This window comes from Acutalibacter intestini (assembly GCF_034334985.1).
In the GTDB taxonomy this organism is placed as follows: Bacteria; Bacillota; Clostridia; order Oscillospirales; family Acutalibacteraceae; genus Acutalibacter; species Acutalibacter intestini.
Genome location: NZ_JAWXXL010000007.1, coordinates 1 through 163,878 on the forward strand (window position 1 = coordinate 1; position 163,878 = coordinate 163,878).

165 protein-coding genes, 8 tRNA genes, 4 pseudogenes and 1 other annotated feature are annotated in these 163,878 nt (G+C 48.4%); of the genes and pseudogenes, 102 read left to right on the forward strand and 75 right to left on the reverse strand.

All coding sequences use genetic code 11. The features are described from left to right. The 15 genes and pseudogenes from U8U68_RS07430 to U8U68_RS07500 all read left to right on the forward strand — a co-directional run. Nucleotides 1-237 (forward strand): annotated as a pseudogene (locus U8U68_RS07430) (hypothetical protein); the annotation flags it as partial. A 91-nt stretch (nt 238-328) separates the two neighbouring features. Next, nucleotides 329-817, forward strand: coding sequence for a hypothetical protein (locus U8U68_RS07435; protein WP_322200206.1), 489 nt, complete (start codon nt 329-331; stop codon nt 815-817). Between the two features lie 407 nt (nt 818-1,224). Further along, nucleotides 1,225-2,436: an ATP-binding protein gene (locus U8U68_RS07440; protein WP_322200207.1), complete on the forward strand. Its 1,212-nt coding sequence runs from the start codon at nt 1,225-1,227 to the stop codon at nt 2,434-2,436. Between the two features lie 345 nt (nt 2,437-2,781). Then, nucleotides 2,782-3,531 (forward strand): LytR/AlgR family response regulator transcription factor, encoded by a 750-nt coding sequence (locus U8U68_RS07445; protein WP_322200208.1) that lies wholly within the window; start codon nt 2,782-2,784, stop codon nt 3,529-3,531. Between the two features lie 4 nt (nt 3,532-3,535). Beyond that, nucleotides 3,536-4,849 carry a sensor histidine kinase gene (locus U8U68_RS07450; protein WP_322200209.1) on the forward strand — a complete coding sequence of 438 codons (1,314 nt, stop codon included), beginning with the start codon at nt 3,536-3,538 and terminating at the stop codon, nt 4,847-4,849. 413 nt (nt 4,850-5,262) lie between these two features. Beyond that, nucleotides 5,263-5,820 (forward strand): DUF2461 domain-containing protein, encoded by a 558-nt coding sequence (locus U8U68_RS07455; RefSeq protein ID WP_322200210.1) that lies wholly within the window; start codon nt 5,263-5,265, stop codon nt 5,818-5,820. Between the two features lie 169 nt (nt 5,821-5,989). Further along, nucleotides 5,990-6,826, forward strand: coding sequence for an AraC family transcriptional regulator (locus U8U68_RS07460; protein ID WP_322200211.1), 837 nt, complete (start codon nt 5,990-5,992; stop codon nt 6,824-6,826). 75 nt (nt 6,827-6,901) lie between these two features. After that, nucleotides 6,902-7,210 carry a hypothetical protein gene (locus tag U8U68_RS07465; protein ID WP_322200212.1) on the forward strand — a complete coding sequence of 103 codons (309 nt, stop codon included), beginning with the start codon at nt 6,902-6,904 and terminating at the stop codon, nt 7,208-7,210. 58 nt (nt 7,211-7,268) lie between these two features. Beyond that, the gene (locus tag U8U68_RS07470) at nt 7,269-7,409 is read left to right on the forward strand and encodes an ATP-binding cassette domain-containing protein (RefSeq protein ID WP_322200213.1); all 141 of its coding nucleotides are present in this window, start codon (nt 7,269-7,271) and stop codon (nt 7,407-7,409) included. A 134-nt stretch (nt 7,410-7,543) separates the two neighbouring features. After that, on the forward strand, nt 7,544-8,182 hold the full coding sequence (locus U8U68_RS07475; protein WP_322200214.1) for a GNAT family N-acetyltransferase: 639 nt from the start codon (nt 7,544-7,546) through the stop codon (nt 8,180-8,182). An 18-nt stretch (nt 8,183-8,200) separates the two neighbouring features. Then, nucleotides 8,201-8,713: a DNA alkylation repair protein gene (locus tag U8U68_RS07480; RefSeq protein ID WP_322200215.1), complete on the forward strand. Its 513-nt coding sequence runs from the start codon at nt 8,201-8,203 to the stop codon at nt 8,711-8,713. 332 nt (nt 8,714-9,045) lie between these two features. Continuing rightward, nucleotides 9,046-9,237 carry a VOC family protein gene (locus U8U68_RS07485; protein ID WP_367575802.1) on the forward strand — a complete coding sequence of 64 codons (192 nt, stop codon included), beginning with the start codon at nt 9,046-9,048 and terminating at the stop codon, nt 9,235-9,237. A 30-nt stretch (nt 9,238-9,267) separates the two neighbouring features. Further along, nucleotides 9,268-9,786, forward strand: coding sequence for a GNAT family N-acetyltransferase (locus U8U68_RS07490; RefSeq protein ID WP_322200216.1), 519 nt, complete (start codon nt 9,268-9,270; stop codon nt 9,784-9,786). A gap of 133 nt (nt 9,787-9,919) precedes the next feature. Next, nucleotides 9,920-10,078 (forward strand): annotated as a pseudogene (locus U8U68_RS07495) (MBL fold metallo-hydrolase); the annotation flags it as partial. A 50-nt stretch (nt 10,079-10,128) separates the two neighbouring features. Beyond that, nucleotides 10,129-10,587, forward strand: a complete 459-nt coding sequence (locus tag U8U68_RS07500; protein ID WP_322200217.1) for a GNAT family N-acetyltransferase — start codon at nt 10,129-10,131, stop codon at nt 10,585-10,587. Between the two features lie 235 nt (nt 10,588-10,822). Here the strand turns inward: U8U68_RS07500 and U8U68_RS07505 are convergent, their stop codons facing one another. The 3 genes from U8U68_RS07505 to dinB (U8U68_RS07515) all read right to left on the reverse strand — a co-directional run bounded on the left by U8U68_RS07505 (nt 10,823) and on the right by dinB (U8U68_RS07515) (nt 13,044). Beyond that, nucleotides 10,823-11,389 carry an SOS response-associated peptidase gene (locus tag U8U68_RS07505; RefSeq protein ID WP_322200218.1) on the reverse strand — a complete coding sequence of 189 codons (567 nt, stop codon included), beginning with the start codon at nt 11,387-11,389 and terminating at the stop codon, nt 10,823-10,825. Continuing rightward, nucleotides 11,389-11,628, reverse strand: coding sequence for a hypothetical protein (locus tag U8U68_RS07510; RefSeq protein WP_322200219.1), 240 nt, complete (start codon nt 11,626-11,628; stop codon nt 11,389-11,391). The genes U8U68_RS07505 and U8U68_RS07510 overlap by 1 nt, the downstream gene beginning before the upstream one ends. Nucleotides 11,629-11,799: 171 nt before the next feature. Beyond that, the gene (dinB, locus tag U8U68_RS07515; protein WP_322200220.1) at nt 11,800-13,044 is read right to left on the reverse strand and encodes a DNA polymerase IV; all 1,245 of its coding nucleotides are present in this window, start codon (nt 13,042-13,044) and stop codon (nt 11,800-11,802) included. Between the two features lie 257 nt (nt 13,045-13,301). On the opposite strand from dinB (U8U68_RS07515), the gene U8U68_RS07520 reads away from it, so the two are divergent. From U8U68_RS07520 to U8U68_RS07710, 39 genes are all read left to right on the forward strand, one after another. Continuing rightward, on the forward strand, nt 13,302-13,982 hold the full coding sequence (locus tag U8U68_RS07520; RefSeq protein WP_322200221.1) for a DUF3990 domain-containing protein: 681 nt from the start codon (nt 13,302-13,304) through the stop codon (nt 13,980-13,982). Nucleotides 13,983-13,986: 4 nt separating this feature from the next. Then, nucleotides 13,987-14,613, forward strand: a complete 627-nt coding sequence (locus U8U68_RS07525; protein ID WP_322200222.1) for a helix-turn-helix domain-containing protein — start codon at nt 13,987-13,989, stop codon at nt 14,611-14,613. A 205-nt stretch (nt 14,614-14,818) separates the two neighbouring features. Then, nucleotides 14,819-14,977, forward strand: coding sequence for a hypothetical protein (locus tag U8U68_RS07530; RefSeq protein ID WP_322200223.1), 159 nt, complete (start codon nt 14,819-14,821; stop codon nt 14,975-14,977). Between the two features lie 390 nt (nt 14,978-15,367). Then, the gene (locus tag U8U68_RS07535; RefSeq protein WP_322200224.1) at nt 15,368-16,093 is read left to right on the forward strand and encodes a phosphoadenosine phosphosulfate reductase domain-containing protein; all 726 of its coding nucleotides are present in this window, start codon (nt 15,368-15,370) and stop codon (nt 16,091-16,093) included. 44 nt (nt 16,094-16,137) lie between these two features. Beyond that, complete coding sequence (locus U8U68_RS07540) at nt 16,138-16,875, forward strand: N-6 DNA methylase (protein WP_322200225.1); 738 nt, start codon at nt 16,138-16,140, stop codon at nt 16,873-16,875. Then, nucleotides 16,868-17,488 carry a hypothetical protein gene (locus U8U68_RS07545; protein WP_322200226.1) on the forward strand — a complete coding sequence of 207 codons (621 nt, stop codon included), beginning with the start codon at nt 16,868-16,870 and terminating at the stop codon, nt 17,486-17,488. Before U8U68_RS07540 ends, U8U68_RS07545 begins: the two co-directional genes overlap by 8 nt. 20 nt (nt 17,489-17,508) lie before the next feature. Next, nucleotides 17,509-17,952, forward strand: a complete 444-nt coding sequence (locus U8U68_RS07550; RefSeq protein ID WP_322200227.1) for an LPD11 domain-containing protein — start codon at nt 17,509-17,511, stop codon at nt 17,950-17,952. Nucleotides 17,953-18,153: 201 nt separating this feature from the next. Further along, the gene (locus U8U68_RS07555) at nt 18,154-18,348 is read left to right on the forward strand and encodes a helix-turn-helix domain-containing protein (protein WP_322200228.1); all 195 of its coding nucleotides are present in this window, start codon (nt 18,154-18,156) and stop codon (nt 18,346-18,348) included. 157 nt (nt 18,349-18,505) lie between these two features. Then, nucleotides 18,506-19,567: a tyrosine-type recombinase/integrase gene (locus tag U8U68_RS07560; protein WP_322200229.1), complete on the forward strand. Its 1,062-nt coding sequence runs from the start codon at nt 18,506-18,508 to the stop codon at nt 19,565-19,567. Between the two features lie 158 nt (nt 19,568-19,725). Further along, nucleotides 19,726-21,027 (forward strand): site-specific integrase, encoded by a 1,302-nt coding sequence (locus tag U8U68_RS07565; protein WP_322200230.1) that lies wholly within the window; start codon nt 19,726-19,728, stop codon nt 21,025-21,027. Between the two features lie 269 nt (nt 21,028-21,296). After that, nucleotides 21,297-23,123, forward strand: coding sequence for a TIGR03960 family B12-binding radical SAM protein (locus tag U8U68_RS07570; RefSeq protein ID WP_322200362.1), 1,827 nt, complete (start codon nt 21,297-21,299; stop codon nt 23,121-23,123). After that, entirely contained in the window at nt 23,107-23,748 is a 642-nt protein-coding gene (locus U8U68_RS07575; RefSeq protein WP_322200363.1) for a TIGR03936 family radical SAM-associated protein, read from the forward strand. Before U8U68_RS07570 ends, U8U68_RS07575 begins: the two co-directional genes overlap by 17 nt. Nucleotides 23,749-23,928: 180 nt before the next feature. Beyond that, on the forward strand, nt 23,929-24,273 hold the full coding sequence (rplS, locus tag U8U68_RS07580; protein ID WP_322200231.1) for a 50S ribosomal protein L19: 345 nt from the start codon (nt 23,929-23,931) through the stop codon (nt 24,271-24,273). Nucleotides 24,274-24,381: 108 nt separating this feature from the next. Next, entirely contained in the window at nt 24,382-24,942 is a 561-nt protein-coding gene (gene lepB / locus U8U68_RS07585; RefSeq protein WP_322200232.1) for a signal peptidase I, read from the forward strand. 50 nt (nt 24,943-24,992) lie between these two features. After that, complete coding sequence (lepB, locus tag U8U68_RS07590) at nt 24,993-25,586, forward strand: signal peptidase I (RefSeq protein ID WP_322200233.1); 594 nt, start codon at nt 24,993-24,995, stop codon at nt 25,584-25,586. 127 nt (nt 25,587-25,713) lie between these two features. Beyond that, nucleotides 25,714-26,691, forward strand: coding sequence for a ribosome biogenesis GTPase YlqF (gene ylqF, locus U8U68_RS07595; RefSeq protein ID WP_322200234.1), 978 nt, complete (start codon nt 25,714-25,716; stop codon nt 26,689-26,691). After that, nucleotides 26,691-27,293, forward strand: a complete 603-nt coding sequence (gene rnhB, locus U8U68_RS07600; RefSeq protein ID WP_322200235.1) for a ribonuclease HII — start codon at nt 26,691-26,693, stop codon at nt 27,291-27,293. Before ylqF ends, rnhB begins: the two co-directional genes overlap by 1 nt. A gap of 36 nt (nt 27,294-27,329) precedes the next feature. Further along, nucleotides 27,330-27,683 (forward strand): YraN family protein, encoded by a 354-nt coding sequence (locus U8U68_RS07605; protein WP_322200236.1) that lies wholly within the window; start codon nt 27,330-27,332, stop codon nt 27,681-27,683. A gap of 12 nt (nt 27,684-27,695) precedes the next feature. Continuing rightward, nucleotides 27,696-28,634 carry a dipeptidase gene (locus U8U68_RS07610; RefSeq protein ID WP_322200237.1) on the forward strand — a complete coding sequence of 313 codons (939 nt, stop codon included), beginning with the start codon at nt 27,696-27,698 and terminating at the stop codon, nt 28,632-28,634. Nucleotides 28,635-28,693: 59 nt separating this feature from the next. Next, nucleotides 28,694-30,196, forward strand: a complete 1,503-nt coding sequence (gene thrC, locus U8U68_RS07615) for a threonine synthase (protein WP_322200238.1) — start codon at nt 28,694-28,696, stop codon at nt 30,194-30,196. Nucleotides 30,197-30,200: 4 nt separating this feature from the next. Beyond that, the gene (locus U8U68_RS07620; RefSeq protein ID WP_322200239.1) at nt 30,201-30,911 is read left to right on the forward strand and encodes a metallophosphoesterase; all 711 of its coding nucleotides are present in this window, start codon (nt 30,201-30,203) and stop codon (nt 30,909-30,911) included. Nucleotides 30,912-31,035: 124 nt separating this feature from the next. Then, nucleotides 31,036-32,349, forward strand: a complete 1,314-nt coding sequence (gene tig / locus U8U68_RS07625) for a trigger factor (RefSeq protein ID WP_322200240.1) — start codon at nt 31,036-31,038, stop codon at nt 32,347-32,349. An 86-nt stretch (nt 32,350-32,435) separates the two neighbouring features. Continuing rightward, nucleotides 32,436-33,017: an ATP-dependent Clp endopeptidase proteolytic subunit ClpP gene (gene clpP, locus U8U68_RS07630; RefSeq protein ID WP_322200241.1), complete on the forward strand. Its 582-nt coding sequence runs from the start codon at nt 32,436-32,438 to the stop codon at nt 33,015-33,017. 30 nt (nt 33,018-33,047) lie between these two features. Then, complete coding sequence (clpX, locus tag U8U68_RS07635; protein ID WP_496196373.1) at nt 33,048-34,346, forward strand: ATP-dependent Clp protease ATP-binding subunit ClpX; 1,299 nt, start codon at nt 33,048-33,050, stop codon at nt 34,344-34,346. Nucleotides 34,347-34,414: 68 nt separating this feature from the next. Then, a complete protein-coding gene (gene lon, locus U8U68_RS07640; RefSeq protein ID WP_322200243.1) occupies nt 34,415-36,859 on the forward strand; it encodes an endopeptidase La in 2,445 nt (814 codons plus the stop codon). Further along, entirely contained in the window at nt 36,856-37,476 is a 621-nt protein-coding gene (gene yihA / locus U8U68_RS07645) for a ribosome biogenesis GTP-binding protein YihA/YsxC (protein ID WP_322200244.1), read from the forward strand. Before lon ends, yihA begins: the two co-directional genes overlap by 4 nt. Then, on the forward strand, nt 37,473-37,829 hold the full coding sequence (locus tag U8U68_RS07650) for a RidA family protein (RefSeq protein WP_322200245.1): 357 nt from the start codon (nt 37,473-37,475) through the stop codon (nt 37,827-37,829). Before yihA ends, U8U68_RS07650 begins: the two co-directional genes overlap by 4 nt. A gap of 68 nt (nt 37,830-37,897) precedes the next feature. Then, complete coding sequence (gene lysA, locus U8U68_RS07655) at nt 37,898-39,199, forward strand: diaminopimelate decarboxylase (protein ID WP_496196374.1); 1,302 nt, start codon at nt 37,898-37,900, stop codon at nt 39,197-39,199. A gap of 86 nt (nt 39,200-39,285) precedes the next feature. Next, on the forward strand, nt 39,286-39,588 hold the full coding sequence (locus U8U68_RS07660; RefSeq protein WP_322200246.1) for a YerC/YecD family TrpR-related protein: 303 nt from the start codon (nt 39,286-39,288) through the stop codon (nt 39,586-39,588). A gap of 2 nt (nt 39,589-39,590) precedes the next feature. Further along, nucleotides 39,591-40,337, forward strand: a complete 747-nt coding sequence (locus U8U68_RS07665) for a class I SAM-dependent DNA methyltransferase (RefSeq protein WP_322200247.1) — start codon at nt 39,591-39,593, stop codon at nt 40,335-40,337. A gap of 9 nt (nt 40,338-40,346) precedes the next feature. Further along, nucleotides 40,347-41,237 carry an Hsp33 family molecular chaperone HslO gene (hslO, locus tag U8U68_RS07670; RefSeq protein ID WP_322200248.1) on the forward strand — a complete coding sequence of 297 codons (891 nt, stop codon included), beginning with the start codon at nt 40,347-40,349 and terminating at the stop codon, nt 41,235-41,237. Nucleotides 41,238-41,327: 90 nt separating this feature from the next. Further along, a tRNA-Val gene (locus U8U68_RS07675) sits at nt 41,328-41,404 on the forward strand. Nucleotides 41,405-41,423: 19 nt separating this feature from the next. After that, nucleotides 41,424-41,500: transfer RNA gene (locus tag U8U68_RS07680), tRNA-Asp, on the forward strand. A gap of 27 nt (nt 41,501-41,527) precedes the next feature. Further along, nucleotides 41,528-41,603 (forward strand) — tRNA-Phe (locus tag U8U68_RS07685). 2 nt (nt 41,604-41,605) lie between these two features. Beyond that, a tRNA-Gly gene (locus tag U8U68_RS07690) sits at nt 41,606-41,681 on the forward strand. Between the two features lie 49 nt (nt 41,682-41,730). After that, a tRNA-Cys gene (locus U8U68_RS07695) sits at nt 41,731-41,805 on the forward strand. 63 nt (nt 41,806-41,868) lie between these two features. Then, nucleotides 41,869-42,399: a GNAT family N-acetyltransferase gene (locus U8U68_RS07700; RefSeq protein ID WP_322200249.1), complete on the forward strand. Its 531-nt coding sequence runs from the start codon at nt 41,869-41,871 to the stop codon at nt 42,397-42,399. A 1-nt stretch (nt 42,400) separates the two neighbouring features. After that, a complete protein-coding gene (locus tag U8U68_RS07705) occupies nt 42,401-43,180 on the forward strand; it encodes an AAC(3) family N-acetyltransferase (protein ID WP_322200250.1) in 780 nt (259 codons plus the stop codon). 3 nt (nt 43,181-43,183) lie between these two features. After that, nucleotides 43,184-43,984 carry a sugar phosphate isomerase/epimerase family protein gene (locus tag U8U68_RS07710; protein WP_322200251.1) on the forward strand — a complete coding sequence of 267 codons (801 nt, stop codon included), beginning with the start codon at nt 43,184-43,186 and terminating at the stop codon, nt 43,982-43,984. Between the two features lie 478 nt (nt 43,985-44,462). Here U8U68_RS07710 and U8U68_RS07715 read toward each other — a convergent pair whose 3' ends face one another. From U8U68_RS07715 to metF, 3 genes are read right to left on the reverse strand one after another with little or no spacing between them, the layout of a single operon-like run. After that, nucleotides 44,463-46,850, reverse strand: a complete 2,388-nt coding sequence (locus U8U68_RS07715) for a homocysteine S-methyltransferase family protein (RefSeq protein ID WP_322200252.1) — start codon at nt 46,848-46,850, stop codon at nt 44,463-44,465. Beyond that, nucleotides 46,843-47,496: a vitamin B12 dependent-methionine synthase activation domain-containing protein gene (locus tag U8U68_RS07720; protein WP_322200253.1), complete on the reverse strand. Its 654-nt coding sequence runs from the start codon at nt 47,494-47,496 to the stop codon at nt 46,843-46,845. Before U8U68_RS07720 ends, U8U68_RS07715 begins: the two co-directional genes overlap by 8 nt. Nucleotides 47,497-47,503: 7 nt before the next feature. After that, the gene (gene metF, locus U8U68_RS07725) at nt 47,504-48,364 is read right to left on the reverse strand and encodes a methylenetetrahydrofolate reductase [NAD(P)H] (RefSeq protein ID WP_322200254.1); all 861 of its coding nucleotides are present in this window, start codon (nt 48,362-48,364) and stop codon (nt 47,504-47,506) included. A 116-nt stretch (nt 48,365-48,480) separates the two neighbouring features. Between metF and U8U68_RS07730 the strand changes: the two genes are divergently transcribed. From U8U68_RS07730 to U8U68_RS07750, 5 genes are all read left to right on the forward strand, one after another. Further along, entirely contained in the window at nt 48,481-49,212 is a 732-nt protein-coding gene (locus U8U68_RS07730; RefSeq protein ID WP_322200255.1) for an N-acetylmuramoyl-L-alanine amidase, read from the forward strand. A 137-nt stretch (nt 49,213-49,349) separates the two neighbouring features. Further along, the gene (gene radA, locus U8U68_RS07735) at nt 49,350-50,723 is read left to right on the forward strand and encodes a DNA repair protein RadA (protein ID WP_322200256.1); all 1,374 of its coding nucleotides are present in this window, start codon (nt 49,350-49,352) and stop codon (nt 50,721-50,723) included. Next, nucleotides 50,720-51,445 carry a DUF6873 family GME fold protein gene (locus tag U8U68_RS07740; RefSeq protein WP_331679111.1) on the forward strand — a complete coding sequence of 242 codons (726 nt, stop codon included), beginning with the start codon at nt 50,720-50,722 and terminating at the stop codon, nt 51,443-51,445. Before radA ends, U8U68_RS07740 begins: the two co-directional genes overlap by 4 nt. 27 nt (nt 51,446-51,472) lie before the next feature. Continuing rightward, nucleotides 51,473-52,117, forward strand: a complete 645-nt coding sequence (locus U8U68_RS07745) for a methyltransferase type 11 (protein WP_322200258.1) — start codon at nt 51,473-51,475, stop codon at nt 52,115-52,117. Nucleotides 52,118-52,179: 62 nt separating this feature from the next. Beyond that, the gene (locus tag U8U68_RS07750) at nt 52,180-53,211 is read left to right on the forward strand and encodes a tyrosine recombinase XerC (RefSeq protein WP_322200259.1); all 1,032 of its coding nucleotides are present in this window, start codon (nt 52,180-52,182) and stop codon (nt 53,209-53,211) included. 177 nt (nt 53,212-53,388) lie between these two features. Here the strand turns inward: U8U68_RS07750 and U8U68_RS07755 are convergent, their stop codons facing one another. From U8U68_RS07755 to U8U68_RS07785, 7 genes are all read right to left on the reverse strand, one after another. Beyond that, complete coding sequence (locus tag U8U68_RS07755; RefSeq protein WP_322200260.1) at nt 53,389-54,396, reverse strand: DUF624 domain-containing protein; 1,008 nt, start codon at nt 54,394-54,396, stop codon at nt 53,389-53,391. Nucleotides 54,397-54,430: 34 nt separating this feature from the next. After that, nucleotides 54,431-55,318, reverse strand: a complete 888-nt coding sequence (locus tag U8U68_RS07760; protein WP_322200261.1) for a tyrosine recombinase — start codon at nt 55,316-55,318, stop codon at nt 54,431-54,433. 15 nt (nt 55,319-55,333) lie between these two features. Then, on the reverse strand, nt 55,334-55,942 hold the full coding sequence (locus U8U68_RS07765) for a stage II sporulation protein M (protein WP_322200262.1): 609 nt from the start codon (nt 55,940-55,942) through the stop codon (nt 55,334-55,336). Between the two features lie 927 nt (nt 55,943-56,869). Beyond that, nucleotides 56,870-58,249: an S-layer homology domain-containing protein gene (locus U8U68_RS07770; RefSeq protein WP_322200263.1), complete on the reverse strand. Its 1,380-nt coding sequence runs from the start codon at nt 58,247-58,249 to the stop codon at nt 56,870-56,872. Between the two features lie 161 nt (nt 58,250-58,410). Then, nucleotides 58,411-59,421: a GGGtGRT protein gene (locus tag U8U68_RS07775; RefSeq protein ID WP_322200264.1), complete on the reverse strand. Its 1,011-nt coding sequence runs from the start codon at nt 59,419-59,421 to the stop codon at nt 58,411-58,413. Nucleotides 59,422-59,458: 37 nt separating this feature from the next. Continuing rightward, a complete protein-coding gene (locus tag U8U68_RS07780; protein ID WP_120427247.1) occupies nt 59,459-60,151 on the reverse strand; it encodes an iron-sulfur cluster assembly scaffold protein in 693 nt (230 codons plus the stop codon). Nucleotides 60,152-60,440: 289 nt separating this feature from the next. Then, nucleotides 60,441-61,721, reverse strand: a complete 1,281-nt coding sequence (locus tag U8U68_RS07785; protein ID WP_322200265.1) for an aspartate aminotransferase type Ic — start codon at nt 61,719-61,721, stop codon at nt 60,441-60,443. A 335-nt stretch (nt 61,722-62,056) separates the two neighbouring features. Here U8U68_RS07785 and U8U68_RS07790 point away from each other — a divergent pair, with 335 nt between their 5' ends. Together U8U68_RS07790 and U8U68_RS07795 are read left to right on the forward strand one after the other, a co-directional pair. Next, nucleotides 62,057-63,475: an amidophosphoribosyltransferase gene (locus U8U68_RS07790; protein WP_322200266.1), complete on the forward strand. Its 1,419-nt coding sequence runs from the start codon at nt 62,057-62,059 to the stop codon at nt 63,473-63,475. 150 nt (nt 63,476-63,625) lie between these two features. Then, nucleotides 63,626-64,174, forward strand: a complete 549-nt coding sequence (locus U8U68_RS07795) for a flavodoxin family protein (RefSeq protein WP_331679112.1) — start codon at nt 63,626-63,628, stop codon at nt 64,172-64,174. A 78-nt stretch (nt 64,175-64,252) separates the two neighbouring features. Here U8U68_RS07795 and U8U68_RS07800 read toward each other — a convergent pair whose 3' ends face one another. The 5 genes from U8U68_RS07800 to U8U68_RS07820 all read right to left on the reverse strand — a co-directional run bounded on the left by U8U68_RS07800 (nt 64,253) and on the right by U8U68_RS07820 (nt 67,244). After that, nucleotides 64,253-64,798: a Type 1 glutamine amidotransferase-like domain-containing protein gene (locus U8U68_RS07800; protein WP_322200268.1), complete on the reverse strand. Its 546-nt coding sequence runs from the start codon at nt 64,796-64,798 to the stop codon at nt 64,253-64,255. Nucleotides 64,799-64,889: 91 nt separating this feature from the next. Beyond that, nucleotides 64,890-66,284, reverse strand: coding sequence for an asparagine--tRNA ligase (gene asnS, locus U8U68_RS07805; protein ID WP_322200269.1), 1,395 nt, complete (start codon nt 66,282-66,284; stop codon nt 64,890-64,892). Nucleotides 66,285-66,318: 34 nt separating this feature from the next. After that, nucleotides 66,319-66,780, reverse strand: a complete 462-nt coding sequence (locus tag U8U68_RS07810) for an 8-oxo-dGTP diphosphatase (protein WP_322200270.1) — start codon at nt 66,778-66,780, stop codon at nt 66,319-66,321. A gap of 29 nt (nt 66,781-66,809) precedes the next feature. Beyond that, nucleotides 66,810-67,091 carry a cupin domain-containing protein gene (locus tag U8U68_RS07815; protein ID WP_322200271.1) on the reverse strand — a complete coding sequence of 94 codons (282 nt, stop codon included), beginning with the start codon at nt 67,089-67,091 and terminating at the stop codon, nt 66,810-66,812. A 66-nt stretch (nt 67,092-67,157) separates the two neighbouring features. Beyond that, nucleotides 67,158-67,244, reverse strand: a tRNA-Ser gene (locus U8U68_RS07820). 176 nt (nt 67,245-67,420) lie between these two features. On the opposite strand from U8U68_RS07820, the gene U8U68_RS07825 reads away from it, so the two are divergent. The 21 genes and pseudogenes from U8U68_RS07825 (at nt 67,421) to U8U68_RS07920 (ending at nt 90,759) form a co-directional block, all read left to right on the forward strand. Then, the gene (locus tag U8U68_RS07825) at nt 67,421-68,971 is read left to right on the forward strand and encodes a Ppx/GppA phosphatase family protein (protein WP_322200272.1); all 1,551 of its coding nucleotides are present in this window, start codon (nt 67,421-67,423) and stop codon (nt 68,969-68,971) included. A gap of 25 nt (nt 68,972-68,996) precedes the next feature. Further along, nucleotides 68,997-71,093, forward strand: coding sequence for an RNA degradosome polyphosphate kinase (locus tag U8U68_RS07830; protein ID WP_437124418.1), 2,097 nt, complete (start codon nt 68,997-68,999; stop codon nt 71,091-71,093). Nucleotides 71,094-71,190: 97 nt separating this feature from the next. Further along, a complete protein-coding gene (locus U8U68_RS07835) occupies nt 71,191-71,571 on the forward strand; it encodes a hypothetical protein (protein ID WP_322200274.1) in 381 nt (126 codons plus the stop codon). A gap of 145 nt (nt 71,572-71,716) precedes the next feature. Beyond that, on the forward strand, nt 71,717-72,793 hold the full coding sequence (locus U8U68_RS07840) for a 6-phosphofructokinase (RefSeq protein WP_322200275.1): 1,077 nt from the start codon (nt 71,717-71,719) through the stop codon (nt 72,791-72,793). A 256-nt stretch (nt 72,794-73,049) separates the two neighbouring features. Further along, on the forward strand, nt 73,050-73,535 hold the full coding sequence (locus tag U8U68_RS07845; RefSeq protein ID WP_322200276.1) for a hypothetical protein: 486 nt from the start codon (nt 73,050-73,052) through the stop codon (nt 73,533-73,535). 56 nt (nt 73,536-73,591) lie between these two features. Continuing rightward, complete coding sequence (locus tag U8U68_RS07850) at nt 73,592-74,464, forward strand: sugar phosphate isomerase/epimerase family protein (protein WP_322200277.1); 873 nt, start codon at nt 73,592-73,594, stop codon at nt 74,462-74,464. Nucleotides 74,465-74,482: 18 nt separating this feature from the next. Continuing rightward, nucleotides 74,483-75,481: a Gfo/Idh/MocA family protein gene (locus U8U68_RS07855; protein WP_322200278.1), complete on the forward strand. Its 999-nt coding sequence runs from the start codon at nt 74,483-74,485 to the stop codon at nt 75,479-75,481. Nucleotides 75,482-76,123: 642 nt separating this feature from the next. Next, nucleotides 76,124-77,326, forward strand: coding sequence for a threonine ammonia-lyase (ilvA, locus tag U8U68_RS07860; RefSeq protein ID WP_322200279.1), 1,203 nt, complete (start codon nt 76,124-76,126; stop codon nt 77,324-77,326). Nucleotides 77,327-77,369: 43 nt separating this feature from the next. After that, the gene (locus U8U68_RS07865) at nt 77,370-77,723 is read left to right on the forward strand and encodes a hypothetical protein (protein ID WP_322200280.1); all 354 of its coding nucleotides are present in this window, start codon (nt 77,370-77,372) and stop codon (nt 77,721-77,723) included. Between the two features lie 215 nt (nt 77,724-77,938). Next, nucleotides 77,939-78,634, forward strand: coding sequence for a GNAT family N-acetyltransferase (locus U8U68_RS07870; protein ID WP_367575803.1), 696 nt, complete (start codon nt 77,939-77,941; stop codon nt 78,632-78,634). Beyond that, complete coding sequence (gene ilvB / locus U8U68_RS07875) at nt 78,631-80,313, forward strand: biosynthetic-type acetolactate synthase large subunit (RefSeq protein ID WP_322200281.1); 1,683 nt, start codon at nt 78,631-78,633, stop codon at nt 80,311-80,313. Before U8U68_RS07870 ends, ilvB begins: the two co-directional genes overlap by 4 nt. A 2-nt stretch (nt 80,314-80,315) precedes the next feature. Next, nucleotides 80,316-80,825: an acetolactate synthase small subunit gene (gene ilvN / locus U8U68_RS07880; RefSeq protein WP_322200282.1), complete on the forward strand. Its 510-nt coding sequence runs from the start codon at nt 80,316-80,318 to the stop codon at nt 80,823-80,825. Nucleotides 80,826-80,876: 51 nt separating this feature from the next. Beyond that, a complete protein-coding gene (locus U8U68_RS07885) occupies nt 80,877-81,494 on the forward strand; it encodes an MBL fold metallo-hydrolase (RefSeq protein ID WP_322200283.1) in 618 nt (205 codons plus the stop codon). 14 nt (nt 81,495-81,508) lie between these two features. Beyond that, nucleotides 81,509-82,027 (forward strand): GNAT family N-acetyltransferase, encoded by a 519-nt coding sequence (locus U8U68_RS07890; RefSeq protein ID WP_322200284.1) that lies wholly within the window; start codon nt 81,509-81,511, stop codon nt 82,025-82,027. A 145-nt stretch (nt 82,028-82,172) separates the two neighbouring features. Further along, the gene (gene ilvC / locus U8U68_RS07895; RefSeq protein ID WP_322200366.1) at nt 82,173-83,192 is read left to right on the forward strand and encodes a ketol-acid reductoisomerase; all 1,020 of its coding nucleotides are present in this window, start codon (nt 82,173-82,175) and stop codon (nt 83,190-83,192) included. Between the two features lie 104 nt (nt 83,193-83,296). Further along, entirely contained in the window at nt 83,297-83,968 is a 672-nt protein-coding gene (locus U8U68_RS07900; protein ID WP_322200285.1) for a hypothetical protein, read from the forward strand. A gap of 58 nt (nt 83,969-84,026) precedes the next feature. After that, nucleotides 84,027-85,682, forward strand: coding sequence for a dihydroxy-acid dehydratase (gene ilvD, locus U8U68_RS07905; protein ID WP_322200286.1), 1,656 nt, complete (start codon nt 84,027-84,029; stop codon nt 85,680-85,682). Between the two features lie 335 nt (nt 85,683-86,017). Then, a complete protein-coding gene (locus U8U68_RS07910) occupies nt 86,018-86,941 on the forward strand; it encodes an ATP-binding protein (protein ID WP_322200287.1) in 924 nt (307 codons plus the stop codon). Nucleotides 86,942-87,055: 114 nt separating this feature from the next. Then, nucleotides 87,056-87,910: pseudogene (locus U8U68_RS22340) on the forward strand (InlB B-repeat-containing protein); the annotation flags it as partial. A 171-nt stretch (nt 87,911-88,081) separates the two neighbouring features. After that, nucleotides 88,082-90,421, forward strand: coding sequence for an InlB B-repeat-containing protein (locus tag U8U68_RS07915; protein ID WP_322200288.1), 2,340 nt, complete (start codon nt 88,082-88,084; stop codon nt 90,419-90,421). Between the two features lie 2 nt (nt 90,422-90,423). Then, entirely contained in the window at nt 90,424-90,759 is a 336-nt protein-coding gene (locus U8U68_RS07920; protein WP_322200289.1) for a hypothetical protein, read from the forward strand. Between the two features lie 47 nt (nt 90,760-90,806). Here the strand turns inward: U8U68_RS07920 and U8U68_RS07925 are convergent, their stop codons facing one another. From U8U68_RS07925 to aroE, 12 genes are all read right to left on the reverse strand, one after another. Continuing rightward, the gene (locus tag U8U68_RS07925) at nt 90,807-91,703 is read right to left on the reverse strand and encodes a sensor histidine kinase (RefSeq protein ID WP_322200290.1); all 897 of its coding nucleotides are present in this window, start codon (nt 91,701-91,703) and stop codon (nt 90,807-90,809) included. Between the two features lie 392 nt (nt 91,704-92,095). After that, nucleotides 92,096-92,932: an ABC-2 transporter permease gene (locus U8U68_RS07930; protein WP_496196375.1), complete on the reverse strand. Its 837-nt coding sequence runs from the start codon at nt 92,930-92,932 to the stop codon at nt 92,096-92,098. Between the two features lie 86 nt (nt 92,933-93,018). Then, nucleotides 93,019-93,909 (reverse strand): ABC transporter permease, encoded by an 891-nt coding sequence (locus tag U8U68_RS07935; RefSeq protein WP_322200292.1) that lies wholly within the window; start codon nt 93,907-93,909, stop codon nt 93,019-93,021. Then, a complete protein-coding gene (locus tag U8U68_RS07940; protein ID WP_322200293.1) occupies nt 93,902-94,828 on the reverse strand; it encodes an ATP-binding cassette domain-containing protein in 927 nt (308 codons plus the stop codon). Before U8U68_RS07940 ends, U8U68_RS07935 begins: the two co-directional genes overlap by 8 nt. Nucleotides 94,829-94,959: 131 nt before the next feature. Next, nucleotides 94,960-95,625, reverse strand: coding sequence for a response regulator transcription factor (locus U8U68_RS07945; RefSeq protein WP_322200294.1), 666 nt, complete (start codon nt 95,623-95,625; stop codon nt 94,960-94,962). Nucleotides 95,626-95,636: 11 nt separating this feature from the next. Then, entirely contained in the window at nt 95,637-96,194 is a 558-nt protein-coding gene (locus tag U8U68_RS07950) for an HAAS signaling domain-containing protein (protein WP_322200295.1), read from the reverse strand. Next, nucleotides 96,187-96,531, reverse strand: coding sequence for a PadR family transcriptional regulator (locus tag U8U68_RS07955; RefSeq protein WP_322200296.1), 345 nt, complete (start codon nt 96,529-96,531; stop codon nt 96,187-96,189). The genes U8U68_RS07950 and U8U68_RS07955 overlap by 8 nt, the downstream gene beginning before the upstream one ends. Nucleotides 96,532-96,736: 205 nt before the next feature. Then, complete coding sequence (gene aroB, locus U8U68_RS07960; protein ID WP_322200297.1) at nt 96,737-97,783, reverse strand: 3-dehydroquinate synthase; 1,047 nt, start codon at nt 97,781-97,783, stop codon at nt 96,737-96,739. A 95-nt stretch (nt 97,784-97,878) separates the two neighbouring features. Continuing rightward, on the reverse strand, nt 97,879-98,727 hold the full coding sequence (locus U8U68_RS07965; protein WP_322200298.1) for a prephenate dehydrogenase: 849 nt from the start codon (nt 98,725-98,727) through the stop codon (nt 97,879-97,881). Next, on the reverse strand, nt 98,703-99,716 hold the full coding sequence (gene aroF, locus U8U68_RS07970; RefSeq protein ID WP_322200299.1) for a 3-deoxy-7-phosphoheptulonate synthase: 1,014 nt from the start codon (nt 99,714-99,716) through the stop codon (nt 98,703-98,705). The genes U8U68_RS07965 and aroF overlap by 25 nt, the downstream gene beginning before the upstream one ends. 338 nt (nt 99,717-100,054) lie before the next feature. Continuing rightward, entirely contained in the window at nt 100,055-100,588 is a 534-nt protein-coding gene (locus U8U68_RS07975) for a shikimate kinase (protein ID WP_322200300.1), read from the reverse strand. After that, the gene (gene aroE / locus U8U68_RS07980; RefSeq protein WP_322200301.1) at nt 100,585-101,493 is read right to left on the reverse strand and encodes a shikimate dehydrogenase; all 909 of its coding nucleotides are present in this window, start codon (nt 101,491-101,493) and stop codon (nt 100,585-100,587) included. Before aroE ends, U8U68_RS07975 begins: the two co-directional genes overlap by 4 nt. Before the next feature lie 277 nt (nt 101,494-101,770). Between aroE and acpP the strand changes: the two genes are divergently transcribed. The 11 genes and pseudogenes from acpP to U8U68_RS08030 all read left to right on the forward strand — a co-directional run bounded on the left by acpP (nt 101,771) and on the right by U8U68_RS08030 (nt 113,383). Beyond that, complete coding sequence (acpP, locus tag U8U68_RS07985) at nt 101,771-102,004, forward strand: acyl carrier protein (RefSeq protein WP_322200302.1); 234 nt, start codon at nt 101,771-101,773, stop codon at nt 102,002-102,004. Nucleotides 102,005-102,075: 71 nt separating this feature from the next. Further along, nucleotides 102,076-102,228: pseudogene (locus U8U68_RS22345) on the forward strand (VOC family protein); the annotation flags it as partial. A gap of 153 nt (nt 102,229-102,381) precedes the next feature. Continuing rightward, nucleotides 102,382-103,821 (forward strand): proline--tRNA ligase, encoded by a 1,440-nt coding sequence (proS, locus tag U8U68_RS07990; protein WP_322200303.1) that lies wholly within the window; start codon nt 102,382-102,384, stop codon nt 103,819-103,821. Between the two features lie 244 nt (nt 103,822-104,065). Next, nucleotides 104,066-105,184 (forward strand): Gfo/Idh/MocA family protein, encoded by a 1,119-nt coding sequence (locus U8U68_RS07995; protein ID WP_322200304.1) that lies wholly within the window; start codon nt 104,066-104,068, stop codon nt 105,182-105,184. A gap of 126 nt (nt 105,185-105,310) precedes the next feature. Then, on the forward strand, nt 105,311-106,159 hold the full coding sequence (locus U8U68_RS08000; protein WP_322200305.1) for a sugar phosphate isomerase/epimerase family protein: 849 nt from the start codon (nt 105,311-105,313) through the stop codon (nt 106,157-106,159). Nucleotides 106,160-106,383: 224 nt separating this feature from the next. Beyond that, entirely contained in the window at nt 106,384-107,979 is a 1,596-nt protein-coding gene (locus U8U68_RS08005; protein WP_322200306.1) for a peptide ABC transporter substrate-binding protein, read from the forward strand. Between the two features lie 2 nt (nt 107,980-107,981). Next, nucleotides 107,982-108,299, forward strand: coding sequence for a sigma factor-like helix-turn-helix DNA-binding protein (locus tag U8U68_RS08010; protein WP_322200307.1), 318 nt, complete (start codon nt 107,982-107,984; stop codon nt 108,297-108,299). Nucleotides 108,300-108,569: 270 nt separating this feature from the next. Then, nucleotides 108,570-109,772 carry a DNA polymerase IV gene (dinB, locus tag U8U68_RS08015; RefSeq protein ID WP_322200308.1) on the forward strand — a complete coding sequence of 401 codons (1,203 nt, stop codon included), beginning with the start codon at nt 108,570-108,572 and terminating at the stop codon, nt 109,770-109,772. A gap of 32 nt (nt 109,773-109,804) precedes the next feature. Next, nucleotides 109,805-111,118, forward strand: a complete 1,314-nt coding sequence (locus U8U68_RS08020) for a putative DNA modification/repair radical SAM protein (protein WP_322200309.1) — start codon at nt 109,805-109,807, stop codon at nt 111,116-111,118. Between the two features lie 58 nt (nt 111,119-111,176). Next, complete coding sequence (locus tag U8U68_RS08025; RefSeq protein WP_322200310.1) at nt 111,177-111,944, forward strand: TIGR03915 family putative DNA repair protein; 768 nt, start codon at nt 111,177-111,179, stop codon at nt 111,942-111,944. Between the two features lie 146 nt (nt 111,945-112,090). Beyond that, on the forward strand, nt 112,091-113,383 hold the full coding sequence (locus U8U68_RS08030) for an MFS transporter (RefSeq protein WP_322200311.1): 1,293 nt from the start codon (nt 112,091-112,093) through the stop codon (nt 113,381-113,383). Between the two features lie 89 nt (nt 113,384-113,472). Here U8U68_RS08030 and U8U68_RS08035 read toward each other — a convergent pair whose 3' ends face one another. From U8U68_RS08035 to U8U68_RS08080, 10 genes are all read right to left on the reverse strand, one after another. Further along, nucleotides 113,473-115,215, reverse strand: coding sequence for an NADH-dependent [FeFe] hydrogenase, group A6 (locus U8U68_RS08035; RefSeq protein WP_322200312.1), 1,743 nt, complete (start codon nt 115,213-115,215; stop codon nt 113,473-113,475). Between the two features lie 140 nt (nt 115,216-115,355). After that, the gene (gene nuoF, locus U8U68_RS08040) at nt 115,356-117,146 is read right to left on the reverse strand and encodes an NADH-quinone oxidoreductase subunit NuoF (protein WP_322200313.1); all 1,791 of its coding nucleotides are present in this window, start codon (nt 117,144-117,146) and stop codon (nt 115,356-115,358) included. A 17-nt stretch (nt 117,147-117,163) separates the two neighbouring features. Continuing rightward, complete coding sequence (locus U8U68_RS08045) at nt 117,164-117,544, reverse strand: (2Fe-2S) ferredoxin domain-containing protein (protein WP_322200314.1); 381 nt, start codon at nt 117,542-117,544, stop codon at nt 117,164-117,166. Between the two features lie 69 nt (nt 117,545-117,613). Further along, nucleotides 117,614-118,180, reverse strand: a complete 567-nt coding sequence (locus tag U8U68_RS08050; protein WP_322200315.1) for an ATP-binding protein — start codon at nt 118,178-118,180, stop codon at nt 117,614-117,616. 6 nt (nt 118,181-118,186) lie between these two features. Then, on the reverse strand, nt 118,187-118,684 hold the full coding sequence (gene nuoE, locus U8U68_RS08055; protein ID WP_322200316.1) for an NADH-quinone oxidoreductase subunit NuoE: 498 nt from the start codon (nt 118,682-118,684) through the stop codon (nt 118,187-118,189). Nucleotides 118,685-118,919: 235 nt separating this feature from the next. Then, nucleotides 118,920-119,657, reverse strand: coding sequence for a PHP domain-containing protein (locus U8U68_RS08060; protein WP_322200317.1), 738 nt, complete (start codon nt 119,655-119,657; stop codon nt 118,920-118,922). A gap of 6 nt (nt 119,658-119,663) precedes the next feature. Continuing rightward, nucleotides 119,664-119,990, reverse strand: coding sequence for a DRTGG domain-containing protein (locus U8U68_RS08065; protein ID WP_322200367.1), 327 nt, complete (start codon nt 119,988-119,990; stop codon nt 119,664-119,666). 190 nt (nt 119,991-120,180) lie between these two features. Then, complete coding sequence (locus U8U68_RS08070) at nt 120,181-121,506, reverse strand: [Fe-Fe] hydrogenase large subunit C-terminal domain-containing protein (protein ID WP_322200318.1); 1,326 nt, start codon at nt 121,504-121,506, stop codon at nt 120,181-120,183. A 99-nt stretch (nt 121,507-121,605) separates the two neighbouring features. Continuing rightward, a complete protein-coding gene (locus tag U8U68_RS08075) occupies nt 121,606-122,037 on the reverse strand; it encodes an ATP-binding protein (protein ID WP_322200319.1) in 432 nt (143 codons plus the stop codon). Then, the gene (locus tag U8U68_RS08080) at nt 122,034-122,384 is read right to left on the reverse strand and encodes a DRTGG domain-containing protein (protein WP_322200320.1); all 351 of its coding nucleotides are present in this window, start codon (nt 122,382-122,384) and stop codon (nt 122,034-122,036) included. Before U8U68_RS08080 ends, U8U68_RS08075 begins: the two co-directional genes overlap by 4 nt. A gap of 292 nt (nt 122,385-122,676) precedes the next feature. Here U8U68_RS08080 and serC point away from each other — a divergent pair, with 292 nt between their 5' ends. From serC to U8U68_RS08100, 4 genes are read left to right on the forward strand one after another with little or no spacing between them, the layout of a single operon-like run. Further along, nucleotides 122,677-123,762, forward strand: coding sequence for a 3-phosphoserine/phosphohydroxythreonine transaminase (gene serC / locus U8U68_RS08085; protein ID WP_322200321.1), 1,086 nt, complete (start codon nt 122,677-122,679; stop codon nt 123,760-123,762). Further along, nucleotides 123,755-124,210, forward strand: coding sequence for a GNAT family N-acetyltransferase (locus U8U68_RS08090; protein ID WP_322200322.1), 456 nt, complete (start codon nt 123,755-123,757; stop codon nt 124,208-124,210). The genes serC and U8U68_RS08090 overlap by 8 nt, the downstream gene beginning before the upstream one ends. 48 nt (nt 124,211-124,258) lie before the next feature. Beyond that, nucleotides 124,259-125,470 carry a 3-phosphoglycerate dehydrogenase family protein gene (locus U8U68_RS08095; protein ID WP_322200323.1) on the forward strand — a complete coding sequence of 404 codons (1,212 nt, stop codon included), beginning with the start codon at nt 124,259-124,261 and terminating at the stop codon, nt 125,468-125,470. Then, entirely contained in the window at nt 125,457-125,783 is a 327-nt protein-coding gene (locus U8U68_RS08100; RefSeq protein WP_322200324.1) for a nucleotide pyrophosphohydrolase, read from the forward strand. The genes U8U68_RS08095 and U8U68_RS08100 overlap by 14 nt, the downstream gene beginning before the upstream one ends. 58 nt (nt 125,784-125,841) lie before the next feature. Here the strand turns inward: U8U68_RS08100 and U8U68_RS08105 are convergent, their stop codons facing one another. The 19 genes from U8U68_RS08105 to U8U68_RS08195 form a co-directional block, all read right to left on the reverse strand. Then, nucleotides 125,842-126,342, reverse strand: a complete 501-nt coding sequence (locus tag U8U68_RS08105; protein ID WP_322200325.1) for an HD domain-containing protein — start codon at nt 126,340-126,342, stop codon at nt 125,842-125,844. Nucleotides 126,343-126,356: 14 nt separating this feature from the next. Further along, complete coding sequence (gene tyrS, locus U8U68_RS08110) at nt 126,357-127,577, reverse strand: tyrosine--tRNA ligase (protein WP_322200326.1); 1,221 nt, start codon at nt 127,575-127,577, stop codon at nt 126,357-126,359. A gap of 19 nt (nt 127,578-127,596) precedes the next feature. Beyond that, nucleotides 127,597-128,295 carry an HAD family hydrolase gene (locus U8U68_RS08115; RefSeq protein ID WP_322200327.1) on the reverse strand — a complete coding sequence of 233 codons (699 nt, stop codon included), beginning with the start codon at nt 128,293-128,295 and terminating at the stop codon, nt 127,597-127,599. Nucleotides 128,296-128,307: 12 nt separating this feature from the next. Continuing rightward, nucleotides 128,308-128,763 carry a GNAT family N-acetyltransferase gene (locus tag U8U68_RS08120; RefSeq protein ID WP_322200328.1) on the reverse strand — a complete coding sequence of 152 codons (456 nt, stop codon included), beginning with the start codon at nt 128,761-128,763 and terminating at the stop codon, nt 128,308-128,310. Between the two features lie 66 nt (nt 128,764-128,829). After that, nucleotides 128,830-129,069, reverse strand: a binding site (T-box leader). A 91-nt stretch (nt 129,070-129,160) separates the two neighbouring features. Next, complete coding sequence (recN, locus tag U8U68_RS08125) at nt 129,161-130,819, reverse strand: DNA repair protein RecN (protein ID WP_322200329.1); 1,659 nt, start codon at nt 130,817-130,819, stop codon at nt 129,161-129,163. Between the two features lie 19 nt (nt 130,820-130,838). Beyond that, nucleotides 130,839-131,291, reverse strand: a complete 453-nt coding sequence (gene argR, locus U8U68_RS08130) for an arginine repressor (protein WP_322200330.1) — start codon at nt 131,289-131,291, stop codon at nt 130,839-130,841. Between the two features lie 32 nt (nt 131,292-131,323). Next, nucleotides 131,324-132,157 (reverse strand): NAD(+)/NADH kinase, encoded by an 834-nt coding sequence (locus U8U68_RS08135; RefSeq protein ID WP_322200331.1) that lies wholly within the window; start codon nt 132,155-132,157, stop codon nt 131,324-131,326. Then, nucleotides 132,154-132,567 carry a hypothetical protein gene (locus U8U68_RS08140; RefSeq protein ID WP_322200332.1) on the reverse strand — a complete coding sequence of 138 codons (414 nt, stop codon included), beginning with the start codon at nt 132,565-132,567 and terminating at the stop codon, nt 132,154-132,156. The genes U8U68_RS08135 and U8U68_RS08140 overlap by 4 nt, the downstream gene beginning before the upstream one ends. 147 nt (nt 132,568-132,714) lie before the next feature. Next, nucleotides 132,715-133,524 carry a TlyA family RNA methyltransferase gene (locus U8U68_RS08145; RefSeq protein WP_322200333.1) on the reverse strand — a complete coding sequence of 270 codons (810 nt, stop codon included), beginning with the start codon at nt 133,522-133,524 and terminating at the stop codon, nt 132,715-132,717. Continuing rightward, complete coding sequence (gene dxs / locus U8U68_RS08150) at nt 133,505-135,394, reverse strand: 1-deoxy-D-xylulose-5-phosphate synthase (RefSeq protein ID WP_322200334.1); 1,890 nt, start codon at nt 135,392-135,394, stop codon at nt 133,505-133,507. The genes U8U68_RS08145 and dxs overlap by 20 nt, the downstream gene beginning before the upstream one ends. Before the next feature lie 78 nt (nt 135,395-135,472). Then, on the reverse strand, nt 135,473-136,333 hold the full coding sequence (gene folD / locus U8U68_RS08155; RefSeq protein ID WP_322200335.1) for a bifunctional methylenetetrahydrofolate dehydrogenase/methenyltetrahydrofolate cyclohydrolase FolD: 861 nt from the start codon (nt 136,331-136,333) through the stop codon (nt 135,473-135,475). A gap of 18 nt (nt 136,334-136,351) precedes the next feature. Continuing rightward, nucleotides 136,352-137,356 carry a prolipoprotein diacylglyceryl transferase gene (gene lgt, locus U8U68_RS08160; RefSeq protein ID WP_322200336.1) on the reverse strand — a complete coding sequence of 335 codons (1,005 nt, stop codon included), beginning with the start codon at nt 137,354-137,356 and terminating at the stop codon, nt 136,352-136,354. A 6-nt stretch (nt 137,357-137,362) separates the two neighbouring features. Next, a complete protein-coding gene (gene yfmH, locus U8U68_RS08165; RefSeq protein WP_322200337.1) occupies nt 137,363-138,649 on the reverse strand; it encodes an EF-P 5-aminopentanol modification-associated protein YfmH in 1,287 nt (428 codons plus the stop codon). After that, on the reverse strand, nt 138,649-139,911 hold the full coding sequence (gene yfmF / locus U8U68_RS08170; RefSeq protein WP_322200338.1) for an EF-P 5-aminopentanol modification-associated protein YfmF: 1,263 nt from the start codon (nt 139,909-139,911) through the stop codon (nt 138,649-138,651). The genes yfmH and yfmF overlap by 1 nt, the downstream gene beginning before the upstream one ends. Nucleotides 139,912-140,078: 167 nt before the next feature. Next, nucleotides 140,079-140,717 (reverse strand): uracil phosphoribosyltransferase, encoded by a 639-nt coding sequence (gene upp / locus U8U68_RS08175; RefSeq protein ID WP_322200339.1) that lies wholly within the window; start codon nt 140,715-140,717, stop codon nt 140,079-140,081. Nucleotides 140,718-140,740: 23 nt separating this feature from the next. Beyond that, entirely contained in the window at nt 140,741-141,193 is a 453-nt protein-coding gene (gene rpiB / locus U8U68_RS08180; protein WP_322200340.1) for a ribose 5-phosphate isomerase B, read from the reverse strand. A gap of 2 nt (nt 141,194-141,195) precedes the next feature. Then, complete coding sequence (tsaB, locus tag U8U68_RS08185) at nt 141,196-141,885, reverse strand: tRNA (adenosine(37)-N6)-threonylcarbamoyltransferase complex dimerization subunit type 1 TsaB (protein ID WP_322200341.1); 690 nt, start codon at nt 141,883-141,885, stop codon at nt 141,196-141,198. Nucleotides 141,886-141,887: 2 nt separating this feature from the next. Next, on the reverse strand, nt 141,888-142,337 hold the full coding sequence (gene tsaE, locus U8U68_RS08190; protein WP_322200342.1) for a tRNA (adenosine(37)-N6)-threonylcarbamoyltransferase complex ATPase subunit type 1 TsaE: 450 nt from the start codon (nt 142,335-142,337) through the stop codon (nt 141,888-141,890). Next, a complete protein-coding gene (locus tag U8U68_RS08195; protein WP_322200343.1) occupies nt 142,324-144,003 on the reverse strand; it encodes a formate--tetrahydrofolate ligase in 1,680 nt (559 codons plus the stop codon). Before U8U68_RS08195 ends, tsaE begins: the two co-directional genes overlap by 14 nt. 357 nt (nt 144,004-144,360) lie before the next feature. Here U8U68_RS08195 and U8U68_RS08200 point away from each other — a divergent pair, with 357 nt between their 5' ends. Then, the gene (locus U8U68_RS08200; RefSeq protein WP_322200344.1) at nt 144,361-145,575 is read left to right on the forward strand and encodes an FtsW/RodA/SpoVE family cell cycle protein; all 1,215 of its coding nucleotides are present in this window, start codon (nt 144,361-144,363) and stop codon (nt 145,573-145,575) included. Nucleotides 145,576-146,408: 833 nt separating this feature from the next. Here the strand turns inward: U8U68_RS08200 and U8U68_RS08205 are convergent. The 9 genes from U8U68_RS08205 to galE form a co-directional block, all read right to left on the reverse strand. Then, complete coding sequence (locus U8U68_RS08205; RefSeq protein WP_322200345.1) at nt 146,409-146,651, reverse strand: hypothetical protein; 243 nt, start codon at nt 146,649-146,651, stop codon at nt 146,409-146,411. Nucleotides 146,652-146,679: 28 nt separating this feature from the next. Continuing rightward, nucleotides 146,680-147,690: a sugar-transfer associated ATP-grasp domain-containing protein gene (locus U8U68_RS08210; RefSeq protein WP_322200346.1), complete on the reverse strand. Its 1,011-nt coding sequence runs from the start codon at nt 147,688-147,690 to the stop codon at nt 146,680-146,682. 16 nt (nt 147,691-147,706) lie between these two features. After that, nucleotides 147,707-147,928, reverse strand: a complete 222-nt coding sequence (locus tag U8U68_RS08215) for a DUF3006 domain-containing protein (protein WP_322200347.1) — start codon at nt 147,926-147,928, stop codon at nt 147,707-147,709. 17 nt (nt 147,929-147,945) lie between these two features. Further along, nucleotides 147,946-148,872, reverse strand: coding sequence for a ComEC/Rec2 family competence protein (locus U8U68_RS08220; RefSeq protein WP_322200348.1), 927 nt, complete (start codon nt 148,870-148,872; stop codon nt 147,946-147,948). Nucleotides 148,873-149,587: 715 nt separating this feature from the next. Further along, nucleotides 149,588-150,823: a galactokinase gene (locus tag U8U68_RS08225; RefSeq protein ID WP_322200349.1), complete on the reverse strand. Its 1,236-nt coding sequence runs from the start codon at nt 150,821-150,823 to the stop codon at nt 149,588-149,590. A gap of 156 nt (nt 150,824-150,979) precedes the next feature. Next, entirely contained in the window at nt 150,980-152,968 is a 1,989-nt protein-coding gene (gene ligA / locus U8U68_RS08230) for an NAD-dependent DNA ligase LigA (protein WP_322200350.1), read from the reverse strand. 540 nt (nt 152,969-153,508) lie between these two features. Further along, nucleotides 153,509-154,084, reverse strand: a complete 576-nt coding sequence (locus U8U68_RS08235) for a sporulation protein YunB (protein WP_322200351.1) — start codon at nt 154,082-154,084, stop codon at nt 153,509-153,511. Between the two features lie 120 nt (nt 154,085-154,204). Further along, the gene (locus U8U68_RS08240; RefSeq protein WP_322200352.1) at nt 154,205-154,780 is read right to left on the reverse strand and encodes a Maf family protein; all 576 of its coding nucleotides are present in this window, start codon (nt 154,778-154,780) and stop codon (nt 154,205-154,207) included. Beyond that, on the reverse strand, nt 154,764-155,786 hold the full coding sequence (gene galE / locus U8U68_RS08245; RefSeq protein ID WP_322200353.1) for a UDP-glucose 4-epimerase GalE: 1,023 nt from the start codon (nt 155,784-155,786) through the stop codon (nt 154,764-154,766). The genes U8U68_RS08240 and galE overlap by 17 nt, the downstream gene beginning before the upstream one ends. A gap of 231 nt (nt 155,787-156,017) precedes the next feature. Between galE and U8U68_RS08250 the strand changes: the two genes are divergently transcribed. The 4 genes from U8U68_RS08250 (at nt 156,018) to U8U68_RS08265 (ending at nt 159,035) form a co-directional block, all read left to right on the forward strand. After that, on the forward strand, nt 156,018-156,404 hold the full coding sequence (locus U8U68_RS08250; RefSeq protein ID WP_322200354.1) for a putative ABC transporter permease: 387 nt from the start codon (nt 156,018-156,020) through the stop codon (nt 156,402-156,404). Nucleotides 156,405-156,550: 146 nt separating this feature from the next. After that, nucleotides 156,551-156,639, forward strand: a tRNA-Ser gene (locus tag U8U68_RS08255). 61 nt (nt 156,640-156,700) lie between these two features. Then, nucleotides 156,701-156,790 (forward strand) — tRNA-Ser (locus U8U68_RS08260). Nucleotides 156,791-157,148: 358 nt separating this feature from the next. Beyond that, nucleotides 157,149-159,035, forward strand: coding sequence for an LTA synthase family protein (locus U8U68_RS08265; RefSeq protein WP_322200355.1), 1,887 nt, complete (start codon nt 157,149-157,151; stop codon nt 159,033-159,035). 131 nt (nt 159,036-159,166) lie between these two features. Here the strand turns inward: U8U68_RS08265 and U8U68_RS08270 are convergent, their stop codons facing one another. The 7 genes from U8U68_RS08270 to U8U68_RS08300 all read right to left on the reverse strand — a co-directional run bounded on the left by U8U68_RS08270 (nt 159,167) and on the right by U8U68_RS08300 (nt 163,609). Beyond that, complete coding sequence (locus tag U8U68_RS08270) at nt 159,167-159,925, reverse strand: hypothetical protein (RefSeq protein WP_322200356.1); 759 nt, start codon at nt 159,923-159,925, stop codon at nt 159,167-159,169. Continuing rightward, nucleotides 159,913-160,071, reverse strand: coding sequence for a hypothetical protein (locus tag U8U68_RS08275; protein ID WP_322200357.1), 159 nt, complete (start codon nt 160,069-160,071; stop codon nt 159,913-159,915). The genes U8U68_RS08270 and U8U68_RS08275 overlap by 13 nt, the downstream gene beginning before the upstream one ends. 20 nt (nt 160,072-160,091) lie before the next feature. Beyond that, nucleotides 160,092-161,255, reverse strand: coding sequence for a COG1361 family protein (locus U8U68_RS08280; protein WP_322200358.1), 1,164 nt, complete (start codon nt 161,253-161,255; stop codon nt 160,092-160,094). A gap of 181 nt (nt 161,256-161,436) precedes the next feature. Continuing rightward, complete coding sequence (locus tag U8U68_RS08285) at nt 161,437-162,096, reverse strand: ATP-binding cassette domain-containing protein (protein WP_322200368.1); 660 nt, start codon at nt 162,094-162,096, stop codon at nt 161,437-161,439. Between the two features lie 70 nt (nt 162,097-162,166). Then, complete coding sequence (locus U8U68_RS08290) at nt 162,167-162,454, reverse strand: hypothetical protein (RefSeq protein WP_322200359.1); 288 nt, start codon at nt 162,452-162,454, stop codon at nt 162,167-162,169. Nucleotides 162,455-162,456: 2 nt separating this feature from the next. After that, complete coding sequence (locus U8U68_RS08295; RefSeq protein ID WP_322200360.1) at nt 162,457-163,059, reverse strand: hypothetical protein; 603 nt, start codon at nt 163,057-163,059, stop codon at nt 162,457-162,459. Continuing rightward, a complete protein-coding gene (locus U8U68_RS08300) occupies nt 163,052-163,609 on the reverse strand; it encodes a hypothetical protein (RefSeq protein ID WP_322200361.1) in 558 nt (185 codons plus the stop codon). The genes U8U68_RS08295 and U8U68_RS08300 overlap by 8 nt, the downstream gene beginning before the upstream one ends. Nucleotides 163,610-163,878 lie beyond the last annotated feature (269 nt).

A 163,878-nucleotide genomic window follows, 5' to 3' on the forward strand; every position in this document is an offset into this window, starting at 1 on the left:
CGTCTGGCGCCCCGCCACAACGTAGGTGCAGATTCCCTGTTCCGTACCCAGGATTATCTGGACCATTTTGGAGACCTTGTGCAGAACAGGCTGCTGATGGCGGGAATCGCCCTGGCGCTTATCCTACTCACAATTTTAATCTATGAAGCAAAAAGAAAGGGGAAATTCGGTGGAAATGCATTCTTCAAAAAAACGGTTTCCAGTATTAGAGATCGCAAAAATCAATCTCAGGCATAACGCACTTTTGTCCATGGGGGTCTCAGTCCTCTTATGCCTTGTCACTCCGCTATTTATCGGCACAGCCAATCTGGATCACAATTCCGCTGCCATGCCACTGGAGATGTTTGTCTCTCTAATTGGCGTTGTGCTGCTGACGCCGGTATTTCAGCCGGAGCAGAACGAGGAAATTGACGACCTGGTATCTTCCAAGTATTGCAGCACAGCAAAGGTCCACCTGATACGAACGGTGTATTCGGTAGGGGTTGCCGCCCTGCTGATCTGTGCATTTACCGTATTTATGAAACAGCAAAGCTGCGATGTCTCGCCGGTTTTGGCCCTTGGGACGATAGCGGATGCTATATTCTTAGGCTCCATGGGCATGCTGACCTCAGCGCTGACGGGAAATACAGTCATCGGATATATGCCGCCGCTGCTATATTATGCTCTCAACATCGGTATGGGGCCAAAGCTGGGAAGCTTTTATCTGTTCTCAATGATCACAGGAAGCTACACAGCAAAGCTGTGGCTGTTCCTGGTGGGAATTCTGATGATGGTAGCAGCTTTATTCTATCAAAGGCTTCGTAAGCGGATACAGTAAAATATTCACGGTGAGAAATAGACCACCATTGCCCGTTCAGAAATCATGAATAATCAAAGGCCCTGATATTCCACAATTTGATGTGGATATCAGGGCTTTACATAATATCTGTTCTAATATAAACATGGTATTCAAACTCATAGTGGTAGGCAGGAAGCGTTTGATATAGCAGACTGTGAAACGGTCGAGAAGGACGTCCCGGTTAAACGAGGGGCGAGCATGTTGTAGAGGAAGCAATGTAAGCTGATAGCAACCAAACCATGTGAGGGTGCGTAGCACTCGCCTGTTATGGCTGCATAGTCCGTAATCAAATAAGGTGTTGAATTGTTTTGCGGTTTGTAATCGCAAAAATAATTGACTTTCTAGTGGCTTTGCGGTATACTACTATACGGACGGAGGTGGTCATCATGATTTACAGACCTATGTATGTGGATAAAATAATGGCTTATGTGGACACCCCTTTTGTAAAAATACTCACAGGAGTACGCCGCTGCGGAAAGTCTACGATACTCAAAATGATTATGGAAAAGCTTAAGACCGAGCGAGATGTTCCGGCGGAGCGTATCATAAGCTGCCGTTTAGACTCAATGGAATATGAGGATATGACGGCGAAGCAGATATACGCCCAGCTAAAAGAACAGCTATCGCCTGATGGCAAAACCTATTTGTTTCTTGACGAGGTTCAGGAAATCAAGGGCTGGGAAAAGGTCGTAAATTCACTGGCGACAGATTTTGATGTTGATTTGTATATCACAGGTTCTAACTCCCGAATGATGTCCTCCGAAATATCGACCTATCTTACCGGGAGATATGTTTCTTTCCGGATTTTTACCCTGTCCTTTGGTGAATACCTCATGTTCAAGGCAAAGTATGCCGACGTGGGAGATCCAAAAGCAGAGCTGGCAAGCTATGTCCGTTTGGGAGGCTTCCCGGCAACCCATTTACAGGCGTATTCTCAGGACGAAATCTATACGATTGTCCGAGATATATACAATTCAACGATTTTCTCTGATATTGTAAGGCGAAATCAGGTCAGGAAGATCGACCAGATGGAGCGTGTCGTAAAATACACCTTCCATAATGTCGGCAATACCTTTTCTGCAAAGGCGATTGCGGACTACCTAAAATCGGAGCGCCGTTCCCTTGATAACGAAACGGTTTACAGCTATCTTGAAAAGCTGGAGAAGGCATATTTGCTCCACCGCTGTTCCCGGTATGATTTGCAGGGCAAGGAAATTCTGAAAACGCAGGAAAAATTCTATCTTGCAGATGTCTCGCTTCGGTACAGCGTCCTCGGATACAATGCAGACAGCGTAGCGTCCAGCCTTGAAAATATTGTGTATTTGGAACTTTGCAGGCGTGGATACACCGTTAATGTGGGTAAAACAGGGGATGGCGAAATTGACTTTGTGGCTGTAAGGCAAAATGAAAAGGTATATGTTCAAGTCACACAAGAGATTAGATCTGAAAAGAGGGTAAAACGGGAGTATGACCGTTTACTTGAAATACACGATAATTACCCCAAATATGTTCTCACGACGGATGAATATGCAGGAGGAAACTATGAGGGCATTAAAACAATGCACATAGCGGATTTCCTTCTCAGTTCTGAATATTAATAACACTAAAATGTATTCTGATTGTGTCGTTTGTGGCTCTGCTTAGTACAAGCGCCTATTTTAGATCAACGAGATGATAAAATCTGTTTTGCTGTCAGGCATGGAACGGGGCGACCTCCGGACTGTCCTGGAAGCTGAGTCAGCTTCGTTCGCCTGTTGGGGAATGTTGGCTGGGCTGATTCAGTTTGCCTCAAGTAAGGAAGAATATATCAAACAGTCCATGGGACTGTCCAAAGAGCAGTTTCTTCAGTATGGATTTGATATGCTCTACCATTCTATTGCAGGTTCGGATTGAGAAGGATCTTGGGAATAGGATACCGAGAAAAAGAAACTATTGGGTGGACTATGTATAATATTATTATTTGTGACGACGACAGAGTCTTTGTCGATTATATAAAAGGAATTATCGCAAAAAGCGGAATGGATAAGGGAGAGATTCTGTTTAGCGAATATTTTTCAGGTGAAGAGCTAGTACAAGGGCTTCGGAACAGGAAAAGGTGCGATCTGCTGATTTTAGATATGCAGATGAAAAATCTGGACGGGCATGAAACGGCGGCAAGGTTCCGGGAAGTTTTTCCAAAAAGTATCCTTGTATTCTGTTCCGGTATGCGCATGCCTACAGATGAGTCGTTTAAAGCGACTCCCTTTCGGTATTTGCTCAAGAGTTATTCTGAGAAACGGATGATTTCGGAGATGCGTGCAGTAGTCAGGCAAATTAAAGAAAATCATAAGGTTCCATGCGTTGTTGGAAATTATTATCATAACAGCGTGGCTCTCGTTCCGGACGATATATTGTATATTGAGAACACAAAGCATGGGAGCAGGATTCATGTTATTAAGGAACAGATTGAGTATTCCTTTGAAAACAATCTGACGACAAAACAGAAGCTGGGTGAACTGTTTGAGATTTTGTCTCCTTTTGGATTTGCATACGCACATAACAGCTATATTGTCAATCTGAGGTATGTGGTCAAGATGTGCTCGGATGGAGAAATGAAATTAAATGATGGAACAATCTTGACGATTTCGCGCTCCAAGCTAAGAGAATTCCGGAAATCCTTTGCAGAATGGGTCAGCCGCAAGTATATGGAGTGATGCTATGAATAGTATGAACCTTATAGACTACAATATGTTATTGGTATATTGTGTAGTGGAGATTTACCTTATCTATTCATTTTTTGCATGCTTCTTTGAAATGAAGTTTTGGGCCAAGGAACGTAAGAATCTTTTCCTTATAAATGCGGTTGCCGTGTTCAGCCTGTATGGGGTGAATTTAGTGGGTAAACGGGAGATCAACCTTGTTATGTTCATAGTAATAACCTTGGCTTATGCGATGACCTTGTTCGGAGGAAAGACAGGGAGCAAAGTTCTATGCTACATAGTGGCAGATTCCATAATATTTGCAAGTGAATGTCTGTTTAGTATCATCTTTAATCAGACGAATGAGAAGGACATGTTGATGTCAGGGCTTCATCATGAGATATTGCCCCTAAAACTTCTAACGTATATTATGTTTGTACTGGCAGAACAGTTTATAGGGAAGTCGAAAAGGAATATGGATAACCATGTCTTTATAGAATATCTGTGTCTGCCAGTGGCAGGATTTGGTATCATGGCAGGGATATTCTATTCTGGTATTGATTTTGATACGAATGTTTATGTGAAGGTGCTGATCACTGTGAGCTTCAGCTTTCTGCTGATCGGAAATATTCTTGTGTTCTATGCATTCAACAGATATTCGGAAGAAATGTACCAAAATGCGGAAAAACAAATACTCATCACAAAACAACAGGCAGATTTAAAATATTACACGCATATGGACGAAGTGCAGGGAAATCATAATGAGTTTGTCCATAATATAAACCATTACCTGTCTCTGATTCATAACTTTGCCAGACAGGGCGACTGTGAAAGTATCATGAATGCGGTGGAGGAAATGAGCGGGCATATAGAGAACAGCGAGACGGAAATATTCTGCAGCCACCATGTACTGAATATGATCTTATCTGAGAAAAAGGGATGGGCGGAAAAGAACCAGATTGACTTTGATGTTTATGTGGAGCCAGGAGTTAAATTAGATATGGTATCCGATATCGATCTGGTCGCATTGCTGGGGAATTTGCTCGATAATGCACTGCGCGCTGCCGGAGAATGCCGGGGCCAGAAATACGTGAAGGTGCGGATTTTCATGCAGGATATCGGAGGGTTTTGCGTATTTAGGATTATAAATGGATACTCTGGGGATATTACCATGCAAGGGGATACGCTCCTGTCAACTAAAAGTGAAAAGGGCCTGCATGGGCTTGGAATTGGCAGCGTAAATAAGACGGCGGAAAAGTATGGAGGTTATCTTTCATGTAAAATAGAAAAAGATGTATTCACGGCAATATTGTTATTGTCAACACAGGAATAAAAATAAGATGCTTGATAGCAGGGAAAGCCATGGGGCTTAACTTGCTATCAAGCATTTTTGATTGCAGTATCAGGATATGTTTATCTTCTGCTAAAACTTTTGAAACTATATGAGCCGCTCTGCCGTACTAAAAGCAGAATCCTACATTTACAGCTATCAGGGGAAAAGTCCCAAAATCGATAACAGGATTAAAAAGCAAGGATGCGATAGGCTGGTAGAACGTCTCATGTTTCACGGCGTGCAAAAATCGCCTTTCAATCTGCAAAAACGGGACATTTTGTTGTGATGTGTGTTTAGAAATGATAACATTAAATGGAAAGCAGCATATTTAGATTGGAAGACATCCTTAATAGCCATTCTTTGACGGCTATGGAGGTACACAGATAATGGAGACAAAGTGAATTCTAAAGTGTTTGACCGACTTGAATGAGCATAACAACCGGGGATGGTATAATGCACATTTAGCGGAAACAAAAGCGGCAACGGAGAAGTTTGAAGAACTGGTTCAGGAGATAATTCTGCGTATTGGAGAGTTTGACAGAAGCATTTTACATATTCAGCCAAAGGATACTATCTTTAGATTGATTCGGTATCCTCGGTCTGGTAGTGACAGAACCCCATACAACCCAGCGTTCCGCGCACATATTTCCGCTAAAGGGAAGATGCCGGTTCCTGTGGGGTATTATCTGATGATTAAGCCGGGAGGGCAGTCTTTCCTCGGAGGAGGATTGTTTGCAAGTTCGTTTCGAGATGCAACCGAAAGGGTCCGCGACTATATTACAGAGTTCGATGAAGAATTTGATGAAATCATCCACGCGCCGGAGTTTGAGAAATACTTTAGGGTTCAGGGAACATCGCTTTTGAATGTTCCTTCAGGTTATGACAAGGAGCATCCCCAGGCGGAATGGTTAAAGTTCATGAGCAGAATTATACAATTTGAAATAAGTAATTTCTTCTTGTGTCTCACATGACACAAGGTGATACGCGAAAATAGCAAGGCCGCAGGAGGCTGAAACAAAAGCAATAATTGGCTGTTTCTTGCGGGAAATGTTTGCGCACTTGAGCTATCAATTTGAATAGCCTGAATGCGAAGAAACTCATGAAAGGATAAGCTAAAATAGAATAGCGTTAGGTGACCCTATGGAATGGACGCAACGCTTGAACCGATCAATCGAATATATAGAAGCGCATATCACGGAGGAATTAGATTATGAGAAGGTGGCAAAAGTGGCTGGCTGTCCATCCTACTATTTCCAACAGATGTTCCTCTATATGACCAATATGACGCTGCGGGAATACATACGGCGTCGTCGGATGTCCCTTGCAGCCGTAGAGCTGCAAAAGGATAGCGGGAAGGTAATAGATATTGCAATAAAATACCGGTATGAATCTCCAACTGCTTTTACCCGGGCATTTAAAAGCTTTCATGGTGTGGTGCCGTCTGTCCTGAAGACAGAGAACAGCCCGCTGCAGGCTTTTCCGCCAATTCAGTTTCATGTATCCATGGACGGAGGGCAGCCATTGAAATTCAGAGTAGAGGAAAAAGCTGCGTTTCGTGTGGTGGGGATTTCTTGCCCGCTGAATGCGGAACTTACCCAAAACTTTGAAAGGATTCCTACAATATGGGATACGGTTCTTTCCGATGGAACACTTGCAAAACTGAGTGCCTTACAGGAAAGGAAACCGCAGGGACTATTGGGTATCAGTATCCATCATACGGAAAGCTGGAAATATATGATTGCAGTTCGCTCAGACAGGCAAGCTGATGTTTTTGAAGAATATCTGATTCCAGCGTGCAAATGGGCGATTTTCGAGGGGCAGGGTACAAACCATTCCCTGCAGGAGTTGGAAAAGCGCGTTATCACAGAATGGCTTCCCACTTCTGGCTATACATATGCGAATTCGCCGGATATAGAGGTATATAACAAAGCCGATCCCAAGAATACAGTTTATGAATACTGGATTCCAATCGTATAACAGTGATAGCCTTTCTGTTTTCAGTATCTCATTTATATCCTCAATACATTCTTTGCAATCAAGGAGGTATCATGAATGACTAAAAAAATTGCAGCCCTTGTAGCTGCGCTGGTGCTTGTACTAATAAGCGCTGCGGCCTGTGCCGCAAATGAGGATAGGGGCTTGGTTCAAAGCAGCTCGGTGAGCGAAAATCAGTCTATAACCCAAAGCAGTCAGCAGACAAGCACGGGTACTGGTGAGCAGGGAAACGGGGCTGGTGAGCCAGAGGTAATTCAGAAACAGATCGAGAGAGAGACACAGAAAATGAAGGAAGAGGGAGTCGTAGACAAAAACGGCAGGCCGGCGCCAGGCGTCGACCTGAACGATTATCCCGGGCTTGGATGAGCTCAGGCTGAATTGATTTGCAAGAGCGGGTATTAAGTCGGGAGGATGGGAGGTTAATATGAATGAGATACTGAAAGCAGAAAGGCTGTCAAAGACTTACGGGAAAAGCATTGCTGTCAGTGAAGTCAGTTTGACGGTGAGGCAAGGAGATATATACGGTCTTATCGGAAAAAATGGCGCCGGAAAGACTATCCGGTAGATTTCGATATCTGGGAAAAGTCCTTTCTTCACGATATAGATGGAAAAGGGAAAACGCTGTTTAAAGAATTAACGGTAAAAGGCGCCTATCTGGAAAATGAATTGGTCGGTTTCGTTCAGTATGGCAGAACCTCATTGGGATTCGATAAGGATGGAAAAATATCTGAGAGAATATCCTATCCGGTTATTCGTTCACTGTACTTTAATCGGGATTTGCAGGAGGTTGGCGCAGCACTTCTCAATGAAGCGCTAAAGGATTTTGGAGATGACTCTGAAATTATATATGCATTTTATCATTACTTCGGAATGTCCTGCTACGCAAGGCATGGCAAGCTGTTTGAAAACTGCTCTCATATCAGTACTCTGTTGTTGCAGCTTGGGTTTCAAATTGAGCATGAGAATGTGTTTTACTCTTCTGTGCCAGAGGCTGCCCACGATGAGGGTGTTGCCATGCGATGGCATGAGGTGAGTACTGGTAGACAGCAATATGGCGAGTTTCTCATTGATTCCAATCCGATAGGAGAGTGTGAAATTCACTATCTGGAACAACCGGGTATTGCATATCTGCGATGGATATATGTCAAAGAGGGATTGCAGGGAAATGGAATTGGGGCAATGTGTATGTGCAGCCTGAAAAACTTTCTGTATAAGAAAGGAATCCGAAAGCTTGATACAGATACGGCTTTGACGAATGTAGGTGCACAGCACTTTTATGAGAAGAACGGCTTTGTGAGAAAAGGGGTCTCAAGGAGTTTCTATTTGGAGAATGACTGAAGTGGCTAGGAGGAAAACATGAATTGTTCAGAGGTAATAGCAGAATTAAAGATACGGGCGTCTGAGAAATATAAAGCGAACGTGGTGCGTATGGGGATTCCGGAGCAGTATAGTCTTGGTGTATCAACGGCAGAGGTCAGAAGCCTTGCCAAAAAGATGCAGAAGTCAAATGAGCTGGCTCTTGGGCTGTGGGTAACGGGATATCATGAGGCGCGGCTGTTGGCTGTATTATTGATGGATCCGAAAGGAATGACAAAAGACGGTGTAGAACAACTGATAGGAGATGTTATATCCTGGGATTTATGCGACCATTTGTGCAAGAATCTTTTAATTAAGATGGATTGCCGGAGCGCCCTGATAGAAGGGTGGATTACTTCATCGCAGACATATAGGAAACGGGCGGCATTCACATTGATTGCATCGTCTGTGGTCCATGACAAAAAGCTTACAGATGATATGTTGGACTATTATCTTGGATTGATAGCCAGGTATTCAGATGACGAGCGGGAACATGCAAAAAAGGCAGCATAGCAGTTCTTACCGCTACGGTACTCCAACCCTTGGAAACATCCACTCCCACAGCATACATTTTGGAATCCTCCTGATACCTTGATTACAACGGTAATCCATCCTTTTCTCATCACCGATTCTATCTGTTTGCTGACTCGAGCGGCTGCTCTACCTGCACAAATCGAACGCTGCGAATGGGGGATGGCAGACGGACTTTCAACCGAGCGTTTCGCTCTTGGAGCATCTCGCCAGACCATTGCCCTTCCATTCTAACAGCTTTGCCATGAGATGTCCCTCGCCTGTGGTTGGCTGCCACTTACATGGGGCAAATATATTGTAACAGGAGTATTTAGATGAAACATGTATGTACGCTTATATCCGTGGCAGACATTAACGCTGCGAGAAAATTTTACGAGGATCTTTTCGGGCTGGAGGTGTTTCAGGATTACGGAAAGAACATCGCCTTTACCTGCGGCCTGGCACTGCAACAGGATTTTGATGATTTTCTGAACAAGTTGAAGCAGTACCCGGACACTGAAAGATAATTGAAAATGTGGATTGGGAGGACTTGAAAAATGAAGTGCAGAATAAGAAAATGGGAGCTATCAGACGCAAAAGATTTGGCGGCTACGCTTTCGAATAAGAAAGTACAAGATAATCTTCGTGATGGTTTGCCCTATCCCTACACCGAGCAGGATGGAAAAGAGTTTATTTCTGCTATGCTTTCCGCGGATGAAAACGAAACCTATGCTTTTGCTATTACCGTAGATAATATGGTAATTGGCAGTATTGGCATTTTTCGGCAGGGTAATATTCATAGGCAAACCGCCGAGTTAGGATATTATATTGCCGAAGAATATTGGGGCAAAGGCATTGTAACCGAAGCTGTTAAGCAAATATGTGAGTACGTTTTTAGTGAAAGTGACATTATCCGTATTTATGCCGAGCCGTTTGCTTATAATATGGCATCTTGCAGGGTGCTTGAAAAAGCAGGGTTTCAATATGAGGGTACATTGAGAAGTAATGCTGTGAAAAATGGTAAGGTAATTGATATGAAAATGTACTCTTTGTTAAAAGAAGAAATAAAGGGGTAAGCATGGAGTATCAAATTAGGGAAATCAGAGAAAATGAATATCCAATGTTTATCAAAATAGTTCGGAACTCGAAAGGAGTATGCAGACGATGGATAACTGATTTACAATAGATAGAGTAGATGATAATACTTGTATTATCAGTGAATATCGACATTGGGAAGAAACTTATTGCTATTTATTAAATGGAAGCGAGCGAAGCTTACTTATTGACACAGGACTCGGCATTTCAAACATATACGGTGAAGTTATAAAATTCACAAATAAGTCTATTACGGCAGTTGCAACACACATTCAGCGGTAGGCGAATAAGCAAATCGGGAGTTGCAGAAGGAAAATTACAGCATGGAAATAATAGCATATGAAATGAAATATGTGAAAGATGATATTGAAAAAAGCAATATCTTGTGTATTCCTTTTGAGCAAAAGTATTTTGAACAATATATGAAAATATATAATACTTGCTTTTATGAAATGCGAAAATCTCTTGCTATTGAGCCTTACAATTTTTTGAATGATTATAAGCAAGTTCGTGAAAAAAGCAAGGATATTTTCTTGCTTGTAAGTGGGGAAGAAATGATTGGTTCGATTGCCTGTTATGGAAACGAAATAGACGATTTGGTCGTCAATAAGGAATTTCAAAATAGGGGATATGGAAAACAACTTTTATTATGGGGAATGAACCATATTCGCCAAACTAGTAATGAGCCTATTGTGTTACATGTTGCTAAATGGAATGATAAAGCTTTCATGCTGTACAAAAAAGTAGGATTTGTTCTTACAAATACCGTGAGAGTACGTTAAATTCCCATTTGTGGAGGAGATGGTGTGCTTGAAAATAAACCCTCTCAATCAATTATGACTGAATTACTTGGACAATCCTTGTATGAAGTTTGGCAAGCGTTATGTTTTAGCAAATGAACCGTACCCTGATACATATTTTGATTTCCGCATTGCACAAGAGTCACTGTAGTACGCTTCGGATTCAATTCTAAAGTATAGTGGTTCGGAGCTGCAGTCTTAGACTGCACTGCCTTTTTTAGCCTGTATGCACAAGTTCGGGCATCTCATTATGCAGATAATCCAACGCCGCAGCAGTATCCGTAGCCCACAGGAGCATTTTATCCTTTGGCAGAATAACCGGCATTCGGTTGTGTATTGCCTTCATGGAATTGTTTGCGGCAGTAGTAAGGATTACATATCTCCGGATTCCATCATATTCTTTGCAGAGCCCAGCCATATACAGCGTTTGCTCACCGGGCAGACGGAAAAGATACTTTTTCTTCTGTTCGTCCCATTCGTAAAAACCTGTGCTTGGTACAACGCATCGGTTTGCAAATAAACTCTGCCGAAAGGTTTTCTTTTCCTCTGCTGTTTCAGCGCGTGCGTTGATGATTACACCGCTTCCTGTGAATTTTGGAAATCCCCAGACAAGAGGTTTCGGGCTTAGGTCTTTACCGTCTATTGTCAGAACCGGAACTGTATTAGTCGGGAATATTTCTCCGGTCCGTATCGGATGGCCGGGATATTTTCGATTTATTTCTGCAAGGATTTCCCCAATCTCTTCATTGTCCTGTTCATCAAATAAAGAATACCGTCCGCACATTATTCTTTTGCCTCCACAAACCATTTGGGTTCTTCATAATATAAATAGCTTTGTTTGCCGCCTATTTTTACTGTATATCGTATTCCTATTCCGCCGGCTTTCAAAGAAGCTGCCTTGCGAACATCCAGCACACGGTCTATTTCGTACACCGTGCCATCCTCCCATAAGAGGGAGAGTGGTGTTATTTTGCCCTCAGTATCGAACTTAGCCGTCACTTCAACAAACACTTTTCTTGCCATATACACACCCCAATCATAGTATTCCGATTTCTGGGAACATTATTCGGTATAACAGAAATGAGGTATTTGAATGGCCGCTAGGCGGAGCTACAAACGGTAAAAAGCGACTGCGTGTTGACAAGCTGCCGGAGGAATGTATAGAAAATTAACCGTCCTGTTCAATGAGGACGGTTAATTTTTAAAAAAGGATTCCGGATGAATGATATGATCTTCTTTTGGGTTTATCGAGGAGAGCTGTTTGTCAGAGAGCAGAAGGCCTGTCTGTATGGAAAAATTCCCGAACCGGGTTCGGATGTTGTCTATTGCGCTTTCCAATGTCTCCTGCTTTTGAATAGTTGAGATTTCCGGTAATAAAGAAAGCTGCTCATATTCATTCAGCGATAAATTACAGGCACGGACACTGAGCGACCGGACAGGCTTGCCGGATGTGTGATTGCGCTTATAAAGCTCAAATGATTTTTGCAGTAATGCCTTAGCGGTTCTGTTCGGGGAGGATAGTTTGCCCTGCCGCTCGTAGCTGCACAATTCATTATCCCGGACACCAATCTGTACCGTATTACAGACAAATCCATATTCGCGCATCCGAGAGGATACGCTTTCGCAAAGCACCATAAGCGTGATGCGGATGTCTTCATCGGTAATCAGGTCGCGTGGGGCAGTTGTGCTGTTGCCAATAGATTTAATCAGAGATTTTGCTCCAATATTTGATACCGGAGAGGTATCCAGTCCATTGGCAAACATCCATAGCATCAAACCGTTTTGTCCGAGCATATTTTGCAGAAGTTTCTGATCTGCCTGCGCAAGATCTCCGATAGTGTGGATTCCGTACCGCTTTAGTTTATTGTGTGTTGCGCGTCCTACATACAGAAGATCATTTACGGGCAAAGGCCAGACAACATCACGGAAGTGATCGCTTGAAATGATCGTTGTCGCATCCGGCTTTTTCATGTCGCTGCCGAGTTTTGCGAATATTTTATTATAGCTTACCCCGACGGAAGCGGTTACACCAAGTTCAAATTTAATCCGTTTTCGCAGTTCATTTGCAATTCTCCGACCATCACCGAACAGATGCGTACTACCTGTGACATCCAGCCAGCATTCGTCAAGGCCATATGGCTCTACCTGATCGGTATATTCACTGTAGATTTCTTTTGCAATCTGGGAGTATTTCATATACAGATCATAGTGCGGCGGAACGAATATAATATCTGGACATTTCTGTTTTGCCATCCACAATGGGTTTCCCGTAGCAACACCGCAGGCTTTGGCTTCATAATTTTTTGCCAGTACAATTCCATGCCTGGCTTCCGGATCCCCGGCAACCGCGACAGGCTTTCCTCGTAATGAGGGGTTATATAAACACTCTACAGAGGCGTAAAAGTTGTTTAAATCTGAGTGTAGGATTACCCTTTCCATAGATATCTCCTATTATAAAGAACATGCGTTTTGTTATATTATACATTGCGTTGCAGGGCGATTCTACCGGTAATTTATGGGGATAAAATAGCATGGGGCCATATGCAATCTGTCCATGCCTATAAATTGGAACAAAGATGGCAGAGCAGTGCCGATGGCACGAGAAACGAACTCAATCGCTCACAAGTGTATTGACAATATACTTCTAGGGAAGTATAATAAGGCTATAACTCTGCAGAAGTATGGAGGATGGTGAGATGGCCCTAAAAATCTTATACCACGGTTCGCCGGAAATTATTCGGCAACCGGTCTATGGCAAAGGGAAAAAGTACAATGATTATGGCCAGGGCTTTTATTGTACGGAGCATTTGGAACTTGCAAAAGAATGGTCCTGCACAGAAGGCTCTGACGGCTACGCAAACCAATATATAATTGAGATGGAAGATTTGCGTATATTAAACCTTTCATCTAACGAATATACGATTTTGCATTGGCTTTCGCTGCTGGTTCAATATCGAAAAATGAGGATATCTGATCCGATAACAAAGCGAGGGGCAGAATACCTGAAAAAGAACTTTATCATAGATTTGTCGGGATATGACATCATTGTTGGATATCGTGCTAATGACTCCTATTTTTCTTTTGCCAGAGCGTTTCTTGCTAATACATTGTCGGTTGACCAGCTTTCAGCAGCTATGCGGCTTGGAAGACTGGGGGAGCAATATGTTTTGAAAACGCCAAAGGCTTTTGATTCGCTTAGGTTTCTGTCGTATGAACCGGTTGACAGCCGTGCCTATTATGTGAAACGAAAGGTCAGAGATGAAGAAGCGCGGGAGGCCTTCCGGAAAGAATTGGAACGGGATGATATGAGAGGGCTCTATATGAGAGACATTATCCAAGAGGGGGTGCAGTTGGATGATCCACGCATACAGCAATGAGTATTTGGATGACGCCATGCGGAATCTGGGAGAGGCACTGGACTATGCCGTAAATAGCTGCAATATGGCTGCGGACGCTTTCATAGAGCTTTTCTTTGTCAGCGATCTGGCTGCCCAGTTTGAGACGGGTGTGCCAAAGGTTGTGTCCGGAATGTCTGGGACCGAACTGGTATGGGAGGTATTACGCCAGTCGGGTCTGGAAATTCCATTTCCAGACCCGCAGATAGAGTATGAATGCTCCGCACAATACTGGTGCGGATGGATTCTTGCGTATTACCAGTGGTATACGGGACGCAGATTTAAAGACATCCATTCCTATATTTCTATGGAAGAAATAGAAAAGATGTATCCGGCCCTGCATGAATCTCCCGAAGAAAAGTTTATTGATGCTGTAAATAAGCGGATTCAGAATCAAAATGCACCAACTAATTTGCAGACATTGCGAAAAAACGCGGGATATTCCCAGCGGGTGTTATCTGAAAAGTCGGGAGTCAATCTGCGAACGCTTCAGCAGTATGAACTTCGGGCAAAGGATATTACCAAGGCATCCGGTCGGATTTTATCTGCACTATCCAAAACACTTGGATGCCGGATGGAGGATTTACTGGAATATGATACGAATGAAGTGTGATAGTAAGAGTGGAAGCTGAATATGCGGCATTACCCGCAGAGGTTCAGCGGTATTATTACGAGACAGGGAGCTTTAGAGTAAAATCTGAAGCTCCCTTTTCTTGTCCGGAGATTCTTATGCCTGCGAGATAGCCTCATATTCATAAGGAACGTAGTTGACGAGAGGAGGAACTACAGAACAAGAGAATTGCTAGAAGGAGGTCAAGATGCATATCCATGAATTTGCCGATCATTGTACTTTTTCAGAGATTGGCATTGGCGGGACGCTTGCGGCCACAGAAGAATACCGGGCTTTGCTCAAGAAACTGCATCCGAAGCAGCTTTTAAACGCGAGGCTTTCTATTCCTTTATACCGTGTGTCGTAAGGCTATGAAACCAGACGAGGGAACTTCCGTCAGGGAGAAAAGTTCTATTTTTCTTTGAATGGGGAACACGAGGACCTTTGGATGGAAATTGAGATGAAACTAGAGGACTGGGTAAGAGAGGAAAATGAGCGGAGGCCATACCGCGCCATATCCAATGTAATTATTCTGGATATCACGCGGATTGCATACGCAACCCTTGCTTTATAAGAAAGCAATAGGAAAGGATATGCTTCCCAAAATCCCCGAATAGGGGTTGCCACAAGGCTCTTTGACGGTTCTGCGCGTTCAAAGGTCCGAAACAGGATACGGCAAGTGGTGTAAAAGTACACGCCGCGAAGAATGGACTTATCCCAGCGAAAGCAAAAATCAATGCTAAAGGTGGGAGAATGGATGAAGCATATTGTAAGATACAGTGGTGGAAAAGACAGTACCGCCATGCTGGTTCGAATGATTGAAACGGGAATGCCCATTGATGACATTGTGTTTATCAACGTCATGGCAACGCCCGATATGGGGGCAGAATTCCCGGAGATGTATGAATATCTTAAAAAGGTAGAGCGATATATTCAGAGGAAAATTACGATTGTGCCGTCTGTCATCAGTTTTGACGAAGGTTTTCATCAGAAATATCTGACCGGAAAACGGGCAGGGTGTATCTATGGATATCCGTTGACGGTTGGTGCATGGTGTAATGACCGGCTGAAACTAAGGGCAATCAATCGCCATTACAAGAGCTACGGTGATCACATCCGATATATTGGATTGGCAGCTGATGAGCCGAAGCGGTTGGCTCGGATGAGACCAAACTGCAGAGCGCCGCTGGCAGAGTGGGGAATGACAGAAAAAAATTGTATAGCGTACCTGGAGAAACGGAATCTGATGAATCCGTTATATCAGAAGTTTAAGCGTTTAGGATGCTTTTTTTGTCCGAAACAGCCCTTGAACTCTCTGCGGATTGTTCGCCAGGATTATCCCAGTTTGTGGCAGATGATGTTGGATTGGGACAAGGAGAGTCCGAGAACCTTTCGGCCAGATGGCACGCTGCATGATTATGACAGGCGGTTTGCCGCCGAAGAACGGCGCAGCCCGATTTTAGGGTTGAAGGACGTCGCTTAGAAGAAAGGGGGAATACGGGATGGGCTGCGGCCCGTCAGAATGCAATGAAGAATAGTCATGATTTACATATCAATGAGTTTCTACAGCTTTTCAAACAGCTGGATGGGAAATATGACAGGTGGGATATCTGGTCGGATTTCCTTACCATTTCCGCCTGCTTCATATCGAATCAGGTGGATTATGAGAAAGATAGGATAACGTCGCGTGAGGCAGAGTACGCCCGAGTCAAAGGAAAGTATTCCAGCCCTGAGCGAGAGCTGCTCCGAAAGATGCTGCTTGTAGCGGGGGAGGATATATGCCAAAACCATAAGGACTTCCTGGGCCGTGTCGCAGAGGAACTGAGGCTAGTCAACAAGACAACGAAACAGTATTATACCCCGGAATGTGTCGGCAGAGTAATGGCTCTGATTACCATAGGGGGAGATGCTGGTGGCGAAACGACAAGCAACGTGATTGCGGACAGAGTGGTCCAAAAAGGCTACGCAGGTGTTTTCGACTGCTGCTGCGGTGCGGGAGACCTATTGATAACCTTTGCCAGAGAGTTGGTTGGCCAGGAGATTGATTTCCCCAATCATGTGGAATTCGTGGCGCAGGATATTAGTTACACGGCCGCGATGGCATGCTATATCCAGCTTAGCTTTTTGGGCTGTGCCGGTTATGTCGTTGTGGGAGACGCCTTATCCAAGCCGGCCGGGACGGAGGATACCCTCAAATATGCATGGTATACACCGATGTATTTTGATCCAGTTTGGGTCGATAGAAGGAAATGGCACTATGTATGATGCTTCGGTGGAGCGAACTGCATTTATCGCAAGAAGACTGAAAAATGAGCCGCAAACCCTAATAGCTTTGATTCGCACCCTGCCCAGCAGTGGAATCCGCAAAATAATGATGCTGGGCTCCGGTCACTATCAGTATATTCCGCAGACGATTTTCAAGGAAGTGGTTGATGCGCTGCAGGTGATGGCAAAGGAACGTCCGCATTGTCACAGTTGGAAAGTGACTTCCTTTGTGAGTACCGTTTATCTGGAATTTCCGGATATGGGGATGCATTTTCAAAAGGAATTTCAACTTCCAGATCATTTTATCCCCGGAATATGTGTGACCACATCTGACACCTGCGACGCCAGTCTGTCGGCGTTCCCTACGTGGAGAATAGGAGATTCCATTGTTGAGGGACCTGGCGTATTAATGGAGCACAATGGGAAAGCAACTATTCAAGCCTTTCATGAGAAGATTTCCAGAGAGATTCTCTCCCAATATCCAGGCTTTCTCAAACAGATGAAGCATTTCCAGGATTTACGCATTGCAAATCCAGAAGAAATCCTTCGCTTGTTGATAAACGGCTCAATTGCCGTATGTGATGAAAACGGAAAAGCTGCAGATTTGTTTTGAAATAAGAAGGGGGTAAGATAATGGGTCAAAACAGTAAGAAGATAAGGAAAATGGAGTATATAGGGGATGATTTTTGGTCCAGGCCAGTATATAAAGATCAATTCGGAAAACTGTGGAAAGATCTTAACTGCGGCGATTCGGAAACGCCAGATTTGTATTGGCCTGTAAACAATGAGTTTGATGAAGAGCCCTATCTGCCAATTGGATGCGAATTCGTTATTGTCAAGGCGAAAGAGAAAAACGGTAAAGAATTTCAGTATATGATGCTGGATAGATTGAGAACCGATTGCGATTATTATTTAGGCTATGGCAACCGATATGCCGGAGTATTGGCAAAAGGGGATGAAAAAGAGCAGATTGAGGCTATGAAAAGGTTATGGCTTGAATTTGACGAAGACAAAAAGCCGGAGTGGCTTACATGGGCACACATCCTGGAATACGAAAAGCAGATGTGTAACAGGTGAATTGGCCAGTTATAAAACGAGCCGCCTAAAAGGCGGCTCGTTTTATTGTGTGCAATGTAACTCATATTAATTTTGAATCAAAAAGACGGAAGGAGGATTGTAAAAGAGTTTCATGTGTAGTAGGGGAGTTCTTAGGTAAGGGAAGTTCCACCATATTCCTATTGGGAAAATCCATATTCCAATAGGAAGGAGTGAAACGCAATGAGTGAGAAAATTGAAAAACAGGTTTATGACGCCGAAGATTTGCAGACCTTGTTGGGTATTGGGAGAAATAAGATATATGATTTTTTGGAAGAGGTTTATCAAAATCAGAGCCCATTTCGAGTGATAAAAATCGGAAAGCAATACAGAATACCCAAGTCTGCATTTGACAAATGGCTTAATGGAAGCGGGTGATCATTTTGACGAAAAACAAGCATAGTCAAGAACAACTTCTATATTTTATGTAGGTTTTCAAATAGACATTTGAAAACCTACGGAGAATGTGGTATAATAAATTGGTCTATGCGCAAATTGATTGCCACTTCCTTTTATCAAAGGAGGTGCGTTAACAATGCAAAAGAAATCGACAAAAGGCAAAGAGGTTGTCTTTTTTGAAAGGGGGTCATGGTACCACAGAACCAAGACAATCAATGATGATTTTACAATAAAATATGGGAAAAAGGGTGGATTTCAAACAGCAGAAGAAGCAGAAGATCACTATTGGGAAGAGAGAGAACGTTTTGATAAAGAGATATCTCAATATCGGCAGAAGCAAAATACTCAGTTCTCTTTTGCTGGATATCTTACATACTGGTTTCATAATGTCTTCTTGGCTCGGGTCGAAAGTTCAATCAAAATTGGATTTTCCTATGTCTTGTATCATATTATACAACCCAATATCACAAATGACGTGCTGTTGACAATGGTGACAACTGAGTATATTGACGTGCTACTTGAAAGATGCTCTAAGCATCCAGAAAGTGCCGGGGTACAAACGCAGAAATTCTTAAGAATTGCCTTTAAAGATGCTATGAATGACGGATACATCAAAACAAACCCGATGGCATCTGCAAAGAGGTATTATGCGACGATTCCAAAGATTCAGATTCTGACCAAAGAACAAATAAAGACGTTATTGGCGGCTGCTTCTTGTAATCAGACGCTCTATTTAGAAGTATTGCTTGCTCTTTTTTGTGGATTGCGAAAGGGCGAAATACTTGGTTTGAAGTTTACGGATTTTAATCGCGAAGAACGTTTTATACACATATCAAGGCAAATTACTCGCAACTATACCGTAACTTTTGACAATCAGGATTTTCATTTTACATCCGATCAGTCAGTCAAACCCCCAAAAAGTAGGAACAGCAATCGCGTAATCAAAGAGGTTCCTGCCGTTATATTTGATGAATTGGATAAGCGTGTCCAGCTCATTGATTTCTGGAAGCAAAAAAATGGATGCCGTTATGACCATACAAACGATGAATTCGTGATGGTAAGCCGTCTTGGCAAAATCAAGTCAAGTGATACGATTAATGCTGCTTTATCTGCTATTTGTGTGCGAAACGGGCTGCCACATATTACCGTGCATGGCCTACGGCATATGTTCGCAACAATATTAATAGAGCAGGGGTAAACACTACTAAAGATCTCACGTCTACTTGGCCATCAGTCCATTCATACTACTTTTGAGATATATTGTGGTGTAATGGAAGGGAAAAACGATATAAGAGATTTTGTTGATGAGGCTTTTGATCCAGGAAAATCTGCCTACTCTTTAGAGGAGGTAGAAGTATGAACAGAAAACCCCTTGAAACACCCGAAATTAATCCAGCATTTACCCATGGTGAAATCATTGATTGGAAGTTCAATCCCTCAATTACCCCTGCGAAAGGAAAATACTGCTTTCGATTCAGCCTTACTTTCGCTGATGGAACAGAGGAACCTAGGCAAGTTGGGGGATTTTCAAAGAAGTCAGAATGTTTGAAGGAAAGGGAGCGCGTAATTGCGCAGCTTCATAATCATGAGTACGTTGCTTTCCCGAAAGCTACCGTAAAAGAATACTTGGATTTTTGGCTGTATGTCGTAATGATAAAGCAAAAAAAGATTGCTTATGGGACCTATACGGCATACAGAAACATCGTTTACAATTATTTGGTTCCGTATATGGGCAAGTCCAGATTGAGCAGTGTGAATAGAGGTATGCTTGCTAAGCTCCTAAAAACTATTGATAGCCCTTCTATAGAAAAACAGATGTTAGGCGTTATCTGGGGGGCCTTCAACTATGCTAAAGGAAAGAATTTCATTGGAATCAATCCAGCTATTGGGATTACCAGAACTTACAAAGAAGCCAAAGCTAAAAGGCCAGCTGTCGAGAAACCGCGACCATCGCTCACTCTTGAACAAGCTATTAAGTTCATGCTTGAATCTAAGGAAAAAGAGCCAGGAATCTTGCTTCCACTTTTCTTTGCGATAACTATGGGAATGCGTATCAGCGAAATAATTGCTCTAAAGTATACGGATATTGATTTTGGCACTAATGAAGCCCACATTCAAAGACAGCTAGGAAGAAAGGTCGATGAGGATGTCTCTTCTGTACAAGAAGGGATGTTGATTAAGCAGGAACTTGCGCCAAAAACGTATTCAGGGGACCGCATAACGCCCGTTCCACAGTTTGTTATAGACGAGATTATTTTGGAGCGTGAGAAGTATGAGCTGCGAAAAGGGAAAGTGATTGATTTTCAGGACCATGGATATATTTGGTGCAAGGAGAACGGAAGCCCTTTTAATAGGGGGAGTTATAAAAAGCCATTTAAGCGATTGTTGGCAGAATGCGGATTTCCGGATATGCATTGGCATGATTTACGTCATACATATGCTACAATTCTTTCAGAAAACAATTTGAGTTTAAAAGCTATCGCATCTGCTATGGGGCACAGCAAAGAAATTTTTACCGCTGACACCTATACGAACCCTCAGCAGATCATTACCGATGGACTCTCTGCCATACAACCGTTTTTGGAGGAAGTACTTCCCTCCGACGTCACGGAAACTCTTGCTATCGATTCCATAGTTTCCGAACTATTGCCAACATGATTTTCGTGTTAAGTAGTTTTGCTTGACACGATTATGTATTAGGCAAGCTATCATAGTCGGAAAAACACAAATTGTGGCCGTTAGTCGTGTAACGAGAAAAAACAGAGCTTTTCCTGTTTATAAAGTCATGATAAAATCATGAAAAAACCAGCGCCAGAGAGGAGAAAATCGTGGATTTACAAGACAAAAAAATGTCGGGATTATCGTGCAATCTGCACGATAATCCCGATAAAAAAGAAAGAAAATTAGCATTAAGCCACAAAATTTTAATGAGTGTGGAGAAGCCTGGCCGTTATGTAGGCGGTGAGGTAAATGCGGTCATGAAAGACCCCTCCAAAGTAGAAGTCCGGTTCGCTTTCTGTTTTCCCGATGTGTATGAGATTGGCATGTCCCATTTGGGCATAAAGATTCTGTACGGGGCTTTTAATCAGGTCCCGTACTTTTGGTGCGAACGGGTCTTTGCACCTTGGGTGGATATGGAGGAACAAATGGCCCAGCACCAGGTGCCTCTTTATGCACTAGAGAGCGGTGATCCTGTAAAAGACTTTGACTTTATAGGTTTTACACTGCAATATGAGCTAAGTTATACCAATGTGCTGAATATGCTGAAGCAGGCGGGCATTCCCCTGCGTAGCGTGGACAGGCCGGACTTATTTAATATTGTGGTGGGCGGTGGGCCCTGTACCTGTAATCCGGAGCCACTGGCCGACTTTTTCGACCTTTTCTTTTTGGGGGATGGCGAAGAGGTGGACCTGGAGGTGATGGAGTTGTACAGACAGTGCAAAAAGGATGGCCTTGATAAAAAAGAATTTCTCAGGCGTGCTGCACAGATTGAGGGCGTGTATGTTCCTAGCTTCTATCAAGTGGATTATCATGCAGATGGTACAGTAAAAAAATATACCCCTAGAGAAGGCGCACCGGCCAACATTCGGAAACGGGTAGTCAAGGATATGGACAACGCCTATTTCCCGAAGTCTTTTCCTGTTCCTATGATCGAAGTGGTCCATGACCGCGTTTCGGTGGAGGTCCTCCGAGGATGTATCCGAGGTTGCCGATTTTGTCAAGCTGGATTCCTTTACAGGCCGTTCCGGGAAAAGAGTATTAAGACCATTGACGCTCAGTGCTGGGATATGTGTGCTTCTACCGGTTATGATGAAATTTCTCTATCGTCCCTAAGTACCAGTGATTACAGCCACTTAAATGAACTTCTGGACTACCTGCATCGCTGGACGGAGCGGGAGAAGATCAGTTTATCATTGCCTTCACTGCGAGTGGATAATTTTTCACCTGAGCTCATGGAACGAGTGAACTCTGTGCGTAAAAGTGGGCTCACCTTTGCACCCGAAGCAGGATCCCAGAGAATGCGGGACGTAATTAATAAAAATGTAACCGAAGAAGAACTGTTGCATACAGTAAACGTGGCCTTTACCGAGGGCTGGACTCGCGTCAAGCTCTATTTTATGATTGGCCTGCCTACTGAAACGCTGGAAGATGTCCGGGCAATTGTAGACCTGGGCAAGTTGGTGGTAGACGCCTTTTTTGCCAATAAAGAAAAGCCAAAGGGCAAGGCGGTGGAAGTCTCCATTAGCGCTGCGGCCTTTGTGCCAAAGCCCTTTACACCTTTTCAGTGGTTTGGGCAGGATACCATGGAAACACTTCAAGAAAAGCAACGGGCGTTGAAAGCCGGTAATGGTTCTAAGCGGGTAAATGTCAGTTATCATGGGGCCCAGACGAGCTTTTTGGAGGCAGTCTTTGCACGAGGCGACCGGCGGCTGGGGGCTGTGCTGGAAAAAGCGGTGGAGATGGGGCTGCATTTTGACGGTTGGGATGAATGTTTTGATTTTGAAACATGGCAGAAAGCTTTCGCGGTTTGCGAACTGGACCCCGCTTTTTATGCCAACCGCCAACGAAATTTTGACGAGGTGTTTCCCTGGGACCATCTGGACTACGGCATTTGTAAAGAGTTTCTTATCGATGAGTGCAGGCGGGCATATGAGGGAAAGACCACCCCGAACTGCCGGGAAAAGTGCTCCGCCTGTGGGGCTGCATGCTTTGAGGGAGGTTTGTGCGTTGAAAAACGTGAGAGTGTGGTTTAGAAAAGCGGGCATGGCCCAGTATATTTCTCATCTAGACCTAACCCGTTGTATGGCCCGAGGCCTGAAGTTATCCGGTCTGCCAGTATGGTACACTGAGGGGTTCAATCCCCGCATTTATATGAATTTCGCTATGCCACTCTCCTTGGGGGTCAGTGGGGAGAGGGAGTTCTTGGACGTTCGCCTAACCGAAGAGGTGGACCTAGCCCAGGCCGCCTGCCGGCTGGACCAGTGCCTGCCCCAGGATATCTCTATTTTGGAGATTGCCCTGCCAGAGGCTGGCTTTGAGGAAATTGCTTTTGCAGAATATGAAATGCGGATGGAGACGGACGCTCCCCAGCTGCTGGAAGAAGGGCTAGAGCGTATTTTTGCCCGGGAAAAGATCATTGTCTCCAAATTTTCCAAAAAGGGGAATAGAGAGGTGGATATTAAGCCTCTTTTCTTTCATGTTGAGAAGAGCCGGCAGCCTGGGGCATTGGTTCTGCGGCTTCTGCTATCTTGTAGCCAACAAGGCTGCGTGAACCCCAACTTGCTGGTGGAAGCCCTAAAAATCTATGAGAACCAAGAGCCATATACAAAGATTTGCCGTAAACGGATACAAAAAAAAGATTTTTCCGATATGCGGTAAAAAATTCTTGCCTTTTACTATAAGTTGTGGTACAATAAATAAGCATTTGAGGTTCCGCGGGTTTTCTCACAGAGGCTTGCCCGTGGGGTTCATTAGCGTGGAGCGCCACGCAGGAAGCGGGCAGTCCGCTGCCAGAATGCTGGCATGAATGCCTGAATTAATAGTTTGGAGGAATATCAAATGGACGCGATCAAACTTATTTCACAGGAATCTATTAAAGCCGAGCCCCCAAAGTTTAATATTGGCGATACTATCCGAGTGGATGTAAACATTCGTGAAGGTGAGCGGGAGCGTATCCAGCAGTTTGAGGGCACTGTAATTGCCCGTAAGGGCAGTGGTGTCAGCGAGACTTTCACGGTGCGTCGTGTTTCTTATGGCGTAGGCGTCGAGAGGGTTTTTCCCTTACATTCTCCCAACGTGAAGGCTGTCCGGGTGGTCCGTCAGGGCCGTGTGCGCAGGGCAAAACTTTATTATCTGCGTGATCGCGTAGGTAAGGCAGCCAAAGTTAAGGAGCAGCTGAAGTAAAATCTATAAAAACTATGAAGAAGGGACATTTTGTCCCTTTTTCTGTTATTTAATAGGATTATTTGTAAAATCTAAAGGCAATTAATTCCTCTGCAAATTGGAGCGGCTATGATAATTCCAAAAGAAAGAAACCGCTGGTCTGTTCTGATATTAGATTTCGTGGAAGAAGTGTCTATTGCGATAATCATTTTCCTAATGCTGTGCACCTTTGTTATTCGGGTTGTGGTTGTGACAGGACCTTCTATGGAGCCCAACTACCTAGAGGGTGACCGGCTGCTAATCCTAAACAATTGGGGACAGGTGGAGCAAGGAGACGTAGTTGTGATTCTCAATGTGCTGCCGGAGCCGATCATCAAACGCGTAATTGCAAGGGAAAATCAAACAGTAGACTTTGACCCAGTAGCCCGAGCGGTGCTGATTGACGGCGTTCCTTTAAGCGATCGTTGTTTTGGAGTGGAAGAAGGCAACACTTACCTACCCTATAGCATTCTGGAATTGATGGAATTTCCGCAAACGGTTCCGAAAGGCTGTGTATTTGTTTTGGGCGATAACCGCCCAGTTTCCGAGGACAGTCGGTTCGTGGACGTAGGTATGATCGATAAACGTCATATCTTAGGTAAAGCGGTATTTCGAATTTTCCCCTCAGAACGGATTGGGCCAGCAAGATAAGCGAATTTACGATAGCTGTGCAATTTTTTAAGAAAGGAAAGGGCATTCTTATGAGTGAACAAGAAATTTATAAGCCTTCTCCGGAAGACGAAGAAAACGGACGGAGCCCTTTCAGAGTATGGGCGCTGGAATGGCTGGAGACCATTGTGGCCGCTTTTGTAATGGTGACCGTTCTATTCACCTTTGCGGCTCGAGTAATTACAGTGGACGGGGGCTCCATGGAGCCCACCTACTTTGACGGAGACCGGGTCCTTGTCACTTCTTTGGCGGGCGAGGCGCAGCAGGGCGACGTGGTAATTATTGTCCACGCGCTCCATGATACCATTATAAAACGAGTGGTTGCCACTGAAGGCCAGTGGGTCGATTTTGACCCAGAGGCTCGGGAACTATTGGTGGATGGCATCCCTTTAAAAGGAGAAGAATTCGGTATACCCAATGGGATTACTATGACAGCAGATATGCCGGATATGATGCTGACCTTTCCGCAGCAGGTACCAGAAGGCTGCGTGTTCGTATTGGGCGATAACCGAGAACATTCTACCGATAGCCGCTATTTGGCGGTGGGTATGGTAGACCGGCGGAACATTTTAGGACGGGTTGTGTTCAATCTATATCCATTCTCCAAAGCGGGCATGGTGAGATAGTGTCTTTTGGGAGAATAGATCATTCATGGGTATGTAAGAAGTTGAACTGGTTGTGTGGTACGCCAGCTGGATTATTTGGGGAGTCCCGGCCCTGGTTTTAGTTGGGACAAGCCTAGTGGGGCTACCCATGCCGCGACAGTGGGTAAGAATTTTAGGCGCGGCAGAACTGGCGGCGCTTTTCGTGTTTTCTTTTTATAATTTGAAATACAGCAGAAAATATAAGGATGGGTATGTGATGAGCGAGGTACAGTCGATACAGTGGTTTCCCGGGCATATGGCAAAAACCCGTCGGAAGATTACAGAGGATCTGAAGTTAGTTGATATTGTTATAGAGCTACTGGATGCCCGGGTACCTAAAAGCAGTTCCAACCCTGTGCTGCGGGACATTATCCGCAATAAGCCACGGGTTGTGGTGCTAAATAAAGCGGATTTGGCGGACCAAAGTCAAACTGTTCGTTGGGTTGCAAAATGTAAAGATGAAGGACTGCGGGCGATTCCGGTAGAAAGTAAAACAGGGAAGGGTTTGCCAGCGCTTTTCAGCTCTGTCCGTGAAGAACTGAAGGAGCAAATCGCAAAGTGGACGCAAAAGGGTATGATAGGTCGTCCAATACGGATTATGGTTTTAGGCGTACCCAATGTAGGAAAATCATCTATTATCAATCGAATGCTTCTGGGCGGCGGAGCAGGAAAAGCCGAAGTTCGGGATAAGCCTGGGGTGACCCGCCAGAATCGTTGGTTTACAGTGGGTAAGGGCTTTGAGATTTTGGACACGCCCGGCGTCCTGTGGCCCAAATTCGAGGATCCCGTGGTGGGTGAGCATCTGGCTTTTACCGGAGCGGTGCGGGATGAGATTTTAGATATTGAGGGCCTGACGGGCCGTTTGCTGGAACTCCTGATGGAGTTGTATCCGCAAGCGGTATCCGCTCGATATAAGTTTGATTTACCCAAGGCAACGCAGCCGGGTCATGTGTTGCTGGAGATGATTGGAAAAAAACGTGGTATGCTGGTTTCTGGTGGAGAGATCGACACCGAACGCGCGGCCATCACGGTGTTAGACGAATATCGGGGCGGAAAAATGGGGCCCATGACCTTGGAGTGGCCGTGATGGACTGGTATTTACATCAAAAAAAGGCCATGGAAAGTGGCTATCAGTTAATATGTGGTGTGGATGAAGCTGGGAGAGGGCCGTTGGCCGGCCCGGTCTGTGCTGCGGCAGTAATTTTGCCGGTAGATTGTGAAATAGAGGGCTTAAATGATTCTAAAAAGCTCAGTGAAAAGAGGCGCGAGGCTTTATTCGAAATGATTATCGAAAAGGCCATATCATATGGAATTGGATGGTCGGACCAAGAGGAAATTGACCAAGTCAACATTCTGCAAGCCACTTTTTTGGCAATGAGCCGGGCGGTCAGTCAGCTTTCACCAGCTGCGGAGTTCGCTCTGATAGACGGCAATCGTATGCCTTTCTTAAATATTCCAGGAGAGGCTATTGTAAAAGGAGATGGGCAATGTGCCTGCATTGCCGCAGCTTCTATTTTGGCCAAAGTCAGCCGGGACCGTCTACTGATAGAGATGGACCGGCAGTATCCAGAATATGGCTTTGCCCAGCATAAGGGCTATGGCACCAAGACTCATTATGCGGCAATTAAGCGGTATGGAATACTTCCTGTACACAGAAGAAGCTTTCTTAAAAAAATGGATAGTAAATAGTGTAAGCTAAAGAGCTTTACAGACTGGGGTGGTGTGATGGCAAACGCGACAGGTAAAGCAGGGGAAGAGTACACGGTACAGTGGCTAAAAAAACATGGTTATAGTATTTTAGTTCGAAATTACCACTCCCGCTTTGGAGAAATAGACATTATTGCTAGAGATGCCCAGTATATTGTATTTGTAGAGGTCAAGACTCGGAAAAGTAATACAATGGTTTCTTCTTTGGAAGCGGTTTCTCAGCGGAAGCAGCAAAAAATATTATTGACCGCTCAGCAGTATTTAGTTTGTTATCCTTCTAAACTGCAACCACGATTCGATGTAGCTGCTGTTACCTCTTTGGGGGATGAGCTTTTTGGCCTCAAATACTACTCCAACGCTTTTGGCTGTTGAAAGGAGATTGCTATGCGATACTTTGATCTGCATTGCGATACCATCCTGGGATGTTATTATGACAACGCAGAGCTGGTCAGAAATACCCTTCAGGTTGACTTGGAGCGGGGAAGGGCAATGAATACTTATGTCCAATGTTACGCGGTTTTTTTGCCGGACGATATACATGGCGAGGCGGCATTTGAGCGTTTCTGTCAGGCAGCAGACCGCTTTTCCCAGGAAATCCAAGCAAATCAAGAAAGTGTAGTTCATTATAAAAGCCCTGAGGATTTATGCTTGGCCGAGGCAGAGGGAAAGTGCTGCGCTATTTTGACCGTAGAGAACGCTTTAGCTCTAGGCGGAAAGCTGGAGAATATAAAGGAGTTGGCGCATAGAGGGGTAAAGGTATGCACCCTAACATGGAATGGAGAGAACGAACTTGGCCGTGGTGTCCGGGCTCCTGGCAACACGGGATTAACCACTTTTGGTCGGCAGGCTGTAGCAGAGCTGGAGCGCTGGGGCATTATTCCAGATGTGTCCCATGCCAGTCCAGAGCTTTTCTACGATGCAATGGATGCGGCAAAAGGGCCGTTGGTCGCCACGCACTCTAATGCAAAAACAATCTGTAACCACCCGAGAAATCTTACAGATGAGCAATTTGCTATCCTTAAAGACCGGGGCGGCTTGGTGGGGCTGAACCTATATGGCCCCTTTTTACGAGACACTGGCAAAGCAGCACTGGAAGATATTCTCTATCATGCAGAGCATTTTCTCGCTTTAGGTGGCGAAGATGTGCTGGCCTTTGGCGCAGACTGGGATGGTGGGCCAAGAGCGGACTTCCCAGTTTCTGGCATAGAAGGGATGGAGGCAGTTTACAATATGTTCCTTCGTCATAATTATGCGGAGTCACTGGTAGAGAAGCTCTTTTATGGCAATGCCGCCGAATTTTTCAAACGGCGAGATTTATTTTGACATATGGGACAATCTGCTGTATAGTTATGGTAGTGAAATAAAGTGATAGGATGATGAACATGGAATACAAGAGTACACGAAACGCCAATATACGCTTTTCAGCCTCTCAAGTGATAGCGCAGGGAATTTCAGAAGAGGGTGGGCTTTTTGTGCCAACCGCCTTGCCTGATGTGCGGGAAATGTTGCCTCGGCTGGCGAATATGGAATATCAAGAGTTAGCTATCGAAGTATTTGGTCTATTTCTCTCTGATTTTTCAAAAACAGAAATTGAAAATAGTGTGAAGAGTGCCTATAGTACTAATAAATTTGGTAGCTCAGAGCCCGTAAAGCTTGTTCCCTTGACAAAATGCGGACAGGAAAAATATCTGCTGGAGCTTTGGCACGGTCCTACCTGCGCGTTTAAAGATATGGCTCTACAGATATTGCCCTATTTTCTTACAATGTCTTTAAAAAAGTTTTCGCCAGGGAGGGAGGCGGTCATTTTAGTTGCCACTTCTGGTGATACGGGAAAAGCTGCTCTGGAAGGTTTTCGGGATGTGCCGGGTACCCGGGTGATTGTGTTTTATCCGCAAAATGGCGTTAGTCCTATGCAAAAGCGTCAAATGGCTACGCAGGAAGGAAAAAATGTAACAGTTTGTGCCATTAAGGGTAATTTTGACGACGCACAGACAGCGGTTAAGAAGATTTTTACTGATCCAGATATGAAAAAAGTGCTGGATCAACATGGAATAATGTTTTCCAGTGCAAACTCTATTAATATTGGCCGGCTGCTTCCCCAGGTGGTCTATTATTTCTATGCATACTTTAAACTCTGCCATGCGGAAAAGCTCACATTGGGTCAGCCGATGAATATAGTGGTTCCCACGGGCAATTTTGGCAATATTTTGGCAGCCTATTATGCAAAGCGGATGGGACTACCAGTAAAGAAATTTATTTGTGCTTCGAACGCAAATAAGGTATTGACAGATTTTATTCGTACTGGCGTGTATAATCGCAAACGAGAGTTTTACGCCACGGCTTCGCCATCGATGGATATTCTTATATCTAGTAATCTAGAAAGGCTTCTATACGCGCTCTCTGGCGACGATAGTATAGCCGTATCAAAATGGATGGAGCAGTTGTCGGCTACTGGCTCTTATGATGTGGGTAGTGTAGTTCGGGATAGAGTTCAAGAGCTTTTCTTCGGGGGATTCTGTGGAGACCAAGAAACAGAGGAGACGATTCGAGAGACCTGGAAAAAAGAAGGTTATCTCTGCGACACACATACAGCAGTGGCATTAAACGTTTACCAGCAGTATATGGAAGAGACTGATGACACTTCTACCCCCACGGTCGTTGCTTCTACGGCCAGTCCTTATAAGTTTGTGGACCATGTTCTGGGCGCTTTAGAGGCGACTGGAGATGCCAGTGAATTTGAAAATATCGCTCGTTTGGAAGAAATTACTGGTACGCCAGTGCCTGTCCAGCTAAAAGCGTTGAAAGACAAGCCAGTCCGCTTTACAGACCTTATTGAAAAAGACCAGGCCGCAGAGTATGTTCTAAAGGCACTGGGCAGGGGATAAGCGTATGGCGTTGTTTGTCATTTCGGACCTGCATCTGTCATTAGGGGCAGACAAACCAATGGATGTTTTTCCGGGTTGGCACGACTATGTGCACCGGCTGGAAGAAAATTGGCGGGAATTAGTATCCCCCCAGGATACAGTGGTAATTGCAGGAGATATTTCCTGGGCTATGAAGCTGGAGGACTGCGGGAAGGACTTCTCCTTTATTGAAGCGTTGCCGGGAAAAAAGCTGCTGCTAAAAGGCAACCACGACTACTGGTGGTCTACCCGGAACAAAATTGATAATTATTTAGTGGCTAATGGATTTTCTTCCATGCATATTCTTCATAACTGCGCTTATCGTGTAGGGGACCGGGCAATATGCGGCACCAGAGGTTGGCTTTATAACTCTGAGACTGAAGAGGATCGGAAGATTGTTAACCGAGAGGCTGGCCGGCTTTTGGCCTCAATCTCACAGGCTAAAGAGCTGGGGGGGCAATTAACGGCTTTTCTTCATTATCCACCGGTCTATGATGGGATGGAATGCCAGGAGTTGTTGGCTATTTTGGTAAAGAATCAGGTATCAGACTGTTATTTCGGGCATATTCATGGGCAGTACGCCGCACAGAAAGCATTGATTGGCAGCTATAAGGGAGTGAAAATGCATTTGATTTCTTGTGATTTCATCAAATTCCGCCCGGTGCTGGTTAATGGCGGGGTTCCGGGAATTTCCTAAGATAATTTACGAAAAAGGTGTAGATTCTTAGAAAGTGTTGTGCTATAATAGGCTGGATAGTGGAAATCGCGGCATTATGCCGACGGGTGCGCATAAAAGTTTATTTTGAGAGGGAAAAAGAGAAATGAATTTGAAATCATCGAACAGTGTAGAAACAAACAAGTTTGAGCTAGAACTAGAAGTGACCCCTGAAGAATTTGAAAAGGCTATCAATGAGGTTTACAAGCGGGAAAGCAGAAGAATGAACGTTCCCGGCTTTCGTAAAGGGAAAGCTCCCCGGGCATTTATTGAGAAGTACTACGGCGGGGAAGTATTCTTCCAGGCTGCGGTGGACCATCTCTATAACCCCATGATGACTAATGCTATCGATATGTCCGGCTTAGATGTGGTGGGTGTCAATGATTTCCATGTTGAAGAGATCGGCAAAGAGAAGGGGATTTTGGCTAAGCTGACTGTCACAGTACAGCCAGAAGTAAAGATTGAGGGTTATAAAGGCATTGAGGTTACCAAGGAGCCAGTGGAACCCACCGAGGCGGAGATTGATGCGGAGATTGACCGGGTACGTCAGCGCAATTCACGGGTCGTAACCGTAGAGGACCGTGCCGCCCAGGATGGGGACATTGTGGTGATTGATTTTGATGGCTATACGGATGGCAAACAGTTTGATGGCGGCAAAGCCGAAAATTTCGATTTGACATTGGGATCCGGTCAGTTTATTCCTGGGTTTGAAGAGCAGGTGGTAGGCCACAATAGTGGGGAAGAATTTGACGTAAACGTAAAGTTCCCAGAGGACTATCACGCGGAGGAACTAAAGGGAAAGGATGCCACTTTCAAAATCAAGCTGCATGAGATCAAGCACAGAGAGTTGCCGGAAGTGGACGATGAGTTTGTGAAGGACGTTAGCGAGTTCGATACAGTGGAGGACTATCGAAAGGATCTGGCTAACAATGTGCGGACCCGTAAAGAGCGTGCCAACGAAATGAATATTGAGCAGCAGTTGGTAAAGGCCGTGATTGACAAGGTAGAGGCCGAAGTGCCCGACATGATGGTAGAGCGGGAGATTGACGAGATTATCAATTCTTTCGATATGCAGCTGCGGGACCAGGGCATGAATCTGGAAACTTATTTGAAGTACACCCAGGGCACGGTGGATAGTCTACGGGATCAGTATCGAGAGCGTGCCGGCCAGCAGGTGCGAGTACGGCTGGGCTTGGCAAAAATTGCCCAGTTGGAGGAGCTGCCTGTTACCGAGGAGGATACCGAGGCAGAATACCAGAAGTTGGCCGATGCCTATGGTATGGCTCTGGAGGCTGTAAAGAATGTGGTCCGCGCTAAGGACATCAATAAGGACATTGCAAACCAAAAGGCCATGGACTTCATAAAGGAAAACGCCGTCATTACTGAGAAACAGCCTGACGCGGAAGAGAACAAGGCCTAAGTACAGAAATATTTTTCCCACTTGGAATAAAATGATAGATTTGTTTTCATAATAACTTCGTCTTGCGAAAGGAGCAATTTACCAGAATGAGTTTAGTGCCTTATGTTGTTGAACAGACCAATCGGGGTGAACGTTCCTATGATATTTTTTCCCGGTTGCTAAATGATCGGATTGTTATGTTGAACGAGGAAGTTAACAGTGCATCCGCAGGGGTGATCGTAGCCCAGCTGCTCTATCTGGAGGGACAGGATCCAGAAAAGGACATTGCTTTGTACATCAACAGCCCTGGGGGCGTTATTACAGATGGTATGGCGATTTATGATACCATGCAGTACATCAAATGTGATGTGTCTACTATATGTATTGGTATGGCAGCTAGTATGGGGGCGTTTTTGCTGGCGGCCGGAGCTAAAGGCAAGCGTTTCGCTTTACCAAACAGTGAAATTATGATTCATCAGCCCAGCGGCGGCGCCCAGGGGCAGGCAACCGACATTAGTATTCATGCCAATCATATTCTGCGTACCAAGAAAAAGTTAAATCAAATTTTGGCGGAACGTACCGGTCAGCCCTTAGAGGTAGTAGAACGGGACACAGAGCGCGATAATTTTATGACCGCTCAGGAGGCCCTGGACTATGGCCTGATTGATAGAGTGATTGAGAAACGATAAGACAAACGGAAAGGAAGTGGACGGATGGTTATGAATCATGACAATGACATCGCCTGTTCCTTCTGCGGCAAACCACAAATGATGGTCGGCAAGCTGATTGCTGGGTCTGGGGCCTATATCTGCGACTCCTGCGTGCGGCTATGTATGTCCATTATCAATGATGAGGAGCGGCTAAAGCGTGGTAAAAGCAATGAGCAAGATAGCAGCATGCTTCTGCCTAAGCCCGTGGAAATCAAACGGAAACTGGACGAATATGTTGTGGGACAGGATAATGCGAAAATTGCTCTTTCTGTTGCCGTCTACAACCATTATAAGCGAATTTATTTTTCTGGCGATGGGGTAGAGCTTGCCAAAAGTAATGTGCTTTTGCTGGGACCCACTGGTGTGGGTAAAACCTATTTGGCACAAACTCTGGCAAAGCTGCTGGACGTTCCCTTTGCTATTGCAGATGCTACCACGCTGACCGAGGCCGGTTATGTGGGCGATGATGTGGAAAATATTCTGTTGCGGCTGATTCAGGCTGCGGACTATGATATTTTCCGAGCAGAGCGGGGTATCATTTATATTGACGAGATCGATAAGATTTCAAGAAAGTCGGAGAACCAGTCCATTACCCGGGATGTAAGCGGCGAAGGGGTACAACAGGCTCTCTTGAAAATTCTGGAAGGGACCACAGCCAGTGTGCCGCCTAAGGGAGGCCGGAAGCATCCTCAGCAGGAAGCAATTAATATTGACACCACAAATATCCTATTCATCTGTGGCGGTGCTTTTGACGGTCTAGAAAAAGAAGTGCAAAAGCGACTGGCCTCCAGTTCTTTGGGGTTTGGCGGCGAGGTGTATGGCAAAAAGGAACTGGACGAACGGGACTGGATGCATGAGGTGACCCCCCATGATCTTGTGAAATATGGACTAATTCCCGAGCTAGTAGGCCGTATACCGGTTATTACCTCTTTAAACGCATTAGATGAAGAAGCTCTGGTGCGTATCTTAAAAGAACCCAAAAACTCTTTAATTAAGCAGTATCAAAAGCTCTTTGAACTGGATCGAGTTGATTTGGAATTTGCCAATGACGCCCTGGTTTCTGTGGCAAAAAAAGCCATTGAAATGAAAACCGGAGCACGAGGATTGCGTTCTATTTTGGAAGAGCTGCTGGTGCCCATTATGTATCGTGTACCCAGCGAGTACACGGTTGAAAAGGTTTTGGTGACAAAAGAAATGGTGGAATCCCGCCAGAGCCCTGAGGTTGTGTACAACAAAGATCGCAAGCCGATGAAAATTCGAATCACTGCACCTAAGCGCCGAGAGAACCGCGACTCATCGGCGTCCTAACAACCAAACAGACAGAAGGCTGCTGCCGGGACCCGGTTGCAGTCTTTCGCTGATTTTAGGAGAACATCATGGAAATATTTACTGATGAAAATATGAAGAATGATAATAATCTGGTTTTGCCCGTGCTGGCTGTACGCGGCCTGGTCTTTTTTCCTGGGATGATGCTTCAGTTCGACATCACACGGAAAAAGTCTGTGCTGGCAGCCTCGGAATCAATTGCACGAGACCGGTTAATCTTTTTGGTTTCCCAAGTTCATATGGAGGAAACTGAGCCAGTGGGCGAGGACCTGTATAAAGTGGGCGTAATTGCCCGTATTAAGCAGGTACTGCATCATTCGGAGGAAGGGGCCAAGCTTCACGTAGAAGGCCTATACCGAGGAGAAATTGTCTCTCTTGTACAAGAAGAGCCATTTTTGCTGGGGAATATTATAAGATGTCCATTACTGACATATAAAAAGTCTTATAAGTCAGAAGCGCTGGTCCGCATCATCCATGAAAAATTTGATGAGTATCTCCGGCTGTTCCGTCATGTGCCGCCAGATGTGCTATTGGGTGTGTTACAGGAAAAGGATTGTGGTCGGCTGGCGGACTACATAGCATCTAATATCTCTATAGACTTTGAGCGTAAGCAGTATATTCTGGATGAATTACGCCCCTTGAAGCGTATACAGCGCTTAATTGAAGTGTTAACTGAGGAGATTCAGATTCTACAGGTAGAGAATGAGATTAATCAGAAAGCCCAGGCGCAGATTGATGAGAATCAGCGGGAATACTTCTTAAAAGAACAGTTGCGTGCCATTACCAGCGAGCTGGGAGAGGATGACAATCCACAGCAAGAGGCTGATGAGCTGAAGGAGAAAATTACCACGCTGCACCTTCCCAAAATTTGCCACGATAAGCTTCTGAAAGAATGCGATAAACTGTACCGCATGCCCTATGGCTCTCACGAAGCCAGCGTGATACGGCTTTATCTAGATATTTGTCTGGACCTACCTTGGAATAAGGTATCGAAAGAGAAGCTAGATTTGAAACGTGCTCAAAAGGTTTTAGACCGTGACCACTACGGTATGAAAAAGGTGAAAGAGCGTTTTATTGAAATATTGGCGGTTAAAAGCCTGGCAAAAGCAAACAGCGGACAGATCATCTGCCTGGTGGGGCCTCCTGGCGTAGGAAAAACGTCGATCGCTCGGTCCATTGCGCAGGCCACAGGGCGGAAATATGTGCGGGTTTCTTTGGGCGGAGTCAGCGATGAGGCGGAGATCATGGGCCACAGGAAAACCTATGTGGGCTCTATGCCTGGACGTATTATCAATGCTGTAAAGCAGTCTGGGGTGAAAAATCCCCTATTGCTGTTGGATGAAATTGACAAACTTGGCACAAACTTCAAGGGGGACCCAGCCTCAGCCCTTTTAGAGGTGCTGGATCCAGAGCAGAATGCGGAGTTTACAGACCATTATATTGATCTGCCTTTTGATCTAAGCCAGGTATTGTTCATTACCACGGCCAATGATGCTTCCCGGATTCCCGGACCCTTATATGACCGTATGGACATCATTGAGCTAGGCAGCTATACCCTGGAAGAAAAAATGAATATCGCCACCAAACATTTGGTAAAAAAGCAGTTAGAGAAGCATGGTATCAAAGCCTCACAGCTGAAATTTTCTAAGACGGCAATCCGCTTACTGATTGATGGGTACACTCGGGAGGCCGGTGTACGTACTTTAGAGCGAATTATTGCGTCAATTTGCCGTAAAGTGGCAAAAATGATTGTTTCAGATGAGGAGTTTACCAGCTATACCGTGAAACCGGAAAAATTGGAAGAGCTGCTGGGGCCCAGAAAGTACACAAGGGATAATGCGTCCCAAGAAGATTCCATTGGTCTGGTGAACGGCTTGGCCTGGACCAGTGTGGGGGGAGAGCTTTTGCCTATTGAGGTTGCAGTCATGTCCGGCACAGGAAAGATTCAGCTTACGGGTTCTTTAGGCGATGTAATGAAAGAATCTGCCAATGCGGCAATCACATGCATCCGTACCCGCGCCAATGTACTGGGGATTTCCCCCAGATTTTACGAAAAATGTGATATTCACGTCCATGCTCCGGAAGGTGCCGTACCAAAAGATGGTCCTTCGGCAGGCATTGCGATGGCTACGGCTATCACCTCGGCCTTGTGTGGTATACCCGTACGCCATGATGTAGCCATGACAGGGGAAATCACTTTACAGGGACGTGTGCTGCCCATAGGCGGCTTAAAAGAAAAGTCTATGGCAGCGTATAAAAATGGAGTCAAAACTGTACTGATTCCGGCGGATAATGTTTCCGATCTTGCAGAAGTGGACCAGGTAGTAAAAGATCACGTAAGTTTTATACCGGTAAAACGAGTGGATATGGTTCTGGAGCATGCCTTGCAGTATATGCCAAAGCCGCTGCCACAGGAGGCTGCTCTTCTTCAGCCGGAAATCACGCCTCTGACTTACACCAGCGATAAACCGTCACAAAAAAGGAGTATCCAGTGAATTACTTAAAAGCAGAGTTTGAGTTGGCGGCAGGGACCGCTAGCCAGTTGCCGGAACCTCAGTTGCCAGAGATCGTTTTTTCCGGCCGGTCTAATGTAGGGAAGTCCTCTTTGTTGAATAAGCTGGTAAATCGTAAGGCGTTGGCTCGTACTAGCGCTACCCCGGGTAAAACGGCTACCATAAATTTTTATCGATTGGATAAATGTAGGTTCGTAGATTTACCCGGTTATGGTTATGCGAGAGTGGCAAAAAGTGAAAAAGACCGTTGGGCTAGTTTAGTCAACGGATATTTTGCGCAAGAACGGCCTGTTGCCTTGGTTCTTCAGCTGGTGGACATGCGGCACCAACCCACGGCGGATGATATGCAAATGATTGACTTTTTGTCCTCATCGGGCTATCGTTTTGCCATTGTTTGCACAAAGATGGATAAGTTGAACCAAGGACAAGCTAAAGGACAAATGCAGTTGTTTACCGATATTTTTGGCAGCCGCAGCATTACCTTTTATCCTTTTTCCGCTACAAAGGGAACGGGGGTAAGTGAAGTAAGACTTTCAATTGCAAAGTCCATTGCTCCAAAGGAGCTTGAGAATAATTCCATTCGAGGTTTGAGAATATGAAAGAGATTTTTCGATACGATGTGAACGAGGAGTGGGCCCATTCGGGAATCATTCAGGCAGGAGACTTCTGTTTTCTCAACTATTGTGCCCGTAATGTGAAGGGCACGGTAGAAGAGCAAATTAATGCTGCCTTTGATGAGATGAGGGAGAGGCTAGCGCTAGTTGGCTTGGGCTATGAAAATGTGGTACAGATGACTTGTCTCTTTAAAAATATTCGAGATATTCCAGTGATGGAAAAGGTCATTCAGGAACGTTTTCATGAAAAGTATCCTGTGCGAAAGTCCATTCAAACCGTGTTTGTGGATGTAAACCAACAATTTCAAGTGGATGCTATCGCATATTCCGCTAAGTAAAGACAAGTCATAAATAACTAATCGGGAATTAAAGCGAAAAGGAATCAAAATAATACATTTATTAGGGGATGGTTCTTATTTTTGTACCAGGTCTATCAATTAACAAGGAGGGTCATCTGTCCATCAGCGGCTGTGATACGGTGGATCTGGCCCAACAGTATGGAACGCCTTTGTATGTTGTAAGCGAAGATGAGATTCGGCGGGTATGTAAAAGCTATGTGGCCTCTTTTCAGGAGTTCTATGGAAATAACGGAAAGCCGATTTACGCCAGCAAAGCCTTTTGCTGTAAGGAGATGTGCCGTATTGTTACCAGTGAGGGCCTAGATGTGGAAGTGGTGTCAGGCGGAGAGCTTTACACTGCTTTAGAAGCTGGAGTTCCTGCGGAACACATCCATTTCCAAGGAAATAATAAGTCTTATGCCGAGTTAGAGTTTGCCGTCAGCCAGGGTGTGGGCGATATTGTAGTGGACAGCTTTTCTGAACTAGCAAAATTGGAAAAGATTGCGGAGACCCAGGGAAAGGTTGCACGAGTTTCGCTACGCATTAAGCCGGGGATTGATGCCCATACCCATGAGTTTATTCGTACTGGACAGATTGACTCAAAATTTGGTATTGATTTAGCCAGCGGAGAGGCAATAACTGTAGCCAAAAAGGCATTGGAATTTGGTAGTGTAAAGTTGATAGGTTTGCACTGCCATATTGGTTCACAAATTATGGAGACAGCCCCCTTTGTCCATGCGGCTGAGATCATGCTGGAGCTATTTTGGCAGGTTGAGCAATTGGGTTATAAGCTGGAGCATCTAAACTTAGGAGGTGGCTTTGGCATCCATTACACGGAAAATGATGGGTTTATTCCGTACCATGAGTATATGCGAGCTGTTTCTGCAAAAATTCATGAAAAGTGCCGGGAGTTGGGAATTCATTCGCCCCAAATTTATATTGAGCCAGGACGTTCTGTGGTTGGTGAAGCAGGTATTACGCTATATACTGTGGGGACCATTAAAGAAATCCCCAATGTTCGGAATTATGTGGCGATAGACGGCGGTATGTTTGAAAATCCCCGTTATGCTTTATATCAGTCAGACTATACCTGTATTCTAGCAAATAAGGCTGCCCAGCCGGCTAATTATATTGCGACTATCGCGGGGAAATGCTGCGAAAGTGGTGATTTGATTCAGGAACATACAGCTATTCAGCTGCCGGAAGAAGGAGATATTTTGGCGGTACTCTCTACAGGGGCCTATAATTATTCCATGGCGTCTAATTATAACCGGAATCTGAAGCCGGCCTGTGTCATGGTGCGTAATGGAGAAAGCCGGGTGGTGATTCAGGCAGAAACCTATGCGGACCTTGTTCGAAACGACTTATAATTGGGTCGCAAAGGGTTCTCAATGGTGCAGAAGTATGTGAAACAGGCTGATTTGGGTGTTTGTACGGAAAGGAAGTGGTTAGCTCAATGAACGAAAAGCTGCAAGACGAAAATATGGACTCACTTTTTCGAGCCATTTTATCTCTTGAAAGCGTTGAAGAATGTTATCGCTTTTTTGAGGATTTATGTACTGTGCCAGAGCTGAAAGCAATGTCGCAGCGGTTAGCAGTAGCTCAAATGTTGACAGAACGGCACGTTTACATGGATATCGTTGGAAAAACCGGCGCCTCTACTGCCACGATTAGCCGAGTAGCTAGGGCTTTGAATTATGGCAGCGATGGATATAGCATGGTTTTTGAGCGCCTAGGCAAGCAAAAAGAGAAGGATTGATTATGGCTGGTTACTCTGTATTTTCCCAATTTTATGATGAATTAACCGCTAATGCCGAGTATCCTCGTCGGGCAGCATACTTTAGGCAATTATTACAGAAGTTCGGCCATCCTTTTGGACTGACTCTGGATCTAGCCTGTGGGACCGGCTCGTTAACCTTAGAGTTGCACCGCCTAGGTATAGATGTATATGGCGTAGATGCTTCTGTAGAGATGCTGTCCATTGCCCGGGAAAAGTGCCTGGAGGCTGGCGCAGATATTTTATTTCTCCGGCAGAGGATGCAGGATCTGGATCTCTTTGGGACTGTAAATACGATTGTATGTTCCCTGGACAGTATCAACCATTTACAGGGCAAAAGAGAGGTCCAGAGGGCGTTTGAACGAGCTGCCCTTTTTTTAGAACCCGGGGGATATTTTGTCTTTGACCTGAATACACTGTATAAGCATGAAAAGATATTGGGGAATAACACTTTTATCTATGATATGGAACGGGTTTTTTGCGCTTGGCAGAATCATTTTGTTTCTAGCACCGGAAAAGTCGACATTCATTTGGATTTTTTTCAGCGGGACAAAAATTTCTACCGGCGTAGCTCGGAACACTTTTCAGAATATGCTTACCCCGTGGAGCAGGTGGTCCAATGGCTTCATACTGTTGGATTCGGCGATGTGCAAATATATGACGAGTTAAGCTTTGACCCGCCAAAGCCTCAGAGCCAACGGCTGGTCTTTGCAGCGAAAAAGCAGGAATGAGGAGCGTTTATGGATCGTATTATTCGTACTATTACGTCAGATGGTAGCTTAATTGCTTCCGCAATTGAATCTTCTGAACTGGTTTATAAAGCCCAACGGCTGCATGCGCTTACAAAGACATCCTGTGCGGCTTTAGGTCGTTTGCTCACCGGTGCCTCGTTGATGGGAGCTATGTTGAAGGAAGCAGACGCGTCGCTGACGCTGAAAATTGCTGGGGATGGTCCTTTGGGGTCCCTAATAGCTCTGGCGGACAGTTCCGGCAACGTGCGGGGCTATGTGGAGCATCCCCAGGTGGAGTTGCCTTTAAAACTCAATGGAAAACTGGATGTAGGCGGGGCGGTGGGCTGCCATGGACGTCTAGCAGTGATTCGGGACTTTCATACGGGAGAGCCGTACTGTGGCCAGGTAGAATTGGTTAGTGGAGAGATTGCGGAGGACCTGACGAACTATTATGCCGTTAGTGAACAGACACCCACAGTCTGCGCTTTGGGAGTGCTGGTAGATAAGGAGGATGGTGTCGCATTACTGGCTGGCGGGTTACTGATTCAGGCACTGCCGGGAGCAGAGGAGAGCGCTCTGACTCGCCTGGAAAAAAATGTGGCAGAATTGGACGCTGTGACCACGATGCTGGCTAAGGGGATGGGACCCGAGGAAATGTGCCAAAAGGCTTTAAAGGGCTTTCAAATCGAAAAGCTGGATGAATTTCCTGTACATTATGTGTGTACTTGTGGAAAGGAGCGCTTTACCCGTATTTTGATGACCTTACAACCAACGGATTTGCTGACCCTGCCGACCAATGAAGAAGGTATGGTAGAGACAGTCTGCCAGTACTGCAACCGCAAGTATTACTTCTCCCAAGAGGAGCTGGCTCTGCTCGCAGAAAAAAACGAAAAAAAATAAAAATATTTTCGTTTTTCCTATTGACAAATCGGGGCAAATCTTGTAAAATATAGAACGTCGCCAGGGGGCGGCGGTCCGGTAGAAGGATTGGGGGGCATAGCTCAGCTGGTTAGAGCACCTGCCTTACAAGCAGGGGGTCACAGGTTCGAGTCCTGTTGTCCCCACCATATCGGAAAGATTCTATTTGGCCCGGTAGTTCAGTTGGTTAGAACGCTAGCCTGTCACGCTAGAGGTCGACGGTTCGAACCCGTTCCGGGTCGCCAAATAGTTCCTTATTTGGAACTATATTTGCCTCTGTAGCTCAGTTGGTAGAGCAGGGGACTGAAAATCCCCGTGTCATTGGTTCGATTCCGATCGGAGGCACCATTGCGGGCGTAGCTCATCTGGTAGAGCGCCACCTTGCCAAGGTGGAGGTAGCGAGTTCGAGCCTCGTCGTCCGCTCCAGGAATGTGAAAAGACGCTTCAAAATCATGGAGCGTCTTTTCTACAAGATGGTGACATAGCCAAGTGGTAAGGCAAAGGTCTGCAAAACCTTCATTCCCCGGTTCAAATCCGGGTGTCACCTCCAATGAGCGCGATGGATATTTCATCCATTGCGCTTAATTTTTGTTTTGGTAAGGAGTGAAGAGAGATGGTGTTAGAGACAGAACGGCTGATCCTTCGGGAAATGGATGAGCAGGATTTCAACGCACTGTACCAGATATTCTCCGACCCAGAGACCATGCGGCATTATCCCAAGCCTTTTGACGAGGGAAAAGTTCGCTACTGGATCGAGTGGAACCAGGAAAACTACCGGGTCTTTGGCTTTGGCTTGTGGGCCGTGGTGCTGAAGGAGACCGGCCAGCTCATCGGCGACTGCGGAATTACCATGCAGAACATTGATGGCAAGATCAAGCCGGAAATCGGCTACCACATCCACCGGGACCACTGGCGAAAGGGCTATGCCAGCGAGGCCGCCCGAAGGTGCCGGGACTGGCTCTTTGAAAATACGCCTTTCCAAATGGTTTTTTCTTACATGAAGTACACGAATGTAGGCTCGTATTCTACCGCCGAGGCTAATGGGATGCGGTTCATAGAAGAGTATCCGAACGAAGTGGACACAATTTCAAAAGTTTACGCTATTTCCAGAGAGGACTGGAAGCGGCTGAAAGGATGTCTTTGACTTGCACACAAAAGAGAGCCTGCTGAAAGATATAAAAAATATGGAAATCCTGCCGAAGGGCGCTTTACTGATCCATTCTTCCCTAAAGGCTATCGGTCCGGTGGAGGGCGGCGCAGATACGGTTCTGGACGCCTGGTGCGAATATATGAAAGACGGTCTGCTGATTTTTCCCACCCATACCTGGCGGCAAGTCGGCAAAGAAACGCTGGTATTTGATAGCCGTAGTTTACCCTCCTGCGTGGGCATTCTGCCGGAGCTCTTCCGCCACAGGTCCGGGGTGCTCCGTTCGCTGCACCCGACCCACTCGGTGGCGGCGCTTGGGAAGGGAGCAGAAGTCTATGTGGCCGGGGAAGAGACCCGCATTACCCCCTGTCCCCGGGAGGGCTGCTGGGGCAAGCTGCTGGACCTGGATGCAGACATCCTCTTTTTAGGTTGTACTCTACGTTCCAACACCTTTCTCCATGGCGTAGAGGAGTGGGAAGGCATTCCAGATCGAATAGATCCAAAGCCGCAGCATGTTGCCATTATCGGCCCAAAAGGGGAAACGTATAAGACTGACCTGCACCGCCATCATAGTGAGGCCTGTGAGGATATTTCAGAAAACTATATCAAGATGGAGCCAGTGTTCCTAAAGCATGGAGCCATTCATTATGGTACCTTTGGAGATGCCAAATGCGTACTGGGTAATGCTCGAAAAATGCGGGATATTACTGTGGAATTGTTGAATAAAGAGCCGAACCTCTTTGTCAATGGAGAGCCGGTACCAGAAAGCTGGTATTAGAAGATGGACTGGGGGATACCGACTTTATTAGAGGCCGCCGACCCGGAAAGTGCGGCCAGCCTGTGCCGGGAACTGGGCTTTGATTTTGTGGAGTTGAGTATGGATTTGCCGGAATATCAGTCTTTTGATATTCCTTGGCTACAAAGTGTCGCAAGCAGATATCAGATCTATTATACTATTCACCTGGAAGGCTTTATGGATCTCTGTGGGTTCAATCCTAGGGTGACGGACGCCTATCTACAGACCCTGTTAGAGGTAATTGAAGTGGCCAAGCGGTTAAATGTACCAACGCTCAACATTCATCTACAGAGAGGCGATCATTTTACTTTGCCAGATAAAAAAGTGTATTTGTACGAACTCTATCTTCATCACTATTTGTCCCGACTATCTGAAGCGATTGCTCCCTGTGAAAAGGCCGCTGCTGGCGCAAAAATACAAATATGTATCGAAAATACCAATGGCTATAACCTGTCTTTTTTGCAAAAGGGGATGGCGCTTTTGCTGAAAAGTCCATTATTTGGCTTAACCTATGACATTGGCCATGATCATGGGGTGGGGGAGGTGGACAAGCCCTTTATCCTGGATCATCAAAATCGGCTTAAACATTTTCACATCCATGACGCGCTTGGTGGAAAAAGTCATCTACCCTTGGGAATTGGCGAACTAGATATTCCTTGGTATGTAGCTTTAGCAGAGAAAAATCACTGCCGGGCTGTATTGGAAGTAAAAACTGCTGCCGCTCTGGCAGACTCGGTAGAATGGCTTAAACAGCATGAACTTCTTCATAAGAAGAACCGGGGGTAAAAAATGAAAAAGAGGATAGAAGTAGTTCCATATTTGTCATTTAAAGGCGATTGTGAGGAAGCTATTCATACCTATATCGCAGCTTTTGACGGTGCGATTCATTTTATGTCCCGTTGATCTGAGGATAATTTTGACGTAACTTCGGACCTTATTGGAAAAGTAATGCATGTGGAGTTTCCCCTGGGCAGTACACACATGGCGGCGGGAGACTCCCTTGATACAGTAGGAGCAAATACGGACATAAAGCTAATGATTCATATGGACTCTCAAGAAGAAGCGTTGCTAGCAATCTCCCTACTGGCAGAAGGAGGAAGCGTACTCTCACCGCTGCGTCCACATCCAGCTCCTGATGATAGTGGATGTGGTTCCATTATTAGAGACCGTTTTGGGTTTACATGGGCCCAAATCCGGCAAAAGAACTTATATAGAATGAGCCCGTCATGGCGTTTTGTATTCTTCACCATAACGGGCTCCATAATTATTCTGATTTGCTGTGTGCTAACTTCATCGCATACCGGACCGATGCCATAGCGTCCACACCATAGAAGTCTGCGCCGATCATGTCGGCGTATTCTTGGGTTAGCACCGCACCGCCCACCATAATCTTTACCTCAGGGACTTCTTTACGAAGCAGATCGATAGTTTCTTTCATGTGTGCCACTGTAGTAGTCATTAAGGCGCTGAGCCCCACAAGCCCAGCGTTATTTTTCTTTACAGCCTCTACAACCGCTTCCGGGGAGACATCCTTGCCGAGGTCAACGACAGCAAAGTTATAGTTTTCCAGCAGGACTTTCACAATATTCTTGCCAATATCATGTACATCCCCTTTTACGGTAGCGATTACAATGGTTAAGCTGCTCTGTTCAGAGGCCTGTCCCGACATGTGGGATTTGAGCACTTCAAAAGCTGCTTTGGCCGCATCTGCACTCATTAAGAGCTGGGGCAAAAATAGGGTCTTAGCCTCAAATTGCTGACCAACAGCGTCTAGGGCTGGGACAATTTCTTGATTAATGATTTCTAAACCACTGGCAGTCTTTACAGCTTCAGCTGCTTGCTGGGCTGCGGCCTCCTTTAAGCCTTTTTCAATGGTCTGCCGCAGAGTCATTTGCCTAATGGTTCCAGTCTTAACTGAAGGAGCCTCAACTTCAGCATAAGCTTCAATATAAGCCATACAATTTTCATCCTGGCCAGACAATGCGCAGAAGGAGCGATAGGCTTGCATCATCTGATGAGAGATTGGGTTCATAATGGCAGCGTCCAGACCGGACTGCAGAGCCATCAAAAAGAATGCTGAGGTAACACTTTCTCTTTGCGGTAACCCAAAGGAGACATTCGACACCCCCAAAGAAGTGTATACCCCCAATTCTTGACGAATTCTTCGAAGAGCATCCAGAGTAACTAGGGCTGCATCTTTTCCTGTGCTGACAGCCATGGTCAGAGGATCAATGATTATATCACTTTTAGAAATACCATATTTTGCAGCGGTTTCTACAATTTTTGCCGCCGCGTTCACTCGACCCTGCGTAGTATCTGGAATGCCGTTTTCCGTAATCGTCAGCCCAATTACCACACCCCCGTACTTCTGAACCAAGGGAAAAATTGCCGCCATGGATTCTTCTTTGGCTGTAACGGAATTGACCAGTGCCTTACCATTGTAGAGGCGCATGGCTTTTTCCATGGTAATAGGATCAGAAGTGTCGATTTGCAGTGGAAGAGGGGAGATAGACTGTAATTCACCAACTATGCGGCACATCATAGCTGGTTCGTCAATTTCAGGCAGTCCTACATTTACATCTAAGATATGAGCCCCCGCATCCTGCTGAGCAATTCCCTCCCGCAAGATATAGGGAAGATCGTTTTCTCGGAGGGCCTGCTTAAACCGCGACTTCCCTGTAGGGTTAATTCTTTCTCCAATAATGACCGGACTTTTCCCAAATTCTACTGCACACATTCCAGAGGCTACTACTGTGGGCCGTATCTGGGGCAGAGGTGTGCAGGGCAAACCTTTACATAGCGCCACCATTTGGCGAATATGCTCAGGTGTGGTACCACAGCACCCTCCAATAACCCAGGCGCCGGCATGAACGATCTGTTCCATAAGCTGTGAGAATTCTAGTGGACCGACATCAAAACAGGTCTGACCATCCCGCTCTTTGGGCAAGCCTGCATTGGGGTTAATTACCAACGGCAATGTAGTATAGTTACGGAGGGTATCAATTAATCCCAGCATTTGCTTTGGGCCCAGTCCGCAGTTTAGACCAATGGCGTCGGCACCAAGACCTTCTAAAATAGAGGCCATTGCTGGCAAGTCTCCACCAGTAAGCAGCTTTCCATCTGCATCAACCGTCATGGTAACGAACACAGGGAGTGAAGTGCTTTCCTTTACAGCTAAAAGAGCAGCTTTTGCTTCGTAAAGATCATTCATGGTTTCAATCAGAACACAATCGACGCCAGCAGCGGCGCCGGCTCTTGCAATTCGCCCAAACGCAGCCACTGCAGTCTCAAATTCCAAATCTCCCATGGGCGCCAACAATTTGCCACTAGGACCAATGTCCAAAGCAACCATGCCATGACCAGCTTGTTCCACAGCTTTTTGGGCCAAGCACACCGCAGCTGAAATCACTTGCTCTAAGTCAATAGCGTTTTCAGCGCATTTGAAAGGATTTGCACCAAAAGTATTTGCACACAGAATGTCAGCGCCTGCGTCTAAATAGGCTTTGTGAATATGCAGAATTTTTTCTGGATGGCTTAAATTCCAAAGCTCTGGAGCTTGGCCGGGAAGAAGTCCACTTTCTTGCAAAACCGTCCCCATTGCGCCGTCAAAGAAAAGCGGTCTTTTGCCAAGTTCCTTTAAAATATCAGCCATTGTAAATATCATCCTTTCTAAATGGGCAGTTTTTTGCAGTACAGGTCATACACTTATTAATATGGCAAAGGGAAGGATCGCTGGACAGCCCAATTACAGCGGTTATAGATTTAAAGGGGACCATAAGAAAAGATTCTGTTAGCGAAACACCGAGCTTTTTGGGGATTTCTAATGCATCAAACAGGAAGCGCTGATAACTTAAAGAAAAATCTCCATAACCTGGACTATACCGAGGGCGTAAATACTGCTCATGGGCTGTAGCATAGATTTCTAGATCCTTTTGGGCATTGTCAGCGCAAAATTCGGTATAAGCTGCCGAAACCGCTTGAATGACAGGTAGCATAGGCGTTTCTGTAATGGTATATCGCTTTACCAGTATATCCACCCCTGGCCCAAGAGTACTGGCAAAAAGGAATCCTTCGAAGCAACTTTGCAGGTGCATGGCTAGGTCGCGACTTTGTATAAGAGTCCCTGCCAAAACGACCTGGCCCTTTTCTTTATCTACATCTACAGTGACCCGGCTATAAACATGCTTTGGTCTGGAAGCATTGATTATTTCCTCTTCGGCTCGATCAATGAGAGTCCCCAAAGCCGCCTCGCCGCCTGGAGCATTCATATAGCGCAAAATTTCTTTTCTATTCAACATAAGACCCTCACCGAAGAATATGACTCAAATTACTGAGAATTTTTTCCGCAGTTTTTGGACGATTCATCGTATATAGGTGAATATAACGTACACCATTAGCAATTAGATCCACGATTTGGTCCGTAGCATAAGCAATACCAGCCTGCTCCATAGCCTGAGGATCTCCCGAGAACCGATCCGCAATGGCCAAAAAACGGGGGGGCATGGTAGCACCTGAAAGTTCACAGGAGCGTTTTACCTGCCGGGCATTAATGATGGGCATAATACCCGGAATAATCGGTACGTTGATACCAGCTGATAAAGTCCGATATAGAAAATTATAATAGATGTTATTGTCAAAAAACATCTGTGTGGTCAAAAAGTCACAGCCGGCGTCTACTTTCTCCTTTAGATAGGAAATATCATCTGCCTTGTGCTCACATTCTACATGGCCTTCTGGGTAACAAGCGCCACCTACACAGAAGTCTCCGCTGGCATGAATCTCCTGAATTAGGTTAATCGCATGGCGGTAGTCGCCCTCTCGTGTAAAGTTCATTGGCTTGTCACCCCGCAGCGCCATAATATTTTCGATACCACTTTCCCTTAATCCGGCTAGTTGTTTGCTAATCTCATCCTTTGTTGCTCCAATACAAGTTAGATGGGCTAGGGCTGTGGTATGACGATTGTTTTGAACATAGGAAGCCACCTCCACAGTCTTTTTGGAGGAGCTGCCGCCGGCACCATAGGTAACACTGATGAAGTCCGCGCCCATCGCGCTGATCTTATCGACCACTTGAAATACTTCCTCAAAACTGCCCTCTTTTTTGGGAGGGAATATTTCACAAGAAAATACAATGTCTTTTGCTTTTAATAATTCGCTGATTCTCATTCTGACCCATTCCTTTATTAAGTATTTATTCTATTTCATTATACCACGAAAGGAAGAATTTGAAAAGAGAATACTTCATTTTCCAAAAGCATAGCTATTTCTAGGAGGTAATGTCTATGAGAAGGAAAATCATGTTTTTAGTATTATTCTCTACATCTATAGCCCTTTTCACATTACAGACCATACAAGCGTTCGGGATTGTGGCATTTCATGCGGATTTCTTTAAGAAAAAGGGTATTATTGTTGTTGACGCCGGACACGGTGGTGAGGATGGAGGAGCAATAGCTGTAAATGGTGTATTGGAAAAAGACATCAATTTGGCCATCGCTTTGGAATTAGAAAAAGACTTGAAGCAGAATAATTTTGAGGTAATAATGGTCCGAAATAGCGATGTTTCTGTGGGAGATTCATCTTTGGGTACCGTGTCGGAAAGAAAGCGTTCTGACACCCGGGCCAGGCTACGCCTAGTGGAGGAAACAGGGGAGTGTATCCTTATTAGCATCCACCAAAATCACTTCTCAGAGGAAAAGTACAGTGGAGCCCAAGTTTTTTACTCCGCCAATCGAGAAGAAAGTGCCAGCCTGGCAGAATCCGTTCGGCAGAATATTGTTGGCTCTTTGCAGCCGGATAATAAACGCGAGAATAAACTGGCTGGCAGCAATATATACCTTATGAATAACTGTCAAGTCCCAGCGATATTGGTCGAATGTGGATTTCTCTCCAATTATGCGGAAACAGAAAAGCTGTGTACTGAAAGCTATCAGAAGGATATGGCTGCGGCCATTTACAATGGGTTGATTGATTATTTGCAGGAAAATATGAATGAGTCATCCATGCAGGCGCAATAGATTTATTAAAGTAGAAGGATCCCAATAGCTTTCCCTTGGCAAGAGAACAAAAATGTGATATACTATATGCAAAAAGAAAGCCGCTGTGCCTATCAAGTTTAGCGGCTTCACGGACCGTATTTAGGGGAGGCGTATCTATGGCTGGGAAAATCAAGTTGATGTTTCAGTGTACACAGTGTGGATATGAAGCTGCCAAGTGGGCTGGTAAATGTCCAGGGTGCGGCCAGTGGAACACAATGGTGGAAACAGCAAAAGAGTCTGTAGCGCCTTCGCGGACTGCGGCCATCCGCGGAACAGGGGGGATGGCCAAACCAACGCCCATCAATGAAATCAGTACTACAGAGGAACATCGATATCACACGGGGCTTTCTGAATTGGACCGGGTGTTAGGGGGAGGAATTGTCAAGGGCTCCTTGGTACTCATCAGCGGCGACCCAGGTATTGGCAAGTCTACTATTTTGTTGCAGATCTGTGAGTTTTTAGGTCGTACCCTACAAATTCTTTATGTATCTGGAGAGGAATCTGCCCGGCAGATTAAGCTGCGGGCTTCTCGGCTAGGTGTACAAAGTGTTAATTTAAAAATACTTACCGAAACAGATGTGCAATATGTGGTAGAGCAAATCCGTTCGGAAAAACCGGACCTGGTGATGATCGACTCAATTCAAACGATGAATCATACGGATCTGACATCTTCGCCTGGCAGCGTGACCCAGGTACGGGAGTGTACGAATTCCATGATGCGTTGTGCTAAGGCACTGGACATTCCTATTATTGTGGTGGGCCATGTAAATAAGGACGGGGCCATTGCCGGCCCAAAGGTACTGGAACATATTGTGGACGCAGTGTTATTATTCGAGGGCGACCGGCAAATGACCTACCGCATATTGCGGGCTGTAAAAAACCGGTATGGTTCTACCAATGAAATCGGGGTGTTTGATATGGGGGAACACGGCCTGCGGCAGGTGGAAAATCCCTCTCTTGCGATGCTCTCTGGACGGCCAAAAGATGCTTCTGGAACCTGTGTGACAGCTGTAATGGAGGGGTCAAGGCCTTTGCTAGCTGAAATTCAGGGCTTGGCCACCACATCTGGTTTTGGCACACCCCGTCGCATGGCCACTGGATTTGATTATAACCGTATGGCTCTGATTTTGGCTGTACTGGAAAAGCGCGCGGGGTACTATTTTTCTAATCTGGACGCTTATATCAATGTGGTGGGTGGGCTACGGCTGGACGAGCCTGCTGTGGACCTGGCTGTGGCTATTGCCCTGATCTCCAGTTTGAAGGATGTGCCTATTCGAGAGGACACGGTCGTGTTTGGCGAGATTGGCTTGACTGGTGAACTGCGAAGCATTAGCCGCAGCGACCTTCGCATTACAGAGGCAGCCCGGTTAGGCTTTTCCCAATGCATTTTGCCTTACCACGGCCTGAAAAGCTTGGCGGGAAAAACCTTTGAGGGGGTAAAGGTCATCGGTGCGAAGAATATCCGTCAAGCCTTTGAAGCTGCTACATGAAACCAACCAGACTACCGGAAACATTTGCACAAATAGTGCTAGTCTCGGGGAAGTATCCTGAGTGGACTCGTGCACTAAAGGAGAGGGGCTTTCATGTAATAGTTACGAAGCATGACAGCCGTTTGCCAGAACCGGTGAGCTGGCACCCGGACATGCAAGTTTGTCTGCTGGATGGACAAATCTTTGTTCTAAAGGGGAGTCCATTAAAGAAATCCTTCGCAAAACAGGGGCTTTGTATAAGGGAGACTGCCGCTGCGCCAGAGAATGGCTATCCAAGAGACGTGCTTTGCAACGCTTTGGCCTGGGATAAGTTCCTTTTGTGCAACGTAAGCACCCTAGATATGGCAATCCGCGAACATAGCCAGCGGCTTGGGTTTCAATCAATACCGGTCAAACAAGGATACGCAGCTTGTTCTACCGCTTTGGTTGACAGTCGTTCCGCTATTACCGCAGATCAGGGGGTAGCTAAAGCTTTAGCACGTGTTGGAATGCAAGTACTACAAATAACGCCTGGTTTCATAAGGCTGCCTGGGTATGATACCGGCCTGTTTGGAGGCTGCTGTGGCTTACTGGCACCAGACCTTATGGTTTTTGCAGGAAGTCTCTCCAACCATCCGGATGGCAAGAAGATTCAAAATTTTTTAGCGAAACGTGGTATACGTGCTTTAGAATTGATGAAAGGGCCACTAACCGACGTGGGTGGGTTGTTGGTCCTATCTTGAAATTTTGTTCGATGATCGGAGGCAGGAATGATGAATCCCTGGGAGCAAATGCCACTATATATCTATGAGGCCCATATGAGTTTAGCACAGGTTGCACAACTGCAAGCTTTGAACTGTATTATGAAAAACCAATGGCGGGCCAGCCCGAGTGCAGTTAGCGCAGCGGTATTTGGAATTGCTGGAGGAAACGGTTTAGAACACTGCGGCAATAAGCTGCAAACTATTTATGGCTTTGATGTTAATCAAGAGTATTTACAGGCTTGTGCGCAAAGATTCAGATCAGTTTTAGGGGAACGCTTACAGCTACAGCAGGTAGACCTAACAGAACAAAGTTCTAAATTGCCGGTAGTGGACTTGGTAATAGCCGATTTAGTCATTGAGTATATTGGTATAAAAACTTTTTGTGCCCACGTAGCAATGATAAAAGCTAAATATGTCAGCTGTGTGATACAGCGACAGTTGGAACCGACATCGTTTGTTTCAGCTTCGCCTTATCAGGAACAGTTCCAGGCCGTGAGTCAACTGCACCGGGATGTGGAGCCGCACTGTCTGCAAAAAGAGATGCTCCAGTATGGTTATGTGTTGGTACTGAGAGAGATTAGCAATTTGCCAAACGATAAGCAGCTTCTGCGGCTTGACTTTGAAAAAGCACTTTCAGTGGTTGGGGAATAAACGATATACGAAATTGTACTAAATGAATATTTTGTATAATTGAGGGGAGTTAAAAACCTAAAATGGCCTTTTCCATTAAAAATGAGATGTCCAACATCGTTCAACAGTATGCTATGTATTTGCGGAATATTAAAGGCCTGTCTGCTAAAACCGTAGACAGCTACTGTATGGATCTACGTACGTTTTTTCGGTTTATGAAGCAACACCGTGACTTGGTTTCGCTGGACAAGCCAGTGGAAGAAATTTCTGTTCAGGATGTAGACTTGGATTTTATCCGTAGTATCAGTACATACGACATCTTTGAGTTTATGAACTATGTAGCAGATGAACGAAATAATATCAGTTCCACCCGTCAACGCAAGTCCTCGGCACTGAAGTCGTTCTTTAAATATCTCACCATTCATGAAAACTTGCTGACAGACAACCCTACGGATAATCTAACACCCCCTAAAGCCAAAAAAGCTTTGCCCCACTTCCTTTCTCTCGAACAAAGTATCGAACTACTAAATGTAGTGGATGGACCTGACCAGGAACGAGACCGCTGTATGATTACGCTCTTCCTCAACTGTGGAATGCGCCTTTCAGAATTAGTAGGTATTAATCTGAATGATGTGCTGAGAAACAACGATACGCTGCGGATTTTAGGAAAAGGCAACAAAGAGCGTATTGTCTACCTAAACCAAGCCTGTATTGATGCGATTGACAGTTATTTGGCTGTGCGTCCCCGAGATGGCGTGATTGATCGGAACGCTCTGTTTTTAAGTAGTAGAAAACAGCGAATCAGCCCTAAGACGGTACAGTATATTGTTAAAAAGAATTTAGAAAAAATAGGCCTTGGAGGTCCAGGCTATTCCGTGCACAAGCTTCGCCACACTGCCGCAACCCTGATGTATCGTTACGGAGATGTGGATATTCGAGTACTACAGGATATTCTAGGTCATGAGAATTTGGGTACTACGGAGATATACACCCATACCTCCAGCGAACAGATGGAGGCTGCTGTAAATGCGAATCCCCTAGCTAAGATGACGCCGCGAAAGAAAAGTCCGCCTCATCGAAAAGAAGATTTCCAGGACAAGGATGATGAGAGCTAGATTCATACTCTGTTGATGTAAAACAGACTCCAGGAATATAACTGTTCAATAATTTTGCGTTCCGACAGATCCTTCATTTAGGATAGAAGCCCATAAAAAAGCAAGCCGTAGCGAAAAAATCGCTTTATGGCTTGCTTTTTTATGGGACTGTCTTTTCCTTTTAGATGCCAGATAAGTTTACGTTTGTTCTCGCTCTTGTTCGCCTTTTTTAAGTTCAGACTTTTTCACTAGCTTTCCATTAATATACACATATTTATCCTCCCCATCCTCTTCTTCCTCTTCCGGAATCTGGGCAAACAGACCGGAGAACTCTTCCTCAGCAGACTCCTTGTTTGCTTGCTCTATCCCCTGTTCTTTCTCTTCCTGCATCTTGTTATAGGGTTGAATCAGGTAACGGTCAATGACTGGATAAACCGTAAAATTGATTAAATAAGAGATAAAAGAAAACAGTATTAGGATAGTTAGAAGCAATAATACCAACAAAGTGATGTTCATAAGGGGGACACAGAACAGAAGAATCAGTAAACCGGCCAATATAGCAGTTAGCAGAATATTCCTTCCAAATCCCGCCACAGTAAAGATCAGAGCATTTTTATAGGCATGTGTGAATTTCAAGTCAAAGGTGATAAACATAACCGGTAGATAGTATTGGGCAAACAGAAATACCACAGCAACGATCACGCACATCCAGCAAGGAATATAGTACAGCCATTCGGAAGCAGCCATATTAAAATAGTACATTACTGAGAAGCCCAGAATGACGTACATCAAGTAGCAAATTAAGCCGTTCAGGAGGAAGTATTTCCAGTTGCCCTTTACAGCATCCCAAAAGTCAGACCAGATGAAAGCGTGCTCTTCTCTGGAAAAATTTCGGGTGATGAAAGTCAGCCCAGCAGTAAAGGGAGACAACAAAACCAGAGGAGCTGGTACTATAAAGGTGACCCAGCCATCCAGTTGAAGGCTGCCAATAAAGATAATAAAATGCGTAGGCGATAAAAATACCAGAAACATAAGAAAAGCAGTAGCAATAGTGGGAAGAAGAAAGATAAGATTCACCTGTACCAGCTTAGAAAATTTTCTAAGCAGGATCTCAAAGAACTGTACCGGTGCTGCCTTAGGCGGATCGTCTTTATTGACGCCCGGACCAGGTTTGTCATAATTTCCGAAGAGACCTAGAAAAGCCAAAAAACCAACTCCCTAATATGAATTATTTGTTTGCTCATCCCAATTTTGCCTTAGGATGGCAGTCCTGATACACCTGGCGGACATGGTTGTCCAACAGCTGCACATATACCTGGGTGGAAGAAATGTCCGCATGGCCCATCATGGTCTGGATGTCTTTGACCGAGGCGCCGTTTTCTAACAAATGTAGGGCAAAAGAATGGCGTATCGTATGTGGTGTGATTTCCTTCATAATGCCAGCCTCTACGGCATAGCTCTTCACAATTTTCCAAAACCCTTGGCGGGTTAGCCGACCACCATTTAAGTTTACGAACAGCGCTCCGTCATCCGCTCCAGCAATGAGCCCGCGCATACGATATATATAATCAGAAACAGCAACCACTGCCGATGGATAGACAGGGATAGAGCGGACCCCCTTATTCCCCCGGCAATAGAGAACGCCAGAACGTAAGTTAATGTCGTTTATATCCAAATTGATCAACTCAGACGCCCGAATTCCCGTAGCATATAACAGCTCCAGCATGGCTTTATCCCGACATCCTTTGGGCTCTGTAATATCTGGCTGTGAGAGCAATTGTTCGATCTCCTCCCCCTGCAATACTTGGGGGAGCTTTTTTTCTGCCTTGCTTAACTTGATACCTTTGGCCGGATTTTGGTCTAGTAGTCCCTTATAAATCAAGAATTTATAAAAGCAGCGCACAGAGGCCAGATTACGGGAAATGGTAGTAGGGGAACGGTTCATATCCTGTAGGCGATCTACATAACCTTGAATATCCCGCTCATCAGCCTGTTCAGGGGTAATGTCAATCTCAGAAAGATACGCCAGGTAATTCAAAGTGTCCCGCAGATAGGATTGCCTAGTATTTGCGGAATTCGCCTTTTGCTCAGCCAAAAATTCACTGAACATAGAATAGTAATCGTGCATTTTCCTATCACCCTCTCAAAATAATACCGCAGACAGTAAAGCCAAAAGGCTTCCTACCAGTGAAATAGCAACCGCAAAGCATAGAAGAGTCAAAAAATCCTTTAAGTACCTATAGAAATCTAAGCTTTCGTTGGAAGATGAGAATCCAGCTTTTGCTAAACTCTTGGAGAACTCAAAAGCTCGGCTCCCAAGAAACAAATGCAGCAAACCTAGCGCCGATGCTGTAGGCAAATATCCTAATGCCGAGCGAATCAGTCCCATAGCACTGTCATTTATCAAAAAGGACAGTACGCCAATACCCACCACCACGCCTTTCAAAAACAAACATAAAGGCACTCCAACTGCTCCAAAAGCCGTAACACCCAATAGAAACAAAATTAGAAGAGAAGTTAAAGCATTTAGTAAAATTGTTGAAAAACTAGAAAAGAAATCCGAGGTCAAAACGGAAGCTCCAGAAATGTGTAAAGGTAATTCACTAGACACCCCGGACGCTTCTATCCAAGAAACAACTGCAGAACCAAATAAAACTCCAGCAGTAAAAGTAACACACAAGGGCAAAAAAATTCGTTTAGCTGAAAAGCGTTGTAGAAACGGAATGTCAAACAAGGGCTCGTCTTTTTTCATAGTATACCATCCTTTTGATTGAGGATCGTGTCCCCTACTAGTAGCATAACTATGAATAAAGAGAACTGGCTATTCTCGTTTCCGCAAAAAGCTGAATAGAAATACAAAGTTTATTTGCAACCAAGGTTGTCATTTTTCTTTCTTGTTGCTAGATAGGACCTAACTTTTTATAAATGCGCTCAATAGAACTCTTAACATCATCTCTTTTACTCCGCATCCCAAGATATGGTGAACATCGCGAACCTGATCCTGTAGATATTGGGAGTGTAGAAGTGGATCAAACCTTGGAATTGCTGGGTTTCCACACGCGATAAAGGAAAATGTTGAAAACGCATTGGCTTTTACAGAGAGCAACTGGGAGTCATTTCCTGTGTTTAATACTATAATACATTTCGATGGATTTTGCAAGAGCCAAAAATGAATATTTCCCCCTTTTTATGGGTAACCACAACATATTATGTCAATAAAATTATGTAAACCAATGTATAATGCAAGGGGTGAGTTATGGCGACGACCCAAATATGGTGCGTATAAAAATACAGCGCCCTAAACTCTGTGTTTGACAGACGCCTCTCCCCTGTTCTCGCGGTTAAAATTACAAAAAGCTATCAGAGATCTCTCTGGGAAAAATCTAAAAAAACCACAAGAGGTTTCAATACATCCGATTTGTGGGGGACCGCCTGTGTTTTTGAGCGCTTGTGCATTTTGATGTCAAGTGGTTTTGCTTTAAACCTCCAGAGGTGCTTCCTTTTGCGCTATCAGCGAAACACACAATTGTAAAGGGAAGCACTTGTAGCACTCTCCTTCCCTACTTCAATAAAAAATGTAGGTAGTTGCTGCCAGAACTCAACTACCTACAGTTTATAAGTGTTTTCTAATTTTTCAAACTCTAATATATTTACCTACTGTTTGAATTTTAGATTTAGATTATAAAATTTCACCATTGACCGTATAGGTTAACGGGGTATCATTATAAGGTTTAAAAAACAGATCCCATTTCAGTCCCCTATTGGGGGCATACTCTCCTTCTATTTCAGCATCACAGACAAACAACTCGCCATCTAGCTCAATCTCGGACCATCCATGCACCGTCCAATCCTGAAAGTCGTTGTAGAACTGTCCGGATATTCCTCGTGCCTGATACCCTAACTTTCGGGCTAACATGGTCACTAGTCCCGCATAGTTGTAGCAGTTCCCTTTTCCCGTTGTAAGAAGATCCAGCGCGAATTCAGCTTCCCATGCATCACTCCCCTCTTCTACCATCTCTGTTGGCCAGTACCTAAAATTATCACATACATAAAGATATAGAATTCTAAAATTTATTTTCTGACCCCAACGCTCTATTGTTTTTTGATTCACTAGTGTCGTTAGCTGTTCATCTAGTTCTATATTTCCTGTAGTATACTGACCGTTACTGTTAAAATCCAAAACACCTACTGAAGCATCACGTATGTATTCTCCACCTTCATCAACACAATAAAGCTCTCCGGACACGTTATAAAAGCCTGGTGTTCTTTGGGCCGAAGGACATTGAAAGTTGAGCCATAACTCATACTCTCCCTCTAGTTCATACTCGTGGTATAATGCCGCTTCCATAAGGTCATAATAAGCCCAGTGACTGGGCTGAAGATCAATTAGAAAGGGAAAACCAGTATCTGCCGCCGATTCCGGACTCGGTTGGCGTCCCGTAGCCCGGTTTACCAGTGTGGCAGCCTCTGCACGTGTGATATTATCTTGAGGACGAAAATTATTTTCTTCTCCACAAGAGAACCACCCCAGCGCAATTCCGGTAGAAATTTCTGAAAACGCCCAGTGGTCCTCTGGTACATCGCTATAGCGAATTTCAGTATCTTGGGGCGCAAAGAAGCGGCTGATTAAGACCGTGAACTCGCTTCTTGTCACCAAGCGATCCCCTTCAAAGCGAGTCCCGAATATTTCTAAAACGCCCATGCTGCCCATAGACTCGGCAAAAGGTCTATACCAAGCATCTTCGGGAATATCTACATAGAATCCATCTTTTCCAGCAGCTGGATTATCTAATATCTGATAGAGAAGGTAGGCTGTTTCGGCACGGGTAAGAGCAGCATTGGGACGTATCAAATCATTTTCATATATTAAATATGGCGCATGCACATCGCTTTTGAAACGAGCCCTTATGGGCGCTGTAGCTTTCTCTTCTTCCCCCAAATTGGTCCCCATGTCGAATACCACATCTTCCGATTCTCCCGTATTTGAGACTTCGGTATAACAAGATGTCAATAAAGCGCAGATCACAAAACAAAAAAATGCAACGATAACTTTTTTCACAGACCAGTTTTCCCCCAAAAATTCGACCTTTTAGGATAATATTAGCACGGACCACAAGAAATGTCAATCTAGTAGTTTACTCAAACTATATATTGTATCAAAACAATAAGGACCAGCATGGGAACATAACCATGCTGGTCCTTATTTATGCGAAAACAAATTTATTTATTCAAGCCTTCGTACACAGCCACTGCGCAGGCTACTGTAGCACCCACCATGGGGTTGTTGCCCATACCCATCAGGCCCATCATCTCTACATGGGCAGGCACTGAGGAAGATCCAGCAAACTGGGCATCACCATGCATACGTCCCATAGAGTCGGTCAGACCATAAGAAGCCGGACCGGCTGCCATATTGTCTGGATGCAGGGTACGGCCAGTACCGCCGCCGGAAGCTACGGAGAAGTATTTCTTATCATTCTCCAAAGCCCATTTCTTGTATGTACCGGCCACCAAATGCTGGAAGCGGGTGGGGTTCGTAGAGTTGCCAGTAATAGAGACATCCACGCCTTCGTGCTTCATGATAGCTACGCCTTCCAGAACATCGTTGGCACCGTAGCACTTAACAGCCGCGCGCTCACCGTCAGAGAAAGGCTTTGTCTCTTCCACCTTTAGCTCACCAGTGAAGAAATCATAATCAGTTTTTACATAGGTAAAGCCGTTAATACGAGAAATAATGTAAGCAGCATCTTTACCCAGACCATTTAGGATGATGCGCAGGGGCTCTTTACGAGCACGGTTAGCAGTTTTTGCAATGCCGATAGCTCCTTCTGCCGCAGCAAAGGACTCATGTCCAGCCAGAAATGCGAAGCACTTGGTCTCGTCGCGAAGCAGCATAGCACCTAGGTTACCATGACCCAAGCCTACATTACGCTGTTCCGCCACAGATCCAGGAATGCAGAACGCCTCTAGACCAACGCCAATAGCCTCGGCGGCCTCGGCAGCGGTTTTCACGCCCTTCTTGATGGCTATGGCGCAACCCAAGGTGTAGGCCCAGCCAGCATTCTCAAAAGCGATGGGCTGCACGCCTTTTACAATGTCATAGGGATCGAAGCCCTTCTCGTTGCAGAGAGCGCGGGCTTCCTCAAGACTGCCCAGGCCATACTCTGCGAGGCACTTCTCAATTTTGGGCATCCTTCTTTCTTTGCCTTCAAACATGACTTCGTTAGCCATTTAGTTGTCCTCCTATTTGAATTAAGTATGGTTTGGATTATTCTTCTCTGGGGTCGATATATTTAGCGGCTCCGTCAAACCGGCCATACTGGCCGATGTTTTTCTTATAAGCTTCGTCAGGGGAAACACCATGGCGGATGTCCTCCAGCATTTTGCCCAGACGTACAAACTGGTAGCCGATAACCTCGCCCTCTTCGTCCAGCGCCATCTTGATCACATAGCCTTCAGCCATTTCCATGTAACGAACGCCTTTGGCCCCTGTAGAGAACATAGTGCCTACCTGAGAACGCAGACCCTTGCCTAGATCCTCCAAGCCAGCGCCAATGGGCAAACCATCTTCAGAAAATGCGGTTTGACTGCGGCCATAGGCCAGTTGTTTAAAGATCTCGCGCATCGCTACATTGATAGCGTCGCACACTAGATCGGTGTTTAGGCATTCCAGCAGAGTCTTTCCAGGAAGGATTTCCGCGGCCATCGCGGCAGAGTGGGTCATGCCAGAACAGCCCAGGGTCTCTACTAGAGCTTCCTGAACAATGCCCTCTTTTACATTGAGCGTTAATTTACAGGCACCCTGCTGGGGAGCGCACCAGCCAATACCATGGGAAAGACCGGAGATGTCCTTAATCTCGTAGGCCTTCACCCATCTACCCTCTTCGGGAATGGGCGCGGGGCCGTGGTGAGGGCCCTTTTTTACCGTGCACATATTTTCCACTTCATGGGAATAGTTCATATTGGTACTCCTTTCGGTTTCATAGTGTTTTTGGTGCGGCCTGGTGACCTAAAAGGAGGCCAGGCACCGCCCAAAATACCCATCTATATACATTATAATATTAACGATGTCCATATTCAAGGCTTTTGACAAATTTTTTATGGAGAGCCGGTTAATTGGGGAAAGAAGGCGTTATGCTTTCCCAACCTATCAACCCTTCTTCATAAAAGAGAAAGAGCTTAACATATGTTAAGCTCTTTCTCTTTACACACAGTTCTATTTCAAAATAATCTGTAGGCATATCCTAAAACTAACCCCGATCTGCCAATAATTTTTCTGTAGCAGCCAACTTTATAGACACACATAACACTTTCATAGCTTGGGCCAACTCAGACTCTGGCGGGAACGACGGAGCGATGCGGATATTACTGTCATTAGGATCAGCCCCATACGGGAAAGTCGCTCCCGCGTCAGTTAGCACGACCCCAGCTTCTTTACATAGCTCTACCACTCGTTTGGCACATCCATTCATTACATCCAAATTGACAAAATATCCTCCGTGAGGGTCGCTCCACCGGGCAATGTCCAGATCACCCAACTCTTGCTTCAGGGCTTCCCGGACAATCTTAAACTTGGGCTCCAGAATCTTTCGATGACCTTTCATCAAGTTCCGTACTCCATTGGCGTCATGTAAAAACAATACATGCCGTAGCTGGTTTAGTTTATCCGATCCAATAGTCTGTACAGTAGTACGGGTCTTTAAATCAGCGATATTTCGTTTACTAGCTGCCAGTGCCGCTACACCAGCGCCCGGAAAAGAAATTTTAGAGGTGGATGCAAAAATAAGCACCTGATCCTCTGTCCCCTCTTTTAAACATTCCTCATAGATATTCAGCAAATGGTCAGGCTCGTCTGTTAAATCATGGACACAGTATGCGTCATCCCACATAATACGGAAGTCTTTGGCGGCAGGGCGCAGCCGGGCAAAGCGGCGTACAGTTTCATCTGAATAGGTAACGCCTGTGGGATTAGAGTACTTGGGCACACACCAGCATCCTTTCACACTCTCATCACGCACCAAGCGCTCAATCAGGTCCATATCCGGTCCAGTCTTTAACATGGGTACGGGAATCATTTTAATGCCAAAATATTCCGTTACGGCAAAATGCCGGTCATACCCCGGAACTGGGCATAAGAATTTTACATCTTTCTGCTTACACCAAGGATCCCATCCACCATAACCATGGGTATAGCCCTGGGAAATACAGTCAAACATCATTTGTAAGCTAGAATTATTGCCCAAAATAATCCCATCGGTAGGAACTCCCAACAACTCACTGAAGATGCTTCGCATCTCCGGTAGGCCGTTCCAAACGCCGTAGTTCCGACAGTCGTCTCCGTTAGAGTTGGCGAACTCACATCTTGCGTGTAATGCCTCCAATACTCCTAAGGCTAGGTCTAGCTGCTCTACACAAGGTTTGCCTCGAGCCATGTTTAGATTTAGACTCTGGGCCTTATACTGCCTATAGGTCTCAGCAGAGCTTTGATAGAGGGCTTTTATCTCGCTGTTGCTCATGGAAGTTAATTTCATTCTTAATCTCTCCTATGAATGAATTTGCCATTACTTTTTTCATTTTTTTGCCACAATACTACCCATTTTAATATATCTGCCTTAAAAATGCAAGTTTATTTTGACTTTCCTGCATTTTTTATGTTTTACACGATTATCTCATGTCTTTTTTCTATTTTCTGTACAACCTTTCAACTAGAACTATCTTCCCCAAAATTCCACTATTTTTTGCAGTTTTAAGGGCTAGCACTCCGTACTTAAATGTGATATAATATGTGCGTAAACCGTTTGTCAAATGACGAATTTTTCGGCTTGAACATTTGGTTCGGACGAATTTTAGGAAGGCAGGTAAAATTATGGGTGGATTTTTTGGGGTTGCCTCAAAGGAAGATTGTGTTTTCGATTTGTTCTTTGGAACAGATTATCATTCTCATCTAGGTACACGTAGAGCTGGCATGGCTGTGTATCATAAGGACCGGGGGTTTGATCGGGCAATTCACAATATAGAGAATTCCCCTTTTCGTACGAAATTCGACAAGGATGTTTCCACCATGCAGGGACAGCTGGGAATTGGCTGTATATCAGATTACGAGCCTCAGCCGTTGATTGTGCGTTCCCATCATGGGGCCTACGCTATTGTAACCGTAGGGAAAATCAATAATACAGAGCAGATCGTCACGGACCTTTTTTCCTCTGGCCACTCCCATTTTATGGAAATGAGCGGCGGCGATGTGAATGCCACCGAGCTGGTTGCCGCACTGATTAACCAAAAGGACAATTTAATTGACGGTATCAAATATGCTCAGGAGGCTATCGATGGTTCTATGACCCTTTTGTTGCTGACTTCAAAAGGGATTCTTGCCGCCCGGGACAAGCTAGGCCGCACACCGATTTCCATTGGACAAAAAGACGGAGCGTATTGTGTCTCCTTTGAAAGCTTTGCATATTTAAATTTGGGTTATACGTCTTACCGGGAGCTAGGTCCTGGTGAAGTGGCCGCTGTGACCCCCGAAGGAATACAGACGCTGGCCACCCCCGGCAAAGATATGAAAATTTGTTCTTTTCTCTGGGTATACTACGGCTATCCTACCTCTTCATACGAAGGAGTCAGCGTAGAAGAGATGCGTTATCGCTGCGGTGCCATCTTAGCCAGCAGAGATGATTTTGCCCCGGAAACCCGGCCAGACAATGTGGCTGGCGTACCCGATTCCGGTACCGCTCATGCTGTGGGCTATGCTAATGCCTCTGGTATCCCCTTTTCCCGGCCGTTTATTAAATATACCCCCACCTGGCCCCGGTCTTTTATGCCCACCATTCAGAGCCAGCGGGATCTTATTGCCCACATGAAATTGATTCCGGTCCATGGGCTGATTGAGGGCCGCAGCTTGTTGTTGATCGACGACTCCATTGTACGGGGCACCCAACTGCGGGAGACCACGGATTTTCTCTATCGAAGTGGTGCAAAAGAGGTCCATGTGCGTCCGGCCTGTCCTCCGCCTCTTTACGGCTGTAAATACCTGAACTTTTCCCGTTCCGCCTCTCTCGACGATTTGATCTCCCGCCGGGTGATTGCCGAACTGGAGGGTACCAACCAGCCGGAAGACATCCACCGGTACGCCGACCCGGAAACCGAAGAGTACCAGACTATGGTGGACGTCATTGGCAAAAAGCTGAACTTCACCTCCCTGCGCTACCATCGGCTGGATGACATGGTGGAGTCGGTGGGCATTCCAAAATGCAGGCTCTGCACCTACTGCTGGGATGGAAAAGAGTAGGCCCGTGAAAACCCTGATTCTCAACGGCTCTACCAAAAAAAACGGCGATACCCATGCGCTGGTGGATGCTTTCACCGGGGCGCTTGAGGGTGAGGTCCGGTCCATCACTTATTTTGACCATATCACCCCCTACCTGGACTGCCGCCGCTGCTGGAAAAGGCCGACTGCTCTATGGACGATAAAATGCAGGAGATCTATCCCTTTCTTGCGCAGTGTGACCATGTTTTACTGGCCTCCCCCATCTGTTTTTCGTCTCTAAGCGGGCCACTGCTGAATGTGGCCCGCCGGGTGCAGACCTATTTTGCGGGGCGCTTTTTTCGCGGCGAGCCGGAGCTTCTCAAACAGAAAAACGGTGTTCTCCTGCTGGCAGGTGCCGAGCCGGGCACAGAGCGGAAACTGCTGGAAACGGCCCGTATCATTATGAAGCATATAAACGCTGGACTTTCGTCGCGGCCATTTGCTCCATGCCTACCAATAAAGTGTCGGCCAAGAAAGATGAAGAGGCTCTTCGCGCCGCGAGAGACGCTGCCAAAACGCGAAACCAGCTTTATCATAAGATATAAAAAAATGCCCTCGGGAATGCCGGGGGCATTTTTTTATATAAGATCACTTACAGAATCATTTTTGAGCAAAGGAATGCCTTCAGGCGCAAAGCGATACTCTGTACTGCAAGATCTTGAGGCTTTGAATCTGGTCTAATGTCTCTGTCAGGTCAGAACGGTTACCACTGGACGGCGTAACCCTTTTTACGGCATCTATCTCGCAAGGGTTTAATGTTTATTCTATGATTGTAAAATGCTTCTCACCCAAAATAATGGCCTGTTCATTGCCCAAGTGGACCAGTTTGTCCCAGTCCAAGGGATACTTCCCCGGATTTTCGCAGTTTTCGCAATGGACATGCAGCGGGCATGACAGCAGGCCAAGATTGTCCGGCAGTGAAGCGGAAAAAATGATGCTGCCCGCACTTACGCCCAGAACGACCCCGCCTCTATTGATAAAGGCCAGCAGCTGTCGCCGGAAGCTCTGCTCATTGATGCGCCTGAGCAAATACTCTGTGTTGCCACCACAAAGGTACACTACGTCGGCCTCAATTTCCCCGGTCAAGGGCGTATGCAGATCGTTGACAAAAATATTTTTCCGCTGAATACCACACATAAGAAGATCATTCAAGCACTTAGGCAATACCTCAATGGCGTCTGGGTCCACCGCCGCTGTGGGAATGAACATAGCGGTTACCGCCTCCATTGGCTTGGGAAGCATGGAGAGAAATTGTTTTTCTATGGCTGGAGTTTCCAGTCCACAGGAGGTCAACAGTACATTCACGAAAAAAGCCTCGCTTTCTCTGGTGGTTTCCTGTTCATTATAGCAGGCCCACACCCAAAAAGCAAGGCTTTTATCGAACAAAACTTCTGTTTCAAAACTCCGCCACACCGGTAGTACGCGGGAAAGGCAACACATCCCGGATATTGGCAATGCCCGTTAGGTACATCACCAGCCGTTCAAAGCCAATGCCAAAGCCTGAGTGAGTACAGCCGCCAAAGCGCCGCAGGTCCAGATACCACCAGTAGTCCTCTTCTGTCAGGCCCAATTCTCGGATACGCTCTACTAGCACATCATAACGTTCCTCGCGCTGGCTAGCACCTACTAGCTCACCAATGCCTGGCACCAACAGGTCGGTGGCTGCCACGGTCTTGCCATCATCGTTCAAACGCATATAAAAAGCTTTGATCTCCTTGGGGTAGTCAGTGACGAATACCGGCTTGCCAAAGTGCTTTTCAGTCAGGAACTTCTCGTGCTCGGTTTGCAGATCTGCTCCCCATCTGACTTTATACTCAAACTCGTCGTTGTGTGCCTCCAGAATCTTCACTGCATCTGTGTAGCTCACCCGTACAAAGTCAGAGGAAACCACGTGCTCCAGGCGATCCAACAAGCCCTTGTCTACAAACTGATTGCAAAAAGCCAAGTCTTGGGGGCAGGCCGCTAACACATAATTTACCACATATTTGATGGTACTTTCGATGATGTCCATATCGTCATGCAGATCCGCAAAGGCGATTTCCGGCTCAATCATCCAGAACTCCGCTGCATGGCGCTGGGTGTAAGAGCGCTCTGCCCGGAAAGTGGGCCCAAAGGTGTACACCTTGCCAAAGGCCAGGGCCATGCATTCGGCCTCCAGCTGGCCAGAAACCGTCAGCGACGTGGGTTTCTGGAAAAAGTCCTCTTTATAGTCAATGCCGTCATCCTCTGTTTTAGGCAGGTCGTCCAGGTTCAGGGTGGTCACCTGGAACATCTCCCCCGCTCCCTCACAGTCACTTCCAGTAATGATAGGCGTATGAGCATAGATAAACCCGTTTTCCTGAAAAAATTTGTGGATGCCAAAGGCCGCTGCGGAACGCACCCGGAAAGCCGCGCTGAACAGATTGGTGCGGGGCCGCAGATGGGCGATGGTACGCAGGTACTCCACTGTATGGCGTTTTTTCTGCAAAGGGTACTCCGGCGCGGAGGGCCCCTCTACCTGAACTTGGGTGGCATGGATCTCAAAAGGCTGTTTTGCCTCTGGGGTTGCCAACAATTCGCCAGTGACAATCAGAGAGACACCCACATTTTGGGAAGCAATCTCTTTGAAGTTGTCAATTTTTCCCTCCTCAAAAACCACCTGTACTCCTTTAAAGGAGGTGCCATCGTTCAAGTCAATAAATCCCAGAGTCTTGGAATCACGAATGGAACGCGCCCAGCCGCATACGGTAACAGGTTTTCCCGCGTAAGCGTCTAAATCCTTATAAAATGCCGCAATATCATGATGCTTCATGCCAGAAACTCCTTTTATTAATTTCGTTATAAAATTACTCTAATACAATCTGCCAATCTCTTTCCGGATTCTCTCGATTGTAAGACAACTCGCTAAGTTCCTCTTCAAAGAAAATCCGAAAGGTCTCTTCCATGCCGCTGGATAAATTCATACTGGACAAATCAAAACGATTTATCCAGAAAACCTCCCCTTCTTCTGAAGACCTTAGTTCTCCAGAGAACGTATCGCATTTATATAGAAAGACAATGTATCGTCCCCCATCGTCCTCCATCCAGTTTTTGATACCGCATAGCCGCGGGTGAATTAGGGTTAGACCAGTTTCTTCTTGAATCTCTCGAATCACTGACTGGGTGATGGTTTCCCCCGGCTCCACATGTCCGCCTGGAAAGGTTACCCCCGGCCAGCCGTGCTCCGGCCGGCGGCGCTGCACCAACACTTCGCTGCCGCGATAAACCATGCACATGTTAGTCAGTTCCGCCTCAGTCTTTCTGGACATTCCCATTTGCGCCTCCATTCTTTAATCTGTTACCGGCCAAGCTTCCTCAAGGCGATCAACCCCAAAAGCAAGGTGACACCCATCATAACGATGACGCCGAATATAAACCCGTTGATAGTATCCTCTATAGCCCCGAAATCTTTGTCGTTCACTTCGGCGCGTATCGTATAAAGCGGGCTCAGCGCGCAAAGGCAGCAGGATAGGAATCCACTTCCCACCAGAAAGGCTTTCGGCTTCCGCCGCTTTACAAAAACTGCCGCGGCCTCAAGGCCCCAGGCGAGAAGCCCAAGCAACAGGATAACATAAATCATCCAGATACCCTCTCCATGCAAAACAAAAAAATAAGAGCGCCGGAAAAGCTCCGACGCTCTCTTAGTTGGCGGAGAGGATGCGACTCGAACGCACAATGCCTTGCGGCACACCACATTTCCAATGTGGCTCCTTACCAATTAGAATACCTCTCCGTATCCCGGCTTATGTATTATACCGGATTCTTTGTAAAAAATCAAGGGGTTTGAGAAAAAAATTTCCTAATGGTGAAATACCATAAAAAAGTCCTCAAAAAAATGCAATCTATATTTGAATATTTTTCCCCAGTTTGGTATAATGAAATCAGAATTTGTTTTGGGAGGGATTTCCTGTGAACAAAAAAGGTGCCACGAACCAAGCGGCGGTAATCGAAATTGGCTCTAATAATATAAAAATGCGGGTATCTCAGCTAGTAAAGGGAAAAATCCACACTTTAGACTATCTAAAATATCCCGTGCGGCTCGACCATGATGTGTTTGAAACTGGTACAGTAAGTTTTGAGAGCCTGCGCCAGCTTTCCTCTGCCTTGGGCAAGTTTTCCGAGGCACTTTTGTCCTATAATATAGAAAAGCCCCGGGTGGTATCCTGTACCGCTCTTTTGGAAGCCAGAAACCGCGCTCTGGTGGTGGACCAGCTGAAGGTCCGCAATAATCTGGACGTGAATATTCTGGACAGCAGCCAGGAAAAAGCCTATATTTTTTCTGAAATCGAAAACCATCTTGAGTCAGAGGAATCTATAAAGCAGGGATATTCACTGCTAGGGCATATTGGCTCCGGCAGTATCGGCCTGACAGTGTTTGATGGGGAAAAAGCCGTATACTTTCAGAACATCCCCATGGGTGCGCTGAAACTGCACGACGTACTGGGTAATTTGCGCCGCCAAGCTGAAGACTTTCACTGCATCCTGGAAGAATACATGGATACGGTCTTAAACCGCATGAACCTTTCTGGATTCCAGGTACAAAATCTGGTTCTGACTGGTTCGCAGATTGATTTGATTGCTAAGCTATGCGATAGCAAAAAACTCGGGTCGGTCCACCACATTGATTCTGAAAAACTGAAAACTCTTTATGATTTTGTCCGGCCTATGACGGCTGAAGGAATTGCTTTACACTATGGGATCACTGAGCACCAGGCTGCGCTATTATACACTGCCTTGTTTATCTATTGCGGCATGCTGCGCTTCTGTCCCCAGGCCAAAGAGCTTTTAGCCCCGTCGGTTGATCTTTCGGGGGCTATTCTACGACATATGCTTATCTCTAAGGCCGATGTAGAATGGGCCTCTTATCTGCGAAAAAACGCGATTTCCTGTGCGCAAACCGCTGCCCAATCATTCCACTGTGACTTGGCACATAGCCGGCTGATTGGAGAGTATGCCTGTAAGCTCTTTGATAAGATGAAGAAAGTCCACGGTCTGGATCCTTCTAAGCGGTTGATTTTGGAGTTAGCCGCCATTTTACACAGCTGTGGCAGTTTTATCAGCGTCCGCCAACACAACCGATGCACCTTTGACATTATCCGGGGCATGGATTTGTTCGGCCTCTCTGAGGAGCAAGTATTGGAGGTGGCCCTGGTGGCTGGCAGTATTACCGAGGCGGCCTCTGTCCAAGGGGTTCTTGAGTTGGCCTCCTTTTCTCCAAAGGAGCGGCTGGTGGTCTCCAAGCTTTCCGCTATTTTCCGGCTGGCTAACGCTATGGACAAGTCCCACCAGGAAAAGCTTCGTAATGTGAAGATCAGTCTAGATGACGACCGAGTACTGATCCGGGCTGAGTCCTCCTTTAATACCCTGCTGGAGCGATGGGATTTTGAAGAATCAGCCAAGTATTTTAAAGATGTGTTCGGGCTTTTCCCCGAGCTGGCAATAAAATTTGATATGATGTGAGGTGTGCGCTGTGGCAGAGAAAAAAATGCCCTACTATAACAGAGAACTAAGCTGGATGGACTTTAATGCCCGTGTGCTGGAAGAAGCCACAAAAAAGGAAAATCCTCTCATGGAGCGTTTGCGCTTTTTGGCCATTACTGGCTCCAACCTAGACGAATTTTTTATGGTGCGGGTGGCCGGAGTTAAGGCCCAAGTGAACTCTGGCTACAAGGCAAAAGACAAATTCGACTTGGCTCCCGAGGACCTTCTGAAAGAGCTGGAAGAAAAGACCCACCATTTTATGGAGCGCCAATATTCTTGTCTGCACCGCTCCATTGTGCCTGCTTTGGACCGAGCTGGTATCCGGTTTTTGTCATTTATCAACATGGACCAAGAACAGAAAGCTTATGCCGAGCATTATTTTAAGTATGTGCTCTTCCCTGTATTAACGCCTCTGGCTGTGGACGGCAGCCGCCCCTTTCCACAGTTGTCCAATAAGTCTTTAAATCTGGCTGTGCTGCTAAAAAGCAAAGAAGAGAAGGAGAAGAATTTTGCCATTGTACAAGTTCCCTCCATCCTCCCTCGTTTCCTGGAACTCCCCAGTAAAGAGGGACGGGCTTTTGTTCTGTTAGAAGATATTATCGCCGCCAATCTAGAAGAACTTTTTGAGCTGCATCATATTGAGGCTGTGTGTCCCTTTAGGGTGACCAGGGACTCTGACCTGGAGATCGACGAAGAGGCCGAAGACTTTATGAACGAGGTAAAAAAGTCCATCAAGCGCAGAAAGCGCGGACGTCCCGTGCGGCTGGAACTATTGCAAAAATGCGACAAGGACCTGCGGGGCTTTTTGATCGACATGCTGAAAATGAAGAAGAATGAGATCTACCAGCTGCCCGGCCCTCTGGACCTAACCTTCTTCGCTAAATTTGCTGGGATTAAGGGTTGTGAAGCGCTATGCTTCAAACCCATTATCCCAGTGGCGCCAGCCGATTTTTGGGGTTATACCGATATTTTTGAGGCCATTCGAGAGAAAGACCGCATGGTACACCACCCGTATGAAAGCTTTGACTGTGTAGTAAAATTCATTGAACAGGCGGCCGAGGATGAGGACGTACTGGCCATCAAGCAAACCCTGTACCGGGTCAGCGGCAACTCCCCCATTATTGCCGCCCTGATACGGGCTGCGGAAAATGGCAAGCAGGTTACTGTTTTGGTGGAGTTAAAGGCCCGGTTTGATGAAGAGAACAACATTAACTGGGCCCAGAAGCTGGAAAAGGCAGGATGCCATGTGATTTATGGACTGCATGGGCTAAAAACCCACTGCAAAATTGCCTTGGTAGTCCGCCGGGAGGAGGACGGTATTCGCCGATACCTGCATCTGGGAACGGGTAACTATAATGACTCCACCGCAAAAATCTACACAGATGTGGGCCTGTTCACCTGCAACAGCCAGTACGGGGCGGACGCCTCTTCCCTATTCAATGTCATTACCGGTTATTCTCGTCCACCGGAATACCACCACTTTGCTGTAGCTCCTCATGGCCTGCGTAGCTTTTTTGAGCGGCGCATCTGTTTGGAAACCGAAAACGCCCGTAAGGGCCTGCCCTGCGGCATTACCGCTAAGGTAAACTCTCTGGTAGACCCTGAAATTATTTCTCTTTTATATGAGGCCAGTCAGGCCGGGGTGCCGGTACGGCTGGTGGTCCGGGGCATTTGTTGTCTGGTCCCAGGGTTGGAAGGCATCAGCGACCATATTGAGGTAATCAGTATTGTAGGCCAGCTGCTAGAACACAGCCGGATATTCCGTTTTGAAAATGCTGGCGACCCCAAAATTTATATGGGCAGCGCAGACTGGATGCCCCGCAACCTGGACCGCCGGGTAGAACTGGTGTTTCCCATTGAGGACGTGGATCTAAAACAGCGGGCGTTCGAGATTTTGGAAACGCTGCTAAGCGACAACACAAACGCCCGGGTTATGCAGCCGGATATGTCCTACCAACATGTAAATCGTCGCGGTAAGAGCACTTTTAGTAGCCAACAGGAATTTTATCGCCATGCGCAAGAGCGTTTAAAGGGACTTCAGCATGTGGAGAGCGACAGCCCATTGATCCCCATTCACTCGGCTGAGGACGCAGGGCAATAAAACCAAGGAGCCAGTTGAAAAGGCATATTGAAAAGGAAGCTTATCTTCTGGATTGGAAACGCCGCTGTTGGCAAAATGACAGTGGGACAGGAATTTGATGAAGCTGACCGGCCTGCGCCTTTTCCACAACCCTATGACCATCGAGCCGGTGCTGGAGATTTTTGGCCAGTTTCACGCTAGGGCCATCACCCGATGCCGGGAGGTCATCTTTGAGGAATTCGCCCGCTCGGACCAGTACGGTATGATTTTCACCTATATGTGGGCCTTTGACCAGCGGTCCGACTGGGACGTGAAAAGCATCTTTGCCCCCTACGGCACGGAATTCTATTATGTGGAGCTGGTGGCCTCCCAGCGGGTCCGGCTGGAGCGCAACGCCACAGAGAACCGGCTGCAGAACAAGGCGTCGGGACATAGCGTGGTCCAACCAGAGGCTTTTGCAAGACGATGCCAGCTACCGCCTGGAGAGCCGGGAGGGTGAGATTCCTTTTTCAAATTACATGAAAATCGACAATTCCCAGCTTCCGGTGGATGCGGTAGCCAGGAAGATCAAAGAGCGGTTTTTGCTGTGACCGCGTGATTCTTTTACAGAGTATTTTTAATCAATCATTACCAGGAGGTTTTTTATGAAACGAGTAGGAATTCTTACCAGCGGCGGCGACTGTCAGGGCTTGAATGCGGCCATTCGGGGCGTGGCCAAAGGACTGTATGAGGAGTTCGGCAAGGACGTGGAGATCTACGGCATCAAGGATGGCTACAAGGGACTGATTTTCGGCGAGTACAAGCTGATGAAGCCTTCGGACTTTTCCGGCATTCTCACCTTGGGCGGCACTCTACTAGGCACTTCCCGCCAGCCCTTTAAGACCATCCGGGTCATTGACGAAAACAGCGTGGATAAGGTAGCGGCCATGAAAGACCACTACAAAAAAATGAAGCTGGACTGCCTGGTGATTCTGGGCGGCAATGGTACCCAGAAAACCGCCAACCTGCTGCGGGAGGAAGGGCTAAACGTGATTCATCTGCCCAAGACCATCGATAACGACATCTGGGGCACTGACATTACCTTTGGATTCCATAGCGCGGTGGAAATTGCCACGGACGTTATCGACTGTATCCATACCACCGCCACCTCTCACGGGCGCATCTTTATTGTAGAGGTCATGGGCCACAAGGTGGGCTGGCTGACCCTGTCCGCGGGCATTGCTGGCGGCGCGGACGTGATCTTGCTGCCCGAGATTCCCTACGACATCAACAAGGTGGCCAAGACCTTGAATAACCGCATTGACAGCGGCAAAAAGTTCTCCATATTGGCTGTGGCCGAGGGCGCTATTTCTAAGCAGGAGGCCGCGCTCTCCAAGAAGGAGCTAAAGAAAGTCAGGGCCGAACAGAAATATCCCTCCATTGTCTACCGCATCGCCGAGGAACTAGGAGACAAAATTGACAATGAGATTCGCGTCTGTGTGCCCGGCCACTTCCAGCGGGGCGGCAGCCCCTGCGCCTACGACCGGGTACTATGCACCCGCCTGGGCGCTACTGCGGCCCGGTTCATTAAGGAAAAGACTTTCGGCGTGATGGTTGGCATGGTAGGCGGCGTCACAGTACCGGTGCCCCTGGCCGACGTGGCCGGAAAGCTGAAGTCGGTGCCTATAGATTGTGACGAGGTCAAAGCGGCCCGGCAGATCGGCATCAGCTTCGGCGACTAGTAGGAGAATGTTATGGCTTTTTGGGAAAAAATGGAATTCATTCCATTCCCCAATGTTCGTATTGTTGGGCACGAAGTGACATGCTCTCTTGACCCGATAAGGAAAAATTCGGTTCCAGCTCTTTGAAATTGGCATGCTAAAGCAGTTTGCCCTTAGCTCTGGAGAGCTGCACCATTGGCTGGAGCTCTGAGGTGTACCCGGACGATCTGTTATATTCAGCCGTGCAAGGAAAACTAATTTTCAGGAGGTTTCTCTCATGGACTATCGTATCATTTCCCTGCCTTCCTTTACCGCTGTGACTTCCGGCCCGGACCCGGACATGGACTTTTCTCCCCAGGGCCGGCTGGGAAAATTCAACGCTTATTTCAGTGCCATCACCCCCTCCCCCAGAGATGCTTTTATGCCCCGGGACTTCCTATTCTTTAACGCTGGGGCCGGTGGGCTGGAATGGTGGTGGGCCCTTGAGGAGGGAATGCCAGACGGCGGCTTTCCAAAGGTCTTCTTTGAGGGCGGTATTTATTTGACCTATACCTACCGGGACCATGACCAGGAGGAGAATAACCGGCTTTACCAAGAGGCCGTGGCTTTTGTCAACAGCAGCGCGGTTTTCCAGCTGGACGAGCGGCCCGGGCACTACTCCATGGGGCATATTATCACGCCCCCGCAGGTCATTCCGGCCCAGGGCTTCGCCCTGATGGAGTGCTTCGTGCCCATCAGACTAAAGCAGGACTGCAATCTATAAATCTGTAGCCCCAACCAATTTTATAATATATCATGCATCAAGAAAGGAAAATCATTATGAAATTCTCAGTTAGCCTTTACAGCTTTTTCCCGGCCTTGCAAAAAGGTGAACTTACGCTGCTAGAATGTGTGGCCAAGGCCAAGGAACTGGGCTTTGATGCCGTGGAGGCCGTAGACTTTGTGTTTATGTGTTCTCCAGAAGAAATGCCCCAAAAGGCCCGAGAGCTGAAAGCCGAGGCCGACCGGCAAGGCCTGGCCATCTCCTCCTTCGCGGTGGGCGCGGACCTGCTTAACGGCATCAACGGCAGCGGTGGCGGCAAGGCGGAGATTGAGCGGGTTAAGTCCATGGTGGACATTGCCGCGATTTTAGGTGCGCCCCGTATGCGCCACGACATCACCTCTGGCAAAAAAGGCGCTCCTTGCAGCTACGCCTCCCTGGTGCCGGAGCTGGCCCAGGCGGCACGAGAGATCACCGAGTACGCCGCTGGCAAGGGGATTATGACCATGACCGAGAACCACGGCTACTTCTCTCAGGATTCCCAGCGGGTGGAGATGCTATATAACGCCGTGAACCACCCCAACTTTGCCCTGCTGTGCGACATGGGCAACTTTATGTGCGCCGACGAGGACCCCGCCCTGGCGGTGGCCCGGGTAGCCCCCTATGTAAAGTACGTCCATGCCAAGGACTTTATTTGGAAGAGTTATAAAGACGCCAACCCCGGCGAGGGAGCCATTCCCACCCGGTCCGGCAACTATCTGCGGGGCACTGTCATTGGCCACGGGAATGTGCCGGTAAAGCAGTGCCTGCATATCTTGAAAGCGGCGGGGTACGATGACACCGTGGCCATCGAGTTTGAAGGCCTGGAGCCCTGTGTGGAGGCCGTACGCATCGGGCTGGCCAACCTAAAGCGTTACTGGGAAGAAGCCTAACGCAGAAAGGATGCTTTAATGTTAAAATTTGCCACCATTGGTTCCGGCTGGATTACCGATGAATATATCCACGGAGCAAAAGATAGCGGCCTATGGGAGCTGGCCGCCGTCTATTCCCGAGACCCCGCCCGGGGGCGGGAATACGCCCAAAAGCATGGGGCCAAGCTGGTCTTTACCGATTTGCGGGAGCTGGCCCAATCGCCAGAGATAGACGCGGTCTATGTGGCCAGCCCCAACGCGGCCCACTATGAGCAGTGCAAAGCCCTGCTGTTGGGCGGTAAGCATGTGGTCTGCGAAAAGCCCCTTTGCGCTCAGGCCTGTAAAGTTAAAGAACTGGTAAAACTTTCAGAGGAAAAGGGCCTGGTTTTTCTGGAAGCCATCATGTTTCTGCACCAACCCCAGCTGAAAAAATTGGAGAACGCCATGAGCCAGATTGGCAATATCACCATGGCGAAGTTCGACTTCTGCCAGCGTTCTTCCAAGCTGGACGCTTACCAAAGAGGCGAACTGCCTAATATCTTTAATCCCCAGATGGAAACCGGTGCTTTAATGGACCTGGGCGTTTACTGCGTCTACCCGGTTCTGCACCTGTTTGGGCCGCCTGTTAGCTATCGGGTGGAGCGCACTCTGCTGGAAAGCGGCGCCGATGCCAACGGCGCGCTGATCCTGACCTACCCGAACGGGCTGGTCACCCTGACCTATTCCAAAATTAGTCAGGCCGGGGCCAACTCAGATATTCAAGGCGACCGGGGAACCATCACCATCGACTCCATCTCCAAACTAAACGGCATGGCCCTGCACCGCCGGGACGGTACGGTGGAGCTGCTGCACGGCGAGGACGAGAAATATAAGCTGATGGGCAACGAGGCTAGGGACTTCTACCGCTACATCACTCAGCCGGAGGCCAGCCGCCAAGAGTACGCCAACTGCTCTCAGATGAGCGTGAAGGTGGCTGAATTCCTGGAGGATGTGCGTCGGCGGTCGGGGATCTCCTTCCCTGGCGACCAAGAGGCGTAAATAGCGGCCGAACCGCTTATCGAGACGAACGCTTTTCGCGCTCATAAAAAAGGATCCCACGGGGTCCTTTTTCTTTTTGTCGCACCGCACAAATAAAATACGCGGCGGTGCCGATGGATTATGGCGCGTGTTTGCTCTTAGACCGATTATATCATTATGCAAAGCCGGTTCTACCTGACTCTTGACAAATTCCCCTACCAGTGGTATAGTATCTATAAATAACCGCAAAAGCTGTGGTGTCTTATTTATCGTCTTGCCCTTTTAAAGCAACGCGAACACCGAAATCTAAAAAGATTTTTGGGTGTTTTTATAGCAGACGAGATATGCCAAGCATAAACCGCAGCCCTGTACAAGGAGTGTATTCCACTCTTAAATTTCGAGAGCTTATTTCAGCCGAAAAGAAGCTTGGTATTAACGTTAATGGCTGCCCTTATTTCGGTTTGTAAAGCCAAAAGTACGGGAAGCACATAAGGGTTACGTATTTAGCAGGCGGAACACCTTGAAAATACGGGGTTTTCGGAAGATAGCTAAGATAAATATGAATTTTTCCAGCGAACAAGTTGCACCCTTCAAAGCTTTGAATGGGTGCGCAATTATTATTTGTGCAATTGTGCTGGGAGTTTTACAGAATGGGGAATTCACATGCTTACTATCGACAAAATTTTTCACGCTTCTGTTGTATTAAAGAACATCATTCGTCAAACAGCCATTGTTCATACAGAGGGTATTACCGAAACTTGTTCTCTGTTTCTGAAACCGGAAAATTTGCAAAAAACTGGTTCTTTTAAGTTACGGGGTTCTGGCTATAAAATTTCTATGCTTTCTGAAGAGGAAAAGAGCCGGGGGGTTATTGCCTGTTCAGCAGGTAACCACGCCCAGGGGGTAGCCTTGGCCGCAAGTAAAAGTGGTGTAGAGTCGCTGATTTGCTTGCCAGACAGCGCTCCTATCTCTAAAATTGAGGCCACAAAAAAGTATGGCGCCAAAATCTGCCTAGTAGAGGGCTGCTATGACGACGCGTATAATCGTGCCTTAACACTGAAGGAAGAGCGCAACCTCACCTTTGTGCATCCCTTTGATGATGAGGATGTGATAGCCGGCCAGGGGACTATTGGCCTGGAGATTGTCCAAGAGATCAATGACATTGACGCAGTGATTGTGCCCATTGGTGGTGGTGGACTTATTTCTGGCGTGGCCTGTGCCATTAAGTCAATGAACCCTTCTATTAAGGTATATGGTGTTCAGGCTGCTGGCGCTCCTAGTATGTTTCAGTCTCTGCGGGAAGGCTCGATCGGTTGTTTAGAGAATGTTTCTACTATTGCGGACGGTATTGCCGTAAAACAGCCAGGAGAAAATACCTTCCAACTGGTGCAGAAGTATGTGGACGACATCGCTCTAGTTAGTGAGGATGAGATTTCTTCGGCTATTCTGGCCCTGATCGAAAAACAGAAGATGATTGCCGAGGGTGCGGGTGCTGTGTCTGTAGCAGCGGCTATGTTTAATAAGTTCCCCATTCAGGGTAAGCGGGTGGTTAGCCTAGTCTCTGGTGGCAACATTGATGTAACGATTCTCTCTCGAGTCATTGAACGGGGCCTGATGAAATCTGGCCGGTCTGCCACCTTAGTTATTGAGCTGATTGACAAGCCCGGCCAACTGAAGGATGTTTCCCGTATTATTGCCGACTGCGGTGGAAACGTAACCAGTGTGCAGTATGAACGGGCTGGGGAGATCGAGAGCATTACCGGCTGCTACCTGCGCATTGGCATGGAGACCCGGAATTACCAGCATGTGGAGATGATTGCTCAGGCGCTAACGGACAATGGATTTAAACTAATTGAACGGGTGTAATAGAGCTTAAAGCGTTCTACCTGCATTTTTGGAGAGAGACATTATGATGAATACCTCCAATCTGCTGGAACGGTGGCGCGGCCTCTTTGAAAAAGGGGAATCGTCTCCGATGATTGCCAGGCTTTACTGGCAGCCAAAATCTATGCCGGAAGCTCTCAAAACAGACGGCTCATTCACTATACAAAAAATTCCCAGCATAGAATCACTGAAAGCGCTGGATTCCCAGGATCTGCTGCCGGTACTTTTAAACACGGAGAGCTTCATCTTCCAGGGAGCGAACCACTGGTTTTCTCCATTTATTAAGTCAGCCGCAAAATATACCTTTATTTTGGCTTTTCTTCCTCCTTCTGAAACCTTTTCTCAGGTGATAGAGGGTATGGCGACGCTATCATTGTAGTGTTGATTGACTATAAGTCACTGGAGCTGAGTCAGAGGCTTTCGGATATGATTCCTATTGGGCTTATCGATGTGGACGAGAGTATTCTCCATACCTGCCACTTTGGCTTCGGCAACGGCAGGGTTCACTTGGGTCTGGCGATTGATTTAGCGCACCGTCTATGTCTATTAAGGGAACTTGTTTAAAATCCTATTCATTAACAGGAGGCGAATCACATGAATAAGAAGTTATGGAAGAGTTTGGCCTGGACCGCTGCCGGGGTACTGGCCGGGGTCGGCTATGCAAAGCTCACAAAGAAGAGGCGCGAGGAAGAAACACGGCTGACAGGAGGCCTGCGAGGCTCCGGCACGGTCATCATAGAGACGGACAGGCTGGTTCTGCGGGAATTCACCCTGGAAGATGCACCAGCAATGTTTAACAACTGGGCCCATGACCCAGAGGTCACCCGGTTCCTAATATGGCCGCCCCACAAAGACGTGGACGAAACCGAAGAAATCCTTAGCAGCTGGATTGAGCGCTATGATGAAGGCAACTATTATAACTGGGCTATCGAGCTGAAAGAAATCGGCCAGGTAGTGGGCAGCATCTCTGTAGTGCAGCAGGATGACCGGGCCCGGCGTGCCCACATTGGCTATTGTATGGGCAAAACCTGGTGGCACCAAGGCGTTATGAGCGAGGCCCTGTCTGTTATCATCGATTTCCTCTTTAGCGAGGGCTACCAGCGTATTGACAGCCGCCACGACGTGAGAAACCCCCACTCCGGCGACGTAATGAAAAAATGCGGAATGTGCTATGAGTGCACCATGAAAGGCTACGACTGGAATAACGCTGGAATTTGTGATACGGCATTTTACGCCATATTGGCTGAGAACTACTATAACAAAAATAAACGTAGGGAGGAAAGCACATGATCTTATCCGGCGCGGATATTATTGTAAGAACTTTGATTGAACAGGGCTGTCAGGTAGTGTTTGGCTATCCTGGTGGGCAGATTATCAACGTGTATGACTCGCTCTATAAATACCGAGACGAGCTGCGCCATGTGTTGGCCGCCCACGAGCAGGGCGCGGCCCACGCTGCCGACGGCTATGCCCGGGTTAGCGGCAAGCCCGGAGTGGTGATCGCCACCTCGGGCCCCGGCGCCACCAATCTGGTTACTGGTATTGCTAACGCTTACCTGGACTCAGTTCCCATGGTAGCCATTACTGGCAATGTGCCCGGCTCCCAGCTGGGCACCGATAGTTTCCAAGAGATTGACATTACGGGTATTACCTTACCTATCACGAAGCACAACTATATTGTAGGTAGTGTAGAGGAGTTGGCCGATACCATCCGTGAGGCTTTCCGGCTGGCGATGTCTGACCGGCCGGGTCCTGTACTGGTAGACGTACCCAAAAACATTCAAATTGCTACCTGTGAGTACCAGCCCCTACCATCTGTGCAGGCCGACCCGAAATTTTCCGCCAAGGATGTTCGTATTCAGCAGGCTGTGCAGTGTATTAACAGCTGCCACAAGCCCTATATCTATTTTGGCGGCGGTCTGATTAATTCCGGTGCGGAGGAGGAGCTTTTGGCTCTGGCGGACAAAATCGATGCGGCCATCGGCTGCTCCTTTATGGGGATTTCCGGGGTGTCCACTCATCATCCCCGTTTCTTAGGAATGCAGGGAATGCACGGACACTATGCCTCTTCCATGGCGATGCACAACGCAGACTGTATCATTGCCTTGGGAGTCCGTTTCAATGATCGAGTTACGGGCAATCGAGCCAAATTTGCTACTAAAGCGCAGATTGTTCATATTGATGTAGACGGCGCGGAGCTCTCGAAAAATGTGACTCCCGCTCATGCTTTACGAGGGGATCTGAAACTTACCCTGCAAAAGCTGCTGCCCCTCATTCAGCAGAAAGAGCATCCCCAGTGGCAGCAAGCCATAAGTCAGCTGAAAAATGACGAACACTGGTCCTTAGACCATCGAGAGGGCATGACACCCCGGAACATCTTAATGGCCTTAAATCAATATACCGGCGGTGTGCTTCCTGTGGCTACCGACGTGGGACAACACCAAATGTGGGCTGCCCAGACCCTAGAGTTTGCCCAGATTCGGCGGTTTGTCTCCAGTGGAGGCCTGGGTACCATGGGTTTTGGCATGGGTGCGGCTATTGGCGCACAGATTGCGGCTGAGCAAATAGTGCCAGGGCAGTCTGCTGTACTAGTAACAGGAGACGGAAGCTTTGGCATGTGCCTGAATGAACTGGCTACGGCTGTACATGAAAACATTCCCCTAGTCATTGTACTGATGAACAACGGTGTACTGGGCATGGTGCGTCAGTGGCAGACTCTATTCTTTGACAAACATTATTCCAACACTATCTTAGACCGTAAAACAGATTTTGTGGCTTTAAGTAAGGCATTTGGCGCAGACGGTGTCCGGGCTACCACCCTAGACGAGCTGGACGCTGCCTTGAAAAAAGCCTTTGCCGCCAAAGCGCCCTATCTGGTAGAGTGTATGATTGATAAAGACGAGTTTGTTTTGCCCATGCTGCCTCCTGGAGGATCTATGGACGACATAATTGTGAAAGTGGGTGACTGAATATGCCGGGATTTACATTAGCTGTTCTGGTAAAAAATGAATTTGGCGTGCTAAACCGGGTAACCAGCATGTTCCGGCGCAGGCGTTTCAACATAAAAAGTCTTAGTGTTAGCGAAACGGAGTCAGTCACTAAGTCCCGGATTACCGTTACTTCGGACGGCGGCGGAAGGGAGAAGAACCAGCTAATCGATCAGTTGTACAAACTGCCAGTGGTAATTTCTATTTTAGAAATTCAAGAGGAGGATTCCATTACCTGCGAACTGCTGCTTCTGAAAGTAGAAAATCGTCCGGAGTTCCGTAGCGACGTACATGCAGCCGCCGAGGCCTTTGGGGCGAAAATTGTGGACTATACCCGGGACTCAGTTGTCATGCAAATGGTGGGCAGTTCTCGAAATATTGACGCCTTTATTGATGTGATGCGAGACTATACGGTTCTTGAGATCTGCCGCACTGGCGTGATTTCTCTGGAACGCGGAAGCGCTATCATGGAGAAAAAGACAGAAATTTATTAATAGAAACCTTATGAAAGAGTGATTTCTATTTTAGAAAAAGAGGCGTTACAAATGATGAATTTAAAGTGGCTGGGACATTCCTGCTTTCGGGTAGAATGTGACAGTTATGTGATTATTATCGATCCCTTTGCCCCTGGCAGCGTACCCGGGGTTCGGGACATTAAAGAAAGCGCTCAGCGCGTTCTTTGTAGCCATGAACATTTTGACCATAACTGCCGGGACGCGGTAAAGCTGGTGCCCTATAACGGAGAACCACCCATTCGAGTGACGCCTCTTCCCTCTTTCCATGACAACTGCGGTGGTATGCAGCGGGGAGAAAATACTATTTATTTACTAGAAGGCGGTGGCGTACGCGCGGCACATTTGGGTGATGTGGGCTGTATGCCCACGCCTGAAGTGATGGACCAGATGAAAAACCTAGATGTTGTGATGTTACCAGTGGGTGGACATTATACCGTGGGTCCCCAGGAGGCTAAGGCCATTGTGGACGCAATTCAGCCCAGAGTGATTATTCCCATGCACTACCGGTCTGCCTTTTTTGGATTCGACGTGATCGGACCTGTAGAAGACTACTTAGCTCTGTGTGGCAAATGGATTCATTATGACAAGAATAGTATTCAGGTTGGTCTTCACATGGAGCCGCATACCGCAGTACTTACCTATCAATAAGTGGGGGCGGTTATATGCATAGAGATTCTATTTCTTTGGAGTTGCTTACAGAGGAGAATTTCCCCTTGGTCCGTACCATTTGCCGGAAGGATATTCCCGAAGAGTATGTCGATACAGTGGATAACCTGATGGAACTAACTCGTTACGGAAACGAGCACCACTGTCTAGGCCACACCTATGTGGTGAATTACGAAAAGAAATACATTGGTATCCTTCTTTTAGGGGAGGCGATTCCCTGGGAGACCGACCCGGAGGAAATGAGAGAAGTCCCTTTTTACCGCTTGATGGGATTTGTTTTGGATCAAAACTTCCGAGGCCAGGGCATTGGTGGTGCTGTGCTGGAAATGGCGGTTCAGCAAGTCTATAGAGACTTCGGCCCCCGTCCCATTTCCCTGGGATGTCATAAAAACAACCGAGCGGCCGAGCGATTTTATCTGCGCCATGGCTTTGTGAAAACACAAGCTATGGAAGGCAATGATTATTACTTTTTTCGGTATCCAATTCCCGAGACCAGCTCGGAGAAAAATAGCTAATACGTCAGCATATTCAAGGTTTGCCGCTGGCCGAAACTACAGTAGGGCGGTTTATCTTTAACCGAACAGAGCCCGCTCGGAACATTTTTTCTATCATTAGGCAAAATACCGAAAGGTATCAAATATTATATAAAAGAGGTAATTTATTATGGCAAGGATTTTTTATCAGCAAGACTGCGACCTTCAGCGTTTGAACGGCAAGACCGTGGCCATCATCGGCTACGGTTCCCAGGGCCACGCCCATGCCCTAAACCTGAAGGACAGTGGCGTTAACGTGATTGTGGGCCTATATCAGGGCAGCAAAAGTTGGGCTAAGGCCGAGAGCCAGGGCCTGAAGGTGATGACCGCTGCCGAAGCCGCCAAGAACGCCGATATCATCATGATTTTAATCAACGATGAAAAGCAGGCCAAACTCTACAAAGAGAGCATTGAGCCAAACTTGACCGAAGGCAAGACCTTGGCCTTTGCCCACGGCTTTAATATCCATTTCGGCTGCATCAAGCCCCCGAAGAACGTGAATGTGATCATGATTGCCCCCAAGGGCCCCGGCCACACCGTGCGCAGCGAGTACCAGGCCGGCAAGGGCGTACCCTGCCTTATCGCCGTGGAGCAGGACGCCACTGGCGACGCCTGGGATCTGGGCTTGGCCTACGCCCTTGGCATCGGCGGAGCCCGGGCCGGGGTACTGGAGACCACCTTCCGCACCGAGACCGAGACCGATTTATTTGGCGAACAGGCCGTGCTGTGCGGCGGCGTCTGCGCCCTGATGCAGGCGGGCTTTGAGACCCTGTGCGAAGCGGGCTACGACCCCCGCAACGCCTATTTTGAGTGCATCCACGAGATGAAGCTGATCGTGGACCTGATCTACCAGAGCGGCTTTGCTGGGATGCGTTACTCTATTTCCAATACCGCCGAGTACGGCGACTACATCACCGGGCCCAAGATCATCACCGAAGATACCAAGAAGGCCATGAAGCAGATTTTGAAGAACATTCAGGACGGCACCTTTGCCAAGGATTTCCTGCTGGATATGTCCGACGCGGGCAGCCAGGTGCACTTTAACGCCATGCGCAAGCTGGCCAGTGAGCATCCCTCCGAGAAGGTGGGCGAGGACATCCGCAAGCTGTACAGCTGGAGCGATGAGGACAAGCTAATCAACAACTAACCAACGCTGGAACTTTAGTCGCGTGGCCGCTCGAAGGTCCTCGCTGCCGGCATCGGATGGCTTGGTTTCTGCCGGATGAGTGATATATATAGGAGATGGAGAAAATGAGACGGTTTCTTTGCGTCATAAGCGTTTTACTGCTCTGCCTAGGACTCTGTGGGTGCCAGGTCATCACAAAAGCAGGAGCGGATACCGCAGACGATGCCGTGCTTTATGAGCATGGGATGGAGTTGGTGGAACTCTTGGATGAAATGCTGAAAACGCCGGAGTATTTTCAAATGATGGGCGGCTCGGAGACAATCAGCAGGGTCATAACGCCCTATATGCAAACGGACTTCTCAAGCCCTGGCGGCGCCTATATCATCACCCTTCCCGAGGACGCTCTGTCCACGCTGATGAGCGCGGCGGAGGTGGACATAAACGGGTTTTCAGACTCCCTACGGGAGTTTGTGGAGCGCCGGGCGTTCAGTTCCCTGCCCTCTATCCTTAACTCCCGGCAGGGGGATGAGATTCTGGCGGCGGCCAGCATCCTGACTGTTTCCGACTCCTGGGTGGGCAAAACGCTTTCTGAAAGCTGCTATTTGCTGCTGGTCTATCCCGATACCTGCCCGGTGATGGTGTCTTTCACCGGCAAAGAGGGTGCCATAAGCGGCACCGCGTCCCTGTTGCCGGGCGATCCCATAAAAGGAGACACACTGGACGTTGTAACCGATTTGTTCGAGTATCTGGACCTGGACGGCATGGATATAAGAGAACTGGATATTGACACAGACTGACCAAATCAGGGTAGGGCCTCTGCCCTGCCCTGTACTTTTTTACGAAGGAGAAATCAGAATGGTAAGCGACAACATCAAGCTGACGCCCCAAAACGCCCCCCACCGGGCGCTGTACCACGCTCTGGGCCTTACCGACGAGGAGATTGCCCGACCACTGGTGGGGATTGTCAGCTCCTATAATGAGATTGTGCCTGGGCACATGAACATCGACAAGATCGTGGATGCCGTCAAGCTGGGGGTGGCTATGGCCGGGGGTACGCCTATCGTGTTCCCCGCCATCGCTGTGTGCGACGGCATTGCCATGGGCCATGTGGGCATGAAGTACTCCCTGGTGACCCGGGACCTGATTGCCGACTCCACCGAGGCTATGGCCCTGGCCCACGGCTTCGATGCTCTAGTGATGGTACCTAACTGCGACAAGAACGTCCCCGGCCTGCTGATGGCCGCCGCCCGGCTGAACCTGCCCACGGTGTTCGTCAGCGGCGGACCCATGCTAGCCGGCCATGTGGACGGCTGCAAGACCAGCTTTTCCTCTATCAGCGAGGCGGTGGGCGAATTTAACGCCGGAAAGATCAGTGAGGAAAAGCTCCACGAGTACGAGCTGAAAACATGCCCCAGTTGCGGGTCCTGCTCGGGCATGTATACCGCCAATTCCATGAACTGCCTCACTGAGGTGCTGGGCATGGGGCTGCGGGGCAACGGTACCATTCCCGCCGTGTACTCTGCCCGCATTGAGCTGGCCAAGCATGCGGGCATGGCCGTGATGGATATGCTGAAAAAGAACATCCGTCCCCGGGACATCATGACTAAAGAGGCTTTCTACAACGCCCTGACCGTGGATATGGCCCTGGGCTGCTCCACCAACAGTATGCTGCACCTGCCGGCTATTGCCCACGAGTGCGGTATTGATATTGACCTAGATATAGCCAACTCCATCAGCGAAAAGACCCCCAACCTCTGCCATCTGGCCCCTGCTGGGCGCACCTATGTGGAGGATCTGGACGAGGCCGGCGGCGTGTACGCAATTATGCATGAGCTGAACAAAAATGGGCTGCTAAATACCGGCTGTGTCACTGTCACCGGCAAGACTGTAGCCGAGAACATCGCCCACACTCCCAACCTGAATCCAGCGGTGATCCGCCCCATTGAGAATCCCTACAGCCAGAGCGGCGGCATCGCGGTGCTGAAGGGAAATCTGGCTCCTGAGGGCAGCGTGGTGAAGCGCTCGGCGGTGCTGCCGGAAATGCTGGTACATGAGGGCCCAGCCCGGGTGTTCGACTGCGAGGAGGACGCCCAGGCGGCTATCAACGCGGGGAACATCCACCCCGGCGACGTGGTGGTTATCCGCTATGAGGGCCCCAAGGGTGGTCCCGGAATGCGGGAGATGCTGAATCCTACCTCCGCTATTATGGGTATGGGTCTAGGCAATAGTGTGGCCCTGGTCACTGATGGGCGGTTCAGCGGGGCCACTCGGGGGGCCTGCGTGGGCCATGTTTCTCCCGAGGCTGCTAGCGGCGGACCCATCGGTATAGTGCGGGAAGGGGATATTATCAGCATTAATATTCCTAAAAATACTATTGAACTAAAAATCAGCAGCGAGGAAATAACCGCACGGATGGCGGCTTTCACGCCTAAGACAAAAGAGCTCTCCGGCTACCTAAAACGTTATGCGGCCCTGGTCTCCAGCGGGGCGAAAGGAGCTGTGCTAAACTAATTATGCTAGATGATGAAGAAAAGTTGTACCGAATAGGTATACAGTTGAGAATGCTAACGGTGTTTCACGATCTGCTAAAAGACCCGGTAATAGGTGCGCTATTGGAATTTTTAGAAAGCGGCCCTTTCTCCTTGAACTATATGGATCCTGGCACTTCCGCAAAAAGTGTAGGAGACAATATCGTGAAATATACAGAATTCGTATCCAGACTATATGATTCCGGTTCGGTTAACTTAACTCATTATGTACAAGAACAAATCAATAATAATGAAAATATTTATATCCGAAATTTTGGATCAGGCAAACCACCATCACAGATCTTAGAACAAAGCGCTATGGCGGATTTGGAAGCCCTATCGGCTGCCGCTAGCCTAACCCCCGCGGATTTGAAAACAAAAATATCCGGCTTTTGCACTAATCTTTTTTGGCCAGGGTTTGAGAGTCATTCTGTTAATTTCCAAGAGGCCTACCGGGAACGAGTAGCAAATATTAACCAGTACGGCTACGGCATTTATGCCAAGTATCATATGTTCTTTATCGACGGCAGCGCCCATATCACCCCTGTGGGCAGCCCAGACCCGGTACAGCTGGACGACCTTATTGACTACCAAAAAGAAAAGCAAGTAATAGTGGACAACACCTTGGCTCTGCTGGCAGGAAAGCCTGCTGCCAATATACTGCTAACCGGCGATGCGGGTACGGGCAAATCTTCCACGGTAAAGGCTGTGGCCAACAAGTTTTGGAACCGAGGCCTGCGTATCATTGAGATGCGCAAGGAACAGCTGCACGAGATTCCCGGCATTTTGAAGGAGCTGAACGAAAATCCCCTAAAGTTTATTCTGTTTATCGACGACCTGTCCTTTCAGAAGGACGACGATAATTTCAGTGCCCTAAAGGCTATGCTGGAGGGGTCGGTCTCGGCCAAGTCGAAAAATGTCGTGATCTATGCCACCAGCAACCGGCGGCACCTAGTGAAAGAGCGTTTCTCAGACCGGGAGGGAGACGACATCCACCGGGGAGACGCTATGCAGGAGGTCGTTTCGCTGTCCGAGCGCTTTGGGCTGCGGGTGACCTTCCAGCGCCCAGATAAGGCCACCTACTTGAACATTGTGAGGCGGCTGGCAGAAGAAGCCGGCCTTGCCCTAACGGACGAAGAGCTGTGTGCCGGGGCCGAGCGCTTTGCCCTGGGGCGCAGCGCCCGTTCGGCCCGGGCGGCGCGGCAGTATGTGGACGGGTTGCTTTCGGCCCGGAAGGAATAGGAAAAAAATGGCATGGGGAAACCTATGCCATTTTTATTGGTTCGGCTTGACATTTCCAGGCGGGAAAGCTATAATGAGTTGGAATATTCTACAAAAATGGAGGGTGAATTTCACATGTTTAAGAAGATACTTAGCCTGGTGCTGAGTCTAATAATACTGGTAAGCGTGGCCGTGCCAGCAGGGGCTGCGGATTCTAATGTTACCGTTACGTTGAACGTTGACTTTGGTAAGATAACCGAAACCGGTTGGAATACCGTGAATAATTCAGACGTTTCATCTACTACAAAAAAATACTCCCGGCAAATTGCACAAAATCAGCCAATTAATTTGCCAGCCCCTACGCCTGACACTGATCGTGGTGGCTATATTTTTGAAGGCTGGTATACCAAAACCACTACAGGTGACAAAGATACTTATACAAAAGTTCCCAATTCATATACTCCAACCGGCGATGTTACTCTCTACGCCAACTGGGAATATGCGATTACTTATTATGCTAATGAAGGAAAATTCCCTACTACTCAGCATACTGAAATAACGTCTAATTTCAACTACCTTAATGGTCCCACTGAACTGTGGCGTGCAGAAAAACCCAGAAGAAGCGGCTATTTTTTTAATGGGTGGGGGAATAAAAGTGACAGTACAACTGGCTATGATCGAGATAAAATCGATAATGTTTTTACCGAATGTATTCCTGATAAATTATACGCCATCTGGGAAGCAGAAACTGACTCCAAGTTTGTGATCTATGTGAAGTTAGACTATAATTGCCCGAGGAATGAAGTAACCAGTGATGTCTATACCGAGTTTGAATATAGTAAACCTCCGTTTGACACTTATGAAGGCCTTCCCGCTGCTACGCGCACTGGCCATACTTTTAAGGGCTGGTTCACACAAGCATCTGGCGGCGATAAGGTCGATGTGACTACCCCGCTAAAGAAAGACCCACGTAACCAAACCCTGTATGCCCACTGGGAACCCACCGGCACTACGCAAACGGTTTCTTTCAAGATTATTTGGCGTGATAGTAATAATCATGAGCGTATTCAAGAAGAAACCGCTCCGGTTGGCACAAAATTTAGCACATATAATGTAACTGTTCCCAGTGACCACACTTATATTGGTATAGCAGATACCAGTGTGACAGATCCAAAAGATATATGGGTTAATAAACGTGATGTCCAACTAAAAGATAATGACAAGACCTTTTTTGCTGCTTATTATAAAACTGCCGAAGCTAAAGGCTATACCATTCTATTTAACCTAAATTACCCTACCCCATATGAAACTCGTGTTGAACAAACTATCTATAATGTACCGGCAGGCTCTGCTTATAAAGATGCTAACAATAATAATGGGTTATTTAGCATTTATGATTCAGAATGCCCCGGCTACCATTTTGTAGGCTGGTACAGAAGCAACGATCCTACTAAAACTATTCTCAAGGATACTGATAAACCCAGCGGCGACGAAGTCCTTTACGCCAAGTGGGAGCCTACCGGTACCGACCCCGGCACACCTACCCCCACTCCTGGTACACCTACCCCCACCCCGCCCACGGGCACCATTCAGCTAAACTCCAACGGCGGTACGTTATCCGGCAGTGCAAGTATCTCCATTACAGACGGCAAATACCCCGCGCTGCCTGTGCCCACCCGCACCGGCTACACCTTTACCGGGTGGTTTACCACCGCCAACAGCGGTACGGAAATTAAGCAGGACGCTACCGCGGACCCCAATGTAAAAGAGATTTTTGCTCATTGGACCGCCAACCAGTACAACCTTTCCTTTGACCTGGGCTATGCCGCAACGGCTCCCGCCCCCCGGAAGGTGACCTATGACTCCACCTATGCGCCCAGTCTGCCCGAGGACCCCCAGCGCAGCGGCTATGCCTTTATCGGCTGGTACACCAATCCCTCCGGCGGCACCCTGATCACCCGCAGCACAAAGGTTACCTCTACGGTGGACCATACCCTTTATGCCCAGTGGCAAGAGGGCGACCCCACTATTCTGGACACGGACGGCGGTTCTCTCCCCTCTGGCGTTAGCAACCGAATTGCTCTCATTGCCGGCGGAAAGTATCCCCCCCTCCCTGTCCCCACCCGCCCGGGCTATAAGTTCAATGGTTGGGCTACTGCTCGAAACGACGACAAAACCAAAATCAATCCGTCTGGCAATGTGAGTACTCCTGCTCCCAGCACCTTATACGCCCTATGGAGTGCCATTAAGTACAAAGTCAGCTTTGATTTTAACGGTGCCTCCGGCGAGGCTGCTCCCCGTGAGGTGACCTATGGTAGCCGGTACAACCTGCCTTCTGCCCACCGGGGCGGTTACACCTTTATGGGCTGGTACACAGACCTTACCGGCGGTACTTTGGTGGACAGTAATAGCTTGGTCTCCATTGCCGAGGACCACACTCTATATGCCCGCTGGGGTTTTAGCGTAAACTTTAATTCCAACGGCGGTTCAGGTACGATGACACCTGTGGTTGCCCCCTCAGGCTCTGCTTATACGCTGCCTGCCTGTACCTTTACCCCGCCCTCCGGTATGTCCTTTAGCTGCTGGGCCATTGGCAGCGACCGCGGACAACAGATTACTGGGAGCAGTCACACCTTTACCGGAAACACCATTCTCTATGCCATTTGGAAAGAGTCCCCAGTCACCATTACAGCCAGTTCCTCTTTGGGCGGAACCATCAGCCCCACAGGCTCCATTTCTGTAGAAAAGGGCCAGGACCGCAGCTTTACCGCCACCCCGCGCACTGGCTTCCGACTGGTAGACCTAGTGGTAGATGGAATGAGCTACGGCCCGGTAGACAGCTATGTATTCCGCTCGGTCACCGAGGACCATACAATTCATGCTGTGTTTGAGCAGATCGGTCTTCCCGGCTACCAGACCTGTGACCGTAACCTAGACTGTCCCCTGATTCGCTTTACAGACCTGAATCCCTATGGCTGGTATCACGACGCAATTCATTACTGTTTAGATAATGTGATCATGACCGGACAGAGCGCCACCAAATATGTTCCCAACGCAAAAGCCGAGCGGGCTGAACTGGCCACGGTGTTGTGGCGTGCCAACGGTTGCCCCAATCCGGAAAATTATGGGCAGCTGAACCAGCCCTATACGGATGTTCCCCCCACCCGATGGTATTATCGGGCCATAACCTGGGCTAGCCGTGAGGGGATTGTTACTGGTTATGGTGACGGTACTTTTCGTCCCAACGTTAAAATTACCCGCGAACAGATGGCCACCATGCTCTGGCGGCACTCCGGCAGTCCTAAGCCCGCGAGCAACCGTATCCCCTATTATGATGCCGGACGTATCAGTAACTACGCCTGGGAGGCTATGTGCTGGGTTACCGAGCAGGGCTATATGCAAGGTAAGGGCAACGGCATTCTGGACCCCAAAGGATATGCTACCCGTGCCGAGGTTGCTCAGTTAATGAAGAACTACTTGACGGATGCAAGGAATCAGTAGAGATGGACTCAACAGTTTTTCCAGATATAATCTGGTACCACGGCTCTAATCTGCTTTTTGAAGAGTTGCGGCAAGGTAGTACTGTCACACCGCTGCGGGCTCTGGCAGAAGCCTTTTCTCACAGGCCTACGCTTCTCTGTATCGAGGACGATGGAAGTATTATCCACAACGGCGCTGAGGATGGTTATCTGTACGTCATTGATGAAAAGATTTCCTCTGGAGATGTCTACCCGCATCCTCATACTACCATGGAGCCAGGGATGGAATATCTCACTCAGCGGTCGCTGAGGGTACACTTGCTGTGTAAGTTGAACAGCAGACAACACAAATTACTATAATATAAAGCGCCTAGATCCAATATTTGGGGGATCTAGGCGCTTTCGTTTTAAAACTCCTCCGGAAACTCCACTATCATAATTAAACGGTTGCCCACATAGTGGGCTGTCAGACTGCCGCCCATGCGTTCAGCTAATGCACGGGCAATAGAAAGACCCAGGCCAGTAGACTTTCTGGCTGCTTCCACAGTATAAAAACGGTCAAAAAGCTTCTCGACCTCTATGCCGCTCAGCGCCCGGCAAGTATTGATAAACTCTACTCGACCGTCTTGGGTAAGACTTACTTCCAAGTCGCCGTCGCTATACTTAACCGCATTACTTAATAAGTTGGAAAACACTCGAGAAAGCGCACCCTTATTCAGTCGACGTACCACTTTTTCCTTCGGCATACCGATCTCTGGGGTAATACCCTTTTCAGTCAGAGACACATAAAAAGAAGCTAAACTAGATTCCAGCACGCTGCCTATATTGACTGGCTCCACATCCAAACTACCTTGGTTTGAGAGCACCACGCAGTAACGGAACAACTCTTCGGTCAATTGGCGCAACAGTACGGTACGTCCTCTGATAATGTTCAGGTAGTTGGCCACTGCTGTGCTTTTCTCTTCTTGCTCCAATAAATCCAGATAACCACAAATGGCTGTTAGAGGTGTGCGTAGATCATGAGAGATATTTGCAACAGCGGCTTTTAGCTCCAGGTCGCCCTGCTGATAGCGAGTGCGCTGGCGGTTCAGTTGGCGCAATTCCTGATTAATTTGAGAAGCCAAGGCCATCATATAGCGGTCTCGAGAGGAAATGTCAATCAGCGTATTGGTATCGATTTTTAGCTTTTCCGCAAAACCCACGGCGATCTCCTCCGCCGACCTTTGCATCAGGTGAATTTTTATCGCCAAGCCCAAAATCACAATCATCAACAACCCACATAACACCCCGAGAAAGAAAACCATAACTACTCCTCACAATCATTTGGCGGTCACCCGGCAAAAAGCCCACCCTCTTCCCTATTTGATGTTCTTGCGCTGGAACAGGAGCAGTACCGACCTACGGCAACAAAGAATATTAAGCGCCTTGTAACCTGCTTGCAGCCAGGTAGGGCTATGTGCGTAATCCTCTCGGTATGATGAAAGGCGCACCCACCTGGGAAAGTCATACAGAAGAAAATATAAAGAGACCCGAATATCAGATCTGTGGCCAACTGTGCGTTGCTTGGATCTGCGGTGATTTAGCATATCGTAAAGACCACATACATTCAGTACAAGCGCTGCCCCCAGCAAAGACTATAAGCTGCCGCAGCAATTTGCTGATAAGCGTTCTCGCGTTTTATATCGTCCATCCTATGCTATTTCAAGTCCTTTCTTCGGAACAGTACCCATCCTGCCGCAGTAGAAAGCGCAGTCATCCCTAAGGCATAAGCTGCCAGCTGCCAGTAGGGCGTTTTCACCCGGCTTCTATCAGGCTCATCGTGACCATTTTGTATCAGCTCCATGAGCTGGCCCCCGGGATGGATGTTGTTTATCGTCCGTAAAGCCGTCCGCATGGGCTCCCGCACATAGCTGGGATTAGGAACCGTAGGGAGATCATCGAACTGAATCACATTTCCTTCCCTGTCAAAAAACTCCGTGATCAGTTGGCCATTGTCCTGGAACGTAGTAGCCGTTGTATAGCCTCCATGTTCAGTTTCCGGCTCGGACAACATTCCATTGACAATCTGTGCCAGAAACATCATGCCAAAGGCAATGAATGCACAGAGAACCAGTACCACCCGGTGGGGAATCAGCGTGGCGAATAGCGTGGCCACCGCTGAAATGGACAGAAACACCAGTGTCAGCATAAAAAGCTTTTCACCAATCTCTACCGGCATCTGATACCAGCCAAAAACTGGGAAACCTACCAGTGAATACACCAGGAGATACAGCAACTGATAGAACATCCCGACAGTAAATACCGTGACCAAATTCGCCAGATAGACCGCGCCTCTGGTGCGGCCCACCACCAGCTTGTTGCGGATGGTACCGTCATGGTAATCCGTGTTGATAAATCCCCCGCCCAGGGCCGGCAGTAGAACAAAGAGTAAGATAGAAAAGTAGTAGGCTCCAGCATCCAGTGTCACAGAGTCTTCATATTGAACCATTCGCTTATAGCCATCGCATACCGCATAAATAGCTGTCGTGGACATTATAAAAGCTCCTAACCAGAAATACTTAGAGTGGAACATAGCAAAGAGATTAGCAGATAATATTTTTCTCATTCTCTTCCCCTCCCCTATTTCAAGTCCTTACGCTGAAACAGCAATAACCCCGCGCCGGAAAGAATTAGTATGACCGCCGCCGCGTTAACCATCAACACCCAATCTGGGGAACGGTGTTCGGTACTGCCCATCAGCTGCAAACTCTGGCCGCCGGGGTTTAGGTCCAGTGCCATGGCATAAATGCTGCGCAAGGGCTCATGAACATAATGGGGGTTTGGAATTTCCTTCAACGCATCGACCGGGATGAGATTGCCCTCTTTGTCAAAATACTGCATTTTCATGTCCCCGTTCTCAGTGGTAATGTAAGTGATTTTATCATAGTCCAGAATAGTCTCCGTATTGGCCAGAGCCATGTCAATAAACAAAGAGCCAAACATCATAGTTACGGACACGAATATAACCACTATGGACACCGAGCGGGAAGTGATTACCGTAGCCAGCAGGGTGTGCAGGGCCGTGATACTTAGCGTTATCAAGACGCAGGTGAAGATATGGCTGACAATCTCCAGCAGCGGACTTTGGGGCCAGCCAAACAGCGGTATGCCGATAAGCAGTGAGAGCACTACATATAGTGTCATGTAGAGTAGCGATGTGACTGAAAGTACCGTCAAATTAGCCACATAGATACTGGCCCGGCTGCACCCCACTGTAATTTTGTTGCGAATAGTCCCATCCTGGTAATCCGTATTAATATGCAGAGCCACCACCACGGGTACAAGCATCATAATCATGGAAGGAAAGTCGAAGAGAACGGTCTCAGTTGCCGAAGTTTCTTCCCAGTGCTCTACCAGCTTGATGTGCTCCCAAATATTGTAACAACAAAAAGCCAGCATTGCCGCACCACCTATCCAAAAGCGCTTGCTGCGAAATAGAGCGAAAAACCCGGCAGAAATTAGCTTACGCACGGCGGTTTTCCCCCTTTCCAGTGCCCACCAGCTCTAGGAAATAGCTTTCCAAGCTCTCATCATGGTTCTGCACCGAAAACACCTCGCAGCCCCGGGCCGAAAGGGCCTTCACCAGTTTGCTGATATTTACCGCATCGTACACGTCCACTTGGTTACCGTTGAGGATCTTATACTCCAGCTCCATTTCGTCCAGCACCAGGGCTACGGCCTTGGGGTCCGAAACATCCGCCCGCAGGCATTTCCGGCAAGTGGCATCCAGCTCTTCGGCACTGACCTGCCGAAGCATACGGCCTCCGTCAATAAAGCCATAGTGGGTGGCCAGCTTGTGCATTTCTTCTAAAATATGGCTGGAAATCAGCACGGTGATGTTCCTCTCCCGGTTCAGCTTGAGGATGAGCTCACGAATCTCCACAATGCCCTGGGGATCCAGACCATTGACAGGCTCGTCCAGCACCAGAAAGTCTGGGTCTCCACACAGGGCCACGGCAATGCCTAGACGCTGGCGCATACCAAGCGAAAAGTTTTTGGCTTTTTTCTTTCTGGTGTTTTCCAGACCTACCAATTCCAGCAATTCGGGGACACAGGAAAAGTCTGGCAGTCCCAGCACCCGGCACTGCTGCCGGAGATTATTTTCGGCAGTCATATCCAGGTAGATGGAGGGAGTCTCCACCACCGCGCCCATGCGGCGGCGAGCCTTTACAATATCAAGCTGGCTATTATTGATACCGTATAGACTATAGGTACCATAGGTGGGTGTCTGTAGGCCGCAGATCAGACGGAGTAAGGTAGTTTTGCCAGCTCCATTTTTTCCCACAATTCCATAAATTGAACCCTTGGGTATCGACATAGTCAAATTATCTAAAGCCACAAATTTTCGGTAATTCTTTCCTAACGCGTTAGTTTGCAGTACATATTCCATGGGGATACCTCCTTTTATATGATGGGATCATTATATCCCCAAATAGTCAAGAAAACGGTTAAGGAAAAGATAAAGATTTGGTTAGGATTTTTTGTAAATGAACATTCTCAACTTGTATCCTTTGCTCCTTTTCATCCGTCCACGCTGAGCTTGAAACCAATCCCCCATACTGCTTCCACATATTCTTTTCCGCAGACAGTACGCAGTTTCTTCCTGAGATTACTAATATGAGTCTTTAATGAACTTTCTGTACAATCTGGCGTGTCTAAAGCAATACGCTCTAGCAGGGATGTTTTGGTGACCACCTGGCCTGGGTTACGCATTAATTGCCGCAAGATAGCATATTCTGTAGGAGTCAGCCGTACTTCTTCCCCATCGGCAATGGCGCTGTGGGTGTCTATATCCAAGGTAAGACCTCCAAAGCTTAACCGGTTCTTCTCCCGTCGGGCACCGCCCCGCAGTTGCACCGCCACCCGGGCCAATAGCTCCTGGGTGTCAAAAGGCTTGGTAATATAGTCCGCCGCGCCGCCCATGAGCAGCCCAACTTTGTCATCTATTCCCACCTTAGCACTTACCACGATCACGGGTACGCCATCAATATGGGGCAGTAACTCTTCCCCAGAGAGACCAGGCAGTATGAGGTCCAGCAAAATCAAATCCGGCATGGTCTCGTTCAATAGTAAAAGAGCTTCTGTACCCGAGTACGCCCTATCCACACGATACCCTGCCTTTATTAAGAGCTCTTCCAACAGATTGCCAATGTGCAAGTCATCATCTATTACAAGAATCCGCTTCAAATGTTCTGTTCCTACCTTTCTATTTTCTTCTTGGTAGCACTGATCTTCCGGACCATCCACAGCGTAAGCATCCAGGCGCTTCGTCCCAGTAAAAAGAGAAGGCCCCCCATAAAAACAGAATACAGCAGTGTTGCTGCTGGACCTGGAATATAGCTGCCAAACTGAACAACTATCCAGGGCAGTTCTATCCCTATCAGACTGGACAGAAACTTTACCAGCCCTGCTAAAGGGGCCAGCACACCGCAAGCCATAAAGCTGACTCCAATAATACCGGTCACTGGCAGCACAATTACCCAGGCGGCCCCAGCCAGACTATAAAAGACAGCTAATGCCCCCAGTCGGCTAAGGCTAAATCCCTTGCCTTTGGTAATAGCCTCTCCTAAATAGGCCTTAGCCAGGTCCTTTGCGCTGCCCAGCCGCGTCAAGATTTCCTGATCTCCATGCCCAGCCTCTTGCAGCTCCACCATTTCGCTTTTTATCTCCGCTGCAATATCAATGCGTTCCGCTACGGGCAGCGGCCTTAAATATTTCTCAACTTCCTCAAGATACTGATTCAATGGCTTACTCATCTTGCATCGCTCCTTTAATTTCTATAATCGCATCCGTCAGTTGCTTCCATTCCACACACATGGCGGCCAGATATTCCCGGCCCTGATCTGTAATACTGTAATACTTTCGAGGCGGCAGACCCTCTGTGGTCTCCTGCCAAAAAGAAGTAAGAAATCCTTCCTTCATCAACCGCCGGAGCAGCGGGTAGATCGTACTCTCCTTCACCGCCAGACTAGGCCGGGTCTCTAGGGCGCTGATCAACTGGTAGCCATAACAGGGGGCCTGGCGAATCATCAGCAGAATACAGAGTTCAAGCGTTCCCCTGCGAATTTGTACCTTCCAATCGTCCAAACTCATAGCGTATCACCTCCTTATAGTACATCGTACCACATAGTATATTGGTTGTCAAGCATCCAGTGAAAACTTTTTAAAGCGGACTCACTCTGTATGGACAACATTCCCTTGTCTAAATAATTGCCCCGTCTGCCGGCCAGTAAAGCGGAGCCGTATTAAAAAATTAGCGGCACAGCATCCAAAATGCCATACCGCTTGATTAGAATTTCTATTTTAAAGCCCTTCGTAGTTCTTCCCGAGTAATGGGAGAAATTACACTCTCACCGATCTCTTTAATAAAGATAAACCGCAGCGTGTCGCCGTCACTCTTCTTGTCTAGGGCCGTGGACTCCACTATCTCATCGGTACGGAACTGAGTGCTGGTGGGCAAACCATACCGCTCAAGAACCTGAGCAATTCTTTTTCCGGTACCGGATCGAGTTATCCCTAGCCTTTCTCCGGCTTGACAAGCCAGTACCATACCGATGCCCACCGCCTCGCCGTGTGAAAGCTCCCGGAATTGATGGAGCTTCTCTAGCGCGTGACCGCAGGTGTGTCCAAAGTTAAGAATCATTCTCCGTCCGGTATCTCGGGTGTCGGCCTCTACAAAATCTCGCTTAATCGACACAGACCGTGCCACCACTTGCTCCATATTGTCCAGAGCCGCCCCCTGCTCCAAGGACGCGAACAACTCGGGATCAGCAATGCATCCATGCTTAATGACCTCGCCTAAGCCATCGTTAAAGAAATGGTTTGGTAATGTAGAAAGGGCCGTGGGGTCGCTGATCACCGCAATCGGTTGGTGGAAAGCACCCACCAAATTTTTTCCAAAAGGCAGATCGACACCAGTCTTTCCCCCTATACTGGCGTCGGCCTGGGCCACCAGGCTGGTAGGCACCTGGATGAAGTCCATCCCTCGCAAAAAAGTGGCCGCCGCAAAGCCGCCCATATCGCCAGTAACACCGCCCCCCAAAGTAACAATAAGGTCTGTGCGGGTAAAGCCAGACTGAGCCAACGCCATATACATGCTCATAATGGTCTCCATTTTTTTGTTTTCCTCTCCGGCTGGAAAAACAAAGCGGCTTGTCTCAAAACCAGCAGACTCTAGGGAAGCAAGAACCCTCTGCCCATACAGAGGCATTACGTTGGTTTCTGTGATTAGCATGGCCTTTGTACCAACTTTTTTCAGTTGAGCTGCAATGGTGCCCACTTGGTCCAAGGACTCGTTCTCTACTGTCACAATGTAGGGCCTTTGGGTTTTTACCTCTATTTTCATGTTGAACTCCTTCTGTATTCATGCCTTTTAGCGTGAGATTGCGGCGAAGAGTGTTTCAGCTTTAGCCCGGGGATTTCCCCTCTTTAGCCTCTCGCTTATCCGAACTGCTGTTTTACCTCTGCCGCTTTGCGCAGTAACCGTTGCAGTTGTTTTTCGTCGCCATCTGCTACCGCATCCCGAATCCTTGTTAAATTATCCCTTAGTAGATCCAGTTCCTCCACTAGTGCCTCCTGATTGTCTAAAAACAGCCGGCTCCATAGAACATCGTTGATATTCGCCACCCGGGAAACATCCCGATAGCTGCCTGCGGAAAACCCTTTATGCCCTGGACATTGGGGGCTCATTACATAACCACAGGCCAGGGCATGGGGTACCTGGGAGGTAAATGCGATCATTTGGTCATGCCGCTGGGCAGTGGTATGCTCTATATGGCCAAAGCCCATAGTAGCCGCCAGAGTTTCCACTCGCTCTACAGCCCAATCCGGTGCGCCTGTCTCCACCAATATATAGGAGGCTCCCACAAAAATACTGGGATCACTGAACGCAAACCCACTTCGCTCTTTTCCTGCCATGGGATGTCCTGCCACAAAAGTGTACCGGATTCCTCTGGCCAGCCGTGCTATGCCCTGACAGACCACTGTCTTTACTCCACAGGTATCTGTAAGCACACAGCCCTCCTTCAGCAAAGGGCCGTATACCTCTGCAAACTCCAAAACGGCCCGCGGGTATACGCACAGGTATACCACATCCGCAGTTTTCAAGTCCTCCATTCCTGCCTTGCCGTCGATGGCGCCACAGGAGCAGGCATCCAGCAATGACTCCTCATGGGTATCCATGCCCAGTACGCAATGCCCCGTGTTCTGCTTCAATGACTTAGCAATAGATCCGCCAATTAGCCCCAGCCCTACAACGACAACTTTCATAGGGCATGTACCGCATTCCATACCCGGCCTACCTTTTTAGCCAGGCTGTCAAACTGAGCTGGAGTAATAGACTGTGCTCCATCGCAAAGGGCGTGGCTAGGGTCATTGTGGACCTCAATAATTAATCCATCGGCCCCAATGGCGGCAGCTGAAATGGCCAAAGGCTCGATCAACCAGTTAACGCCGCTGGCATGGCTGGGGTCCACTACAACAGGCAGATGAGAAAGACGCTTAATTACCGGAACGGCGGAAATATCCAGGGTATTCCGGGTCATAGTCTCATAGGTACGAATGCCCCGTTCGCAAAGAATAACCTGTTCGTTTCCCCCAGCCATGATATATTCTGCACTCATTAATAGTTCCTCAATAGTATTAGCAAGGCCCCGCTTTAGCAGGATGGGCTTATCTATTCTTCCTAACTGCTTGAGCAGTTCAAAATTTTGCATGTTCCTGGCCCCTACTTGAATAATATCCACATCGTCAAACAGGGACAGATGCTCAATACTCATAATCTCGGTGACAATGGGCAGCCCCGTCTTTTTCTTTGCTTCCGAAAGCAGCTCCAGGCCCTCGGCCTTCATACCTTGAAAGGCATAGGGCGAAGTGCGGGGCTTGAAAGCACCTCCCCGCAGGAAAGCAGCTCCAGAGGCCTTGACGCTTTCCGCTATGCCGCAGATCTGCGCTTCGCTCTCCACCGAGCAAGGCCCAGCGATCAGTGTCAGGCCTCCCCCGCCAATCTGCTGTCCCCCTGGCAATGTAACCGCAGTATCCTCTGGATGAAATTTTCTATTGGCCTTTTTATAGGGCTCCTGTACCCGGCGTACGGCCTCCACCACATCTTGGGCGGCAATGTATTCATCATCTATCACGGTAGTATCTCCAATAAGCCCTAGTACCGTGCTGTGCGCGCCTACCCAGGTATTAACGGTCACATCGTAACGGCTGGTCAGCTTTTTCATAAAGTCATCCACTTTTTCTTGAAGTTGGTTGGGCTTGAGTACAATAATCATATTCATTCTCCTAACAAAAATTTTTGCAAGATCGGAAACGGTGTTGTTCAACGTTTTGACAACTCTGAACACAAAAAAGCGGAGCGCCACGGCTCCGCAAATATAAATCTCTATCTTCTTGTCTACTACAGACAGGTCGTAGCAACATGGTTCAAGAGGAAACGCCGCCGTCTATTCCATTGTACGCACAAAAAACTCGCGCGGTAAATCGCAAGCTAAAATAATAATAAAATCGTTTTGCACGGTAAATAGCCATAGACAGAGATGTCCTTTCTATGCAATATCTTTATCTTTGAATTTCATTTTATCTCAAATGTACTGTCTTGTCAAGTGCTTTTTCATTCACCATCACTGGTCTGGACCCAGTGCGCATAGGCTGTTTCCACCCGCCGGGCCACTGTTAGAGGCGGAGCACCTGCGTCTACCGTTAGGTCCGCAGCTGTTTGGTATAAAGGACAACGCTTTTCATGAAGCATAGCAATCACCTGCCGCCGGTCCGGCACTTGCAGCAGTGGACGTCGCTTGTCCCGCTTTAGACGTTCCTGGAGCGCAGCTAGGGGAGCATCCAAAAAAATAATGACTCCGCCTTTTTCGTGAAAGGCCTCCACATTCTTTTCGGCCAGTACCGTACCCCCGCCACTGGCAATAATCTGCTGCTTTTTTTCTGCGATTTCTCGCACAGCCTGGGTCTCCCGCCAACGAAAACCATCTTCACCATATTTTGCAAAAATCTCCGAGACTGTCATGCCCTCCCGGGCCTCAATGTACTGGTCCAAATCGCAAAATTCCCGTTCCATTAGTTTTGCCAGCCACCGGCCCACACTGGTCTTTCCGCAGCCCATAAAGCCGCAGAGGATGATATTTCCACTCATGACCGGCCTCCAAACAGCCGCTCCATCTCTTTCTGAGCGTCCTGGATCAGCCGCAAAAGATCCTCATTGCGGAACTCTGTGTCATACCATATCTTGTGGGAATACGCCGCCTGGCATACCAACATTCCCATGCCGGGCACGGTTTTCGCACCCAACCCGCGGGCTTTTTTTAGCAGCGCCGTCTCAGTGGGGTTATAGACCACATCGAACACCGCGCTACACCGGGCCACCACCCGCTCGCTCACAGGGCAGGCCTCCCAGTGGGGATACATGCCCACGCTGGTGGCGTTTACCAGCAGGCCATAGCGGCAGGGGGGCTCCTCCTCCAGCTCCCGGTAGCTTTCTACCGTGACCAAGAAGCGCTGGTCCCCCCGGCCCCGGGCAAACTCCGCCAGCTTATTGGCCAAATCCATCGCCTTTTCGTAGGAACCCTCCCGGTGGACCAGGGTGATGTCAAAATCCTTATGCTGGATCGCCGCCTGAAAAGCTACGGCCTTGGCCGCACCGCCGCTACCCAGAATCAGCACTTTCCGGCGGAAATCCAGACCGTGGATAGCCAGAGATACCGCCGCGCCGGCGCCATCGGTGGTATAGCCGTAAAGCCTGCCGTCCACCACCTTTACGGTGTTCACCGAGCCGCATAGCTTCGCGCTCTCGCACATATCCTCAAGGTAAGGTATGATAGCTGTCTTATGGGGGATGGTAACGTTAAAGCAATCCAGTTCCCGCAGTTTTGGTAACGCCGCTTTCAAATCTGGCACATCCAGCACCTGATACTCCATTGGAATGTTGGATAGCTCAAATAGGCGTTTCTGAATAAAAGGCGACATGGTATGCCCAATGGGGTGGCCAATCACCCCTGCTCGGACAGCCGCCTTGCCGGCGGCCATCTTTTGTGTGATCATGGAGATTTTCCCTCTTCCTTTCTGGATTTTGTGGACCATAGCCGGGAAAAAGGCCCAAATATGGATTTTTTTTCATTTCATAGTTGACAAAGGGCCACGCAGTAAATAAAATGAAAGGGATAGATGTACTCACCGTAAGCTCCGGTATGGGACTATTATAGCACAGGCGTGCAGGTTTGTCCATCATCACTCACAGCGGCTCAAGCTGTTAGGGAATCCGTCCCGTTGGACTGGACTCCCACAAATATGAAATATCTAAAATTAGGAGGCAGCAAAGATGGTTCTGGAAAAAATTAAAACAATACTCAGTGAGCAGTTCAGTGTAGAAGAAAGTGAGATCTCTCCTGATACTCTTTTGGAGGACGACCTGGGGGCCGACTCCTTGGATGTCGTGGACCTGCTGATGACCATTGAGGACGATTTTGAGGTGGAGATTCCCGACGAAGAGGTAGAAAATATCAAGACCGTGGGCGCGCTGGTAGAGTACATCGAGAGCCATTCTCAGGACTAAGCCCCGCTTTCGGCCCGCGGCAGACCTTTTGCCCGGGCTTTTTTCATCTTTCTAAACCAGCGGCGGCCTTTGTCACCATTGTTCTAAACTCTGACAATGTACAGAACACTTATGAGGCGCTTAAGGCCAAGGGCCTTGAAATCGACCCGTCCAAAACCGCTGTCTGGGGCGTTCAGGAGCTAACCTTCCAGGACCCGGACAGTAATGAGATGGGATTTCCCTAGTGACAAAAAGAGCCCCTTTGACTGGGGCTTTTTCTTTTGCATCGGTCTGGCCTGCTCATAAAATTGCACCCGGTTTTTTGCGCAAATTCCTTGCAAATCCCTACCGTTCCCGTTATAATGAGTAGGAATACGCAATCGGAAAGGACGATGGATATGGCACAACAAAAAAAGATGGTAGAGGCCATCACCTCTATGGATGAGGACTTTACCCAGTGGTATACCGATGTAGTAAAAAAGGCCGAGCTGGCCGACTACTCCAGCGTAAAGGGCTGCATTGTGTACGAGCCTTACGGCTATGCCATTTGGGAGAACATCCAGCATGAGATGGACGTCCGCTTTAAAAAGCTGGGTGTGCGGAATGTCTGTATGCCCATGCTTATTCCCGAGAGCCTGCTGCAAAAGGAAAAGGACCACATTGACGGCTTCGCCCCCGAGTGCGCCGTGGTAACCCAGGGGGGCGGTGAAGACCTAAGCGAAAAGCTGTACATCCGCCCTACCAGCGAAGTGTTGTTTTGTGAGCATTACCAGAAGGTGATCCACTCTTATCGAGACTTGCCCAAGCTGTATAACCAGTGGTGTTCGGTAGTACGCTGGGAAAAGACTACACGGCCATTCCTGCGAGGTATGGAGTTTTTGTGGCAAGAGGGTCATACCATGCACGAAACCCCCGAGGAGGCCCAGGAATTCGCCCTAAAAATGCTACGGGTATACGAAGAGGTTTATCGGGACGTGCTGGCTATACCCCCTGTAGTGGGCAAAAAGACGGAAAAGGAGAAGTTCGCCGGGGCCGAGGCCACCTATACCCTGGAACCCATGATGCACAATGGCGTGGCCCTTCAGGGCGGCACCACCCATTACTTTGGCGATGGCTTTGCTAAAGCTTTTGGGATTGCTTTCACCGGTCGGGACAATCAGCTGAGCGCCCCCTTCCAGACCTCCTGGGGCATGAGCACCCGGCTCATCGGTGCGGTGATTATGGTTCACGGAGATGACAGCGGCCTGGTATTGCCCCCCAAGGTGGCTCCTGTACAGGTGGTTATTCTGCCCATTGCCATGCACAAGCCAGGAGTACTAGAAAAGGCTCGAGAGCTTTGTGAGCGCCTCTCGGAAAAATTCCGGGTAAAACTAGATGACAGCGATAACTCTCCCGGGTGGAAATTTTCGCAGTATGAGATGCAGGGCGTACCTCTGCGTCTAGAAATTGGTCCCAAAGACATCGAAAATAGCCAGTGTGTGCTGGTGCGCCGGGACAATCGAGCAAAGACTTTTGTCTCACTGGATCAGTTGGAAGAGACTATTACCCATAGCTTGGAAGAACTACACCAGGCTATGTATCAAAAGGCCCAGGAAAACCTGGCACAAAAGACTCACGTGGCCACCACCCACGAAGAATTTTTGGATCTTGCAAAAAATAGGCCAGGCTTCATCAAGGCCATGTGGTGCGGCGACAGTGCCTGCGAGGACCAGCTGAAAGACGAGACCGGCGGCGTAAAGAGCCGGTGTATTCCTTTTGAGGAGGAACCTGTTTCCGACGTATGTGTCTGCTGCGGAAAGCCCGCTAAGCATATGCTATACTGGGGCCGTCAGTACTAAAGAATCGACTACTGAAGCCGTGTTCCTCTTTTGGAACATGGCTTCTTGTATTTCATGAGATTTAACGTGGACTTGTTTTATTCCATCTGTAAAATAGGTGGGGAGACTCCTTGTACCCTTTTCAAAATTGTTATAGAAAAATGCAATAATTTCCTTTACTTTTTAGGGCTGGTGATATACAATAGAAATTGTAATCCATATGCGTTTTCGCATATAGCATATATGAATTTGGAGGATGATTCCCATGGCAAAACTAAAAATTGGCTTTATCGGCTGCGGCGGCATCGCCAACCAGAAGCATCTGCCTGGCATGGCTCAGCAGACTGAGTATGTCGATTTAGTCGCTTTCTGCGATCTTATCCCCGAGCGCGCCGAGAAGGCCGCTAAAGAGTACGGTACCCCTGACGCCAAGGTCTATACTGATTACCATGAGCTGCTGGCGGACAAGTCTATTGATGCTGTGCATGTACTGACCCCCAACATTGCCCACTGTGAGATCACTGTGGCCGCTTTGGAGGCTGGCAAGCATGTTTTGTGCGAAAAGCCCATGGCCGCTACCCCCGAGGATGCCCAGAAGATGCTGGACGCCCGGGACCGCACCGGCAAGATGCTGACTATTGGTTACCAGTATCGTCACTTCCATGAGAACGCCGTGGCCCGGGCCGTTGTGGCCGATGGCTGGCTGGGGGACATCTACTACGCCGAGGCCACCTACCTGCGCCGCCGTGGTGTGCCTACCTGGGGCGTGTTTACTGACAAGTCCAAGCAGGGCGGCGGTCCGCTAATCGACATTGGCACCCATGCTCTGGACAATACCTTGTTCCTGATGCAGAACTATGATGTAGACTATGTAGTCGGCACTTCTTTCGAGAAGCTGGGCCGTCTGCTTGGGCCCAAGGAGCAGGGCCAGGTTAACTGGCGGGGTGAATTTGACAGCTGGAACAACGAAACCTATGACGTAGAGGACTCTGCCGTGGGCCAGATTAAGATGAAGAACGGCGCTGTTATCAATCTGCGGGCTTCTTGGGCCCTGAACATGGCCGAAAAGGCTGGCTGTGACAACCAGGCCCACACTCTGTTGTGTGGCACCAAGGGCGGCCTGGACACCATGGAGGGTCGTGTGCGTCTGAACCATGTGGTTGCTGGTCAGCCCAGCATCACCTGGGTAGGTGAAAAGGTGTCCGGTTATATCCCCGGTTTCAGCCAGGGCCCCGCACCTATCAGCAAGGAGCATGACATCTGGGTAAAGGCTCTGCGCGGCGAAGGCGAGCTGTTTGTTACTGCCGATCAGGCCTTTGTGGTCACCAAGATTCTGGACGCCATCTATCAGTCCAGCCGTACTGGCCAGGCCATCAAGTTCTAAGACAAGCCTCAAAGAGCAATTCTTAATAGCCTTACGCTCAAGGCCGCGTTTTTGGCTCTTGCCAAGTTTTCAGCGCGGCCTTGAACTATATAATACGCACCTACTGAGAAAGGAACATATTCAAATATGGAAAATATTAATTTGCAGCTGTACTCTTTTGGTCATGACTGCCCCCTCTCTCCTCTGGAGAAAATCAAGGCTGCCGGTGAGATGGGCTATGCCGGTGTGGAGTTTGCCCGAGACTATGACGGTATTCCTGTAGAAGATGTAAAAAAGGCTTTGGATGAGGCTGGTGTCAAAGCGGTTTCCGCTCACGTGGGCTTTGACAAAATGGCTGAGGATTTGCCCTACTTAGCTCAGCTAGGCGTAAAGTATGTAGCCTGCCCTATGACCGCCTTTGCCGACGTGGAGGAAGCCAAAGAGGTAGCTGCCGAGCTAAACAAGTGGGGGGAGGAAGCCAAAAAGTACGGTATTACCATTGGATATCATAATCATACCCAGGAGTTCAATAAGGACCAGGACAAGTACCTCTTTGACTGGGTAATGGAGAATACCAACCCGGACACTGTGGCCTTTGAAATCGACTGCGGCTGGGCCTCTGCTGCCGGCATTAACCCGGTGGAGTATATTAACCAGCACGCTGGGCGTATTGCTGCCATCCATATCAAGGAAAACGGCGCGGTCATTGGTCCGGATAAGGCGAACTCCCGGAAGGATCCTCCGAAGATGAAGTTTGAGCTAGACGAAAATGGCAAGCCTATCTTCCCCCCTGAGTTCCTGCGGATGATGGAAGAGCGGGATAAGCTGAACGTAGCCACTGGCAGCGGTATTGTAAACTGGAAAGCCATAAAAGCCGCTGCGGACGCCCAGCGTGACGGGGTAATCTATGTAGTGGAACGTGAGGCTAACTATGGCGGTAAGGACCGTATTTCCTGTCTGAAAGAGGACATTGCCTGGCTGAAAGCAAATGTCTAATGTATCAGTAGACCTATCATTGATACTTATATCAATGAGGCGGCGCATGAACTTTCAATTCATGCGCCGCTTTTATTTACATATTCAAACTTCTCCTAATTATTGAGCAATATGCCACACGCGATTCGCTTAGTTATAATTCTTAAGAAGAATTATAACTGCGTGCTCTCTGTGTATAATAGAAAATAGCATTGTTAAGCTAAATTCCAAATAAGGAGGGCTCAATGAAACGGGTATTTTTGTTCATATTCAGTGTCGTCTGTCTGCTAACCGCTCTACCAGGCTGCGGCGGTAGCTTTCAAGAAGGCATGGAGTTCACCTATCTTCTTCCCCAAAATGTGGATACCTTGGACCCTCAAACCGCATCTCGTTCCTCCTCTTATCTGGTAATCGGCTCCATTTTCCAGGGGCTGTGCAAAATTGATCCCGATGGCGACGTGGTGCCTGGGGCTGCCAAAAGCTGGGAAGTCAACGAGACCTTCACACAGTTTACCTTTCATCTAAATAATGATTCTTACTGGAGCAATGGCCAGCCGGTCACTGCTGATGATTTCCTCTTTGCTATTCAGCGCGCCCTACGTCCTGAAACAGCTACACCCTCTGTAGACGATCTTTTTATCATCCAAGGGGCTAGAGCCGTATACAAGGGGGAAGCCGATATATCTTATCTGGGAGTTTGGGCCGAAGACGAGCGTACCTTGGTAGTACAGCTGGAACGCAGTTACCCGGACTTCCCTGCCCTAACAGCCGGTACGCACTACATGCCCTGCAACAGGGTTTATTTTGAAGAATGTGCCGGACATTATGGACTTTCCTCGGAATATCTTATTACCAATGGTCCATTTACCTTTACCAGTATTTACTCTTGGGACACTAACTATGGCAGCCGGAAAATTGAGCTGGAACCCTCTTCCCATTACCGAGAGGCTAAGAAGGTCTCCCCCGCTAAACTCACTTATTTGATTGACTATGAGGACGAACTCGTTCAAAATCCTGTGTCGGCCCTTGTCAGCGGAAATACGGACATTACCATATTAACCGAAAATGCCGCCCAAGAGGCCGCCGCCCAGGGCTGTGATATTCAGGTTTTGGATGACGCCGTGACCGGACTTCTGTTCAATTCCAAGGCCGATGTAGTGAAGCATCACGAGGCCCGGGAAGTGTTCTTTAAAACCCTGAATCGTCAGGAGCTGCTGGACCGGCGTAAAGACAAAAAAAGCGGTGAAGCTATGGGGATTATGCCGGATTGTGTCCGCTGGGGCGGAGAATCCTACTATGCGGACGGCGTGCAGATGTTTCCCCCAGAAGATCCTGCTGTGATGACTGATGTGTTACCTAAACTACTGAAGGAACTGGATGTCTCTCAGTTACCCAGTATTACAGTGATTTGTCCTGACGACGAAGAGTCTATTTCTCTGGCCAATGGTCTTTTGGTGTGCTGGAACGACCGTCTGGGCAATGCGTTTAATATCAACCCGCTACCTGACGCTGAGTTTCAGGAGTGTATCGCCACTGGAGAGTATCAGGCTGCCATCTATACTCTTCGCGCCGGAGGCACCACCCCTTATCAGGTCCTTAAGGCATTTGAAAGTTCCTCCAGTCCTACTCTTTTTGAAAACGAAGAGTACGATGCCCTTCTCCACTCCTTGGATTTCCAACTGTTCTCATACAGGGGGCTGGAGTCTTACTTGCAGGACCAGTATATTTTCTATCCCCTGTTCAGCGACAAAACCTATTATGTCAGTAGCCCTATGAGCCGAGATATTTTTGCCGCCCCGGACCTAACCATTGATTTCTCCCACGCAAAAAAGAAGGAGTGACTATGCGCACAGAATTTATCAGCCTGGAAGAGGCAAGAGTTTTTTTAACTCAGGGTGACAAAGGCGATTCATCCAATCGAGTAGACCTCCAGGCAGATCAGCGGCTACTTCAGATAGGGCTCCGTAACGCTCTCACCCCACGCCAGTTAGAATGTGTGCAGCTATATTATTTCAAAGGTTACACGATGGAGCAGACTGGCGAAGAACTGGGAATTGGTAAAGCCACTGTCTGCCGGCATCTACAGAAAGCTAAAACTCGCCTAAACCGATTTTTTCAGCTGGCCAGAGAAATTCAGGAAAAACAACACAAAATATTTTAGCTTTTAAATTCATTTGGGCTGGACCTTTCCTTTTAGGAAAAGTCTAGCCATTTTATTTGTTGTTTAAAATTCTCTCTTCTCTCATCATAAAAAGCTTGACATTTGCGAACACATGTTCTAAAATAATATAGATACATCACCACCCTTGTTTACCATAGGCTATATAATTGCTATTAATATTGTACTAACTAATACGCAACAACGCCACCAAATGGTCATCTGAAAATTCTAAGGTGTTGTAACTTATAAAATGAATGGGGGCGCCAAGGTTTGGAAAACGGAATTCTTCACGTAGATATGAATAATTTCTATGCCTCGGTAGAGGCTCTTTACGATCCCTCCCTGCGGAAAGGCCCCGTGGCAGTGGCCGGCGACAAAGAAAGCCGTCACGGCATTATTTTGGCCAAAAATAACCTTGCTAAGGAGAAAGGCGTAAAAACCGCCGAACCTATTTGGCAAGCCATGAAAAAGTGTCCTAACCTAAGGCTAGTGCCACCCCACCACGACCGCTATGCTTTGTATTCAAAATTAGCAAAAAAAATGTACTGCGACTATACCGACCGTGTGGAATCTTTTGGGCTGGATGAGTGCTGGCTGGACGTATATGATAGCGAGAAGCTTTTTGGCAGTGGATGGAACATTGCCCAGGAAATCCGCCGTCGGGTCAAGGAAGAGTTGGGGCTTACCGTTTCCGTGGGAGTTTCCTTCAATAAGATATTTGCCAAGCTAGGCAGTGATTACAAAAAACCGGATGCCATAACCGAGTTTGGCCGCAAAGAAATGGAAACCGTGATATGGAAAATGCCATGTTCCGAGCTATTGCTGGTGGGGCCTAGCACCCAACGTACCCTACTAAAGTACGGTATACGTACTATTGGAGAACTTGCAAAGGTGGATTTGGTTTTCATACGCAGGTTGATGGGCCGTATGGGCGAAACCTTGTGGACGTATGCAAATGGACTTGACAATGATCCTGTGCAGCGAATAGATGCCCAGGAGGAGCCAAAAACCATTGGTAATAGCGTAACCTTAGCCCATGATATTACCACTGAGGTCCAGGCGAAGAAAACGCTCTTTCACCTGGCGGAAACCGTATCCGCACGCCTGCGGAAATATGGATTAAAGGCCGGCGAGGTGCAAATCACAGTGCGCAATCATGAATTTCAAGAGCTTCAGCGGCAAAAGCGTCTGGCTGCGGCGGTATGTGACAGTCGGTCCATCTACCGGACCGCGCTGGAGCTCTATCTTCGGGAAAACAAAAAATGGGCTGTACGGTTATTAGGGATCCGTGCTGGTCAACTTTCCCCAGCAGAGGCCACACAAGTGAGTTTATTTGAAGAGAGTGACGGATTAAAACGCCGGGAACAGTTGGAGAATGCAGTGGACCGGGTGCGGGAAAAGTATGGGCCAGAAAGTTTGACTCATGCTTTTGTGATGAGCCAGGAGAATGCGAACAGAACTGGGGAAATATAACCCTTCTTCCCCATACTGGTAGGAGAGTGGCTATGGACATCTTTGAAAAATTAGAAATTTTAACTGACGCCGCCAAGTATGATGTGGCATGCACTTCCAGCGGCGTAGACCGTCCAGCCCAGCCTGGTAAGCTGGGTAATGCGGTAAAGGCTGGCATTTGTCACAGTTTTGCCGCAGACGGCCGGTGCATCTCCCTCTTGAAAGTGTTGATGAGTAATGACTGCGCCTTTGATTGCTCCTACTGCGTAAACCGCCGCACCAATGAATGTACACGAGCTACCTTTACGCCTCAGGAACTCTGCGATTTAACTATGCAGTTTTACCGGCGCAACTATATTGAAGGATTATTCCTATCTTCCGCCGTAATCAGAAATCCTGACTATACCTGTGAGCTAATGTTAACGGCCATAAAAATGCTCCGGGAAATTCATGGCTTTTGGGGCTATGTACACATTAAAGCCATCCCTGGGGCCAGTCAGCGACTGACCGAACAGCTGGGGCTTTACGCCGACCGTATGAGCGTGAACATTGAATTGCCATCAGGAGATAGCTTAAAGCGTTTGGCTCCTCAAAAAAGCAAAGAAAAGATATTGGTCCCCATGGGCCGCATTCGGGATGGCATTGCTCAGAACAGCCGAGAAATTGTCAAGTACAAATCCGCGCCACGTTTTGTCCCTGCTGGACAGTCCACTCAAATGATCATTGGCGCAAGTCCGGAGAGCGACCGGCAAATTCTGCGGCTGACAGAGGGTCTGTATAAAAAATATCAACTGAAACGGGTATTCTTCTCCGCCTATATGCCCGTGGTGGAAGACCGTGCCCTGCCTGCCCTGACCACCCCGCCCCCACTGCTGCGAGAGCACCGGCTATATCAGGCAGACTGGCTGCTGCGGTTTTATGGCTTTACAGCCGGAGAGATCTTGGATGATAGCACTCCAGACTTTAATCCTCTTTTGGACCCCAAATGTAACTGGGCTGTCAACCATATGGATCAATTTCCCGTAGAGATAAACCGCGCGCCCTATGAAATGCTCCTACGGGTACCTGGCATTGGTGTAAAGAGTGCCATGCGGATACGGGCGGCCCGTCGGCAGCAGAAGCTGGAATTTGAGGGGCTAAAAAAACTTGGGGTCGTTTTAAAACGAGCCAGGTTTTTTGTGGTGTGCTCGGGCAAAAGTATCTCACCTTTGCCCATGGACAATCCCACCGTAATTGCCGGGGCTATTGGAGAACGGGCTCTGGCCCGACAAACGCAACGGGACCGGTTGGAAACCGGATTTGAACAGCTTTCATTGTTCTCCCCTACCCAAGAGGATGGAGTAAAGTGTCTAACAGGACAGATTTGATTTAACAAAAGTCCATAAGGTCTGGTCTTGTATGCATTACAAAAAGGAGGCTTTAACCATGCCCACGCAAGCCAACTTGGTTTACCGCTATGACGGTAGCTATCAGGGATTTCTTTGTTGCGTAGCCCAATGTTTTACGGACAAACGCTTACCCCAAGGGGTTCAGTCCCTGGACGAACCCCAAGCTACCCTATTCCCTATCCAAGCGGTAGCCACCCAGCCGGAGCTAGCGCAGCGAGTGGAAAACTCACTCAGCAGAAAAATCTCTCCCTTAGCTGCCGACATGGTACGCAGAGGCTTCCTCACCTGTATGGAGGACAAGGAGCTGCGGCTCATCCGCTTTATCCTTCTTGGATACAAGCACGGGCCCCGAGTGACAAGCCTTTCGGTAAATGATGACGTACATGCATTGGATAAAGCTCTTTTATATCTCAAGAATGAAGCCCACTACCATGTGGAATTTCTTCGCTTTGCCGACTGCGGAGGCTTTTTAGCGGGAATGATCACCCCGAACAACCTAGTTCTACCACTGATTGTTGGACATTTCTGTGAACGGCTGAATACCGAAAACTTTGTAATCTTCGACAAAAATCATGGGATGGGTTTTGTACACCAGCGGGGATCAAATAGCCGGCAAGAGTTCTTTTATGCTGATTCCGTAGACCTACCAGAGCCCCAGGAGAATGAGGTAAAATATCAAGAGCTTTGGCGGCTCTTTTATAAAACAATTGCGGTAGAAGGACGTGTGAACCATCAGCTGCGTCGGGGAAATATGCCCATGCGATACTGGAAAAACATGACAGAGTTTATGGGATCTGCTCAATAGAAATCTAAGGCATTTAGTGACTATTGGTCATATATAAAAAACTTTTCAATTTACTCTTGCATTTTTAGATAAAATATGGGATGATAATAAGGGCGATTCTTTGTGGATTCTTCAGGAATGACCGCCCTGGAAAGGGGTGCTGCCGAATGGCAAAAACACTGACAAAAACAAATGAAAAAAGATTCACAAAAACCGAAAAAAGCTGGATTATGTACGATTGGGCCAATTCGGTGTACGCTACTAACATTTTAGCCGTTATCTTCCCTATCTACTTTGGCAATGTCTGTCAGCAGAATGGTGCCGATAACCTAGTACTGTGGTCCTATGGTACCTCGGCCGCCACCTTTATTGTTGCCATTCTAGCGCCTATCTTGGGGGCCTTAGCGGACCACAAGGGACACAAGATGCGGTTATTTGCAGGCTTTTTAGCCATAGGCGTAGTATTCACTCTTTGCAGTGCCTTATTTGACCAATATCAAATGCTGCTGGTAGGATATGTTATCTCACACATCGGTTTTTCTGGATCCTGCCTATTTTATGATTCCTTTCTCACTGATGTGACCACTAACGAGCGAATGGATCGGGTATCCTCCTGGGGATATGCTATGGGGTATATTGGCGGGAGTACCATCCCCTTTATAATTTCTATTGTCATTCTGGTTGTGATGGGGATGTCTAATATGCTTGCCTTTAAGCTTGTGATCGTACTGACCAGTTTATGGTGGGCAATCTTCAGTATTCCATTTTTGAAAAATGTGCGTCAAATATACTACATTCAACCACAAAAGAATCTGCTGCGCTCCACGTTCTCTAATCTCTTGCATACAGCCAAAAGCATTTTTTCTCATAAAAAAATTCTTCTTTTTATGCTGGCCTATTTCTTCTATATCGATGGAGTTAATACCATAATTGCCGTGTCCACCTCTTATGGCTCTAAACTGGGTATGGACAATATCAGCATGATTTTAGCCCTCTTGATGACCCAGATTGTTGCGGTACCTTTCTCCATCCTATTTGGCAAGCTAGCTGGAAAAACTGGTGCTTTAAATGCCCTTCGTGGAGCTGTTTGCGTGTACTTTTTTATCTGCCTGGTAGGCTTTTACATGGGCTTCAATATTGAACAAAATCCTGATAATTCGTCGGCACTTACTTTATCACTGGTCTTGTTCTGGTGTATGGCCTTTCTGGTGGGGACAGTGCAAGGAGGCATCCAGGCTATTTCCCGGTCCCATTTTGGCAAATTGATTCCAGCAGAACGCTCTAACGAGTATTTCGGATTCTTCGACATTTTTGGTAAATTCGCCGCTGTTATTGGGCCATTGCTGGTAGCCATGTTCACTCAGCTAACTGGGCGAGATTCTATTGGAGTGATCAGCTTGGCGGTATTGTTCCTATTAGGGTTCGTTTTGCTAAGTTTAGGACAACGCAGAGAATCGTAAAATTCTACTTAATATATATAAGATAAAAAAACAAGGGAATTTTCAAAATGAAAAATCCCTTGTTTTTTTATAACATTTAGTATAGGAGCTTAGAACTTATTGCCCCGCGCCACATAGCTAGTATGCAGCACTTCATGGGCCTTGTGGCTGCCAGGTTCGCCCAGGAACTCCTCATAACATTTCTTTACTACCGGGTTATCATGAGACTTCCGCAGCGGCATATTCTTGTCCTGGTCATATAGGGCCTTAGCGCGCAGAGTCTTAATGTCATTGTAAGCCCAATCATTGGCACTACGGACTGGCTGTCCACCACCGTTGACACAACCACCAGGGCAGCACATGACCTCAATAAACTGATAATCCGCCTCGCCAGCACGGACCTTTTTCAAGATCGTGTCCGCATTGGACAGACCGCTAACTACCGCTACCTTCACGTCCATACCAGCTACGTTATAAACAGCTTCTTTAATGCCATCCGTGCCACGAATCTCGTTGTACTCAATAGCATCCTGGCTTTCGCCGGTAAGCACATCAGCCGCGGTACGCAGAGCAGCCTCCATTACGCCGCCTGTTGCACCAAAGATAACTGCTGCACCAGTAGAAACACCCATGGCATCATCAAATGTTTCGTCGGGCAAAGCATTAAAGTTCAACTGGGCTTTTTTGATGAGACGGGCCAACTCACGGGTGGTCAAGCTAATGTCTACATCGGGTAGGCCGGCGGCAGACTCATCGTCCCGCTTAATCTCAAACTTCTTGGCAGTACAGGGCATGATGGATACAGATACGATCTTCTGAGGATCAATGCCCTCTTTCTCGGCGTACCAAGTCTTGATCAAGGCACCAGTCATATTCTGAGGTGATTTACAGCTGGACAAATTAGGCAGCAGATCAGGATAGTAATGCTCACAAAACTTAATCCAGCCAGGTGAGCAGGAGGTAATCATTGGCAGAGTACCACCATTCTTTACCCGATCAACGAACTCATGGGCCTCCTCCATAATGGTCATGTCCGCACCGAAATCGGTATCGAATACCTTATCAAAGCCCAAACGACGCAGGGCCGCAGCCATTTTTCCCTCTACGTTGGTGCCAATGGGCAGACCAAATTCCTCACCCAGAGCAGCGCGAACCGCAGGAGCCGTTTGTACAATAACAATCTTGTCGGGGTCATTAATGGCCTCAATCACCTCGTGAGTGTTGTCCTTCTCCGTGAGAGCGCCAGTGGGACAGCTGACGATGCACTGTCCGCAGGCAACACAGGAAACATTATCCAATGTGTTCTCAAATGCACAGCCGATCTCAGTATCAAAACCCCGGTTATTTGCGCCGATGACCGCCACATGCTGGTTCTGGCAAGCAGCTACACACCGGCGGCACAGTACACACTTGGCGTTATTACGCTCCAGATACTGAGTGGAGCAGTCCTTATTACCCGCAGGCATAATGCCCTCAAAACGGCTATCCTCTTCAATCCCCATATCAGCGCAGAGCTTTTGCAGCTCACAGTTGCCACTGCGCTCACAGGTCAGACACTTGCGTTCGTGGACAGAGAGCAAAAGCTCCAGGGTCATCTTCCGGGACTCCTGGACCTTAGGAGAGTTGGTGAAGATCTCCATCCCTTCGTTCACCGGATAGACACAGGCAGCTGCCAGGGACCGGGCTCCCTTCACTTCCACCATACACATACGGCAAGCGCCGATTTGGTTGATGTCCTTCAGATAACAGAGAGTAGGGATATCAATGCCGGCGTGGCGAGCAGCTTCCAGGATAGTGGCATCCTTAGGAACCTGATAGTCTACGCCGTTTATTTTTACGTTGACCATATCCATAGACTTATAATCAATCCTTTCTGGGATTTGTTTACAACAAAGATCACATTCGCGAAAAGCAGCTTCATTGCTATAATCTATCATAGCACATTACGCTCCCGCAAAGTCGGTCAGAGCATGTACGCTCTTTAATGCGCCGCTTATTTCTTCACAACAGCGTTAAACTTACACTTCTCCATGCACACGCCACACTTGATGCACTTTTCCGTGTCAATAATATGGGGCTGCTTGACAGAGCCGGAAATGGCTCCAACAGGACAGTTACGGGCACAAAGGGTACAGCCCTTGCACTTATCAGCCTCAATATGGAAATTGGTCAACGCCTTGCACGCTCCGGCGGGGCAGCGGTGCTCGGTAACGTGGGCCTCATACTCGTCCCGGTAATACTTCAGGGTGGATAGCACCGGATTGGGAGCTGTCTGGCCTAAGCCGCACAGAGAATTCTCTTTAATGTAGTAACACAACTCCTCCATCTTATCAATGTCCTCCAGAGTTCCGTTACCCTTGGTAATCTTGTCAAGAATTTCCAGCAGACGCTTGGTGCCCACCCGGCAGGGAGTGCACTTGCCGCAGCTTTCATCAACCGTGAATTCCAGAAAGAACTTAGCGATATCTACCATACAGGTGGTCTCATCCATGACAATTAGACCACCGGACCCCATCATAGAGCCAATGGCAATCAGGTTATCATAGTCAATGGGAGTGTCGATCAGAGAGGCCGGGATACAGCCGCCAGAAGGACCGCCAGTCTGAGCAGCCTTAAAGGTATGGCCATCCGGTACACCACCCCCGATATCTTCAACTACCTCGCGTAGAGTGGTACCCATAGGTACCTCCACCAGGCCGGTATTTGTGATCTTACCGCCCAGAGCAAATACCTTAGTACCAGGAGACTTTTCGGTACCAATGGACTTGAACCAGTCTGCGCCCTTCAAGATAATCTGAGGGATGTTGGCGTAGGTCTCCACATTGTTCAGCACAGTGGGTTTGCCAAACAGGCCCTTCACTGCCGGGAACGGCGGACGCACTCGAGGCTCGCCGCGCTTGCCCTCAATAGAGGTCATTAAGGCGGTCTCCTCGCCGCAAACGAAAGCACCGGCGCCCAGGCGAATGTCTATGTCAAAGTCAAAACCGGAATCAAAAATATTCTTACCCAAAAGGCCATAGTCCCGAGCCTGTTGAATGGCAATTTGCAGGCGCTTGACCGCGATGGGGTACTCTGCACGGATGTATATATAACCCTGAGATGCGCCAATGGCATAGCCGGCAATGGCCATAGCCTCCAGCACACTGTGGGGGTCTCCTTCCAACACGGAACGATCCATAAACGCGCCCGGGTCACCTTCGTCCGCGTTACAGCAAGCATACTTCTGATCCGCCTGGTTAGCAGCCGCAAATTTCCACTTAAGCCCTGTGGGGAAACCCGCACCGCCGCGGCCACGAAGTCCGGAGGCCAGCATCAGATCAATGACCTGCTGGGGAGTCATTTCTGTAAGGACCTTACCAAGAGCGGCATAGCCGTCCTGGGCAATGTACTCATCGATGAGCTCTGGGTTAATCACACCGCAGTTACGTAAGGCAATACGCATCTGCTTGGCATAAAATTTTGTCTCGTTAAGAGACTTTGTTGTGTTGTCGTCCACCACGGTCTCCTGATACAGCAGGCGGGTGACAATACGGCCCTTGAGAAGATGCTCGGAGACGATTTCGGGTACATCCTCGGGAGTAACGCGGCTATAAAACGCGCCCTCGGGATAGACCACCATAATGGGGCCCAACGCACACAGGCCAAAGCAGCCGGTACGGATGACATTCACTTCTTTATCCAAACCCTGGGCCTTAATCTCCTCATTGAGCTTTTCAATAATCTGCTCACTGTTCGAGGAGGTGCAGCCGGTGCCGCCGCATACCAGCACATTTGAACGGAACATAGGTTTTACCTCCCTTTTTATTTCGCGCCAATTGCATTGGCGCCGATAGTATATTCTGTAACAACATTACCGTTTACCAGATGATCGTTAACCACGCGAACAGCTTTTTCAGCAGTCATCTTTACATAGGTGACCTTTTCCTTGCCAGGAGTGATAACTTCCACCACAGGCTCGTATTGACAAATACCGATACAGCCGGTCTGAGTAACCATGGTATCCTTCAGGCCGCGTTTTGCCACCTCTTCTACAAAGGCAGTCAGTACCGGGCGTGCGCCTGCGGCAATACCACAAGTGGCCATGCCTACCAGCACACGAGTCTCGGCCTCGGCGTTCTCACGGATATTCACAGAAGCCCGGGCCTTGTCGCGGATGGCTTGTAGTTCTGCTAATGATTTCATAATTGTAAATAGCTCCTTTCAAATGAATCGTAAAGAAGATTTATTACATAATGTGATAAAAGAGCCGGGTTATTCCTCCCCCAAAAGCTCTGCGGTGTTCTCGGTCAGGTAGTCTTTTATCCATACGACCACGTCCGGGGCATCCAGAGGCACATCGTTCCCCAGAACCTGCCGCAATTCTGTGGTTTTCAAGTCAAACTTCCGCTCCTCCCCGTCTTCGTCCAGTCTCCGGCGGCGAAAGATGAAGTCTAAATTCGGGTTACAGGAGACCAGCAGCTGAATGGTACTGTTAATGTCTCCCAGAGGAATCATATCCACGCTAGAAGGTTTGAACACAGCTGTAGTAGTAGTACCCACTCCCACAGTAGACTGAATTTCAAAGCTTCCACCAGTCATTTCAGCCTCCATCTTGAAAAGTGGCACCCCCAACCCCACACTGCGGGTGGTTCGGGTGGTAAAAAATGGATCTGTCACGTGGGCCACCTGCTCGGGGGTCATCCCCCGACCGTTGTCACCGATGCTAATGGACATGGTATCAGCGGCCAGGTCCTCGTCTACCGTCACAGTGATCAGGCTGGCCCCGGCAGAGATGGAATTTTGCACGATGTCCATAACGTTCAAGGATAGCTCACGCATGTTTGATCATTCCCTATACTTATCTAGTATGCCGTCTACGTCCTCGGGGACCAATCGACCGTAAACGTCCTCATTAATCATCATAACCGGGGCCAGGCCGCAGGCGCCAATGCACCGGCAGGCCGTAAGGGAAAACAGACCGTCCTCTGTACACTCCTCAGGTCCAATCCCCAGCTTTTGGGTAATGCGGTCCAGAACCTTGTCGGACCCTTTTACATAGCAGGCTGTGCCTAGGCACACCGAGATATGGTTGCGGCCCTTGGGGGTAAGGGAGAACTGGGAATAGAAGGTAGAGACGCCGTAAACCTCTTCCAGCGGTACATTAAGGCCATCGGCAATCTTCTTCTGTACCTCCAGGGGCAGATAACCATAAATGTCCTGGGCCTGGTGCAGAGCGGGCATAACCGCGCCAGGCTGGCCCTGCAAGCTTTTGATGACCTCATCCAGCTTTTGGGCCTGCTCAGCGGTGTCATGGAAAGGCAAACTGCTGATACGTTTTTGCATGATCGTCCATCTTCCTTTCTTAACTTTCGTTTGTACAGCTAAATATATCAAAATAATTCGCAGTTATAATTCCAAAAAAGAATTATTCGTAAAAGAACAACAATTTCCATCTTTTTTTATCGATAGAAGTGGTAATTGTTCCCAAAATATCGATATATTTTATCGATACTAAATGTTCTAAAAACTTCAGCTACCCAAAACATTGCAATGATTCAGAGATCGTTCTGCCTCTCACTTACATGCCAAGACCCGAAATTCCTTTTTGTAGTGCATGAATAACCGCCCGGGCAGTGGGCTCTTCAAGAGAAATCTTTAACGCCTGAGAAACCGCTAGGGTATCTAAATAATGGCTGTCTGAGTCCCGAACAATGCCCATGGCCTTCAGCTCTGGGTTGTGTTCCAGCAGCGCCGGCAAGTCTGCGTCCCGAGTGACCTCTGCTAGGGTATACCCTCCTTCCGGTGGGATGCTGCCTAGGGCAGCTATCACACTGTAGGAATCCCGGTCCACATGCGCAGGAAAGGCCGTACCGCCGTACTGTTCCGTCAGAGCCTTTACCTCATCCACCCCAATGAAAGAGGATACTAACAACAAATCCTCCAGGGTACTGGTAAGCTGGTCATCCTGGTCCAGAATGCGCTGCTCGCCGAAAATCTCCGCCTTGTTTTTGATATGGGGCATGTTATCATATATGTAGCGGTCGAAGTCCATAGCACCCTCTAAGGTCTCAAACAGGCAAACCACGTGGGCTTCCTCAGCCGTGCACAGTTCCATGCCAGGCAGAGCTAAAAGGCCAGCCTCCTCTGCCACCCGAAGCACGGCGGGGGCGTTTTTACAAGTATTGTGGTCCGTGATGCCTATAACCTGAAGCCCCGCCACCAAGGCCATGCCCACCAGATTGTTGGGAGTCATATCGTTGTCTCCGCAGGGCGACAGACAAGAATGAATATGAAAGTCATAAAAATAATCTTTCATGATGCTTTATTTTTGCGCCTCATAGACTTTTATAGCGGTTTGATAGAGATTTTCTGCACAGGCGTATACAGGAATTCCCTGCATATCCGCACGCTTTTGGGCATCTTGATCTAAAGCGGCATCCTCGCAGAGAACGATGCCTGCCACATCTGCTAAGGCAGCTACGGCAATAGCGTTTAGGTTGCCCATTACAGTAAGCCAAACGTTACCTGCCTGGGCCCGCCCCATAACCCAGCTGAGCAGGTCGCCGATATAGCAGCCATCCATCTTATTCTCTTGTCCATCCTCTCCGGCCAGCAGTTTCCAGCCCAGGGTTTCGGCCATTTCTTTCATTGTCAAATCATATCACCACTTTCTTAAATAATACACCAAATATCCAGGAAACGGTTTTTGTGTCTAAGGAAGCACTGATTAAATCTGGTGCGCAAATCGCGCTCTGACGGAAAAGATACAAGCGAGTTGCGTGCCAAGCCGTCAGGCGTGATTGATTCAGTGGTTCCCTAAATCTTAATAAGTCTTTTACCTACAGCTTTTTTGTTTCACTGGGCATCCAGCTAAGGCCCGCGTCCAGCTCAGACAGGGTGCTGGCTACTTTCTGCATCTGCTTGCGATAGATAAACACACAGTCTACCTTTTTGCTGACACCCTTTACCACATCCTCGGCAAAGGCACGGCAGGTGGGCGCGCCACAGGCACCGCAGTCCAGTCCAGGCAACTCCTCTTCAATGGCGTCGATCTCCACCATCATCCGCATGGCCTCTGAAAGGTCTGAGGACAGAGTCATCACATTGGAGAATTCCAGTTCACCCTCCCATTTCATCTCCTTGGGTACTGGGCCACCTGCCAAGTGATTTTGGGAGACCGGCAGATATTTGCGCAGCCGCTGAATTCGTGCTTTTGCCACGTAGGGATTTTCAACGCACAATACGCCCCCCACGCAGCCGCCAGAGCAGGCATTCAATTCGATAAAGTCCAAATCGCCGATGCGCTCGTCCTCCACCTCTTCCAGTACCCGTATGACATTCTCTATCCCGTCGGCAGCCAGGTATTTTTCATTCAGCAGGGCAGCGGCCTCTCCTCCGCTGGTAGACCAGCCCACACCAATGATGCCGGAATTGGCGATAGGCTCTACACTTTCCAAACGGTCCATGGTGTGGGAAAGTGTGGGAAACACCTCGCTGATGGAAATGGCTCCGTCCACCATAGATTTTTCCGTATCCAAAGGCATTTTGATGTCCGTGACTTTGGCCGGGCAGGGTGTGATAAAGAAACAGCCAATCTGCTCCATGGGCAGCTCAGTTTTCTCCGCAGCTTCTTTTTTAGCCATAGCGGCGGCGGTCTCCATGGGAGATTTCAGGGGCAGTACGTGTTCGCACAGATCAGGAAAACGCACCCGAATAAGCCGCACCACTGCGGGACAGGCCGAACTGATCACCGGCCTGGGCAGGGCCACGGCGTTTTCGGAATTATACATTATTTTGCGGGTAGCCTCGCTTACCAGCTCCGCTGCACGGCTCACTTCATAGACCTGGTCAAAACCCATCTTCTTCAAGCCAGTCAAGACATAATCAATGTCATCCAAATTATTAAACTGTCCATACAGAGAGGGGGCTGGCAGGGCGATAGTATATTGAAACTTGCCCAGGGCCTCTATATGGGTAAAACGGGCACGCTTGGCATGGTGGGGACAGATGCGGATGCACTCGCCGCAGTCAATACAGCGCTCGGGAGCAATGGAAGCCTTGCCTCCCCGAATACGGATGGCCTCAGTCGGGCAGCGCTTTACACAGTTCGTGCAGCCCACACACTTATCCTCATGTAATGTTACGGAATGGTAAAACTCAGTCATTGGATTCACCCCCCAGCGCTATGCTGGACCCGGACAGTAGAAGCAAATCCGGGAAATTTCGTTTGAATTCATCTTGGAACTTCATGATTTTTCTATCACTTATCCTTTTCGGCCTGGACGCACGGTCATTTTTACAGTGGTTCCCACGCCTACCGTGGAATCAATGGTCATTTCATCGGTGTACTTCTTCATGTTAGGCAGCCCCATGCCCGCCCCAAAGCCCAGCGCACGCACATTATCCGGGGCAGTGGACCAGCCAGCCTGCATGGCCTGCTCCACGTCTGCAATGCCCGGGCCCTGGTCGATAAGGGATATGTCCACCCGGTCAGGGTCCACATCAACTACAGCCTCTCCCCCGCCGCCATGAATTACCAAATTGATCTCGCCCTCGTACATGGCAATGGCCACCCGGCGGATGGCATCCGGTTCATAACCTAGCTTTTTAAGTTTATGTTTTACGTCGCCGCTGGCTTCCCCCGCCCGGGTGAAGTCGTCGCCGGGCACCTGATATTCCAGATGAAGCATGCTCATGAGATGTCGCAGCCTCCTCTCAAGCCGTTTTCAAACAGCAGCCCGCAGGCAGTAAACATACGGTAGGGCGAACTGAGCACGGTCATATCTTTCATTTCCGCCAGATCCAGCACCTGCTGGTTCACGGGCTTACCCCGCACAAAGATGATACAATGCATATCCATCATTTCGGCGGTACGCACCACCTGGGGGTTCATAAGCCCTGTGAGCAGTACAGACTGATCTTTCACAAAGGCTAATACATCACTCATCATATCGCTGCCACAGGCAGTTTTGACCTCCTGTTCCAAGTCGCCTTCTACTAGTACTTGGCACTTTAGAATGTCTATGATGTCTTTTACTCGCATAATCTTGCCTCCTGTATCTAGAAATTCACACCAAACGGTGCGGGGGACATGACGGAAAGAAGGAGCACAGCCACTTCTGCCTTCATACTCTCTGCTTAATATTATAACATAGTTCCCCTACAGAGTGCAAACATTATATGTAATTCGCCGCATTTTTCCTATATGAAGCCATTTGTATCGGTTTCACCTTGCATTTCGGCGTAAATGAAGATATAATTAAATAGCTTTACTCTTTAACAATTTAGCGGATGAAAGAATTTTATCAAAAAATTTCCCTTCTGGAGGTATTCTTATGTCACGTGTTTACAATTTCTCTGCCGGTCCCTCTATGCTGCCGGAGTCCGTGCTACAAAAAGCGGCTGCGGAAATGCTGGACTATCAGGGCAGTGGCCAGTCCGTGATGGAGATGTCCCACCGCTCCAAGGTATACGACGCCATCATTAAGGGTGCCGAGGCCGCCCTGCGGGAAGTAATGGGTATTCCGGATAACTATAAGGTGCTGTTCCTTCAGGGGGGCGCTTCCAGCCAGTTTGCCGCTGTGGCTATGAACCTGATGACCAGATCTCGCAAAGCAGACTATGTGCTCTCCGGCCAGTTCTCCACCAAGGCATTCCAGGAGGGAATGCGCTACGGTGACTGCAAAGCCGTGGCCTCCTCTAAAGAGGACAATTTCTGCCGCATCCCCACCTTGGACAAAAATGAATTCCGCCCAGATGCAGACTACTTTCATATCTGCATGAACAACACCATCTATGGCACCTATTGGCACCAACTGCCCGATACCGGCAGCGTTCCCCTGGTGGCGGACATATCCTCCTGCATCCTTAGCCGCCCTATTGACGTGAGCAAATTTGGCCTCCTCTATGCCGGTGCCCAAAAAAATGTAGCCCCAGCGGGTCTTACTATTGTGATCGTTCGGGAGGATCTGATCTGCGAGCCCCAAGAGGGTACTCCCACTATGTTCAACTATGGGGTCATGGCTAAGAATGAATCTATGTACAATACCCCGCCCTGCTGGTCCATCTACATCTGCAAGCTAGTGCTGGAATGGATTCGAGATGAAATTGGCGGACTGGAGGCTATGGAGGCTCGCAATGTACAAAAAGCCCAGACGTTGTATGATTTTCTGGATAACTCCAAGTTGTTCAGGGCCTGTGCCGAAAAGGACAGCCGTTCCATTATGAACGTGACCTTTGTCACCGGTGACCCGGACCTGGACGCCAAGTTTGTAAAGGAGAGCACTGCCGCTGGGTTTGTGAACTTGAAGGGCCACCGCAGTGTGGGCGGTATGCGGGCCTCTATTTACAACGCCATGCCTCCGGAAGGCATAGACAAACTGGTGGCCTTTATGGCGGAGTTTGAGAAAAACAATGGATAACGGACGTTTTTCCTTCCGGGAGATGGGCCCTGAGGATGCCGGGGCTGTAGTGCCCCTGGATATCGACTATTACAATGCCTGTGAGGGCGGCCAGTGGACGGAAGAAACCGCCGGGCGGCGCATCCGGCAGGTGCTGGGCATGGACGGCGGCTGGGGCCTGCTGCTGGAAGAGGACGGCCAGCCCGCCGGCTTTGTGATGGGCTATTTCAAGCCCTATGACGACCTGACCTCCTTTGTGTTGGAAGAGATCGTCATTTCCCGCGCCCGCCAGGGAAAGGGCCTGGGCACCCTGCTTTTAGCCGAGGTGGAACGCAGGGTCCAAGAGTTAGGCGCCTCAGGCGTGGAGCTTAGCGCGGTCAATGATGAAGTCCATCACCGTTTTTACAGCAGGGCCGGATATAGAGACGTGCAAAATTTTGTTCCGAAGGTCAAGTGGTTCTCTAGTTAGCTCGTGCACTTATTCTCTGTCTCTTTACTTTTAGAAAGGATGATTCCCATGCATAAAATTCTCTGCCTCAATAAGATCAGCCCTACTGGTACCAAACGTTTTGGAGAAAACTATACTTTTTCTCCGGAGATGAAAGATCCTGAGGGCATTCTGGTGCGCTCGGCCTCTATGCACGATATGGACTTCGCCCCTTCCTTGTTAGCCATTGCTCGGGCTGGAGCCGGCACCAATAATGTTCCGGTAGAGGAGTGCAACAAAAAGGGCATCGTGGTATTCAATACTCCTGGGGCAAATGCCAATGCTGTGAAAGAGCTGGTACTGTGTGCCCTCTTGCTTACCTCCCGAAAGATTGGCCCCTCTATGGACTGGGTAAAGACTCTAAAAGGCCAGGGTGCGGAGGTCGGCAAGCTGGTGGAAAAGGGTAAGGGCCAGTTCACCGGGCCGGAGATTCAAGGCAAAGCCCTGGGTGTGGTGGGCCTGGGGGCCATCGGCATTTTAGTGGCCAACGCCGCCCACAGCCTGGGCATGGAGGTCTACGGCTACGACCCCTTCCTGTCGGTAGATGCGGCCTGGCGGCTGTCCCGGTCGGTGCATCGCTCCCTGTCCCTAGATGAAATCTACCAGAACTGCGATTACATCACCTTGCACCTGCCCTTGACCCCCGAAACCAAGAATATGGTAAACCCAGGCATCCTGGAAAAAATGAAGGATGGGGTGCGTATTCTGAACTTTGCCCGAGGCGACCTGGTAGACAGCGCCGCGCTGCTGGCGGCCCTCTCGTCCGGCAAAGTAGCCGCCTACGCCACCGACTTCCCGGACGACAGCCTTATCGGTACGGAAAACGTGGTGGCCCTGCCCCACCTGGGCGCTTCCACCCCTGAGAGCGAGGACAACTGCGCCCAGATGGCTGTGGACCAGATGAAGGAGTACCTGGAGAACGGCAACATTATCAACTCGGTGAACCTGCCCAACCTGGTCCTGGCCCGGGAGCCCGGAACCCTCCGGCTGTGCGTCATTCATAAAAACGTGCCCGGGGCCATTGCCACCTTCACCTCGGTCTGCGGCAAAGAGGGCATCAACATCGAAAACATGCAGAGCAAGTCCCGGGGAGAGTACGCCTACACCATTCTGGACGTGACCAGCACTGCCGCCGGAGACGTGTCCCGGGCGGCCCAGTCGCTGGACAGCCTGGACGCCATTATCCGGGTGCGGGTCATTTGCCTAAACTCTGAAAGGATGAGCCACCATGAGCCACTTTGACTTTGAGGCCATGCAGGAGATTCAGCGGGAGCTTCAGGAAAAATATCAGGAGCGGTGGGGCGGCCTAAGCCCTGAAAAGGGCATACAGAAGCTGCTTTGGATGTTTTCCGAGGCAGGCGAGGTGGCGGATGCCATCAAAAAGACCTCCACCGAGGACCTACTGGCCGACACGCCCCAGCGCCGGCATTTTATAGAAGAAATGTGCGACGTGATGATGTACTTTAATGATCTGATGATCTGCTATCGTGTCAGCCCCCAGGAGTTGGAGGCAGTCTACCGAGAGAAGCACCAGCGAAACATGAAGCGCTGGTAAGCTTTCCTAAAAATCAAAAACGGAGCGGCCCTTGGGGGCTGCCCCGTTTTTTCTGCTATTATTCATCCGTCCTGGTATTCAAATAGAGGGAGTTCAACAGTTTTCGCCCCGCCTGGGTCCGAAATACCTTTTCCCGGAAAGACTCCACTGCCTGCTGGTTTTGACCCATCTCATGGGCATTGACCAGATAGTCCGCCTCCAGCAATATTTGACAGTCCAGGCCGTCCACATTGGCATAGGTATGGTGGCGGCAGACCAGCCGCACCACTCGCTCTATCATGGCCTCCGGCAGCGGGAATCGCGCCAAGAAGGGCCGCAGCACCGCTTCGCTTTCCTGCTCTTGCAAGTGCCCGGCAGCGGAGCCATACTTCTCCCGGCAGACCGGACAGGCAATGTCGTGCACAATAGCTGCCACCTCCAAGGTCTCCTGGTTCTCTTGGTCCAGCCCTTCCAGCAGTCCAATGGCTCTGGCATAGGCGTATACCTTCAAAAAGTGGGCCACGTCCTCTTGATTGCCTTGGGAATAGTCGATCATTCCACGGATAATTTGTCCCGTCATTCCCAAGCGCCCCCCTACAGCACTACCTTATGAAAGACCTTCTTACCTTTTTTGATAACCAGGCCTTCTTCCAGCTGGGCCTTTTCAAAGGAGGCCGCGATATCCCCTACCTTTTCGTCATTGACGGATACGCCGCCTTGCTGCACCAAACGTCGGGCCTCCCCCTTGGAGGGAGCCAAGCCGCTCTTAACCAGCAGATCTAAAATACCGGCCTTTTCATTAACCAGGTCCTCTTCTGTCAGCTGGGTGGTGGGCATATTTGCGGTACTGCCTCCCGCGCTGAATAGGGCCCGGGCGCCGTCTTGGGCCTTTTTTGCCTCTTCCGGGCCGTGGACCATCTCGGTGAGCTGGTAGGCCAAAATTTCCTTGGCCTGGTTTAGCTGGCTGCCCTCCCAGTGAGACATCTCGTCAATCTCCTCCAGAGGCAGGAAGGTGAGCATCCGAATAAACTTGACCACGTCCGCGTCCTCTACGTTCCGCCAGTACTGGTAGAAGTCGAAGGGCGAGGTCTTGTTGGGATCCAGCCAAACCGCATTTCCAGCGGTTTTACCCATCTTATTCCCCTGGGAATCGGTAAGCAAATTAATGGTCAGGGCGTGGGCGTCCTTTCCCAGCTTCCGGCGGATGAGCTCAGTACCTCCCAGCATATTGCTCCACTGGTCGTTACCACCGAACTGCATATTACAGCCATAATGCTGGAAAAGATAGTAAAAATCATAAGACTGCATGATCATATAGTTGAATTCCAAGAAACTTAGGCCTTTTTCCATGCGCTGCTTGTAGCAGTCGGCCCGCAACATGTTGTTTACAGAGAAGCAGGCCCCCACCTCCCGCAATAGATCTACATAGTTCAGGCCCAGCAGCCAATCCGCGTTGTTAAGCATTTGTGCCTTGCCCTCACCAAACTCAATGAAACGTTCCATTTGCCGCTTAAAGCAAGCGGCATTGTGATTGATGTCCTCCCGGCTCAGCATTTTACGCATGTCCGTACGGCCCGAGGGGTCCCCGATGGTGGTGGTTCCCCCGCCGATCAGCGCGATAGGACGATTCCCCGCTAGCTGTAGGCGCTTCATCAGGGTCAGGGTCATGAAATGTCCGGCAGTCAGGCTGTCGGCCGTACAGTCGTAACCAATGTAAAACACCGCATCGCCATTGTTAATCACATTGCGAATTTCGTCCTCATTGGTCACTTGGGCGATAAGTCCTCGGGCCACTAATTCTTCATAAAGCTGCATTTTATTCGTCCTTTCAAAATCAAATAATATCCAACAGTTCGTTAAGTGCGCTTACAGTATGTTCAGGCGCTCCGATGTATCCAGGTACTTGTATAAATTGGTTGACCGGCATCCAAACCACGTCCATATGCGCTTCATGAGCACAGAGTATATCAAAGGGATGATCACCCACATACACACAGTCATTAGAGGATACGCCAGCCTGGGCGCAAGCCAGCTTCAATATCTCAGGATCGGGTTTATAGAGGCTGACCTCTTCAGAGATGATGATAGGGGCAAAAAAGTGGGAAATCCCTTGCTCTTCCAATGCCTGCCGAATACCCGCATAATTGTTGCTGACGATCCCTAGTAATAGACCGCGTGCTTTCAGTTGGGTGAGCACCTTCATAGCGCCCGGGACTAAATAATAGGACTTCTCATAGCCCCGAGAGAAAATATCAGTCAGCTCACCGCCCACTAGGGCGCTTAGGTTCAGGGAATCACAATATATTTTTACCACATGCGCTAGATACTCGTCATCTGGCATACGAATCCCTGTTTCATTTTCTTTCTTGACCTGCTCACCTTGCCAAATCTCGCTGGCGGCATAGGCTCGTTCCACTGTCTCAAAATTAAGGCCTGGAATATGTCGGATGGCTGCCTCAAATACTTTTTCCTGAATACTAGGCTTTTTCAGCAGCAGTGTATTATCAATATCAAAGAAAACCGCTTGATACAAAATAATAGCCTCCTATCTCTTGCAAAAGTCGATTATATCCATTCCTGGCTTTATTTCGTATGATCCTCCGGTACGCCGGTATCCTAGGCTTTCATAAAAGCGGCACAGGCCGGGTTCCTGAAGAATAGTATCCAACTCCCAGCAAAATATGTCCGGGTATCGCTCCTCTAAAAGCCGCATAGCCCCGTGCCCTACTCCCCGCCCCTGGTATTCCGGCAGAACGCCAATAGGCGACACCCGGCCGGTCTTCTCCCACCGGCGGATGCCGGCAAAGCCCAGGATTTTGCCATCCTCTAAAATGAAGTAATAGTCCCTTTCACTGATTTTGCGCCGGATGGATTCCAGCGGCTCCATAGCCGGGTTAGTGTCATAGTCCTGGTACTTTTCCAACAAAGCCGCAAAGCACCGCCGCTGAATATCTAGCAGAGCGGCAGCGTCCCCGATCCACGCCGGCTTCAATTGAAGCACAAAATTCACCTCCACAGCCCAACACAAAACGCCCTCTGCAAAAGCGCCCCATTGGGCATACTTTTTACAGAGGGCGATAAAATCGCGGTACCACCTCAGTTTACTGGGACCTCACGGCCACAGCCTCTACGGGTACATCCATACCCTGACAAGTTAACGCCCGTCAAACGGCTTTCCCTACTATCAGATTCAAGAAAGCAACTCTGGAAGGTATTTTCGACCGCTACCATGCTCCCGCTTTCACCACCCGCGGGCTCTCTTTGCCATATAAAGCAGCGCCTACTTGCATTCCGTCATTGTCATTGGCAAACATTATAGACTATTTTTTACCGAATGTCAAGCCAATCGTCCACAAAAATTTCGCTGCCATCAGTCCAGGCAGGCTGCGGGGAGGTTCTCAGGCCTTTTTCAGCATTTCTCCCGCCATATCCAGTTGCAGCTGTGTTGCCTCTTCTCCACCGATGATCCGAGCTAGCTCCCGCTTTCGTCCCTCAAAGTCTAAGGGCTCCACCTGCGTATAGGTTCTCCCGGAAGAAATATGCTTGCTGATACGCAGATGATGGTCTGCCATAGCCGCGATCTGCGCCAGGTGGGTGATACACAGTACCTGGCGGTTTTGACTAACCTGCTTCAGCTTTTCGCCAATACGGTTGGCCGCTCCACCGCTGACGCCGGTATCCACCTCGTCAAAAATTAACGTGTCGATCTTATCCCGTCCAGAAAGCACTGTCTTAACCGCCAACATAATGCGGGAGAGCTCGCCGCCAGAGGCGATTTTGGACAAGGGCTTAGCTGGTTCTCCCTTGTTGGCCGAGACCAAAAATTGCAGCTTGTCACAGCCAGTCGGATTCAGAGGGACCCGCTGAATATCCGCCAGGAACTCTACCCCCGGCATATTCAAAAAGGCCAGCTCACTCTTCACCTGCTTGATAAACCGCTCTGCCGCCGCCCTGCGCTTAGTGGAGAGCTCCCGGGCCAAGCTAATGGCCACCTGCTTCTCCTGCTCAAACTTCCTCTGAAGCTCTTCCCGCTCTTCATCAGAGAACTCAATCTTCCGTAGGCTTTCTCGGCAGTTTTCCAAAAAAGCCAGCATCTCCTCCTCTGTCTCACCGTACTTCATCCCCAGCCGGTATAGTAAGTCTAGCCGGCTCTCAATGGCATCTAGAGCTGCTGGGTCAAACTCCACTGAGATATTCCGCAGGGCGCTGTCTGCATCCTCCAAAAGATACCCCGCCTCCCGCAACTTTTGCAGGGCTTCGTCTAGCTGGGGCTGGTAGCCAGCTGTCTGCTCCAGCTGATCTGCGGCTTGAGACAGGTCTGACAAGACGCCGCTACTCTCTTCATCTCCTGCCAACAGAGCTTTGACCAACTCCACGGCTGCCGATATTTTTTCACTGTTTCGGACAACTTCCCGATTTTGGGTTAGTTCCTCCCTCTCTCCAGGAACTAGATTAGCGCTTTCCAGCTCATTAATCTGGTAACGCAGCAGGTCTGCCTGACGGCTCTTTTCGCCCTCGTCCGTGTTCAACTCCTTCAGCCGCCGCTGTAGCCCCCGTACCCGACGGTAGCTGACCTGATATTTTTCTAAAAGCCCTTCTAATCGGCCAAAGCTGTCAATATAAGTCATGTGTATTTCTGGAGAAAGCAGCTCGTAGCTTTCATGTTGGCCATGGATGCCCACCAGCCGGGGCGCAATAGTTTTTAGCATAGAGACTGTGGCTGGCGCACCATTCAGCTTGCAGCTAGACTTCCCCTCCAGTTTGATGTCTCGCTGAATTAACAGGGAGCCATCCTCCTCTAAGGGAACGGAAAGCCCTTCCAGCTGCTGCAAGGCATCCTTTGAAAGCCCTGTAAACAAGGCGGACACGGACGCCGAAGCTGTGCCTGTGCGCACGAGTTCCCTTGAGGTACGCTCTCCCAGCACCGCATGAATCGCGTCAATGATAATTGACTTGCCCGCTCCAGTCTCACCAGTAAGCACTGTGAAGCCAGATTCCAAGTCGATGGAAGCCCGCTCAATGACAGCGATATTATTGATAAAAAGCTGCGCAAGCACACTAAAGCCTCCTTTTTATTTAGGTGGTAAACAGCCTTTTTAGCTCTTCCTGGGCGCTTTTCGCTGTGGCGTCGTTGCGGCACACCACAAAAATCGTATCCTCTCCTGCCAGAGTACCCACGAAATCTTTCCAATACATCGAGTCCATGGCAGCGCACACAGCCTGAGCCATCCCACTCTGACACTTGATTACCAGCATATTTTGCGCCGCCTCCACGGAAAGCACAGAATCGGCAAAAAGTGAAAAAAACTTAGAGGACATATCTGTTGCCGTATCGGTGCCTGCTGAATACTTATACTTTCCGCTGCTGCTTAGCGTTTTAACCAGCCGCAGTTCTTTAATATCCCGGGAAACAGTGGCCTGGGTCACGTCGTAGCCAGCCTCCCGCAAAAATCGAAGCAGCTCGTCCTGTGTCTCTAGGTCGTACTCCTTGATCAATTCCAGTATTTTAGCATGTCGTCGGGTTTTCATGACGCTCCCTTTCCGGCATATTTTGCCTAGCATTATTGATGTTCCAGAAGCTTATGATTCAGTGTATCATAAAAACTATTCTCTGTTAACCGGATAAACCGGGCGGACCGTAAGCTTTTTTCAAAGATAATCCTATCGTTCCCCTGCAGCTCTACCGGTTCTTCCCCATCTACCGTTAAAAAAAGGCGACCCCGGTTTTTGGGTATTTCCACCATTAGCCGGGTATCCGGGGCAAACACCACGCTGCGGTTAAAAAGTGAATGGGGACAGATGGGCGTATAGATCATGCAGTCTAGCGTAGGCTCTATTACCGGCCCTCCCGCCGAAAGAGAATATGCCGTAGAACCCGTAGGCGTGGCTATAATAAATCCATCTGCACGGTAAGCATACCCTAAGCCGCTACCTATGGCCATTCGGTACTCAATGATGGTGGAAAGTTCCGCTGAAACTACCGCATCGTTTAAAGCCTGAAAACTCTGCCGTCTTTCTCCAGAGACGAGTTCTACCTTAAGCATCATCCTACGTTCTTCCCGCCAATGTGCCTCTGCCAGCCGGGCCAGCAGTTGTATTTCCTCCCATTCCACACCAGCATTAAAGCCCAACTTGCCTGCGTTGACCCCCAAAACTGGCAAATCTAGCCCTGCGGCAGTTTTCGCAGCGCAGATAATGGTCCCATCGCCTCCCAAAGCTAGCAGTAGATCACAACCGCCGATTTGCTCCACTGCTTTCTGGCGCTGGGAACCCTTTTGGTACAGCCCAGTGATGAAAACGGTTTGGCATCCCGCCTTTCGCAAAACAGCAGCAGCCTTTTCCGCCCGGGCGGCAGCCTGCTTTTTTACCAGGTTGGGCGCAATGGCAATTTTCATGGCATGCCGTCCCCCTTTGTTCTATATTGATCCACCGGCCAATCACTCCACACCTGGACCTCAATATATCGTTCCGGGCCATAGGAGCCATCCGCATTCCATTCTTGAGGCAGCCCATATTTTTCAATCATCTCCAAAATTTCCTCATACGTATATATCTGATGTCTATACTCACGCCCATCATTGATCGTCGGGCTAAAGGTAGGCATTGAATCTCCATAGGTAAAGGAGAGGGTACGTAGGTCAAATTCCTCTATGGGAATCGCTACCATAGCGCTCTGCTCAAACCAGGTGCTTAGCCAGGGACTATGTTCCACCACCATATAATGTGGATTCTTTCGCTGAAGCACCCCACCCTTTTTCTTAAACTCCCGGCGGAGAATTTCCTCACAGTTCTGTCTGTATTCCACATACTGAGCGTGTCTTGCCGCGCACTGCGAATCCGGCCTCGCTATCTTCATATGTTCTAGAAGAATCTTTGCCTCCTCGATTGAGATCTCGGAAAGGCTATGAAAAGGGCCTGAACGATCATCAAAATAATGGTACAGATTCATTGCTTAACCCCTATCTAAACTTTTATGAGATTCCGCTACCACCTCTTGTGGATTATACACTCCTGGGGCTAGCTCTGTGGAAACAGCCTTTTCCAATAAAACTAAATACTCAATATTTCCCTCAGGCCCCTTTACTGGTGAAAAGTCCAGCGCCTTTACAGAAAAGCCATTTTCTAAAGCAAAGGACACAATTTTTTCTATTACCTCTACATGTACTGCTGGATCGCGCACCACACCTTTTTTGCCTACCTTTTCACGGCCTGCCTCGAATTGGGGCTTGATCAGGCAGACCCCCCGACCTTTTTCTGCCAACAGTTCCCGCAGAGCTGGCAAAATCAGCGTAAGGGAAATAAACGCCACATCCACCGAAAAGAACTCGATCATTTCCGGCACCTGTTCCGCTGTTAAATACCGGGCGTTGGTCCGTTCCAGGTTTACCACCCGGCTGTCGTTACGCAGCTGCCAGGCTAGCTGGCCATAACCAACGTCCACTGCGTAAACCTTAGCCGCGCCATTTTGAAGCATACAATCTGTAAAGCCCCCGGTAGAAGCACCTACATCCATACAAATAAGACCAGTCAAGTCTAGTTTAAACGCTGACATAGCCTTTTCCAGCTTTAGGCCTCCTCGGCTAACATACCGCTCTCCACCCCGCAGCAGAACCTTAGCCTCTTCTGGGTACAGATCGCCAGGCTTATCCGCTTTTTGATTCTCTACATAAACCTCTCCGGCCATGATCAACGCTTTAGCCTTTTCCCGGCTGGATGTCAGACCCCGCTCATATACCAACAGGTCAAGCCTCTTTTTTGCCAAATTCCACTTCCTCCTCCTGGCAGCACTCCATCACTACACGCTCCATGCCTTTGGCATTTAAACCTAGCTGTTCTAGGCTGCGAAACATGGGTGCATGCTCAATAAATGGCTGGTCAATCGCTTTTAACACATAGCGCCCGGTAAATCCCGCTTCCAGGAGCTGACAGCCAAAGTGCTCACCCACACCGCCCCGGCGGATGCCCTCCTCAAAGAAAAAGACTCTGTGGCAACGAGCAGCCTCTTCCACTGCCTCCTGGGCCATAGGAATAATACGGTTCAACTTTAACAGCTTGATTCGTTTTCCCCGTTTGCGCAGATATTCTACCGCCTCCGCAGCAAAAGAAAACATACGTCCATACGTCACCAGGCAAATGTCGCTCTCAGCTTCGCTATATATCGTAAATGCCTCAGTGGAACTGCGAAAGTTGTCGGGCTTATAGAGCTCCCTACCCCGAGGATAACGTATGGCGCACAGTCCCTGTCCCTTGTCCACCAAAAAGGTTAACTGGTCCCGCAGCTCACGAAAATAAGTGGGCGCATATAGGGTCACCCCTGGTACGGTCTGCAAAAAAGCTACGTCGAACACTCCCTGATGAGTCTTACCGTCTTCTCCCACCACCCCGGCCCGGTCAATGGCCAACAGTACCTTAACATTTTGCAGGGCCACGTCGTGAATCAATTGATCATAGGCCCGCTGAAGGAAGGTAGAATATACGGCGAATACCGGCAGCATCCCCCCCGCGGCCAGCCCACCGGCAAAGGTAGCCGCATGACCCTCGGCAATTCCCACGTCATAAAAACGGTTTCGAAAACGCTCCCGAAAGGTCGTTAAGCCGGTACCTTCCTGCATTGCCGCGGTGATAGCACAGATTTTTTCATTTTTTTCCGCCAATTTACACAGTGCCGTACCAAAAACTCCTGAAAAACTCCTAGGCTGCTCTCCGGTGTCTCCGGTATCTACATCAAAGCCGGAAAGCCCATGGTACAGAGTAGGCGACTGCTCTGCGTACTGGTAGCCTTTGCCTTTGTAGGTACGTACATGAATCAGCACCGGTTTTTTAATTAGCCTCGCTGCCTCAAAGGTCTCTGCTAGATCCTTAATGTTGTGTCCATCAAAAGGCCCGTAGTAGGCAAAGCCCAGATCACTGAAAATTGTAGAATTATATAATATTTTTTTTAAACTAGCCTTTATCCGGCGCATTCCCTGGGCAATGATCCTCCCTACTATGGGCAGACAGCTCAGCGCGTCCTCTACACTTCCCTTGGCCTTGATATAACCCGGCTTGGCCCGCATATAGGTTAGGTATCGGGCAATAGAGCCCACATTTCTGGAAATGGACATAGCGTTGTCATTTAGCACAACAATTAAATTCCGGTGCAGCTGTCCCGCGTTATTCAAGCCTTCAAAAGCCAAACCGCCGGTCAAGGCTCCATCTCCAATCACCGCCACTACATAGCCCGGAACCTCTCGGAGTTTGTTAGCCTCTGAAAGTCCAAGCGCTGCTGAAATGGAAGTACTGCTATGGCCGCTGGTAAAACGGTCGCAAACGCTCTCCTCTTTGCAGGGAAATCCAGAAATCCCCCCCTCTTTCCGTAGGGTGGAAAACTCTTTATAGCGGCCTGTCAGTAGCTTATATGGGTAGCTTTGGTGGCCTACATCCCACACAATTGCATCCGAAAGCGGCGAAAAAGCCAGCCCCAGTGCCACAGTCAACTCCACCACACCCAAATTGGATGCCAAATGTCCCCCGTTGTCTGAGACCGTCTCGATAATTACAGACCGCATCTCCTCACACAGTTGGTCCAACTGTGTAAGGTCCAGCGCCCGCAGATCCTCGGTAGACTGTATCTTTTCCAACAAATTTTCCATAAAACCGCCTCATTCCCAAAGCCACGGCAGCTTTTGCCCGGGAGCTTCCCGTTTATTTCTACTTCTCCGCTACTGTGCTCAAAGGTCTTTTACACCATTTTGCAGCTTTGCGGCAGCTACCGTATTCTTCATTAGCATGGCAATAGTCATAGGACCTACGCCGCCCGGAACAGGGGTGATAAAGGCCGCGCGTTTTTCTGCCTCACAAAAATCTACGTCGCCGCACAGTTTCCCGTCCATGTTCCGGTTCATGCCCACATCGACAACCACTGCCCCTGGCTTCACCATATCGCCGGTAACCAGACCTGCTTTTCCTACAGCAGCTACTAGAATGTCCGCGTCCCGGCAGATCTCCGCCAGATTCTGGGTCCTGCTATGGCAAATGGTCACAGTGCCGTGGTTATGGAGCAACAACATGGCCATAGGTTTTCCCACAATGTCGCTGCGGCCTATGACCACGCAGTTCTTTCCAGCAATCTCCACCCCTGTGGAACGGATCAGTTCAATAACTCCAGCTGGAGTGCACGGCAAAAATACATACCGCCCTTGCATGATCTTTCCTACATTATAGGCATGGAAAGCATCTACATCTTTTTGAGGATCAATGGTCTCCACCAAAGCCGCCTCGTCTAGCCCCTTGGGCAAGGGGGACTGTACGAGAATACCGCTGATCTCTCTGCGACCGTTCAATTCTCGAACCAGGTCTAACAACTCCTCCTGGGTGGCACCAGCAGGCAGCGCGTACTCCTCCGAATAAATCCCCACAGTCTGACAGGCTTTTTTCTTATTGTTTACATAAATGCGGGAGGCTGGGTCATCACCCACAATGACCACTGCTAGGCCTGGAACGATCCCCTGGGCCTTTAGTACTTCCACTTCCTGTGCCACCTGGGCCTTTACCTGTGCGGACACCGCCTTACCGTCAATGATTTGTGCCAATATCGTTTCCTCCCTGTATCATTCGGTTTCTTCTTTCTCGGTTATTTCTTCTTTAACCGGCTTCTCCTCGGCTTCCTTATCTTTGCCACCCAGTTCTTCAGCTATTGTCTGTTCTTCCTCCTCAAAAGGCGGCAAATCCCCAAAAATAGTACTGGCTTGGGGCTGGCTCTCCTCCTTGGAAAGGCCCATCGACTCCATCACATGCTGGTTCCCACAGCCAGAAAGGGTATTCTTATGGCGGAATACTACCAGCAGTACAACGCCTATCACCACGCACAAAGCCGCCACCAACTGAGACACCCGCAAACTCCCCAGCATTAGGCTGTCTGTGCGGGTTCCCTCAATGAAAAATCGTACCGCTCCGTACCAAACAATATACAACAAGAAAGTCTGGCCATCGTACTGTCGGAATTTTCGGGTGAAAATATGCAGCAGCACAAAGCCCAGTAGACAAAGTAACGACTCATACAAAAAACAGGGGTGTACAGGCCCTTCTGGTACTACTCGCTGAGTATTATTGCTAATCATTCCCCAGGGCAGCGTGGTAGCTTCTCCAAAGCATTCCTGGTTCACAAAATTGCCCCAACGGCCTACGCCCTGGCCAATGAGAAACCCCAGCGAGGCCAGGTCCAGCACCGCAGGTACCCGCAGACCCCGCCATTTGGCCACCAGGCCCCCAAACACCATGGCTCCAATAAATCCGCCATAGATGGCAATCCCCCCATCGTGGATATATAAAATCTGAATGGGGTCGTTCCAGTACTTGTCGCCAGTATAAAAGAGCACATAATACAATCGCGCGCATATAATGCCCCCCACCGTACCGGCCAGCACTGCGTCAATCAACCGATCCATATCAATATTCATTTTTCGAACGCTACGCCAAGCATAGATAATGGCCAAAAGGTAGCCCAAGGCAATGAGCACTCCGTACCAACGAATGTCATAGTTCCCAATAGAAAAGGCCACCTCATTCACTGTAAAGGTCAACCCCAGTCCGGGAAACTCCACCACATGGGTCATCTGGTATCAGTCCTTTCTTTCATTCAGCGGCAAAACCACCGAGCACACGCTTTTTTCGTCATCTAGCAGCTCCAACTTTTTCTCTACCTGGTCTAGAGACAGCTCCGCCAAGGCATCAATATAGGCAAATAGTTCCAAGCCGCTAAAGGTTAGATCCGTAATCCAGTCGGCAATCTCTATCGGGTTATTCAGGGCGGAAACACTTTCTCCATAGAGACTTCTTTTTGCCCGTTCAAAAGCATCCTCTGGAATCCCCTGGGCCTTCAACCGTGCCACTTCCGCCTGAATAAAAGCGACGGCAGCCTCTGGATCCCGAGATTCTCCGCTAAACATCAGGGTCGCGTACCCACTCCCCTCAAAGTATTGATAGCTAAAACTGGCCTCATTGACCAAGCCGCTATCCAGCAACTGGCGGAACAAGGGAGAAGCATCGGAAGCAATTACTTCCAGGAGAACTCCCACCGCAGCCAAGTCCGCTTCTGTGCGCTGTGCTGTACTGGTATCCTTATAGCCAAACTGAAAAACCGGCATAGCCACAGAAAGTCTCTGTTTAATCTGGGCTTTCACCACGGAACAAGGCTCGTTTGGAAGCACTCTCTTTACATGGACAGGCCGCTGGAGCTTTAGCATCTTGTCACACAATTCTAGAACCCTCTCCACTTCAAACCGGCCGACTAGCACCAATATCATATTATTTAAACTATAAAAAGTATCATAACAGCGGTACAAATATTCTGGAGTAATTTGGGCGATACTTTCCACAGTCCCTGCCGCGTCGTTACGCACTGGGTGGCAATGATACATTGCCTGCAAATAATTAAAAAACACCCGCCAGCCTGGCTGATCGTCATACATCTTTATTTCCTGGCCAATAATCCCCTGTTCCTTTGCCACAGTCTCCACTGTAAAGTAGGGAGACTGTACAAAGTCCAGCAATATTTCCAAAGATTCGTACAGCTTATCAGTGCAGGTAAACACATAACAAGTGGACTCAAATCCAGTGTAGGCATTCGCACTGGCTCCTGTCTCAGCATATCGGGCAAAGGCATCTTGGTCCTCGCTTTCAAAGAGTTTATGCTCCAAATAATGAGCAATTCCATCTGGCACCGTTTCCGGTGAAGTGGTGTCGCTACGCTGAAAACAGCTGTCAATGGATCCGTACTTTGTTCCAAACACAGCCCGGGTCGTGCTGCCGCTCTCTTTGGGGTAGAGATAAATTTCCAGTCCAGAAGAATGTTGTCCTTTATAGTAGAAATCGCCCATCCGCCGGCTCATAATTTTTTGAAGCTCCATCAACAAGCACCATTCCCTTTCAGCCTGTATATTACTGCCTGCTTCAGTTGGTTGGCGGCTTCTGTCACCTGGCCGACTGTATATCCAGCAATCTTCTCCATCGCCTGTTTAGGGCTCAGATCTTCCTGGTCAAAGGCCCGGCTTAAATACCAATTCTCCACCTTATGCAGCGAGTCTGTTACTCCCCGCAAGGAGTTAAAAATATACCCCTTCGCGTACTCCAGTTCTTTGTCCGTAATCTGGCCCTTTTGCATAGTATGCACCTGCTCCATCACTGCGGTCTCTACCCGGTCCAGATTTTCGGTCTCCACACCGCTCTCTATAAACAACGCACCGCTACTCCAGGAAAAACTCGAATCACAATAATAGCATAAGCCTTGTTTTTCTCTTACATTCTGGAACAACTTCGAGCTAGTGGGCTCTCCCAGCACCGCACTGACCAGATGGAACAGCAATGCCTCTTCCGGTCTGGCCTGCACCCGGAAAGCCAAGGACAACTTAGACTGGGACACTGGCTGTTCTTCTGTCACCCTGTGGATTTTTTCTGGCTCTTTATAAGGGGCCGCACTCAAAATATGGGCTCTACCTAGTCCAGAAAAGGTTTGGCAGAACGCCGCTACATCTGGCTGGCAATCACCCAAAGTGAAAATTTCAAATCTCGCACTGTGGAGGACCTCCTCCCAGGCAGCAGAAAGCTCTTCTCTTTTCAGCGCCGCAATGTCCTCCCGGCTTCCCAGTCGTTCTACCCCAGCCCGCTGTCCCTCAAAAAGAATCTGGTGGCAACGCTGGTGGGTATAGAGCATTTTATCGCTGAATTCCGTGTCCTTTTGCTCCAACTGCTGCCGTTTTTCCTGGTCAAAGCCATCCTGAGGAAAGAGTCCCCCAGCATCCTTAAGCGGGTCTAAAATCACAGAAAACAGCAGCTGGGAAAGTTCCGCAAACATATCTTCGCCGCCAAAGGCATAGCGGCTGGCAATGCCTCCCGCAGAGATAGTCAGCACCTGGTATTCACCCAGCTTTTGTACTCCAGATCCCAAAGAAGCGCCATACAGCTGGGCCAACTTGCAGCCAAGCGAAGTATAATCTGGATAATTTCTGGAAGCCCTGCTCACTAGAGAAGGCAGTAAGGCATACTTTGCCGCTGTTAACTTAGAAATTGGTAAGAGCATGTTCACAGAAATTCGCATCGTTTTGAATTTCGAATCCGTAAAGCTTCTAAGCTTAACAGCATCGCTGAGCTGATAGGTTTTTATTTCACTCATTATAACACTCCTAGGTGCGAAGTTGGAATGTCTATACATAATCTTATCTAGTATACCATATTTTTCTTCAATGGGGAAGCCCCAGCAAACAAGCTGAAACAGCCAGCGGTAAAAGGGGATCCACCGTTTAGAGCCATTTTGCCAAACATTTACACGATGAACATTCCTTAAATTGTGCCGAAAATACGGTCTCCAGCATCCCCCAGCCCTGGTAGGATATAGCCATTTTCATTCAGCCGTTCATCTACCGCCGCACAATAGATGTGTACGTCTGGGTGCGCCTTGGTGAGCACGTCCAAGCCCTCGGGAGCAGCAATGATGCACAGAAACTTGATGCTTTTAGGCCGACTACGCTTGACAATGGAAATAGCGTCCATAGCCGAGCCTCCTGTGGCCAGCATGGGGTCTAATACGATCACGTCCCGTTCTGTAATATCTTGGGGAAGCTTATTATAGTACTCCACCGGCTTTAAGGTATCATGATCCCGGTACAGGCCAATATGCCCGACCTTTGCAGACGGCACCAGATTCAGCATACCGTCCACCATCCCTAGACCCGCCCGCAAAATGGGAACAAAAGCTAGTTTACGTCCAGCAATTATTTTAGTGGTAGTTTTTTGCATGGGGGTTTCACATTCCACCTCCATCAAGGGCAGGTCACGGGTTGCTTCATAACACATCAAATTGGCAATCTCGCTAACCAGGGCTCGAAACTCCTTTGTCCCGGTATTTTTATTACGCAAAAAAGTCAGCTTATGCTGAATCAGCGGATGATCCATAACAAAAATATTTTTATGGTCCTGCATGACAAATCCTCCTAAATAAAAACTTATTCGATCAGTTCACCACGCTCAATTTTTTCAATCTGCTCTACCCGGCGTCCATGACGTCCCCCTTCAAACTGGGCGTTCAGATAGGCTTCTAAAATCCGTAAAGCATTCTCCTTGTCAACCACTTTACCGCCCATGCAGAGAATATTAGAATTATTGTCGTTCCGAGTTAGCTGGGCGCAAAGCTCATTGGTACACACTGAGGCCCGAATACCCTTTACCTTATTAGCGGCAATGGAAATACCGATGCCTGTGGAGCAAGTTAACACCCCCAAATCCGCTTTGCCCTTTGCCACTGCATTCGCTACTTTCACAGCTACCAGCGGATAGTCCACCGACTGGGCACTAAAAGTACCAAAATCCTCATATTCGATCTTATGCTCTTCTAAATAGCCCCGCACGGCCTCCTTAAGGTCATACCCACCGTGGTCGCAGCCTATGGCAATTTTCATATTTATTTAGCCTCTTTTCGCTTTTTTAGTTCTCGTTCTGCTTGGGGTAACCGTAGATAACTGGGCAACAGCTTTCCAGCAGCCACGCCAGGCCGGCCAGCTGCCAAAAGTGCCACGCTGCCAGCCCGCTGGTACCGCAGGTTTTCCGGGGCCAACCGGGCGCCCCAGACAGCAAATTCTCTGTGGCAAAGCTCAGCCCCGTCCCCAAAAAGCACTAATTGTTCTCTATATTTTTGACATTCCCGGCCCAACGCCTCTATGGAAATAGCCCGATCTTCTGTCAGTCGGGTCAAGTCCCCATTCTTGCTCTGGAAAATTGCGTTATATACCTGCCCGCAACGGGCATCCATCACGGCGCACACCACACAGCCATCCCACAACCTGCTCGGATAAGCAATGGCCTCCAGTGTGGAAATTCCACAACAGGGAACATTGTTGGGCAAGGCCAGCCCCTTTACACACGATACACCAATGCGCACCCCGGTAAACGAACCCGGCCCGTTGGTCACAGCCATTTGCCCAAAGTCTCCACATGTAAGGCCTAAATTTTTCAACAATGCTTCTACCATAGGCAGCAGAGTCTGGCTGTGGGTCTGCTTTGTATTGACAAAAAACTCCCCCAGCAGCTTTCCATCCTCTGCCACCGCCGCCGAGGCCGCCCCCGCTGAAGATTCAATTCCTAAAATCAGCATATTCAAAGCCGTCCTTTCCAGCCGTTAATGGTAACCACCCTTTGGTTTTCCTCTGGGCCAGGCTGAATATCCACATGAACAAACTCTTTGGGCAGAGCAGTCTCAATATTCTCGCTCCATTCAATAGCCAGCACCCGATCTGTGTCCAAATAATCAAAGAAGCCTGTGGAGTACAGATCATCCCAGCTCTCAATACGGTACATATCAAAATGTTCCAGAGTTAACCGGCCTGCATATTCATTTATCAAAGCAAAGGTGGGGCTGCTGGCCACGTCTCCTGCCCCCAAGCCAATGGCCAGCCCCCGGGTAAAGGCGGTTTTGCCCACACCCATTCCTCCTGTAAAGGCAATTACTTCCCCACCTGTCAGCTCCTCCGCCATCCGACGGGCCAATTCAGCCGTTTCCTCAGGGGAGCTTGTGATAAACTTCTGAGTCATCTCAGAACAGCCCATGAATCACAGACTGCTGGTCCACATCAATCTTCTCAGCAGCAGGGACCTTTGGTAGACCAGGCATGGTCATGATGTCACCCGCATAAGCCACCACAAAGCCAGCGCCGGCAGAAAGCTTCAGATCTCGGATGGTGATGGAGAAGCCACGAGGACGGCCTAGCAGCATAGGATCATCGGAAAGAGAATATTGGGTTTTAGCAATACAGACTGGCATCTTGTCTCCACCTAAAACTTTGATCTCTTTCAGAGACTTGGCCGCCTGGTTGGTAAAGATCACGCCGTCCGCGCCGTAGATGTTTTTGGCCACTGCTTGAATCTTCTCTTCCACTGGGGCCTCGTCGGGATAAATCGGGGCAAAATGAGACTCACTGTCCTGGCACTTCTCTATAACATTACAGACCGTCTGGGCCAGGTCCATACCGCCTTCGCCGCCCTTGGCAAACACCTCGGAGAGCGCGTAGCTGACGTCCAGCTCCTTGCAGCAGCGGTCGATTACCTCCAACTCTCTGTCTGTGTCTGTACCAAAGCGATTGATAGCCACCACCACGGGTACCCCAAACTTGTGCATATTTTCCACATGGGCTTTTAGGTTGACAATGCCTTTCTCCAGCGCCTCAACGTTTTCAGCGGAAAGCTCTGTCTTGGGTACGCCACCGTTATATTTCAGAGCCCGCACTGTAGCTACAACCACCACACAGTCCGGGGCCAGCCCTGCCATACGGCACTTAATGTCCATAAACTTTTCCGCCCCCAGATCCGAGCCAAAGCCCGCTTCTGTAATGCAGTAGTCGGCCAACTTTAAAGCCAGCCGGGTGGCCCGCACCGAGTTGCAGCCGTGGGCAATATTGGCGAAGGGCCCGCCATGCATAACGGCCGGGGTTCCTTCCAGGGTCTGCACCAGGTTGGGATTGATTGCGTCTCTCAGCAGTGCGGCCATAGCGCCCTCGGCCTTGATATCCCGGGCATACACTGGCTGTCCCTGGTAATCATAGGCAATAAGAATGTTTCCTAAGCGTTTTTTTAGGTCTGGCATGTCTTTAGCCAAACACAAAATAGCCATGACCTCGCTGGCCACGGTAATAATAAAGTTATCCTCCCGGGGTACACCGTTGATCTTTCCCCCCAAACCCACTACCACATTGCGCAGGGCACGGTCGTTCATATCTAGGCAGCGTTTAATAAGGATACGACGGGGATCAATGCCAAGGGCATTCCCCTGCTGTAGATGGTTGTCCAGCATAGCACAGCATAGATTATTGGCAGAGGTAATAGCGTGCATATCCCCCGTAAAATGCAGGTTGATGTCCTCCATCGGCAATACCTGGGCATAGCCGCCGCCGGCAGCGCCCCCCTTAATGCCAAATACCGGTCCCAGGGAGGGCTCTCGCAAAGCAATGATCGCGTTTTTCCCAATTTTCGCCATAGCCTGGCCTAGACCAGCTGTGGTAGTGGTCTTTCCCTCTCCGGCAGGCGTGGGATTAATGGCGGTTACCAGCACTAGTTTACCGTCAGGTTTTCCAGCCAAACGCTCAAACGCTCCCGCGCCTATTTTGGCCTTGTACTTCCCGTAAAGCTCCAGCTCATCTGCCAAAATCCCCAACTCTTCCCCTATTTCGGTAATAGGCCTCAGTTTCACACTCTGGGCTATTTCAATATCGCTCTTCATAGACTTGCCTCAACACCTTTCCAGTATTATTTCAGTAATAAATCTGCCTTTCATATTGAATTTGAGGATCTTCAACCCCGTCATTCAAAACAGGCTTTAACTCTACCCATTATAGAGTATATTCTGCAAATAGTAAAGCCCGAATCAAAAAAACTTGCTCTTAACAACTATACATGTTATAATATGTTGTAAAAGTATTTGTAAAAAACACTTTATGTAAAAAAACAGAAAATGTAAAATATCATATCATTCTCCTGGCATTTGACACTCTTTTATCAAATTGCTATAAAGTAAAGAATTATTACTAAGCATAATTCTCCGTTACAAAATACCATTTAAAAAATAAGGAATCCGAAAATGTTGAATAGAATATTTAAAAGTGTATTCGACTATCTAAAAAGGGCAGACATCCTCCTCTGGTTTCTTTTAGCTGCTATTTCCGTCTATAGTCTGGTCTTATTGAAAAGCGTCTCTCGGGCCACTGTAGCCGATTATTTTCGTACGCAGTTCCTAGCTATTATTCTAGGCGTGACTGGTGCGATCATCGTTAGTATGATAGATTATGCGGAGATTTCTAATCTCTGGTATCTCATCGCAGGGTTTTGTGTGTTTCTCATGATCTACACTCGGCTTTTTGGCGAACAGATCGTGGGTTCTGGCGGTGTGGACGCCCGGGCCTGGATCAATATTGGCGGAAGGACCTTCCAGTCCTCTGAGCTGGTCAAGATCGCCTTTTTGCTTACCTTTGGCAAGCATCTGGATATTCTTAACAAGCGAGGACGGTTAGAGGACCCGATTCAAGTTATCCTGCTAAGCGTCCACGCCTTTATACCAATGCTGTTATGTATATGGCAGGGCGATACCGGCGCAGCGGTGGTATTTTTCGCTATGTTCATTATTATGAGTCTCTCAGCCGGGGTACAGCTACGGTACTTCATCATTTTGGCCACAATAATCGTTATTGCACTGCCTGTTGCCTGGCAGTATTTTATGCCAGAGTACCAGAAAGATCGCTTCGTGGCTGTATTCAACCTGGACGATCCGGACGTGCGCATGAATGAAGGTTATCAGCAGTATCAGGGACGTACCTCTATTGGCAGTGGAAAATTCTGGGGGCAGGGCTTGTTTGAGGGCAACCGGGTGAACAGTAACGTAGTAACCTTTCAGCAGAGCGACTTCATCTTCTCGGTCGCTGGCGAGGAACTGGGCTTTGTAGGATGTTCCGCTATTTTAGTTTTACTCCTGCTCTTCATGTTAAAAGTCCTCCATGTGGCCAGGACCTCTCGGGATGACCTGGGCCGGTACATTTGCTTCGGATTCTTTGGGCTTATTGCTCTACAGTCTATTGTAAATATCGGCATGTGTCTGGCCATCCTGCCTGTTATGGGGGTCACCCTCCCCTTCTTTAGTGCTGGTGGTTCCTCCTCCATGTGTTTGTACTTGGGTTTTGGCTTGGTGCAGAGCGTACACATGCGGCGCAAGGAGATTGATGGTTTACATTTAAAACGAAAAACACCTCTGCGCTTTTCATATAAGCAGGCTAAATCGGCCCGGGAACTTAAAAAAATGTAGAAAAAAAGCCGGATGGGTCCTTTCCCCATCTCGGCTTTTTTTGTTTATACTAACACATACAAAAAACATTCCGAAAGGCAGATTTTTCCACAAGAACAATGGTGCCTGGTTGCAGCCTTCATGCATTCTCATCTGAAAGCGCAAAATAACCGTCTCCTCATAACCAGGAAACAGGGGCTCCAATGAACAGCATCGGTTGACCAAAAATGTGAACCAGCCGGTAAGAAATCAAGAAACCAGGAAGAGCGCGGAACGGACAAGGTAGGAGTAGCCCTAATCATCTTTAAAGAATGTCTTTATCCTCAAAAATAAGAAAAGCACCGCCACTCGCCTCCAAATGCATTGGGACTGGTAGACCACCGCTTACAAGTTCGCTACCGGGAATTTAAACATCTTCTGGGAGGTGCCTGTAAGCCTTCCTCACCCAGCCGAAAGAGATAGGCGCAATAGACCCGGGGCACAATCACAGCCTACTCACCCCCCGAAAGATCGGGTGTGAGCTCTGCACAGCGAGATGGCAAAGTATGTGGTATTCTATTCTCTGACAAATAAGCGGAGGAATGTTTGGTGGAGAGGGACCACAGACCGGAAAAGGTAGGAGGGAAGGACGCAAAGATAGCTTGCGCGGCGGAGACAATCAAGCCCTCTAAAACTGGAAATATTGGAAAAGCCACGGGGTGTTCGTCTTTGTGATCTTCACAATGAAATAAGCTGCCGTACTAGCACCAAGACATGCCGCAGTTTCCGCTAAATCATCTAGTAGCCGGCCATAGGTATACGTTGCCCCGCTATATGCAGAATAAACCAAACTAAGTGTGAAATTGTAAACGACGTTAGGAATGCCGTTCCAAGGCTCCCAAACCGCCCATTAACCAGCCTTTTTGCTTGCGTTGTTTTCTTACTAATACTCTTAGCAGTGTTTTACGCTCTGTTCTACAGGCTCCCGCAACCCCCGGAAGTTCTCCACTTTGCCTCCTCGATTCTATTGTTATTTCTTTGCTTTCCAATAGTTCTACACCTATTCTTACGCTTTTATCTCCAGAGAAGAATTTATTACCAGCCACAAAAAAGATCAAACGCTCTCAAATTCCGGAAAAAGAACATCTAGATCCCGTCCACAAATTCCCGGAACCGGGGAAGCATCCCAACTCTATCAGGTGTATGGGGAGGCATCTGTAAAATATCGTATCCAGGCAGGTTATTGCCCTCTACCAGTACCGGGCCCGTAGGAGTTACTGCCACATCCCAACCCACATAGCGCATTTGGGGCACCAGTCCTGCCGCCTCCACGCACATGGCTTTACACTTCTCCCACAGGGGAATTTGAAATCCCTGTATATCCACACCAGTTTGGGGATGTTTCTTATAGGTCTTACGATCTTTATCATAGCCAGGGTATTGCACCAGTCCTGTCTCCATGTCAATAGGGGCAAACATTCCTCCCGAATGCAGGTTGTCCACTGGTCGACCGCCGTTTCCAATACGGATGTGGGCATAGACAATATGGGCTCCACTGTCGTTCAGCACTGTGACAACTCGCAACGTATTGATAGAGCTGGGATTCAGCCGGTCCAGGTCTGGGTGTTGCTGGAGAACCTCCTCCACCACGCCCACATTGTCGGCCATCAGCTTCTGGTACATCTGGACAGGGTTCTTATAATCAGCTGTAAACAGCTTTTCCACACCTTTGCCTCCAGTACCGTCTTCTGGCTTTACCATAATCTGGTCTCTGCCACTGAGAAATTTCTCAAACTCTTTCTGCCCAGCCTTGGAAAAATCCAGCCAATCTCGACCTATATAGTGAGCAAACTTGGTATAGAACTCGCTTTTATTATCAAAATAATGGTAATATTCCCGGTCATTCAACAGTTGTACCAGGGTGTTGTTCACGCTCCTGGTCACATATGTGGCTCGCTGCTCGGGCGTTAAATTATAAAACTCGCATAGTAGATAATCATTGAATCCGGCCCCGTACCGCAAGCCGCAGCCTACCACGTCTAGCAGTACAGACGGCCGATTCTTGCCAGTTATTTGATGAACCGTTTTTACTGTGCGAAATAGTTCACCGTAATCCATCCGCACTACGCAGCCCAATATATATCCCAGCTTACCCAAACCAGCCGCCTCCTTATCATCTACCAAACGTCCGGCGTTGCTTTTCCGCAAGACGCTCCCGGCGACGTGCTGTCTCCTGCTGGTCAAAGGTCAGTTCACCTTCGTCGCTAATTTTCAACACCGCGCCTTCTCCCACGCCCTGGGGAAGCTCTGAAACCTCGATGGCAAAATATTTCTGCTCTGCATCCTCGCAAATGGCGTACTTGCCCTCAAACCGGTCAATAATCAACTGTCTCATAGGGAAAGCTTCCTCCTTTATTTCTCCGTGGTGATTGTGACGCACTCTCCGTCAAAAGAGAACACAATGTCACCATCCGTGTCTGTTCGGTATATTCTTGCTCCGGCTGCCTCTATACAAGCTAAAGGTCCTTCTCTGGGTAATTTGTTTCGATCATATCCAGTGGAGACCACCGCGCACCTGGGAGCAACCTGCCGGATAAATTCTTCTGTAGAAGATGTGGAGCTGCCGTGGTGGGCAACCTTCAGCAAATCCACCGAGAGGTCTTGCCCAGAAAGAACCAGGTCTGCCTCAGCCTCTTTTTCTATGTCTCCGCAGAATAACGCGGAAAAGCCGCCGCAATCCATCCGCAATACCAGTGAACTATTGTTGGTATCCGCATATTCCCTTACTGGACCCAAAACCGTAAACTCTGCTTGTCCCAAAGTGAACTGTTCGCCCTGCCGCAGGACTCTTTGAGGAACATCGTGCTCTCTTAAAATCTCGTCAAGCATGGAAAAACCGGCAGAAGCTCCTGGCTGCCACTCTGCCCGTAAAAACATCCCAGTCTCTATTTCTGATACCACGTTTGCCATGCCATCCATGTGGTCGCTATCCGGATGGGACAAGATAGCATAGTCCAGACTCTCCACTCCGTGACGAAAGAGGTAGTCAGTGGTTTGGTACCCTGCCAAAAAATGGCCGGAATCCAATAAGGCGGTGTGGCCATCACTTTTAATCAAAATAGCATCTGCCTTCCCCACATCCAATACGTGGATTTCCAAAGGCAGCTTCTGTCCGGTCCAATCACTGAAACGCCCTTGAAAGCAAACTGCTTTCCAAAAGGTTTGGACTGGTGGCAATGCGCACAGTGCCACCACCACACAGACCAACACGCCCAAAGTGATCTTGTCCCGTTTCAGCTGCTTTTGCTCTTTTTTCAGGTAGAACGCCCGGTTTGTCAAGTCCGCCACTTCCTTTTACCGGTCTTATTATACCCGAAATATTCCTCCGACGCAAGCTGTTTGAAAAAAAGTCTGACACCTAAGTGACAAAAGATTATTGTAAATGTATGATTATACTTAAAAAATCCGCAAAAACATATCAAAGAAACTTTTTATGCGGATTCATCTAGGGCTTGTTTGAAAATAGAGAAAGTGTCGGATTTTTGCCCTGGCGGGTGCGGTTTGACGAAGAAAACCGCAAGGAATACTTTCGTATTACGAAGATTTTCGACACACAAATCCGCCCGGACAGGGCATAATGACGGTGTTTGCGATTTTTCAAACAAGCCCTAATGGGGGCATAAGACTATCAGACAGTCTACCAACACTTTGGGAATACACTTCTCGGTCTTTGGCTCAACGAGGCCAAGAATAGTCCCGCTGAATTCCAGCAATACCCTTCTCGAAATCCAGCAACTTACATTTGTATCCACAGAACCCAGTGGTATACGTAGTCTGTATCCTTGACGGCTACACTGGACGTCGAGGGTGCATCTACCACCTGGCAGTGGCCAATGAGGTTCAACTTGTGAACGTAGGCTCTGGAATGGAAAACTGCTTTTTGGCACGACCGCTTTGCCCTACTTCATGTTTTTGCAGAAGGCAGTTAAAATATATGCTGGCCTAAGCCCCCTTTTCCCTCAGAGTCTTAGGCCAGCCCTAAACATTATTCTATCTACAGTTCGACTTTCACACCACCACAGCCGCGCACTGTAAGTACATAGCAACTTCCTTGACCAAACACCTTCTCCATACCTTCCCGATAACTTTCCAACAGGTCAAAGGGTACATAGGCCTGGATGGTTCCCGCAAAACCTCCTCCATGCACCCGGCAGGCGCCACGGCCTTGCAACAGGAACTCGGACACAGTCAGTGCCAGGGGAATTCCCTGCTCTTTAGGATGTGTGGGGGAGTATACATTTTGCAGTCGTTCCTGGGAGGATCGGCCTGAATCGTTTACCATCATTAAGAAGCCGCCAAAGTCCCCAGCTTTTAGTGCCTGTGCCTCTTCATGTGCCAAGCGGTCATCATCAAAAAAGTGCATGGCCCGCAATACTGCCCGGTCGCCGGTGGCCTTGCGTACCCCACTCAAATCGGTATAAAAATCTTTTTCCTCCACTTGCCTTAGAAATTCTTTACCAAAGTACCTTGCCACCGCTTTCATTTCCTGGGGAATAGCTGCATAGTCCGGGGTTAGATCAGCGTGGCTGCCGCCAGTGTCCACCACGCACAGGGCATGGCCGTAGGCGTTTAGGTCAAAGTCTACCTTTTCAATAACCGGTTTCTTTGGGTCACCAAAGTCCATTGCGGTTACGCTACCCACCGAGCTGGCCATTTGGTCTAAAAGGCCGGAAGGTTTGCCAAAGTATACATTCTCGGCATACTGGGCAATCTGAGCGGCAGTCATTGGATCAATGGCCCCATCATTGTACAGGTGGCTCACCAGGGTAACCACCAAAATCTCAAAAGCCGCCGAGCTGGAAAGTCCCGATCCCTTCAGCACCCGGGTCATGGTGTAGCAGTCGAAGCCACCCACTTGATAGCCTAACTCCTGGCACCGGGCACAGATGCCCCGGATCAGGGCCTGAGAGCCGCTGATCTCCTCCCTGGGAGACAGGTCCTTTAGGTCTACAGTATCCACCCGGGGATACTCTAAAGAGCGCAGCCGGGCTATGCCCGTATCGGTTTTCCGCGCCATGCCCACAATGTCCAAATCAATGGCGGCGGCTAGCACCCGGCCATGATTGTGGTCGGTATGATTACCACCGATCTCCGTACGGCCCGGAGCGCTGAAAAAGGCTGTATCCCCATCATCTCCAAAGGTATCAATAAACCCCTGGCGGATACTCTCATAGCGCTTCGCCTGTTCCCGCCAAGCACTACTATATAGATCCTTTATATTGACTGTCATAATCTTCACCTCTGAATATTTTTAATATAGTCCTATCTTTTTTAACAAGCCGGAAGCAGAAACATACGAAAGCCAAGTACCAGGGGCTGCCCAAACCCTTGAGATTTGGCCAAGTTCATCTCCATATCCGCCACATTTGGTGGGTTTACGTCCCTTTTACGCTTCACGAATCAAGGCCAACAGCTCTTCTTCCCCAATCACCGGCACTCCCAAGCTTTGAGCCTTCTCCAGTTTACTGCCGGGGTCCCCCCCAGCCAGCAGATAGCCGGTCTTTTTGGATACCGACGAACTTACTTTTCCCCCGTGCTTCTCAATCAGCTGCGAGGCCTCTTTGCGGCCCATGCTGGGCAGGGTTCCAGTAATAACAAAAGTCTTGCCTGCCAGCGCCGTACCCTTAGGCGCAGGCTCTCGAACCGACATATTCACACCTTGTGCGGCCAGCCTTGCCACCAGATCCTTGGTCCCAGAATGGGAAAAGAACTCTACCACCTCCTGAGCCATCACCCCACCGAATCCATCGATTTGGGCAATGTCCTCTTCAGAAGCCTCCATTACCGCCGCCATGCTTGGGAAAGCGCCGCACAGCTGCTGAGCCGCTTTCGCCCCAATATGGGGAATGCCAAGGGCAAACACCAGCCGGTATAGATCGTTTGTTTTGGAGTTTTCCATGGCCGCCAGTAGATTTTGAGCGCTTTTTTTACCCATGCGTTCCAGGCCAGAGAGCTGTTCTTCCGTTAGAGTATATAGGTCAGCGGGAGATGCCACTAGCCCTTCCTTTGTCAGCTGTTCCAGCAAAGCCGGGCCCAGGCCATCAATATCCATTGCGTCCCGGCTGGCAAAGTGGATCAGGTGCCGCAATAGCTGGGCTGGACACTGAGGATTGGTACAGCGCAAAGCCGCCTCCCCCTCCTCTCGAGAGACCGGCTCTCCGCAGGAAGGGCATTGTTTCGGCAGCTGAAAAGGCGGTGCGTCCTTTGGACCGCTAACCAAAGCCACTACCTCCGGAATGATCTCTCCCGCCTTGCGCAGCAGGACCCGGGACCCCACCCGTATGCCCTTTTCATTGATAAAATCCTGATTGTGCAAGGTAGCACGGCTCACCGTGGTACCCGCCAGAGTCACTGGCTCAAAGATCCCTGTGGGGGTCAGTACGCCAGTACGGCCAACATTTACCTCAATATCCAGGAGGGTAGTTTCTTTCTCCTCCGGCGGATATTTAAAGGCTTCGGCCCAACGGGGAAACTTTGCGGTACTCCCCAGCTCTTCCCGCTGGTGGAATTCATTTAGCTTGACTACCGCACCATCAATGGGAAAGTCAAACTCACCCCGGCGGTGTGCGATTTCTTCAATAAACTCTATAATTTCCTTCATATCTCCGGAGCGGAAATACAGGGGCGGCACCGTAAAGCCTAGCTCCCGCAGGGTTTCCAGAGACTGGTCGTGGGCAGTGAATTCCTCCCCCTGGGCCCGCTGAACGTTAAATACAAAGATATCCAACTCCCGTCCAGCAGTGACTGTGGGATCCTTCTGCCGCAAAGAACCTGCGGCGGCGTTGCGAGGGTTTTTAAACGGTTTCTCTTCCAACAATTCCTGGCGCTCACACAGCCGCTGAAAGGCGCTTTCAGAAAGATAGACCTCGCCTCGCACCTCTAAGAAGGGTACTGGCCTGGTCAATCGTTTGGGTACAGTGCGAATAGTACGGATGTTCTCGGTTACGTCCTCTCCGGTTATGCCATCTCCCCGGGTGCTGCCTCGGGTAAAGACTCCGTCTACATACTCAATTGCTACAGATAGGCCGTCGAACTTTGGCTCCACCACATACTGGGGCCGGTCTACCACGTCCCTAACCCGGCGGTCAAAGTCCCATAGTTCTTCAGGAGAAAAGGAATCGTGAAGGCTCTCTAAAGGTACTGGGTGCTCCACTGGAGCAAAGGTATTGTACACGGGTCCCCCCACTTTTTGGGTGGGCGAGTCCGGTGTGGTCAACTCTGGAAACTGAGCCTCCAGCTCTTCCAGCCGACGGTAAAGAAGATCGTATTCAAAATCCGTAATCTCCGGGTCATCGTCCGTATAATACTTTTTTCCATGGTAAATAATCCGCTCCCGCAGGCGCGAAATTTCTACCTCTGCTGTTTTTCTGTCCATAGCCACCTCTTTTTCAAGATCTGTGTTAAACACTGCATTGGCAAACCAAATTTCAGTATTATAGTATCATTGGTTTAAAATCGACCACGAATCGTGGAAGTAGCCTCCTTAGACCTACACAGCCGGTATTCATCATGATGATTTTCAACGCTCTTAATTTATCATAGCCAGTATGAACCCGGAAAGGATAGAGGGTAAAGGAGGACGCCTCTTTTCAGTTTTCCCTACTATAACGCAACAGTTTTACTCTATCCATCAGTAGCAGTGGGTATACATTCTCCTGCCGTCACCTTTTCTACCAAGCATGATCGTGGGACACCAAATTTCGCTAACCGATGGGATCAAGCTAGAGTCTATTTTAAAATCGGAGAAATGCTGGATTTTTGCTCAGAAACAAGTGGGTTCCAGGAAAAAAATCGCAAGCCAATCTGCCGGTTGACGAGGATTTTTGACGCGGAAGATGGCCGCTTATGGGCAAAAAGACGGCGCGTTTTGGATGTTTCAAACAAGCTCTAGTCTCAATCGGTTCGGAGCAAGAGTCTATTTACCCGCCATCCATTTGGGAACCTCACCTACTACGAGAGTTTCCGCCAGTACTGTGGCAGTTTCAGTCTCCACTGCGGTCTCGAACCGCTTTGACTGAGAATAAGCTTGAGCCCGTACTGTCATAATCAATCGGTGGCAAGTCTGGTTAACCCCCGCGCTGGCGAACTCCGTAGAGAACTCCACCACGGCTGATCCCTCCAGCCGCAACTTAATAGGCACTGGGAAGCCTCGTCCGCTTAATAGACCAATACCCGTCAGACTGCCCACTGGCACCTGGGCTGTAGCTTGCCCCCGCAGAGACTGTGACAGCCGTTCCAGTACCCCGGCTTTCAGCTTGTTCAGCCGTTTTGCGTCGGCGGTAACCAAGCTCACTTGGCCGCTTTCCTGCCGCTGCACTGTCACAAAGGGTTCGCTTTGAGCCTCTAGTTCATCCTGTACCGCCTGGCTGACACAGTCTAAAATATATCCCCGGGCTGCCTCTCGGGTCAGTTCACCGGAAACACCTCCTAGACCCAGCTCGGAGAGGCCAAGGACCAGCAAGCAAAGCACAACTGGAACAAAAATGGCCACTCTAAACTTTCCTTGCCCCCGCCGGTAACGATGAGGTCTATGTCTTATGTATCGCATTGCACCACCCCTCTATTATAGTACGCGGGGCGGTGCTTTTTGTGAGTATACAGATCCGGGCCGCTATTTCGCCATGGACCGCAGGCGGCGCAGGGTCTCGGCCACAGGCAGTCCTACAATGTTGGGGTAATCCCCAGCAATCTCCTTCACCAGCATAACGCCTACACCCTCGATGCCATAGCCTCCTGCCCGGCCAGCAGACTCGCCCATAGCCACGTACTCGGCAATCTCTTCCTCTGTCAACGAGTAAAAGGTCACATCTGTAGCCTGATGGAATACCTGAGTCTCTCCTCCGGCGATCAGACACACTCCAGTATAAAGCTGGTGGGTACGGCCTGACAGCCGCCGCAGAGTGGTCCGGGCAGCTTCGTCATCTACGGGTTTACCAATAATCAGCCCATCAATACTTACCACCGAATCCGCCGCAATAATAACTCTGCCTGGGCACAATGCCGCCACAGCCTGGGCCTTGCGCTGGGCCAAAGCCTCTACGGTCTCTATGGGGGTAAAGTGTTCCGGCACGGTCTCATCCACGCCGGAAACCACCACTTCCATTCTGACCCCCGCCTGCTCCAGCAGCATCCTCCTGCTAGGAGACTGGGAGGCCAGCACAACTGTTTCCTCAATCCTCAAAGCCATTGGGGTTCATCCTCTGCCAGCGTAGGGTATCCGCACACATATCATCCACGTTCTTCTTGGCGGTCCAGCCCAACTCTTCCTTGGCCAAAGTGCATTCAGCATAGCAGGTGGGGATGTCTCCCGGGCGACGGGGATCGATAACATAAGGAATATCCTTACCCGCTGCCTTAGAGAAAGCGGCAATCATCTCCAGCACAGAGATTCCCTTACCAGTGCCCAAATTATAGATTTTTAGGCCCTTCTGACCCTTTTCAAATAGCTGCAAAGCAGCGGCATGGCCCTCGGCCAAATCTGTGACATGGATATAGTCCCGCACACCAGTGCCATCCGGAGTGGGATAGTCATCACCAAACACGTGAACCTTTTCCAGCTTACCCACCACGGTTTGAGCAATATACGGAGCTAGATTATTAGGGATGCCATTAGGGTCCTCGCCAATCAGGCCGCTTTCATGGGCGCCTACGGGGTTGAAATACCGCAGCAGCACTGCACTAAGCTCCGGGTCAGCGGTGACACAGTCAGCCAAGATATGCTCAATCATCAGCTTCGTGTTGCCATATGGGCAGGCCGCGCTGGTTGGCAACACAGAATCCTCTTTAATAGGTACTGTAGCCGGGTCGCCATATACCGTGGCAGAGGAACTAAAGATAATATTATGCACCTTCTGTTCCGCCATAACCTTCAACAACACCAAAGTAGAGTTAATATTATTATCATAATAACGCAAGGGTTGCGAGACAGACTCTCCCACCGCTTTAAGCCCGGCAAAGTGGATAACGGCCTGGGGCTTCTCTTTCACAAATACCTCCCGCAGCTTTTCCTCATCCCGCACGTCGCACAGATAGAAAGCGGCATCCTTACCAGTAATGTCCTTTACCCGCTGTACCGATGTCTTTTTGCTATTGCAAAGATTATCCACAATGGACACCTGATGGCCTTGATTTAGCAGCGTAACCACCGTGTGGCTGCCAATGTAGCCCGCGCCGCCTGTAACTAATATTTTCATAATTTGCTCCTACCTTTCTCTATATTTGATAGCTTAGATTTGAAATCTTCTAGGTTCTTTACCCTGCAAATATTATAGGCAAAGATAGGGAAAAATACAAGAATTTTTATAAAATTGAGCAATATATTCCTAAAAAAAAGCAAAATACTCCCAACCAAAGGAAAGGCTCTGTCGCGCATAAGATTGGCAGCATGGGGCAAGGTAAGGAGGAACTGAAGGGAGGAAAGAAGTATGAGCCGAGACGGTGTGATTTTTCTGGCAGGCAGCTGTGCCTACCCTACTCTAGAAATGGCCTGGCGGGGCCACACCCATTACTCAATGGCCTTGGCTGGAGGCGTATGTCTATGTCTTATCGACCGAGTGTGTTGTGGACAGCTGAAAAATAGGAGTCTCTTTTTGCGGTGCCTGGCTGGAGCAGGGCTTATCACTGGTGTAGAGTTGGCGGCTGGGGTCGTAGTAAATGGCGTTTTTAACTTAAAGGTATGGGATTACTCCAACATGCCTCTAAATGTGCTGGGGCAGGTTTGTCTGCCCTATTCAGCGTTATGGTTCCTGCTTACACTACCAGCTATGGCCTTATGCGGCTTGTGCCGGAAATCACCGCTGCTGGAGGATTAGGAGTTATTTTGAAGAAACCATATTGCCAAAAAAGGTTGCTAAAAAAGAGAAAAAGGTTAAGGCTGATGTCCCCATAAAAATTTTTCCGAAAAAAGGATTGACATCCCATGGTGAATTGTGGTAATATGTATAGGCATCAGAGAGATGGAGAGGTGTCCGAGTGGTTTAAGGAGCTAGTCTTGAAAACTAGTGATCCCGCAAGGGACCAAGAGTTCGAATCTCTTCCTCTCCGCCAATTTGTTTATTTTTTAGTTTATATAGAGTTTTTCCTTGGAGGAAAGAAATAATTCACTTTTGGAGAAGTACCCAAGTGGTGAAGGGGCTCCCCTGCTAAGGGAGTAGGTCGGGAAACCGGCGCATGGGTTCAAATCCCATCTTCTCCGCCATCAAGAGTCAAAATGACTCTTCTCGAAGAAACCCGCGTTATAACGCGGGTTTCTTTTTTGAAAGCTTGAGATTTCGAAAAGATAATAATTTGCAGTTGCAAGTAAATGTTTTCACACATCCATTCCCCATCTTACTTCTCTTTTTGGAAAATAGCGTGAATATCTGCGTCATAATACTCCCGTATAAAAAATGCCTCTATCTTACTCTAAAATCATGCAATCATCCCAACATTTTAGATAAATATAGAAGAAAATCTATTCTGTAAGGCAACTGATACGTCTTTCCATAAAATTGACTTTTCCTCGCGTTCATGTTATACTGAAAAAATGAAAATTCCCTTTAGATTGGCGTGATTCTATGGAACAAAAGACCTCCCGGCGGGTGCCGGTTTTTCGTTTAGGGCTAGGCTGGTGCCTGGCTCTTACACTTCCGTTGGCCCTGGCAGAGATGTTGCTGGCCCTATATATTCAGCCCGGCCCACTGCGTCCCCTGCTCTCTTATATGAAAGACCATCTTCTCCTAGTGCTCCTAAACTTCCTTCCCTTCTGGCTGCTAACCCTATGTGGGTATTTTTTATTTGCCAATCCCTTTTTTGCGTCGGCTCTAGTTGGCGGGGTGGGAGGCGTTCTATCCATCGTGAACCGGACCATGGTGGAAAAGCGGGACGAGCCTCTCTCGCCAAAGGATTTCGGCCTCTTGAAAGAGGCCGGCGATGCCATACAAAGCTATGATCTAAACCTACACGTTCCCTCTATTGTCATGACCGTCCTCTTTGTGGTTATCATGTTTTTAATTGGGCTGATTTTTCGGGGCAAACGTCCGCTTACCCTCTGGTGGAAAAATCTCTGCTTCGCTCTTCTAGGTGCAGCGGTCTCCTTTGGGATATTAGTGGGCTGCATCCGTACTGTGTACAGTTCTAAAGAGCTCCACGAATCCTTTCCCATCCGGGCCCAGTATCATATGACCAGCATCTACGAGCAGTTGGGGTTCCCCTACTGTTTCTGCTACCACTTTAACACCTATCAAGTGGAGAAACCCGAAGGCTTTTCGGCCCAAGAAGCGGCTAGCTACGCCCAACAGCACCCGGTTTCTGATGACCAGGGCCTGCCGGTTAATGTGATCCTTGTCATGAACGAAGCTTTCTCTGATGTTACCAATTTCGAAGCTTTCGACTATCCTGAGGGGCAAGAACCCTTACAGTTCTTCAACTCTTTAAAGAACTCGGATCAGGCCATTACTGGCCATATCGTAGTACCGAATTTCGGTGCAGGTACCGCAAACACAGAGTTTGACGTGATCACCGGTATGCAGACCAACATGATCAGCGAGACCGGGGCCTCGGCTTTTCGGGTGCTGAATCATGATGTAGAAAGCATTTTCCGGATATTTTTAGAGGACGGCTATCAGACGGAATTTATCCACCCTGGGCAGGAATGGTTCTATAACCGCCAAAATGTATATAAGTATTTTGGTGCGGAAAAACTGATGTTTTCTCAAGAGTTCTCTGAGGCAGAGCGTCTTGGCCAATGGGTAACGGATGCGGCGGTGCTGGACGTACTAAAAGCAGAGTATGAGGCCGCGGTAGCTGCAAACCAGCCGTACTTTAACTATACCGTTACGATTCAGAACCATATGAGCTACTCCACAGAAAAATATGGTGATCTGGTGGTTCCTCAGGCCCCCATGAACCAGGATATAGAAGAAAAAGCCCACTCTATGCTCTCTGTGTACGCAAAAGGCGTCCGAGACGCAGATCAAATGCTGGAAGATTTAACTGAATACTATTCTAGCCGGCCAGAACCAGTGCTGCTGGTGTTTTTTGGCGACCACTTGCCTAACTTAGGCGATAGCTATTACTGTTATCAACAGATGGGCATGGAAGTGGGCGAGGGAAAAAATCCCGAGGCCACCCTGCGCACTTATAAGACCCCCTATGTGATCTGGGTCAATCACGCTGCGGTAGAACAGCTGAACTTTTCCCAAGCGAAGGAAGCCTTAGACCTGCCTTCAGACCATGTAATTAATGCCAACTACCTGGGTGCCGTCATCCTAGAATTAACTGGCCGCCGGGACGCCAACAGCTTCTTCTCCTACCTCAACGACCTGCGTCGGGAGCTGCCTGTTCTGCACAAAAGTGTGGGACGTGGTGCGGACAACCGTCTGTTTGAGGAGCTTCCGGAACAATATGAAGAAGTTGTACGAAAGATGCGGTTTTGGCAATATTACCGACTAAAAATAGAATAAATCACCTTAAAGAAGGCCTTCGCCAGATCACTTGGCAGAGGCCTTTTCTATAATTTCAGATTTAGTTTCTGCACCCAGATTTTTTCACACGCTGTTGCAAAGTGCCAACTCTACCCCTCCATGAGTTTATGTTATCCGTTACTGGCGAGTACTTCTTTTTTCCCCAACACCACCAGTGTCCACCCAGCCGCTAGAGCCAAAGCTGCCGCGATGCACTGATAGCGGAATTTGACCAACAGCAACTCTGTCTCATAAGTTTGAGCCAGCAGGTCCTCCTGGTTGCAGATGATAAACCCTTGGCCCTCCAAACTGCCAATCAAAATCTGGTCATAGTGCTCCAGACGTATTCGTAACATGTCCGAGTCGCTTAGCGTCAGACTATTTCCCGTGGATACGGCCCGGCCCTCTCCCCCAGGAACCCCTGCCGCGGCACTAAACCCGCCGCTTTCCCTTTTTCCATCCCGCTCATAGGTCATATAAACCGGTGAACGGGACTTACTGTCTGTTAGCTCTTGAAACGCCTCAGGGCTTAGCCAATACTGCTGTCCAGCTCCTTCCAACTTAATTCCATAACATTGGGCCAAATATTCTTCTGAAAGCTCTGTTACAGTCAATGTCATTTTTTCGCCGATAAGGACGTATTCCCTTTGTTTACTTACACCAATCACTCCTTCCATTGAGTGTAGTCCCTTGATCTTTGTATTCAGCAAGCTGCCAGAGACCTGCGCCTTCAAAATGTACTCCACCGGTTTATTGGCCAAAACGGCATATTCGCCTACCTGCCCTATCATCTCTACCGCAAACCATCCGGCCAGTAGAAACATCCACAGGGCCAGCTTTACCTTATCGTTCTGCCGCCTCAGGTTCCAAAGCTTTTTCACTCTCCCCATGGTCTACGCCTCTGAATCGCTTTCCCAAAAAAGTAAGCGCCAAATCCCAATGCTACCGCCCCCACAGCCGCCACAATCAGCCACCACTGCCCGAGATTATCCTGTTGAACCGGCGTCATCTCCGTAAATGGAGACTTGATATTCATTGTGAAATTTTCCTCCTGGCTTATTTGGTTGCCCGCCTCATCCTCATACAAATAGGTAATCCTCCCATCGGTTTGCCCGTAGGAAAATCTCCTTGCGTCAAACTAGTGATCTGCACCTGTAGGGGTTTTTCTGCGGAAGTTCCTCCGTCTAGGTCTCCAAAGAATGCCGTGCCGCTGGGTAAAAGTCCGTCTGCCTCCAGAGCAGCCCGCACATTGTAAGCCTTGGCATGGCTTAAGTTAATGGCTTGTACATTCACCTCCACTATATCAGAGATAACCACCTCGTTAGGCAGCTGCATAAGGGCAAACTCCATTTCCAGCGGTTGACGAATATTTACCCGAGCGCTGCCGGTTCCCGCACCAGTTAGTCCTTTGCCATAGGCAAAATCGTAGCTTAATGGAATTACATACTGTCCGGCCGGCGTTTCTGGCCTCACGGTATACTCATAGGTCACTTCTATTGTTCCACCCGCAGCCATATCACCAATGTAAACACTGTCCGCTGGACTGGCCAGAGCAAAGTTTTCCCCAGGAGAACCTGCCATAACCATCATATTTTCTAACGCCTCGGTCTTGCTAGTATTCAGCAGGATCACCGTTACCCGCAACCTATCTCCAGCATTGACGATTCCGGGCTCTGCGCCCTCTTCCAGCGAAACTGCCTGGCAGGACTGCACAAGAATTTTCGGCCCCAGCACCACTGGTTCTGAAATGGGCTCTGGAACCACTACAGGCCCGGGAGTGGCGTTAGGATCTTTTCCCTCCCGGATGGTCACATAGATTGTAAACTCTTCCTGTACCAGGGCCCCAGAAATGTCTTTGGCTGTAACGCTGATTGTAACCGGGTAGCTGCCCATAAAGCGCTCCTGTTTAAGGTCCAGCTGAAAATACACATAGTATCCGCTGACTTTGTCTTTTCCATCATTTACTTTTTGGTCGGTCCGTTCCACAGTTTTTTCATAGTTTTTTGTAACAAAAGGTCCGGTGGTCTCTCCTAATCCCACTTTTGCACGCAGACAATCGCCCTGCAACTGGCCATCGCATAGCAGCGGCAGAATCACTGTGACTACCCCCTTCTCCACTGTGGGAACATATCCCTGGGAGTAGCTCCTCTCCATCTTTTCATACCGATGTTTATTATCAATATACAGCCTTGCCAGTTCGGTGTCGGACTGGCTGTCCAAGGGTGGGGCAGTGCTGGGATGAATGCTCGGGATAGGTTCCGGGGTCAATAGAGGAGTGGGATCTGGCTCTGCTGAAGATACCAACTCCTCTGGTGGCTCAGACGCGCCTTCTGCTAAAATAGCCGAGGGCAAAAAAGCACAAAGAAGCACATTGCCAGAAGAAGAGTGATCATTTGTTTTCTCATATAAATCTTTCCTTTCCGTTTGGCGGTAGAGGTGCTCTCTCCACATCCATCTCAAAAACCTGGTCACACAAAATACGGATATCCTCTCCATTATGGCTAGCCAGCAGGATAGCCTTACCCTGTTCCCGCCGTTCACACAAAACTTGCCGCATCTCCTCCACAGTAGATTTGTCCAAACCGTTAAAGGGTTCATCCAAAACCAGCACCGCGGGATTTTCCATAATGGCCTGGGCAATGCCCAGGCGCTGCCTCATACCAAGCGAGTACTTTCCTACAGCCCTGTACATGCTTTTACTTAGGCCTACCTGGTCCAGCGCCTCCAAAATCTCCTTTTTGCCAATTCTGCCCTTTAACGACGCCAAAGTCTTTAGATTTCGGTATCCGCTCATGCTGGGAATGAACCCTGGAGTTTCGATGATAATTCCCAGGCTGTCCGGAAAATCGCAGTCCCTCCCCACTCTTCTGCCATTTACAGTAACCATGCCCTGATCTGGTCGAAGAAACCCACAAATGCACTTCATCAGCACCGTTTTCCCGCTGCCGTTGTTTCCTACCACGCCTACGATTTCTTCAGGAGAGATGGTCATGCTTATGTCTCTCAGTACCTGTTCCTTTCCAAATGACTTGTATACGTGTTCTACAAGAATGCCCCCCATCCCTGTCATAGTGTGCGCTCCCTTCTGGACAAGTTGTCCTTTTCATAATCTCCTAAAAAATCCTCCGCCTCTACCGCTCTGTGCCAGTGAAATGGAAAGAGTAGCTTCTTACCCGCCAAAAGGCCAACAGATATATCGTCAGGCTGGCTTTGGTAAAAATCAGGTAGGAATCCGCCAGCCTGGGAAGGTTGTCATATCCGAAATTGTGCATATAGTAAGTGGCATGATTTAAAGGGGACAGCCAACCACACAGGATGTTTGCCACACCAGCCTGGTACGGGTCTAGGCTAAGCCAGTCGATGAGAATCTGCGGAGTCAGAAAAAAACCGAATCCGCTGAGCACCGCCCCCGCCACCATACCTATCGCCCTTTCAGAAGATTAAAAAAGAAAATTACCGCCGAAAGAACCAGAGAGTAACCCAGAACCAGCAAAAAAATATGGACTGTACAGCGGTATGGAAAGGTCAGCTCCAGTACCTTTACAAAAGCTGGCACTGCGATGCTCTCTCCAATGGAGGAATATCCTAGTATTGCCGCCGTATTACTCCACAGATCTGCCCTGTAAGCCTGCGCTCCCGCCAGCAAGCAAGTGGAAAGCAGGATAAATCCCACAAAAAGTAGAGTGGCTAAGACCAAGTATAGAATTTGCCCCGCCATCCAGCAAAACCGATTGATACGCACTAAAAACAGTGGCACTTCGTTGCTCAGGTTAGGCAAGTCGGCAAACAAGAGCAGTAGACATAGAGAAATAAGCAAAATAGACGTCGCATCTCCAAAGGTCCAAATGAAAGGCTCAAATATTTGCAGCACCGTGTTTTGCTCCTGGGCAAAGTCCACCACCTTGCCTGAAAGAAGAAAACATGCCACAAACCCTAACCCAAAGGCCAGCCATATCTGGGGGCTGTGCCTCCACCGGCCAAAATTCGTTATGGCCGTAATTCCGATCTGCCGCAATTTACGCATGTTCCACCCTCCTCTGCAAAACGCTATAGTGCCACAGTCCTAGCACCAGAATCACCCCACTAAGTAAGACCATTACGCCCTTGTTACCCCACACCCAGGTATGCTGCGGACTTAACCACTCATAAGGATATAGACAATAAAGGCCCGGCCAGTAGCGCTCGCAGATAATTATCAGAAAATAGTAGATCACAAAGCTCCCTCCATAAGCCAGGTATTTGCTATTGGAAAGGGCAGCCAGCACCGCGGCCACTGCTGCCCACACTGCGGATGAGAGAAACAACAGGCCATAGTCGCTGGGCTGCCCTTTCTTCACTGCACAGAAAAGCCACGCTGACAAAACCTCCACACCTCCACCGGAAACTCCGCAGGCCAAAAACTTTCCCCAAATATATCCCCGCATACGGCCACGTACCAGCGCAAGTTTAAAAAAACCACCCTTATAATCATCCAGCCAGCCGCAGGCATACGGCAAGGTACAGATAATAGGTACCGTCATTTTATAGAGGATAGAATCTACCCCCTGGCACCAAAGTACAATGAATTGTAGCATCGCTCCTAGGAAAAGCGAAAGGAAAACACCGCACGTCGTAGGTCTGTTTCAAAACTGTTCATTACATCACCAAAAAAAGACGCCAAACTTAGGTTGCGCCCATAGTTTAACATCTTTTGTCTCATCAAGTATTCAGGAAACTATTACTCCTCCGCCGAAAGATAGGAAAGAAGCGGATGGAGGAAAAAACGAATAACCCGAGAGGGATTATGCTGGAGCCGACGCATAAATGAATGAATGTTATGAGAGATATCCTGCGCCGTATAAGG

Coding starts and splice junctions, on each gene's coding strand:
- hslO (WP_322200248.1), top strand. CDS start 40,347: ATGGATCGTATTATTCGTACTATTACGTCAGATGGTAGCTTAATTGCT.
- U8U68_RS07840 (WP_322200275.1), top strand. CDS start 71,717: ATGAAACGAGTAGGAATTCTTACCAGCGGCGGCGACTGTCAGGGCTTG.
- U8U68_RS07930 (WP_496196375.1), bottom strand. CDS start 92,932: ATGTCCACGACAGCTATTTATGCGGTATGCGATGGCTATAAGCGAATG.
- U8U68_RS08070 (WP_322200318.1), bottom strand. CDS start 121,506: ATGACTGAGTTTTACCATTCCGTAACATTACATGAGGATAAGTGTGTG.
- U8U68_RS08275 (WP_322200357.1), bottom strand. CDS start 160,071: ATGAATATCAAGTCTCCATTTACGGAGATGACGCCGGTTCAACAGGAT.
- U8U68_RS07955 (WP_322200296.1), bottom strand. CDS start 96,531: ATGAGTTTGGACGATTGGAAGGTACAAATTCGCAGGGGAACGCTTGAA.
- rplS (WP_322200231.1), top strand. CDS start 23,929: ATGGACGCGATCAAACTTATTTCACAGGAATCTATTAAAGCCGAGCCC.
- U8U68_RS07485 (WP_367575802.1), top strand. CDS start 9,046: ATGAAACATGTATGTACGCTTATATCCGTGGCAGACATTAACGCTGCG.
- galE (WP_322200353.1), bottom strand. CDS start 155,786: ATGAAAATATTAGTTACAGGCGGCGCGGGCTACATTGGCAGCCACACG.
- U8U68_RS07610 (WP_322200237.1), top strand. CDS start 27,696: ATGCGATACTTTGATCTGCATTGCGATACCATCCTGGGATGTTATTAT.
- U8U68_RS07855 (WP_322200278.1), top strand. CDS start 74,483: ATGTTAAAATTTGCCACCATTGGTTCCGGCTGGATTACCGATGAATAT.
- U8U68_RS07720 (WP_322200253.1), bottom strand. CDS start 47,496: ATGTTGAATAGAAAAGAAATTTTGCGCTATATGAATGCTCCAGGCGGC.
- U8U68_RS08195 (WP_322200343.1), bottom strand. CDS start 144,003: ATGAAGAGCGATATTGAAATAGCCCAGAGTGTGAAACTGAGGCCTATT.
- U8U68_RS07445 (WP_322200208.1), top strand. CDS start 2,782: ATGTATAATATTATTATTTGTGACGACGACAGAGTCTTTGTCGATTAT.
- U8U68_RS07545 (WP_322200226.1), top strand. CDS start 16,868: ATGTATGATGCTTCGGTGGAGCGAACTGCATTTATCGCAAGAAGACTG.
- tsaB (WP_322200341.1), bottom strand. CDS start 141,885: ATGCTGATTTTAGGAATTGAATCTTCAGCGGGGGCGGCCTCGGCGGCG.
- U8U68_RS07620 (WP_322200239.1), top strand. CDS start 30,201: ATGGCGTTGTTTGTCATTTCGGACCTGCATCTGTCATTAGGGGCAGAC.
- U8U68_RS08075 (WP_322200319.1), bottom strand. CDS start 122,037: ATGAGCATGCTTCATCTGGAATATCAGGTGCCCGGCGACGACTTCACC.
- yfmH (WP_322200337.1), bottom strand. CDS start 138,649: ATGGAGCTTCAAAAAATTATGAGCCGGCGGATGGGCGATTTCTACTAT.
- U8U68_RS07520 (WP_322200221.1), top strand. CDS start 13,302: ATGGCCCTAAAAATCTTATACCACGGTTCGCCGGAAATTATTCGGCAA.
- U8U68_RS07750 (WP_322200259.1), top strand. CDS start 52,180: ATGGCCTTTTCCATTAAAAATGAGATGTCCAACATCGTTCAACAGTAT.
- rpiB (WP_322200340.1), bottom strand. CDS start 141,193: ATGAAAATTGCCATAGGCTGCGACCACGGTGGGTATGACCTTAAGGAG.
- ilvD (WP_322200286.1), top strand. CDS start 84,027: ATGGTAAGCGACAACATCAAGCTGACGCCCCAAAACGCCCCCCACCGG.
- U8U68_RS08250 (WP_322200354.1), top strand. CDS start 156,018: ATGAGCCGAGACGGTGTGATTTTTCTGGCAGGCAGCTGTGCCTACCCT.
- U8U68_RS07940 (WP_322200293.1), bottom strand. CDS start 94,828: ATGGAATATGTACTGCAAACTAACGCGTTAGGAAAGAATTACCGAAAA.
- U8U68_RS07560 (WP_322200229.1), top strand. CDS start 18,506: ATGCAAAAGAAATCGACAAAAGGCAAAGAGGTTGTCTTTTTTGAAAGG.
- U8U68_RS07435 (WP_322200206.1), top strand. CDS start 329: ATGCCACTGGAGATGTTTGTCTCTCTAATTGGCGTTGTGCTGCTGACG.
- U8U68_RS07925 (WP_322200290.1), bottom strand. CDS start 91,703: ATGGTTTTCTTTCTCGGGGTGTTATGTGGGTTGTTGATGATTGTGATT.
- U8U68_RS07815 (WP_322200271.1), bottom strand. CDS start 67,091: ATGATTTATGTTATCCTGTTGCTTGGGCTTCTCGCCTGGGGCCTTGAG.
- U8U68_RS08215 (WP_322200347.1), bottom strand. CDS start 147,928: ATGAGACAGTTGATTATTGACCGGTTTGAGGGCAAGTACGCCATTTGC.
- ligA (WP_322200350.1), bottom strand. CDS start 152,968: ATGGACAGAAAAACAGCAGAGGTAGAAATTTCGCGCCTGCGGGAGCGG.
- U8U68_RS07785 (WP_322200265.1), bottom strand. CDS start 61,721: ATGAAATTAACTTCCATGAGCAACAGCGAGATAAAAGCCCTCTATCAA.
- U8U68_RS07835 (WP_322200274.1), top strand. CDS start 71,191: ATGAAGCTGACCGGCCTGCGCCTTTTCCACAACCCTATGACCATCGAG.
- U8U68_RS07505 (WP_322200218.1), bottom strand. CDS start 11,389: ATGTGCGGACGGTATTCTTTATTTGATGAACAGGACAATGAAGAGATT.
- U8U68_RS07900 (WP_322200285.1), top strand. CDS start 83,297: ATGAGACGGTTTCTTTGCGTCATAAGCGTTTTACTGCTCTGCCTAGGA.
- U8U68_RS08045 (WP_322200314.1), bottom strand. CDS start 117,544: ATGAAATCATTAGCAGAACTACAAGCCATCCGCGACAAGGCCCGGGCT.
- U8U68_RS08295 (WP_322200360.1), bottom strand. CDS start 163,059: ATGCGTAAATTGCGGCAGATCGGAATTACGGCCATAACGAATTTTGGC.
- U8U68_RS07865 (WP_322200280.1), top strand. CDS start 77,370: ATGATGAATACCTCCAATCTGCTGGAACGGTGGCGCGGCCTCTTTGAA.
- nuoF (WP_322200313.1), bottom strand. CDS start 117,146: ATGTTCCGTTCAAATGTGCTGGTATGCGGCGGCACCGGCTGCACCTCC.
- U8U68_RS07510 (WP_322200219.1), bottom strand. CDS start 11,628: ATGGCAAGAAAAGTGTTTGTTGAAGTGACGGCTAAGTTCGATACTGAG.
- U8U68_RS08035 (WP_322200312.1), bottom strand. CDS start 115,215: ATGGATATGGTCAACGTAAAAATAAACGGCGTAGACTATCAGGTTCCT.
- ilvA (WP_322200279.1), top strand. CDS start 76,124: ATGCTTACTATCGACAAAATTTTTCACGCTTCTGTTGTATTAAAGAAC.
- U8U68_RS07740 (WP_331679111.1), top strand. CDS start 50,720: ATGAAACCAACCAGACTACCGGAAACATTTGCACAAATAGTGCTAGTC.
- U8U68_RS07570 (WP_322200362.1), top strand. CDS start 21,297: ATGAGTGTGGAGAAGCCTGGCCGTTATGTAGGCGGTGAGGTAAATGCG.
- ylqF (WP_322200234.1), top strand. CDS start 25,714: ATGCCGCGACAGTGGGTAAGAATTTTAGGCGCGGCAGAACTGGCGGCG.
- U8U68_RS07745 (WP_322200258.1), top strand. CDS start 51,473: ATGATGAATCCCTGGGAGCAAATGCCACTATATATCTATGAGGCCCAT.
- clpX (WP_496196373.1), top strand. CDS start 33,048: ATGAATCATGACAATGACATCGCCTGTTCCTTCTGCGGCAAACCACAA.
- nuoE (WP_322200316.1), bottom strand. CDS start 118,684: ATGCAAAAACGTATCAGCAGTTTGCCTTTCCATGACACCGCTGAGCAG.
- U8U68_RS07540 (WP_322200225.1), top strand. CDS start 16,138: ATGAAGAATAGTCATGATTTACATATCAATGAGTTTCTACAGCTTTTC.
- U8U68_RS07950 (WP_322200295.1), bottom strand. CDS start 96,194: ATGAGTAAGCCATTGAATCAGTATCTTGAGGAAGTTGAGAAATATTTA.
- U8U68_RS07460 (WP_322200211.1), top strand. CDS start 5,990: ATGGAATGGACGCAACGCTTGAACCGATCAATCGAATATATAGAAGCG.
- U8U68_RS07995 (WP_322200304.1), top strand. CDS start 104,066: ATGGCAAAACTAAAAATTGGCTTTATCGGCTGCGGCGGCATCGCCAAC.
- tig (WP_322200240.1), top strand. CDS start 31,036: ATGAATTTGAAATCATCGAACAGTGTAGAAACAAACAAGTTTGAGCTA.
- U8U68_RS08025 (WP_322200310.1), top strand. CDS start 111,177: ATGCCCACGCAAGCCAACTTGGTTTACCGCTATGACGGTAGCTATCAG.
- U8U68_RS08030 (WP_322200311.1), top strand. CDS start 112,091: ATGGCAAAAACACTGACAAAAACAAATGAAAAAAGATTCACAAAAACC.
- U8U68_RS07850 (WP_322200277.1), top strand. CDS start 73,592: ATGAAATTCTCAGTTAGCCTTTACAGCTTTTTCCCGGCCTTGCAAAAA.
- tsaE (WP_322200342.1), bottom strand. CDS start 142,337: ATGGGCTGTTCTGAGATGACTCAGAAGTTTATCACAAGCTCCCCTGAG.
- tyrS (WP_322200326.1), bottom strand. CDS start 127,577: ATGCAGCTTTATGAAGAATTAGTGGCCCGAGGACTTATCGCCCAAGTG.
- U8U68_RS07920 (WP_322200289.1), top strand. CDS start 90,424: ATGGACTCAACAGTTTTTCCAGATATAATCTGGTACCACGGCTCTAAT.
- U8U68_RS08290 (WP_322200359.1), bottom strand. CDS start 162,454: ATGGTGGCGGGGGCGGTGCTCAGCGGATTCGGTTTTTTTCTGACTCCG.
- U8U68_RS08300 (WP_322200361.1), bottom strand. CDS start 163,609: ATGCTACAATTCATTGTACTTTGGTGCCAGGGGGTAGATTCTATCCTC.
- U8U68_RS08065 (WP_322200367.1), bottom strand. CDS start 119,990: ATGAAAGAAATGGCCGAAACCCTGGGCTGGAAACTGCTGGCCGGAGAG.
- lgt (WP_322200336.1), bottom strand. CDS start 137,356: ATGACCCATGTGGTGGAGTTTCCCGGACTGGGGTTGACCTTTACAGTG.
- U8U68_RS08135 (WP_322200331.1), bottom strand. CDS start 132,157: ATGAAAATTGCCATTGCGCCCAACCTGGTAAAAAAGCAGGCTGCCGCC.
- U8U68_RS08265 (WP_322200355.1), top strand. CDS start 157,149: ATGGAACAAAAGACCTCCCGGCGGGTGCCGGTTTTTCGTTTAGGGCTA.
- U8U68_RS08225 (WP_322200349.1), bottom strand. CDS start 150,823: ATGACAGTCAATATAAAGGATCTATATAGTAGTGCTTGGCGGGAACAG.
- metF (WP_322200254.1), bottom strand. CDS start 48,364: ATGAGAATCAGCGAATTATTAAAAGCAAAAGACATTGTATTTTCTTGT.
- U8U68_RS07550 (WP_322200227.1), top strand. CDS start 17,509: ATGGGTCAAAACAGTAAGAAGATAAGGAAAATGGAGTATATAGGGGAT.
- U8U68_RS07470 (WP_322200213.1), top strand. CDS start 7,269: ATGAATGAGATACTGAAAGCAGAAAGGCTGTCAAAGACTTACGGGAAA.
- serC (WP_322200321.1), top strand. CDS start 122,677: ATGTCACGTGTTTACAATTTCTCTGCCGGTCCCTCTATGCTGCCGGAG.
- U8U68_RS07780 (WP_120427247.1), bottom strand. CDS start 60,151: ATGAACTATTCCCATGAAGTGGAAAATATGTGCACGGTAAAAAAGGGC.
- aroE (WP_322200301.1), bottom strand. CDS start 101,493: ATGATCACACAAAAGATGGCCGCCGGCAAGGCGGCTGTCCGAGCAGGG.
- U8U68_RS07765 (WP_322200262.1), bottom strand. CDS start 55,942: ATGAAAAAAGACGAGCCCTTGTTTGACATTCCGTTTCTACAACGCTTT.
- U8U68_RS07760 (WP_322200261.1), bottom strand. CDS start 55,318: ATGCACGATTACTATTCTATGTTCAGTGAATTTTTGGCTGAGCAAAAG.
- U8U68_RS08105 (WP_322200325.1), bottom strand. CDS start 126,342: ATGACGGGACAAATTATCCGTGGAATGATCGACTATTCCCAAGGCAAT.
- proS (WP_322200303.1), top strand. CDS start 102,382: ATGGCACAACAAAAAAAGATGGTAGAGGCCATCACCTCTATGGATGAG.
- dxs (WP_322200334.1), bottom strand. CDS start 135,394: ATGGAAAATTTGTTGGAAAAGATACAGTCTACCGAGGATCTGCGGGCG.
- aroB (WP_322200297.1), bottom strand. CDS start 97,783: ATGAAAATAGAGGTAAAAACCCAAAGGCCCTACATTGTGACAGTAGAG.
- U8U68_RS07885 (WP_322200283.1), top strand. CDS start 80,877: ATGATGAATTTAAAGTGGCTGGGACATTCCTGCTTTCGGGTAGAATGT.
- U8U68_RS07665 (WP_322200247.1), top strand. CDS start 39,591: ATGGCTGGTTACTCTGTATTTTCCCAATTTTATGATGAATTAACCGCT.
- U8U68_RS07440 (WP_322200207.1), top strand. CDS start 1,225: ATGATTTACAGACCTATGTATGTGGATAAAATAATGGCTTATGTGGAC.
- lepB (WP_322200232.1), top strand. CDS start 24,382: ATGATAATTCCAAAAGAAAGAAACCGCTGGTCTGTTCTGATATTAGAT.
- U8U68_RS07910 (WP_322200287.1), top strand. CDS start 86,018: ATGGCGGATTTGGAAGCCCTATCGGCTGCCGCTAGCCTAACCCCCGCG.
- U8U68_RS07730 (WP_322200255.1), top strand. CDS start 48,481: ATGAGAAGGAAAATCATGTTTTTAGTATTATTCTCTACATCTATAGCC.
- U8U68_RS08285 (WP_322200368.1), bottom strand. CDS start 162,096: ATGGGGGGCATTCTTGTAGAACACGTATACAAGTCATTTGGAAAGGAA.
- clpP (WP_322200241.1), top strand. CDS start 32,436: ATGAGTTTAGTGCCTTATGTTGTTGAACAGACCAATCGGGGTGAACGT.
- U8U68_RS07710 (WP_322200251.1), top strand. CDS start 43,184: ATGGACTGGGGGATACCGACTTTATTAGAGGCCGCCGACCCGGAAAGT.
- thrC (WP_322200238.1), top strand. CDS start 28,694: ATGGAATACAAGAGTACACGAAACGCCAATATACGCTTTTCAGCCTCT.
- argR (WP_322200330.1), bottom strand. CDS start 131,291: ATGAAAACCCGACGACATGCTAAAATACTGGAATTGATCAAGGAGTAC.
- asnS (WP_322200269.1), bottom strand. CDS start 66,284: ATGAAGCATCATGATATTGCGGCATTTTATAAGGATTTAGACGCTTAC.
- aroF (WP_322200299.1), bottom strand. CDS start 99,716: ATGATTATTGTACTCAAGCCCAACCAACTTCAAGAAAAAGTGGATGAC.
- U8U68_RS07890 (WP_322200284.1), top strand. CDS start 81,509: ATGCATAGAGATTCTATTTCTTTGGAGTTGCTTACAGAGGAGAATTTC.
- U8U68_RS08060 (WP_322200317.1), bottom strand. CDS start 119,657: ATGAAAGATTATTTTTATGACTTTCATATTCATTCTTGTCTGTCGCCC.
- U8U68_RS07830 (WP_437124418.1), top strand. CDS start 68,997: ATGCCCTACTATAACAGAGAACTAAGCTGGATGGACTTTAATGCCCGT.
- U8U68_RS08020 (WP_322200309.1), top strand. CDS start 109,805: ATGGACATCTTTGAAAAATTAGAAATTTTAACTGACGCCGCCAAGTAT.
- U8U68_RS08050 (WP_322200315.1), bottom strand. CDS start 118,180: ATGCGTGAGCTATCCTTGAACGTTATGGACATCGTGCAAAATTCCATC.
- U8U68_RS08010 (WP_322200307.1), top strand. CDS start 107,982: ATGCGCACAGAATTTATCAGCCTGGAAGAGGCAAGAGTTTTTTTAACT.
- ilvB (WP_322200281.1), top strand. CDS start 78,631: ATGATCTTATCCGGCGCGGATATTATTGTAAGAACTTTGATTGAACAG.
- yfmF (WP_322200338.1), bottom strand. CDS start 139,911: ATGAGTGAAATAAAAACCTATCAGCTCAGCGATGCTGTTAAGCTTAGA.
- U8U68_RS08095 (WP_322200323.1), top strand. CDS start 124,259: ATGCATAAAATTCTCTGCCTCAATAAGATCAGCCCTACTGGTACCAAA.
- U8U68_RS07775 (WP_322200264.1), bottom strand. CDS start 59,421: ATGGCTAACGAAGTCATGTTTGAAGGCAAAGAAAGAAGGATGCCCAAA.
- U8U68_RS07660 (WP_322200246.1), top strand. CDS start 39,286: ATGAACGAAAAGCTGCAAGACGAAAATATGGACTCACTTTTTCGAGCC.
- radA (WP_322200256.1), top strand. CDS start 49,350: ATGGCTGGGAAAATCAAGTTGATGTTTCAGTGTACACAGTGTGGATAT.
- upp (WP_322200339.1), bottom strand. CDS start 140,717: ATGCAGGACCATAAAAATATTTTTGTTATGGATCATCCGCTGATTCAG.
- U8U68_RS08080 (WP_322200320.1), bottom strand. CDS start 122,384: ATGCGAGTAAAAGACATCATAGACATTCTAAAGTGCCAAGTACTAGTA.
- U8U68_RS07555 (WP_322200228.1), top strand. CDS start 18,154: ATGAGTGAGAAAATTGAAAAACAGGTTTATGACGCCGAAGATTTGCAG.
- U8U68_RS08100 (WP_322200324.1), top strand. CDS start 125,457: ATGAGCCACTTTGACTTTGAGGCCATGCAGGAGATTCAGCGGGAGCTT.
- lysA (WP_496196374.1), top strand. CDS start 37,898: ATGGTTCTTATTTTTGTACCAGGTCTATCAATTAACAAGGAGGGTCAT.
- U8U68_RS07650 (WP_322200245.1), top strand. CDS start 37,473: ATGAAAGAGATTTTTCGATACGATGTGAACGAGGAGTGGGCCCATTCG.
- U8U68_RS08270 (WP_322200356.1), bottom strand. CDS start 159,925: ATGGGGAGAGTGAAAAAGCTTTGGAACCTGAGGCGGCAGAACGATAAG.
- lon (WP_322200243.1), top strand. CDS start 34,415: ATGGAAATATTTACTGATGAAAATATGAAGAATGATAATAATCTGGTT.
- U8U68_RS07700 (WP_322200249.1), top strand. CDS start 41,869: ATGGTGTTAGAGACAGAACGGCTGATCCTTCGGGAAATGGATGAGCAG.
- U8U68_RS07450 (WP_322200209.1), top strand. CDS start 3,536: ATGAATAGTATGAACCTTATAGACTACAATATGTTATTGGTATATTGT.
- U8U68_RS08090 (WP_322200322.1), top strand. CDS start 123,755: ATGGATAACGGACGTTTTTCCTTCCGGGAGATGGGCCCTGAGGATGCC.
- U8U68_RS07810 (WP_322200270.1), bottom strand. CDS start 66,780: ATGTCCAGAAAGACTGAGGCGGAACTGACTAACATGTGCATGGTTTAT.
- U8U68_RS07480 (WP_322200215.1), top strand. CDS start 8,201: ATGAATTGTTCAGAGGTAATAGCAGAATTAAAGATACGGGCGTCTGAG.
- U8U68_RS08200 (WP_322200344.1), top strand. CDS start 144,361: ATGTTGAATAGAATATTTAAAAGTGTATTCGACTATCTAAAAAGGGCA.
- U8U68_RS07870 (WP_367575803.1), top strand. CDS start 77,939: ATGAATAAGAAGTTATGGAAGAGTTTGGCCTGGACCGCTGCCGGGGTA.
- dinB (WP_322200220.1), bottom strand. CDS start 13,044: ATGGAAAGGGTAATCCTACACTCAGATTTAAACAACTTTTACGCCTCT.
- ilvN (WP_322200282.1), top strand. CDS start 80,316: ATGCCGGGATTTACATTAGCTGTTCTGGTAAAAAATGAATTTGGCGTG.
- U8U68_RS07535 (WP_322200224.1), top strand. CDS start 15,368: ATGAAGCATATTGTAAGATACAGTGGTGGAAAAGACAGTACCGCCATG.
- U8U68_RS07715 (WP_322200252.1), bottom strand. CDS start 46,850: ATGGCTGATATTTTAAAGGAACTTGGCAAAAGACCGCTTTTCTTTGAC.
- U8U68_RS08000 (WP_322200305.1), top strand. CDS start 105,311: ATGGAAAATATTAATTTGCAGCTGTACTCTTTTGGTCATGACTGCCCC.
- U8U68_RS07490 (WP_322200216.1), top strand. CDS start 9,268: ATGAAGTGCAGAATAAGAAAATGGGAGCTATCAGACGCAAAAGATTTG.
- acpP (WP_322200302.1), top strand. CDS start 101,771: ATGGTTCTGGAAAAAATTAAAACAATACTCAGTGAGCAGTTCAGTGTA.
- U8U68_RS08005 (WP_322200306.1), top strand. CDS start 106,384: ATGAAACGGGTATTTTTGTTCATATTCAGTGTCGTCTGTCTGCTAACC.
- U8U68_RS07605 (WP_322200236.1), top strand. CDS start 27,330: ATGGCAAACGCGACAGGTAAAGCAGGGGAAGAGTACACGGTACAGTGG.
- U8U68_RS07530 (WP_322200223.1), top strand. CDS start 14,819: ATGCATATCCATGAATTTGCCGATCATTGTACTTTTTCAGAGATTGGC.
- rnhB (WP_322200235.1), top strand. CDS start 26,691: ATGGACTGGTATTTACATCAAAAAAAGGCCATGGAAAGTGGCTATCAG.
- U8U68_RS08240 (WP_322200352.1), bottom strand. CDS start 154,780: ATGGCTTTGAGGATTGAGGAAACAGTTGTGCTGGCCTCCCAGTCTCCT.
- U8U68_RS07465 (WP_322200212.1), top strand. CDS start 6,902: ATGACTAAAAAAATTGCAGCCCTTGTAGCTGCGCTGGTGCTTGTACTA.
- U8U68_RS07965 (WP_322200298.1), bottom strand. CDS start 98,727: ATGGAATGCGGTACATGCCCTATGAAAGTTGTCGTTGTAGGGCTGGGG.
- U8U68_RS07845 (WP_322200276.1), top strand. CDS start 73,050: ATGGACTATCGTATCATTTCCCTGCCTTCCTTTACCGCTGTGACTTCC.
- U8U68_RS07500 (WP_322200217.1), top strand. CDS start 10,129: ATGGAAATAATAGCATATGAAATGAAATATGTGAAAGATGATATTGAA.
- U8U68_RS07975 (WP_322200300.1), bottom strand. CDS start 100,588: ATGAGTGGAAATATCATCCTCTGCGGCTTTATGGGCTGCGGAAAGACC.
- U8U68_RS07565 (WP_322200230.1), top strand. CDS start 19,726: ATGAACAGAAAACCCCTTGAAACACCCGAAATTAATCCAGCATTTACC.
- lepB (WP_322200233.1), top strand. CDS start 24,993: ATGAGTGAACAAGAAATTTATAAGCCTTCTCCGGAAGACGAAGAAAAC.
- U8U68_RS07790 (WP_322200266.1), top strand. CDS start 62,057: ATGGGTGGATTTTTTGGGGTTGCCTCAAAGGAAGATTGTGTTTTCGAT.